Origin of the sequence: Bacteroides sedimenti (assembly GCF_040365225.1) — a bacterium.
Taxonomy (GTDB): Bacteria; Bacteroidota; Bacteroidia; order Bacteroidales; family Bacteroidaceae; genus Bacteroides; species Bacteroides sedimenti.
Window position 1 is genome coordinate 1,960,830 of record NZ_AP028055.1, and the last position, 230,686, is coordinate 2,191,515.

The 230,686-nt window shown below is 38.8% G+C and carries 163 protein-coding genes, 4 tRNA genes, 3 rRNA genes and 2 pseudogenes; 87 read left to right on the top strand and 85 right to left on the bottom strand.

What is annotated here, in order from left to right:
• The 10 genes from xylA to ABWU87_RS07950 form a co-directional block, all read right to left on the bottom strand.
• Positions 1–1,317, bottom strand: a complete 1,317-nt coding sequence (xylA, locus tag ABWU87_RS07905; RefSeq protein WP_353329652.1) for a xylose isomerase — start codon at positions 1,315–1,317, stop codon at positions 1–3.
• A 41-nt stretch (positions 1,318–1,358) separates the two neighbouring features.
• On the bottom strand, positions 1,359–2,852 hold the full coding sequence (locus ABWU87_RS07910) for a xylulokinase (RefSeq protein WP_353329654.1): 1,494 nt from the start codon (positions 2,850–2,852) through the stop codon (positions 1,359–1,361).
• Between the two features lie 28 nt (positions 2,853–2,880).
• Positions 2,881–3,639, bottom strand: a complete 759-nt coding sequence (locus ABWU87_RS07915) for an NUDIX hydrolase (RefSeq protein ID WP_353329656.1) — start codon at positions 3,637–3,639, stop codon at positions 2,881–2,883.
• Between the two features lie 569 nt (positions 3,640–4,208).
• Positions 4,209–6,809 carry a glycoside hydrolase family 2 protein gene (locus ABWU87_RS07920; protein ID WP_353329658.1) on the bottom strand — a complete coding sequence of 867 codons (2,601 nt, stop codon included), beginning with the start codon at positions 6,807–6,809 and terminating at the stop codon, positions 4,209–4,211.
• A 33-nt stretch (positions 6,810–6,842) separates the two neighbouring features.
• Positions 6,843–8,957 (bottom strand): glycoside hydrolase family 2 protein, encoded by a 2,115-nt coding sequence (locus ABWU87_RS07925; RefSeq protein ID WP_353329660.1) that lies wholly within the window; start codon positions 8,955–8,957, stop codon positions 6,843–6,845.
• A gap of 150 nt (positions 8,958–9,107) precedes the next feature.
• Positions 9,108–12,290, bottom strand: coding sequence for a discoidin domain-containing protein (locus ABWU87_RS07930; protein ID WP_353329662.1), 3,183 nt, complete (start codon positions 12,288–12,290; stop codon positions 9,108–9,110).
• A gap of 189 nt (positions 12,291–12,479) precedes the next feature.
• The gene (locus tag ABWU87_RS07935) at positions 12,480–14,093 is read right to left on the bottom strand and encodes a RagB/SusD family nutrient uptake outer membrane protein (RefSeq protein WP_353329664.1); all 1,614 of its coding nucleotides are present in this window, start codon (positions 14,091–14,093) and stop codon (positions 12,480–12,482) included.
• Positions 14,094–14,123: 30 nt separating this feature from the next.
• A complete protein-coding gene (locus ABWU87_RS07940; RefSeq protein WP_353329666.1) occupies positions 14,124–17,303 on the bottom strand; it encodes a TonB-dependent receptor in 3,180 nt (1,059 codons plus the stop codon).
• Between the two features lie 476 nt (positions 17,304–17,779).
• Entirely contained in the window at positions 17,780–18,817 is a 1,038-nt protein-coding gene (locus ABWU87_RS07945) for a FecR family protein (protein ID WP_353329668.1), read from the bottom strand.
• A 55-nt stretch (positions 18,818–18,872) separates the two neighbouring features.
• The gene (locus ABWU87_RS07950; protein ID WP_353329670.1) at positions 18,873–19,445 is read right to left on the bottom strand and encodes an RNA polymerase sigma-70 factor; all 573 of its coding nucleotides are present in this window, start codon (positions 19,443–19,445) and stop codon (positions 18,873–18,875) included.
• Positions 19,446–19,821: 376 nt separating this feature from the next.
• Between ABWU87_RS07950 and ABWU87_RS07955 the strand changes: the two genes are divergently transcribed.
• Positions 19,822–21,621 (top strand): DUF4091 domain-containing protein, encoded by a 1,800-nt coding sequence (locus ABWU87_RS07955; protein ID WP_353329672.1) that lies wholly within the window; start codon positions 19,822–19,824, stop codon positions 21,619–21,621.
• Between the two features lie 79 nt (positions 21,622–21,700).
• On the opposite strand, the gene ABWU87_RS07960 is transcribed toward ABWU87_RS07955, so the two are convergent.
• Complete coding sequence (locus ABWU87_RS07960) at positions 21,701–25,585, bottom strand: Pls/PosA family non-ribosomal peptide synthetase (RefSeq protein WP_353329674.1); 3,885 nt, start codon at positions 25,583–25,585, stop codon at positions 21,701–21,703.
• Positions 25,586–25,977: 392 nt separating this feature from the next.
• Between ABWU87_RS07960 and ABWU87_RS07965 the strand changes: the two genes are divergently transcribed.
• Together ABWU87_RS07965 and ABWU87_RS07970 are read left to right on the top strand one after the other, a co-directional pair.
• Positions 25,978–26,112, top strand: coding sequence for a hypothetical protein (locus ABWU87_RS07965; protein WP_353329676.1), 135 nt, complete (start codon positions 25,978–25,980; stop codon positions 26,110–26,112).
• Between the two features lie 396 nt (positions 26,113–26,508).
• Entirely contained in the window at positions 26,509–26,637 is a 129-nt protein-coding gene (locus tag ABWU87_RS07970) for a hypothetical protein (protein WP_353329678.1), read from the top strand.
• A gap of 294 nt (positions 26,638–26,931) precedes the next feature.
• Here ABWU87_RS07970 and ABWU87_RS07975 read toward each other — a convergent pair whose 3' ends face one another.
• The 17 genes from ABWU87_RS07975 to ABWU87_RS08055 all read right to left on the bottom strand — a co-directional run bounded on the left by ABWU87_RS07975 (position 26,932) and on the right by ABWU87_RS08055 (position 52,305).
• A complete protein-coding gene (locus ABWU87_RS07975; protein ID WP_353329680.1) occupies positions 26,932–27,321 on the bottom strand; it encodes a hypothetical protein in 390 nt (129 codons plus the stop codon).
• Between the two features lie 475 nt (positions 27,322–27,796).
• Positions 27,797–28,876: an SGNH/GDSL hydrolase family protein gene (locus ABWU87_RS07980; protein ID WP_353329682.1), complete on the bottom strand. Its 1,080-nt coding sequence runs from the start codon at positions 28,874–28,876 to the stop codon at positions 27,797–27,799.
• Between the two features lie 102 nt (positions 28,877–28,978).
• Positions 28,979–30,388, bottom strand: coding sequence for a DUF5009 domain-containing protein (locus ABWU87_RS07985; protein ID WP_353329684.1), 1,410 nt, complete (start codon positions 30,386–30,388; stop codon positions 28,979–28,981).
• An 18-nt stretch (positions 30,389–30,406) separates the two neighbouring features.
• Complete coding sequence (locus ABWU87_RS07990) at positions 30,407–31,687, bottom strand: alpha amylase family protein (RefSeq protein WP_353334435.1); 1,281 nt, start codon at positions 31,685–31,687, stop codon at positions 30,407–30,409.
• 70 nt (positions 31,688–31,757) lie between these two features.
• A complete protein-coding gene (locus ABWU87_RS07995) occupies positions 31,758–33,173 on the bottom strand; it encodes a sialate O-acetylesterase (RefSeq protein WP_434533874.1) in 1,416 nt (471 codons plus the stop codon).
• 13 nt (positions 33,174–33,186) lie between these two features.
• The gene (locus ABWU87_RS08000; RefSeq protein WP_353329685.1) at positions 33,187–34,635 is read right to left on the bottom strand and encodes a calcineurin-like phosphoesterase family protein; all 1,449 of its coding nucleotides are present in this window, start codon (positions 34,633–34,635) and stop codon (positions 33,187–33,189) included.
• Positions 34,636–34,655: 20 nt separating this feature from the next.
• Complete coding sequence (locus tag ABWU87_RS08005; RefSeq protein ID WP_353329687.1) at positions 34,656–36,242, bottom strand: ADP-ribosylglycohydrolase family protein; 1,587 nt, start codon at positions 36,240–36,242, stop codon at positions 34,656–34,658.
• 163 nt (positions 36,243–36,405) lie between these two features.
• Entirely contained in the window at positions 36,406–37,425 is a 1,020-nt protein-coding gene (locus tag ABWU87_RS08010; RefSeq protein ID WP_434533919.1) for a phosphodiester glycosidase family protein, read from the bottom strand.
• A 64-nt stretch (positions 37,426–37,489) separates the two neighbouring features.
• The gene (locus tag ABWU87_RS08015) at positions 37,490–38,881 is read right to left on the bottom strand and encodes an alpha amylase family protein (RefSeq protein ID WP_353329691.1); all 1,392 of its coding nucleotides are present in this window, start codon (positions 38,879–38,881) and stop codon (positions 37,490–37,492) included.
• Positions 38,882–38,941: 60 nt separating this feature from the next.
• Positions 38,942–40,603: a DUF5018 domain-containing protein gene (locus ABWU87_RS08020; RefSeq protein ID WP_353329693.1), complete on the bottom strand. Its 1,662-nt coding sequence runs from the start codon at positions 40,601–40,603 to the stop codon at positions 38,942–38,944.
• Between the two features lie 20 nt (positions 40,604–40,623).
• The gene (locus tag ABWU87_RS08025) at positions 40,624–42,240 is read right to left on the bottom strand and encodes a RagB/SusD family nutrient uptake outer membrane protein (protein ID WP_353329695.1); all 1,617 of its coding nucleotides are present in this window, start codon (positions 42,238–42,240) and stop codon (positions 40,624–40,626) included.
• A gap of 10 nt (positions 42,241–42,250) precedes the next feature.
• A complete protein-coding gene (locus tag ABWU87_RS08030) occupies positions 42,251–45,385 on the bottom strand; it encodes a SusC/RagA family TonB-linked outer membrane protein (RefSeq protein ID WP_353329697.1) in 3,135 nt (1,044 codons plus the stop codon).
• Between the two features lie 63 nt (positions 45,386–45,448).
• On the bottom strand, positions 45,449–46,525 hold the full coding sequence (locus tag ABWU87_RS08035; protein WP_353334436.1) for a DUF4434 domain-containing protein: 1,077 nt from the start codon (positions 46,523–46,525) through the stop codon (positions 45,449–45,451).
• A gap of 7 nt (positions 46,526–46,532) precedes the next feature.
• Complete coding sequence (locus ABWU87_RS08040) at positions 46,533–47,750, bottom strand: AGE family epimerase/isomerase (protein ID WP_353329698.1); 1,218 nt, start codon at positions 47,748–47,750, stop codon at positions 46,533–46,535.
• A 155-nt stretch (positions 47,751–47,905) separates the two neighbouring features.
• On the bottom strand, positions 47,906–49,306 hold the full coding sequence (locus tag ABWU87_RS08045; RefSeq protein WP_353329700.1) for a sugar porter family MFS transporter: 1,401 nt from the start codon (positions 49,304–49,306) through the stop codon (positions 47,906–47,908).
• Between the two features lie 7 nt (positions 49,307–49,313).
• Positions 49,314–50,417: a DUF4434 domain-containing protein gene (locus ABWU87_RS08050; protein ID WP_353329702.1), complete on the bottom strand. Its 1,104-nt coding sequence runs from the start codon at positions 50,415–50,417 to the stop codon at positions 49,314–49,316.
• Between the two features lie 22 nt (positions 50,418–50,439).
• The gene (locus ABWU87_RS08055; RefSeq protein WP_353329704.1) at positions 50,440–52,305 is read right to left on the bottom strand and encodes an FAD-dependent oxidoreductase; all 1,866 of its coding nucleotides are present in this window, start codon (positions 52,303–52,305) and stop codon (positions 50,440–50,442) included.
• 2,457 nt (positions 52,306–54,762) lie between these two features.
• Here ABWU87_RS08055 and ABWU87_RS08060 point away from each other — a divergent pair.
• Positions 54,763–55,620: a hypothetical protein gene (locus ABWU87_RS08060; RefSeq protein WP_353329706.1), complete on the top strand. Its 858-nt coding sequence runs from the start codon at positions 54,763–54,765 to the stop codon at positions 55,618–55,620.
• A gap of 102 nt (positions 55,621–55,722) precedes the next feature.
• Positions 55,723–56,226 carry a hypothetical protein gene (locus ABWU87_RS08065; RefSeq protein ID WP_353329708.1) on the top strand — a complete coding sequence of 168 codons (504 nt, stop codon included), beginning with the start codon at positions 55,723–55,725 and terminating at the stop codon, positions 56,224–56,226.
• Positions 56,227–56,419: 193 nt separating this feature from the next.
• Here the strand turns inward: ABWU87_RS08065 and ABWU87_RS08070 are convergent, their stop codons facing one another.
• Positions 56,420–57,370: a DMT family transporter gene (locus ABWU87_RS08070; RefSeq protein ID WP_353329710.1), complete on the bottom strand. Its 951-nt coding sequence runs from the start codon at positions 57,368–57,370 to the stop codon at positions 56,420–56,422.
• Between the two features lie 189 nt (positions 57,371–57,559).
• Entirely contained in the window at positions 57,560–59,386 is a 1,827-nt protein-coding gene (locus ABWU87_RS08075) for an LTA synthase family protein (protein ID WP_353329712.1), read from the bottom strand.
• Positions 59,387–59,527: 141 nt separating this feature from the next.
• Here ABWU87_RS08075 and ABWU87_RS08080 point away from each other — a divergent pair, with 141 nt between their 5' ends.
• The 5 genes from ABWU87_RS08080 (at position 59,528) to ABWU87_RS08100 (ending at position 64,843) form a co-directional block, all read left to right on the top strand.
• Complete coding sequence (locus ABWU87_RS08080; RefSeq protein WP_434533875.1) at positions 59,528–61,618, top strand: M3 family metallopeptidase; 2,091 nt, start codon at positions 59,528–59,530, stop codon at positions 61,616–61,618.
• Positions 61,618–62,079, top strand: coding sequence for a DUF4847 family protein (locus ABWU87_RS08085; protein WP_353329714.1), 462 nt, complete (start codon positions 61,618–61,620; stop codon positions 62,077–62,079). The genes ABWU87_RS08080 and ABWU87_RS08085 overlap by 1 nt, the downstream gene beginning before the upstream one ends.
• 16 nt (positions 62,080–62,095) lie before the next feature.
• A complete protein-coding gene (locus tag ABWU87_RS08090; protein WP_353329716.1) occupies positions 62,096–62,542 on the top strand; it encodes a deoxycytidylate deaminase in 447 nt (148 codons plus the stop codon).
• A gap of 26 nt (positions 62,543–62,568) precedes the next feature.
• Positions 62,569–64,221, top strand: coding sequence for a S41 family peptidase (locus ABWU87_RS08095; RefSeq protein WP_353329718.1), 1,653 nt, complete (start codon positions 62,569–62,571; stop codon positions 64,219–64,221).
• A 64-nt stretch (positions 64,222–64,285) separates the two neighbouring features.
• The gene (locus ABWU87_RS08100) at positions 64,286–64,843 is read left to right on the top strand and encodes a 5-formyltetrahydrofolate cyclo-ligase (RefSeq protein WP_353329720.1); all 558 of its coding nucleotides are present in this window, start codon (positions 64,286–64,288) and stop codon (positions 64,841–64,843) included.
• On the opposite strand, the gene ABWU87_RS08105 is transcribed toward ABWU87_RS08100, so the two are convergent.
• Positions 64,830–65,120, bottom strand: a complete 291-nt coding sequence (locus ABWU87_RS08105) for a DUF721 domain-containing protein (protein ID WP_353329722.1) — start codon at positions 65,118–65,120, stop codon at positions 64,830–64,832. The two genes, ABWU87_RS08100 and ABWU87_RS08105, sit on opposite strands and share 14 nt — an antisense overlap.
• Positions 65,117–66,229: a DNA replication/repair protein RecF gene (gene recF / locus ABWU87_RS08110; RefSeq protein WP_353329724.1), complete on the bottom strand. Its 1,113-nt coding sequence runs from the start codon at positions 66,227–66,229 to the stop codon at positions 65,117–65,119. The genes ABWU87_RS08105 and recF overlap by 4 nt, the downstream gene beginning before the upstream one ends.
• A gap of 192 nt (positions 66,230–66,421) precedes the next feature.
• On the opposite strand from recF, the gene ABWU87_RS08115 reads away from it, so the two are divergent.
• The 15 genes from ABWU87_RS08115 (at position 66,422) to secG (ending at position 78,860) form a co-directional block, all read left to right on the top strand.
• Positions 66,422–67,105: a tetratricopeptide repeat protein gene (locus ABWU87_RS08115; protein WP_353329726.1), complete on the top strand. Its 684-nt coding sequence runs from the start codon at positions 66,422–66,424 to the stop codon at positions 67,103–67,105.
• Between the two features lie 86 nt (positions 67,106–67,191).
• Entirely contained in the window at positions 67,192–67,686 is a 495-nt protein-coding gene (ribH, locus tag ABWU87_RS08120; protein ID WP_353329728.1) for a 6,7-dimethyl-8-ribityllumazine synthase, read from the top strand.
• Positions 67,687–67,716: 30 nt separating this feature from the next.
• Positions 67,717–67,799: transfer RNA gene (locus tag ABWU87_RS08125), tRNA-Tyr, on the top strand.
• Between the two features lie 13 nt (positions 67,800–67,812).
• Positions 67,813–67,888 (top strand) — tRNA-Gly (locus ABWU87_RS08130).
• 140 nt (positions 67,889–68,028) lie between these two features.
• The gene (gene rlmN, locus ABWU87_RS08135; protein ID WP_353329730.1) at positions 68,029–69,069 is read left to right on the top strand and encodes a 23S rRNA (adenine(2503)-C(2))-methyltransferase RlmN; all 1,041 of its coding nucleotides are present in this window, start codon (positions 68,029–68,031) and stop codon (positions 69,067–69,069) included.
• Positions 69,070–69,137: 68 nt separating this feature from the next.
• Entirely contained in the window at positions 69,138–70,238 is a 1,101-nt protein-coding gene (gene pdxA, locus ABWU87_RS08140) for a 4-hydroxythreonine-4-phosphate dehydrogenase PdxA (protein ID WP_353329732.1), read from the top strand.
• A gap of 16 nt (positions 70,239–70,254) precedes the next feature.
• Positions 70,255–71,805 (top strand): NDP-sugar synthase, encoded by a 1,551-nt coding sequence (locus ABWU87_RS08145; RefSeq protein WP_353329734.1) that lies wholly within the window; start codon positions 70,255–70,257, stop codon positions 71,803–71,805.
• Entirely contained in the window at positions 71,789–72,697 is a 909-nt protein-coding gene (locus ABWU87_RS08150; protein ID WP_353329736.1) for a CDP-alcohol phosphatidyltransferase family protein, read from the top strand. Before ABWU87_RS08145 ends, ABWU87_RS08150 begins: the two co-directional genes overlap by 17 nt.
• A gap of 12 nt (positions 72,698–72,709) precedes the next feature.
• The gene (locus ABWU87_RS08155; RefSeq protein ID WP_353329738.1) at positions 72,710–73,723 is read left to right on the top strand and encodes a lysylphosphatidylglycerol synthase transmembrane domain-containing protein; all 1,014 of its coding nucleotides are present in this window, start codon (positions 72,710–72,712) and stop codon (positions 73,721–73,723) included.
• Positions 73,720–74,436 carry an HAD family hydrolase gene (locus ABWU87_RS08160; RefSeq protein ID WP_353329740.1) on the top strand — a complete coding sequence of 239 codons (717 nt, stop codon included), beginning with the start codon at positions 73,720–73,722 and terminating at the stop codon, positions 74,434–74,436. The genes ABWU87_RS08155 and ABWU87_RS08160 overlap by 4 nt, the downstream gene beginning before the upstream one ends.
• 52 nt (positions 74,437–74,488) lie before the next feature.
• Entirely contained in the window at positions 74,489–75,787 is a 1,299-nt protein-coding gene (locus ABWU87_RS08165; RefSeq protein ID WP_353329742.1) for an inositol-3-phosphate synthase, read from the top strand.
• Between the two features lie 148 nt (positions 75,788–75,935).
• Positions 75,936–77,153, top strand: coding sequence for a sigma-54 interaction domain-containing protein (locus ABWU87_RS08170; protein ID WP_353329743.1), 1,218 nt, complete (start codon positions 75,936–75,938; stop codon positions 77,151–77,153).
• Positions 77,137–77,658, top strand: coding sequence for an LPS assembly lipoprotein LptE (gene lptE / locus ABWU87_RS08175; RefSeq protein ID WP_353329745.1), 522 nt, complete (start codon positions 77,137–77,139; stop codon positions 77,656–77,658). The genes ABWU87_RS08170 and lptE overlap by 17 nt, the downstream gene beginning before the upstream one ends.
• A gap of 7 nt (positions 77,659–77,665) precedes the next feature.
• On the top strand, positions 77,666–78,442 hold the full coding sequence (locus ABWU87_RS08180; RefSeq protein ID WP_353329747.1) for a tetratricopeptide repeat protein: 777 nt from the start codon (positions 77,666–77,668) through the stop codon (positions 78,440–78,442).
• Positions 78,443–78,446: 4 nt separating this feature from the next.
• Entirely contained in the window at positions 78,447–78,860 is a 414-nt protein-coding gene (secG, locus tag ABWU87_RS08185) for a preprotein translocase subunit SecG (protein WP_353329749.1), read from the top strand.
• A gap of 978 nt (positions 78,861–79,838) precedes the next feature.
• Here the strand turns inward: secG and secA are convergent.
• The 4 genes from secA to ABWU87_RS08205 form a co-directional block, all read right to left on the bottom strand.
• Complete coding sequence (gene secA / locus ABWU87_RS08190) at positions 79,839–83,129, bottom strand: preprotein translocase subunit SecA (protein ID WP_353329751.1); 3,291 nt, start codon at positions 83,127–83,129, stop codon at positions 79,839–79,841.
• A gap of 92 nt (positions 83,130–83,221) precedes the next feature.
• Positions 83,222–84,805: an alkaline phosphatase family protein gene (locus ABWU87_RS08195; protein WP_353329753.1), complete on the bottom strand. Its 1,584-nt coding sequence runs from the start codon at positions 84,803–84,805 to the stop codon at positions 83,222–83,224.
• Entirely contained in the window at positions 84,802–85,980 is a 1,179-nt protein-coding gene (locus tag ABWU87_RS08200; RefSeq protein WP_353329755.1) for an Lnb N-terminal periplasmic domain-containing protein, read from the bottom strand. Before ABWU87_RS08200 ends, ABWU87_RS08195 begins: the two co-directional genes overlap by 4 nt.
• A 16-nt stretch (positions 85,981–85,996) precedes the next feature.
• Complete coding sequence (locus tag ABWU87_RS08205; RefSeq protein ID WP_353329757.1) at positions 85,997–86,770, bottom strand: exosortase/archaeosortase family protein; 774 nt, start codon at positions 86,768–86,770, stop codon at positions 85,997–85,999.
• 129 nt (positions 86,771–86,899) lie between these two features.
• Here ABWU87_RS08205 and ABWU87_RS08210 point away from each other — a divergent pair, with 129 nt between their 5' ends.
• The 15 genes from ABWU87_RS08210 to ABWU87_RS08280 all read left to right on the top strand — a co-directional run bounded on the left by ABWU87_RS08210 (position 86,900) and on the right by ABWU87_RS08280 (position 109,961).
• A complete protein-coding gene (locus tag ABWU87_RS08210; protein WP_353329759.1) occupies positions 86,900–87,631 on the top strand; it encodes a type III pantothenate kinase in 732 nt (243 codons plus the stop codon).
• The gene (locus ABWU87_RS08215; protein WP_353329761.1) at positions 87,618–88,895 is read left to right on the top strand and encodes a hypothetical protein; all 1,278 of its coding nucleotides are present in this window, start codon (positions 87,618–87,620) and stop codon (positions 88,893–88,895) included. The genes ABWU87_RS08210 and ABWU87_RS08215 overlap by 14 nt, the downstream gene beginning before the upstream one ends.
• Positions 88,896–88,907: 12 nt before the next feature.
• Positions 88,908–89,522 (top strand): LPS export ABC transporter periplasmic protein LptC, encoded by a 615-nt coding sequence (gene lptC / locus ABWU87_RS08220; protein WP_353329763.1) that lies wholly within the window; start codon positions 88,908–88,910, stop codon positions 89,520–89,522.
• Between the two features lie 5 nt (positions 89,523–89,527).
• Positions 89,528–90,787, top strand: a complete 1,260-nt coding sequence (locus ABWU87_RS08225) for a hemolysin family protein (RefSeq protein WP_353329765.1) — start codon at positions 89,528–89,530, stop codon at positions 90,785–90,787.
• A gap of 109 nt (positions 90,788–90,896) precedes the next feature.
• Positions 90,897–93,035: a peptidylprolyl isomerase gene (locus ABWU87_RS08230; RefSeq protein WP_353329767.1), complete on the top strand. Its 2,139-nt coding sequence runs from the start codon at positions 90,897–90,899 to the stop codon at positions 93,033–93,035.
• A gap of 165 nt (positions 93,036–93,200) precedes the next feature.
• On the top strand, positions 93,201–94,286 hold the full coding sequence (locus tag ABWU87_RS08235) for a DUF6340 family protein (protein ID WP_353329769.1): 1,086 nt from the start codon (positions 93,201–93,203) through the stop codon (positions 94,284–94,286).
• A 72-nt stretch (positions 94,287–94,358) separates the two neighbouring features.
• On the top strand, positions 94,359–94,805 hold the full coding sequence (locus ABWU87_RS08240) for a hypothetical protein (protein WP_353329771.1): 447 nt from the start codon (positions 94,359–94,361) through the stop codon (positions 94,803–94,805).
• A 787-nt stretch (positions 94,806–95,592) separates the two neighbouring features.
• Complete coding sequence (locus tag ABWU87_RS08245; RefSeq protein ID WP_353329773.1) at positions 95,593–96,084, top strand: hypothetical protein; 492 nt, start codon at positions 95,593–95,595, stop codon at positions 96,082–96,084.
• A gap of 47 nt (positions 96,085–96,131) precedes the next feature.
• A complete protein-coding gene (locus tag ABWU87_RS08250; protein WP_353329775.1) occupies positions 96,132–96,614 on the top strand; it encodes a hypothetical protein in 483 nt (160 codons plus the stop codon).
• A 252-nt stretch (positions 96,615–96,866) separates the two neighbouring features.
• A complete protein-coding gene (locus tag ABWU87_RS08255) occupies positions 96,867–99,761 on the top strand; it encodes a helix-turn-helix and ligand-binding sensor domain-containing protein (protein WP_353329777.1) in 2,895 nt (964 codons plus the stop codon).
• 224 nt (positions 99,762–99,985) lie between these two features.
• Positions 99,986–103,039, top strand: a complete 3,054-nt coding sequence (locus ABWU87_RS08260; RefSeq protein ID WP_353329779.1) for a SusC/RagA family TonB-linked outer membrane protein — start codon at positions 99,986–99,988, stop codon at positions 103,037–103,039.
• Positions 103,040–103,059: 20 nt separating this feature from the next.
• Positions 103,060–104,493, top strand: a complete 1,434-nt coding sequence (locus tag ABWU87_RS08265; protein ID WP_353329781.1) for a RagB/SusD family nutrient uptake outer membrane protein — start codon at positions 103,060–103,062, stop codon at positions 104,491–104,493.
• 62 nt (positions 104,494–104,555) lie between these two features.
• Positions 104,556–105,938 carry a glucoamylase family protein gene (locus ABWU87_RS08270; protein WP_434533920.1) on the top strand — a complete coding sequence of 461 codons (1,383 nt, stop codon included), beginning with the start codon at positions 104,556–104,558 and terminating at the stop codon, positions 105,936–105,938.
• A 12-nt stretch (positions 105,939–105,950) separates the two neighbouring features.
• The gene (locus ABWU87_RS08275; protein WP_353329783.1) at positions 105,951–108,224 is read left to right on the top strand and encodes a glycoside hydrolase family 3 N-terminal domain-containing protein; all 2,274 of its coding nucleotides are present in this window, start codon (positions 105,951–105,953) and stop codon (positions 108,222–108,224) included.
• A 6-nt stretch (positions 108,225–108,230) separates the two neighbouring features.
• Complete coding sequence (locus tag ABWU87_RS08280) at positions 108,231–109,961, top strand: family 43 glycosylhydrolase (RefSeq protein WP_434533876.1); 1,731 nt, start codon at positions 108,231–108,233, stop codon at positions 109,959–109,961.
• A gap of 136 nt (positions 109,962–110,097) precedes the next feature.
• Here ABWU87_RS08280 and ABWU87_RS08285 read toward each other — a convergent pair whose 3' ends face one another.
• From ABWU87_RS08285 to ABWU87_RS08315, 7 genes are all read right to left on the bottom strand, one after another.
• Positions 110,098–112,332 (bottom strand): T9SS type A sorting domain-containing protein, encoded by a 2,235-nt coding sequence (locus ABWU87_RS08285; RefSeq protein ID WP_353329785.1) that lies wholly within the window; start codon positions 112,330–112,332, stop codon positions 110,098–110,100.
• A 46-nt stretch (positions 112,333–112,378) separates the two neighbouring features.
• On the bottom strand, positions 112,379–114,211 hold the full coding sequence (locus tag ABWU87_RS08290; protein WP_353329787.1) for a hypothetical protein: 1,833 nt from the start codon (positions 114,209–114,211) through the stop codon (positions 112,379–112,381).
• A gap of 15 nt (positions 114,212–114,226) precedes the next feature.
• Positions 114,227–116,422 carry an alpha-N-acetylglucosaminidase gene (locus ABWU87_RS08295; RefSeq protein WP_353329789.1) on the bottom strand — a complete coding sequence of 732 codons (2,196 nt, stop codon included), beginning with the start codon at positions 116,420–116,422 and terminating at the stop codon, positions 114,227–114,229.
• 24 nt (positions 116,423–116,446) lie between these two features.
• Positions 116,447–117,904 carry a DUF3823 domain-containing protein gene (locus ABWU87_RS08300; RefSeq protein ID WP_353329791.1) on the bottom strand — a complete coding sequence of 486 codons (1,458 nt, stop codon included), beginning with the start codon at positions 117,902–117,904 and terminating at the stop codon, positions 116,447–116,449.
• A gap of 12 nt (positions 117,905–117,916) precedes the next feature.
• Positions 117,917–119,761: a RagB/SusD family nutrient uptake outer membrane protein gene (locus ABWU87_RS08305; protein WP_353329793.1), complete on the bottom strand. Its 1,845-nt coding sequence runs from the start codon at positions 119,759–119,761 to the stop codon at positions 117,917–117,919.
• A 6-nt stretch (positions 119,762–119,767) separates the two neighbouring features.
• On the bottom strand, positions 119,768–123,151 hold the full coding sequence (locus tag ABWU87_RS08310) for a TonB-dependent receptor (protein WP_353329795.1): 3,384 nt from the start codon (positions 123,149–123,151) through the stop codon (positions 119,768–119,770).
• 170 nt (positions 123,152–123,321) lie between these two features.
• Positions 123,322–124,338 (bottom strand): FecR family protein, encoded by a 1,017-nt coding sequence (locus ABWU87_RS08315; RefSeq protein ID WP_353329797.1) that lies wholly within the window; start codon positions 124,336–124,338, stop codon positions 123,322–123,324.
• A gap of 216 nt (positions 124,339–124,554) precedes the next feature.
• On the opposite strand from ABWU87_RS08315, the gene ABWU87_RS08320 reads away from it, so the two are divergent.
• Entirely contained in the window at positions 124,555–125,073 is a 519-nt protein-coding gene (locus ABWU87_RS08320; RefSeq protein WP_353329798.1) for an RNA polymerase sigma factor, read from the top strand.
• 137 nt (positions 125,074–125,210) lie between these two features.
• Here ABWU87_RS08320 and ABWU87_RS08325 read toward each other — a convergent pair whose 3' ends face one another.
• Positions 125,211–127,841 carry a valine--tRNA ligase gene (locus ABWU87_RS08325; RefSeq protein WP_353329800.1) on the bottom strand — a complete coding sequence of 877 codons (2,631 nt, stop codon included), beginning with the start codon at positions 127,839–127,841 and terminating at the stop codon, positions 125,211–125,213.
• A gap of 115 nt (positions 127,842–127,956) precedes the next feature.
• On the opposite strand from ABWU87_RS08325, the gene mazG reads away from it, so the two are divergent.
• Positions 127,957–128,742, top strand: coding sequence for a nucleoside triphosphate pyrophosphohydrolase (mazG, locus tag ABWU87_RS08330; RefSeq protein ID WP_353329802.1), 786 nt, complete (start codon positions 127,957–127,959; stop codon positions 128,740–128,742).
• Positions 128,743–128,836: 94 nt separating this feature from the next.
• Here the strand turns inward: mazG and ABWU87_RS08335 are convergent, their stop codons facing one another.
• From ABWU87_RS08335 to trxA, 9 genes and pseudogenes are all read right to left on the bottom strand, one after another.
• Positions 128,837–129,277 (bottom strand): hypothetical protein, encoded by a 441-nt coding sequence (locus ABWU87_RS08335; RefSeq protein ID WP_353329803.1) that lies wholly within the window; start codon positions 129,275–129,277, stop codon positions 128,837–128,839.
• 26 nt (positions 129,278–129,303) lie between these two features.
• Positions 129,304–129,672, bottom strand: a complete 369-nt coding sequence (locus tag ABWU87_RS08340) for a hypothetical protein (RefSeq protein WP_353329805.1) — start codon at positions 129,670–129,672, stop codon at positions 129,304–129,306.
• Positions 129,673–129,720: 48 nt separating this feature from the next.
• Entirely contained in the window at positions 129,721–130,275 is a 555-nt protein-coding gene (locus ABWU87_RS08345; RefSeq protein WP_353329807.1) for an RNA polymerase sigma factor, read from the bottom strand.
• An 11-nt stretch (positions 130,276–130,286) separates the two neighbouring features.
• The gene (locus ABWU87_RS08350; protein WP_353329809.1) at positions 130,287–132,095 is read right to left on the bottom strand and encodes a L,D-transpeptidase family protein; all 1,809 of its coding nucleotides are present in this window, start codon (positions 132,093–132,095) and stop codon (positions 130,287–130,289) included.
• 193 nt (positions 132,096–132,288) lie between these two features.
• Positions 132,289–133,122, bottom strand: a complete 834-nt coding sequence (locus ABWU87_RS08355) for a hypothetical protein (RefSeq protein ID WP_353329811.1) — start codon at positions 133,120–133,122, stop codon at positions 132,289–132,291.
• Positions 133,123–133,155: 33 nt separating this feature from the next.
• Complete coding sequence (locus tag ABWU87_RS08360) at positions 133,156–133,470, bottom strand: T9SS type A sorting domain-containing protein (protein WP_353329812.1); 315 nt, start codon at positions 133,468–133,470, stop codon at positions 133,156–133,158.
• Between the two features lie 77 nt (positions 133,471–133,547).
• Positions 133,548–134,462, bottom strand: a complete 915-nt coding sequence (locus ABWU87_RS08365) for a ribonuclease Z (protein ID WP_353329814.1) — start codon at positions 134,460–134,462, stop codon at positions 133,548–133,550.
• A gap of 66 nt (positions 134,463–134,528) precedes the next feature.
• Entirely contained in the window at positions 134,529–136,316 is a 1,788-nt protein-coding gene (gene rpsA / locus ABWU87_RS08370; protein WP_353329816.1) for a 30S ribosomal protein S1, read from the bottom strand.
• Between the two features lie 1,513 nt (positions 136,317–137,829).
• Positions 137,830–138,207, bottom strand: a pseudogene (gene trxA / locus ABWU87_RS08375) (thioredoxin); the annotation flags it as partial.
• 281 nt (positions 138,208–138,488) lie between these two features.
• Here trxA and ABWU87_RS08380 point away from each other — a divergent pair.
• Positions 138,489–138,983, top strand: a complete 495-nt coding sequence (locus ABWU87_RS08380) for a hypothetical protein (protein ID WP_353329818.1) — start codon at positions 138,489–138,491, stop codon at positions 138,981–138,983.
• Between the two features lie 187 nt (positions 138,984–139,170).
• Here the strand turns inward: ABWU87_RS08380 and msrA are convergent.
• A pseudogene (gene msrA / locus ABWU87_RS08385) lies at positions 139,171–139,647 on the bottom strand (peptide-methionine (S)-S-oxide reductase MsrA); the annotation flags it as partial.
• 230 nt (positions 139,648–139,877) lie between these two features.
• Here msrA and ABWU87_RS08390 point away from each other — a divergent pair.
• The 14 genes from ABWU87_RS08390 (at position 139,878) to glmM (ending at position 154,519) form a co-directional block, all read left to right on the top strand.
• Positions 139,878–140,600: an MBL fold metallo-hydrolase gene (locus ABWU87_RS08390; protein ID WP_353329820.1), complete on the top strand. Its 723-nt coding sequence runs from the start codon at positions 139,878–139,880 to the stop codon at positions 140,598–140,600.
• Positions 140,601–140,650: 50 nt separating this feature from the next.
• Positions 140,651–141,028: a VOC family protein gene (locus ABWU87_RS08395; protein ID WP_353329822.1), complete on the top strand. Its 378-nt coding sequence runs from the start codon at positions 140,651–140,653 to the stop codon at positions 141,026–141,028.
• Between the two features lie 283 nt (positions 141,029–141,311).
• Positions 141,312–142,517 (top strand): ROK family transcriptional regulator, encoded by a 1,206-nt coding sequence (locus tag ABWU87_RS08400; RefSeq protein WP_353329824.1) that lies wholly within the window; start codon positions 141,312–141,314, stop codon positions 142,515–142,517.
• Between the two features lie 58 nt (positions 142,518–142,575).
• The gene (locus ABWU87_RS08405) at positions 142,576–143,145 is read left to right on the top strand and encodes an L-threonylcarbamoyladenylate synthase (RefSeq protein ID WP_353329826.1); all 570 of its coding nucleotides are present in this window, start codon (positions 142,576–142,578) and stop codon (positions 143,143–143,145) included.
• Positions 143,146–143,161: 16 nt separating this feature from the next.
• Positions 143,162–144,577 (top strand): sugar transferase, encoded by a 1,416-nt coding sequence (locus ABWU87_RS08410; protein ID WP_353329828.1) that lies wholly within the window; start codon positions 143,162–143,164, stop codon positions 144,575–144,577.
• 8 nt (positions 144,578–144,585) lie between these two features.
• Positions 144,586–146,376 (top strand): chloride channel protein, encoded by a 1,791-nt coding sequence (locus tag ABWU87_RS08415; RefSeq protein WP_353329830.1) that lies wholly within the window; start codon positions 144,586–144,588, stop codon positions 146,374–146,376.
• 41 nt (positions 146,377–146,417) lie between these two features.
• A complete protein-coding gene (gene fmt, locus ABWU87_RS08420) occupies positions 146,418–147,386 on the top strand; it encodes a methionyl-tRNA formyltransferase (RefSeq protein ID WP_353329832.1) in 969 nt (322 codons plus the stop codon).
• A gap of 186 nt (positions 147,387–147,572) precedes the next feature.
• On the top strand, positions 147,573–148,166 hold the full coding sequence (locus ABWU87_RS08425; RefSeq protein WP_353329834.1) for an RNA polymerase sigma factor: 594 nt from the start codon (positions 147,573–147,575) through the stop codon (positions 148,164–148,166).
• Between the two features lie 73 nt (positions 148,167–148,239).
• A complete protein-coding gene (locus tag ABWU87_RS08430) occupies positions 148,240–148,416 on the top strand; it encodes a hypothetical protein (protein WP_353329836.1) in 177 nt (58 codons plus the stop codon).
• A gap of 192 nt (positions 148,417–148,608) precedes the next feature.
• Positions 148,609–149,259 (top strand): ribulose-phosphate 3-epimerase, encoded by a 651-nt coding sequence (rpe, locus tag ABWU87_RS08435; RefSeq protein WP_353329838.1) that lies wholly within the window; start codon positions 148,609–148,611, stop codon positions 149,257–149,259.
• Positions 149,260–149,382: 123 nt separating this feature from the next.
• Positions 149,383–151,362, top strand: a complete 1,980-nt coding sequence (locus ABWU87_RS08440; protein ID WP_353329840.1) for a ComEC/Rec2 family competence protein — start codon at positions 149,383–149,385, stop codon at positions 151,360–151,362.
• A 48-nt stretch (positions 151,363–151,410) separates the two neighbouring features.
• Entirely contained in the window at positions 151,411–152,442 is a 1,032-nt protein-coding gene (locus ABWU87_RS08445) for a DHH family phosphoesterase (protein WP_353329842.1), read from the top strand.
• A gap of 83 nt (positions 152,443–152,525) precedes the next feature.
• The gene (locus tag ABWU87_RS08450) at positions 152,526–153,125 is read left to right on the top strand and encodes a DUF4827 domain-containing protein (RefSeq protein ID WP_353329844.1); all 600 of its coding nucleotides are present in this window, start codon (positions 152,526–152,528) and stop codon (positions 153,123–153,125) included.
• A gap of 5 nt (positions 153,126–153,130) precedes the next feature.
• The gene (gene glmM, locus ABWU87_RS08455) at positions 153,131–154,519 is read left to right on the top strand and encodes a phosphoglucosamine mutase (protein ID WP_353329845.1); all 1,389 of its coding nucleotides are present in this window, start codon (positions 153,131–153,133) and stop codon (positions 154,517–154,519) included.
• Between the two features lie 640 nt (positions 154,520–155,159).
• Here glmM and ABWU87_RS08460 read toward each other — a convergent pair.
• Genes ABWU87_RS08460 through ABWU87_RS08470 form a run of 3 tightly spaced genes read right to left on the bottom strand, consistent with a single transcriptional unit; the run spans position 155,160 to position 157,170 of the window.
• Positions 155,160–155,399, bottom strand: coding sequence for a GlsB/YeaQ/YmgE family stress response membrane protein (locus ABWU87_RS08460; RefSeq protein ID WP_353329847.1), 240 nt, complete (start codon positions 155,397–155,399; stop codon positions 155,160–155,162).
• Between the two features lie 17 nt (positions 155,400–155,416).
• A complete protein-coding gene (locus tag ABWU87_RS08465) occupies positions 155,417–155,935 on the bottom strand; it encodes an NUDIX hydrolase (protein WP_353329849.1) in 519 nt (172 codons plus the stop codon).
• A gap of 14 nt (positions 155,936–155,949) precedes the next feature.
• Positions 155,950–157,170: an S-adenosylmethionine:tRNA ribosyltransferase-isomerase gene (locus ABWU87_RS08470; RefSeq protein WP_353329851.1), complete on the bottom strand. Its 1,221-nt coding sequence runs from the start codon at positions 157,168–157,170 to the stop codon at positions 155,950–155,952.
• A gap of 89 nt (positions 157,171–157,259) precedes the next feature.
• Here ABWU87_RS08470 and ABWU87_RS08475 point away from each other — a divergent pair, with 89 nt between their 5' ends.
• Positions 157,260–158,318: a DUF2027 domain-containing protein gene (locus ABWU87_RS08475; protein WP_353334440.1), complete on the top strand. Its 1,059-nt coding sequence runs from the start codon at positions 157,260–157,262 to the stop codon at positions 158,316–158,318.
• A gap of 179 nt (positions 158,319–158,497) precedes the next feature.
• Positions 158,498–159,148 carry a hypothetical protein gene (locus ABWU87_RS08480; protein ID WP_353329853.1) on the top strand — a complete coding sequence of 217 codons (651 nt, stop codon included), beginning with the start codon at positions 158,498–158,500 and terminating at the stop codon, positions 159,146–159,148.
• Between the two features lie 13 nt (positions 159,149–159,161).
• On the opposite strand, the gene ABWU87_RS08485 is transcribed toward ABWU87_RS08480, so the two are convergent.
• Complete coding sequence (locus ABWU87_RS08485; protein WP_353329855.1) at positions 159,162–159,842, bottom strand: DUF554 domain-containing protein; 681 nt, start codon at positions 159,840–159,842, stop codon at positions 159,162–159,164.
• Positions 159,843–160,077: 235 nt separating this feature from the next.
• Here ABWU87_RS08485 and ABWU87_RS08490 point away from each other — a divergent pair, with 235 nt between their 5' ends.
• The 4 genes from ABWU87_RS08490 to ABWU87_RS08505 all read left to right on the top strand — a co-directional run bounded on the left by ABWU87_RS08490 (position 160,078) and on the right by ABWU87_RS08505 (position 165,564).
• A complete protein-coding gene (locus ABWU87_RS08490) occupies positions 160,078–160,575 on the top strand; it encodes a flavodoxin family protein (protein ID WP_353329857.1) in 498 nt (165 codons plus the stop codon).
• 565 nt (positions 160,576–161,140) lie between these two features.
• A complete protein-coding gene (locus ABWU87_RS08495) occupies positions 161,141–163,201 on the top strand; it encodes a carboxypeptidase-like regulatory domain-containing protein (RefSeq protein WP_353329859.1) in 2,061 nt (686 codons plus the stop codon).
• Positions 163,198–164,958 carry a hypothetical protein gene (locus tag ABWU87_RS08500; protein ID WP_353329861.1) on the top strand — a complete coding sequence of 587 codons (1,761 nt, stop codon included), beginning with the start codon at positions 163,198–163,200 and terminating at the stop codon, positions 164,956–164,958. The genes ABWU87_RS08495 and ABWU87_RS08500 overlap by 4 nt, the downstream gene beginning before the upstream one ends.
• Positions 164,959–165,006: 48 nt before the next feature.
• Positions 165,007–165,564, top strand: a complete 558-nt coding sequence (locus ABWU87_RS08505) for a DUF3575 domain-containing protein (RefSeq protein WP_353329863.1) — start codon at positions 165,007–165,009, stop codon at positions 165,562–165,564.
• Positions 165,565–165,979: 415 nt separating this feature from the next.
• On the opposite strand, the gene ABWU87_RS08510 is transcribed toward ABWU87_RS08505, so the two are convergent.
• The 8 genes from ABWU87_RS08510 to ABWU87_RS08545 all read right to left on the bottom strand — a co-directional run bounded on the left by ABWU87_RS08510 (position 165,980) and on the right by ABWU87_RS08545 (position 176,362).
• Entirely contained in the window at positions 165,980–168,775 is a 2,796-nt protein-coding gene (locus ABWU87_RS08510) for a hypothetical protein (protein WP_353329865.1), read from the bottom strand.
• An 18-nt stretch (positions 168,776–168,793) separates the two neighbouring features.
• Positions 168,794–169,624, bottom strand: a complete 831-nt coding sequence (locus tag ABWU87_RS08515; RefSeq protein ID WP_353329867.1) for a hypothetical protein — start codon at positions 169,622–169,624, stop codon at positions 168,794–168,796.
• Positions 169,625–169,790: 166 nt separating this feature from the next.
• Positions 169,791–170,381: a DUF4402 domain-containing protein gene (locus ABWU87_RS08520; protein WP_353329869.1), complete on the bottom strand. Its 591-nt coding sequence runs from the start codon at positions 170,379–170,381 to the stop codon at positions 169,791–169,793.
• A gap of 154 nt (positions 170,382–170,535) precedes the next feature.
• Positions 170,536–171,183 carry a hypothetical protein gene (locus ABWU87_RS08525; protein WP_353329871.1) on the bottom strand — a complete coding sequence of 216 codons (648 nt, stop codon included), beginning with the start codon at positions 171,181–171,183 and terminating at the stop codon, positions 170,536–170,538.
• Between the two features lie 32 nt (positions 171,184–171,215).
• Positions 171,216–171,809 (bottom strand): hypothetical protein, encoded by a 594-nt coding sequence (locus ABWU87_RS08530; protein ID WP_353329873.1) that lies wholly within the window; start codon positions 171,807–171,809, stop codon positions 171,216–171,218.
• A 1-nt stretch (position 171,810) separates the two neighbouring features.
• Positions 171,811–172,320, bottom strand: a complete 510-nt coding sequence (locus ABWU87_RS08535; RefSeq protein WP_353329874.1) for a DUF4402 domain-containing protein — start codon at positions 172,318–172,320, stop codon at positions 171,811–171,813.
• Between the two features lie 86 nt (positions 172,321–172,406).
• Positions 172,407–175,919, bottom strand: coding sequence for a T9SS type A sorting domain-containing protein (locus ABWU87_RS08540; protein WP_353329876.1), 3,513 nt, complete (start codon positions 175,917–175,919; stop codon positions 172,407–172,409).
• A 74-nt stretch (positions 175,920–175,993) separates the two neighbouring features.
• Complete coding sequence (locus tag ABWU87_RS08545; RefSeq protein WP_353329878.1) at positions 175,994–176,362, bottom strand: hypothetical protein; 369 nt, start codon at positions 176,360–176,362, stop codon at positions 175,994–175,996.
• A 1,414-nt stretch (positions 176,363–177,776) separates the two neighbouring features.
• Here ABWU87_RS08545 and ABWU87_RS08550 point away from each other — a divergent pair.
• Together ABWU87_RS08550 and ABWU87_RS08555 are read left to right on the top strand one after the other, a co-directional pair.
• On the top strand, positions 177,777–178,241 hold the full coding sequence (locus ABWU87_RS08550; RefSeq protein ID WP_353329880.1) for a cold shock domain-containing protein: 465 nt from the start codon (positions 177,777–177,779) through the stop codon (positions 178,239–178,241).
• Between the two features lie 18 nt (positions 178,242–178,259).
• Positions 178,260–178,571: an RNA recognition motif domain-containing protein gene (locus ABWU87_RS08555; protein WP_353329882.1), complete on the top strand. Its 312-nt coding sequence runs from the start codon at positions 178,260–178,262 to the stop codon at positions 178,569–178,571.
• 105 nt (positions 178,572–178,676) lie between these two features.
• On the opposite strand, the gene ABWU87_RS08560 is transcribed toward ABWU87_RS08555, so the two are convergent.
• The 8 genes from ABWU87_RS08560 to ABWU87_RS08595 all read right to left on the bottom strand — a co-directional run bounded on the left by ABWU87_RS08560 (position 178,677) and on the right by ABWU87_RS08595 (position 186,025).
• Positions 178,677–179,876 (bottom strand): ABC transporter permease, encoded by a 1,200-nt coding sequence (locus tag ABWU87_RS08560; RefSeq protein ID WP_353329883.1) that lies wholly within the window; start codon positions 179,874–179,876, stop codon positions 178,677–178,679.
• The gene (locus tag ABWU87_RS08565) at positions 179,873–180,517 is read right to left on the bottom strand and encodes an ATP-binding cassette domain-containing protein (protein WP_353329885.1); all 645 of its coding nucleotides are present in this window, start codon (positions 180,515–180,517) and stop codon (positions 179,873–179,875) included. Before ABWU87_RS08565 ends, ABWU87_RS08560 begins: the two co-directional genes overlap by 4 nt.
• A gap of 19 nt (positions 180,518–180,536) precedes the next feature.
• Positions 180,537–182,078, bottom strand: coding sequence for a DUF4836 family protein (locus tag ABWU87_RS08570; RefSeq protein ID WP_353329887.1), 1,542 nt, complete (start codon positions 182,076–182,078; stop codon positions 180,537–180,539).
• A gap of 16 nt (positions 182,079–182,094) precedes the next feature.
• On the bottom strand, positions 182,095–182,793 hold the full coding sequence (locus ABWU87_RS08575) for a 16S rRNA (uracil(1498)-N(3))-methyltransferase (RefSeq protein ID WP_353329889.1): 699 nt from the start codon (positions 182,791–182,793) through the stop codon (positions 182,095–182,097).
• 19 nt (positions 182,794–182,812) lie between these two features.
• On the bottom strand, positions 182,813–183,382 hold the full coding sequence (locus ABWU87_RS08580; RefSeq protein WP_353329891.1) for a bifunctional nuclease domain-containing protein: 570 nt from the start codon (positions 183,380–183,382) through the stop codon (positions 182,813–182,815).
• A gap of 246 nt (positions 183,383–183,628) precedes the next feature.
• Positions 183,629–184,813, bottom strand: coding sequence for a class I SAM-dependent rRNA methyltransferase (locus ABWU87_RS08585; RefSeq protein WP_353329893.1), 1,185 nt, complete (start codon positions 184,811–184,813; stop codon positions 183,629–183,631).
• A gap of 4 nt (positions 184,814–184,817) precedes the next feature.
• Positions 184,818–185,453: a 3'-5' exonuclease gene (locus ABWU87_RS08590; RefSeq protein WP_353329895.1), complete on the bottom strand. Its 636-nt coding sequence runs from the start codon at positions 185,451–185,453 to the stop codon at positions 184,818–184,820.
• On the bottom strand, positions 185,450–186,025 hold the full coding sequence (locus ABWU87_RS08595) for a DUF5063 domain-containing protein (RefSeq protein ID WP_353329897.1): 576 nt from the start codon (positions 186,023–186,025) through the stop codon (positions 185,450–185,452). The genes ABWU87_RS08590 and ABWU87_RS08595 overlap by 4 nt, the downstream gene beginning before the upstream one ends.
• A 320-nt stretch (positions 186,026–186,345) precedes the next feature.
• Between ABWU87_RS08595 and ABWU87_RS08600 the strand changes: the two genes are divergently transcribed.
• From ABWU87_RS08600 to ABWU87_RS08650, 11 genes are all read left to right on the top strand, one after another.
• On the top strand, positions 186,346–188,820 hold the full coding sequence (locus tag ABWU87_RS08600; RefSeq protein WP_353329899.1) for an FtsK/SpoIIIE family DNA translocase: 2,475 nt from the start codon (positions 186,346–186,348) through the stop codon (positions 188,818–188,820).
• Between the two features lie 42 nt (positions 188,821–188,862).
• A complete protein-coding gene (locus ABWU87_RS08605; RefSeq protein WP_353329901.1) occupies positions 188,863–189,474 on the top strand; it encodes a LolA-like putative outer membrane lipoprotein chaperone in 612 nt (203 codons plus the stop codon).
• 14 nt (positions 189,475–189,488) lie between these two features.
• Positions 189,489–190,436: a thioredoxin-disulfide reductase gene (trxB, locus tag ABWU87_RS08610; RefSeq protein ID WP_353329903.1), complete on the top strand. Its 948-nt coding sequence runs from the start codon at positions 189,489–189,491 to the stop codon at positions 190,434–190,436.
• Positions 190,437–190,604: 168 nt separating this feature from the next.
• Positions 190,605–193,436 carry a M16 family metallopeptidase gene (locus tag ABWU87_RS08615; protein WP_353329905.1) on the top strand — a complete coding sequence of 944 codons (2,832 nt, stop codon included), beginning with the start codon at positions 190,605–190,607 and terminating at the stop codon, positions 193,434–193,436.
• Positions 193,437–193,514: 78 nt separating this feature from the next.
• Entirely contained in the window at positions 193,515–194,996 is a 1,482-nt protein-coding gene (locus tag ABWU87_RS08620; protein WP_353329907.1) for a DUF5687 family protein, read from the top strand.
• Positions 194,997–195,047: 51 nt separating this feature from the next.
• A complete protein-coding gene (locus ABWU87_RS08625; protein ID WP_353329909.1) occupies positions 195,048–195,755 on the top strand; it encodes an ABC transporter ATP-binding protein in 708 nt (235 codons plus the stop codon).
• A 129-nt stretch (positions 195,756–195,884) separates the two neighbouring features.
• Positions 195,885–196,769 (top strand): TraB/GumN family protein, encoded by an 885-nt coding sequence (locus tag ABWU87_RS08630; RefSeq protein WP_353329911.1) that lies wholly within the window; start codon positions 195,885–195,887, stop codon positions 196,767–196,769.
• A gap of 931 nt (positions 196,770–197,700) precedes the next feature.
• Entirely contained in the window at positions 197,701–198,018 is a 318-nt protein-coding gene (rplU, locus tag ABWU87_RS08635) for a 50S ribosomal protein L21 (protein ID WP_353329913.1), read from the top strand.
• Between the two features lie 21 nt (positions 198,019–198,039).
• Positions 198,040–198,306, top strand: a complete 267-nt coding sequence (gene rpmA / locus ABWU87_RS08640; protein ID WP_353329915.1) for a 50S ribosomal protein L27 — start codon at positions 198,040–198,042, stop codon at positions 198,304–198,306.
• Positions 198,307–198,467: 161 nt separating this feature from the next.
• On the top strand, positions 198,468–199,742 hold the full coding sequence (gene serS, locus ABWU87_RS08645) for a serine--tRNA ligase (protein WP_353329916.1): 1,275 nt from the start codon (positions 198,468–198,470) through the stop codon (positions 199,740–199,742).
• 177 nt (positions 199,743–199,919) lie between these two features.
• Complete coding sequence (locus ABWU87_RS08650) at positions 199,920–202,223, top strand: bifunctional dihydroorotate dehydrogenase B NAD binding subunit/NADPH-dependent glutamate synthase (RefSeq protein WP_353329918.1); 2,304 nt, start codon at positions 199,920–199,922, stop codon at positions 202,221–202,223.
• Positions 202,224–202,294: 71 nt separating this feature from the next.
• Here ABWU87_RS08650 and ABWU87_RS08655 read toward each other — a convergent pair whose 3' ends face one another.
• Complete coding sequence (locus ABWU87_RS08655; RefSeq protein WP_353329920.1) at positions 202,295–202,663, bottom strand: DMT family protein; 369 nt, start codon at positions 202,661–202,663, stop codon at positions 202,295–202,297.
• 24 nt (positions 202,664–202,687) lie between these two features.
• Positions 202,688–203,434, bottom strand: coding sequence for an ATP-binding protein (locus tag ABWU87_RS08660; RefSeq protein WP_353329922.1), 747 nt, complete (start codon positions 203,432–203,434; stop codon positions 202,688–202,690).
• Positions 203,435–203,587: 153 nt separating this feature from the next.
• Between ABWU87_RS08660 and ABWU87_RS08665 the strand changes: the two genes are divergently transcribed.
• The 9 genes from ABWU87_RS08665 (at position 203,588) to ABWU87_RS08705 (ending at position 215,619) form a co-directional block, all read left to right on the top strand.
• Positions 203,588–205,024: a hypothetical protein gene (locus ABWU87_RS08665; protein ID WP_353329924.1), complete on the top strand. Its 1,437-nt coding sequence runs from the start codon at positions 203,588–203,590 to the stop codon at positions 205,022–205,024.
• A gap of 46 nt (positions 205,025–205,070) precedes the next feature.
• A complete protein-coding gene (locus tag ABWU87_RS08670; RefSeq protein WP_353329926.1) occupies positions 205,071–205,547 on the top strand; it encodes an NfeD family protein in 477 nt (158 codons plus the stop codon).
• A 21-nt stretch (positions 205,548–205,568) separates the two neighbouring features.
• On the top strand, positions 205,569–206,564 hold the full coding sequence (gene floA, locus ABWU87_RS08675) for a flotillin-like protein FloA (protein WP_353329928.1): 996 nt from the start codon (positions 205,569–205,571) through the stop codon (positions 206,562–206,564).
• Positions 206,565–206,656: 92 nt separating this feature from the next.
• Complete coding sequence (locus ABWU87_RS08680; RefSeq protein WP_353329929.1) at positions 206,657–207,526, top strand: nucleoside phosphorylase; 870 nt, start codon at positions 206,657–206,659, stop codon at positions 207,524–207,526.
• A 7-nt stretch (positions 207,527–207,533) separates the two neighbouring features.
• Positions 207,534–208,922 (top strand): tRNA uridine-5-carboxymethylaminomethyl(34) synthesis GTPase MnmE, encoded by a 1,389-nt coding sequence (mnmE, locus tag ABWU87_RS08685; RefSeq protein ID WP_353334441.1) that lies wholly within the window; start codon positions 207,534–207,536, stop codon positions 208,920–208,922.
• Positions 208,923–209,560: 638 nt separating this feature from the next.
• Positions 209,561–210,097 carry a GNAT family N-acetyltransferase gene (locus ABWU87_RS08690; RefSeq protein ID WP_353329931.1) on the top strand — a complete coding sequence of 179 codons (537 nt, stop codon included), beginning with the start codon at positions 209,561–209,563 and terminating at the stop codon, positions 210,095–210,097.
• Positions 210,098–210,239: 142 nt separating this feature from the next.
• Positions 210,240–211,067: a MerR family transcriptional regulator gene (locus tag ABWU87_RS08695; protein ID WP_353329932.1), complete on the top strand. Its 828-nt coding sequence runs from the start codon at positions 210,240–210,242 to the stop codon at positions 211,065–211,067.
• Between the two features lie 171 nt (positions 211,068–211,238).
• The gene (locus ABWU87_RS08700; RefSeq protein ID WP_353329934.1) at positions 211,239–213,974 is read left to right on the top strand and encodes a SusC/RagA family TonB-linked outer membrane protein; all 2,736 of its coding nucleotides are present in this window, start codon (positions 211,239–211,241) and stop codon (positions 213,972–213,974) included.
• Between the two features lie 58 nt (positions 213,975–214,032).
• Positions 214,033–215,619 (top strand): RagB/SusD family nutrient uptake outer membrane protein, encoded by a 1,587-nt coding sequence (locus ABWU87_RS08705; protein WP_434533921.1) that lies wholly within the window; start codon positions 214,033–214,035, stop codon positions 215,617–215,619.
• A gap of 155 nt (positions 215,620–215,774) precedes the next feature.
• Here the strand turns inward: ABWU87_RS08705 and ABWU87_RS08710 are convergent, their stop codons facing one another.
• A complete protein-coding gene (locus ABWU87_RS08710; RefSeq protein WP_353329937.1) occupies positions 215,775–219,641 on the bottom strand; it encodes a TIM-barrel domain-containing protein in 3,867 nt (1,288 codons plus the stop codon).
• 426 nt (positions 219,642–220,067) lie between these two features.
• Here ABWU87_RS08710 and ABWU87_RS08715 point away from each other — a divergent pair, with 426 nt between their 5' ends.
• A complete protein-coding gene (locus ABWU87_RS08715; RefSeq protein WP_353329939.1) occupies positions 220,068–220,889 on the top strand; it encodes a hypothetical protein in 822 nt (273 codons plus the stop codon).
• Between the two features lie 117 nt (positions 220,890–221,006).
• Here the strand turns inward: ABWU87_RS08715 and ABWU87_RS08720 are convergent, their stop codons facing one another.
• The 8 genes from ABWU87_RS08720 to ABWU87_RS08755 all read right to left on the bottom strand — a co-directional run bounded on the left by ABWU87_RS08720 (position 221,007) and on the right by ABWU87_RS08755 (position 229,132).
• Complete coding sequence (locus ABWU87_RS08720) at positions 221,007–221,249, bottom strand: ferredoxin (RefSeq protein WP_353329941.1); 243 nt, start codon at positions 221,247–221,249, stop codon at positions 221,007–221,009.
• A 285-nt stretch (positions 221,250–221,534) separates the two neighbouring features.
• A 5S ribosomal RNA gene (rrf, locus tag ABWU87_RS08725) occupies positions 221,535–221,645 on the bottom strand.
• Positions 221,646–221,752: 107 nt separating this feature from the next.
• Positions 221,753–224,634: ribosomal RNA gene (locus tag ABWU87_RS08730) — 23S ribosomal RNA — on the bottom strand.
• Positions 224,635–224,777: 143 nt separating this feature from the next.
• A tRNA-Ala gene (locus ABWU87_RS08735) sits at positions 224,778–224,851 on the bottom strand.
• A 45-nt stretch (positions 224,852–224,896) separates the two neighbouring features.
• Positions 224,897–224,970: transfer RNA gene (locus tag ABWU87_RS08740), tRNA-Ile, on the bottom strand.
• A 120-nt stretch (positions 224,971–225,090) separates the two neighbouring features.
• A 16S ribosomal RNA gene (locus ABWU87_RS08745) occupies positions 225,091–226,613 on the bottom strand.
• Together the 16S, 23S and 5S rRNA genes with 2 tRNA genes alongside form the textbook arrangement of a ribosomal RNA operon.
• An 825-nt stretch (positions 226,614–227,438) precedes the next feature.
• Positions 227,439–228,695 (bottom strand): Y-family DNA polymerase, encoded by a 1,257-nt coding sequence (locus ABWU87_RS08750; RefSeq protein WP_353329943.1) that lies wholly within the window; start codon positions 228,693–228,695, stop codon positions 227,439–227,441.
• A complete protein-coding gene (locus ABWU87_RS08755; RefSeq protein WP_353329944.1) occupies positions 228,695–229,132 on the bottom strand; it encodes a LexA family protein in 438 nt (145 codons plus the stop codon). The genes ABWU87_RS08750 and ABWU87_RS08755 overlap by 1 nt, the downstream gene beginning before the upstream one ends.
• 298 nt (positions 229,133–229,430) lie before the next feature.
• On the opposite strand from ABWU87_RS08755, the gene ABWU87_RS08760 reads away from it, so the two are divergent.
• On the top strand, positions 229,431–229,928 hold the full coding sequence (locus tag ABWU87_RS08760; protein ID WP_353329946.1) for a phosphohydrolase: 498 nt from the start codon (positions 229,431–229,433) through the stop codon (positions 229,926–229,928).
• Positions 229,929–230,686 lie beyond the last annotated feature (758 nt).

Sequence of the window (230,686 nt, forward strand, 5' to 3'; positions counted from 1 at the left end):
TTAACAATACATGTTCACAATTGCCTCATACAACTCTTGTTTGCCGCTAATCTGAGCAGGTTCACCATTAGCAACTGCATATGCATAAAGGTCTTCCAAAGAAAGATTTCCCGCTTCAAATTCTTGTCCTTTACCAGCATCAAAAGAAGCATAACGTTCTTTCACCATTTTGCATATAGGAGATTCGTTCAATACAGCCGAAGCATTTTCCAATGCACGTGCAAAAGCATCCATACCACTAATGTGAGCAATAAAAATATCTTCAAGATCAGTAGAGTTACGACGAGTTTTAGCATCGAAGTTTGTGCCACCATTACCAAGGCCTCCGTTACGGATAATCTGCATCATTGCCTGAGTTAGTTCGAAGTTATCGATAGGAAACTGATCCGTATCCCAACCATTCTGATAATCACCGCGGTTTGCATCAATTGAGCCCAGCATACCTGCATCTACAGCACAAGCCAATTCGTGTTCAAAAGTGTGACCAGCCAGAGTGGCGTGGTTTACTTCAATATTTACTTTGAAATCATTTTCCAATCCGTGAGCCTTTAGGAATCCAATCACAGTTTCTGTATCCACGTCATATTGATGTTTCATTGGTTCCATTGGTTTTGGCTCGATAAGGAATGTTCCTTTAAAACCTTTAGCGCGGGCATAATCGCGGGCTTTGGTCAACATCATGGCCAAATGATCTTTTTCGCGCTTCTGGTCCGTATTCAATAAAGACATATAACCTTCTCGACCACCCCAAAATACATAGTTTGAACCACCAAGTTCAATAGTTGCGTCAATGGCATTTTTAATTTGAACAGCAGCACGGGCAACAACATCAAAGTTCGGATTTGTAGCAGCACCATTCATATAACGTGCATGAGAAAAGACATTTGCAGTTCCCCATAATAGTTTAATACCTGTTTCGGCCTGTTTTTGTTTAGCATAAGCAACAATGGCTTTCATGTTTGCTTCATATTCCTGAATATCATCACTAGGATCTATTAAGTCTGTATCATGGAAACAGTAATATTCAATGCCACACTTTTGCATGAATTCAAATCCCGCATCCAACTTGTTTTTTGCAGCTTCCAATGCAGAAGCAGCTCCATTCCAGGGGAATTGCTTTGTTCCACCACCAAACTGATCACCACCTTCGGCACAAAGTGTATGCCACCAAGCCATTGCAAACTTCAACCAGTCTTTCATTTTCTTTCCGTTAACCACTTTTTCAGCATCATAATAACGGAACGCCATTGGATTTTTACTCTCTTTACCTTCGAACTTAATTTTTTCTATTCCGGGAAAATACTCTTTAGTTGCCATAATACTTTTGATTTTAAATTCTTTTTATTGTAGTTTGATAATTATTTTTCTGACATAGACTTTTCGAGTCTATATTTCCATTGGTTGTATGCATCAGCATACTCCTGATATGTAGCTGCATTTGGTTCAATAACCTCCAGCTTATCAAGAGTTTCAAAAGCTTCATTGGAATCTTTATATATGCCGGCCCCAATACCTGCACCCTTGGCCGCTCCAACCGATCCATCTGTATCATACAATTCAATAACCGCTTCTGTTACACCGGCAAGCGTTTCACGAAAAATAGGGCTTAAGAACATATTTGCATGTCCGGCATGAATTTTCTTCACAGGAATTCCCATTTGTTCCATGATCTCAATTCCGTATTTGAAAGAAAAGACAATTCCTTCCTGAGCTGCTCGGGCTATGTGATGCTTACCGTGTGTATTAAAATTCAGTCCGTGGATTGAACAGCCTATTTCCTTGTTACCTAACATACGTTCGGCACCGTTGCCAAAAGGTAAAATACTAATTCCTCCACTACCGATAGGAGCTTTTGCAGCAAGCATATTCATTTCATGGTAAGAGATGCCTTCAGGGGCTATATTTCTTTTCACCCAGGAATTCAAGATTCCGGTTCCGTTAATACAAAGCAATACACCTAAACGAGTTTGTTCGTAAGAATGATTTACGTGGGCAAAAGTATTTACTCGCGATTGCGGATCATAATTTACCTCACCGTTTACACCATACACCACACCTGAAGTTCCTGCAGTAGAAGCTATTTCACCAGGATTAAAAACATTCAGGGAAAGTGCATTGTTTGGCTGGTCTCCGGCACGATACGTAATAGGTGTGCCCTCTTTTAAACCAAGTTCTTTAGCTGCAGCCCGGCTAACCTCACCCTGATTGGAGAATGTGGGTTTTACATCCGCAATCAACGAAAAATCAAATCCAAAATAGTCCATCAGGAATCCGGCTGTACGATTCTCCTTAAAATCCCAGAACATACCTTCCGAAAGACCGGAAACCGTAGTATAAATTTCATTGCTTAACTTCATAGCAATATAATCACCAGGAAGCATCACTTTATAGATTCTGTCATATATATAAGGCTCGTTAGCCTTAATCCACGCCAGTTTAGAGGCTGTAAAATTACCAGGAGAATTCAATAGATGAGAAAGACATCTCTCCTCACCCAATATCTCGAAAGCCTTTTGCCCATATGGAACGGCACGCGAATCGCACCAAATAATAGCAGGACGCAACACATTCTGCTCTTTGTCTACACAAACCAATCCGTGCATTTGATAAGAAATACCGATGGCTTTAATTTCAGCAACATTTATTCCCGATTCATCCAGCACACACTTTGTTGCCAGTTTCAGATTATCCCACCAAGCCTGAGGATCCTGCTCAGCCCAGCCTGACTTCACAGCTTTTATATCCATTTCTGTCTTTGGAGAGAAAGCAGAAGAAACACATTTTCCAGTTTCTGCATTGACCAGACTCGCTTTTACCGACGAACTCCCAATGTCATATCCTAATAGAAACATAATTATAAGGTATTAAATATTAAGGCGATTATTTATTAAAAGACTTTGTTGTAGCATGAATCTTATTGTAAATTTTTCGATCAAATTTATAGTAACGAGCTGCCCGGTGGGGCACCCCGCTTTGATATTCATCAAGTGGAACCACATACTCCATCATAGTAATCTTTTTGTGGAAATTTCGTACATCAAAGGTTTTATCATATACTAATTCATATAAGACTCTCAGTTCGGACGCAGTAAACTTACGAGGCAATAGATCAAACAAAATGGAAGGGTTCATTTCTACATATTGACGTATATAGGTTATCGCTTCAGCAATAATCTGATTATGATCGAATGCCAGCACTTTGAGTTGCTTAACTTCCATCCAGCAAGCTTGGTATTTATCAGACAACTGTTCCATCTTCCCATCAATCTTCACCATAGAAAGATAAGCTATCGTCACAATGCGTTCAATCTTGCTTTTTAACTGATGAAAGCGTTCCAACCATCTAACATCTTTAGGATTATGCGTCCTGTTTTTTGAGCCAAAAGCTCTGAACTGCAATAAATCCACATTTTTTATTCCCGTCAATTCATAAAGAACCCGTTGTGCTGCCTCATCCAAGTCTTCATCGTTATAAATTAAACTACCGGGAAGTTTCAAGTCCGTATAAACATCTGCAGTTTCCTGCCCAATCTGTTTTACCAGCAAAACTTTTAGCTGTTTGCCATCAAAACCTAGCACTACACAGTCAACAGATACATGTGGATTCACCAATTTATTTTCATCAATATCGTATTCCATAATATTTATTTAAACTTCGCAAATATAAATCTATTTTCTATAGCTACAAACAAAATATGATAAAACAAACACATATATAACTAATTATTTATCAATATTATAAATATCATAATAACAACAATATGCCATCTACACATATTGTATAAAACACTATATGTATTTTATAAATATTATTACACATAATACAAACTTCCACTTACCCCTTTAAATGAAGCATATAGACTATTCATATAGGTATTTAAAAGAGGTAGTTATTGTATTTTAGCACTAACCATATTTGGAATTATCCAGTTTAAAACATAAAGAAAAAAGGTTGAAGATTTGAGGGTTAGGGGGGATGACAGTCGGTCTTATGCCTATTTTTATACAAAAAGAGAATATGATTTTCCAGCAGATTTTATTGTCTTTATGATATTCTCTTTTTAGGAGCTTAAATATCATAAGAATAGAGAATAACCTAGAAACGATTCTCCAAATATTTCAGTATAACGAAGTCTGTTAAATAATAAATAGCTTACTAGGATCAAACACAGATCTGATCGTAGCAAGCTATTTATCGGTTCAGATTGTTATTTTGAAATGAGTATTAATGTCCCCTCCTTCAGACCTCTAACTTTCGCAAAGATTGTTATCTTCCCTGATTTTAAAGAGGTTGACTGAAGCAGAATAGATGCTATTCCACCACGAGTTTGAACAATTGATGACCCAACTATGTTTGCGTCTCCATTCACTGAAAACTCCACCTTGGTCGTGTTATCCAGACATGAAACGGTTCCATATTGATCGATGATGGAGGCATGAACAAATACGGCATCGGCACCATCAGCACTTAGAGGCTTACCACTTAAATCGGCTTCCAGCTTTATACGTACCGGCTTCTCAGGCGTACGAACTATTTGCTCGGAAACCTTAGAACCATTTATATATCCTTCTGCTTTCAATTCTCCTTTTTCGAAAGCAATATTATTAAACGTAAATGCAGGATGTTTTAAGTGACTGCAGTTTCCTCCATCAAACGGTTTGCCGCCTTTATCAGGTACACCGTAAAAAGTATCCGGGCCGTTATCTGGTAGTTGTTCTGCAACAATACGATTATTGACTTTCAGGACAACCTTATCACAGTTGCTCAACACAACGACCTGTTCATTCTTTCCACCGCCAGTCCACCAATTGGCAATAAAAACAACCGGTTGATTAGTCTCAATGCCGGCAATTTTCTTGTAGGGTTCCAACTGACTCCGAAAAAAATAACCTGTAAATTTGGGCAATCTGAAATAATCTGCTGTACCCCACTCAAATAGTTTCTTGTCGTTACTAATATAGTTATCATACATCGCCCAGGTAAAATCGCCTACAGTAGCGGGCGCATAATTAGCGATATTTGCATTGTGCGACCAAATGGTATTCCATAATCCCTGTAACATGGCCTTTTCACCAGTCTCACGTGAACTGCGTGTCGTACTGCTCCAGCCTCCAAACTCCCAGTCGGAATACTCTTTTATTATGCCTGGACTATTGGGCTGAACAGTCTGAGCCCGTTCCGTTGTATTGCGGAATATTGAATCCTGAGAATCGCTCCAGTTGTTCATGGCTACATCCCAGATTGTCTTTTTTGCCCCATAAGTCTCACCGGTAGTAAAATACTCCCCAACAGGCAGTTCCTCGTGAGCTAAAAGGTGACATTGGTTTCTGAATTCATCGGGAGGATAACTTTCATTCAGGTTAGGTTCCCAAAGAACAACACTTGGGTGATTGCGGTCACGATGGATCATATCACGGATATCCCGAAAAACCCGTTGCTTAAATATATCATTATTGTTAAAGAATTGCCATCCGGGAATACCGTCCAGCAACATTAATCCAAGTTCGTCGGCAGCTTCATAAACGGCAGGATCATGGGTATAGTGGGCAAGTCTGACCGAATTGTATCCGGCTTCCTTTATTTTCTTCATGTCTCTGTATTGGGCATTTTTTGATAAAGCGACCCCGATGTATGGATAGTCTTGATGACGATTGGTACCAACAAGGTACAAGGGCTCATCGTTGATTCTAAAACCATCAGCCTTACTAAATGACAATTTACGGAAACCAACCTTCTGTACCATTTCGTCGACCTGTTTATTGTCGGCAAAAACAGTTGTTTTTAAAGTGTATAAGAACGGATGATCCGGATGCCATAATGAGGGATTTTCAATTTTGAATTGTTGTTCAATGTGCACATCACCACCTTTGCTTAATTCCAATGTTTCTGACAGGCTCTCCTTTACCTGTTTGCCCGAGGAATTCAGCAAAATCTGTCTTACCCTCACACGTATATTTATATTGCCTTCATTGACAACATTCGTTTTAACCAATGCCGTTGCGCTATTTTTGTCAACTTCTGGTGTACGAAAGAAAACGCCTCCTCCGGCTACTTTATTCACCTTTACAGCATCGGTAATATGAACCGGATTGGTAACATGTAAAAACACACTTCGGTAAATGCCACTCCAATAGGTAAAACCATTTCGTTTCAGATCTTTTCCGACAGGGAAATTCCGATCTGCCCGATTGTCCAGACGAACAATTATTTCATTCGGTTTATCATAGTTTACCAGTTTTGTTAAATCTATCGAAAAAGGAGTATAACCACCCTTATGTTGCAAAACCAATTGTCCGTTTAACCAAACATCACTTTGTTGCATGGCTCCTTCAAATTCGAGAAAAAGCTTTTTGCCCTTCAGACTTTTTTCAATGGAAAAGGATTTACGGTAATAAGACACTCCCTCCCAACAAGGATTTTGACTCGTAATTGGTTCTATTTTAGCTGTATGCGGTAACACAACCTTATTCCAAATTTTATCCTTAAGCCCTGGATATTCACGATGAAAATCTGCAATTCCCTTTTCAACCTCATTTTTCATTACATCCGATGCCGCCGATCCTCCTGACTGGATGTATTCATTTAAAAACTGGGATGCAAAATCGGTCCGATTTTTATCATAAAGCCCTGTTGATGTTCCATTTATATCCGTAGCATTGGCATCATCCATACGATAAAAATACCAATCATTATTAAAACAGATCTTCCGCCGTGCGTCTTTTTGCGCATAAGCCTGAAAACTGCTCGTTGAAATGCATATTATCTGAACAATACACATTATAAGAACTCTACTATTCTTTGTTTTCATTTTTCATACTATTTTTATAAAACGATCTTTCAATTAAAAGCCAGCATGCTCTTCTACATTTTCTGTGGCATCATCTCCACGTTTTTTCTCACCAGTATAATTCCATTCAATTATATCTTCGTAACTCTTGCCATTTTTTACCGAAACAGCTTTAAGTGTATTCTTTCCATTGGCTAACGTTACCTTATAGAATATATAATGTACAGGGGTATATCCTTGCTTTATTCCTGTCAGTTCCTTTCCATTTAAGTAGACCTTAGGCGTACCAACATTTGAGTAAACTGTAATTGATGTAACTTGCTTCTCGCGATTGGTATTTCTTCTTTGGGTAAGATATAAAACAGGCTCTTTGCTCCAGTTAGCCTTATACCAGAAATAGGAATCCTTTTTTATTTTTCGGTCGAATGTAACCAAGCCTTTTAGATTTCTGGCAGGAATACCAGCCCGCGTCCATGAGGGAACGGCAAAGTCGAACATATTCCATAAATAAGAGGCTATAATGTAAGGATGACTTGCAATCACACTCCATTGATACTCGTGCATCTTTGTTTGAAAAGTCTCCGGACAGAATGAGTCTCCCCCGGTCGAATACTCATCCAGATACTCGGTTTGTTGGGCAGTACTGGCATCCGCTCCATACTCCGATAGCATCAATTTCTGATAAGGATATTCCTTCTCGAGCCCTTCCACCCAAGGTTTAATATCACCTATTTTCTTCTCATACCAACCAAAATAACGATTCATGCCTTGTATATCAGCATTCATGTTTACGGGATGTTCAGCATGTCCATATCCATTCACAGAAACCGTAAAACGATCAGGATCTTCAGTCTTGGCTAAATCGTGCAAGGATTGTGTTAGAGAACTTGTGTATTCGTGAGGTTGATAAACCTCATTATGCAATCCCCAAACATAAATGGAAGGATGGTTAAAGCTCTGACGAATCATTTCCCGAAGCTGTGTCTGTGCATTCTCAGCTTCTTTGCCCGTTACCCTGTTCACAAAAGGTATTTCAGCCCAAATAATCAGCCCTAAACTATCGCAACGAGAATAAAGGTACTCAGACTGTTGATAGTGAGCAAATCGAACAGTTGTGGCTCCTACATCCATGATCATGGCAAGGTCAGAATCATGGTTTTCGTTCTTCAAAGCACTACCCAGTCCCCACCAGTCCTGATGACGAGTGACCCCATACATAGGATATCTTTCACCATTTAGATAAAACCCTTTACCAGCAACAATCTCGTATTTTCTTACACCCAGAGGTTGTGTTACTTCATCGATTACTTTTCCGTCTTTTATTAAACGCGAAACAACTTTATAAAGATAAGGGTCCTTTCTACCCTGCCACAAATGAGGTTGTTTCATGGTGAAAGTAGAGAAATAAGTCTGTGATCCTTGCGGTGTAAGATCGAACGACTTTGTATCGCTGGAGACCTTTTTTCCTACTTGGTTGTAAATCGTATTTTCCAGCTTTAAGGAGACCGGCTGTAGAGTTGCATTGTCAAGCTTTACCTTCACTGTTATATCAGCCTGTTGCTTTGATACATTTTTCTGAGTAATGTATACTCCCGAAGAGGCGCAGTCGGTTACCGTGATATTGTTTTTTTCTGTTATTATGAGCCACACCGGGCGATAAATACCTCCATATACTCCAAACAGCCCATGATTAACAGGAATCACATCGGGACGTGCAGTATTGTCTACCTTTACAATGATCTCATTGTTAGCCCCCGGCTTTATTGCAGTTCCTATCTCACAAGCAAAAGCAGAATATCCTCCCTTATGAGTCCCCACTAAATTTCCGTTTACATACACCTCGGAACAAGCTCCTACTCCTTCAAAGCGAAGAAAAGCTCGCTTCCCCTGAAGTGTATCGGGAAAGAAATATGTTTTCCTATAATAGCCCACTCCTTCGTAAAAGTCGTTGATTCTTACCTGCATATCCTTTGCATTCCAAGTATGAGGTATTTCCACTTTTTCCCATCCGGAATTCCATTTTTGAGCTGCTTGCATAGCCTCTGACGAAAATGGCCCCTTCTTAAACTGCCAATCAGTGTTGAAAGAAAGAACCTCTCGACCTTGTACAGGAGGTGTCAGTAAAAAGGCACAAAGAAAAGCTGATAATATAAAAAAAAATCTATTCATTTGTATTTTAATTTAGCCTGTTTGATCTGTAAAATTATCAATACTTGACTTGTTCAACAGATACAAAACTTTTTCCGCATTCATATCACAGTAGTTTATATTTATCTATGAATATGAATATCACATCGTATCATTTATGAGAATACCCCCTTAATTTGAAGGAATTAACGTTAACTCAGTCACACAAGCACGAGTGCTTCTATCAAACCCGCTCAATCCAACAAGACGAATGTATTGGGATCTTTGTACTTTGTCAAATACAATGCTTTGAGGTTCGCCTCCTCTCTTGAAAAATCCTTTCGCTATAGGTGTTCCCCAATTTTTACCATCTGCACTTATATAAAAAGCATATTCCAGGATCCTGCCTTTATCATCTGCTCGGTCCGGATAGTACACAAATCCTTTAAAATCACTGATCCCGTTCAGTTCTATCTGTATTTCATGAGGGTAATCCGCAACTTCTTGCCTGTTAGTCTGCATCATATTTTTAGGATCGCCGTAAGACGAATTCCAGGATGATCGGAGATCACCGTCAATGGTTTTATCCCCTTCACTACCTCTCTCGTTACTACTGGTAGAAAGAACTTTGGCCCCAATCATTATGGATGGCTTCTTAAACATTTTCTCCAGAAACGAAACTGAAATCGTTGATTTCGGATTAAAATCCTCACTTGCCATATATTTCTTGATACTATAAAGCAATTGTTGGCTTGCAGGCAACTTATCCTTATCCTTTTCAAAATCGATCGAAGTCATTATAAGTTTACCTTTCCCAACTTTCGCTTCAAAAAGGATACCCTGTTTTTTGCACCTGGCATAATTATCAATCACTTGCACCAATGGCCTGAAATCATTGGATGTTCCTTCTAGATTTAAAACTTTTGAACCAGAAACAATTTCCCACCATTGCCAATTAGTATAGTATTCAGTCGCAAACTCCTTGAATATAGGATGCTTGTCTTTTACCAAGGTGCCCATCGACATTGGTTCCCATTGAAACATGATTGGACTCCAGAACATATTTTGGAATTCACTTCCATAACCATTCAGCTGTTTAACATCGGGAAGCAGAAGTACATTCCCCCCGTTTTCCAGCACTGCGATTGTTTCTTTATCAAGTGTTTTGGAAACAATGAATTTATTGGATGCAGCCTCTTCTTTCAATCGAGGGTACACCCAGATTTCCCATGAATTTTTAACTCCTGTCCCGGCATAGATTGTAACAATGAGTTTTTGCTGAACCTTTATCGTATTTAACGGAACAGAAATAGTTCCCAAAGATGCAACCGTCGCTACTGGAACATTTGTTATATTAAACTTTCCAGATGCTATTGTCTCATCTGATAGTGTCTTTATATCCCACGATGTCTTAAGATTGCGAAGCGCATTGGCTCCAAAATGGTGGATCTCTGCATTGGCATTAAAAGTTTCGTCTCCAAAGTATGTACGTTTTTTCATCAATAGCAGTGGAACTGTTTGAGAACAAGATTCGCTGAATCTTTCGGATGTTGTAATCCCTTTAGAATCCCAGAAAGGATCCAAGATGCCAACAAATGCGGTTCCTTGTCCTGGATAATCGTTTAAACCAAGAAGAGAAAAACCACCACAATTTGGAGTACGAAGTAGAGCTTCTATACTCTCTTTATACAGGAAGTTGGTCATTTGTCCCGATGCGTTGAAAAAATCTTTCGCCTGATCAAGCATGCCATGTGCAGTAAGGGTGTCCTTGAAAATCTGAAAATTTCGGGGTGAAAGCACACCCGTGTATTTCTTCATTTCATCAAAATTGGGATACACGCATCGTTGACCTACTTCGTGAGCTATGCCTGGCACTTTGAGCCCGTCATAAGCTACACGCAAATCGTAATCAGTCTGAGGTCCTTTTGCACCGTAAGTAGTAATCGTTCCCACAGGAGAAACATGCGATTCATAAAACTGTTCACTATCCACATGGGCTCTGGCAGTAGAACCTGTATATAGGCGACGTTTGTCGGTTTCTACACCATGTTTAACAAGTGCTTCAATGTAGCTGAAATCACCTTTCAATTCATTTCCCACAGCAAAAAGGGCAAACGACGGATGATTTCCATAAGCTTTAAGAATGCGATTCTGTTCCTCCTTAACAATTTGCTCTATTGCAGGATCTTTTCCAACAACGACTGCTGCTGGTAGTTCTGGTTGTAGATAGATGCCAATTTCATCTGCAGCTTCAAAGGCTGCTTCGGGAGGGCACCAAGAGTGAAAACGGATATGGTTAAATCCATAAGATTTAATTATTTTACAGATACGCAACCAACCGTCATAAGTCATATCTGGATGAGCTGTAATTGGGAAAACAGCATTTTCAACAAGACCTCTTAAAAATACAGGATGTCCATTGACTGTAACATGGTGTACATTGTATCCCATCTCACGCATCCCAAAAGTAACTTCCTTGGTATCCGAATATAATTTTCCATCCGCAGTTTTTGCAGAAAGACCGGCAGTCAGTTTATATAAAGCAGGCGTGAATTCGTCCCAAAGTTGCACTTTGTCGCCCATAGGGATAATGGTTGTAGCCGTAACGATGGAGTCATTTCCCGAAACAGGAAGTGTGAATTGTTTTATTGCATGATTCTTGCCTGAGTTTCTCACTTTGGCATTAAAAACAATATTTCCATTAAAGTTCTTACAAGTAACATTGTATACCTCACAAACAACCTTAGCAGTTTTATTGGTTACATTGGGATAAACTTCGAGGTTTTTGATTCGTATTTGATCGTAAGCTTTCAATTCCATATGACCGATAACTCCATTCCAGTCGGTTTGAGTAAAATCAGTGTATGCGTGGCACCATCTATTGAATCCAACAGGAATTCTATTATCAACACCCAGCGTAATAGTATGCTTTCCAGGTGTTAAAACGTTACTCAAATTATAGGTGTGTGGTGTAGAGAAACTTTCATAAGCAGATAGATACACTCCATCGATATATATGCATGACTTCCATAGAACACGTTCAAGTGACAGTTCAATTGTTTTTTGGTGCCATTCTTCAGGAACTATCACCTCTTTTTTATACCATGCCAAGCCACAATACTCGTAGTTACGAGACAAGCGGCTATAATGAGTACACGGGTTCTTAATCCCTTTTTGGTTGCTGTCCGTTGTACCTGGTAAGAGTACAAAATCATTCATCGGATCAGTAAATCTGGCAATTTTCACCATATCCATCGGGTCTAATTTAAATTCCCATTTTCCGGCAAGCGACATGGAATTTTGAGCATTCGCTCCGAGTATCAGGCAAAAAAGAGTTGTTAAAGATAAAACCCGGTATTTCAGTTGTATTTTCATATGTAAGACGTTTATTAGCAAAACTCTAACTTCTCATTTTATTCAAAATAGTTGCTTCATTTTAATTATCTGGTAATCGCTCCTATAATATCCATCGTCAGGTAGTTTGCGAGGTAAATAAAAAGGAGAGAAGTATTACCGCCCTCCTTTTTATATTTAATAGAAAATTAGTATTTTTCAAAGAGTAAATTAATAACCTGGATTTTGAGTAATCTTTGGATTCACGTCTCTCTCTTTTTGAGGAACAGGCCATAAATAATTCTTGGCCGGATCAAATGATCTTTGTTCAAGAATCAAATGGTCGGGAGAAGTGAATATCAGATTTCCATTTTCATCGACAGTTCCCAATCGGGCACCATATACTGTACCTGGCATTACTTGAGGTCCAATTTCCCAACGTTGAATGTCATACCACCTCAATCCTTCAAGTGCTAGTTCAACCCTACGTTCATTACGAACAATTGTTCTTAGCTCCTCTTGATTGAATGTAGTTATTGCAGGATATTTAGTCGTTTCACCCAAAGTTACACCATACGCTCTCGCTCTGATTGAGTTAATGGCATCAAGAACAGTCTGATCAATACTTCCAAGTTCAATTCTAGCTTCGGCATAAGTTAGTAAAACTTCAGCGAAACGGATGCACATAACATTGGCTCCGGAGCCGTCATTGGTAGATTCACTAGGATTCATGTATTTCCGTATCTGGTAACAGGTTGGTGAAGCATTATTTAGCTTATAGTTGTCTGAACTGTTTTTAGAGTATGGATCATAAACCCCTTGCCAGGTATCTCCCGGACATATTATACTGGCCTTAAGACGAGGGTCTCTGTTCTGATATGGTTGCTCAGGGTTATAAAGAGGAGACTCACTTATTCTTTTACCATCAGTACATTCGTAAGCATCAACCAGGCTTTGAACAGGAGCAACCGATGACCAACCACCGGCACTACGCGACCCGATAGATTGTTCCATCCAGTTCTTATAGTCGTCTTTTACCATTGAGAATTGTTGCTCCAGAATTGCTTCTTTATTCTTACTTTCGCTTTCCTCCCAAAACAGTTTTTCATAATCAGGGAATAGTTCATATAGGTTAAGATCCATTACAGCTTTTGCTGAAGTTGCAGCCTCTGCATATTTTTTATTGTACAGTTCAACTCTGGCTTTTAATGCCAATGCAGCACCTCGTGTTATGCGTCCTTTGTCATCACCTGAATAACTCAGAGGTAAATACCCTGGAGCTGATATTTCATTCAGTTCACTGAGGATGAAATCAACAACTTCAGATTTTAGATTTCTTGGAACAAAACTCTCTTTAACTCCCAACGTTTTTGTAACCAATGGAAAATCACCATATATCTGAGACCTCCAGAAATATTCGTAGGCTCTGATAAACCTAGCCTGTCCTTTGTACTCTTTTGCTTTGGCATCACTCAAAGTTACACGGTCAATATTTTCAAGAAAATTGTTACAGATACGAATTTTCTTAAAGTCCCATTCATTACGGGCATCAGATTGAGCTGTCATTACAGGGTCTGCAGTTCCATTGCCTATGTTTTGAATTCCATCCCAGGCAAATTGTGAAAAGGCATTGTCCGACAAACCATCAAACCAGAATGTATTCCAGTAATTATCTACCGGGTAACAAGCATTCAGACCAAGTACAACATCATTTTCACTCGTCCAGAATGAATCATTAGACAGTTTATCCAGTGGTTTTTTATCCAGAAAACCATCATCACAGGATGTGGAAAACAATGCGATCAATAGTAAACTATATATTGATTTTGATTTAAACTTTTTCATATTTATCATAATTAAAATAGACTAAAAGAATTAGAACCTTACATTGAGGCCAAGTGAAAGAGTCTTTACTTGAGGATAATATCCTGCACCTGCATTTTCCGGGTCATATCCATCGAGTAATGACGTAAATGTCAGAAGATTCTGGCCGCTAAAATAAAGTTGTAAGAAATCTACTTTCAACTTCTTTACTATAGATTGAGGGAATGTGTAGCTAACCTGAAGATTTTTCAGTCGCAAATAAGAGGCATCTCTAATCCAAAATGAAGATGGCTTTTTATTTTGAGACCAGCTATACAAGTTTCTTGGGAATGAACCATCCGGATTTTCGGCAGACCATCTATCCAAATGCTGTTCTTTGAAACTCTCGTCTGTTGCCCTGTTTAAACTGCTCATATAAGCACTTACATCATTAACTCCCTGGAAAAAGGCACTAACACCCCATCCTTTATAATCAGCAGTAAGGTTAAAACCATAGGTAACACTAGGTACATCATTTCCAATAATAACACGGTCTTTTTCGTTAATAACACCATCTCCAACGTCTGGAATTCCGTCATTGTTTGTATCCTCAGTCAATTGATCCTTATAGATTAAATCACCTAAGCCGGTATTAGCATCTTGTTTAGCATGACTGGTCAACTCTTCATTCGTCCTAAAAATCCCGGTACACTCATATCCGAAAAAGGCTCTCACAGGAGATCCGACTTGCTGGATTGTATTACCGCTGATATAAGGTCCGGTACCTTTTAAATCAAGAATTTTTTCTTTAGTGAAGGAGGCATTGCCGCTGATAGAATATTTAAAATCTCCCAATTTATTCTGATAGCTTACCAGATATTCCCAACCGGTAACTCCGATAGAACCAGCATTTTGTTTAGGAGGTTCCAAGCCAAAAGTACCAGGAAGCGGCAAACTCATAAGGATATCATCGGTTCGGCGATCAAAATAATCAACCGACGCAGATAAATGATTATCAAGAACAGAAACATCTAATCCCAAATCCTTAGTTTTTGTTGTTTCCCATTTAATATCCGTATTTGCAGCATATTTTTGATAGATAGCATCCACAATCCCTTCGTTCATTACAATACTTGTCGACTCTAAAGAGGAACGCGTGGGGTAATTACCAACTTCATTATTACCAGTAGTACCATAGGACGCTCTAATCTTTAAGTTAGAAATCCAATCAAGCTCCTTCATAAAGCTCTCTTCAGACACACGCCATCCTGCCGAGAAAGAAGGGAAATAGCCAAATCGATGCCCTTTTGCAAAACGAGAGGAACCATCGGCACGAAGGTTTGCTTCAAGCAGATATTTACTCTTATAATCATAATTTAGACGACCAAAATATGAACGCATAGCATATTCAGTAGCATAACCGCTATTAGTCATCGTTTTTTCTGACCCACCATTAATTTCGCCGATAGAATTATTCACGAAATTAGTTCGTTCTGCCCCAAGATAATCAAGACGATATGCTTCCTGAGAATATCCTGCCAAAGCATGGATATTATGCTCTCCGAATGACTTTTCATAATTTAAGAGTGCCTGTAAATTGACATCGGACATGTTTTGTGAATTGTCTGTCTCTTTATTTGGTCCTGAAATCTTAATTAACGCTTTTGTATCGTAGTTGTAGTATTTAATTTCCTTAATAAAACGGTTGTAAACACTTGTATAATGACGGATAGCAGCTACACCTTTTAATGTTAGCCCTTTTGCCAATGTAAGATCTGCGGTAAAAATCCCGTTTAAATCTTTAACATTGTCTTTGGAAAATGCACCTGCATCAATCCAGGCTGCCAATCCGCCATTTCGGTAATACCCAGATGTTCCATCGTCGTATCTGCCAACAATTGTTGGTGGGTCTTTTTCAGCTTCAGAGTAAAAATACCCAAATGAATCATAATAAGGTTGTGCTGGTTCTATTTTGTCTGAATAGCGATATGAAAGGTTGGCCCCAAGTTTAAGACGTTTGTATACCTGACTTTCAATGTTTGCTCTGAATGTGTATCTGTCAAAATTGGTATTCTTAATATTTCCCGACTGATCAAGATAATCGAATGACATGTAATAGGTTGTTTTATCTGTTCCACCATCCATCTTTAGAAAATGGTTCTGTTGGAATCCATTTCTTGATAACAGAAGATCGAACCAATCGGTATTGGGATAATGGTTTGGATCGCTGCCGTCTTTAAATTTCTGTATTTGTTCAGCAGTGTATTTCGGGCTTTTATGTTCATTAACCAACGCTTCATTCAACAATACCGCATAATCCGGTGAACCCAGAATTTTAGGGAGGCTAGTTGGGGTTTGCGTTCCAATATAGGTATTGTAGGTAACCTTCATGGCACGGTTTTCGCCTTTCTTGGTAACTATTAAGATTACACCATTAGCCGCTTTAGAACCATAAATTGCTGCCGAAGCCGCATCTTTCAGTACTGTGATACTTTCAATGTCGGAAGGAGGAATTGCATCCATACTTCCAGGAACTCCATCAACTATAACAAGGGGGCTTGTGCTATTAAGGGTTCCGCGTCCACGAACATAGATTGAACCACCATCTGAGCCAGGCTGTCCCGTCTTTTGAACGATTGTAACTCCGGCCATTTTCCCTTGAAGGGCCGAAGAGATCGTTGTTGAAGGCCTATTTTCCAAATCTTTAGCAGTTACAGTCTCAATTGAACCAGTGAGGTTTACTTTTTTCTGAGTGCCATATCCAACAACAACAACCTCATTCAATACTTGAGACGATTCTGCTAATGTAACTGCTAGTTTTTTATTATCACCGACTTTTATTTCAACAGGGGAATAACCAACACACGAAATCTTTAAAACCGACTTATCAGAAAGATCAAGTTCAAATTTTCCATCTATATCTGTAGCTGTCGCATTATTTGTTCCTTTTTCAACTATTGAGGCACCAATAATTGTTTCACCATTCTTATCAGTTACAACACCATATATTCTATTACGTGTTCCTAATGGAGTCCTTTTTTCTTTTTTACTCAGTACAATTTGTTTTCCATTAATGTTATAATTCAAATCTGTACCTTTAAATAATTCATTCAAGATTTGTAATAGATCTTGTTTATTACTAGTTATAGTTACTTTTTGTTTTACGTTTACCAATTGTTGATTATACAAAAAATGGTAATCTGTTTTTGTTTCAATAACATTCAACACTTGTTCCAAGGGAACATTTCTCATATCAAGTGACAGATTTACGGACTGAGCAAATACTGTCGAGTTAAACGATTGTACAATGAAACAAATAATTAATATCATAAAAAATCGTCGAGAACTTTTTATTTCAGCAACTTTTCTATAGAAATTCATTTGTTTCCTCAAAAATAAATTCATATGCATTATAAAGGTTAATTAAACATATTTGGTTAATAAAAAATTAGGTATTACAGAATTTCTTTTCATACCTCTTTGTTGAAACGTGTGTGTTAAGTACTAGTTCTCATCATTTGTATAATTTATAAGTTAAGGACTGTATTATTAATAAAAGATAAAATCCGCAATCATTTCTCTGTGTTTAAATCTGATTTATATCCATCCTTAACAAAGACGTTTTTAAAAAAAAAGCCCACATAAGAATGTGAGCTTTTTTTCTATTGTAAACGACAAAAGATTTAATAACCATTCAAATCGCCAACATGTGTTTATTAAACCGGGAATTACAATTCATTAATTTTCTGTTTATAAACTTCTATTTTCTCTTTACTAAACTCTCCATTTTTTGTTTTAAACCTTTCTGTCCTTCTATAGCGAATAGGAGCTGTCATTTTCATTAGACGTAGAATTTCTTCTAAAGATTCACCTTCAAAAGTGGCACGATAAGGTTGAGATGCAATTTGTGTATCTTTCACTAATATATCAACATTATACATTTGACCTATTTTCTTAAATACATAATCCAGTGGGTCATTCCTAAAAACCAAGATGCCATTTCGCCATGTACACCATTTATAAGTATCAACTTTAGCTAAGTTATAGCTATTAGATTTATTATTGTAACTGAGACGTTGATTGGGTACTAATGCTATGTTTCTATCATTATTTAATTCAACATTTACTTTTCCATGCACAAGTGTCACTGCAATCACAGAATCTGTGGAATATGCTTCAACATTAAAAGCCGTACCAGTTGCTTTCACAGCCAGATTAGCAGTCTTAACCATAAAAGGATTGTTTTTATCAGAATGAACCTCAAAATAGGCCTCTCCCGATAAATACACATCACGGATTCCTGATTTGAAGACAACTGGATACTTTAAACGACTCCCGGAATTGAGCCAAACTTTTGAACCATCAGGCAAATTAACTTGAGAACGTACTCCAAAAGGGGAAAAGATTTCTTGATAAACAACTTCTGCAGTTAAATTCTTTTCTTTGTTAATCAAATATGCCATCAATAGAAACAATGGTAATATAATAATTGCAGCTATTCTCTGCCACCATACTACAGCAGGCATCTGGGTCCATCTCTTGACCTTAATTGTCTTCATTATTTTTTTCTCAGCTTTGGCAACATCTATTGTTTCTGGGTTGAATGAAGGATAAGAAACCTGCCAAATATTTCTCAACTGATTAAAATATGCGATATTATTGACATCTTCATTCAACCAAGATGTCAACATGTTTTCTTCATCAATAGTCAACTCCTCCGAAAAATGCTTGGCTATCAATATATCTATATTATTATTTACTTGCATGCTTATATCTTTTAGTTATATTATGACGTTCCATAATCTATTTACCACATAAATATTATAGTTCTTTAAAAAGTAGCATTGATACAAGTAGAAAAAACTCTTTTAAATACACTCGTAACAACCCAATAGCTTTCCCTATACGTACTTCTATAGTCCGTTCAGAAACATCAAGACGGCTAGCAATCTCTTTGTATCTCAATCCTTCAAAGCGATTCATTTCAAAGGCAAGCCGACATGCCTCTGGCAATTTACTTAATGCTTCATCTAAATGATTTTGTAAATCTGAATAAAGAATGTAGTTCTCAGTATCGACATTATCATCCAGCCCAAATGCTGCGGTATATGATTCATGTTCATATTTCACCTGATTATGCCTTATTTCATCTAGGCAACTATTTTGGACAGCTCTCAATAAATATGATTTTAATGAAGTATTTACCACAAGCACCTCTCTGTCTGACCATAATTTTAAAAAAATCGTCTGAACTATGTCCTCACATCGCACCTTATCATACAAGAAATTCCCTCCAAACAAGACTAAATCCTTATAATATTTTTGGAAAAGCAAGGTAAAAGCCTCTTTGTTTCCTTGTTTAAGTTCAAATAATAAATAATGTTCCTCATTCATTGTACAGTACTATTTCTTCACTTAAGGGTGGGCTCCCTATAGTTATATCAATTAAAGAAGAAAATAAGCAAAATTAAAATCGGCCCAAACTTACACAAAAAAATGCAATTTATGGATATGAGGCTAAAAATTAGGAATACGAATCGGAATTTTTATATGATAAATGTGAGTCATTAATTAAATCAACAACTTAACTTTTTCCGGAAAAAGTTTGCAAGTTCAGTATTCATTAAATATTATTAATGATTATATCAGTTATTACATAAAAAACAAGATGGTTTATTTTCAGTTCGACCATTAAAACAAAATAATGATTATTTTTGTGAACTAATGACAATCTCTTAAAACAAACCAACCACTTAAAAACACATTTACAATGAAACGAAAACTTTTTCTGCTGTTGGCATATACTTTGGGTACTGTATCCCTATGTGCGCAACAAGGTATTACACAATGTGGAACTTTAACCGGCCAAAAGCCTTTTCCTCTGAATGAATACAAGGAATTGCCCGACCCTAAATCACCTGACAAGAAAGCATGGAATATTGTTTCTCGCCCTTGTGTTTCCTGGGGAAGTACCGATAAGCGTTACGCAAAAGGTGAAGTCCCCACCCTTAAAAAGCAAACTCAACTGAAATTATCGGCCTGGAAAGGAGAAAGGGTTAGTGCACAGGCTGTAGTGTGGAGCAATAAAAAAATCAATGATCTGCAATACACATTCACCGAATTCAAAAGCAACAAAGGAATAGCGCTCCCTGCCAGTGCCTTCACCGGAGGGTTCGTTCGTTATGTGATGACCGACGAGCTGAATAAAGATAAAAAAGGAGGTTGCGGCCACAGGCCCGATCACTCTAAATACGACTCCCTGTTAGTCGCCGATCCCATCGACCATCTTCTTTCGAAAATGAACTTGGAAGAGATGAATGCTCAGGCAATCTGGGTGAAGTGTCAGGTTCCGTCAACTACTCCTTCAGGTATTTATAAAGGAGCATTAATTGTGAAAGGTGACAATAAACAGTTAGCACGTTTGGAACTGGAAATCGAGGTGGGCAACCGTACGCTTCCGGCACCTGCTGAATGGGCATACCATCTTGATTTATGGCAAAGTCCTTTTGCTGTTGCACGCTACAACCAGGTTCCACTCTGGAGTAAAGAGCACTTCGATGCAATGCGCCCTCTCATGAAGATGTTGGCTGATGCCGGACAGAAAGTAATCACAGCCTCCATTATGGAGCATCCGTGGAACTGCCAGACTGAAGATTGTTTCGAATCAATGGTTACCTGGTTAAAGAAAGCAGATGGCACCTGGTATTTTGATTATACCGTACTTGACAAATGGGTGGAATTCATGATGAATCTAGGCATCAACAAACAGATTAATTGTTATTCTATGGTGCCCTGGGAACTTTCATTCCAATATTTCGACCAAGCAACCAACTCGGTGAAATACATCAATGCAGCTCCCGGAGAGAAAGAGTATGATGAACTATGGACCGCTTTCCTCTCCTCCTTCTCAAAACACCTCAAAGAAAAAGGATGGTTTGATATATGCACCATCGCCATGGACGAACGTCCAATGGAAGTGATGCAAAAAACACTGAAGGTTATCAGAAAATCCGATCCGAATTGGAAAGTTTCCCTAGCTGGCAACTACCACGCTGAAATTGAACCGGATATTTTTGATTACTGCATCACCATTTCGCAATCGTTCCCCGATAAGGTGTTGGAACGCCGTCGCCAGGAACATAAATACAGCACCAATTACACCTGTTGCACCGAACCAGACCCGAACACATTTACGTTCTCGGCTCCGGCAGAATCGGCCTGGATAAGCTACTTCTCGGCAAAAGAGGGTCTCGATGGCTATTTGAGATGGGCATACAACAGCTGGCCGCTTGAGCCACTGCTCGATTCAAGATTCCGTTCATGGGCAGGTGGAGACACTTATCTGATTTATCCGGGAGCACGCAGTTCCATCCGTTTTGAAAGAATGGTTGAAGGAATTCAGGCGCATGAAAAAATAACCATCCTGCGCAATGAATTCAAACAAAAGGGCGATAAAGCCGGCTTGAAGAAAATTGAAAAGATTCTCTCTTCATTCAATCTAAATGATTTTCCTAATACTCCGGCTGCTGTAACAGTTGAAAAAGCATGTAAAGCGATAAATTCGTTGTAAAGTGTATTAAGCTTTCAGATAAAGCATTCATATAAGGAGGTTGTTTCCCGAAAAACAGAAACAACCTCCTTTATTTTCATCAGCCCTCAGTCTTAATAGCCGGAGCTCCGACAAATCGATTCTTTGCAGGAAGGATTTCGTTCTTCATCAAAACAGATAATGGATCTAATATGGAATCATCTTCCATTTTAGAATCATAAAGAACCACAGACATGCCACCCACACTGCACCTTTTTCCAATGTCGATATACGACATTTTCATGACTCTGTCCTCGAAAAGATGAGTCTGTAGTGTACAGTTGTCGTTACACACCGAATTATCCCGTATTCTGATCAAATCGAACTCTGTAATCTGAGTGGTAAACAAACAGGTTCTGCTTCCTATCTTACAACCAAGCAAACGTAAGGGATATTTAATGAACGGAGTCCCTGTAAGGACATTTAATAAAAAGAATACTAAAAAGTTTTCATAAACCCCGGTTATCAATTCACTTCTCCATACATAATTACTCCATAAAGGCTTTTTTGCCGTTGAATATTCACCTATAATCGTCCATTTTAACAGAACAGTAATTAGTGTACCTATAATTGCAGCACCAATATATAGAAATGGGAAGACCCAAAGCAGTTCATAAAGGTCTTTTTCCACTTGCAGGAATGAAACTGCATTAGTAACTAAAGCAGCACAGAAGATAAAAAGCGTTGCAGGCAAGACTACACGAAAGAACTCTATCGTATAACGTTGGATAAAAAGTTTCCTAGTAGGTTTATAGGTTTGTTCTGCAGGAAAATCACGATTAATATCTCTTTTGGGTAAAAATACTGCCGGAGACCCAAACCAGGATGTACCATCTTTTGCTGGAAGGTTTTCATTATCCATCTTTGAGAGTACACCAACCAACACATCGTTTCCTAAGTGTGTACTTGGACTGATTACTGCACTATTCCCTACGAATGTCCGGTTACCGATGTATGTCTTGGCTATGTTCATATAGCCGTTACGAACATGACAAGCTCCAACTGAAACCGAATCGGCTAAAAAACACTCATCACCGGTTACCAGAAGATCGGGTGAAATAAATTCAACCGTCGAGATCTCTACCCGTTTGCCCATTTTTACCCCTAACCTCTTGAACCAGATTTGTAGGTAAAGTGTGGTGTAAAGTGTACCAATTACCTGTAGACTCAACTTCATCAACTGGTCGAAAAACCATTTCTTATAGTAAAACAGGCTATTTAACGGGTATTTACCTTCTTTAATATTTCCAAGCAGCAGCCATTTAAGAATTGTAATGATAGAAGTAAGCAACACTACAAATGAAAAACCAACACCGATTGTCATCCAAAGGAAATGATATTTTTCAGAAGTAAAGTCCAAGTGGGTGATTAACATCATGCCAGGGAAATAAGCAATCATGGTAATTAACGGTATAACAAAAACTCCGAATAAGGAAAGCAGCGTAAACCTTTTCGACCAGAGTTTTATATGTTCCTGAGGTTCATTCATCCCTATTTTTGAAGCAGGCGAACCACCCCAAATTTCATTATGGGGAATAGTAGAACCTTCGGGAACCAGAGTTAAATCTTCAATTGAGCTATTTCTTTCCATTTTTGTATTATGAGCCAAACAACATCTGGTTCCTATAAAAACATCGTCCTCTATTTCTATGGTTCCTATCTTTAAGTAACCATCTTCAATAATATATCCTCTTAAGTGTGAATCTGTACAAATGCTTACATTGTCTCCGACGCTCAACAAATCGAACGCTGAAACCGCAGAAGTATTAATATAGGTATCTTTCCCAATTTTTGCACCTACCAATCGATAAAACAGATTAATCATTGAGGTTCCGGTAAAATAAACTGTTGGACAAATGCTGATCACTTTATCCACAATCCAGAACCTGAAATAGTAACTACCCCAAAGCTTGTATTTTCCCGCCTTAATTTTTCCCAGAACAATCCATTTGAAAATAATGGCAAATATTGAAAGCACAGGCAATATTGAAAAATACATCAGAAGACTCATAAAAAGGGAATAGAACACTCCGTTTTCTGCCTGATAATAATATGAATAAACCAGGAACGGCCCCAGCCACTCCATTCCAAAAAGCAAAATCAGAAACAGCAAAGAGATTCCCTGAAAAAAAGTACAGGTGTAATAGCTTAATTTCGAAGGGGTGTAAATATCACGTTCTTCTGAGTCTCTTGCACCCTCTTTGGGTTTCTTTTTTTCAAGTTCCCTTGCCAGATCCGAGAGAACTGGAAATTTGTATACGTCGGCTACCGACATATTCTCAAACATTTTCAATTCTCGCATCTCCGAAACAACGATAGCCGCTAATAAGGAATGCCCTCCCAAATCGTCAAAGAAATTATCGTCCATTGAGACGTCATTTCTATTGATATTTCGAGATATAATTTTAACCATCTCATGTTCAATCATTGTGGAAGGAGGAAGAATCTTCCTTTGCGCAGAATATACCAACGGTAATTGAGGTGGCGGCAAACGGTTACGATCAATCTTCTGACTTGACGTCATTGGTAATGCCGCAATAACATCCAGCGTTGATGGAACCATGTAATATGGGAGCATTTGCCGTAATAACTTTGCTACCTCTTCACGATCTATCTCTTGTTCTTCGTTTTTCACAACATAGGCAGCCAATTGTTGTGTACTACTATCCAACTTTACTGCTGCTGCTTGTATCCCTTTACATTTTATCAGCAGACTTTCTATTTCTGCCAATTCAACCCTGAATCCGCGAACTTTCACTTGTGCATCAGCTCTTCCCAAAAAAATCAGCTCGCCATTAGGGGCATATCTGGCTAGATCGCCCGTGCGATAATATCGTTTACGAACTCCATTAAACTTATCTGTTTCAATAAATTTTTGAGCAGTCAGCTCCTTCCTATTTAAATATCCACGTGCAACGCTTTCGCCGCCAATAAGGATTTCGCCCTCTTCTCCGTAGGATACAGTTTCAAGTTGCTCATTAACCAGTAACACATCATACCCCTTCAAAGGTTTACCTATCGTTACATCTTCATTAGAACTCAATAACGAATAGGTTGCAATTACTGCGGTTTCTGTAGGTCCATAAGTGTTAAATACCAAACGCCCTGGTTTGCACCATCTGACAGCAATATCTCTTGGGCAAACCTCTCCACCAAAAATTAATATCTTTAAGTCTGGCATGTCCTCTTTTACCATTGAAAGTAATGTAGGAGCACACGAAAGGAATGTAATTTTTAACTGATTTAGTATGGCAGCCAATTGATCGCCAGATCGCATTATTTCAAAAGTTCCAATTACCAGGGTGGCTCCGACTGAAAAGGTTACCCAGATTTCTTCGACAGATGCATCAAATGAAACCGAAAATCCCTGTAAAGCTCTGTCCGAATGTGCCAAAGGATAAATTTGCTGTGCACCGCAAATGTAATTAACAACATTTCGATGCTCGAGTAATACCCCTTTGGGATTACCTGTTGTTCCCGATGTATAAATAATATAGCACAAGTCACTAGGTGTGCGATTTATCACAGTTGGCTTATTATCAGGATAGTCATTCAATTCGGGCAAATGAGAATCAATATTAAATATGGGATGATGGTCCAACTGCACTCCTAACCTTTCAAGAATCTCATTAGATGTAATAAGCATTTTTGCTTCAGCATCATGCATGATGAAGTTAAGCCTTTCTGCAGGAATTTCAGGATCAAGAGGAATATAAGCAGCTCCGGATTTCAGGACTGCAAGCATGGCAATGGGTACATGAGACGACCGAGGCAACAGAATCGCCACTTTATCTTCAACGCCAATGCCCCTTGCTTGCAGAAAATGAGCAAGTCTATTGGCTGTCCTATCAGCTTCTGCATAAGTTAACCGAGTATTACCTTGCTCAATAGCAATAGCGTCAGGATATGAAAGGACTGACTCTTCAAAAAACGTCTCTAAAAACATAACCTTATTATATTATATCAATTAACAGGCTATGAAAGAAATTATGCCTTTCCTCTATTTTTATGGATTTATAGAATGTCAAAAGAAACAAAGCATCATACTTCCATAGTTATTTGACTTAAGACGATTCATTTTGTATTATAAACATAGTAAATTTTAAATCTGGGACATAACATTTTTAGTTAATTTTTGAATGAAGTCGTAAGACTCGTGTAAAAGACCATATAATAAACCCCATTGTGCGTCATATACTACAAAATATTGTTAAATCCAGCACTTTTTTATATGTTATATAGCATAAATACAAAAATAGTCGCTATCTTTGCAGCGTAATAAAAAAGTAAAAGTTAAACCGCTTACCAAAAGGTGGTAGGCAAAAAAAGAGGTAAATTATGAAAGAAAAGATGAATGAGATCACAGTGCTTCAGTATCAAATCAAAAGATACCAAGCTTTAGGTAAAGGTACAATGTGCCAGACTTTAAATGCAAAGCTGCAAAAACTGATTAAAGAAAAGGCTGCAGCATAGCATCTTAAAAAGATAATAGTTTCCAAACAATAGATAGGGCTTTCTTCGCAATAAGGCGTCGATTGCCTTTTTTTTATTTCAGACCAGCTTAAAAATCATTATTTTTCAGGTTTATATTCACCTTACAAGGCAAATGCATTTTTAATTTACAGGAGTCAGACAAAATGAAAAATAAACAGACAATAGAAGGCCTTTATTTTCTAGATTTTTGAAAAGTATCCTTTTTTGTCCCAAATCTTAATATTCATTATTAAACATTGTTAAATCAGTCTTCATTTAGTATATTTTTATGTTATAAAACATATTATTCCAAATAAATCAGTACCTTTGCATTGAATTAAGAAAGTAACAAGAACCGCTTATCAAAACGTGGTAAGCAAAAAAAGATGTAAAATTATGAAAGAAAAGATGAATGAAATTTCATTGCTTCGGTATCAGATTAAAAGATACCAGGCTGCAGGTAAAGGTGCAATGTGCCAAAGTTTAAACGCCAAGCTTCAAAAGCTGATCAAAAACAAACAGTAGCGTTTGAACAAACAAAATTAAGAGAGTAGTTTTTCATGATAGAGGAGGCTTTCTTCGCAATTGGGCGTTGATGGCCTTTTTTTTGTACCTAGATCAACTGTCTGCGGAATCTAGATTCAAACCTAAATGCATTGGAAAGGCAAATTGAGAGTATTTATATAATTAATAAATACATCTGAATGCTTCACTGTACAATTAGTCAGCAGATCAATGAAGAATAAATAAAATAAGCTAAAAAGTCCTCTTAATTTCTTTAATAACTATGATACAGAACTTCACTCCAGGCAATAATACCTAATTAATGCTTTTGGAGGTCTTTATTCCGTCATTAATAGATTCACCTTCTTTTAGAGTCTTTTTCATCAACCAATGGCATACATTCTGATCATTTGTAGTTACAACATAAGCCTGTTGAAACTCCCACCCTAACTTTGCCATAAAATTTAAGGCATCGATCATCGAATTAAATTTGATTGGTTTTCCTTTTTCATCCACTAATCTTTTCTCTTTGTAATCTGTCCAGAAACTTGATTTCTGACCAAAGTCAATATCAACAGTAATCTTATTACTAAACAATATTTCTGTTCCAACAATATCGCAATAAACAGTTTCACTTGAATTTTGAGCATTTAAACCTAATACAGAAACTAACATTAAGATTAATAATAAAATATTCTTTTTCATAATTTAAGTGCATTAATTAATCATTATATTCATTTAATCTGAAGCTTACAACATTTCTTAGATACTCGATTGTTTGTCACAAAATTATTCTGCATTTACAGGTCTGGACTTATATCAACACAACAACAAAAAAAATGAATGCAGTCTTAAAAAGAAGCTGATTCATAGTACAACAGAATGCATTTCTTATCAGGTATAAAAATAGTATATTTTGTAATCTTATACACAAAAGTTGCTATTTTTTTATAAACACTTTCTTAAAAGTTTAAAAGACAAGAAAACGATACAGAAAAACTCCAGAAAAAACAACATCTTGCTATAAAAAAAGGATTCCGGGAAAGAATGAATTCCCGGAATCCTTAGTTGAAGAAAAGAGAGTTATCCCTATTCTTACACTTCACCAAACTAAACCAACTAAAAACACAACAAAACAACAGCGTAACCAATACGCCCAACTAACTATTCATTAATTAAACTAGTCTTTCATTTTTGATTTAATTACCGGATAGAGGCAATCAGCAAAACGCTGAAAACCTAAATCAGTAAAATGGATACCATCAACTGTAGCTTCTCCGTCGGTCCCGATAAGTTTATCAGATGACAGAAAATAGATATTTTTTTCTCCCTTTTTTATTAAGCTTTTAAAAAACACCCGTAAAGCATCGTTTTTATCCTTAAGGACGTTCTGCATGCTCAAATCATAGTCACTGAAAGGGAAAATAGGGTTCTCTATGAATAATATCGGAACATTTGGAGACTTGCTTCGCAAAATCTGATAGAATTTATCTGCTTTCTCGTGTATTTGCTTCAAATTCACATTCGGCATAAAATCCAAAACAATTAAAGAAGCATCGCGGCCGGTTATTATTTCTGCAATTTCATAATCCAACTGTCCGTTACCGCTAAAACCAAGATTGATAAATTCTCTGTTCAAACGGCGGGATAAAATATTGGTATGTGCCATTCCTGGACGACTGGCGCATCCTCCTTGAGAAATACTTGTACCGTAATAAATGACCGGATTCTTGCGGACAGGAGACTCGACACGCGGCTGTTCTATTGAAGCCAGAGAGTCGATTCCAATCTCAAGGTGAGTAACACCATCATATAAAGGCAGATAAAGCATATATTCACGTTCCTCGCCATTCATATTTGAAATAATGGTGGCTGCATTTTCCTTTCCAACAGGTCTTCCTACATTAACAAAACGCCAGCCTCCTTTCTCCAGGCAATAAAGATCCAAACCACGGATTCCAACGCCAGCCATATGATTCATATGATAATCTTGCAATAGTGTCCATCTGGCGGAAATATTCTTTGAATTTGAACGAAAACGAATAGCTAACCCGGCAGTGTTTTTACCTAGTCCCCAAACCGGAGGTCGGCAAATATCTTTTATGGAAGCAGGCAGACGTTCGTAACGGGTTTCTGTCTGATCGGATATTTTGCCATACAAAGGAAAGACTGCCGCATCGTAATATTTAACTTGCGCCTTAGTTGTCATAAAAACACAGCATAGTGCAAACAAGCTTACTAACTTTTTTATTTTTATCATTGTTATTTAAAAATTATTTCAACAGTGGTTCTACGTCATTATGTTTTACAATCATTATTCCCAGATTCTTATTAGGTTTTATCCTCTAAAAAGAGATCTGTGCTATGTTCTCCAGAACCATTTAATCCGGGTAAAAAACATAGTCACCAAAACAGCTAAAGAAGTAATAATCACTCCTCTCAAAAAGCCCAACCAAGGGTCGGTTGATAAATACGAAAGAAGTGGTGTTATACCTAAAAGCCCCAAAAGAGGCATAATCAAAAGATTACTGGAAACATAGGCAATCATTGGATTCTGACCCGACATTACCAAAAATCTGGTGCTCCTGATATGTCCATAATAATCACAAATAATATTGAATATTAAAAGAGCCATAAACGCCAATCCCGAAGTTACAAAATAATAGCTGAAAGTTGAGGGATCTTTTTTTATTCCACCTTCATAAGATTCAAAACAGAGTCCAATTATCAGCAGATAAGTTCCGGCATAAAACAGATTTTTCCATAACTTCTGATACCCCTCCTCTGTTTTTCTTAACAGAACACAACCTGTAACTAACAGAATAAAAGTTGCAACAGCGTTAATCTCCACCAACCGGGACTGAAGTAGACAAAGATTTAGAACTATTAGAACTGTTGCAAGTAATAGCAATAAAACAGATAACCGTCGTTCATTCTTTGACTCCTTATTAGTATTAACACTCCTTCCGGTGATCCATTCCATGAGGTACTCTCCGGCAATAGTGCCAGGAACTACAATGAAAAGATATTTCAAGAAAAGAAATTTATACATCCATGGAAAGGGTGTGAAGTTGTACATGGCTTTAGCCCAAGATCCTTCAATTCCTGCAGATAACATGATAGCCATCAGACAAACAAGAACAACTATCCGGGGCCACCTGTTCTTTCGGGTAAAAAGATAAAGACTGGTTCCCCAAAAAGCCATATTTGCCAATACGAGGATAATTATATTGCTATAATCTAGACTCCACACTCTCCCATCAGCATATTTCACATTTGTCAAAAGGATAAAAGCCATTACATAAGCAAAAAGCTTAATGCCAAAATGAGCCCACGCAGGCATTTTTAATGGTATCCTCATAAACATGGGAAATAGCAATGCAAAAGCCACAAGAGCCAAAACCCAGGAGCGAACATCCTGAGGGGAGCTTAATACATACGGATAAAAATGCTGAATAAAAATAGCAAATACCGTAAGTTGTAACCCTCTTGAAAGTGCATCCCATAAAAGGCGCAAATGACTCTCACCTTTTTCAATCCTCTTACCAACTGAAAAAGGGAAGGCTGCTCCCATTGCAAAAAGGAAAAACGGAAAGACTAAATCCACCCATGTAAGTCCAGGTAAATTGGGGTTATATATATGATCCGGAGGAGGAATCTGAGCATGATACATCCAAGCTGGAAGAATTCCCCAGGCAATACTTGATGATAATACCATTGTAATGATAGCATATCCGCGTAAGGCATCTAAGGCATAAGCTCTCTGATTCATTTTTCTTGTTTTTATCTTTTATTTTAATGCTCCACCGGCTTTCATTCCTGCCTCAACCTCTTTCCAAAGATTCTTGGTAATAATATGCACAATATCAAATACCATCAGACCATCAGAAGCTTTCAGATTCATTTCAATTGTTTGAGTAAGTTTTGCAGGGTTATTATAAAACTGGTCAACCAGAATACCACCCATAAACTTATTATTCTTCATGATTCCCCTCAGTTTCTCACAAGAACCTTCAACACAGTACCATGTTCCCGACTGAGCCTGACTGTCTGTCTCATTCCAGATACTACGTTTGTTTTTAAGATATTCTTCCTTAGTTATGTCTGTGTAATAATTTCCGGTTGTATATAAATCAATCAACTCTGCATAAGCATAATTTTTGTAGGAAGGAGTAGCCCAGTCAAAATCTTTGCTAGGATCATACTTGTTGCTGGCAAAGTTTACCCCCACCTCATAGTAAGAAGGATACCACGCTCCTGTATAAGTGCCAAATGAGATTTTTTTATTCACGGCTTTAACCTCTTTGCGAGCCAAGGCCATAAAGTCATGGATATTCTTCGTTCTCCATTCAATCCATTTCAGAAAATGTTTTCCTCTTTCAGGATAATATTTACCTTCTGCATTTTTTTTCCATTCATAAATATCAGCAGGGAAATTGGCTATTTTCTGGCCAATATATGCTTCAAACTTTTCACGAGATAAATCCGAGAAATCAGCTTCAATGCCATCATATCTAACTCTGTCAAGCATCAGACCATCAAGAGCAGGATACTTTTTAACCACTTCTTTCAGAACATTAAGAATATGCTTCTGAAAACCAGGGTTAATTGGGTTTACCATGGCCGAGTATTTCTTTTTCTGTTGAGTAATAGAGACGATTCCTTTATCAGCGGTATAAACCATGGATGCCCATTCCGGATGATTGGTATAAACCAATCCACGATCAAAATAGTTGTGACCTGCAACAAAAACATTCAATGAAGCGTGTACCTGAAGTCCAAGTTTGTGTGCTGACTTGATAAAATATCCCAGAAAATCAAAATTTTTCCTTTTATATCCTCCCCACTCTTCCATTCGAGGAGCATAAGCACTTTCATAAAGTACTTCGCCGGTGATAGGACGGATATCAACAATTGCATGAGTAAAGCCTAGTGATTTAATTTTTTTCAGATAGAAATCTATCGAATCAGGGTTACTAAAACGAGCAAAGTTTGCTGTAGCATCAAACCACATCAATGCCGGTTTACTCTTTACCGGTGCTTTTTTACCGGTTGCTCCGTAGCCAACCATGGCTACCGTAAAGAAAGTCATTACAATTAAAAGAAGTTTTTTCATGGTGTTTTATTTTTAGAATTAAAATTTATTTAACCTCAGCCCTGAATGGAGAAGCTGGAATGCCTACATTATTGCAAAGATTGCCTTCCATATAATTACGGAAACAATAACGAACTTCTGTTGGAACAGACACTGACTCACTCCAAACCTTTATCCTGGATGACCCATTAATTATCTCAGCATGTGCCGGCACAAATTTTCCATCTGATCCGGCTATTTCAAATCCTTTGAGTTCCTCATTTTCGGGTGTCATACCATCTTCTCCATAATCAAATTGAAGTTCTACAACATTATCTTTCAACTTACAACTTTTATAGATCGGACCGCAATAACTAATTCCTTCGATACCGTAGGTGCGAGCCAAAGCCCAATATGCAAGTCGTTCTCCGACCTTGATTTTGTAAGGAGGATGAATAAACTTTTCACTACCGGCATCTGTTGTAGTTACCATTCCCACATTAGGAATCTCTTTCATTAACTCCAGCTGACATTGACGAAACCATGCTCTGTTCAATAGATCTTTCCCCTCAGCTTGCCAAGGCGTAATCTGAACATAATAGAAAGGCATATCCGGTGAACGGAAAAATGTTCTCCATTGAGAAACCAGAGCTGGGAAAAGTTTCTTATACAATGCAGGATTTGCACTATTTGATTCTCCCTGGTACCAGGCAACTCCTTTCACAGGAAAGCCTTCCAATGGTTTCACCATCGCATTATAAAGCAATGTTGGAGTTCCGTTTGGATAAGCAAATTCTTTATTGTTTAAAACAGAAAGATCTACTTCCGGATAATGTGATAAAGTTTCTTTGTCCATCCACGTCTCAATCTTGGAAGCACTCCAAGAACAGTGAATCAATCCAACAGGAATACCCAATGTTTTCTGTAAAAGATCACCAAAGAAATATGCTACTGCGCTAAAATTGGCAACCTCTTTTGAAGAACACTCTGACCAATAACCCTCTACATCTTCTTTTGGGGTGGTACTCCAATCTCTTTTTACAGTGAACAGACGAAGTTGCCGCTGTGGATTGGCTGTAACAATATAAGGTTGACATCCAAATACCGGTTGTCCGCGAAAACCTTTTACCGGCATCTCCATATTCGACTGACCGGAACAAAACCAAACTTCACCAACCAAGATATTTTTTAGAACCAAGAGTTCTCCGTCTGATATCTTTATTTCATAAGGACCTCCCGCTGATGGAGTTTTGACAACAGTCTCCCACTCCCCTTTTTCATTACTTTTAGTTTTAATCCTTATTTTATTCCAAGATGCAGTCAGAGAGACTTCTTTTCCAGGAGTCGCTTTCCCTCTAAAATGTACCTCAGAACGTTGTTGCAAAACCATATTGTCTTTCCAAATTGATGGAAGCGATATCTTTGCTTGCATTGACATTGCCAAAAACAGGCAAGGCAAAATCAACCATTTGTTATTTCTCATCGTCATTATGTATTTATAAAGATTTTACTTTAATTATTTCAGAATAGATATGTCCAAAACGGTCTGTTACCCTTATCTCTATATCCGAATCTTCCTTTGAAGGGGTTGCACGGAAAAGATGATTGGTAGGAATAGCAGAGATCCAGTCATATTTTAATTTCATTTTAGATTTACAAAGGGCCACAACTTCAGGATCTTTATCCGTAGACTGCAACATCTGCCCCATATTTTGCCCATTCTCTACCCATTCTACCTTCCAGTTTTTGTCCCAGTTCCAGACATTCACTAAAATATCTTTGGGATACTCTTTTGAAGATCCGGGAGCATAAACACGCATCTGATGTTCTTTGGGAAAACCGGAGCTTTTGAAATACCATTGTACACTATCGCCATTCACCTCATAAACACCATACCCCTGCGGAGTTCCATCCAGACACAAATTACCGCTCCACCATGCACCACATACTGCACCTGTGATGTGTTCCATCAAACCAGAAGAATAAACCAGATTCTGGTTGTAATGCATGTGTCCGGAAATAATATGTGCCTTATAAGGTTTCAGCAATTCATGCAAAGCGGAAGCATTTGTCATTTGACCGGCAATACCATTATATGTATACTGGAATGAAACTTTGTTTTCCTGCAATTGAGACGGAATATGCATTATCACAAAAACAGGTGTTCCTTCGCTTACATAAGATAGATCTTGTTCTAACCATGAAAGTGCCCTTTCATCCAGATAACCCATATAGAAATATTCACGTCCAATGAAGAAATTGTCGTTAAGAATTACATAGTGCGCCTTTCCTTTATTGAATGAATACCAGGCTGGTCCAAAATGTTTTTCAAATGTCTTGTAAGATGTCTCATGACTCCGTCCGTTATAATTCATATCATGATTGCCTATTGCTCTGTAAACAGGAAAATCGAGTATACTGACAGCTTTTATATATGAAGGATACAATGCAGGAGCATCTCCTAAAATATCGCCACAGTCAACACTAAATACATCATAACTCGAGTTGTACTCTTTAGCCAGATCATTGCAATCATTCAATATTTTTTTATAAGATTCTATACTCTCTTGGTCTATTAGCTGAACATCCGCTTGCGCAAAGAAGACGTGTCTGACATCATCTTTGGAATTTTTCTTTAACTCAAAATCATATGAAGTTCTATCAGACTCTATCCGTTGATAAAACAGTGGTACAGTATTCTCTACATCAGTAAGATATCCTGACGGAGTAGAGATATAAACGTAAGAAGCATCCATAGAAGAGAGTTTGTATTCTCCTTTTGCATTTGTTCGGGTACAATGGGTGCCATCTGTAATCGTTACCTGAGATATACCTTTACCATTACAGGTAACTCTGCCTTTGATTTCTTTCCCCTGGGCGACTAAGGCAATGCCGACAAATATCCAAAAGGAAAAAAAGAATATTTTTTTTGTAATTTTATCCATTTTATATTTAAAAAAAATAATCAGTTAAATAACGATTTATAAACAAGAATACGTTCAACGTACAGTTTATTCCCTGTTGAAGCACGATTTTTATTTTCCGATGCTATCACTCTCAATGTATGTTTTCCTGGTTTAAGTCCTATTTTATGAAATAAGTAAGCTCTGTTAACATCATACTTACCTGCTTCTTCCCTGAAATAGGTATCAATCTCTTTTATAAATTTACCGTCAATATAAACCTTCGCCTTTCCACCATCCACATTCCAACTTCCTAAGAGTGAAACTCCTTCACCTGTAAAATCAATTTCCACAGCATCTCCCGGTTTGGATGCCACACGATACGGGTCGTTGTCTCCATCTCCATAAACAAAATTTTTCCAATTGCCTTCAAATCTCCACTTATCTTTTTCGTTCATTTGCACCTGATAAGCCATCTTCATATTGCTATATCCTTGTTCCAATCTCGGAGCCACTGGCTTTTGAGCCTTTATTATATAATTCTCATTATCAACCTTTCCGCCATTATTGAGAACATTCTCTTTTACAAATGAAATAGTTTGACTAACCACTTTATTGTACGAATAATCAGTATGCAGGAAATTTTTATCAGCTATCTCCGGAATATACGATTTCAGTTCTTGAGAAATAGAATTATAGCCAGACATTACCCCAATAACCGCTGCAGCGTTAGCCGAATTACAATCAGTATCCTGTCCGCATCGAATGGTAATCTCCATTGTTTTCTTTAAATCTCCACTACCGTATAATAAACCTATTACAACGTATGCCCCATTAAGTTTAGCATCGATATTGAATTTATGATAAGGAGCACAAACATCATCTTCCCCCCATTTGTCCTGAATCTTTTTCCATGCATATTGCCAGTTCTGCGAGTCTTCTTTATAGGCAGTGAGTACATCCATTATGCACTTTGCATATGTACTCTTCTGAGGAATCGATAACAAGGCATTATTTATAATCCAATAAATATCTTTACTCTGATAGGCTAAGGCATGCAATGACGAAACGAACATTCCTCCGTACATTCCATCTCCATATGACATGATTGATCCCACTTTCTTGCACAACCGGTTTGCTGAGATTGGCATTGCAGGATTAATAAAACCGATGAAATCGGATTCAATTTGAAAATCAATATCGTCAGAGTGGAAAGAGTTTTCCGGAAGAGCAAGATCTGCTGCCTTAATTCCATCGAAATAGTTTTTCCTGCCTTGCAAATTTGCATGACATAAAGGAAACTTTGCATTTGCAAAACTGGCAGCCAATGAATCAACCGGAGCATCTAGTCCTAACCGTTCCATGGTCATCATAAAATTAAGCTGTCCATAAATATCATCCTCTAATAATGATTTCTCAACAAGCTGAGGAGTCCAAGGAATTGAATCTGTGTACATAGTTCCGATTGCTTTAAATTCCATCTCTCTTCCATACATTACACCTATCATCTTACCTGCCCAAGCTCCTTTTACTTTATCTTCCATTTCAGAAACTGGCATTTTAACAAAATGAGAACTTTTGCACGAAACGAATAGTGCAGAAAGAATTAAAACGAAATAAAGAAAATCAAAACGACTAATTTTTCTCATTGATACCCATTTTATTCATTCACAATTGTTGAGGTTATCATTATCCACAACAATAATATTTTAATGACTTCACACTAAACCAAGGTAGGGGGGCTTTAATGCTTTTAGTTTTGAATCCCCACCTTTTTCCTTTAAGCTTATGTATTTGTTTTATATTAAATTATCACTTTAGAGAAACGGCTGTAACGATAGATCGTTCCTTACCATCACTGGGTTTAATAGTTCCCTTGCCATTTACCAACATACACGAAGAGCCTCCTCCATCAAGGTTAAGAGCTTCTGTACATCCAAGACTCTGAAGTATTTTTGCTACTTCATTAAGTGTGAAACCAACTACACCCTGAGTCATGTTGCGTCCTTCGCAAACAAAAAATATAAGTTGGTTTTGTTTAGTTATGCCAATAGCTGTTCGAGGATTGTTAGATTCCGGACCAATGCCGCTATCACTATCAAACAACTCTTCAGCATAAGAATTGATGTATTTGCCATCTTTAATTAAAACAGGACCGGCACCAATCGCTGTTTTAGCCTTCCATACAGTTGCTCCTGCAGGAAAGCTGGAAGAAGGCATCTGCAAAGGAGAAGCACCCGACTTGTTATTTGCCGGTGAAGGATAAGAATACGTCACACCATTGTTAGTATAAATCCAGTTTACTTTATAGGTGCCGTCGTTCATTAAACCAAAAGCACCGCGAGTTGGATAGTAAAGCACTTTAGCACTTTGACGATATTCAATTTGATTGTTAGGACTGACTACATTTCCATCACGACACAACATACTCAACGAACTACCCGCCCAAAAATATCCTCCATTCATAACAATTGAAGCTTTTTCTTCGTTATAAAAATCAGAAGGTGTTTTATAGCCTTTAGAATTACCTAACACGTTAAAATCAGCATTTTTGTTCATATCAGCTAGAGCAATATAAGCAATCGCACTTTTACCTTGCAGTGTAGCAGGAGATTTATACACTCTTATATAAGAAGGCAAATCTCCATAACTTGTTTGCAGTGTCCATCCTTGAACAATTATTGCAGAATCGGGGCTTGTTGCATCGACTTTTGGGTCTTCCCATTCCCAAACAGGTGTATTGGTATTGTCTTTACTACAAGATGATGTAGAAAACACCAATCCAATAAAAGCATATGCAATAAAAAATTTAGCTCCTTTTTTCATAATTATATTCTATAGATATAGGAATTTTCTGTATCTCTTCTCAAACAAAGAGATACAGAATTTAAAACAATTATTTTGTTGCAAGATTGATTCCTTCTTTAGCATATTTCCATTGATTGGCAAGCTTCAGGTGAATCATATCAAAAAGGAAATAGCCATCACATACATCCATACATGCCTTTACAGAATTAACAATAGCCTGGTTTTCCTCTTCCTGAGTAGCCGCATTATTAGCATCCCAGTTTCCTACATCAGGACCTCCAGCCACCATCGGACAAGATCCTTTTGTTTTATCTTTTGCTAATTTACAGAATCCCTCCATCGTCCATTCAGCAGAACCGTTTACTCTGAGAGGAGAAGCATATGCTCCGATCAGCATCTGGTCCATTAAAGCTGCATATCCAAAATTTTTATAATTAGCTGTTGCCCATTTATAATAAGAAGAAGTGTTATAATTAGGACTCGCCCAGTTAACTCCAACTTCATAATAGGTAGAATACCATCCACCAACATAAACGCCAAACTTTATTTTTGAATTCACAGACTTGACGGCATTACGCGCTTTCGACATGAAGTCGTACATTACCTTCGCTCTGAACTCAAGCCATTTGGTAAAATAAGTAGGATAAGTAGTCATAGACATAACATTTGTCATTGTTGCTCCTGCAGGCAATATATCACCCGGATAATTGGAAATAACCGCACCTCCCAGATATGCCTGAAACTTTTGACGGGTAATATCTGAAAAGTCAGATTGAATTCCATCAAAACGTCCTCTATCCAGGAATATGCCATCCAGATCATATTTTGCCAGATCTTTGAGCAAGTCACAGAGATATGTCTGTACCTCATCATTAGCCGGGTTGAAAAATTTAGTTCCTGAGCCATTATCCATTGTATTGGTAATACCTCTTGATAGGTTCTCTGATGTTGCCCACGATTTCTTACTTGCATCACGGTATAAAATTCCTTGATTTCCCAAACCACTTCCATTACCACCAGCCATGGTATTAAAGCCGGCATGAACTTTCAGTCCTAACTCGTGTCCTTTATCTATAAATGCCTGCAGATAGTCCCAGGTTGCAGTACGATAAACCTTGGAATAATTTCCATTTACCCAGGCACTCAGCCAGTCAACTTGTTGTACTCCGCTAACAGTCGATTTATAAAGGATATCTCCTGTAGTTGGACGGATATCAACAACAATATCCGTGAAACCGGCATCTTTTGCCAGAGCCAGATCTCTTGCTATGTTCTCCTTACTATTGGCAAAATCATTGAAATTTGCTGCCGCATCGATCCAGATAAACCGAGGTTTATTACTATTAGTATTTGAAGATGGTGGATCGGGAAACACATAATCCGGTGTCTTATCTCCCCCACAAGATGTGTTTAGAAATAATATGAATCCTGCTAATAATATTAAAGCAGAAAATTTGATAATAGAGCTGAATGTTTTCATAAAAGTAAAAATACCTGCACCTTTCTCAGGTGCAGGTTTTTTATTAAGGTTTATATTTAGCTACATGTTAATACAGTCATACTGTACACAAACAACGCAACCGTTAGTAAACATAAAGTACAAATACATATAATATCCATTGTCTGAAACTTTCAAGGCAACATCACCGGTACCATTTGCATTTTGGCCTCCGTTATCTTTACCACCATAAGTTCCGATAGGAGCATTCCATACTGGACTTGTGATACTAGAAGTTGTACTTACATCAAACAGATATATACTATCATCACTTCCCCAAGTAAATGAGTTAATAGTATTATACACAGCATACGGACATTTGTTGAATACAGCATAGTCTGTAGCATTCGGAATCCAGTTGCCGGCATTATTACTCGGAAGATATGTCTTAAGAGTATTTGTAGCTCCGCTAATCCATGCAAATTTATATGGAGATGCATAGAATGCAGCAAAATAATCACTGTTCACATTAGTAGGATCGGTATAAACAATATCACAATTGGTACCCCAACTACCACCAAGACCGCTTACGGTAATGATATTGGGTGTTTGTGACTGAAGAACGCCACCTTTCACCTGCCAACGTGCAAACTGGTTGCCGGCAGCATAGATTGGAGCTGTAATAATGGCGTCGCCATCAATACTACCCTTTACAGATATTTTACGTCCCATTGCCAATCCACCATTCCATTCGATAAACGGCTGAGGAGTTCCGGTTACACCTTTGATCTTCCAAATCTTGAACGCACCTGCATTGGGAGACAGATTACACAACAAGATATTATCATTGTCATCACAAGTATTATAGAAGTTAACAAGATTACCAACGTTATCTCCTAAATTAAGCGTACCTGCAATAGCACCGGTTTTTCTATCCAGATAAATACTGTTCTGATTTCTTGTATTAATTACTACATAATCTTTAGTGGCCGCTATACCACCAGTAAGATTCAATACACTGATTCCAAGCTCAGAATTTAACTTCTTAGACCACAAAACTTTACCACTTCCTGCACGAAGTCCAAATTCAGTTTTAGAAGGAACCGCTTTTTTAACAGTATAAACAGTTGATGTTGTACCATTCTGAGCAGTAACATTAATCTTCACTTCATTATCATAGTTCTGAGCCTGCTTGGTTGGATCCGGACTCATAGTAGCACCGTGAGAAACAGACACTTTCGCCAAAACAGAACCGATATTTTCAAGCGAGATAAGTGATATAGTCTTGGCTCCCTCATCTATCACACCACTTAAACCTGCTGTTGGAATTTCAAAGCTTGAAATTACACATTCTGCACTCTTGCGAATCTCTGCAATTACTTTGTATGTTTTCTTTTTCTTGCTTTGATCAGTTACTGTAATGTAATTATCCTTTGTCAGATCCATATAAAGGATAGCGGGAGAAATAGTTACATTATCATCCAGATTTGCAACCACTCTTACATGTTTAAGTTTATCCATAGTCAAGACATTCTCGGATGTCCTTGGATAATTATATGGGAACACAATGGTAATGATACCATTTTCATAATCTATCTCGCTTGTGAATGAATTCTCAGAGCTATCATCATTATCAAATGATGCTTTAATACTGTTAATACCTTCACGCGAAACAGAAGGAGTCAGGTTCTCCACATCGACACAGCTATTCATCCCAAGCAACAATGAGAAGATAGCAATCATTGACATTATTATATTTTTCATCGCGTTAATCGTTTTATTATTTATAACCAATCGGGATATTGAACAATCAGTGAGTTGTTCTGTAGTTCACTATCAGGAATTGGAAGAATATATGTTTTCTGCAAGAACTTACGATCCTGATAGTCTACATCAATGTATTCGTATTTATCGCCTGTGATCTTGAATCCATGGCAACGATAGTTATTATACTCAATATGTGCAAGTTTCCATCTGCGCATATCCCAGAACAATTGTCCTTCGTAAGCCAATTCAACCTTACGTTCATTTCTGTAATCTTTGAACCATTGATCGCCTGTAGAATTTTTCTCAGGTAGATTAACACGTGCACGAACCTGATTCATCGCACTCTGTGCTTCGCCAATTTTATTGAGACGATAAGCTGCTTCTGCTTTGTTCAGGAGTACTTCTGCATAACGGATTTCAATCCACGGTTGGGTACTGTTTACTCCCTTAAGATCGGTATGAGACTCATCCATCAGTTTTCTTAAGTAATAACCAGTTGTGGTATATCCATAAGTGTAAGGTTGTGCTCTGTATGCCATGAACATACCATAGGTTCCATTCACAGAGTTCTGCATTACATGACCTTTCCATGTACATCCAGGATAAATAATAGATGCTTTGAAACGAGGTTCAAGTGATTCATAGGGAGGACGAGAAGCATCAGCTTTATGATACGGAGTCCAGTCCATCTTGGTTCCATCTGCTTTTTCGTAGCATTCAACCATCTCCTGAGTAGGAGTACCTAATCCACCAAATTCATATCCATCACTCAGTGGACAATAGTCACGGTCAAAAAGATGATATGGACCAATCTTATTATAATCAAACTCCAGAATAGCCTCTGAGTTATTGCCTGCACAAGCCTGTGCATAATCACTAACTAATGCAAATTTCCCTGATTTGATCACTTCATCGGCAGCATCGTATGCTTTCTGCCAGCGTTCAGCATACAACATCGCTCTTGACTTAAATGCCAAAGCGGCATATTTAGTGAGACGTCCTTTGTCTGCTGATGAAGGCCAAGCTTCAGGAAGGTTTGCTATCGCATAATCCAGATCCGATTCAATAAGGTTCCAGGTTTCTTCTGCAGTACTACAAGCTACATCTTTTTTCATCTCTGCCAAATCAGTATGAAGGATTACCCCTCCGTGACGTTTTGCCAGTTGGAAATAGACAAATGCTCTAAAGAAACGAGTTTGAGCTTCCAATTTAATATTCTGAGCCTCATCAAATTTTGAAAATTTCTTCATTGAGTTCAGAAACTGGTTCATTCTACGGATTTCGTCATAAGCATCACTCCAGCAATCATAGAAACAACCAGCTGAAGTTACTGTAGTTGGATTAAATACATAATTGTTTGGATGACCAGCCTTATGGCCTAACGCATAAGAACCATATTTGAACGCATCTGTCAAACTCTCGGTAAGGCTTCCCTGAAACTGAAGTGAACCAAACTGGCTATATTTACTCAAATAAGTATAGAATCCGTTCACATATAGATCTGCACTCGCTTCATCTTCCCAAACCACCTTACTAGTAAGAGTGTCTGTCGGGGTAAGATTCAACCAGTCATCACAGCTGCTGAATCCAGCTACTAAAGCAGCCAAGATTGTTATTTTGAATATTTTTTTCATTGTTCTCAAATTATAATGTTAAACTAACACCTACAGAAAAAGTTCTTTGTTGTGGATAGTATCCATTGTTAACTCCAGGTTGTTCAGGGTCAATATTATATTTAGTAAGTTCACTGAAGGTCAGAACGTTTGAACCTTCAACATAGATTCTAAAGTTATTAACACCGCAAGGTTTTACAATGCTTTGTGGCAATGAATAACCCAACTGGAATGTTTTCAAACGTAGGTAATCACCTGATCTGTACCAGAAAGTAGATGAATAAGCATTATTGCTGCTCACTGGAACAAGTGACAAACGTGGAAACTCCGCATTTGTATGATCTGGAGTCCAGGAATTTTCAGCCAAGAATACCGGAGAGTTACCACCGTGATAGAACAATTTTGTAAACGCAGTATTATCCATAATTCCTTGTGAGCCGGTAGCCGAATAAACACCAGTCAAAGCTACAGTTCTTCCCAGACCGGATTGTAACAGAATGTCAAAGTCAAATCCTTTCCATGAACCGCTCAAATCAAGCGAAGACTGGAATTTTGGATAAGCACTCTTACCTACATAACCCATATCCTGAGCATAGGTAATTTTACCATCACCGTTTCTGTCCTTGTATTTAATATAACCAGGAAGCACATTAGATCCCGGAATAGTAGCATGATTATCAATTTCTTCCTGAGACTGGAAAAGACCTTCAGAAATGAAACCAAGCTGAGCGCCCACTTCCTTACCGGTTAGTTTCATGTAGTCAGGTGTATTCTCTGAATCACTACCTACATAAAGCCATTTGCGCTTAGCAAGTGTTCCAATCCATTTTACACCATAATTGAAATCACCGATACGGTTATTATGAGTGATTGTAAAATCGAAACCACGATAGTCTCTTTTATTTATGTTAGCTACATTGAAATAATATCCACCCATTGAAGGAGGGTATTTACCGCTGATAGCAGAGAGTAGATCATATTCGTATTTGTAGAATACATCAAATTCAACGCCTAACAATCCTTTCCATGCAGTGAAATCAACTCCGAGATTATAGGTGAGACACTCTGCCCAATGCAAGTTAATATTACCCAATGTAGAAGCATAGATTATACTTTGACTTGCTCCACCTAAGATTACCTGGTTGGTTGATACACCCATTAAATCCAAAAACATAAAATCACTAACTGCTGATGTAGCTGTTTTACCAACACCTCCTCTAATCTTCAGGTTGTCAACCCAATCGGTGTTAAACCAATCTTCTTTGTTTAATCTCCATCCCAGTGATACTGCCGGCAGATTTGTCCAGCGTGCACCATCCATTCCACTAAACAAATAACTTCCGTCACGACGAATGGATACCTCTGCCAAATATTTCTCATCGTAGTCATAATTAACACGACCAACGAATCCTAATACACGTTTATTTCCACTGTAACCAGACAAAACAGGATATTTATCCTGACCTGCACCAGTTTTGTTTGTTATCTTACTCAATTCGTCCAATGCAATAAAATCGAGTCCATAACCGGTTGCTCCCAGTGAATTGCTGAATCCGTTACGGGTTTCAACTAATCCAATGGCATTGACTTTATGCTTACCAAATGCTCTGTTGAAGTTAATGCTTGATTGTGTAACAACATTAGTTGAACGAGCAGCAGATTCTGTTAAAGAAATATTCCCGCTATTATCTGTAAACATGCTATAGGACAACGCCTGTGTTGATGAATTAGGTTTAGACATCAACATTGTTTTAAATGGAGTAGCTAAACTCTTTCCAAACTGAAAAGACATATCATAAGCTCCCATAAATTTGAAACTTAAACCTTTTAGCCAGGGTGCATCATATTTCAAAGAGAAATTTGATTGAATAAATGTATTATTATAGTTATTATAACCCGACTCATTTATAGCAGCAAGCGGACTTACCGGAGAAGAATCAGTTGGAGTTGCTGTATAATATTCCTTCCCCTGATAAGTTATTTTTTCAGGAACATAAGGTAACGCACGTACTGCTTGTTGAGGAATGTTGTGCCAATCATCCGGATTAGCTGAATATCTTGGATTTTCACGTTTTTCAATGCGTCCGGAGATACCTAATTCCATGGACAGGTTATCGGTAATTTTAGCATCGATATTAGAACGAAGGTTAAAACGATCGTAATTAAAATTATCCACATTACCATCTTGAGTAAATGTACCTACTGATGTAAAGAAACGAACTTTCTCAGTACCTCCGGTTGCACTTACGTTGTGATGCATGTTTGTTCCAACACCAAATACTTTTTTGTACCAGTTAGTATTTCCCCAACCGTCTTCACCGTTTATCATTTTCTGTACATGGTCTGTAGTGAAAACAGGTTGATCACCATCCAAAACTCTCGCATTATTGTACCAGTATGCATATCCAGGACCATCGAGCCACTTAATCTGTTTGGCATTCTGACTTATACCGTAGGAACCAGTATAGCTGATACGAGGTTTTTCCACTTTACCTTTTTTGGTAGTTACAATAACAACTGCCGATGCATCAAGTCCATATACAGCAGCCGAAGTTGCATCCTTCAACACAGAAACCGATTCAATTTCGTTTGGATCAATTTCATTAAAACTTCTCTGAACTCCATCCACAATGTAAGTTGCACTCTGGCCACGTACAAGTAATGATGCAGCATCACTACCCGGCTGACCCGAAGTCTGCAGCATAGTAACACCTGCCACACGAGTACCAACCACGTTTGTTATACCCATTGTTGGAGCCTTAAGCATTTCTTTATCAGACATGGTTGATACAGATCCGGTAACGCTGACACGTTTCTGCGTTCCATAACCTACTACAACCACTTCATCCAACGACAAAGCATTTTCTTTCAGAACTACATTAAGTTTAGTTCTGCCTTTCAGAGCAATTTCCTGTTTGTCAAAACCAACGAAAGTAAACACCAATGTAACATTGGCATTAGGCACCTTTAGTTGATACTGTCCGTTCAAATCGGTAATTGCTCCATTTGTTGTCCCCTTAACAGCCACAGAAGCCCCTATCAAAGGATCGTTCTGAGAGTCGGTGACAACACCGGTAACACTCACCTGAGCGTGCATACTCATCAAGAACAACGAGCATACGAAAGAAGCCAGTAGCCTCCCTCCCCATTTTAATTGTCTTTTCATATTACATAATTTTAAGGTAAATAAAATTGTTTTTCATTATTATTTATTCTTTAAGATGGATTTTCAAATACGAAAATGTTCCCGATAACGTTCATACAAATGTCCGGCCTGTAAATAGGTGGAATTTGGGCTCATAAAATGAGAGAACTCAAATGTAATGGCATTTTCCATGCCTGCTTTCCGGGCAGCTTCCAGCTTCAGCAATAGTTTTTCCCATTTAATTGGAAGGAAACGGATAGGCATATCTCTGTCGAACGATTCAATATTTGTCCAGCATTTTATGCCGTATTTATCTGCCAGTTTTTTATTGACGACCAGATAATCATATAATTCATGGTAATCAACCTGTCCATCCTGAAAAGCCATGATGTCGACAGCTCCCTGTACATTATTCAGGATTTCATCCCATTCTTCCTCGTGTTCCTTTACAGAAAGAGCTTTGTCACCACTCATTACCTGGTCTGTTTTAACTCCGTGGATGTAAGGAGAAACGAGGGTTGTCAAATTACCGGATACCTCTTTGGCGTGTTTACCAACTTCTGCGTAGATTTTAGACATATTTTTGGTTCTACGGCTAATTTCCTGAGATAAGTACCATCCTTGGAATGATTTATGGTGTCCGTACTTCTTCCATACTTCATCAATCAGATGCATATTCAAATCTATCTCTTTTTGGAACTTTCCTTCAATCCAGTATTTCCCTGAATCGTACATTCCGAAGTAGAATGCCATGCCATGCTTGTCAGCCAAGGTAAGGAACATTTCTACCAAGTCAACAGGTGGATAATAAACATCTTCTCCTTTAAGAATAGATTCGAATGGTGCTGCAATCCAGCGCGCCAATCCCGAACGGATCATTACCACTGTATTGATCCCCATTTTTTTCATAGCCAGGAAATCTTTGTCCCAATCTTTCACTCCCCAGTTCTGATGCGGGATGTCCCAGCTGACTTCATCAAGAAAAGTGGCGCGAATCGGCATTCCCTTCATCACGTTTGGTGTAACAAACGAGTCTTTATTAAAAGTATTAAAAGCTGACTGAGTTGATTCAATTGCCTTACCCGAAGCAAAAAGCTTCTGACCAGCTAGCAATGAAGATGCAGCTAATACTCCTTTTAAGAAATTTCTACGTTGATTCATCATTTTTTTAAGTTAGAATATTTTTTTTGCAATTTATAAAATCTGTAACCAGAGTTTTGTTTTCCAATTGTTCAAGCACTTGCCAACATTGGTATAGACCACGGGGAACGTGGAAGCATCCTTTCCATTTTCCGCCTTTGAGTGAAAGAAGCACTTCTCCACGACGATTCAGATAACCATACCATTCAGGGTGCTTAGGGTCTTTGAAGTGAGTCCAAACATAATTGTGTATCTTCTCAAACCACTCAAGACATTCCTGAGAACCGGTTAATTGGTATCCTTTCAATAAGGAGATCAATGATTCAATATGTACCCACCAAAGTTTTTGATCCCATTCCAATTGTTGTGTAGGACGTCCCAAGCGATCCATGAAATAGAAAATGCCACCATACTCCTTATCCCAACCGTACTCAAGCATGGTAAGCGTGATGTCTTTCGCCTTTTCAATTAAATCCTGACGATTGAGTCGTTTGCCCAGATCCATAATAAACCACATGGCCTCGATAGCATGTCCCGGATTAACCAATCGTCCATCGAATGTATCCGATAATTCACCCTCTGTTGTTACATTCTCAATAATGATTCCTCCCAGTTCAGGACGATAAAATACATCCATAACCTCGTGGATACATGTATCAATTGTTTGATTCAGAAAATCCTTGTCAAGCAGGTGTTCTATCTCCAAAGAGAGGTTACAAAGTATCATTGGGAGAGCAAAGTTCTTCAGATTGCGGGTTCCGGGATACATTTTGTTCCATTTTCCTTTTGGATTAGCAGTCTTTGAAAGGATTATCTCAAAGGTCTTGCGTGCAATTTCCGCATACTCCTGATTACCGGTAGCCAGACTAAGCTGCCCGAATGCCATTGTTGCAAAAGTGTATGAGAAAATATTATAGGGTTCAATCAATGGATTACCTTCGCGGTCGAGTGAAAAATACCAGTTATAGTTACCATCATGGCCATATTTCTTCATGAATTCGCCACCTTGTACTGCGCAATCCAGCCATTCCTGACGTTTTTCCACTTTATTATAAAGCATTGAAAACATCCAGACTTCTCTTCCTTGCAACCAGATAAATTTATCTGTGTCAAAAACAGAGCCGTCTCTCTCAAGACAAGTGAAATATCCTCCGAATTCTTTATCCTGTGATTTGTCAAGCCAGAAAGGGAGAACATGTTCAAGGAGTTCATCCTTGTATTGTTTTGCTAAACTATTAAAATCCATAATTGTTATAATTTAATTTTTATATAGCGTTCAATTTATATTTAGACCTACACCTTTCTATAAAAAAGAGTAGATATTATTAACGTTAAATGTAGGGAATTACTTGCCTAAGTAATTACTCAAGCACAACTATTGTTTATATTTATTATCTTATTTTATTTATCCCACATCTTCTCAATCTCTTCCAGAGATTTACCAGTTGTTTCGGGAACTAATTTCCAAATGATCAACATATATGGCACACACATCACGGCAAAAAGAATAAATGTTCCTGCCGGAGTCAGATTTTCGAGCATCCAGGGAGTAAGCTGTCCAATCAGATAAGTTCCAACCCAGAGGGAGAATCCGGCAATAGACATGGCCAGTCCCCGAACTTTGATAGGATACATTTCTGAAAGGAGTACCCAGATGACTGCACAGATTGAAACGGCACAACAAAATATATAAAAAAGGAAACATATTAAAAGGAACAGGTTCGGAATTCCCAATGCTTCTCCTTGTGTAAAGTAGAACGCAATGAGAATAAGGCTTAGAATCATACCAGATACTCCGTAATATACCAATTTTTTTCTGCCCACTTTATCAATAATCAACATTGCCAAAACGGTAGTCAACATATTTACAGCCCCTACCAAAACCTGATAGAATAATGAGTCACCATTTGACAGACCGCTGCTTTCAAAAATAGTGGGGCCATAGTAAAGCACTGCATTTACCCCCATGAATTGTCCTAGGATTGCAATGCCCACACCAATCAATACAGCTTTCATTATTCCCGGTTTCAGAATGAACTTCCATTCCGATTTTGTTTCGGTATGTGAAGCCGCGCGGGTTGCAGCCAATTCGGTCTGAGCATCATTCTCATTACCATAAATGCGTTGTAAAATATGTTTTGCACTCGACTCTTTTTTCTTGAGAATCAACCAGCGAGGACTTTCGGGTATAAAGAAAATAATGAAGAAGAATATTAATGCAGGAACAGATTCCATACCCAACATACCTCTCCATGCCTCTGTATGGAAAACCTTCAGCATTAGAGGATGAGTCAGTTTTTCAGCTCCATCGATAGAATATTGCAGCAACCAGTAGTTTACCAGATACGCACCAAGGAAACCAACTGTTACAGCCAACTGATAGAGTGAAACAAGCTGTCCTCTGTATTTGGGAACAGAAACTTCTGAGATATAAAGCGGAGAGATGATTGAAACAACACCGATACCAACGCCACCGATAATCCGATAGAAAACCAGTTCGTTAAAAGTGCCAGAGATGGCGCATCCGATACCCGATACTGAGAAGAGAATCGCCGACAGAATCATGGTTTTTTTTCTGCCAAATGAATCACTCAGAACTCCGGCACACATAACTCCGATAATCGATCCTACCAATGCACAACCTACAAACCACCCTTGCTGAATGGAGTCAAGAGAAAATAACGAGGCTACCTGTGCGATAGTGCCAGAAATTACAGCCGTATCATAGCCGAATAGGAAACCTCCTACTGCGGCTACGAACGACAAGAAAACCACATAACTAATATTAACCGTCTGTTTCATCGAGATTTTATTTAAGTCTGAAATATTCTTTGTAACGATCGTAAAGATGTCCGGCCTGAGAATAAGCTGACTGAGGACTCATAAAATGAGAGAACTCAAAAGTGATAGCTTTATCATATCCGGCACGTTTGGCTGCTTCAAGTTTCAGGCGAAGTTTGTCGAACTTGATTGGGAGAAACTTGATTGGCATATCCCGGTCAAACGATTCAGCATTCGTCCAGCATTCCATTTTGTATTTATCAGCCAGTTTTTTATTTACCGAGAAGAATGCATCCAGTTCATCATAATCAATATGTCCGTCCTGGAAAGCACAGGCATCAACCACATCATGGATACCATCAAAGATCTCATTCCACTCCTTTTCATGTTGTTCAACAGAAACTGCATCGTTCTTACTCAAAGAAGAGCCACTTGCCATCACCGCTTTCTTTCCGTCAATCCAAGGTGAAATAAAGGTTGGCAATCCTCCTGAAACATCTTTGCATTGCTTACCCATAGAATGAAATGCGCCGATGGCGCCTTTGGTTGCACGACTAATTTCACCACTTATGTACCATCCACCAAAGCTTTTATACTTCGAACCGTATTTTTTCCATACCTCGTCAATAACATACTTGTTATCTTCCACTTCCCAGGTCATATCGCCGGTATCCCAATAACGGCCGGAATCGTATAATCCAAAATAAAACTTCATGCCATACTTCTCGGCAAGGCGTAGATACATATCCAATAGATCGACCGACGGCATATAACATCCTTTTTTCTTTAGCAGATATTCAGATGGATAAGTTATGAATTTACGGTATCCGGAACGGATCATTATTACGGTATCAATCCCCATGCTTTTCATGTACCTGAAATCCAGGTCCCACTCCTTCTCTCCCCAGTTCTGATGAGGGATATCATGTGATATCTCATCTAGGAAGGTTCCAGTAATCTTCAGTCCATTATTTTTAGGCACAATCAATTTACTCTCAACAGAGCTGTCGAGTCTTAATTTCCCCGCCTGGTCCATATCCTCTTCCTTAAATCCCATCAACGAAGGGATAACCATTGCCGAAGCGCCAGCCAGTGCTGCTTTTTTAAGGAAATTTCTGCGTTCGTTTTCCATAATATTTTTTAATATGTTAGTTTTACTTGCAATTTCCCCGCAGATCAACCTCTTTTTTATTGAAAGGATCAAGCAACTGATCAATAAGCAGTGCCATCTCTCCGCGTTTTATCTCCTTTTCAGGATTCATTTCTGGCAATCCGTAATCAGCAAATATCTTACGGGCTAGTGCAACAATCTCTCCATTCAACGTAATATTCTCATTTTTGGCAATCTGAGAAATCAATTCAAGGGCTTCTTGCTGGGTTATAGTATTTTTTGTTGTATCAAATACAGCTGAAGGGTAAAACTCCTTCAATCCATCCAGTTCGGAAGTAAGCAGTAAGGTGTCGGTCCGTAGCCATGTTTGGTTAGACCATCCAACATTTTTACCCGTTCCTTTCAATATTCCGGTAGATCCTATCCTTTGGTAAGGTTTAAACAGAGGGCTAGTTACTTCAACATCCAAATAAGGCAGCAGATAACCTCCGGCTTCCAAAATCGCATTCTGAACTTTACGAACAGAAACTTTTCTTGCAGAAATCTGATCCTTTACAGACAAAGCCGCTAAAGCCCCTGCAGCTTGACCAATCTGCATGACAACCGGCTGCAAACGAGTTGTGCCATTTGCAAGATTTGATACAGATATAGATTTTTCGGCAACGACCAATCCATCTACTTCTTTGGGTATCAAGGTTCCTAAAGGCAATCCATAGGAAGGTACCGGATAGAAATAGAGATCTGGAAGTTCTTCCACTCCGTGATAACGAGTATGGTGATGGTCTACCGGATAATCGCCCACTGCAATGCAGGTGCGGTATAATTTTTCCGGCTGGTTGTATGGATGCGTTATGTCATTCAATGTAAAGCGCACCTCACCGTGTATTCTTCTTGATTCTCTGTGATATGGAATGAAAGGAAGCTTATCAGCAGTTGGATATTCATCATCTGCAAGCCCTAACGTATTCAAGCCCAACTCCTTTTGCATAAAATAAAGGAAACACATTGTATGATGCTTTGCATATTTTAAAGCTTCATTCCGTTCTTGCGTAGTCATATCAACCAGATTGATATAATAATCGTTTCCTTCAATAGGCCAATTGATCATGTATTTGTTATTCGGAAGCTTTCCATAGGTAATCATCATATCCTTCGACCACAAACGATGAGGTTCTTTGGGCTTTATACAAACAGGATTGGCACATGCGCAGGCAAATACAGTGGGGTCATATCCTTCCGGCCGTGAAATAGTCATATCTTTCCCATAATCTTTAAGCACAGCCACATAAGTAATGTCTTGTACGATATGATTCTTTTTTTCGGGAGCAATTGATTCTTTTGTATCAGAACGACTCTCCATACCTACGTCATATTTTACTCCGCATAATTTGGCAATATCGCCCAATTCGGTCGCATCAATCAGTACCCTTGACGAAATTCTTTTTTTCTTTCCTCCACAATTAACCGTAACATTCCAGCCATTTCCATTTCGCTGTACTAACTCTACTTTTGTTTCTTTCCATACATTAAGAGCCTTTTCGCGCGCTGTTAGTTGGTTTAGTATTTTATTACCTACTGAAGGTTCGAATAAAACGTTGCTTACCCAGCCGGTTTTAACTGAATCGGGGCCACCGTAATAATCGGTAATCGCGTGTTTGAATTCACCCCAAAGACCTCCGGGGAGTTGATAATTGCCATCTATGGCACTTACACCGGCAGAAGTGAGCATACCTCCCAACCAGGGAGTCTCCTCAATTACCAAAGTGTTAACACCAAGACGAGCTGACTGGATACCGGCAGTAACGCCACTACCACCTCCACCAATTACCAACACATCTGTTTTGATTTCTGGTAAACTCTTACAGGATGTAAGAAACAGAAAAATAGCAAAATACTTAATTCCTTTCATCGGTTTTATCATAGATATAAGATTCACAAAAAAATAATAAATATATAAGCACTAACAGGATATATATTAAATTATTAAGCTATTCGTTTGATTTAAAAGAGAATAATCAGATAGCCGTTTTCTTTCCAATAATTAATTAATCTAAGGCAACAATACTAATAAATAATTGTTTTTCAGTCGCAAATATACAAATATTAATTATAAAACAAATAATAGTGCAAAATTTTATTTTAAACTCTATATATTCCTAAATTTAATATTATTTTAATATTCGAGTACGTTTATTAATATCTTTAATAAAGTACTGATTTACACTTCTAAATATAGCAATAAATAAACAATAAAGAACATTTATTTCCATTTTTTTGCAAACTATTGTATCCATATGTTAATTTGGTTTTCATTTTGTATACATTAGTTAATGTCATATTATTCTTGCAAAAGCAACAAATCTTTATCTCTTTATAAAATTTCTGCTGTATTCCACCAAGCATTGGTTAGCATAAAAGATAAAAAACACTATGACCCCCTCTCGAAAATAAATAAAGTACAATGAACCGCAAAATGCTATCAATAGTAGTAGCTATAATTAGTATTTACCATTATAACGATTATAAAATAAAATGCTTTCTTGCCAGTACTCATCCATTGTTTTCATTTTCATATATATATATAAGGTATAGGGCTACATAAATAGAACAAACCTACACATCAGCTACTATCAATAATCACCCGGCAATTATAGATCATGTCATGTGATGAGCGCAATCCACGTAAGCAATCATGCATTACACAGCCCAACAAGGAACTTTAGATAAAGTAAATTAAACCGGAAATTTAACTCGCAACAAGGTGTCAAGTCTAAAAAAACATTATATATTCGATCATCATTATCCGCCAAAACATAATAGAATTAAGATCAAAAGTAGCAGCCTCAAAACCGATAATTAAAGATACGACTCATTCAATTAGATAAAACAACAGCAATGATTACCAGAATCATGTACATATCTCATCTCAATCATGTACATGTTTGGATTCAATCTTGTACATGATTGAGATGAGATATGTACATAATTGGGTTAATTGTCGGTGTTGTTTGGGTCAATTCATTGCCTTGTTTCTCTAATCGCTGGTTTTAGGTTGACTACTGTTGTTCCAAACACTGTAATGGGTTGACTAATGAATTCTTAAGCCTGATTTGGGTTGCCTCTCATATTTATAGTGCAAATAATCAGTCATATATTGCTATTGGGCTGTTCTCTGGGGTGGAGAGGGTGGAGAGAAAACAAAGGTTTTTCGGTTTCAGAAAATGAAATTTGAAAATTCTTCAAAAAGATTTTTTTTCAAATATGAAATCCTGAAACCGAAAAAAGGACTATTTTACTCCACCCTCCCCACCCCCGGTTTTGTGAATGATCTTATATTGGGTAGTTCCTTTGTATTTTTTGAACTGAAAATTCAGAGATTTCAAATTCCGCCCCAGCTTTACAATCATCTTTAGTTCATGGCAATACGTTTCTTGCTCTTGAAGCATTTTGCCTGCTGCAAAAAACAACGAACTTTACCAGCTCATCGGTCTCGGAAATGCTCATCCTGCCTTTAATACAACCTACCCTCTGCGGCAAAAGCAAGCATTGCCTGCTCATCAGTCTTTAAAATGCCCATCTTGCGCTTGATATATTCCGCCAAACGGGCTGCCTAGAACCGGCCACCATCCTTCTAAATACTTGATATTCTTTATTATACATCTATTATTGTAAAGAATTTTAGTGGCAGTAGTGTCAGTAGAAATAAGGTTTAACCGGTTTCAGAAAATGAAATTTGAAAATTCTTCAAAAAGAATTATTTTGGAATTACGATTTACAGAACGAGAAAAAGAATGTTTTCTCTGCCACACTGCCACTAAAATTCTTTACACGTCGATTTATCGTACTCCGTTATATTCCGTTTATCAAGGCGCCAATCAGAATAAACTATTAATTATCAACAATATAATACTTGACGTGCGAAAATAACGGCAAAAATAAGAGAAAAGCATAAGAATTGATTCTCCACCAACAAAAAGGGATTCTTAGCAATACAAGTACAAATTATCTGTTATGCAAAATAATGGTTCCAAATCTAAAATATATCAAAACAAGCTATAACTACCATAAATAAAGAATTCTATAAATATTAACTTCCTAACTTCTCAAAAAGAAATAAATTAATTTTATATAAAAGTTGCATAATTAAAACATTAATAGCATCTTCGTGAAATTTCAATAATTAAAAATAGTATTACTAATATTATATTGTATAAAGAATGAGGTAATGCATGATATTATGTCATTCAAATAAAAAACAATATTGGAATACATCCATTTTTATTAAATGCATAGATGGCTCTTTGGTCTGAAGGAGTTAGGCCATGAACTTCATTATATTACGTAACTCAAAAACATTAATCAGAATATGAAATCATTTTTTTTGATATTATTTGCAATGATGATTAGCATTACAGTTCTGGGGAATGATATAATTTACAAGTCAAAAGATGCGATTTTTCTCTATAATGTAGAGAAAAGGGAAACTGTAAAATTAACTAATTGTGCAAAAAACTTTTCTATTGGTAGGGTACTTTATAAGGATGATACTATATCTTTCATTCTATATAATGGTATTGAATTTGCAGCATCTTCATCCAGCAGAGTAATTTATGAAAAAGAATATTTAATTAAAGGCAAAGAATGCATCTTGCAGGCAAATAGTAAAGTTACTTTAGTGAATAAAAATCAGATAATTACTCTGTCCGACGATAGGTTTTATTTGGAGTCAGTCAAAGTTAATGGAGAAAAATCGTTATCTGTTATAAATAGTTATAATGACTTGTGTGAAAGATACTACAAACATTATAAATATTCGGATTCAAATATAAATTATAATTTGGGCGAAGGCAGTATTTCTATTTTAGAAAAGGGTAAGTGGAATTGCATATTTAAGGGCACAAAAAATAAAGGAGTTTTATGCGCATACTATGACGCTAATTTGTCTCTTGATGGCATTTATCTAATTTATTCTTACGGATGTTTTAAGCATAATCGTAAAAAACTTATAAGTTGTCAACTGTTTGAGATGAATACAAAGAATAGAACTATCAATGATTTAAGCTTTTTATCTGGTTCGTTTGCTAAATATTCAGAAGATGGCCAATTAATTTTGTATCGAAAAAATAATGGACATGGTTTTGCAATATACGGAAGAGATAACAACACTACTATATCATTATCTGAAGCAGAAGAGGCTTATTGGATATTCCATGTTAATTCATAATTATTTATTGAGAGGTAATTTTACTATTATACAGGACAGAAAACTTAGTACTTTTAGAAGTAATTAAATTAGAACAATAAAAATCACTCGTTAAACAAATTCATGAAAAAACTGAATACAGTACGATTATTAAATAAAGTGGCAGCATTATTGGTTCTTTCTTTTGTGGCTACGGCAAGTATGTGCACAAAAGAGGATGAATACCATCATAATACAATTCGATTTATTAACAAATCAGATGTGCCGGTATATATTGTTGCTGACCATTCGTACCCTGATACTTTAAACAATCGGCTTGGAGGGATGGAGTATCAGCCTCAGATATATAAAGCATATCCAAATGCTGAAAACAAAGATGCGCTTCAACAACGAGATTATTGGGAAGCAGTATTTAAGGATGGAATAAGTATTAAATCCGACACGCTGATGGTTTATGTTTTTGATGCGAAACTGTTGGAATCACACTCCACTCACATTAATAATACTATTATTCAGCGGTATGATTTGAGTCTACAAGATTTGCAGGATGCGAATTGGACACTGACTTATCCGCCATCACCCAATATGAAGGTTATAAAAATGTGGCCACCGTATAGGAATAAATAAGTATGTTGCCATCCTTAACTTATAATGGATTCGAATGATAAATAACTTATGCATCATCAAAGAGGCTGCCCTGTGAGTAGGGCAGCCTCTTTGATTTTTGATATTTGAGTAAGAGTTCGTAACTGAGATAAGCAAAAACAAAGAATCACTGATTTCAAAACGAATCAGCTATTCACTTGCAGATACAAACTTTTCAGGAATGCTGGCTCTTAACTCTGTGGGTAATGCGATAATGCACAATAGCCCGGAATATCTTTCTAGAAATTTTATCGGCAAGATACTGGTTGAACAGAATGCCACCGACAATCATCATTAATCCGATATAGGTTGACAAGTAAATCTTCTCACCCAGAATAATGGATATAAAGAATAATGAAAGAAAGGGAGCCAGGTAGCAGAGCTGATTTACCAAAGTGGGATTGTTGGTGGTACGTATCGCTATTCCAAAAAAGATAAAAGGAAGGCCTATCTCAAAGAAGCCGACATATATTCCAGCGAATAAACTGGTTGCAGAAACAATATGCACTCCTACAAAAAGAGAGACTATCAGTAAATAGATAGTTCCGAAAAGGAAACCCATAAAAAGAGAGGCTATACTATCAACTTCCTGGTGCTTATTATTAATCATCCAATAAAAAGCCCATAAAAGAGCACTGAGAATATCCAGAAACACTCCAAAAACAGAAACTCCTGAAACATCTGAACTGCTAGCTCCTAATGAGATATAAAGCACACCCAACAGCGACAGGACAAGACCCAAATATTTAGACACCGGGATTGGCCGACGTGTAAAAATGGCTAGTAATACCAGCAAGAGTATAGGCCACGAATAGTTAATGGGTTGAGCAACTTGTGCAGGAAGCAACGAATACGACTTGAACAGTATCAGATAATAGGCAACCGGATTTAAAAGACCTGTTCCGGCAAAATAGAGCCACTTTTTCTTGTTAAATGAACGAATTATCGCCCACTTATTCTGAATGGAAAGCACCACAGAAAAAATAATCAACGCAGTGCAGCTTGCTATTAAAATGAGTTCGAAATAAGTTAATGTTTTTAATCCGACTTTAAACGCGGTGGCCACAGTAGACCAGCACAACACAGCCATACTTGCATAAAGAATGGCTTTAGAACTTTTCTTCATAAATATTTCTCAGCTCTCAGTTTCAGCAATCAAACAATATGTAAAATCAATCGTACCCTCGAAGGGAAAAGCGTCAGTGTTAACTGAAGCAGAAGCGTATATCCTTTTAAACATAGCTCCGCTCTTAAAATAGGTTCTGTTTGGATTCATGTGTTAGTTTTTAATTTGTTGTTAGTTGTTTTATATAATTCATCTTTTGGATAAATCGTCGTAAAGAGTTTGCAATAATGCCTTTGCCGGTTTCAGATTTGCATTCTTCTTTAAGCCACGGTTAAGCACAACCTTATTTGCCTCGCAATCAAAAATCATATAGTTATCAGGCGTTGTCATGCCAAATCCGTCAGGGAAAGTAAAATAACCAAAATGAGGAGATACCGGATTCAGGATGTTTTTACTAAATGTAAAGTCCTTATGAGAAATTCCTAACTGATAAAGCAACGTTGCCGCAATATCTATTTGAGATGCATACGTATCTATTTTCAATGGACGCTTCACCGCCCCGCCTATTATCAGTAACGGAATCTGGAAACGTTCTGCCTGATGATTTGTTATATTGGCAGGATAACGCATAGCATGATCGGGAACCAACACAACAACTGTATTTTTCCAGTAACGTGTCTGCTTAAACTGATCGATAAACCTTCCCAGGCAACTATCTACATAAAACACTGAATTTAGATAAGGTTGCTTGAAACGACGACTGGGTACATCAAACGGCTCATGACTGCTGGAGGTCTGAATGGTTTTGAAAAAAGGTTCTTTCTGAACCTCTTTAAAATCGGCAGATGCACGGTTAAATAAAAAATGATCGGGCGCTCCCCATTTCGACAACCGTTGTGCCAAAGGGAAATCTTTATCACTCACTATATTGTCGTATTTGTGTGAGATAAGATACGAACGCATATTGGTAAAGTTGGCATCACCGCCGTAATAGTATCCGGTACTATAACCTGCACTCTTCAGAGATTTTGGTATGGATGGCAATGACTGACTGCGCTGCGGATATTTCATTATTGAAGTAGTAGGCTGTGCCGGATAGCCACTTAGTATTGATACCAATCCACGGTCGGTACGAAAACTGTTTGCATAGAAATTGGTAAAAAGAACTCCTTCTCCACACATACGGCTGAGATTAGGTGCCACTCCGGCTATGCCCCCAAGAGGTTCTACAACTTTCGACATAAAACTCTCCAGAACTATCAGCACAACATTGGGCCTTCTTGTTGTAAAGAGCATCGGTATAGAATCTTTCGGAGCGTGATCCTTTATCTTGTCAAACTCTGCAGTAGCCTCATCGGCAGTCATAAAACGATATTGATTATCAAAAGAGTTTTCACGAGCAAAAGATTCCATGAGACTAAAGCAAGGATTCACTGCAGCATGATTCAGTTCTAGTTTGTCACTGAAATAGGCCCACCCTACATTCATGGTTGAAACAGAGAAACCTCCACGGATAGGAATGAATAATAATCCGGTGGTCACTAATAAAATCAGGCTATATCGGGTTCGATTATCTGACTTCTGCATTTTTTTACCCGATGCAACCAAGAAATGATTAAAGAGTAGATAAATCAATGTGATAGCAACTGCTATAGCTAAAAAGCCCACGATAATAGTCAGCAAATCGGCACTTGCAAATGCCTCTTTCGGAGTTTTAAGATAAAAGAAAGGAGTTGAATCAAGCCTGAACCCCCAATATCTGTAAAGCACAATATCAACAACAAAAACAATTCCGGTAAAAATTGCAACTCCGGCATAGTATGTTTTAAATATCCAATGAGAAACTGAAGGTCTTATCCAAAGCGAAGCAATCAGGAAAAGCCCGGGAAGAACGGTCAGATAACCGGCAATAGAACCATCAAGTGGCAAGCCATTCCAGATTACCGCCAAATAGTCCGAAAATGAACATTCTTTGTACAAATCATGATAATACAACATGAATAATGGCTTCTGGATCACAAAAAAAAGGATAAAAAGCATATATGTTTTTACCAACAAAAAAAATCGTTCCCTCATCTTCTTCAATAATCTTACTATATTTATTCAGTAAATTAGCTGCAAAAGTAATATTCTTTGTTAAATTCTCCACAATTCTTCTCGAAGTAATATTTTTTTTTAGCACTTTTGTATTTGATACATATTTAGATGTCTAATTGAATGAAAAAGTTAACAATAACACTCGCATTTTTTTGTATTATGAACATGACTCAGGCTCAGAATCCATTTCTGGGGAAGTATACCACACCTCATGGCACCGCCCCTTTCGATAAAATAAAAACAGAACATTTTGAACCAGCTTTGCAAGAAGGAATGAAACGGCAAATGGCTGAGATCTATGCTATAGTTAATAACCCCGAGGCTCCCAACTTCAAAAACACGATAGTCGCTCTTGAAAAATCAGGAGAATTGCTTGATCGGGTACAGAATGTATTTGGTAACCTGCTCAGTGCGGAAACAAACGATGATCTACAGGCTGTAGCAGAAAAAATGATGCCGCTCTTATCGGAACATGAAAACAATATTTCACTGAATAAAAAACTTTTCGACAGAGTAAAAGTCGTATATAGCCAAATTGGGCGGTTAAAGCTGAATAAGGAGGAGAGCAAACTGCTGCAAAACACTTATGACGGTTTCGTTCGTAAAGGAGCTAATCTGGAAGGAGATGCAAAAGTGAAGTATCGCGAATTAACAGCCGAGCTTAGTAAACTTACGCTGCAATACGGACAGAATATTCTAAAAGAAACAAACGGATACGAACTGCAGATTACTGATAAATCGAAACTTGCAGGAATGCCGGAAAGTATTCTGGAAGGAGCCGCTTTAACTGCGAAGGAAAAAGGGAAAGATGGCTGGGTGTTTACCTTGAATGCTCCAAGCTACATTCCTTTCATGACATATTGTGAAAACAGGGACCTACGCAAAGAGCTTTATACAGCTTACAATACATTGTGTACACACAATAATGAATACAATAATTTTGCCATCGTAAGCCGATTGGCCAATATCCGTATGGAAATAGCCCAACTCCTGGGTTATAAAAATTATGCCGCATATACTCTGGAGAAGAGAATGGCAGAAAACAGTGATGCGGTCTACAAGTTGCTTAATCAGCTGGTAGATGCTTACAAACCTACCGCAGAAAAAGAACTGAGAGATATACAAAATCTGGCCAGAGAGACACAGGGATCAGATTTTCAGGTTATGCCCTGGGACTGGAATTTCTATTCTAACAAACTGAAAGATCAGAAATTCAGCATCAATGACGAGATGCTCCGTCCATACTTCGAGCTGAGCAAGGTAAAAGAGGGTGTTTTTGGATTAGCGACAAGATTATACGGAATAACATTTAAGAAAAACAGCAGTATCCCAGTATATCATCCGGATGTGGATGCTTATGAAGTTTTTGATAAAGACGGAAAATTCCTGGCCGTTCTCTATACAGATTTCCACCCACGGGCAGGAAAACGAGCAGGCGCATGGATGACCCAATATAAGGGACAGTGGAAAGAAAATGGCAAAGACAGCCGTCCGCATATCTCGCTGGTAATGAACTTTACAAAGCCGACTGAAAGCAAACCTGCTTTACTGACATTCGACGAGGTGGAAACATTCTTGCACGAATTCGGTCATTCGCTTCATGGCATGTTCGCAAACTCTACTTATGAAAGCCTGAGTGGAACCAGTGTATTCTGGGATTTTGTGGAACTTCCCTCTCAGTTTATGGAAAATTATGCCATTGAGAAGGAATTTCTAAATACCTTCGCCAAACATTATCAAACCGGCGAAGAACTACCTCAGGAACTGATTAAACGTATTGTGGATGCATCTAATTTCAATATTGGATATGCATGCCTTCGACAGGTAAGTTTCGGACTACTTGACATGGCTTGGTACACAAGAACCAATCCATTTGAAGGAAATGTGATTAATTACGAACAAGAGGCTATGGCTAAAACCAGACTATTACCTATTATAGATAATACATGTATGAGTGTTCAGTTCTCACATATCTTCTCAGGAGGTTACTCTGCCGGTTATTATAGTTATAAATGGGCCGAAGTTCTGGATGCAGATGCTTTCTCTCTATTCAAGCAAAAAGGAATTTTCAATAAGGATGTTGCTGCATCTTTCCGTGAAAACATACTTTCAAAAGGAGGAACAGAGCACCCAATGAAATTGTATGTACGCTTCCGTGGGCAAGAACCAACCATTGATGCACTGCTAATCAGAAACGGTATAAAAGAATAATGAGAACAAGAATCTTACTTTTTCTTTTGGTACTCCTACCTGTATTGGGCGGATGCAACGATTCAGAAGATGTAAAGCAACTGATAGTTGATAAGAACTGGCGTTTAGGAAACTTTTATTACAAGAACCAAAACCCAATATTGGATAGGTACCCCAACGCCAACGAAATATTTGAAGCAAATCCAAACGGATTTATAATCATATTTAATGAGAATAATACGTTCAGTGGAAAAGCCATCAATAGCTCATTCTCGGGGAACTGGACCGGAAATGGAAAAACGAACGATTTCTCGATGGTTATTACCAGTACAACCGGCAGCGACAATACGCAAACTGCACTCGATTTTATCAAGGCTATTAAAGGAGCTTATTCCTATAAAGCTGATGAAAACATGCTTACCATCTATTATAGATATGGAATCCGGGATGAATCAATGAGTTTCTATGTAAAAAAGAAATAACAAGAGCAATACAACAATGAATGCGATAGATTTAAAACAAGAAAAACTGGATAAACGTTACATACGCATGGCTACTATCTGGGCAGAAAATTCATATTGTAACCGGCGACAGGTTGGAGCATTAATTGTAAAAGAGAAAATGATTATTTCTGATGGGTATAACGGGACACCATCTGGATTCGAGAATGTCTGTGAAGACGAGCACAACATAACCAAACCATATGTCTTACATGCTGAAGCTAATGCAATCACAAAAATTGCACGCTCAAACAATAGCAGCGATGGAGCAACATTGTATGTAACCGCCGCTCCTTGCATTGAATGTGCCAAACTAATTATCCAAGCTGGAATCAAACGAGTAGTTTATTCTGAGAGGTATCGTCTGGAGGATGGAATCAATTTATTAAAACGAGCCAATATTGAGGTTGTTTATATAGACATGAACGAAGAGAAGCAAATATAAAAGAACTTTTTAATTTAAAGCAACTTATGAGTACAAATAAGTCTTCACGCTTTACTCCTATTATTATTGCGGTAAGTGTTGTAGTTGGAATAGGAATCGGAACATTTTATACCAAGCACTACTCTGGAAGCAGATTGGGTATAATAAACAGTTCGTCGAACAAACTAAATGCACTGCTGCGGATTATTGATGACCAGTATGTAGACACAGTTAACATGACGGAACTGGTTGAGAACGCTATGCCGCAAATATTAGCGGAGTTAGATCCGCATTCAAAATATATTCCCGCAAAAGATTTAGAAGCGGCCAATTCCGAACTGGAAGGAAGTTTCAGTGGTATAGGAATAGAATTCCATATTCAGGATGACACCATTTACATTAATAGAGTAGTAAAAGGAGGTCCGTCTGAAAAAGTAGGATTAATGCCGGGTGATTTGATCATAAAGGTTAATGACTCTCTTTTTGTTGGTAAGAAACTGACCCAGGAACTTGCTTTACGTAAACTTAAAGGGAAAAAAGGAACTCAGGTTAAACTGAGTGTCAAGCGTCTTGGAGAGAAAAAATTACTCACTTTCAATATTGTAAGGGGTGATATTCCGGTTACAAGTGTTACAGCTGCATATATGCTCAATGATAAGGTGGGTTATGTAAACGTAAACAAGTTTGGACGTACTACCCATATTGAACTATTGAATGCTCTGGCAATGCTAAATCAAAAGAATTGTAAAGGACTTATCATTGATTTAAGAGGTAATACAGGCGGATTCATGGAAGCTGCAACTCGGATGGTAAACGAATTTCTGCCTGAAGGAAAACTGATAGTTTACACGGAAGGAAGAAAATATCCACGTACTGAAGAGTTTGCTAATGGAACAGGAAGCTGTCAAAAATTACCGATTGTAGTTTTAGTGGACGAAGGTTCGGCCTCAGCCAGCGAAATCTTTGCGGGGGCTATTCAGGACAACGACCGAGGAATAATAATAGGAAGACGTTCTTTTGGAAAAGGACTGGTACAGCAGCCAATTGAATTTAGTGACGGCTCAGCAATTCGTCTGACCATTGCACGTTATTATACTCCTTCAGGAAGATGTATTCAGCGTCCTTACGTAAACGGTAACGATGAGAATTATGAAATGGACTGGCTATATCGTTATGACCGGGGCGAATTTTTCTCAAAAGATAGCATTAAGCTGGATAAGAAGCTACGCTATTTTACCAGTCTGGGCAGAACTGTTTACGGAGGTGGTGGCATTATGCCCGATATATTTGTTCCGCAAGATACAATTGGGTCTACCTCATATTATACATCTACTATGAGTAAAGGATTGGATATTCTCTTCGGATTTAAATACACCGACCAGAACAGGAATAAACTGAATCAATTCACTGACGCAAATTCCTTAATAAACTATTTGAAAAGACAAAATCTTGTAGATCAGTTTGCCAATTTTGCTGAGAAGAATGGAATAAAAAGAAGGAATCTGCTGATTCGCACCTCATATAAATTAATTGAAAAGAGGCTTTTCAGCCGAATTGTTGACAGCATGCTGGGTGAGGAAGAGTTTTACAGGTATATCAATCAAACAGATAAAACTGTATTAAAAGCTGTTGAAGTCCTTATGAAAGGACAGGCGTTCCCTGCAACTCCGCCCAGAACCAATACACAAAAGAAAAAATAATATTCAGATATAAAAACACCCCGGAAATCTTACGATTTGCCGGGGTTATTTAGTTGTCCTATACATGATCCGTATACTCAAAAAGAAACTTAGAAAACATATTTCAGATCAGAAATCTCAAATGACAGAAGAGCAATTTACAGCTTTCTCAGAAGATTTATTCATGCATCTGGAGTCACTTTCTTTTTTTCAAGAAGCAAGGACCATTTTACTTTATCACTCCTTAAAAGATGAGGTAAGGACACATGCTTTTATTGAAAAGTGGAGATCTAAAAAAACAATTCTACTCCCCATAGTAGAAGGAGAAGATCTACAATTAAAGGTATACAACGGTTCCTCTTATTTAAAGACGGGAGCATACGGGATAAAAGAACCTGTTGGAGAAACGTTCACCGATTATGAAAAAATAGATCTGACTATTATTCCGGGAGTAGCATTCGACTCTCACGGAAACCGTTTGGGAAGAGGGAAAGGATATTATGACCGCTTGCTTCCAAAGATTAAGGCATATAAAATAGGTATTTGTTTTTCATTTCAAATAACCGAAAAAATCCCAACTGAAGATCACGACACACAAATGAATTTAATAATTACAGAAAAGGGGATAGTCACCGAAAAATAATATTAGTAATAACTTGCGCTCCTACCTGACGATTCAGGTTTTTTACCAACAGTTCCCGCCCCATCATTAACTCCTGTCGCAATGCTGCGGAACTCAAATGCACATATAAAATCTGGTTCTTTATAAAAAGTCCTTTGGTATAGGAAGCTATTCCAGGACCTAGCACTACAGCCCATGCGTCGATCAAACGTTGTTCATTCAACGGTGATTCAAGCCGCTCATCCCGCAAGAATTTCCGGATAGCATCACCTATTTGTACTGCATTGTTCTTTTTCATAAAGCTTCGCTCCTACCCTCGTTAATATATCCATTTACCACCTCAAACATTTTATAGTCGCTTTCCATTTTTTGCAAAATCTTATCCAGATGATCCCGGTTTGTATCAGTAATAAAAATCTGACCAAAGTTATCACCTGCTACCAATTTTACAATCTGTTCCACCCGGGTAGCATCCAGCTTATCGAATATATCATCCAATAACAACAAAGGGGTTTTATTTCCGGTACGTTTGAGAAAATCAAACTGAGCCAGTTTCAACGCTACCAGATAAGTTTTATTCTGACCTTGTGACCCTTCACGTTTAATCGCAAAATCTCCTAACTCCATCGATAATTCATCCTTATGAATTCCTTTCAGCGTATAGCCCATAATTTGATCCTTTGGTCGCATTTCTTTGAGAAGGTCCATCAGCGAATGTTCGCGTAAATGAGAAGAATATGATAAACTGACTTGTTCCTGATCCTGAGAAATATATGAATAAAACGACTGAAAAATAGGAATAAACTCTTTAATAAAGGCATCCCGTTTACGAAAAACAACTTCTCCTGCTACCGCCATCATCTCTTCCCAAACGAGGAAAAGCTCTTCATCAACCGTAAATTCACTCTTCAACAAAGAATTTCGTTGTTGCAAAGCTTTATTATAACGAATCAATGCCTCCAGGTATTCTTTGTCATATTGGGAAATAACTACATCCATAAAACGACGACGTTCTTCACTTCCTCCTGAGATCAAATCAGAGTCGGAAGGCGACACCATTACAAGAGGTAAAAATCCTATATGATCCGATAAACGCGTATACTCCTTCTTATTTCTCTTAAACTGTTTTTTCTGGCGACGTTTCTGTCCGCAATAAATCTCTTCCGGTGAGCCATCAGCCGCTTCATAGAAGCCCTGAATCATAAAAAAATCCTGATCATGGCGAATGTTTTGAGAATCAATGGGATTATCAGCACTTTTGCAAAAAGAGAGATAATAGACAGCATCGAGCAGATTGGTTTTTCCCATCCCGTTTAAACCAAAAAAACAATTCAGTTTAAATGAGAAGTCCAATTCTACCTGTTCCAGATTTTTATAATTAAGAATGGAAATATGTTTCAATATCATGCCGGCAACCTTTCTGTTTCAAGAGGACAAAATTAAAAAATAAATTCGGAATTAACTCTAAAAACAAAGTTAAGCAGAGATTTTTAGAATGAAGAAACAAAAAAGATGCGTTTAAATTTCATTTATAAATATAAAAAAACTACTTTTGCCCACCATATAAATCGTTGTTAATAATAAAAGAATCATAATAAAATGGCAGAACAAGACAAAAAAGAACAGAAACTGAATGTTGAAGATGCGCTCAGTTTATCTGAGGCGTTCATTATTAAGAACAAAAAAGGTATTATCGGAGGCGTTGCTGCAATTATCATTATTATTGCCGCTTTCTTTGCTTATAAATATCTTTATTTAGCTCCTCGTGAAGAAAAAGCAGAAGCCGCTATTTTTAAAGGCGAAGAATACTTCGGCCGTGATGCTTATGAAGTAGCGCTTAAAGGTGATAGCATCGGATATAAAGGTTTCATTAAAATTGCAGACGAATTTAGTGGTACACCAACTGCTAATCTTGCAAAAGCTTATGCCGGTATCTGCTATGCTCAATTAGGAAAATACAGCGAAGCAGAAAAATATCTGAGTAGTTTTGATGGCAATGATCAAATGGTATCTCCAGCTATTTTGGGCGCTTTAGGAAACTGTTATGCACAGTTAAACCAACTCGATAAAGCAATCTCGACTTTGATGGACGCTGCAAAAAAAGCAGATAACAACACTTTAAGCCCTATCTACCTATTACAAGCTGGCTTAATTATGGAACAACAAGGCAAATATGCAGATGCTGTAGAGGCTTACACAACCATCAAAGACAAATATTTCAACTCTTATCAGGCTATGGATATTGATAAGTACATTGAAAGAGCTACAGCTTTAAAAAAATAATAAAACTATCTTCTTATATCTTGTAGAGACGTTGCGTGGCGACGTCTCTACTTTTTTAAATAATCAACCTTTTCAAAAAAGTTAATATGGCAACAGCATATCACAATTTATCCGATTACGATTTTAATTCGGTTCCCGATGCTCAAACAATGCGATTCGGGATTGTTGTTTCCGAATGGAACAGTAACATAACCGGCGCTCTTCTTGATGGAGCTGTAAATACATTGATAAAGCACGGCGCAAAAAAAGAAAATATCATTGTAAAATGCGTCCCCGGAAGTTTTGAATTAACTTTTGGAGCCAATCAGATGATAGAAAATTGCGATGTGGATGCAGTAATTATTTTAGGATGCGTAATTAAAGGTGAAACACCACATTTTGATTATGTTTGCATGGGAGTTACTCAAGGAATAACTCAATTGAACACAACTGGCGATATACCAGTTATTTACGGTCTGATTACCACCAATACTATGGAACAAGCAGAGGATCGTTGTGGAGGAAAGTTGGGTAATAAAGGCGATGAATGTGCAATTACTGCAATAAAAATGATCGATTTTGTTTGGAGTTTAAATAAATAGTTGTACCTTTGCATCGCAATAGAAAATAAAGGGCAAATACCAGAGTGGCCAAATGGGGCAGACTGTAAATCTGCTGTCTTTCGACTTCGGTGGTTCGAATCCATCTTTGCCCACAAATTTTCAAATGCGGAAGTAGCTCAGTTGATAGAGCATTAGCCTTCCAAGCTGAGGGTCGCGGGTTTGAGCCCCGTCTTCCGCTCCAACAAAAAAGAGAATCTGAAGAACCAGGTTCTCTTTTTTTGTTATCACCCCCCTGACTAATTATAATCAAAGGAAGATTAGAAAGAATACAATAACACAGAATTGTATTATCTTTGCAGTCAGATAATAAGATTACAGCATATGAGCAAGCAACCACTCTTAGGAATGACCCTTACTGAATTGCAGGATATCACACGCAATTTGGGCATGCCTAAATTCACAGCCAAACAAATAGCTACATGGATTTACGAAAAGAAAGTGAGTTCCATTAATGAGATGACAAATCTTTCGTTGAAACAGCGTGAAAAACTGGATGCCGAATTTGAGATAGGTGCCAGCGCGCCCGTAGAATCAATGCATTCAGTAGACGGAACCATTAAATATCTATTCCAAGTATCCGAAAAAGACTTTGTGGAAGCTGTATATATCCCCGATGATGACAGAGCCACCCTCTGTGTCTCATCACAAGTGGGCTGCAAAATGAATTGCAAGTTCTGCATGACAGGTAAACAGGGTTTTTCGGCCAATCTTTCAGCTAATCAAATCATCAATCAGATATATTCTATACCTGAAAGTGAAAAGCTCACTAACATTGTAATGATGGGTATGGGCGAGCCGCTTGATAATTTAGATGAGGTTTTGAAAGCACTCGAAATTATGACTTCAGATTACGGGTTTAAATGGAGCCCAAAAAGAATAACAGTTTCATCTGTAGGACTCAAAAAAGGATTGAGACAATTTCTGGAAAAGAGTCATTGCCATCTGGCCATCAGCATACACTCTCCCGTCCCGGCACAACGCGCAGACCTGATGCCAGCCGAAAAAGCTTTTCCTATTACAGAAATTGTTGAACTCTTAAGAAAATATGATTTTAGCAAGCAGCGTCGGTTATCTTTTGAATATATTGTTTTCAATGGAGTAAACGACTCGCTTCTGTATGCCAAAGAACTTATTAAATTGTTAAGAGGTCTCGACTGCAGAGTAAATCTGATTCGTTTTCATGCCATTCCCAATGTAGATCTGGACGGTGCTGATATGGAAACAATGACTAAGTTTAGGGATTATCTGACCTCTCATGGAGTTTTCACGACAATCCGTTCCTCAAGAGGAGAGGATATCTTTGCTGCGTGCGGAATGTTATCGACGGCAAAGAAACAAGAGAAAAACGATGAAAAACTTTAATATTTCAATTTAAAACTATACTTTAGTTCCTAAATAATAAATTCATACTAATATCATAGATTCGAAGAATGGAAGACAATAATAGAATTCGGATTGGTATAACCCAAGGGGATATCAACGGAGTGGGATACGAAGTGATCCTAAAGACATTTTCAGATCCTGCCATGCTGGAGCTTTGCACACCAATAATTTATGGTTCTCCCAAAGTAGCCGCTTATCACCGAAAAGCATTAGATCTCCCGGCAAACTTTACCATTGTTAATTCTGCCGCAGAGGCACCTCATAACAAACTCAGTGTTGTTAATTGCACCGACGACGAAATAAAAGTTGAATTTGCCAAGGCAACCCCGGAATCGGGAAAAGCAGCTTTTGAAGCTCTTGAAAAAGCTGCGGAAGAATATAAAGCTGGACTGATTGATGCTATCGTTACTGCTCCTATCAACAAAAATACGATTCAATCTGAGAACTTCTCATTTCCTGGACACACCGAATACTTGGAAGATAAGTTAGGTGATGGTAATAAATCGTTGATGATTCTGATGAAAGACGATTTACGGGTGGCACTGGTTACAGGACATATCCCTGTAGCAGACATTGCCAGATCAATCACCAAAGAAAAAATCATGGAAAAACTTGAAATCTTCAACCATTCATTAAAACAAGATTTCAGAATAGACAGCCCAAGAATTGCAGTGCTAGCGTTAAACCCGCATGCTGGAGACAATGGGCTTATAGGAAAAGAAGAAGAAGAAATTATAATTCCTGCAATCAAGGAAATGTCTGAAAAAGGAGTTCAATGTTTCGGCCCATATCCGGCTGACGGATTTATGGGTGCTGGAACCTTTATCCATTTTGACGGAGTACTGGCCATGTATCACGATCAGGGACTCGCACCTTTTAAAAGTATAGCTATGGACGAAGGAGTGAATTTCACTGCCGGACTTCCAATTATCCGTACTTCACCAGCTCATGGCACAGCTTATGACATTGCCGGACAAGGTATAGCATCTGAGGATTCATTCCGCCAGGCTGTATACATAGCCATTGATGTATATCGCAACCGCCGCTTTGAGAAGGAAATACGAGTAAATCCGCTTCGTAAGCAATATTATGAAAAACGTGATGATAGTGACAAACTGAAACTCGACACAATTGATGATGAAATTTAAAGATTAAAAACAATTTATGAAATTTGCTATAATATCTGCCGGAGAAGGCTCCCGACTTGCCCAGGAAGGAATACAACAGCCAAAACCTCTGGTACCTCTGAATGGTGTAGCAATGATTGACCGTCTCATTGACATTTTCATGAAGAATGACGCGACTACCATTGCCATCATTATCAATAACGAAAATACCCAAACCAGGATGCACCTGGAGGAGCTGAAGAAAAAATACCCGATTGAAGTAATCATCAAAAGTACTCCTGGCTCCATGCACAGCTTTTATGAGTTGATGCCATTGCTGAAAGACGACAAATTTTGTTTGACTACAGTTGACACCATCTTTAATGAAGCTGAATTCACGGCATATATTGAAAATTTTAAAGCATCGGATGATGACGGATTCATGGCAGTGACCGATTACATAGACGATGAAAAACCGTTGTATATTACTGCGAATGATTCTCTTGAAATAACAGGATACTACGACACCAAGAATCCGGAGTGCAATTACATATCCGGAGGGATTTACTGTCTCACACCTTCATGTCTGGATACCTTACAAAATTGCATGGACAAAGGACTAACAAGAATGCGTCAGTTTCAACGTGCATTGGTACAGGAAGGTAAAAAGCTCAAAGCATACCCCTTTAGCAAAATCTTGGATGTAGATCATGCAACCGACATAGCAAAAGCAGAAGCGTTCCTGAACGAACCATTTCCCATAATTGGCATTAGCAGGGGAAATTGTTTTTCTCCCAATAAAGCCGGGAGCGATAAACAAATCTTCAACAGAGTAAAAGAAAACCTGGAAAAGAAAGGGTATCCTGTGCGCACTTATACAGAAAAGCACTTTATAGATCAACCTATGTTTGCCCCTGTAATCTTCACTATGGCCAGAGGAGAAATGACACTCGAAATCCTGAACCTGCTCGAAGAAGAAGATGCATTAATCGTCAACTCTCCTAAAAGCATCCAAAACTGCGGACGCTTGGAAATGACATCTCGTCTGCTTTCTACTGAAATTCCCTCTCCCGCCTGCAGCATACTTCATACAGATATTCCATTGGAAGAACAAGATACTCCTGCATTTCCATACTGGATAAAACGAGGAGACGGTCATGCTCAGATAAAAGAGGATGTATGCTTTGTACAATCAGAAACAGAGGCCACTGAAGTACTGAACAACTTCTCTAGCCGGGGAATCAGAGAGGCGGTGGTAAACGAACATTTGGAGGGAGACCTGATAAAATTCTACGGAGTTGGCGAGAATGGTTTCTTCTATTGGTTTTATCCCTCCCCCACAGTTAATAGTAAATTCGGGTTGGAAGCCATTAATGGAGAGTCAAAAGGATATCCTTTCTCTGAGGATGAATTGAAATTCTATTGCAATAAAGTTTCTCAAAAAATGGGGTTATCGGTTTATGGAGGAGACTGCATCGTCTCTCCTACCGGTGAAATACGAATTATCGACTTCAATGACTGGCCCAGCTTTGCACCTTGTTGCAATCAGGCTGCAGAAGCAATAGCCAGTCTGATTATAAAAAAGATGAATAATGGAAAAAGAGCATAGAAAAAGAGAGCTGGAAGCATCGCTGAAATCAATGGATACTGAAGAGTTCATTGATATTCATTTTTATCGTCCTATCGGATATCGCTGGGCACTTTTTTTCAGAAAAATAGGGGTGACTCCAAATGCAGTAACTATTGCCAGCATTTTTCTAGGAATTGCTGCAGGAATTCTCTACTATTTTGAAGATCTCTCTATGACGCTCTGTGGAATCTTTTTGCTCATCTGGGCAAACTCCTATGACAGTGCCGACGGACAGCTAGCCCGCCTTACCGGACAAAAATCTGAACTGGGCCGCATTCTCGATGGTGTCTGCGGAGATCTCTGGTTTATCACTATCTATGCCAGCATTTGTCTGCGCCTGACACCGGAATGGGGATGGAAAATATGGGCATTGGCTGCGTTTACCGGATTCTTCCACAGCAAACAGGCTGCCATGGCCGATTATTACCGTAATATTCATCTCTTCTTTCTGAAAGGAAAAGCAGGAAGCGAACTCGACAATTCCACACAACAAAAAGAGGTGTACCATTCACTCTCCTGGAAAAAAGATTTTATCAGGAAGTTATTTCAATTCTTCTATAAAAACTACACCGTTTCACAGGAAAAGCAAACACCTAAATTTCAGTTTTTTTTTAAAACGGTACGAGAAAAATACGGAGATGAAATTCCTCAGACATTAAGAGATGAGTTTCGTTCAATGAGCAAACCTCTGATGAAATACACTAATATTCTCTCTTTCAATACAAGGATAATAGTTCTCTTTATCAGTTTGCTTATTAACCAACCATGGATTTATTTTGTATTCGAAATAACGGTACTTAACATCTTGTTGATATACATGATCTTAAGCCACGAATCATTCTGTGCAAAGTTATATAAAAAACTATTATAACCATTTACCGACGTGAAAGACAGCTATCGCAACATATTTCTTTTGATTGGTGTAATTGCATTTATCATAATGTTGTTTACATTTAAAATCAAGTTTGATGAACTCTTGGCAAATATCGAAAGAGCCGGTTTTTTGTTTCCGATAGTTATTCTTATATGGGTCTTCATCTACATGATAAATGCTATTTCATGGCATATGATTATACACGATCACAAAGACAATCACGTTCCTTATTTGAAAGTATATAAATATACCATCACCGGATTTGCACTCAACTATGCAACTCCATTTGGTTTTATGGGAGGGGAACCTTACCGCATAATGGAACTTACACCTTATGTTGGAATAAGCAAAGCCACTTCATCAGTTATCTTGTATATAATGATGCACATTTTTGCGCATTTTTGCTTTTGGTCTGCTTCAATTCTCCTTTTCATCGTAGTACACCCGGTAAATATGGCTCAAGGGATAATGTTAACCTTTGCAGGAGTTTTTTGTCTATTTTTTATGTATCTATTCATGCAAGGTTACAAATACGGAATGGCAGTCAGGACGATTCGTTTATGCCAGAAAATCCCTTTCTTAAAGAAATGGGCAATCCGTTTTTCTGAAGAAAAGAACGAGACCCTGGAATTAATTGATAGCCAGATTGCTGAATTACATAAACAACGAAAAAAGACCTTCTACACTTCGCTTTTTCTGGAATTCACAACCAGAATAATAGGATGTGTGGAAGTTTTTCTTATTCTGAGAATTCTCACTCCCGATGTTCAATTCTTTGATTGCATTCTCATTATGGCCTTTACCAGTCTTTTATCGAACCTGTTTTTCTTCCTGCCGATGCAGCTAGGCATAAGAGAAGGAGGATTTGCCATAGCTACCGGAGGATTGGCTTTAACAGGAGCGTACGGAATGTATTTAGGTATTATTACCCGTGTGCGTGAATTAATATGGATTGGAATTGGCATGCTGCTCATGAAAATAGGGAATAAAAATAAAACAGATATTAACAAATATTATAAATGAAACAATTTACAGATATAAAAGGTATTATCTTCGATTACGGCGGTACAATTGACACTAATGGTAAGCACTGGGCAGAAGTGTTATGGAGCAGATATAAAGAATTAAATATTCCTGTAAGTAAAGAAGATTTCAAAAAAGCATACGTTCACGGAGAAAGAACTCTGGCTCTGCAACCGCTGATAAAGCCGTTTCACGATTTCTATGATGTATTGCTTATTAAATCAAAAATTCAGATAGAATATCTTGTTCAGCATGGTCTGTTGTCTGATTCTCCTCAGACAAACAAATATCCTGAAGAAATAGCAAAAGGATGTTATGACTTCACTAAAGGGGTGGTCAAAAACTCTCTTTTTGTAGTCAATAAGTTATCCGTTAAATATAAATTAACACTGGTTTCAAACTTTTACGGAAACATAAACAAAGTACTGGAAAACTTTGGTTTACTTTGTAGTTTTAAAAGTGTGATTGAATCAGCAGTTGTTGGGGTTAGAAAGCCCGATCCGGCTATCTTTTCCTTAGGTGTTCGTGAGCTTGGAATTGAAGCACACGAAACGGTGGTTATTGGCGATTCCTTTTCGAAGGACATTGTCCCGGCAAAAGCTGCGGGTTGTCGTACCATTTGGTTAAAGGGTGAAGGATGGGAAGAAAATACGGACGATTCCATTCCTGATGCCATTATCACAGATTTATCACAAGTTATTAGCTTATTATAAACTTAATGCTTAAATATAAAACAAATAGCCAGGAGCTATAAAAAATGTAATTATGGAAAATGTAAATGTAAAACCGGCAACCGGGAAACTGGGTGTACTATGTGTTGGTTTAGGTGCAGTTACTTCCACCTTCATGGTAGGAACACTGATGGCTCGCAAAGGGTTGGCACAACCTGTGGGTTCTCTTTCTCAATTAGCTACTATGCGTGTAGGCAAAGGCAAAGATATGGAATACAAGAAAATCACAGATGTGGTTTCTTTGAGCCATCTGAATGACATTGTTTTTGGTGCATGGGATATTTTCTCTGAAAATGCATATGAAGCTGCTATTCACGCGGAAGTTCTAAAAGAAAGAGATATTAATCCCGTAAAAGACGAACTGGAAGCCATCAAGCCAATGCCAGCGGTTTTTGATCAGGATTTTGTTAAACGTTTACATGGAACACACGTAAAACAAGGCGCTACTCGCTGGGATCTGACAGAACAACTTCGTGAAGACATCCGCAACTTCAAAGCAGCCAACAACTGCGAACGTGTTGTTGTAATCTGGGCTGCAAGTACTGAAGTATATCTTCCATTAGGCGAAGAACACATGACACTTGCTGCTTTAGAAAAGGCAATGAAGGAAAATAATACTGAAAAAATTGCCCCAAGTATGTGTTATGCTTATGCTGCTGTAGCAGAAGGATGTCCTTTCATTATGGGTGCTCCAAACTTGTGTGTTGATACTCCAGCAATGTGGGAACTGTCTAAGAAGACAAATACACCTATCGCAGGTAAAGACTTCAAGACTGGTCAGACATTGATGAAAACAGTACTTGCCCCGATGTTGAAGACTCGTATGCTGGGTCTGCGTGGATGGTTCTCAACAAACATCTTAGGAAACAGAGACGGAGAGGTATTGGACGATCCAGATTCATTCAAGACAAAAGAGGTAAGCAAGCTTTCTGTAATTGAAACAATCCTTGACGGCAAAGAACATCCGGAACTTTACGGTGATATCTTCCACAAGGTACGCATCAACTACTACCCTCCTCGCAACGATGATAAAGAAGGATGGGACAACCTGGATATCTTTGGATGGATGGGTTATCCAATGCAAATTAAGGTAGATTTTCTTTGCAAAGACTCAATCCTTGCAGCTCCGCTGTTGCTCGACCTGGTTCTTTTCTCAGATCTTGCTAAACGTGCAGGCCGTAGCGGCATTCAAGACTGGTTGTCTTTCTACCTGAAGAGTCCAATGCACGACTTCGAAAGCAAACCTGTACACGACTTGTTCCAACAATTCACGATTCTTAAAAACAACCTTCGTGAAATGGGTGGATACGAAGCTGACGAGAATATCGACTAATTTTGATATACTTATACCTGTAGAGTCGGATGGCACTTGTATGGTGCCATTCGACTCTCTTTTTACCCACTCTTTTTAACCTTATTTCTGCCAATTCTTCTTGTCCGGTCGAAACAATTTTGTAATTTTGTCATATAATCCAAGGAATATGACTAAATCTGAGATTCAACAAGTAAAGCAACGATTCGGCATTATTGGTAATACAGAGTCCCTAAACAGAGCTATTGACATAGCCATTCAGGTGGCTCCAACCGACCTGTCCGTACTTATCACCGGAGAAAGCGGTGTAGGTAAGGAGAGCTTTCCTCAAATTATACATCAGTACAGCCGTCGCAAACATGGACAATATATTGCAGTAAACTGCGGAGCCATTCCGGAAGGAACCATAGATTCTGAACTTTTCGGACACGAGAAAGGTGCCTTTACAGGAGCTATCGGTGAACGCAAAGGATATTTCGGAGAAGCCGATGGCGGCACCATCTTTTTGGATGAAGTAGGAGAACTGCCTCTTCCTACACAAGCTCGTCTGTTACGAGTTTTGGAAAGTGGCGAGTTTATCAAAGTTGGTTCATCAAAAGTCCAGAAAACAGATGTACGTATTGTAGCGGCAACAAACGTAAATTTGCATGAAGCAATTGCTTCCGGCAGATTCCGGGAAGATTTATATTACCGTCTTAACACAGTTCCGGTACAGATTCCACCTCTTCGTGAACGCCCTGAGGACATTGTGCTTCTGTTCCGAAAATTCGCTTCGGACTTTGCAGAAAAATACCGGATGCCTTCCATTCAGCTGACGGAAGAAGCAAAAAAAATGTTGGTGGCATACCCCTGGCCGGGCAACGTACGCCAACTAAAAAACATAACTGAGCAGATCTCCATTATTGAAACAAACCGAGAAATCACACCTGCTATCTTACATACGTACCTGCCCCAACAGCAAGGAGAGAGACTTCCAATGCTTTTCGGTGGTAATAAACAGCATAAAACCTTTGAAAGCGAACGCGAAATTCTTTATCAGGTGTTGTTCGATATGCGTCAGGATGTTACAGAATTGAAGAAACTGGTACACGAAATTATGTCTGAGAAGGCACAACCTGTCGCTTCGGCCAGTGTAGTGAACAATATTCCCACTATCAATCTCTCTACCGGCAATATTTCGTCTGCTCACCCTATCCAAAACGAGGATGACATACAGGATACGGAAGAATATGTGGAAGAATCACTTTCACTAGACGATCTTGAAAAAGAGATGATCAGAAAAGCGCTAGATAAACATAACGGAAAACGGAAAAACGCTGCCAAAGATTTAAACATCTCCGAGCGTACACTATATAGAAAAATAAAAGAATATGGATTGGATAACTAAATCGAAACAACTGTTAACCATACTCTCTCTACTTATTGTGGTGAGTGCATGCAGTATCTCATATAAATTTAACGGTGCTTCGATTAATTACGATAAAACAAGAACAATCAGCATTGCCGATTTTCCCATCAAGTCGGCTTATGTGTACGCTCCGCTGGCTTCAAAGTTCAATGATGACCTGAAGGATATCTATATCCGCCAAACACGCCTTAAGCTTGTTCCGCGTTCAGGAGATATGACTATCGAAGGCGAAATTGTGGGTTATGACCAGTTAAACAAATCCGTAAAGGCAGATGGTTATGCTGCGGAAACGGAGCTTCGCCTCACAATTAATGTGCGCTTTGTGAATAACGCCAATCATGCTGATGACTTTGAAAGGCAGTTCACAGCATTCCGGAATTACGATTCGAGCCAGATGCTGACTGCTGTACAAGATCAGCTTATTGCAGAGATGACCAAAGAGATAACAGAGCAGATCTTTAATGCAACCGTAGCAAACTGGTAATCAACGTATGAACGCTCAGAATCTGCAACAATGGATATCACATCCTGAAAGTCTGAACAGAGATACGCTCTATGAGCTGAGAACACTGTTGGCACGATATCCTTATTTTCAGTCGGCTCGATTGCTCTACCTGAAGAATCTATACTTGCTTCACGACATAGCTTTCGGGAAAGAGCTCCGTAAGGCAGCCTTGCATATAACTGATCGGCGGGTTCTTTTCTATATGTTAGAGCAGAATCGTTTCATCGTCGAACCTCAAAAAATAAAAGAATCGTCGGCTTCGCTTAATGAAGATCCTGGTCTGGACCGCACATTGTCATTAATCGACTCGTTCCTCTCTTCCATACCCGAGGAACCTCTCTCCAATAATATGGAGCTGGATCTTTCTTCCGACTATACTACTTATCTGCTTCAGGAAGATACCTTAAACAGCTTTAGCGAAACAGATGTTCCTCAACAGGAATCTTCACCCAAATTAAAGGGACACGAACTGATTGACGGATTTATTGAAAAAGCAGAAAATGAGAATGCCATTAAGCTTCAGATACCGGAAGAAAAAAACGATGAAGTTCCTCAAACCGAAACTCCAATAACTGATGAAAATGAAGATGAAGAGAGCTATTTTACAGAAACTTTAGCCAAAATATACGTAAAACAACAAAGATATTCGAAAGCACTTGAAATTATTAAAAAATTAAGTTTGAAATATCCGAAAAAAAATGCTTACTTTGCAGACCAAATTAGATTTTTGGAGAAATTGATTATTAACGCTAAATCGAAATAACAAGATGTATTTATTATTAGTTATCGTAATTGTTATCGCAGCAATATTACTAAGCTTTATTGTTTTGATACAAAATTCTAAAGGCGGAGGTCTTTCTTCAGGCTTCTCCTCTTCTAACCAGATTATGGGTGTACGTAAGACAACCGATCTCCTTGAAAAAGCAACATGGACTTTGGCTGCCGCTATCGTAGTACTAAGCATTATCACTTCTTACACTGTTCCATCCAATGCAGCTCAAGACTCTGCTATTCTGGAACAAGCTCAGAAAGAAGAAAAAACAAACCCGATGAATGCTCCGGCAGGTTTCGAAACTCCAAAGACAGGAACAACTCCTGCAGCTGCACCAACTGCTGCACCAACAGGGAATCCTGATGAAGTTCCGGCTAAAGCACCAGCTGAAAAGCCCGCAAAAAAATAAAAAGATTTATTCCAATATTAAAATAGGAGGAAAACGAGATGGTTTTTCTCCTATTTTTTTGCCCTATAAAACAGAATACATCCTGTCTGAGAGATGATTATTGGGTGCTTTGACTCCACAAACAGACCTTCAAAAAAAACAACTCACAGCCATATTTTGGAAGAATAGAAGTTGCGGGATTGATCATTACATCGGTATCATTTCAAATTCGTCGCACATTGAGGGCAAACTAATCATGCTTGCGAGCGAAACTAATAGCACACCCTGAAAATCTGCGCCAAGAAATTTAAACCTGTCATTATGTTTTGCTCATGCTCCCGCCATGTTTATCCAATCTAAACTTATAAAATTATCCTCTCTTTCAACAAATCAGGCCAATGTTTCTCTTTCCATTCATACAATATTAAAGGAACAATATATTAATGAATCCGGCTTCAATTGTATATTATAAATATTCATTTGAATACATTATATTTTACAGTTAATTACAGCACCAATAAACAGCAAATTATAAACAGGTTGCTTCATTCATGAGTGCATATTTAATTCATACACCTGATTGTTCAACTGTAATCCTACTACTTTATGTAAAGTATAATTGTTTCTCATAAAAAACAGCTAAAAATTCACATATCATAAAGCATTTATGATCAGACATGAAACACATTTTAACTCTTATTTAAGAGCATAGCAAGAAAAACTACGCCATGTTTTCTGTCTTACATTTTATTTTCAAAGTTAACCATCTGACAATAAGTCACGAGAGATTTTATATCGCCCCCTATATATACAAAAATATGGTATAGTTCCCCGCACATTTATTTTCTTCAAGGTATTTCCTTTCTCTCCACATGTTTACCGGGTTCATAAAAAAAGAGTAGAGGCAAATAGAAAACTACCGGCTTTAATGCTGTACAATAAAAAAGGAAGGCATCCTTTTGAGACACCTTCCTTTTTTATTTCTATAGTAACTAATTACTAAGCTTCACGTCCGTGGCAGTTTTTGTACTTCTTACCGCTTCCGCAAGGACAAGGATCATTACGACCCACTGTCTTTTCTACACGGATAGGCTCTCTCTTCGCTTCACGAGTATCACGCTGAGCTGCTTCATGCTGACCAGGATCATTCAGATCGTCCTTTTCAGTACGGTATTTGCTGTAGTCTTCATGCACTTCAGGAGCAGCCTGTTTTACTTCTTCTGGTTCCTGGAACGGAATCTTTCCACGCATCAACGCTGCAACTGTCTGGGTATTGATTTTATCTACCATTGTGTCGAACAGATTCACAGATTCCAGTTTGTAAATCAACAACGGATCTTTCTGTTCGTAGCTTGCATTCTGCACAGAATGTTTCAGTTCATCCAGTTCTCTGAGGTTTTCTTTCCAGCCCTCATCAATATTATGAAGCAGGATGGCTTTTTCGTATGATTTTACCACCTCTTTACTTCCATTCTCGTATGCGGCTTTCAGGTTGCAGGTAATGTTATACATACGTTTTCCGTCTGTAATCGGAATCAGGATGTTTTCAAAGCGGCTACCTTGTTCCTCATATACCTTTCTGATAACTGGGTCGGCCACTTGTGCCATGTGCTCTGTTCTGCGTTTAAAGTTACCCATTGCAGCATCAAACACACGATCAACAAGCTTTTCAGCTTTTATGGTACGAGCTTCTTCCTGAGTATAAGGAATATCCATTGCAAAAGTCTGAAGCAGGTCCATTTTAGTATCTTCGTACTCTTTACCTTCAACGGCATTTGCACAGCGATCCCAAATCATATTTACGATATCCATACCGATACGTTCACCGTTTAGTGCATGACGACGTTTGGTATAAATAACAGTACGTTGCTTATTCATAACGTCATCATATTCCAATAGACGTTTACGGATACCGAAGTTGTTTTCTTCCACCTTCTTCTGTGCACGTTCAATAGAATTTGAAATCATCTTATGCTCAATCATCTCTCCTTCCTTGAATCCAAGTTTATCCATTACACCGGCAATACGGTCAGAAGAGAAGAGACGCATCAGGTCATCTTCCAGAGAAACAAAGAATACAGAAGAACCCGGGTCACCCTGACGTCCTGAACGACCTCTCAACTGACGGTCCACACGACGTGATTCATGGCGCTCTGTACCAATGATTGCCAAACCACCTGCCGCTTTAACTTCCGGACTCAGCTTGATATCTGTACCACGACCTGCCATGTTGGTGGCAATGGTTACAGTTCCTCTCAAACCAGCCTGAGCCACAATGTCAGCCTCTTTTTGGTGCAGTTTTGCATTCAGCACATTGTGTTCAATCTTACGCAAAGTAAGCATCTTGCTCAACATTTCAGAGATTTCAACCGAAGTTGTACCCACTAGTACCGGACGTCCGGCATTTACCAGGGCTTCAATCTCTTCAATAACTGCTTTATATTTTTCACGTTTAGTTTTGTAAACGCGGTCGTTCATGTCTTTACGGATAACCGGGCGGTTGGTTGGAATAACCACTACATCCAGTTTATAGATATCCCATAACTCACCAGCTTCAGTTTCGGCCGTACCAGTCATACCCGATAGCTTATGATACATACGGAAGTAGTTCTGCAATGTAATAGTTGCAAATGTTTGTGTAGCTGCTTCCACCTTAACATACTCTTTCGCCTCGATTGCCTGATGCAAACCGTCAGAATATCTACGACCTTCCATGATACGTCCGGTCTGTTCATCCACAATCTTCACCTGGCCGTCAATAACAACATATTCATCATCTCTTTCAAACATGGTATATGCCTTCAACAGCTGATTAATTGTATGAACACGTTCAGACTTCACGGCGAAGTTAGTCATCAGCTCATCTTTCTTGATTTGCTTTTCTTCATCATTCAATGGTTCATTCTCCAGTTCAGAAAGCTGAGAAGCAATATCAGGCAATACGAACAATGTAGGGTCGGGAGAGTTCCCGGTAAGTATATCCACACCTTTGTCGGTAAGGTCTACACTATTCATCTTTTCATCAATTACAAAATACAATGGTTCAACAGCTTCAGGCATGCGCTTGTTGTTCTGTTCCATGTATACCTCTTCAGTCTTAAGCATTCCGGCTTTGATGCCCGGTTCACTTAAGTATTTAATCAATGGCTTATTCTTTGGCAATGCTTTATGACTACGGAATAAGGCGAGGAATCCTTCTTCTTGCTCTTTTTTGTCGTTTGAAGCAATCAGGCGTTTTGCATCAGTCAGGAATTTTGTTGCCAGTACTCTCTGTAAATTCACCAGTTTCTCAACCTGCGGACGGAACTCTTCAAAAAGCTGTTCTTCCCCTTTAGGAACCGGACCCGAAATAATCAAAGGAGTACGCGCATCATCAATCAATACGGAGTCAACCTCATCGACTATAGAATAGTTATGTTGTCTCTGTACCAAATCTTTCGGACTAACAGCCATATTATCGCGAAGGTAGTCGAAACCAAATTCATTGTTGGTACCAAAGGTAATATCTGCAAGATATGCTTTGCGGCGTGCATCCGAGTTAGGTTGGTGTTTATCAATACAATCTACGCTCAGACCGTGGAACATGTAAAGAGGTCCCATCCATTCCGAGTCACGTTTAGAAAGATAGTCGTTGACAGTTACCACATGCACTCCGTTGCCGGTCAGCGCATTGAGGAATACCGGCAATGTAGCCACCAAAGTTTTACCTTCACCGGTAGCCATTTCGGCAATTTTTCCTTTATGAAGAACTACACCACCAAAGAGCTGCACATCATAATGAATCATGTTCCAGGTTATTTCTGTACCACCAGCAATCCAATGATTCTGATAGATAGCCTTGTCGCCTTCGATACGAACAAAGTCTTTTGTTGCAGCTAGTGTACGGTCAAAATCTGTAGCCGTAACCTCGATGATTTCATTTTCAGTGAATCGTTTTGCTGTTTCTTTCACAATTGAAAAAGCAACAGGAAGCACTTCATCAAGAGCTGTTTCATATTTATCGAGAACTGCTTTTTCAAGTTTATCTATTTCCAGGAACAGGTCTTCTCTTTCTTCAAGTTCAGTCTCTTCCACTTTTGCTTTCAGTTCTTCTATTTTCGCTCTTTCTTCAGTAGCCGATTCATATATATATTTTTTCAGCTCATTTGTTTTGGCACGAAGTCCATCGTTATCCAATCTTGCAACGTCTGGATACGCTGCTTTAATTTTCTCCACCCATGGTTGGATCTCTTTCATATCCCGACTGGATTTATTCCCAAAGATAGAGCTTAAAAATTCATTAAATCCCATTTTTACTTATGTTGTTAATTGATTATTATTCTTGTTTTTACGTTGCAAATTTACATCAAAATGCCGACTTAAACGGAATAAGTCGATACTTTTTATCGTAAAATATTTGCTATAGGGGCAGAAGAGCAGCCATTGGGAGCCCTAATTCGCATGAAACGGGCTAAAGTAGGGGCAAAACAGTCGGTACTAACCGGAGTATTGATGATTTCAGGTTTTACATTCCCTCCCATAAAAATAAGCGGAGCAGAAATATAAGCCTTACGAATTACCTTACTGTCTGATGAATTATCATTGTTCACTACCGCCCATCCGGGAAGAATCTCCAGAGTAAGGTCGCCCGAGCGGTAACGATGATATGAGTTACGTAACTTCTGAATTTCGGGGTTCCAAGCTCCCAGCAGTAAGTGATGAGAAGTATATACTTCTTTCACGCCACTGAACTGAATCAGAAATTCAGAGGTTTTATCAAGCACCTCATTCAGATCCAGCTTCTTTTTTTCAAGTAATTTATGGTTCAGATATAGCTGAAGCCCATTATACGACTCTATGTACTGTCCTTCGCCATACACCGCCATAAGGTACATGTTCAGTAAAGCGGCACAGCGATCCATATAGAATTCGCCTCCGGGCACACGATACTTTCCGGGATCAGCTCCTTCTGCATCGGCATATCCGGTTGATGCTACGCAGAACACCACATTATGCAGTCCTACTTTTCTATCGATGAGGTCAAGAAGCTCACCAATGCATCTGTCCAGCCTTACATATGCGTCCTGAATCTCCAGAGCACATTCATTCGTGTTTTTATGTTCATAATTACCTGCATAATAAGTCAGGGCAAGCAAATCTGGTATTTCATCCTGACCAATAGCGCTATTGGTAAATATATCATCCAGAAAATAGTTAATTTCCTCGTTAATAAAAGGACTGGTTTTCAGCTTCCTGAACTTATTTTTCTTAGCTTCATCAAAATTATAGGAAAAAGCCAATTGCCCTAATTGAGGTGTAAGGAATTTATATTCGACAACAGGACGTAAAGGAGCCCATGTCATACCGGGTATACGGAAATCAATAGATTTTCTATCGTTATATTGACTTACAAACCAGGGGAAGTCTCCGTAATAAGTAGTACCACACCATTTACCTGTATCATCGTTCAGCCAGAAAGCTCCGTTGCCAGCATGTCCGGCTCCAAAAATTGCTGCTTCCCGGTAAGGTGCGATTGAATATACTAATCCTTTACCTTGCGTTGCAACCTTCAGTTCATCGGCAACAGTAGAGACTAGCAGTTGTGACGGCGAAGTGGTTTCTCCGGTATAGTTCCCCATAAAGTCACGGTCGTCCACACAATTTCTCACACGCAAGGTGGAGATATCAAGCCAGCTTTCACCGGTTATCCCATTCACTGTCGGAACCGTTCCGGTATAAAGAGCGGCTATAGAAGACGCCCGGTCGGGATTCGAAAAATTATACTCTGCATTACGGTACACCCTCCCCTCTTTCCACAGACGCTTGAAACCTTTTTCTCCGTAAAGGGCAGAAAAAGCTTCAATATAATCAGTACGCAACTGGTCCACCGTGAGTCCGACAACTATTTTAGGTGTCGAAATCTGAGGCTGAGCCTGCAGTCCGGTAAACGTCAGTGCAGTTATAAGAGAAGTGAGTAAACCTTTCATCTATTTCGTTTATACGTCAAAAAAACATAGTACAGGGATCGTATCCACAAACAAAGTGCCAAAGGTACAACAGCAAAATTAATTTTTTGGGGAAGCAGGTAGAAAAACCCTATAAAAAGTGTTAAAACAATCAAATTTGCCAAATGATAGAGATCTTTCTTCCGTTTTTTTGCCTTTAACACCAAAAAAGGAAGATATAGTAAATGAAACGGATGAAATACAAACAACAGATAATTAGGGCTTACAGCAGGATGTTCCGAAATAGAGGCAAGAAAAGCAATTACACATCCGGCAGCACCAGCCATTGCAAACAACACCACATCAATTCCCCAGTAAGTTTTCTGCTTTTTATATCCATAATATGTTGCAGCCAACACAAGTATAAAAAGCAGCCATCCTGTCAGCATGGGCGATGGATAGTGAGGAGACGAAACCTCTCTATCGGCCGAGCGTGAAACAATTTCACGGGCTTCTGACACAAGAGCTCTTTGCTTCCCATAAGTCGCTTTTATACTGGCCCCCTTCAAAGCATCCCTTAGATAGTATGGAGCAAACATCTTCTGACGATAATCTGCTACTTTATCAGCATCACTGCCTAAACAAAAATCAATTCCGAATTCAGCCCATTTATTTCCGGCAGTAAACTGATGCACAATATCCCTGAAAGAGATTGGTGCATTATTTTCCGTATACATAACCCGCCCTTGAATACAATCTTCAATACGGTCTCTGGGCCGGGTTGAACAATTATCATAGAAGAAGTTATATCGATACACCCTGTTCTGCGGCAAGTAATTCTCTTTTAATATCTCAAATAATTTCTCTTGTTCCTCCGGAAGCAGGTTCAACGTTTGCTGATAAACACTCGAATTACGCATAGCATATTCCTTCTCGAAGAAAAAGTAATCGGAAACTCCCAGCTGATAATCTGTTTCACCTTTGATGTACCTCCATATAAAATGAGGGGCATTGAAATCGAACATACCATAATTAAAAACAAGATCCATTCCAGTCTGCTTGTTTTCATACCTCAAAGCAGTATGGCCAAACAGTGCATAAATCTCAGTTCCAGGTGAACAGGTAAGTAAACTAACACGAACCGAATCTTCGGGAGACGCACCAACATGAAAGGGTAACATCAGAAACAACATTACCGCCAACAAACTATTCTTCATTTTAAGAAAAAAACACTTAAACTCCATATTTTACTCTATTACTACCCCAATTATAATCTGATAATTTTTCCTCCCATGCCAACCATAACATGAATATCAGTCCATAAAACAAATATTTAAATAAACTGTCGTGCAGAAAACCAAAACTCTGCGGATAAACTCCTAAGCACCACACAATCGTACCTATACGAACGATATTGAATAACAGAAGCAACAAAGCTCCTGGAACGAAGAAAGAGAGGCGCTTCCACCATATTCCTTTGCTGAAAAGAATTACCAGAAAGAAAATATATATTTGTTTTACACCAGTACACCCCCAAATTACGTTAACACCAGCCGAAGAGGTATTATAAGTAAGAACTGTGGAGACTTTTCTTTGCCCATCCCCCACTTGGATATTTTTATGTTTCAGAAAAATAGAATCACCAGAAACGACATTCACCAATCGATGACATAATACTGTTGTTTTTTCTGCCCAATTCACAAAAAAGGGAGTGAGATCCTTGTTTAGAAAACAGATAAACTGACTCTCTTTATTCTGCCGGTTAATCTCTCCAGCTCCTAAAGCCAACCATATTTTCTCTTTAATCACAGAATGGGCAAAAGGTTCTTTAGTTTCCTGCAGTGTTTTTCCATTGCTCTGATTATCGATCCCGGTGTGAAAAAACAATTTCCAACTCAGGTGTGCCGCAATAACAACTGCCACAAAAATCATCAATCTGCGAAAAGGGAACAATTTTCTTTTCCAGTTCAATAACCGTTCAACCGATTTTGCATTCATGTTTCTCATTATTCGCGTGCAAAAATAAGCTTATTTCTTGTTAATCGGGACTAAATCATTTTTTTTTGGTTATTTGATAGAAAATTAATGCAATTGTTCTGTTTTTTTTGGCTTACTTTGCAAATTCAAAAGAAGCAAGTGAACTTAGTAATAGATATCGGAAATACAACAGCTAAAGTTGCGATATTCAAAGACAATACTATAGTAGAAGTCTTTCGTAGCTCTAATCAGTCGCTCGACTGCCTGCCGGAAATCCTCGAACGTTTTCCCGTAAGGCAAGGGATCGTGGCCTCTGTTATCAGTTTAACAAAAAAAGTAACAGAACAGCTCGAAGCTTTTCCATTCTCAGTTATCCTACTTAATGCCACTACTCCGATACCAATAGAAAACCTTTATCACACACCTGAAACACTAGGGTGCGATCGGTTGGCTGCAATAATCGGGGCAAGCGAAATTTATCCCGGAAGAAATCTTCTGGTTATCGATGCCGGAACAGCTATTACTTTCGATTTTATAAATGCACACGGTCAATATCTGGGTGGAAACATCTCACCCGGAAAAAGTATGAGGTTCAAAGCATTGCATACATTTACGAACAAACTTCCGCTGCTTAGTGAAGAAGGCAACCGCGTTCCGTTGGGAATAGATACTGACACAGCCATCCGCGAAGGAGTTATGAAAGGAATTGAATATGAAATAAAAGGCTATATTGACTTTTTTCAGAAAAACTATCCCGATCTTTTGGTTTTTTTAACGGGGGGAGATGGATTTCTTTTTGAAACAAGCTTAAAAAATCTCATATTTGCAGATAAATTTTTAGTATTAAAAGGTTTAAACAGAATATTAAACTATAATAATGGTAGGATATAAGAAGATTATGGGAGCACTCTTGCTCTCAACGCTCACTGGAATTTCAGTGGCACAGAACAATACAAACTCGCCTTACACTCGTTACGGTTTCGGACTATTGTCTGATCAATCCTTCGGAAAGAACAAAGCAATGGGAGGAGTAGGTTACGGTCTTCGTGACGGTTTCCAGATAAACGCCTCCAACCCGGCATCGTACACAGCAATCGATTCACTGACATTCCTGTTCGATGGTGGAATTACCCTCCAGAACATGAACATTAGTGACAAGACTACTAAAGTTAATGCGAAAAACTCCAGCCTCGACTATCTTGCCATGCAGTTCCGTATCAGCAGAAAATTAGCTATGACGGCAGGTTTCTTGCCGTTCTCCAACGTTGGATATAACTTCGGGACAACCAATAAAGTTAATGATCCTGATAATCCAGATAATAATGTAAGTGCCAAGTATAGCTCATCGGGAGAAGGTGGTTTACATCAATTCTTTGTAGGTGCCGGATACATACCTTTCAAAGGTTTATCTTTCGGAGCTAATGTTTCCTATCTTTTTGGTTCAGTGGACCGTACCTTGAGCATTACTTTCCCCGACAATACAAATGTTACTCCTTACAGCGAAATAAGCGAAATCAGAGTAAGAGATTATAAACTGGATCTTGGATTACAATATACAAAATACCTTAGTAAAAAAAGTGCTCTGACCTTGGGAGTTGTTTATACTCCGGGACACTCACTTAATGCCGATGCCACAATGATACGTACTACTTCCGTGAGTGATACTACCCAATTGGCAAATGGTTTTGATCTTCCTGATTGTTTTGGGGCTGGTTTAGCCTATACGTATAATAACCGATTAACTGTTGGTTTTGACTATTCTCTTCAGAAATGGGGAAATGCCAGCTTCCTGGGTGAAAAGAGTTTGTGCAACCGTTCCAAATACTCAATTGGTGCGGAGTATGTTCCCAATCCTTTCAACAGAAATTACTTTAACCGGGTTAAATATCGTGTGGGAGCCTATTACTCGGACCCATATATTAAGGTGGCCGAAGGGACAAACAGCAGCACTACATGGGCAAAAGGAGCTAGAGAATACGGAGTCAGTGCAGGGTTTGGATTACCGGTATTCAGCAGCAGGTCAATATTAAGCATCTCTGGCCAATACGTTAAGGTAAAGGCAAGAACTCCCAATATGGTTGACGAGAATTATCTAAAACTTAGCATTGGTATCACCTTTAATGAACGTTGGTTTGCTAAATGGAAAGTTGAGTAACAAAACTTTTTTATGTCACATATTTTTAGAAAATTTTTCTTTATACAAACAAGCATAGCCATTTCCTGCTGGGCAATAGCTATGCTTGTGCTATTTCCTTCTTGTACAGAAAAGAAACGACCCTTGGCAGCAGCAATCCAGAAACGAGATTCATTGCCTTTCATGAAGTCGCTTGATGTCACAACTCTGATTTCCGATTCAGGAATAACCCGTTATCGGATCAAGACAAAAGAGTGGATGATATTCGACAAAAAGGAACCCTCCTACTGGTCTTTCGAAAAAGGTCTTTATCTAGAAAAGTTCGATACTACCTATCATGTTGAAGCTAGTATAAAAGCTGATACAGCATACTATTATGATAAGAAGAAGTTATGGGAACTAAGGGGGCATGTATTGATTAAAAATCTCCAGGGAGACCGGTTTAGCACAGAGCAGCTTTTCTGGGATCAAATGCAGAACAAGGTCTATTCAAGCAAATATATAAGCATAAAGAAATCAGGAAGAACGATAAACGGATATGGCTTTGAGTCCAATCAGGAAATGACTGTTTATAAGATTCATAAAACTTCCGGTGCCTTGCCTATCGACGATAGAAAAATAGCTCCTCCGGATACTACTAAACACTAATAGCCATGCACCTTATAATCTACATACTAATCGCAATACTATTTTCCGCTTTTTTTTCGGGAATGGAGATTGCTTTTATTGCTGCAGATAAGCTACGTCTGAAAATGAATAAAAGTGAAAAGAGCATTACATATCGCATCCACTCATATTTTTTCAATCATTCAAATGATCTTGTCTCCACAATCCTTGTAGGCTATATTGCATCACTTGTAACCAGCGCCCTGCTTATTGCCCAGTTTGCAGAAGAGTATCTGCTTAGCGGACTTTCAGCATATCCACTTATTACGATTCTTTTAGAGATAATCATTGCAGGCTTGTTTTTACTAGTCAGTGCCGAATTAATTCCCAAAACTATTTTCAAACAGAACGCTAATACGGCTCTTACTCTGTTTGCTATTCCATTATTCCTTTTTTACATCCTCCTCTACCCGGTATCAAAGACATACTCTGTGCTTTCTTACCTCATCTTGAAACTTTTTGGGATAAGAATCAACAAGGAAGAGCAAGGCACAGCGTTCGGAAAAGTTGAACTTGATTATTTTATCCAGTCAAGTATTAAGAAATCAGACAATTCTGAAGAGGTAGAACCTGAAGTAAAGATATTCCAAAATGCGCTCGATTTCTCTTCTGTTAAGATAAGAGACTGTATCGTTCCCCGCCCGGAGGTCGTAGCTGTTGAAATAAACGCAGGGCTCGAAGAACTGAAAGCCAGATTCATTGAATCGGGCATTTCGAAGATAATTGTTTATCAAGATAATATAGATAATATTGTTGGTTATATACACTCCTCGGAGCTGTTTCGCAATGCCGACAACTGGAAGGGTAACATTCAGGAAATTCCTATTGTACCCGAGACTATGGGAGCCAACAAGCTGATGAAACTTTTCATGCAGCAGAAAAAGACATTGGCTGTGGTGGTAGATGAATTTGGCGGCACAACCGGAATTGTATCTTTGGAAGACTTGGTGGAAGAAATTTTTGGAGAAATAGAAGACGAACACGACACAACTTCTTACATTGCCCGACAGACTCAAGATAACGAATACCTCCTTTCGGCACGATTAGAAATTGAAAAGGTTAACGAAATGTTCGATCTGGAATTACCCGAATCGGATGAGTATATGACAGTGGGCGGATTGATTCTGAATCATTATCAAAGTTTCCCCAAATTGCATGAAATAGTCAAAATAGGACACTTTGAATTTAAAATCATAAAACGCACAACAACTAAAATAGAGCTAGTTAAGTTGAAAGTAATAGATTGATTCGTTTTTTTTTGCGAATAAATAGATGCATATTAGCATTTTTTGTATCTTCGTGCGCTAAACATATCTAAAAAAATAAATAATAAACAAATAAAAAGTATTAATTAAAATGGCAACATTACAAAAAATCAGATCTAAAGGACCTCTATTGGTTATAGTAATTGGTCTTGCTCTGTTTGCCTTCATCGCCGGTGATGCCTGGAAGATTCTCCAGCCGCATCAGAAAACCGAAGTGGGTGAAGTTGACGGAGAATCTCTTTCTGCACAAGATTATCAAAAACTGGTAGAAGAGTATACCGAAGTGATCAAATTTACATCTGGCATGAGTGCTTTGACTGATGAACAAACAACACAAATTAAAGACGAAGTCTGGAGAAACTACGTAAACAACAAACTGATTGAAAACGAAGCTAAGAAATTAGGTCTTACTGTTTCAAAAGCCGAAATTCAGGCAATCATTGACGAAGGAACCAATCCTATACTTCAGCAAACTCCATTTAGAAACCAGCAGACTGGTCAATTTGATAAAGATATGTTGAAAAAGTTCTTGGTTGACTATTCTAAGATGGACAAAACCAAGATGCCTCCACAATATTCTGAGTACTATGACAAAATGTTCAAATTCTGGACATTCGTAGAAAAGAGTCTTACACAAAGCCGCCTGGCTGAAAAATATCAGAACCTGATTTCACGTTCACTGATTTCGAATCCGATTGAAGCTAAAGCAGCTTTCGAAGCAAGAGTAAACACTGCCGACTATTTGGTTGCAGCTATACCTTACACTTCAATCTCCGACTCAACCATCAAGGTTTCCGATTCAGAATTGAAGGATCTGTACAATAAGAAAAAAGAGCAGTTCAAACAATTTGTTGAGTCACGTAACATCAAATACATCGATGTTCCTGTTGTTGCCAGCAAGACCGACAGAGCTGAAGTTGAAAAAGAAGTTACCGAATATACCAAGCAACTTGCAGGTACTACAGCCGACTTTACTACTTTCGTACGTAACTCGGAATCAGAAGTTCCTTTTGTTGACCTGTTCTACACAAAGAAAGCATTCCCTGCTGACATTGCTGCCCGTATCGACTCTGCATCAATCGGTCAGATTTACGGACCTTACTACAACCAGCAAGACAACACTTTCAATTCATTCAAGGTGTTAGCAAAACAATCAGCTGCCGACTCTATTCAGTTCCGTCAGATTCAGATTGCTGCTGCAACTCCCGAAAAGACAAAATCTTTGGCAGACAGCGTATACAATGCACTTAAAGGTGGTGCCGACTTTGCCGAACTAGCTAAAAAGTATTCAGGTAATGCTGAGCCACAATGGATTACATCTCAGGCATACGAAGGTGCAACTTTAGATGAAAACAATGTAAAACTATTCTCTACATTGTTCAATCTTGGAGTAAACGAAACAGCCAACTTATCACTTCCTCAGGCAAACGTTATTATGCAGGTGGTTGACAAGAAAGCGGTGAAGGACAAATATAAAGCTGCGGTTATCAAGAAAACTGTAAACTTCAGTAAAGAGACATACAACAAGATCTACAACGACTTCAGCTCATTCATTGCAGCTAATCCTACATTGGAAAAAATCAATGCAAATGCCGAAGCTAAAGGATACAAACTGCTTGAAAGAAACGACCTGTTCAGTGCTGAGCACGTAATTGGTGGCATCAAGGGAACACGCGAAGCCATGAGATGGGTATTCGGTGCAAAAGAAGGTGATGTTTCTCAGATGTTTGAATGCGGTGACAACAACCACTTATTGGTAATTGCTGTTACAGGCATCGTAAAAGAGGGATACCGTCCGCTTGAGCTGGTTAAAGATCAATTGAAAGCAGAACTTATCAGAGACAAGAAAGCTGAAAAGATTATGGCTGATATCAAAGCTAAGAACCTGACGAGCTTTGCACAATGCAAAACAATTCCTAATGTGGTGACAGATTCTGTTAAACACGTTTCATTTGCAGCTCCAGCTTATGTTGCTTCAGTAAGAAGCAGCGAACCTGTTTTAAGTGCTTATGCGTCTATTGCTCCTCTTAATAAATTAAGTGCACCTGTAAAAGGTAATGCAGCAGTATTCGTATTCCAGCCTTATAGCAAAGAAAAGCTGAAAGAAGTATACAACCAGAAAGAGGAAGAACTAAAAGTTCAAGGTATGGCAATGAGAGCTGCCAGCAGATTCGTAAACGATCTTTATATTAAAGCCAAAGTTAAGGATAATAGATACCTATTCTTCTAATAAAAAGATATTATCAATTTTAAAAGGCGGAAACTTCGGTTCCCGCCTTTTTTATTGCTACTACCCCCTATTCGCCTTATATAAAAAATTTTCAGCCCTTTCACTTTTATTTGTAGAATAAAATAGTACTTTTGTTACATCATTCAAGTTAAGTATAGAAGGACTATGGCAAAATATCGCTTTATATTTCCCCTGCTTTTCACGCTGATGATTAGTTCCTGCGCAACTATTGACCAGGTGGATATTGATTATCTGCAATCGGCTAAAATAATTTTTCCAACAGAAGTCAGGCGGGTAGCGATTGTCAACAATGTTGTGACCGATAACCGGAAATCCGTAATCAATAAAGAAGACAGCATAAATGTTATCAACCGGTCCGAATCCACTTTTCAGGGCGATGCTTCTACAATGGCAGAATCGTTAGCACAGAATGTTGCCGCAGCCAACTATTTTGACCAGGTTCTTATCTGCGACTCCGCTCTACGGAAAGACGATAAACTGAAAATAAAAAGGGAATTGTCGCAGGATGAGGTTAAAGAACTAACAGGCGATTTGGGTGTCGATATGCTTCTCTCGGTAGAAGATATTAATATCAAAACAGATCAAAGAGCCATATACGAGAATGGTCTCTTCCATATAATTGTTGACGCTAAAGTATCACCGGTTATAAAGATATATTCTCCTACAAGGTCCACTCCTATCGTAACCGTTTCGCCCGAAGATGAAATTTTCTGGGATGAATATGGGCAGTCATTCGAAGAGGCAAAAAGAAGATTAATCAAAGAGAAGCAACAAATTCAGGAAGCTTCAGACTTTGCCGGCGAGATTCCTGCTAAATATATATTGCCAAGTTGGAATAGTACATACCGCCAATACTATTCAAGCGGTTCTGTGGAACTGCGTGACGCAAGTGTCTTTGTTCGTGAAGATTCCTGGGACGATGCTCTGCAGTTATGGATGAAAGCCTACGAAAGCAAACACGAAAAGACCAAAATGAGGGCGGCTTTCAACATTGCATTGTATTACGAAATGCACGACGATATTGACAAAGCGCTTGAATGGGTAGAGAAAGCACAAAAAATTGTAATAAAGAAAGAGGGACTTGATAAGAAACCAAATCAGGAATCATACACCCATAAATTTTCCGAAGATTACATGCTTATCTCTCATTATATACTTATTTTGAATGAAAGAAAAACAGACCTACCCACATTAAACCTGCAAATGAAGCGTTTTAATGACAATTTTTAAGGCATTCTATACAGAGAATAATTTTTTTTTGTACTTTTGACTAAAATACGTTTAAGATAAAATTTTTTCTATATGAAATTAAGTGCACAATCAAATTCTCTGATCGAATCGGCCATTAAAGAGGCACTCAGCCAATTTATCGGTAATGACGAACAAACCGTGGTTACGGATATTCATTTACTACCTCGTCAAGACTCAGGTGAATTATGCATCTACAATGATGACGAAGAAGAGTTGGCCAAGGTTATCATTGAAGAGTGGGTTGACTATGAAAAAGAGGAATTTTATCCAAACGTGGAACGTATACTTCATGCCATTCTTTGCAAACTTAAAGAAGAAGGAGCTTTCGACAAACTTATCTTATTGAAACCCTATTCTTTCGTTTTGCTTGATGAAGAGAAAGAGACAATTACCGACCTAATGCTGATGGACGACGAAACCATGCTGGTAAACGATGAGCTTCTCAAAGGACTAGACGAAGAATTGGACGAGTTCTTGAAAAAACTGCTTGAAAGCTGATTTTAAATATAACATGATATTTAGAGAATAGGGTGTATCGAAAAAATGATATACCCTTTTTTAATACCTCAAAAGGCAGAAGTAACCAATTCACAACCGGCAATTATAGTCAACTGGAATCAGTTTATTACAAACATCGAGACATATTAGTCCAATCATGTACAAGATTAGGGGGTAATCATGTACAAGATTGAGTTCAATCATGTACATGATTGGGGCGAAAGATGTACAAGATTGGGATAACCATTGACTTTGTTTGGTTTAGTATTCCTTGTTGTCTTGGTTAGTTCATCATGAACAAAGAATAATACAACTACAACTTATTACCAAAAAATGTATCATACTGACAATGTGGCAAATACAGAACAATGGGTGGCACAGGTGGCAGACAAAACATCTCTTTTACCTTTCCGTAAATCGCAAATCCAAAAAAAGTATTTCTGAAGATTTTTCATTTTTCATTTTCTGAAACCGTAAAACACTCATTTTTAGTGCCACCTGTGCCACCTCTTTATAGAAATAATACTCAGATTCGGCCTTTGAATCGTTGAATTACTTCTTAATTCAATAAATTAAATAAGCACAGAATGTATTAGTTAGATAGCAATAATATAGTAAAAATTATTATATTTGTCAGATAGGATACGGTTCTAAATAATTATCAGCCAACTAACATTCATGATACATTTGATTAAATGCGATTGTTGATAAGAATAAAAATATTTCGGATATAAAGTCATTGTCATTACTCCAAATAAATAAACAGAAAAACCTAAAATCAAGAACTATGCAAATGAAAAAGAGGTATTTTATAATAACGATTGTCAATATTACGATTATGACAATTGTATGCAATCACTTTTATGAACGGTATAATTGGTTTGAGGTTTCATCCATAAATGACACACGCCCCATAGGGCAGCTAAAGAAAATTGTTGTAGAGAATAATGATAAATCAGTCTATAACGAACTGCGTTATGCTTATTTGAATGAGTTGGAGTCAAATGAAATATTGGTCTATTCTTTTTTAATGGCTAACAAGGTTCATGACAGGCAGGCCTATTTTGATATTTATTCACTTTTAAGCTCTGCAGAGCATAGACAAGAAATAAGATTAGACAAAGAAGCAAAAACCTTAATGATTGAATATTTAAAGAAAGGGGCGGCACTAAATCATCATCAATCCAAATTTGATCTCGGTCAGTTATATATGGAAGGGAAATATGTTCCGAAAGACACAGTTTTAGGGCAAAAGCTGATAAATACCAGTGGATATTAAAACAACTTTTAGATAACCAAACATAAAGATTGAAAAGCTAATTATTTATGAAAACAATATTTTATATCATCAATGCTGGAATTATAATCTTTACTTTCATATTCTGCTACCGCTACTATGAAAAGGACAGAATAATTACGTCGTACATAGAAAAAACGCCTGCAATTGAAACATTTAAAAAAGCTGCAAGAAAAGGTGATACACTTGCATACAACAAGCTTAAAAAAGCCTACAAATCGGAGCCATATGAAGGAGAACTGATTTATTATTCATTTCTTACAGCAAATAAATGCCAATATCCGCCGGCTTATTATGATGTGTATTATGAACTAAGGCATATCGAAATTCTGGAAAAGAAAGATTTTTTTGATAAAGAACTGAGAACGTTCATGATCGAATATCTAAAGAAAGGAGCAGCTTTAGGTGATAAAAATTCAAAGCGAGAACTTGCGAAATTATACATGGAAGGAAAGTTCCTCCCCAAAGATACAATATTGGGGAAAAAGCTTATAAAAGAGTGTTCGAAATGAAAAGTTTATCAAAAAATCTCGATACTCTTGATGTCTGACGCCAAAAAACGTGTTACAATGAACTGAAATTGACGATGTATTTGATTTACATTGAACAAATACTGTAAATGCCAGCTTTAATCATATCGTGACTACGTATTATCGTATGAACCTTTTTTAATGGGTACCCGCCACAATTTGTGCTTTTATATATATATTTGTATTGGTTAACAAATAGTTTACTCTCAACTCAATATTAAAAGAAAAACACAAATGATTCATCTATATATAAAGTATCCTATTGATATTTTACTAAAACACAAAAGAGGTTTAATTATTACATTATTATTATGTGTTTCAGTTATTTCTTTTTCTCAGATTAACTTGCCATATATTCAGAATTTTTCGAGAGGTAACTATACAGGTGGATCTCAAAACTGGAGTATAACCCAGGGGAATGATGGGATTATGTATTTTGCAAACAACCAAGGTATGCTATCTTTTGATGGAAAAAAGTGGAAATTACACACTCTTCCTTCCAAATCAAGGATAAGGTCGCTTTATGCGGATTCCGACGGACGGATTTATTGTGGAGCATTTGAAGAGTTTGGTTATTGGGAAAAAGATCTTTATGGGGAATTGAAATATATATCATTATCAAAGAGTCTAAAAAAATTTAGGTTCCATAATGATGACATCTGGAGCATTACAAAGCTGAAAAACAAATTAATATTTCAAAGCTTTTCGTCTTTCTTTTCTTACGATAAGGTGGGAGTTAAAGGATATAATTTGCCATTTAACCCTCTATTATTCAATTCTGTAGGAAACGAAATTTATTCAGGCGTATCAAAAAAAGGATTATATTCATACAACGGCTTTAAGTTTAAAATGCTTATTCAAAATGCCAATGTTAATAATTCAGATATTATCTCTTCTGTTTACTTAGGGAATAATAAAACACTGATTGCGACAGTTTCATCAGGAGTATATCTTTACCAACATGGTAAATTGTCAAAGTGGCTTAAAAATTACGATACAGAATTGTGTTCAGCAGTGATCAACAGAACAATTATTACCCGTGATTCCTTAATAATAATAGGTACTATCCATAATGGCATTTATGCGTTTAATTCGAATCAGCAACTGATATGGAAAATAAATCATGAATCAGGATTGCAGAACAACACGGTTTTAGGACTTTCCTGTGACTCTTCGGGTAATTTATGGGCTGCATTGGATAATGGCATTTCATTGATTTATATGAATAGCGGGTTACGTTTTTCTTCTAATCAGTTTCAAAAAATAGGCTCGGTCTATTCGGCTGTATACCGTTCTCCTTACTTGTTTTTAGGAACAAATCAGGGACTCTATTATTATAACTTCCAGCAAGGAGGAAATGTAAATCTAATTACAGGAACAAGTGGGCAGATATGGGATCTTTCTCTCATAGACAATCAGTTGATTTGCGGACACAATGATCAAACATTCAGGATTGACAATCTAAAAGCGACCAAACTTATAAATGTATCAGGAGGGGCATGTATAAAACGATTTGAATATGAAGGGAATCAATATCTGATTCAGGGAACATACACCTCACTTGTCTTATATAAAAAGGACTCATCTGGCAAGTGGAACTTCTTAAGGGAAATCAAAGGCTTTATAAACCCCATCAGATATATTGAGGTTGATCAGAATATGAATCTTTGGGCTAGTCATATAGAAAGAGGACTTTACCGTATAAAACTAGACAATAGCCTTCAACAGATAAAATCTGTGAAAACATATTATAGCCTGGATAAATCATCTGATATTTCAAAGATAAACGTTTTTAAATTTAACGGGCGAATTGTTTTTGCCAATGGACGAAAGGTTTATACGTATGATGATTTGACTGACTCTATCATTCCGTTTCAGAAACTAAATAACCAGTTAGGAGAATACAGGAGTCTGCATAAGATAATATCGGTAGGTAAAGACAAATATTGGCTGATTAAAGATGACGAATGTGCATTAGTAAGTTATTCTGGTGACAAATTAACTTTTTTGAAAAGAATACCTTTCTCTCTTTTGAATAGTAAGGTACTTGAGCAAAATGAGAATATTGCAGTAATCAATGACAATACTTATCTGTTCTGCATGGAGAATGCATTAGCATTATATTCGCCCAACAAAAGAATATTGACAAAAAATCATTTCCGATTATTTCTAAATTCGATTAATGTTGAGCACGATGGTGAGAAAGGTATTTGGCATATGCCATTAAACACTTCTAAACCTTTTCATGTTCCTTTTATAAAGAACAACAGGATATCATTTGATGTTGCTTTCCCAGACTTTACTGATAAAAAGAACTATTTTAAATATAGACTTACAGGACTTGATAATAAATGGTCAGAACCAACAAAACAGTCCTATATCGATTTTTATAGATTACCGTATGGCTCTTACAAATTTGAAATTAAAGCTTTTTCTTCTGATGGAAAGGAACTCGCTCAACATTCATATTCATTTGTAATTGATCCGCCATTTTATGCTAGTACCACTGCATTTATAATTTATACATTATTGATCGTAGGAATGATCTATTATATAAAAAGATATATAGACAATACGATAGAACGCAATAAGTATAAAATGCAGAAAGAACAGGAACACTTATTGATAGAAGAAAAAGAAAGGCAAGAAAAAAATATTATTCAACTTAGAAATGAAAAACTAGAAGCTGAACTATTACACAAAAGTAAGGAGATGGCTAGTTCAACAATGTCAATCATTAATAAAAACAAAGTATTGCAGGTATTGAAAGATGAATTAACTGAACAGAAAAAAGCCTTCGGTAATCAATATCCAAATAAATATTACAATAAACTGATAACTCTGATAGAAGAAAATATAAGTTCTGAAGGTGATTGGGAAATATTTCAATCAAACTTTGACCGCATACATGAAAACTTTTTCCGTAATTTAAAATTAAGATACCCGGATATTACTCCTAATGATTTAAAACTGTGCGCATATTTAAGATTAAATCTTTCTACCAAGGACATAGCGCATCTATTAAATATATCGGTTCGTGGGGTAGAAGTAGCTCGCTACAGATTAAGAAAAAAGTTGGATATACCTTCTGAGAAGAATCTCATAGACTTCATGATTGAATTCAAGTAAAATTTTTATTTAGAAAGAACAAAAGACTTAATTCTTTGTTAAATAAGTATTTAACAGAATTAAATTATTCTTTGTAGTAGTAAAAAGATACCTCATTTTTCCTATCACTTTTAATGAAGTAGTAGAGTTGGGGAGTCTTCTTTGTGTTTATTAACTCCTGTGTATACTTTTGTTTCGTATCAAGATTTAAACGCAACGATCGTTAATCAATTAAATTCAGAACTATGAAATTAAAATTTATTATTTTATTGAGTCTGCTTATGTCTGCAGCGTCTATATTTGCCCAGCAAAAGCTACGCATAAGTGGAGTAGTATTTGAAAAAGCTACAAACTTACCTGTTATTGGAGCAAGTGTAAAAGTTCAGGGCACATCAAATGGAACTGTTAGTGATACTAATGGTGAATATTCCTTGAATAATGTTCCAGCCAACGCAACGTTGATTATTACTTACATTGGAATGAATTCCGTAGAAGAAAAAGTAAACGGAAGAACTAAAATTGATGTTTATTTAACTGAAGGCGCACAGCAATTAAATGAAGTTGTTGTAATAGGTTATGGTACTGCAAAAGCAAAAGACCTTACAGCTCCCATTGCCGTTGTAAAAGCTGAGGATATAATTAAACATGCCTCAACATCTCCGATGAGTGCATTACAAGGTGCAGTGGCCGGGGTTCAAATAATCAATTCAGGGTCACCCGGTGCAGGTCCTGAAGTACATATCCGAGGCATTGGTTCATTTGGTATTGTGAAGAGTGACGGAACTACTGAACCGGTAAAACCATTATACGTTGTAGATGGAATGTTCTATGACAACATTAATTTCTTAAATAATTCAGATATCCAGGATATCTCTATTTTAAAAGATGCTTCGGCTGCAGCAATTTATGGCGTACGTGCTGCAAATGGCGTTGTCATTGTAACAACTAGAAAAGGTAGCTTAAATACTAAACCGGTTATTACATATGATGGCTATTATGGTTATCAAAAAGCTACGAATAAGGTTAAAATGGCTAATTCGGAAGAATATGCAACCATGCAGTTAGAAAAAGGTGGAATAACAGATAAGGCTGTGTTGGATAATTCAGTTAGACTTTATGGAGGAAATGCTGCCACATCAATGCCAAGTACAAGCACGGATTGGTACAAAGAAATTTTAAGAACAGCAATGATTCAGAATCATAGTCTGGACATTTCTGGAGGGAATGACAAAACAGCTTATTCTATCGGATTGAATTACCTGAAACAAGAAGGTATTATGGATGTAAAAAATCAGTACGAGCGTTTCAATATTCGTACGAAAGCTGATTATAATCCATACAGCTGGATGAAATTAGGAGCTAATATCGTATTAAGTGATGCAACAAAATTTGATCCAAATAACTCAGCTTGGGCTAGTGCTTATGTAGCCCCTCCTATTTTCCCCGTTTATGATGACAATAATACTGCTGCTTTTCCTGTAAAGTTTGCATCTCCTAGCCAGATTGGACTTTCAACCTATTTTGGCAATCCTGTAGCGATGGCTTACTATAATGATCAGAAAAGCCAGACCATACAGATACTTCCTAGCTTCTATGCTGAGTTCTATTTACTCCCTAAAAACAAACTGAAATTAAGAACAGCATATAGTCAGGATATCTCTTTTGCACTAGGACGTAATTATACTCCATCATATTATGTCAGCGGTAGTCAACATAATACAACTTCGTTGCTAAAAAAGTACACAAATTACTATAGAAACTGGATTCTGGATAATACGTTAACTTATCAGGATTCTTTTGGAAAACATAACTTGACAGCATTAGTTGGTCAGTCTATGCGTAGTGATAATTACCGAAATCTTTGGGGGCAAGCTTCTGATGTACCTGGTGGACATGAAGAATATTATTATTTAAGTCAGGGTGATGCAGATGGAGCTACAACAGGAGATGCTGGAACAACTTACAAGGGACTTTCGTATTTTGGACGTGTTGCATATAACTATGCTGATAAGTATTTCCTTACTGCAACGATGCGTGCTGACGGTAGCTCTAAATATCAGCAAAAATGGGGATATTTCCCATCTGTTGGCGTAGCATGGACAATGTCTGAAGAGAATTTTATGAAAAATCAGCATGTGTTCGATTATCTAAAACTGAGAGCAAGCTGGGGTATGTTAGGAAATGATAAAGTTCAACCAAGTGATGGATTTGCATCCGTAACTCAAAATCTGGGAACATCCGGAGTATTTGGAACAGGTGTAATTCCAGGATATACAAATCTGGTGTATTTCAGCTGGTTGAAATGGGAAGTTGTGCATGAATTGAATTTAGGTATGAATGGTACTTTATTAAAAAATCGTTTAACTATTGATGCCGATTACTATCACAGACTCACCAAGAAAGCAGTAATTAATGCTCCGCTACCTATGGGCGCAGGAAATTTACTAGGTAATAATGGTGAAATACTGAATTCAGGATTTGAGTTATCTCTTAATTGGCAGGATAAAATTGGTAAAGATTTCACTTATTATATAGGTGCAAATATAACGACTCTGCACAACGAAGTAAAGAGTTTGAATGGACTTCCTTATCTGTATGGTGGAACAGCAGAGTTCCGTACTATATCTAAAGTCGGAGAGCAGATGAATGCTTACTATGGTCATAAAGTAATTGGTGTTTATCAGAATGCTCAGGAAATAGCTAATGATCCTATTGCTGTTGCTAATGGATTGAAACCTGGCGACTTTAAATATCAAGACATCAATGGTGATAAGAAGATTGATGATAATGATCGTGTTATTTTAGGATCATACATCCCTTCATTCACATATGGTGTGAATCTTGGCCTTAGTTACAAAAAGTTTGATTTTTCAGTTGCGATATCTGGTGTAAGCGGTAATGAAATCGTAAATAGGAAAAGAGGCAACAGAAGATGGCAGAGTGATATCAATTATGACCAAGATATGGTAAAGAATCGTTGGACTGGCGAAGGGTCAACAAATAAATATCCTTCGGCCGCAGGTACTATTAATCCATGGAATATTTCAAAATTCAATTCATTCTATGTAGAAGATGGTTCGTATTTCCGTATTCAGAATGTCCAGGCTGCTTATACATTCAGCAAATTAATGATCAACAGTTTTGAGATGCCTACCATTCGTTTGAGCTTAACAGCCGAAAGACCTTTTACATCATTTAAATCAAACGGATTTACTCCGGAAGTAGGAGGCATTGGTTTTGATGATCAGGTTTATCCGTTGGCTGCAACTTATACAGTTGGATTAAGAATCACTTATTAACCTTTAAAAAATACACAGAAATGAAATATAATTTCAGAAAACAGATTTGGCTGCTTTTGTTAGCATCTGCAACATTGGTAAGCTGCAATGATTTTATTGATAGACTTCCTGAAAATAGTGTTGAAGCAAGCACTGTTGATTATACAAATCTTACCGATATGTACAAACCTGTCTCGGGAGTTTACGCTGTTGCAAACTTGAAATTGTCTTTTTGGGGAGAATTAGGATTAATGGTGGTGCGTGGTGATGATGCAAACAAAGGATCAAACCCTAACGACCAGATTGAGTTCCAGTATTGCAAAGAATTCAAGTATGATAAAATACAGAGCTATTGGGCTTTAAATTCAAGCTGGGAAGGACTATATAACATAGTTTCAACAGCAAATGCCGCTTTAAACTCACTCGATAAATATGGAGAGAATGCAAAAACTGATGCAGATAAAAATAAATTAGCTAAATATAGCGCTGAGATTCGTTTCTTACGTGGCTATGCATTTTATCGCATTACCCAACTATGGGGTGCAGCTCCACTTTTAATTGATAATCAGCAATTGAATTTAACTAAATCATCGAAGGAAGATGTACATAAGTTTATTCAGTCAGAGATGGACTTTTGTGTTTCTAATCTGCCGGATGAACGTCCAAATCAGAATGTGAATCCAGGAGCTGTTACAAAATATTCGGCTCTGATGTTGAAAGCAAAGCTAGCACTACTGGATGGAGATTATAATCTTGTGCTTTCTACCACAGACCAGATCATAAATTCAAATAAGTTTAATCTTTACAGTGATTTTTATCAGTTGTTTAAAATACCTGGAAAACTATCGAATGAATCATTATTTGAACTGCAATTTACTGATTTCGGAACTGCAAGTGGTCAATCGGTGACATCGGATGCATGGTTTGCTTTTCAGGGACCTCGTAGTGGTACAGGCTTTATTCAGGGATGGGGTTTTATGACACCTTCTCAAAGCATTCGTGATTTTCTTACTGCCAGAAATGATAGCGTTCGCGCAAAAACAACATTTATGTATACCAATGCATATACACCTTCGGGCGATTGGATTAATCCCGGACAACCAGGTGAGCCAGACTGTTATAATGGTAAGGCATATACGCCTTCTAGCCAGATGACACCGGGTAGAACCGACTATGGCATGAATAATAACATCCGTGTATTCAGATATGCAGATGTTTTATTGATGAATGCTGAAGCAAAGGTAAGATTGGGGCAAAATGGAGATTCTCCTTTGAACTTAGTTCGGCAAAGGGCAAAATTGTCTTCTTTGACAAATGCAACAGTTGATCAAATCCTTGATGAACGTAGAGCAGAATTTGCAATGGAATGGGGTGATCGTTTCTATGATTTGCTAAGAACAGGGAAATTACCTGCAGGAGCAGAATATTATCCAATCCCTCAAAATCAGATTGATTTGAATCCTAATCTGAAATAGAGAATTATAATTATACGACGAGGATTGATAATTTGCCTCGTCGTATGTTTTTCTACTAATTTATTAATATAAGACTCGTGAATATAAAAAAACTTCAGGTTGTCATCCTACTGTTATTCTTAAGTGAGCAACTCTTTTGCAGCTGTGCCAGCTCAGTGAGTGATCCGAATACTACTTTAAAGGGCAATCGTCAGTCATCATTCCAATCGGATAGTGTTTTTTTAGATTACATTCAAAAAGCTCATATCAATTACTTATGGAAAGGTGCTGAACCTATCTCGGGGATGGCTCCAGAGCGAATTCATCTTGATGGTGTATATCCTTTAAATGATCAAAATGTAGTAACAACAGGAGGGAGTGGTTTTGGCATAGCTGGTTTGCTAGTAGGAATTGATCGTGGATTTATTCCTCGTCATGCAGGTGTATTGCATCTTACCAAAATAGTCGATTTCCTTGCAAAAGCAGATCGCTTTCATGGCATGTGGCCTCACTGGATATATGGCAATACAGGAAAAGTTAAACCATTTGGTCAGAAAGATGATGGAGGAGATCTAGTTGAGAGTTCTTTTTTAATGGAAGGACTGCTTTGCGTAAGACAATATTTTAGAAATGGAAATACTGAAGAGAAACAGCTTGCCGAGAAAATTGATGTTATTTGGAGGCAAATGGAGTATAATTGGTACTTACATGATCAAAATGTTCTTTATTGGCATTGGTCTCCCAATTATGGCTGGGAAATGAATTTCCCTTTACAAGGATACAATGAATGTCTGATAGCTTACATTCTTGGAGCCTCATCTCCAACATATCCCATTCCAGCTTCAGCTTATCATGAAGGATGGGCCAGGAACGGAGGTATCGTAAGTAATGCTGCACCGTATGGAATACCGCTCGAAGTGAAACACAATGGAGCCGAACAGTATGGCGGCCCTCTTTTTTGGGCACATTATTCCTATATTGGTTTAAACCCGAAGGGTTTGAAAGATCAATATACTGATTACTGGAATGTTACTCGTAACCATGCTCTGACTAATTATATGTATTGTGTGGCTAACCCCAAATCATTTAAGGGATACTCAGATTCCTGCTGGGGACTAACTGCTAGTTATTCAGTTACAGGTTATGAAGCACATATGCCTATGAATAATGATAAAGGAGTAATTACACCTACAGCTGCACTTTCGAGTTTTCCATATACGCCGGAAGAGTCAATGCGTGCGCTGAAATATTTTTATTTCCAGTTAGGTGATAAATTATGGGGGCAATATGGCTTTTTTGATGCATTTAGTATTGGTGAAAACTGGTATCCAAAGCGCTATCTGGCCATTGATCAATGCACTATAGCACCAATGATTGAAAATTATAGAAGTGGTTTACTATGGAAACTCTTTATGAGTTGTCCGGAAGTGCAGGATGGACTAAAAAAATTAGGTTTTAATTATTGATATACTTAAGGTATGAAGAGAATATTTTTTGTAATAGCATGCTTATCTGTATTGTCTCTTTCAGCGGCAATTAAGCCGACTGAAGCAAGATGGAAAAGTTTTAGTGGTGATAAGCACATTGAATACAGAGTTGATTCGTTACTAAAGTTGATGACTCTGGATGAAAAGATTGGTCAGATGACTCAGTTCTCATGTAATTGGGGAATAACAGGTCCGGTTATGGCAGATGATTTTATGCCATATCTAAAACAGGGACTAGTTGGAAGTGTCTTTAATGCTTCTAAGGTTAATGGAGTGCGCCAGTTACAAAAAATGGCAATTGAATCATCAAGATTACATATCCCTATTTTATTTGGACTTGATGTAATTCATGGTTATAATACTATTTTCCCGATACCGCTGGCAGAAGCGTGTTCCTGGAACCTGAACCTAATGAAACAAACGGCTGCGATTGCTGCACAGGAAGCTGCTTCTGATGGTATCAACTGGACATTTGCCCCGATGGTTGATATTGCGCGTGATGCCCGTTGGGGACGTGTGATGGAAGGTGCAGGTGAAGATCCGTATTTAGGAAGTTTAATAGCTAAAGCTCGTGTAGAAGGATTTCAGGGAGGTAAAGACTGGCGCTCATTGCGCAATCTGAATACAGTACTAGCTTGCTGTAAGCATTTCGCAGCTTATGGGGCAGCAGAATCAGGTAAAGATTATAACTCAGCCGAGCTTTCAGAAAATACATTAAGAAACTTTTATTTACCCCCTTACGAAGCAGCACAAAAAGCAGGAGTAGCTACTTATATGGCCTCGTTTAATGAAATTGGAGGAGTACCAAGTACTGCCAGTCATTTTCTTATGACGGATATTTTGCGTAAAGAATGGGGATTTAAAGGCTTTGTTGTAACAGACTATACCGGAATTAATGAGCTGGTTGCTCATGGCGTTGCCAAAGACGAGAAACAAGCTGGTGAACTGGCAGTAAATGCTGGTATCGACATGGATATGACAGGCGCCGTATTTATTAAATATATGAAAAAATCGGTTGCTGAAGGTAAGGTATCAATAGCAACAATTGACAATGCGGTTCGCCACATTCTTGAAATGAAATTTATTCTTGGATTATTTGACGATCCTTTCCGTTACTTAGATGAACAACGTTCAAAAGATACACAGATGCGTCCTGCATTTATGGAAACAGCGCGCCAGACTTCAGCACAATCTATTGTATTATTGAAAAATGACAAAGATGTTTTTCCGATAGACAAAGAAAAAGCTCTTACCGTTGCATTAATAGGTCCCTTCGTAAAAGATAGAATTAACCTGAATGGTGAATGGGCTGGCCTTGGAGACCGCAACAAAAGTGTATCTCTTTTTGATGCCTTACTAGAGAAATATAAGGGCACAGCTATAAAATTTATCGATGCAGAAGGCTGTAACATAACAGATACTGATCAGAATAAAATTACTGCAGCTGTGGAGACCGCTTCTAAGGCAGATGTAGTACTTGCTGTTATGGGTGAAGACTATAATTGGTCGGGGGAAGCTGCTTCACGATCTAATATACAGTTACCGGAAGCTCAGATAGAAGTGTTGAAAGCTCTTAAAAAGACCGGTAAACCTATAGGATTGATCGTCATGAGCGGACGTCCTCTTGATCTTTCTTGGGAAGATCAAAATATGGATGCTATCATGGAAGCCTGGTTCCTTGGTACACAATCTGGCAATGGATTGGCTGATGTTATTTCTGGCGATTATAACCCTTCTGGCCGATTGGTAATGTCTTTTCCAAGAAGTGTTGGTCAGTTACCAATATACTATAATCATAAAAATACAGGACGTCCTCTTTCATCACAACACCCTGATGAAGATTACAAATCAAAATATATCGATTCACCAAATTCACCACTCTATCCTTTCGGTTTCGGATTGAGCTATACTACTTTTCATATTGACAATGTAAAATTGAATAAACCAGTAATAACCATGAATGATAAACTTGTTGTTACAGCTGATGTACAAAATACAGGTAAAAGGGATGGTGAGAGTGTTGTTCAGCTTTATGTTCGCGATTTAGTAGGAAGCGTAACTCGCCCGGTTAAAGAACTTAAAGGATTTGTCAAAGTAGCATTAAAAGCCGGAGAAAAAAAGCAAGTTAGCTTCACAATTACTACAGATGATTTGGCCTTCTATGGATTAGATATGAAAAAGAAAGCTGAACCAGGTGATTTCAAACTGTGGATTGGACAAAGCTCGGCAGACGAATCAAACGAGGCATCATTTACTTTGAAATAAAAAAGAATGAAGAATATTTTAGTCAATTTATATCTCATTTTTGGTGCATGTGCAGGCATTATGTCTGTGCATGCTCAGGAAATGCAGATGAAAACATTCTGCAATCCTTTGAATATAGATTATACATACATGATTTATAATTCTGATCGGGACATCTCATATCGGTCGGGAGCAGATCCTGCTGTGGTTGAGTTCAGAGGAGAATATTATATGTTTGTTACCCGTTCCAACGGATATTGGCACTCATTTGATTTATTGAAATGGGATTTTATTACTCCGAAACGTTGGTATTTTCAAGGATGTAATGCCCCGGCTGCTCACAATTACAAAGACTCTGTGCTTTATGTAACTGGGGATCCTTCGGGTTCAATGAGTATACTCTATACTGATAATCCGAAAAAGGGGGATTGGAAAGCAACTCCTGCCATCTTGAATGACTTGCAGGACCCTGATTTATTTATAGATGATGACGGTAGTGCTTACATGTTTTGGGGGTCTTCTAATCTTTATCCTATCCGGGGTATGAAGTTGAATAAGAATAAACGATTTTTGCCTGTGGGTAAAGTAGATACTTTATTCAATAAAAACATGGAACTACATGGATGGGAACGTTTTGGTGAGAATAATTCTGATACAAAGATTGCGGGATATATCGAGGGACCATGGTTAACGAAACACAACAATAAATACTACATGCAATATGCTGCTCCGGGAACAGAATTTAATGTATATGCGGATGGTGTTTATGTAGCTGATTCCCCAATGGGTCCTTACAAATATGCACCTAATAATCCAATTTGTTTCAAACCGGGAGGATTTATGAATGGAGCCGGACACGGAAGCACGGTAAAAGGACCGGGTGGAAATTACTGGCATTTTGCTTCAATGTCTCTCTCATCGAATGTGAACTGGGAACGAAGACTCTGTATGTTTCCTCTGTTTTTTGATAAGGACGGACTTATGTATACAGATGCCGATTTTGGTGACTATCCTCATTATTCGCCTACAGAACCGGGTAAAGCCGGAAAGTTTACCGGATGGATGTTGCTATCTTACAATAAACGGGCATCAGCTTCTTCGCAAATAGAAACTCACGAAGCTGCAAAAGTAACTGACGAGAATGTAAAGTCTTTCTGGCTGGCAGAAAACAATGATGATAAACAGTGGCTGCAGATTGATCTGTTAAACCCAGGAAAAGTGTACGCACTTCAGATAAACTACTTTGATTATAAATCAAATCTTTATGGCCGAGTGCCGGGTATGCGTCACAGGTATATAATTGAAGGTTCTTTGGATGGTAAAACGTGGAATGTATTGGTAGATAAAAGCAAAAGTTTCAGAGATACTCCAAATGATTATGTAGAATTGACCACACCTTCGACGGTTCGTTATATCCGTTATCGCAACATAGAGGTACCGATGACTAATCTTGCCATATCCGATATTCGTGTTTTTGGCATAGGAGAAGGAAAAATACCCGATCCTGTTAAGAACTTGAAGGTAGAAAGATTGGCCGATCAGCGGGATGCAATTATACGATGGGATAAACAGAAAAATGTTCAGGGATATAATGTACGGTGGGGTATCGCACCCGATAAATTATACAACTCATGGTTGGTATATGATAAGAACGAATTGCAGTTAAAATGCTTAAACGTAGGTCAGAAATACTACTTTACAGTGCAAGCTTTTAATGAAAATGGTGTGTCCGAGTCAACAAAAGTGACTAAGGAATAAGAGCTTTATTGGGGCTCATTGGTAGCTTTCGATATATTAAAACGATATCTCTAATTATGAAAGAGATGCATATAACAAAGGGAGTAGCTTGTGGCTACTCCCTTTCTCACCGAAAACTAAAAGCTAATTTAATTTTCTATCTTTTAATAATTCGTACTACTGTATCACCTACGTTTGTAGTTACTTTTACGAAGTAATTACCCGATGGTAAACCTTTTACAGGCACACTAGATTGATTATCTCTTATAACCAGTCTACCTGTGATATCATAAATCAAGACTTGTTTTATGGAGTTTTCTGTATTAATATTTAAAACCTCTGTTACAGGGTTAGGGTAAATACTTAATTTAATGGAATTAGACAAGTCAATACCTGTTCCGGAGTTACTTACCATATACCAAAGAACTGGATATTGTCCAGCCAAAATACTCCATGGATTGTTTTCAGTTGTTCCAAATGAATATCCTATAGCTGAATAAGTAGATTTTGTTTGCAACTGCTCAACTGTCTGGGTAAGACCATCTTTTGTATCCAGGCCTGAATTGAGAACATGATTTGTACCTTCAAAAGTGACTTCTTCACTTGTTAGGTTATTTTGTAAAGTTCCTGGATTAAATGTCCCTACTATTGCGTTATAGTGCTCCTCCCCTGACCAGGCATTTGCACGGGTGATAGTAGATTTTAATAGCACAAGGCTAGAAAATAAATTTGTAGGAGTAGTTGATGTTCCATCATCACCAGAATAGCCAATAACACCACCTGCACGCATGTGAGAACTAACCGAGCCTCCTACAATACAACGCTGAATAACAGTTTTATCATAAGCCTGACCGATAAGACCTCCTAAAGCAGCAAAAGCCTCGCCGACATTTACATTAATATAACAATCCGAAATAGTACCACCATTAGCTGTAGTTAATCCAACCATACCTCCTATGAAGGTTAAACCTGTTGCCTTTGCTGTAATAGATGAATTAGTGATTGCACAGTTACTGATAGTACCTCCATCTAACTTACCAACCAAAATACCACTTTCGTGACCTGCAGTCAAAGTAGCATTGTCAATCCATAAATTCTTAATAGTTCCACCTGCGACAACACTGAAGAGTGCAATATTTTTATCCAATGAACCTGCAGGAATATTTATATTAGATATCTTTTTCCCATTACCATTAAATGTTCCGGTAAAGTTACCAGCTACAGGTGTCCAATCTGTACCAGCAAAATCAATATCATTCATTAATTTGAAATTACTGCCCATAAAACTTCTAACATTTTCTAATTCAGCCTTATTCGTTATCTGATAAGGATCAGCAGTACTCCCATCACCTGCTGCAAAATTTGATTTTACTATTGTGTACCAAAGATCTGGATAACCCGAGATACTATTCATACTCCAAGGTGTCTCTTCTGCAGAACCAAATTTGTAGTCGATTGCTTCATATGTTGATTGAAGTTTTAAATCCTCTACTGTTTTAGTTAGTCCATCTTTCGTATCCAAACCTGAGTTTACAATATGGTTTGTTCCAACAAAAGAGACTTCTTCACTAGCAAGATTATTACTCAACACACCTGGATTAAATGTTCCGACAATACAATTAAAGTGATCTTCTCCTGACCAAGTTACAGTTCTATTTATTGTCGTTTTTAACAACACTGAATTAGAAAAAGTATTGGCTGGCGTTAAAACACTGTCATCATCTCCGCTATATCCAATTAATCCACCACCACGTCCAGCTGCAGACACACTACCAGTATATATGCAACGTTGAATAACAGTTTTGTCTTTAGCCTGTCCAATTATACCACCACCACCAAAGAAAGCAGTCACACTTCCATCAGCAAAACAGTCTGTAACTGTACTTAATTCAGTATTGAATGTGCTGCCTATAATTGCACCAATAAAGTTACTACCTCCAATGGTTCCTGACACCCTACAATTCATTACGACTCCGTCATTTAGTTGTCCGATTAATCCTCCAGTATTGTCACTCCCGGTTATGTTTACAGAATGTAACCATACATTTTTTATAGTTCCATTTTCGACAACACTAAAAAAACCAGAATAAGCAGCTCCGTTAGATATTGTCATATTAGAAATCCTTTTTCCATTCCCGTTAAATGTACCACTAAAAGGAGTAGATTGAGTACCAATAGGTGTCCAATCAGCACCAGCTAAATCAATATCTGCTGTTACAATAAAATTACTGGACAAATAGTTTTGTACAGCCTCCAAACCTGCTCTGTTGTTAATTTGATAAGGATTTGAAACTGTTCCATCACCACCTAAAAATTGAGCAAAAGTAATTTGACAAGAAAACAGCGCTACTAAAAGCACAAATGTTTTCAAAAAGAGTTTGTTGTTTTTCATAATATTTACTCTTAACTTGTTATTATTAAGTTCATAAACCCTAAGATTAATATTTTTTTAGTTCTATTCCACCAATTTGTTTACTTACATTTTCAATGTCTTTAATTGATAGAGGAGTAAATGCCTTTACAATTGAGACATATTTGCTAACTCCAACATTTGAGACAATATCATCAGCAAATTTCTCACATGGTGAATTCATTCCATTAGTTGGATTCCACACATCATTATCAGATTGATCTCTTATAGTTATGTTAGAACCTGGCACACCTTTATTTATCAATGCATCTTTTATTTTATCTCTTCCATAATTCGAGTTTAAAAAGAATTTTAAGGATGTAAACTTCTGACCTACGGCGAGATAACTTAATGATATAGCACCTTTGGTATTTGTAAAGCAGTTATTTATTAAATCAGCCGTAGAAGTGAATTGCCAGTATAAAAATGGGACATAACCTGTATAGATTTCATATTGAGGATGAGAAACTAAATATTCATTGAAGGCAACTCCATTAATATATGGTGATTTAAGTAGTGCCTCATTGTTTTTAATATTTTTCACAACAAGATAACTTGACATGTTATAAAGCTTTCCCATATCATCAGAAACCAGAGAATATGCACTTGCTGAAGTTTGTGATTTTAAAGTATTTGAAATATTGGTTAGTTGATTATTTATAATACCACTTTCCCAATCAGAAATGTACAAAGGAGAAGAAAGCCTCAACTGCTTGAAGTCATAAATATTATTGGTTAAGGTTGCTATATCTGAGTCGGAACCATATCCAGGATAAAGAATATACACAGACCCAGCACCGTACTTTTCAGTCATTTTTGAAGAGAGAACTTTTTTGGCATAACTTTCCCCTATTCCATTCTCTCCCACTCCACAAACAATGACTTGTTCTACTTGATGATCTTTTATAAATTTAATGTATTCTTCCGGAAGGTCTAATAACTTTATCCACGCCACTCCTATGTTTGGCATTGAACCATCATATCCCATTGTTGCATAACAAGGTATCCCTTTTGATGTGGAGTACTCAACTAAGGATTGAACCTCAAACTCCGTATTGGCCGAGACTAAAAAATGGATAGGCAAAAATGCAGCCGACATAGACGTAGAAAGATAAGAAACCAGAGGAACTCCTGTGCCAATAACAACTGTTTTTATTTTCGTATCAACACCTATTGTATTATTATATAAATCCACTGTTTTTTTTATCGATCTCTGTAAAAAATCGGGCGTTGATAAAACCGGAAAAGGACCTTGTTCAGGAGAAGTGTACCATGAATGCGAAATACCTCCCGTAAATGATGCTAATGTTTTACCTACTGCATATTCAGCACTCATACCTCCTGTCAAAGCAAAAATATCAAGTCCTTTGTATTTCGAATTAGCAATATCGTAACTTAGTAGAGTACTATTATCAGTAATTACTCTAAAATATGAAGCATTTGTTGTTTTTTCAATATTTTTTTCAAAAACAGTTTTTACTGATACTCCATATACTTTCTTTGGGGCTGTGGCAGGTATTGTAAAAAAGTCTGCAATATTTAATGATTGTGCCTCCTTAGACTTTAGGTTAATGTTCTCTCCTATATGTTTTTCAAATACAATTGGGGCGTCTGCACTTGATAGGTCCTTTAAGACTAATGTCAAGTCCTGTATCCTTATAGGTAGATCTGAGTTATTTAATAGATTAAATGATATTGACACAGATTCACCTGGCTGATAAGCACCTTTACTTATTATTGTATTGTTTACTTCTACCATAGTAGAGAAATAACCTTGTTCTTCTATAGAAGCTTTTGCTGAGCAACTTGTCAGTAGTATGCCTACTAAGTTTAATAGGATAACTAATTTTATATTCTTCATAGCTTTCAATATTTTTTATTCAAGAATGAGATTTTTATATTTTATATATAATTCTGACATTTTTATCATGTCATCACTTTTCGAAGTATGAATAGACAAAACATCGTGAGATTTTGTCCAATCTATCTCAAAAGTAGTTACTGAATCAATAAATGACTGGTTATCATACTCAACGTTTTGTTCACAGGATTTTATTACATTATCCAAGAACATTTTCCACCGTGGCGCATAATAGGTACTTATCAATCCCGACCAGGTTCGATTACCATAATCGTTCAAACTTTGGTTTTTTCCTCCCCAAGTTGTGATAAGTGTTCTTGCATTTTTCTCATAGTATGCTTTTTCAATATCAGTAAGTCCAAAACTTCGCGAATCATCGATCCATTTATTTAAGGAAAAAGAATTATTTAACAGGGTCAAATCATTCAGATCATTGAGTAAAACCAACATCTGATCGCTGATCCTTTTCATTTCAGCTAAATCCTTTTTTTGATAGGCACTGGAAAAATTATTTCTTAATTCAAGAAAATAATTGCCTAGTACCTGCCGACCAATATTCACAATTTCATACCAATACATTGAATTGGTTTGACCCTTACATTGAACCATTGCGCCCCATATTTTGCATAAATCTTTATTATCATACGAAATAGATGGATTGGTAGTCCAATTACCATTATCAAATAAAGATGGTCGGGCATTCGTAAGAGTCCCCTGCCCTAAATGTGCAGGCTCAATGTATATTTTATCATACATACCCATCCAGGCATTTCTGTAGTTCTCATCAATTCTTCCAATGTATCTGTCTGCTAGTTTTTGAATCCATTCTTCATCTGTAAAATTAGAATTCCAGGCTTTTTCTAATACGTATTCATACATAAACGGATTAACATCGAATCCTTCTAAAGTAGAGCCTAATCCCCAGAAATTATCTCCACCAGACTTATATGCATTTTCTATTCGTTTGCCTACTTCTTTAATGTTTCCCGCAAGCATCGTATTTCCACCAAAGTTTCCTAAATAGCACCATAAATATGGCTGTCCAAAGTATTTATCTGTAATTTTCCAGACTTCAGTGTTTTCACAATAATAATCTAACAAAAGCATTTTATCTTGTGGAACAGCCTTAAGATATGCTTGTATCCTTGGGGTAGTCCATTTCGTTCTTTCAAAATAGAAAATCCAGGCCATTTGAAGCCATATTGCCTTTTTATCTACCGAACTAATGGAATTATAAATTGTTTTAGAAACATCTTCTAAAAACTGAGGCTCAAAACTAGGCGGATCTACTTCATTGAAAGGATCTGCTCCATATATATTATCAGTGCCAAACAATTTTATTTCGTTGTTTAGGAATTCTTTCTGAATTGTTTGAAATAATGGATCAGTCGGATCAAGGAAACTGCTTCTGTATTTATCAGGAAATCCGCCCCAAGAACTCAATAATGAAATCTTAGCTTGGGGATAAATACGCTTTAATTCCTTAGGAACATGACCAGAAAAGGCTGGTAACACAGGTTTCATGCTTAATTCACGCTCACGTTCCAATATTTTTTTTTGTAATTTCACTTGATTTTCCAACCAAGAATGTGGTAAACCACCTTGCCAATAATCGAGGTTCGACATTCTATGCCAAGGTAAATGGGCTGGACCAGTAAAATAATTGCGTATTTCACTATCCGAAAGCCCCATCTTACGCCACACTTTGTACCAAATCGCTTCTTGTCCTGTTATAGCCAAAGGCATATTTACTCCATTCAATGCCATCCAATCAATGAAACGCTCCCAATCTTTCCATTTCCACCATACCATTGTATAACCAAAAGTGCAATAATTTAAGAAAAATCTATTTTTAGTTCTTGCCTGTACGGAGACTTTCTTTGTCAATATCGGCAATGATTTTGGTAATTTTATAACATCATCCGCATACCAGGTTACAGTAGTCAAACAATAGTACTTCAAAAAGTAATTCAATCCTACCGCCATCGAATTCGCATTATTGCCTTTAATAATCAATTTATCTTGAATGGTTTCCAGTTCAAAATAATCAGATTTAGCATTAGTCGTTTGTATAAAAGATATTTTGCCTTCATACTGAGGAGCGATTCTAGCCAATAATTGTTTAGCCACGAAAATGCCATTATCTGCAAAAGCCGGCAAAGAGAATAGAGAAAGAATTAATATAAACTTAAATATTTTATACATTCTCATAATGTGTTTTCATTTATGGACTTATTAATTTTTTATAATCTGAATGTTTGTCAACCCTGCTCTTGTGAAATTATCTTTTGATAAAGGAACTTCTTTTCCTAAAATCACTTTTTTAAGATTTGGTAATTTCTTAAGCACATTCAAATCCACATTTGGATCTATCACTTCACCTGTTGAGAATAAATCACCTTTTTCTATAGTAAGGGTTTCTAAGTTGATACAGGGCAAAAGATCTACAAACGTCTTAACAGCACCATATACATTCATTGATGTAAAATTTTCCATTTCCTGATTTGTAGGAAGATGTTCATATGCAGTTCCAGCTAACCAAGAAGCCCACCAATCAATAAACTGATAGCGGTAAGGGCTTGTAGTCCATGATAAGTCATAAACAGGAGCATAATATTCAGCATAATATTTTGATATGGAATATTTCATATTTTCATCATTAAAAAAAGGAACATTTTCAGCTCGTTTATTATTGTCTTCCACATATTTATCAGAAAGAGCTTCCGTCTTTACAGTAATTATTTTATCAGGTCCAACTTCATTTCCTGCTAAAAGATTAACCTTTACTTCTGTCGATGTGTTATGGGCTAGGTTTGCTACATAAGAGCATAACTTAGGATTGAGAATATCTACAATCTCTTTCCCAGTCATATCTATATATGTAAGTTTTATACCGTCCACCACAGGTGGAAATGACCATTGTATAATAGCAGAAGTTGCACTGACAACACCAAATTTAGCAGATACCGGTAATTCACTAATATTAATATTACCAGTTTTTGTTAAAATCTGGGTAGAATAATTCCAATAGTCACCTGCATTTTCAGAATGTCCTAATGCTCTTATATAATAAGTTTGATTTGGCTCCAGATATATTTTTTCAGTGATAGTATCTTTTTTTTCTGTTACTATCTTGATTGATTTAAATACGCTTCCTCCCGAAGTTCCTACAGATACTGCATTTCTTTGCCCAGGATATTTATCTTTACTATAAACAATACCGACTTCCTGAGAAGAAGAATTTAGATCATTCACATTATAACAATAAGTTACATTCAATTCGACCCCATATTTCAGTTCTACATTCAATATTTTTAATGACATATTTGGTAGAACTTTGAGGCTTAGTTTGGTCCCATTTTTTATGTTCCCATATACTGTGTCTAATTGAAGGAATGGACCTTCTCCCCAAACTTTGTATTTTGAAGGATATACTTTTGTATTTCGAAAAGTTCCATCTGGTAATACGTTATATACAAGTGGTTGTGCAACTTTCCCATATTCCGCATCCAACAATTTTACTTTTGCACCAAAATATTCAGTACACACGGTATCTCCTGTGACTTTATCGATAAACACTCCTTCATAGCCACCGGTAAGATCATCTATTCTTTCATCTATCTGACAAGATGATGCTACCAATATCATCATTATAAAATAAACCCACTTATTTTTCAAACTATATCTTTTCATGACCATACTTATTTAATTCCAACCATCATTTTGAACAATACCCGGACTTAGTGACACTGGTATTGGACAATAATAATCTCTTTCCTGAAACCATTTCACACGTGTTGCTAATAAAGGCGCATCATTTTTTTCTATCGTATAATAAATGGAGACAGGATTTGTTCTCTCATCAATGTTTAATACAGGGAACAATGCATGTAAAGTGGTATTATGCATTTGGGTTCCTATTCGCCATCTTTTCTGATCCCAATACCTAAATCCTTCATACAGCAAATCAATTCTACGTTCATGCCTTACAATATCTATTGTCATTGTTTTTGCCGGAAGCCCTCCATGAATACTTCTCAAATTATCAAATTCAACCTGTGCCTGAGCTACATACTGGGTATTACCTAATCCTGCTAACTCAATTGCAGCTTCAGCGAAATTGAGTACAACTTCTCCATACCTTATGATTACAGCATCTTGGGAATTTTCATGTTTAAGATAGTCCTCTAACCTCTTTACTCCATATAGAGTCTTTTTCAGATAGAAACCATAATTGGTAAACCCATTCCCCTCATTATAAAACACTCCATCTTCTCCACTTTTCATATATTTGTCATACCCTGGCACTTTAGCACCTTTAACCCAATCGTCATAATTTTCATATCTATATGTTTGAACAGAACCATCTTTTTTAGTTAATCTTGTTTCCTTATAAATAGAGTAACGTTGTCCCAAAAACTCTCCACCCGGATAAATGACGGTTGCAGCTAATCTTTTATCTCTGTCATCAAAAAAATCTCTTAAATCTGTTTTTTTTGCAGTGTAATCCAATGGAGTTATTACGCCATTTAAAGTTTCAAATTGTTCTACAATATCCAAGGAGGGAACCATAAAAGCAGTATACCCTTGTTTTTTAACTTTATAAGGCATACACCAGAAATCAAGAAAAACTTGTGTTCCAGTTTTCTCATTATTCTTGAATCTGAATATTATTTCATCATCATTCTCAGCCGTTCCATTAAAAAGATCACCAAAGTTTGATGACAATTTATATTTACTAGCAGATATTACTTTTTGAGCGGCATCTGCAGCTTCAGTCAAGTACTTTTTAGCCATATCTGAACGCACTCCCTGCAAACCGTTATTAGTTACTTTTCCATACTTTGCAATCGTTCCGGCGTAAAGCATAGCTCTTGATTTTAATGAGAGTGCAGTAAATTTATTAGCCCGATCTTTATCTTCTGCTATGTACTTCTGATTATCTGGCAATAACACAATTGCAGAATCGAGATTATTTAAAACAAAATCCCAACTTGCTTCTTCTGAAGCGCGATTATTAATAGATTTCACACTATCTAATGGTGTAGAATACAAAGGCACTCCTCCATACCGCTTTACCAACTCAAAATAATAATAAGCTCTGATGAAATATGCTTCACCTACAGTACTTAATACATCAGTATTAGCAGATTTCTTATAAGTGGCAATATACTTGTTAATTTTATTAATTTCTTTGTATGGCCAAACTGCTCGTTCATATTCAGAGGGTGTTTGATTGAATATTGACCCATAAACCATACCTGGTGTATTGTTTTGCATAATTCCTGCTCCCCAGGCTATATTACTTGCTCCATCATCTGTAAAGGCATCTAAATGATGTTGTAAATAAGATAATTGTCCATTACCAATCGATTGAACATTATTGCGTAAATCTAAATAATTTGATAAAAATTGAGCCTCTGCCAATTCAGGGTAATTGTTTATATCGTTCTCGTCTATCACTGTTTTAGATTCAATATCCAGCCATTTATCACATGAACTGAGACATAAAGCGAAAATAAATAATATTAATATATGTATCTTTTTCATACTTGATTAAAATTTAAGATTCAAACCAAAGTTAAATGACATAATCTGAGGATAAGATGCAAATGAAAAATACGTTTCTGCTTGCTCTGGATCAAAATACTTTTGAGCAGCAAATGTCAATATATTATAACCATTAGCATATACCCTTAAACTACTTATATTCATCTTCTTAGTAATAGAAGCAGGTAGAGTGTATCCGACCTCTAGATTCTTTAAGCGCACATAATTACCATTAAACATCCAATATGTAGATGAATATCTGTTAATAGTAGATGCAAACATATCTCTTATTGCAGGAAAATGCCCAGGTATCCACTTCGAATCAGGATTTGTGTAATCTTCTTTCCTCCATCTATCCTTAAAGTAATCCCAAGTGTTCACATTTGTATTTCCTTCTTGAAATGCATCCATATCAAAAGAACTAACTACAAAGTTTGATAGGGCTCCCCCCTGAAAAAATGCAGTAAAGTCAAATCCCTTCCAATTAAATCCGGTGGTTAAACCAAACATAAGTTCTGGATAAGCAGTTCTTCCAATTGGTTTCATATCATCTTCATCAATATAACCGTCACCATTCCAGTCTTCATATTTCAAATCTCCAGGCAGTATCACATTGTTATAATTGGAATTATTGTGCATGGGAGCATTGGCTATATCTTCATATGATTGATAGTGTCCTATGCAATTAAGCCCCCATCTTGTGTTTGTCCATTGACCCTCGCCATTCCATTTCCATTCTGAAAAGCCATTATTAAATTGCCCGTGTTCCAATCTTCCATTTTTACTCCGAGACCAGGATATATTACCATTTACATAGTAAGTGAAATTCCGAATTGTATTTTCATGATTTAATGCAATTTCAAAGCCTCGGGTATTATCACTATTTAGATTATACCAAGTAGCTAGAGCTCCCGAGTTATCGTTTGCTTTTTGAGCCGGTAAACCATTTCTATTACGATAGAAGACTTCAATACTTCCGCTTAGTATTTTATCATTAAACAGCTTAAAGTCAAATCCCACATTTGCTAATTTGGATTTAGACCAGGTAAAATCAGGATTGGCATTTTTTGTTTCTATGAGAGAATAGAGTGTGCGATCTCCAAAAGTAAGTTCATTACCCGGATATATATATCCACTCTGAAAATAATATTGTTCTCCATTGGTATAATAACTCTTAGCAGCTGAAAGGTCACCCAACTCCCCATAGGAAGCCCTAAATTTTAATTCTTTAAGTACTGGCTTAACATCTTTCATGAAATTTTCTTTTGTTAAAAACCAACCCAACGAAACAGAGGGGAAGAATCCCCATTTTTTAGCAAAATATTGTGCACCATCATATCGGCAGTTAATATCAACAAAATATTTAGATTTATAATCATAAGAGAAACGTTCAATGATTGATGCAGATCTATATTCTCTTGCATATTCACCATTACTAACTAATTTATTTGCTAAGCCACCAGCCATCATATCTAATATAGTGGAAGGAAATTCTCCTCTGGATGTATTCAAACTTTTAGCTGATATCTGATTAGTTTCAAATATTAAACCAGAATTAAAATTATGGTTTGATATTGATTTGATATAGTTTATGTAAAATTGTCCGGTCAAACTTTCAGTATTACTGCTCTCCAACGTTAGACTTGCTTTATTTGCATTAGCAGCCGAAACACTTTTATAATATTCGTTAGAATCATAATGATAACCCCAATATACAATATTCTTATTCCAATACTTATTCCAGCCATAATCTATAGAATAACCCAGAACACCTTTTAATGAAAGGCCTGTTTGCTTAATTTTATATTCTAACGACGCATCTACTGTAAAAGATTTAGTTTCATAATTTGTATATCCTGAGACATTTTTATCAGCTAGTGCAACAGGATTGTTTTGCCCTTCACCTCCAAAAGCATACATATCCGGTCTTCCATCCCAATGAACAGGGACATTAGGAGCTGTTTTAAGATTTCGTGCAATGGTTGCAGCTGAAGCACCAGGATATTCTGTCTTGCTTACGATTGCCCCAGCACTTACAGATGCTTTTAAATTATCAAATATATTAGCATCTATATTACTCCTGAAGTTAAATCTGTTCTTTTGCGTTGAATTTGTATCCCATATTCCTTGTTGTGATAACATACCTCCGGAAAAAAAATAATTAATTTTTTCGCTTCCTCCTGATATATTAACATTTGATTGATTTATTGGAGCTGGCCTCATTAGTTCTTGGTACCAATCAGTATTATGTTGATATGGTGTTTTTTGCATACTTTCTGGAGTAGCAAGTACGGTGTGATCAACAATCAATTTTTGATTGATATTATATTCATTGACCAACTCTTGCCATAAATCAGTAGATGCAACATTGGGATAGCGAGTAGGTACTTGCACGCCTGTTCGTATACTTATATCAAAAACCGTTTTCTTATTTCTATTACCACGTTTTGTTGTTACCAAAATAACTCCGTTGGCACCTTGCATTCCATAAACTGCAGCAGCTGAGGCATCTTTTAGTATAGAAATACTTTCTATTTCTGATGGATCTATATCAGCAAAACCTCTTCCCGCGATTCCATCTACCACAATCAATGCACTACCAAATCCACGTATAGTGATATTACCCCAATCAGATCCAGGTTCACCTGATGATTGCCGAGAGAAAACACCTGAGACCTTTCCTGACAGAGCATTTTCTATGTTAGGGACAGTTGATTTTAATAGGTCTTCATTCTTTATAGTTGATACGGAACTTATTAATTTTTCTCTAGAACGAGTTGAATAACCAACAACAATAATGTCGTCAATGACTTTTGAAAAGTCTTTTAACACAATATTATTCAAAGGAAGTTTGTTGACTGCAGATTCCAATGTAGTATATCCAATAAAAGAGATTCTTAGAATGGATGATTCCGATGGAATATCTATTTCAAAAGATCCGTCTTCTTTTGTAATAGTTCCTGCTGAAGTTCCTTTAAGTAAAACGGAAGCACCGATTATTGGCTGTCCTTGTTCATCGAGGACAAATCTTTTGATTCGCCTTTTGTTTTTAGTAGGTTTAGAGGACTCATTATTCGGTGTAGTTTTTAAATCCTTGTTTGTCAATAAAATATGATTATCTCTTATTTCATAGTACAAACCTCTTTGTGGCAAAACTTCATCTAAAACTTTTTCAATCGAAGTTTGTTTTACATTTATTGTTATATCTCTTTTCGAATACACATCTATATTCATATACATAAATGTATATGCTGTCTGTTTTTCAATCACTTGAATAAATTCTTTAAGATTTGAATTTTTCAATGATAGATTTACAAGAGTGCCTCGGTTTTGCCCTAAAATAGGTATGATTTGAAAAAAAATACAAATAATTAAAAGGCATTTTTTCATAACATAGATTATTATATATAGATTTTATTACTTTTGTAAACTAAATATTCCCCCATTCACAATTCAATAATGAACTGTGACAAACACAAATAGGCGGTTTATTTAGAAATATTTAAAGGGAGTATAAAGAGTCGCATTCTTTATACTCTTCTTTTTTTTAGATCTTTTCTTTATTTTATGCTTATCTTTTTTACAATTACCTCCTTCCCATCTATTTTATATTCAATTGGTGTTAACAAATTAACCAATTTGAATGCTTCAGTTAGTGACTCTGTTTTTATTTTAAAAGTATACTTGTCATTATTATTATAATTATTTCTGGTTTTAATTTGTACACCATACCAATTATTCAGCATATTTATCATTTCAGTAAAACTTTTATTTTCTATCACCAATTGATCTTGAGCCCATAATATTGATTCTTCAGCATTACAATCTTCAATAGAATATTTAAAGTTTTGTTTATCAACATCAATTCGTTTACCAGGTAATAATTCTGAAATCAATTTATGATTCGATGTTTGCTCTAAAGCAATCTTTCCACGAATAAGTGTCACTTTCACTTCATCACCCATAAATGAATTAATATTAAAAGCTGTTCCCAGCACTTTTATATCTACTCCCGAAACTGTAACTATGAAAGGATGTTTTTTATCTTTCTTCACATCGAAAAAAGCTTCTCCTTCAAGATTTATATTTCTTGTTTTACCAATAAATGAACTAGAGTAAGATATTTTTGAGCCAGAATTTAACCACACATTAGTTCCATCAGGCAAAATAACTTGTGATTTTTGTCCTGGAGGAGCAATTACACTTGTTATGTGTTCGGCATTTATTCTAAAATTCCTACTATTAATAATATAATTTAAAGAAAGAGTGAAAACAACTGCAATAATGGCAACAGCACTACTTAGTTTAATTAAAAATGGCAATCGATAGATCTTTCCTGTCTCTTCTCTTAATGGTTTTATACTATTCATTATCGCATTCCATGTATTTTCTTTATCCGGAACAACAATATTATCTGATTCTTTCAAATCTAATATTGCCCGAATATCTTCGTAAGCCTGACGGTTAGATGGACTCATATTAAGCCACTCTTCAAAAATAAATTTCTCATCATTTGTTAATTGATCAAATTTATCCTTTGCAATCAAATTATAAATTTCAGGTTTAATTCCTATCATCAGCTTAATTATAATTGTTTTATAAAAAAGACACTATATATATCTTCTTCCCCCAAAAGAAAATGAAAAAAAATCATCCTTAACAAAAAATAATCTGGAAATATTATAAATTATTCACAAGAATTCTGATATCCACATATTTTTTATAATTTTCAAAGAAAAAGAGTAATTTTGCAAGAACCTTTTTTGAATGAATTAAGAGAAAGTGGTTTTTATATGAACAATAAATTCGAAATCAAAACATTAATTTCTGAAAAAGTCTTCGAAGAGATATTCAATGAGTATTATGATTCTCTTTGTTCCTATTTAAATACTTTCACTCAAGATCAGGATACTATACAAGAAATTGTACAGGAAGTTTTTATTAAACTTTGGAAAAACAGAGAAAATTATCAAATCTCCGATATAAAACATTATTTGTTCAGAGCAACAAGAAATCAAGCCTTAAATCATTTTAGAAATATAAAAGCAGAAAGCCATAAACTTGAAGAATGGGTAGAATATAAGAAAAAATCAAAAGAAGGACGAGAACGAATTGATATTGAAAAAAATCTAGATTTAATGCAAAAAGCAATCGAAACACTTCCACCAAAATGCCGAGAAATATTGATTTTATGTAAATTAAGCGGTTGGTCTTATAACGAAGTGGCAAAACACTTGAATATAAGCACAAAAACCGTAGAAAATCAAATGGGTATTGCTATTAAAAAATTAAAAGAACTTCTCCTTCAATAAAAAAGAGGGGTTCTCTTCAATTAATTGGTTATTATAGAAAAAGAGACCGATAAAGTGAATACATTAAACATAAAAAAGGGAGCAGTCATAAGATCACTCCCTTTTTTGTTAAAGATCAACTTCTTTATGTTTTACGATTATTTCTTTTCGAATCCTTCGATGCTTTCCTTGAGAGATTTAATGATACTCTCGGCATCGGCCTGTTTCTTACGTTCCATCTCGATAACCGCGGCAGGAGCGTTGTTCACAAACTTCTCGTTGCTCAGTTTCTTAAGTACTGACTGAAGGAAACCTTCCTGATACTTCAGATCGGCTTTCAGCTTTTCAATCTCGACAGCCACATCAATCATGTCGCCAAGAGGAACCGCGTACTCGGTTGTTCCAACGAGGAACGAAGCGGCACCAGCCGATTTCTCGTTGACAGACTTCAGAGAAGAGAGGTTGCACATCTTTGAGATGGAAGGAGTCCAGCTTGCAACCGGGTTTTCTCCGATAATTTCCAGCTCTAGAGGGTTCTTCTGTGCAATGTTCTTCTGCAGACGAATGGTACGAACTCCTGCGATCACCTCTTTTGCTACTTCGAATGAAGCAAGTGTACCTTCATTGGCAGCAGGATATGAAGGAAGGGGCTGAACCATGAGGCTTTCGCCATCCTTACGTTCGGTGAGGCATTGCCACAACTCTTCGGTAATAAATGGCATGAATGGGTGAAGCAGTCTGAGCAAATCGTCGAAAAACTTCAGGGTTACCGCATAGGTCTTGCCATCAATCGGAGCTCCGTAAGCAGGCTTAATCAACTCAAGATACCAAGAAGAGAACTCGTCCCAGAAGAGTTTATACACCACCATCAGGGCTTCGGACAAACGATATTTAGAGAAGAGGTCTGCCACCTCGGCAATTGCCTTGCTCATCATCTGCTGGAACCATTCGGCAGCCAATGTTGCAGCTTCGGAAGGTGCTATTGTTTCGTCAACCTCCCACCCTTTTACCAGGCGGAATGCATTCCAGATTTTATTATTGAAGTTACGGCCTTGTTCGCACAACTGATCGTCGAACAAGATATCGTTTCCGGCTGGAGCTGCCAACATCATTCCCATACGAACACCATCAGCACCGAACTTTTCAATCAGATCGAGCGGATCGGGTGAGTTACCCAACGACTTGGACATCTTACGTCCAATCTTGTCGCGAACAATACCGGTAAAATATACATTCTTAAACGGCATCTCCTTGTTATATTCGTAACCGGCAATAATCATACGGGCTACCCAGAAGAAGATGATATCCGGACCAGTTACAAGGTCGCTGGTGGGGTAATAGTAATTTATTTCTTTGTTGTCCGGGTTATTGATACCATCGAACAGTGAAATTGGCCACAACCAGGAAGAGAACCAAGTATCGAGGCAATCTTCGTCCTGACGAAGATCGGACAGTTGCAGGTTGGCGTCGCCGGTTTTTGTGCGTGCCAGTTCCAATGCTTCCGCTTCGGTGGCAGCAACCACGAATCCACCTTTCGGAAGGAAGTAAGCCGGAATACGGTGTCCCCACCACAACTGACGGGAAATACACCAGTCCTTCACATTCTCCATCCAGTGACGGTATGTATTCTTGAATTTTGCCGGGTGAAACTTGATATCATCGTTCATCACCGCATCTAAAGCCGGTTTAGACAGATCGGTCATCTTCAGGAACCATTGCATGGAAAGTTTTGGTTCGATAACCACATTGGTACGTTCTGAGTATCCCACCTTGTTATCATAAGCTTCCACTTTCTCCAACAATCCGGCAGCAGCGAGGTCTTTTTCAATCTGCTCACGTACATCAAAGCGATCCATGCCTACGTACATGCCTCCGGCTTCGCTGATGGTTCCGTTAGCATTGAAAATATCGATGGTTTGGAGATTGAATTTCTCACCCAGCATATAGTCGTTCACATCGTGAGCCGGAGTTACCTTGAGGCAACCTGTACCAAACTCGATGTCTACATATTCATCCATAATGATCGGCACAGCGCGGTTCACCAACGGAACAATTACCTTCTTGTCCTTCAGGTAGCTGTAACGAGGGTCGTTGGGGTTTACACAAACGGCACTATCGCCCAAGATGGTTTCAGGACGAGTTGTGGCCACAATGATGTATTTACCCTCTTCGCCTTCGACCATATAGCGCAGATAAAACAGCTTGCTATGCTCTTCTTTGTAGATAACTTCCTCGTCAGACAAAGCGGTCAATGCCTTCGGGTCCCAGTTTACCATACGTACTCCGCGGTAAATCAGCCCTTTTTTATATAAATCGACAAAAACCTTGATTACACTTTCCGAGCGCAGATCGTCCATGGTAAATGCAGTACGATCCCAATCGCAGGAAGCCCCCAGTTTTTTAAGCTGTTCAAGGATGATACCACCATGCTTATCTGTCCATGCCCAGGCATGTTTCAGGAATTCATCGCGAGACAAATCAGTCTTTTTTATTCCTTCTGAAGCCAGCTTATTCACCACTTTTGCTTCGGTGGCAATAGAAGCATGGTCTGTTCCAGGTACCCAGCAAGCATTCTTTCCTTCCATACGGGCACGACGTACCAGAATATCCTGAATGGTATTGTTAAGCATGTGTCCCATATGCAGCACACCCGTCACATTTGGAGGAGGAATCACGACGGTATACGGTTCACGTCCATCAGGTTCTGACTTAAATAATTTATGTTCCAGCCAGTACTGGTACCATTTATCCTCCACGTCTGCGGGGTTATACTTACTTGCTAATTCCATGTTTTATTTGATAATTTATTAATTCATTGAATATTGGGGGACAAAATTAATAAAAAATGGCGATTATCTGCGAAAGAAATAGCTACTTTTGCTGTTGATTAAATGATTTACTGACATGCATACAAGAAAAGAACAGATGGAAGCCTTTGGACACTTTCTCGATATTCTGGATGAATTAAGAGAAAAATGTCCATGGGACAGGAAACAGACTAACGAAAGCCTGAGAGCCAACACAATTGAAGAGGTGTACGAATTAAGTGATGCACTAATGAAGGGAGACAGCAAGGAAACCTGCAAAGAGCTGGGTGACGTATTGCTTCATGTGGCTTTTTACTCTAAAATAGCTTCGGAAAAAAATGAATTCGACATAAAGGATGTATGCGACCACCTCTGCGAAAAGCTGATTTTCCGCCATCCCCATGTATTTGGAGATACAGTGGCCGAAACAGCCGGACAGGTGACACAGAACTGGGAACAGCTGAAAATGAAGGAAAAGGGAGGAAACAAATCCGTGTTGAGTGGTGTGCCCGCTTCCCTACCCTCGCTGATTAAGGCGTATCGCATGCAGGACAAAGCACGGAATGTGGGATTCGATTGGGAAAATAAAGAGGATGTATGGAATAAAGTGAAAGAAGAATTCGATGAGCTGCAAACAGAAATCTCGTTAATGGACAAAGACAAGGCGGAAGCAGAATTTGGTGATTTATTTTTCAGCATTATCAACGCAGCCCGACTATACGGGATCAACCCAGACAATGCACTGGAGCGTACGAACCATAAGTTCATCCGGCGATTTAATTATCTGGAAGAAAACACTATAAAAAAAGGGATTAATCTTAAGTATCTTTCCCTGGAAGAGATGGATAAATATTGGGAAGAAGCAAAAAGAAAAGGATTATGATATCCAATAAATAAGGGTGGAGATACTTTCACAATTATACTCCACCCTCTTTTCCTACTCAAATTTTCGACTAAAACAATGCTATATTTTTTCCTTAAGGTTTACGGCCTAGTTCTTTAAGTAATTCTCTATGAAAGCGCATTTCTGCTCCTTGAACTTTAAATATCTTCTCGCAGGAAAGAATTGTTTTAAATTTTAAAAAATATGCTTTTTCTAGCTTATCTGAAGCTATACGGTTATTCAATATACTCGTAATAATCGATTCGTATTGCGCTTCAGTTAAATCCTCATGCTTACCCTTCCTCATCTTAGCCCATGCTTGATCGTTCAAGGCTTTCTTTTTATCCTGCAGTTCATAATATACCGGAAAAAATTTTGCAGCTTCCTCTTTGGTCAGTCCTGCTCTTTCTGTCAGAAATGCGGTCTGTTTCTGACGAAACTCTTCTTGCGACATCTTGGGACGATTCCATTCCTGAGCAAATGCACCAACCACTGCAAAGCAAGAAATCATCATTAATAAAAACAATCTTTTCATAATTCTGTAATTTATTGATAACGAAGCTATTCAGCCTCTGTTAAACATTCATATAAAGAATAATCGTCCATCATCGAGTGATCCATTAAATTGTCAACATCCTGATCGGTAATCATCTCTTTTTCGGTGCTATTTACTGCTACCGATGACTTATGTGATGAAGTTAGGTTGACCATTACACGAACCCCCAGTAAGATTCCTGCAAAAACAGCAGTCATATAGAGCCACGGCCTGATTCGATTCCATATTGTGACGTGAGGCTTCTTGAAAGTTTTATCTTCTTTCTCGGGCAACTGCTCCATGATACGTTCCTTGAAGTTCTCAAAATAACCTTCAGGTACGGTAAAAGGGTTGCCATTGCCACATCTTCTCTTTATTTCATCTTCCACTTTCATATCTTCTCTGCTTAAACTAATTATTTGACTATATATAACCTAAAAGGTTTAAAAGTAATCTTTTAAAAAGCTCTCTATTTTTTTCACCGCATGGTGATAAGACGCTTTTAAAGCCCCTACGGAGGTGCCGAACAGACTGGACATCTCTTCATATTTCATCTCCTGATAATATTTCAGGTTGAAAACCATTCGTTGCTTCTCAGGCAGGGTGAGTAATGCTTTTTGCAATAAAAGCTGAGCTTCCTCCCCTGAAAAAAAAGGATCGCCCTCTAGTTTATTGACTGCATCCGCTTCGGGTTCATCAATTGAGAGCATGGATGAAGCCCGCTGTTTATTGAGAAAAGTGAGACACTCATTAATTGCGATGCGATAAAGCCAAGTGGATAGTTTAGATTCGGCACGGAAATAATCAATATTTGTCCACGCTTTAATAAACGTATTCTGCAATAAATCATTCGCATCTTCATGAGAGAGTACCATCCGACGGATTTGCCAGTAAAGCTGCTCGCTGTATTGGTCAACAATACGGGAAAAGGCCTCTTTCTGGGTATCTTCGTCCTGTAGCAATGCCAGCACTTCTTTCTCGTTATAAGATGGAGTCATATTTTATGTTGTTATAATTTTCTTAATTTTTTCAGTATAGGCTGATCAAATTTATAAACATCTTTGCAATAATTCAGCGCTCCGTCGTGAGAGGGATAGATTGTGTAATAATCCAGAAAAAGAGGAACCATCTCCGGAAAACTATAGGTTTTAATTGGTTTATATCCCGGCATTTCCAACAACTCTTTTCCTTTCTCCGTTTTAGGAGGAAGATCAATCGCTATCCGAATTTTATCCATCATCTTCTCATCTTTCTTTTTTAAAAGGAAGAAAACAAAGTCCAGTGGCTTCTCCAACCGGACACAACCATGGCTCACCGCTCTTTCTGCTCTTAAAAAAGCCTGACGGGAAGGGGTGTCGTGCAAATAAACCGCAAAAGCATTGGGGAATCGAAAGATCAATCTGCCCAATGAGTTGCCCTCACCCTTCTCCTGCTTAACACTGTAAGGTATCTCACCCTCAAAGTCCTTCCAGTTCACCGCTAGTGGATCAACCTCGTTACCTTCTTTATCATATACCTTCATCTGATTCCGTTCAAAATACGCCGTATCTTTCATAAAAGCCGGGATTATCTCCTTTCGTACAATCGATTTAGGTACATTCCAATATGGATTCATCTGCACATATGCAATACGACTAGCCAACAATGGAGTTTTATTTTCGTATGACCCACAGCAGATTTTCATCTCCAATACCGAATCTGCTTTTTCATCAAAAGCCTGTAACATAAAGGCGGCAATATTAACTATTACATATTTTGATCCTTTATCTATCTTAGTTTGCCATCTCATTCGCTCCATATTAACTATCAATCTTTCCTTGTAATATCTCATCGGACGATTTAAGGCTTCGATAGTATTGTTGCCGATGAACTTATCGGTAGGTATGCTGTTTCGTAATCGAAAAGAATTCACCGCCGAAAGTAAATCGAAAGAAAACGAAGAGTAAATGCTACTAGCATGTTCAATACGTGGAAGATATCCCAGCTTTATTAATTTTTCTGCAATAAGCGGAACAGCGGGATGCACATCTCCTTCTTTTAACTTAAGTCCACCTATGTATGGAATACGCTCTGAAGGAAGATCTTTTTGTGCATTTATCCTGATATACTCTTTTTGCATTGAGAGATAAAACGGATTTCTAGGTTGAACTTCCTGTAGAAAACTCGACAGATTGTTTTTTGTGTTTTCCATTGCTTTCTCTGCAAACATCCTGTTACTTCGTTTCAACGGAATAGAATAGTAAACTTTCATCTTAGGAGGAGCTAGTGAATCTCTCACTTCACCCGGCTTTAGCTCTTCTTCGTCTATGTTATTAAGAATATGATGCGGGCTTACAAAGCCATAGCTCATTCCGCATACATAACGAAGATAAGCAGAAGACAAATCGTATTCAAGTTCAGCAATCAGTTTATTTATATTATCTCTCTCATCAATATTCAAAGAACGCAGTTTTGCAAAATTTCGTTTTATCTTAGACACGGAAAACATTTCAGGGTTTAATCCATGAACCCACGAATTTTCGAGCCAATGCAATAATTCATTGATTTTTTCCCAATCTCCAAAAGAAGTCAACCATAAAGAGGCGTCCTCACTGGTATAAAAGTTGAATAATACAGAATCTCTTACTGAATGAATACTTCGCTGAGCACAAAGTCTTAGAAGATATTTATGCACTTTCATTCCATCAATTTCATAAGAAGGATTTCTCATCTTCTGGGAAGAAGTAAATTCAGAATAATCCATCGCTCTCTTTTTATCAAGAGTACAAGAGAAAATCAATAACAGGAAGAGAGAAAGAAAAAATAATCTTTTTATCATATACTTATATTAGTTCACAATAACAAACCGACTATAACTGACAAAGATAAAGTATTTTAGTAAATAACCACACAACCGGAGAATCTCTTAAAAAAGAAATCACCCGCCTGAGATTTACAGACGAGTGATTTAATTGAGAATATCTTTAAAAGAGAATGCACCGAAAAATAAGATAGTGCAATCTTCTAATTCTTTACAGAATTACCTTTGCAATCTTGCTACCTGCTTTAACAATCAAAAGCTGCTTCTGAGGAAGATCTGCCAATTCGTTCATTCCGCTATGCGCAACGATAACGCGGACTACCTGTCCCAATGAGTTTGTAACAACAATTTTGTCGCCAACGTTAGCATTTACAAACACCTTACCGGCATTAGAATAAATGCTTGCGGATAATTGTTCTGTTACAAGACCGCTACTAGTGTTTTTAACTAAGCTAAGAGCGTCAATATATCCAACAAATGTTTTGTAATAACGAATTTCCAGCTGCAAAGTACCAGCAAAAGGAATATCCAATTCTGTTTCACTCGTTTGCCATGTCCCAGTAACGGAAGTATCCAGATAACCGGAAGTAGTACCTCCGTTAGTTTGCAACATAGTACTTATTGCGTTATATTGAGCTATATTGGGATCGGTCGCAGCTGGTATGGCTCCGTTCACATCATTCATATATCCCCAATGTCTGAGTACACTAGCAGTCCCTGAAGTAGGATCTACATAATATTTAAACGAGAAGGTATATTTTCCTGCTTCTACCGGAACTTTTATATTATATACCATTTTCCCAGTGCCACTTGACCCTGCATGATTGATTTTAAGTGAGCTGTTTCCTTCAGCTTTAATGGTTGATTCCTGACTAATTGTAGCTCCAGTAGGAGTAGTTGGCGTGTAACCTGTTGGAGCTCCACCAGCCCAGTCTTCAAAACCGGAATTTACAGTAATCAGATTTTGAGCATTCAGAGATAACACACCACAAAAGCCAAGCACAAGTGCCAGCACACATTTTTTCATAAGAGTAATTTTTTTCATAAGCCATTATTTTAAGAGTTAACAAAAAAATTTTCATTTGATGGCAATCTTCCGGGCTATGTTCTCTATCTTTAGAATATAGCATCCTTTGGGAAGATTTAAGGTAAATGTTTTATCAGCGGCATCAATTTTAATGGATGTAACTTTCATTCCAAGGACGTTGTACACCTCTAAAGAGGAACCTGGCGTAACATTTTGAATGCGTACAGTATTTCCGCTAACAGTCAAAGCAACAGATGTCTGTTCGTTTTCCACGGCTGCATTCTTCTTACTTTCCTGAGCAAAGATTGCAGGACAGTTTAAAAAAGCGAAGATCATTAATAATACTACCAGTGTAAATCTTTTCATCTATAGACTTTCTTTTTCAATGAGCAACAAATGTAACGATTCCGTTTTTCTTAAACAAGTATAATAGCTTAAATTATTTAAACATCAACACACAATCCTTCCTTTGCAAGTAGGCAGTTTGGGAAAATTGGGGAAGCTTCATTGAGAAAAACAGAGTCATCTTCATAGCGAGCCGAAAAATGGCCAATGAGTAATCTTTTCACATTAGAAGCAAGAGCAATCTGAGCAGCTTGGCGAGCCGTGGTATGATAAGTCTCTCTTGCCCGTGGAAGCTCGTTATGGGTAAAAGTAGCTTCATGGAACAACAAATCAACATGTTTGATCTGTTCAACTATCTTTTCATTAAAAATTGTATCCGAGCAATATGCATACCGGCGTGACGGGGTTGCAGGTTTAGTTAAACGACTGTTAGGAATAACATCTCCTTCGGGTGTTATAAAATCCTCACCATTCTTAATGCGGTTCATTTGATAGATAGGAACTTTATAGAAATCGACCATATCTCTGATAATGTGATTTGGACCCGACTTCTCTTCGAATAGAAATCCACAGCAAGGAATGCGATGATCCATAGGGATGGTAGTAACGACAAGAGAGCGATCCTCATAAACTACCTCCGGTTTTTTACACTCAAAAGGAACAATAGTCACCTTATAAGGAAGATATTCACAGAAATAATCGAGTATTGGGTTCAGATATCTTTCGATATCTTTATGAGCATGTATGTAGAGTTCGGCGGTACGTCCCAGCATACCAAAAGTTGAAATCAGTCCAGGCAGTCCAAAACAATGATCTCCGTGAAGATGAGAAATAAAAATATGGTTTAGGCGGGAAAACTTGAGTTTAGACCTGCGGAACTGCACCTGAGTGCCTTCGCCACAATCAATCATAAAGAGCTTGTCACGCAGATTCACTACCTGAGAAGTGGGATAATGACGAGTGGTAGGCAAAGCCGACCCACAACCGAGGATATGTACTTCAAATTTTTCCATGCCTTTTTTAGAACGAAAGGGGCTACCGCGCACGGCAACCCCTTTGATTTATCAATAAATTATTGATTACTTTTTATCAGCGTCCATTTGCTCTTTCAATGCAGCTAATGCATCGATGTCACCTAATGTAGTTGAAGCTGCCTGGTTTGTTACAACTGGTGCTTCTTCTTTCTTGCTGGTTTTCTTTGCAGCTTTCTTTTCTGCTTTTTCTTCTGCCTTAGCAACATCTTCGAAAATACGGCTGTGAGAAAGAATAATTCTCTTAGCATCTTTATTGAATTCGATTACTTTGAACTCAAGTTTTTCGTCTAACTGAGCCTGTGAACCATCTTCTTTTACAAGGTGCTTAGGAGTAGCGAAACCTTCAACACCATAAGGAAGAGCAACTACAGAACCTTTATCAAGCATTTCGATAATTGTTCCTTCGTGTACAGAACCTACAGTGAATACTGTTTCAAATACATCCCATGGATTTTCTTCCAATTGTTTGTGACCTAAGCTCAAGCGACGGTTTTCTTTGTCGATTTCAAGAACCTGTACTTCGATATCTGCACCGATAGTAGTAAATTCAGAAGGATGTTTAACCTTCTTAGTCCAAGAAAGGTCAGAGATGTGGATCAAACCGTCAACACCTTCTTCAATTTCTACAAATACACCGAAGTTAGTGAAGTTACGAACTTTTGCAGTGTGCTTGCTACCTACAGGATACTTCTCTGCGATAGTTTCCCATGGATCTTGTTTCAGTTGTTTGATACCCAAAGACATCTTACGTTCGTCACGATCAAGGGTCAGAACTACTGCTTCAACAGTGTCACCAACCTTCATAAAATCTTGAGCGCTGCGTAAGTGTTGTGACCAAGACATTTCAGAAACGTGAATCAAACCTTCAACGCCTGGAGCAATTTCAATAAATGCACCGTAGTCAGCCATAACAACTACTTTACCTGACACTTTATCACCAACTTTGAGGTCAGCAGAAAGTGCATCCCATGGATGAGGAGTAAGTTGTTTCAAACCAAGAGCGATACGTTTCTTTTCGTTATCGAAGTCAAGGATAACCACGTTAAGCTTCTGATCCAATTCAACAACTTCTTTAGGATCGCTAACACGTCCCCAAGAAAGGTCTGTAATGTGAATCAAACCGTCTACGCCACCCAAGTCGATGAATACACCGTAAGATGTGATATTTTTAACAGTTCCTTCAAGAACTTGCCCTTTTTCAAGTTTACCAATAATTTCTTTCTTCTGTTGTTCAAGTTCAGCTTCGATAAGAGCTTTGTGAGAAACAACAACGTTTTTGAATTCCTGGTTGATTTTAACAACCTTGAATTCCATAGTTTTTCCAACGAATACATCGTAGTCGCGGATAGGCTTAACATCGATTTGTGAACCTGGCAAGAACGCTTCAATACCAAATACATCAACAATCATACCACCCTTAGTGCGGCACTTGATAAAGCCCTTAACAATTTCTTCAGTTTCGAGAGCTGCGTTAACGCGATCCCAAGAACGAGCAGCGCGAGCCTTCTTGTGTGAAAGGATTAACTGACCTTTCTTGTCTTCCTGATTTTCGATGTAAACTTCTACTTTATCACCTACTGTCAATTCAGGATTGTAACGGAATTCATTCAAAGGAATGATACCATCTGATTTGTAACCGATGTTCACTACAACTTCACGTTTGTTCATCGAGATTACAGTTCCGTCAACAACCTCACGGTCGTTCACTTTGTTAAGCGTACTGTCGTATGCTTTTTCCAGTTCTTCCTGGCTAACTCCTGCGAAGGATTCGCCCTTTTCATAAGCATCCCAGTTGAAATCTTCAACAGGAGCAATGTTCTTTAAATTTTCCATTAATAATTTGTTTAAATACCTTTAATTAAGTAAGACATTATAATTGACTATATAAATCGGGCACAAAGATAATGTATTTCTTCAAAACAAGAAACATTTAGAAATTATTTCTTCTACTAAATTTCTATAATTCACTCATTAACACAGAAGAAGATACGTCATTAGAGACTATAATAACAACACCAACCATTAGAATGTTGATTCTCTGACATTATTAATTTGTTTGAGAAACAGTCTCGTTGTTTTATTTCACCCTGTTTTATAGTAGCCTATTAAAAACGTGCGGAAAACAGACTCTTATTTCTATATATATAGGGGGCGAAATAAAAAGTTCCGCGCCTCATTATCAAACAACTAACTTTGAAAATAAAATAGTAAGACAGAAAACATGGCGAAGAATTCTCATTCTGCCAGTCAAACTCGAGTTAAAATTTATTTAACCATTAATTATCAACACATTATTGGAATCAAAACCATATAAAAACATTGTTTTGATAAAAATTAGCATTTAATTTTTGTTCTGAATACAGGTTTATTAACACATGAATCCTTCCGCTTATATGCTTTAATTGAATAACGGCGATCTCATAACTAGAAAAAAGAATATTTACTATTCATTATCATAGAGGGAACGTTCACGAAGATTCTGATATAAAGTGTTCAGTTATACTGTTATTCTAAGATTTTTATACTTGAAGAAAAATAAAACATAACGAGAAGATTGGCAAAACAAGGCGGCAGATTAAAATTTCACGGCGACAGTTTTTTGGGGAGCTAATTAGTTTCGCTCGCAGACTCGCAGGTGTAACTTAGTTTGTTTACAAAGTGCTTGTTTGCCTACGAAAGACATTCAAATTAAAGAACTATTTAATAGACAGATATTAATCAGACATGCAACAACAAGGTGTATTTTATCAGACCATATCCTTGACAATACTTATTGCTTGGCATACCATCTTATGCTTTCAAGATACATCTTAAATGCACAATCTGTATTTTCCGTCATTAGTCAACTCCATTTGCCCTCAACATTTTATCAAGAATCTCCAACCATTATTTGATGTAAAAAATAAAAATGTAAATATAAGCGGCAGATTATAAAAATTAGCAGAAAATCAGATGCCCCAAACTTTCACAAGCATGGGGCATCATTCAATTAAAAAATCATGAATTCACTTCTAAAAGTCATTCATTGTCTCTTTCAACAGCAAAAGAGACTCTCCTAACCAACACTAACTAATATTACACCTACAAGAAATATTCAATAATCATGTAATATCATACAAGCTAATCTGAAACCAGTAAGCTATTACGATTAATGTAAAGATAATAATTTAAATTATTAAAACATCCGGTTTTATTCAGATAAAAGAAAGAAAAGCAATGCAAAGGTTTGCAGTAGCTTTCATTTCTTCAGAAAGCCTCTTAATTAGCAATACAGTTTGTTTATTTTAAAAAAGAAAGAACGATCGCACTTAAGGTTTAATTAATCAATAAGAATAATAGCAAACACTTAATTTTCCAATTTAAGCAACACACGTTCAATTGCATCCTTAAAAGCCGATTTAGGCATCGCTCCTTGAGCCATTTGAGGATTACCATACATGGGTACGAACAACAAAGAGGGAATACTGCGTATATTAAACACGGAGGCTAACTCTTCTTCCTCTTCTGTATTGACCTTATAAATATAAATTTTCCCGGAATATTCAACAGCCAATTCTTCTAAAATTGGTGCTATAACCTTGCACGGGCCGCACCATGAAGCATAAAAATCTATAATAGCAGGTTTATCGCCCAAATACTTCCATTCATTGGGACTTTCCACATAATTGGCCACTTTGGAAAGGAAACCATCTTTATTGAGCGGTATTGTTTTCATCTTAATCTCTTTTTAATTGATTATTTCCTTATCAACTTTTGTTTGCACAAATCAAGGATAAAGTTATTTCCTTTATACATCTTCGTCTCAATCAAGCCTTACGGCTATACCCGTTCACTATATAAAAATCTATAGAGTAATAACAATCAATTTATATCTTTAGTTTTCAGAAGGAGAAATTATTCATTAAAAACAAATAGAAAAATTTTGAAACACAATAAATGTTCATATATTTGCAAACATAAATTTTAAATAATTTTTTATATAAAAAACACTAATTTATTCTTAAAATGAAAAATGCGTTTAAAGTGCTGCCAATCATCGCAGCAACTCTTCTTTTCACTAGTTGTGCTTCCATAGTTAGCAAAAGCATTTGGCCTTTGACAGTTAACACAAATCCAAACGGAGCAAAAGTGGAAGTGACCGATAAATCTGGAGCAACTGTTTTTGAGGGAATTTCACCAACTACAATGTATCTAAAATCCGGGAGTGGGTTCTTTAGCAAACAATCATATACACTAAAACTGACCATGAATGGATATGAATCCAAAACCATACCGGTGAATTGCAGCGTTAATGGCTGGTATTTCGGGAACATACTTTTTGGAGGACTTATAGGAATACTTATTGTTGACCCGGCAACCGGTGCAATGTACAGACTAGATAAGGAAGCATTAAACGAGACACTTGAAAAGAAAGAGAATCAAACTCAAGCCTCTTTAGAAATAAAAGACATCAAGGACATCTCACCTTCTTTAATTTCAAACTTGGTAAAAATAAACTAAAGAAAGAATTTAAAAATTAAATATTTTGTACTTTAAAAAAAATATAATCTGATCTATAAAAAATGGATTCTGTGATCCATTATCGAACATATACAATCGAGCAGGAGAAAAATGAATAAATTTTCTTCTGCTCGATTACATTTTACACAAACAATAATATTACAAGGATACCTCGCTCCAACAATTGTCAGAACCTCTTTGTATAAATGTGACAGTAAGGTTCAGTTCCTCTAAGTTCGTAATGATTTTGATGATATTCTTCTGCTCGCCAGAAAGTCGTGGCAGGTGTTATTCTGGTTGCTACACGATACCCCTTTGCTGTTAAATCAGCAACCAGCTTTTCGGCAACTTCTTTCTGCTCACTTGTAGTATAAAAAATTTCAGAACGATATTGATCACCAAGATCTGGCCCTTGACCATCTTCTTGTTCAGGATCATGAATCTCAAAGAAAAGTTTGGCCAGTACTTCATAACTAGTCTTTGACGGATCAAAAGTTATTCGTACCGCCTCTGCATGGCCTGTATTATGACGACACACTTCCTCGTAAGTAGGGTTCTCTTTATGTCCGCCAATATACCCCGCCTCTACTGAAATAACCCCCAAAGCCTTTTTCATGAGATGTTCAACCCCCCAAAAACACCCTCCGGCAAAAATAGCTATTTCATGATCTGTTCCCATATTTGATTCTTTCTTTAACTCTTCCATATTCGTATTACATCAATTGATATATTAACGCACAAACATACATATTAATCTTCAAACTATAAACAGTTAGTTTAAAGAATCATATAGTTATCCTTAAAAACAATCAAAATAGAATAGCCTGTCGTTTTATTTAATATCTTTGTCAGATAAGAAGATAAATATCATTTCCACACAGCAAACATATAATTATGGAACTAACCTATATTTATCACAGCGGATTCGCTTTAAAATACAAATCTTTCAGCATTATTATTGATTATTTTAAAGAGCCCTTCTCATCATTTGAAACAGAATGGGTACATTCACAGCTGCTTAATTACTCGGGAAGGCTTTATGTCCTATCATCTCACTCACATCCAGACCATTTCTGCCCAGAGATTTTTAACTGGAAAAAAGAAAAGGAAGATATTCGCTATCTTCTCTCCAAAGATATACTTGATGTAGAGAAATCAAAAAGAACAAAGGTCATTTACCTTGACAAGCTCGATGTTTATGAAGATGATTTAATCAGAGTCAAAGCATATGGTTCAACCGATATTGGCGTTTCTTTTCTAATTGAAGCTGAAGGTAAACGCTATTTCCATGCAGGTGACCTAAATAACTGGCATTGGAACGAGGAGTGTTCTGAAGAAGAATCGGCCGGATACGAAAGCAGCTTCCTGAAAGAAGTTGAATTAATAGCTAAAGAGGTAAATCATATCGATTTAGCCATATTTCCAATTGATCCTCGTCTTGGCAAAGATTACATGAGAGGGGCGGAACAATTTATCAGTCGAATTCCTACAAATATATTTTCTCCGATGCATTTTGATAATGAGTATCAAAAAGCTGCTGCATTTGCCTCTTTTGCAAGAATAAAAAAATGTAAGGTTATAAAATGGAATCACAAGGGAGACTGTTATACATTATAGAAACAACTACAAAAAATATAAATTGTATCGATTAACAAATAAAAAAAATTATGGAAATAAAAAGCAGATTTGATCATTTCAATTTTAATGTCCTTAATTTGGAAAAAAGCATTGAATTTTATGCAAAAGCTCTCGGGCTAAAAGAGGTCAGACGAATGACAGCTAAAGATGGCTCGTTTACACTCGTCTACCTTGGCGATGGAAGCACCGATTTCACCCTTGAGCTAACTTGGCTGAGAGATCGAAAAGAGCCTTATAACCTGGGAGAATGTGAATTTCACTTATGCCTTCGAGTTCCGGGTAATTATGAAGAAACATATAAATTCCATAAGGAAATGGGGGTTGTATGTTACGAAAATAAAGACATGGGGCTCTACTTTATAAATGATCCGGATGGATATTGGATCGAAATATTACCCTTAAAATAAAAAAAGAACGAAACACATCCGGATAATAAAAAAAGTAGTATTAGAATAACTGTCTGAGGGGTTAAAACAAAATCAATCAGATAGTTATTGTATTTACAAATAAAACTAAACGGTTATTCCTCTAAAAAATCCGTCGATAAATCAATAAAAAAATCCTTCATCCAATTCTTATTAATAAATATTTCGAGAAAAAACTAGGCGATTAATAAAATCGTACGTATATTTGTCTAAAATCTATAAAATAGATCTTTTTAAGATAAAAATATCAGAAACACATCTCATTATGAATAAAAATTTTTTAGCAGAGCTCGAAAAAGGCACTAAAAATGCATTGATTAAAAAGAGAATTATCAACCACTATATTTATAATGGTAATTCTACTATTACAGACCTTTCTAAAGAAGTTGATCTTAGCGTACCAACCGTTACAAAGTTCATCAGTGAAATGTGTGAAGAAGGTTTCATTAATGATTACGGAAAATTAGAGACTAGCGGAGGACGCCATCCTAATTTGTACGGATTGAATCCTAAATCTGGATATTTTATCGGAGTTGATATCAAACAGTACGATCTTAACATAGGTCTGATTAATTTTAAAGGAGATCTAGTAGAGCTTAAAATGAATGTTCCTTACGTATTTGAAAACACTACTGAATCTCTAAACAACCTTTGCCAGATTATTCTGAATTTCATAAAAAGACAAACCATAGACAAAGATAAAATTCTCAATATAAATGTTAACATTTCCGGACGGGTTAATCCGGAATCGGGTTACAGTTACAGTATCTTCTATTTTGACGAACGTCCATTGGCCGAAATTTTGTCTGAGAAATTATCCTGCCGTGTATCTATTGACAATGACACCCGCGCAATGACATATGGCGAATATATGGTAGGCGGAGTAAACAGCGAAAAAGATATTATTTTTGTAAATATCAGCTGGGGGCTTGGTATTGGTATTATTATTGATGGAAAAATATACAAAGGCAAATCAGGGTTTTCGGGGGAATTTGGACATGTAAGCACTTATGATAATGAGATTATCTGTCACTGTGGAAAGAAAGGATGCCTAGAAACAGAAGCCTCGGGTGCGGCAATGCACCGCATGTTGATTGAGCGAATCAAAGGAGGGGCTAGTTCATCTCTCTCAAGTAAGGTACTGAAAGGAGAAACGGTCACATTGAGTGACATTATCGACGCAGTAACAAAAGAAGATATGCTGTGTATAGACATTGTTGAAGAGGTAGGGCAGAAATTAGGGAAACAGATTGCCGGTCTGATTAATATTTTTAATCCAGAAATGGTAATCATTGGAGGAACAGTTTCACTTACAGGAGACTATATTACTCAGCCAATTAAAACAGCTATTCGTAAATACTCTCTCAATCTTGTTAATAAGGATTCGAACGTTATTACTTCAAAATTAAAAGATAAAGCTGGCATCATTGGGGCGTGTATGCTTGCACGTAGCCGAATGTTCGAGAATTAAAATTTTGATTCCAGAAATGTATTATGTATTTTTGCAACAGTATTAAATATGAATACATATGGAATTTACAGAAGATATCAAAGAAGCTTGCCGAATTATGAACGAGGGAGGGGTAATTCTTTATCCCACAGATACAATTTGGGGAATTGGTTGCGATGCAACAAATCCTGAGGCTGTTCGCAAGGTATACGAAATCAAGAAACGTATTGATAGCAAAGCATTGATTGTGCTCGTAGATAGCACAGTTAAAGTTGATTTTTATGTAAGCGATGTTCCTGAAGTTGCATGGGACTTAATTGAACTGTCAGAGAAACCATTAACCATTATTTATGACGGAGCCCGCAATATGGCGAACAACCTTCTTGCAGAAGATGGAAGTGTTGGAATCCGGGTCACAAATGAACTATTCTCCAAACAATTATGTCAACGATTCCGGAAAGCGATAGTCTCTACTTCTGCCAATGTAAGTGGTCAACCTTCTCCTGCAAATTTTAGTGAAATAAGCGAAGAAATAAAATCAGCTGTTGATTATATTGTAAAATATAAGCAAGACGATCTTTCACCAGCCAAGCCATCAAGTATTATTAAGCTTGGAAAAGGAGGAGTTATTAAGGTGATACGTGAATAAAGAAGGAAACTGATTAATGAAAATAAGCCAAAGGAGACAACTTGTCAAGTATCTGGCAGGAGATTATATTGCGGCCAATGTAATATGGTTTTTTGCCAATATCTTCCGATACGATTATATCGCATCCTCACTTGGGTTTCCCGATTTATCTTCATATCTACTTTCCGAAAAGGTTATTACAGGACAAATCATTATACCCTTCTTTTGGCTTTTCATATACTATTTTTCGGGGTATTACAATGATCCAATAAGAAAATCAAGACTATCCGAGCTTAACAAGACACTAGTCTCTGTAGAAATTGGCGTGTTAATCCTCTTTTTTGCAATTGTTATCAATGACTTGCCTCGCGATTATCATATCTATTATAAACTTATAGGTATACTTTTCATTGGGCAATTTGGACTAACTTATGTTATTCGGATGCTTTTTACTCAAAGTTTAACCCGAAAAATCCATCAACGTAAGATTGGGTTTAACACACTTATTGTCGGTGCTGGTAAGCGAGCCAAAGAACTAGCTGAAGAACTGAACTCTCAACCACAATCCCTAGGTTATTTGATAATAGGATTTATTGATACAGGAAATGACCCCTGCGTAATAGAAGATCATTTGGTAGGCAAATGGAAAGATATCGACACAATTATACAAGAAAAAAAGATTGAAGAAATTATAGTAGCTCAAAACTCTACAGACGACAAAGATCTTTTTAAACTTTTGAATGGACTCTATTGTTATAATCTTCCAATCAAGGCTTTAGCCAATGAGAATAGCATACTTAACCGTAGCATCAAGATGTCTACCATCTATGCCTCACCAATGATTGAGGTTACTCGCGATAACATGTCCGAAGGTGAAAAAAACATCAAAGACGTTTTAGATCGAGTTATAGCCGCCTTGGCCCTATTAATGCTTTCTCCACTCTTTGGCTGGATAGCTTGGAAAATAAAAAAGAGTTCGCCTGGAAGTGTGTTTTATTTTCAGGAGAGATTAGGATACAGAGGCAAACCATTCACTATGATTAAGTTTCGGACTATGAGTATGAATGCAGAAACTAATTGTCCGCTTCTATCTAGCAAAAATGACAAAAGAATCACCGAATTTGGGAAACTGATGCGAAAATATCGACTCGACGAACTCCCACAATTCTGGAACGTACTGAAAGGAGATATGTCGTTGGTTGGTCCAAGACCTGAAAGAAAATACTTTGTGGACCAAATTGCAACAACAGCTCCATACTACTATCAGGTATTCTCTGTAAAGCCAGGTATCACATCCTGGGGGATGGTGAAGTACGGATATGCCAACTCGGTAGAAAAAATGATAGAGCGTTTACAATATGATTTGATATATCTTGAAAACCGCTCTCTTGGTATTGATATAAAAATATTAATCTACACAATCAGAACCATACTGACCGGCAGAGGTATGTAAATTAAGATATGAAAACTGAAAAAAATAATCTCCTACAACAATTTATTTCCTGGCGCGAGACGCATATCAATGAAAAGCATTTCATTCTGGTGCTTAGCTTTATCGTTGGAATTTGCACTGCTTGCGCAGCATTAATTCTAAAATTTCTGATTCATCAGATTCAGCTATTTCTTACAAACAATTTCAACGCTACAGAGGCCAACTACCTTTATCTGGTTTATCCGGTAGTTGGTATTCTATTTGCAGGATTATTCGTGCGTAACATCGTCAAAGATGATATAAGTCACGGCGTAACCAAAATACTCTATTCCATCTCTCGTAGACAAGGAAGAATTAAACGACATAATATCTGGTCATCCACCATTGCAAGCGCCATCACCATCGGGTTCGGTGGGTCAGTCGGAGCCGAAGCTCCCATTGTGCTTACAGGCTCGGCTATTGGTTCCAACTTGGGAAGCGTATTCAAAATGGAACACAAAACATTAATGTTACTTATTGGATGCGGAGCAGCTGGAGCAATATCAGGTATCTTTAAAGCTCCTATTGCAGGGGTAGTCTTTACCCTTGAAGTACTGATGATTGATCTAACAATGGCTTCACTTTTGCCTTTACTCATCTCCTCGGTAACAGCTGCTACATTCTCCTATATATTCTTGGGTACGGAAGCCATGTTTAAATTCAGTCAGGATCAACCTTTTGAGATGGAGAGAATTCCTTATGTCATTCTGTTAGGTATCTTTTGCGGATTGGTTTCTCTTTATTTCACGAGAGCTTCAAATGCAGTGGAAACAGTTTTTGGGAAACTCAATAATCCTTATAAAAAACTAGCTCTGGGTGGAGTTATGCTAAGCATTTTGATTTTCATTTTTCCTCCTCTCTATGGTGAAGGATATGAAACAATAAACCTTTTGCTTAAAGGCACTGCTTCAGGAGAATGGGAAACCGTACTGAACAACTCTCTTTTTTATGGGAGCAACAGCATGTTGCTGGTTTATTTGTTTTTAATCATACTGTTTAAAGTGTTTGCTTCCAGTGCAACCAATGGCGGTGGAGGATGCGGGGGTATCTTTGCACCAAGCTTATTTCTAGGATGTATTGCCGGATTTGTATTTTCTCATTTCGCAAACGAACTCGGGATCACAATCAATCTACCAGAAAAGAATTTTGCTTTAATGGGCATGGCAGGAGTGATGTCGGGTGTAATGCACGCTCCTTTATTGGGTATCTTCCTTATTGCTGAGCTTACGGGAGGATATGACCTCTTCTTGCCGTTGATGATATGCTCTGTTTGTTCTTACTTGACAATTATCGTATTTGAGCCACACAGTCTTTACTCCATGCGTCTTGCCAAAAAAGGACAACTTCTCACTCATCATAAAGACAAATCGGTACTTACATTGATGAAAACAGAAAATGTTGTTGAAAAGGATTTTGTACAGGTATCACCAGAAATGGACCTTGGACAATTGGTTAAAGAGATTTCGCAAGCTAAAAGAAACCTCTTTCCGGTTGTGGATAAAAACGGCATTCTAAAAGGAGTAGTCATTCTGGACGATATTCGTAATATAATGTTCCGTCAAGAATTGTATCATCGATTTACAGTAAACAAACTGATGAGCTCTGTTCCGGCAAAATTATTCATTACCGACTCAATGGAACAGGTAATGCTGACATTTGATAAGACCAATGCCTGGAACCTGCCAGTTATTGATGAAGAAGGTAAATATATAGGATTTGTTTCTAAATCAAAGATATTCAACTCTTATCGTGAACTTCTGGTTCATTTTTCTGAGGACTAGCCTAAAAGAAAAACAATCAACAGATTAGAAAATTAACAAAAATGGAAAAGAAAGACCTGAGAATAGTATATATGGGAACTCCTGATTTTGCAGTAGAATCTCTTCGTTGTCTGGTTGAGGGCGGATATAATGTCGTTGGTGTAATCACCATGCCTGATAAGCCCGCAGGAAGAGGACACAAAATCCAGTTTTCACCCATAAAACAGTATGCGCTGGACAATAATCTACCATTGCTTCAACCCGAACGTCTGAAAGATGAAGATTTTATTGAAGCACTTCGTGAATGGAAAGCCGATTTACAGATTGTTGTTGCCTTCCGCATGTTGCCCGAAGTGGTATGGGCTATGCCAAGACTAGGTACTTTTAACCTCCACGCCTCTCTTCTGCCACAATACCGGGGCGCAGCACCTATAAACTGGGCAGTCATCAATGGTGAAACAGAGACTGGAATTACAACCTTCTTTCTTCAACATGAAATTGATACAGGCAAGGTCATTCAACAGGTTCGCATTCCTATAGCAGACACGGACAATGTAGAAGTGGTGCATGATAAGTTGATGATGCTTGGTGGAAAACTGGTGGTAGAAACGGTTGATGCCATTCTTGAAGACCGGATACGCCCGATTCCTCAGGAAGAGATGATACAACCAGATGAACTTCGCCCCGCACCTAAAATATTTAAAGAAACATGTCGTATAGATTGGACAGGCAAGGTAAAGCAAATATATGACTTTATCCGGGGGCTTTCTCCCTACCCTGCTGCATGGACAGAGTTGCATAATGACAATGAAGCTCCACTCATGCTCAAAATATTTGAAACAGAAAAGATTATTAAGGATCATTCATTTAATGCCGGGACCTTAATAACCGACGGGAAAAACAATCTGCAAATAGCAGTTACCGACGGATTCATTTCAATTAAATCATTACAACTTGCTGGTAAAAAGAGGCTGGGAATTGAAGAATTCCTCCGCGGATTCAAATATTCAGAAAAGATGAGAGTAATATAAAACTAAACAATTTTCTATTTCACATCCATAAGTGCGTTAAATAAGTATTTCTAAACGTACTTTTTAGGTTATTTATTTTGTTATTTGGCAAATATTAGCTTTATTTGCGAATAATAAAACAAAATATTAACTCTAATACAATAGCCTATCGACGAGACATTACTCTAATTTTAAATAGAAGACGTAATGGATAATTTGAAAAAGATGACCGACGAAGACTTGGTGGTCTTATATTCAAAAGGAGAAAATCAAGCATTTGATACTCTCCTGAATCGATATCAGAATAGGTTATATTCCTATATCTTTTTTATCGTAAAGAATACAGAGCTGGCGGAAGATATCTTTCAGGAGACTTTCGTTAAGGCAATTATGACCATTAAACAGGGGCGATATACAGAAAACGGAAAATTTCCTGCATGGTTAACCCGTATTGCTCATAATCTGATTATAGACAATTATCGGCAGGAAAAGATCGAAAATGTCGTTTCATGCGATGAAGAGGACACCAATCTTCTCAACAATATGAAATTTTCAGAAGGCAACATTGAAATGGAAATGATCAATGATCAGATTCAGGCAGATATACGTCAGTTAGTTAAGCTATTGCCCGACAATCAGCGAGAAGTAGTTTACATGCGTTTCTATCAGGACCTCAGCTTCAAGGAAATAGCCGAAATTACAGGAGTCAGCATCAACACAGCATTGGGAAGAATGCGATATGCTGTACTCAATCTTAGAAGAATGGCAGAAGAAAAAGATGTTGTATTAACACTCGATTAATTTTTTGTTTCATATACATACTATTTTATTGTTTTATCCGTTTTTTATTCAGAAACAGTAAAATAGTATGCCTATGAAAAGTATTATTACTCAATCCATTACCGAACAAGGTAAAACTAAAAAGAGCAATGAAGCGGAGACTAATCTGCAACCCGGTAAAAGAACAATAGACTTCCTAAAGCAGTTTGCAAGAAATTATCACGTTGAACCAACGATGCCTCAAGGTCTGCAAGGAGTATTTCTGGGATAACAAATTTTTTCGATTGCTTTTGCGCAAAAATGTCCTCTTTTGTACTAAAGATAATTAAATTTATACTGAAGAATAATTCTTCCGTAGAAGAGCTTGCATGTTTTCATCAAAACTCTGAAAAGTAGCTCTTCTGTCTACCCCATTCAATTATTTTGCTTACTTTTGCAGATATAATCATTCAGAATAACAATCATGAAACATAAAATATCCCCTTCCCTTCTTTCAGCCAACTTTGCAAACCTGGCAAAAGATCTTGAGATGATTAACCGCAGTGAAGCCGATTGGTTGCATCTTGATATAATGGATGGCGTGTTTGTTCCCAATATTTCCTTTGGATTTCCAGTCATCAAAGCTGTCAGCGAACTATGTCAGAAACCGCTAGATGTGCATTTAATGATTGTCAATCCCGAAAAATTCATTTCGGAAGTAAAGGCTACTGGGGCAAAAATCATGAATGTACACTACGAAACCTGTCCGCACCTTCACCGTGTGATTCAGCAAATCCGCGAAGCCGGCATGGAACCTGCCGTTACTATTAATCCGGCCACTCCGGTATCGGTACTAAAAGATATTCTAAATGACGTTTACATGGTGCTGATTATGAGTGTAAATCCTGGTTTTGGCGGACAAAAATTCATTGAACGCTCACTAGAAAAAGTAAAGGAGCTGAAGATGATGATCAACGAAGCCGGTTCGGATGCCTTGATTCAGGTGGACGGAGGTGTTAATTTAGAGACTGCCTCATTATTGCTGGAAGCAGGAGCCGATGTTCTGGTCGCTGGTAATGCCGTTTTTGGCGCGCCATCGCCCGAGGAGATGATTCATAAACTAAAAACATTATAGCCTGCTGTGCAGTTGCCAATACATCTGCACAAGTATCCCTTTGTCCGACTCCTGATTCCCCTGATAATAGGGATATACATTACCCATTCTTTTCTTTACGAAACGGGTTATGGCAAGGTTTTCGTGATTATATTGAGCATCATTTCTCTTTTCATTCTGGCATTCAGCCTCATGTTCAAAAAATACACCTTTCGTTGGCTCACCGGCGTTGGTGTCTACATGGTTCTGTTTACTCTCGGCACAGCAATCACGGAACTTCATCTTTCATCGGTTCATTACCAGTGGCCGGCACAGAGGGCTGCTTATTTTGTACAACTCAATACACCTCCCCAAGAAAAAGCAAACTCCCTATTATGTCATGTCACAGCTATTTCCCGAAAAGATTCATTGGGTGTCGCCTCAATCGGGAAAAAGATTTTGCTTTACCTCACGAAAGACCCTGATAGTAGAAAACTCAGACAAGGAGATCAGTTATTATTCTTTGGCCAAATAGACCCTCCCCGCAACAAAGGAAATCCAGAAGAGTTCGATTACGCGTCTTATCTGCTTCATCAGGGAATCAGCGGCACAGCATTTGCTTACTCGGGTAACTGGAAACAGACTGCGCACGATTTTTCACGCTCGTTAAAACAGATTGCTCTGGATTATCGTTCACATCTTCTGAAAAATATAAAAGAGATGGGATTCTTCGGCGATGATTATGCTGTGCTTTCGGCACTGGTACTAGGATACCAGAATGACTTAAGCGAAGAGATTCGTGAAAGTTATTCCATCTCAGGAGCAAGCCACGTTCTCTCCCTCTCCGGATTACACATAGGATTTCTCTATGTTCTGCTCGAATTCTTGCTTAGCTTTGCCAATCGGAACAAGAGAATGATAGTGTTCCGTCAGATACTGATCGTTCTTATATTATGGAGTTTTGCCTTTGTCACGGGACTATTACCACCTGTTGTTCGTTCGGTAATCATGTTTTCGCTTATCGCTCTCTCCCGGCTACGGAACAATCGGCCCGTAACACTCAACACATTAGCTGTTGCCGCTCTGTTCATGCTAATATACAATCCATTTTACCTTTACGATATCAGTTTTCAGCTTTCTTTTCTGGCGGTAGCAGGAATTGTTATCATCCAACCCCGTCTCTATCAATTGATAAAGACAGAAAACCGGCTTTTAAAATACGCCTGGGGAGTAATGAGTGTCTCTATTGCGGCCCAACTGAGCACAACTCCTATCTTGCTGTACTATTTTTCTCGTTTTTCTACTCATTTTCTGCTGACAAATATTATTGTAGTGCCTTTGGTATCAGGCATTATGTATCTGGCAATTTTCACTATTTTGCTGGGTTTTTTCCCCGTAATACAGAGTTACTTCGCACTATTGCTAAAATTAAGTATCCGGTTGCTAAATGGAACCGTTGTTTTTGTTGAGCATCTCCCCTTTTCTTCTATCGACAACATCCATGTAAACAAATGTGAGACAGCTACTCTTTACCTGATTCTTCTTTTCGGAGGATGTTATTTGTATACACGAAAACGTAAGATGCTATTGGGAGTATTAACTGGTTTCTTTATACTTATTCTTTTTCAGGTGGAAGAAAAACAACGGTTACAAAATATTCATTCCATCGTCTTTTACAATAATCGCAACTGTCCTGCAATACACCTCATAGAATCGAGAGAAACCTCCTACCTTTTCTCCGCCGAAAAAGATAGTATACAGCAAAAGCTGAGCTATACTGCCGGAAGATTTTGGAAAAAAATAAAACTGAAACCTCCTCAGACACTTCCCTCAAGCTACAGCGCAAGCGGAATATGGAGACGTGATGATTTGCTTTCCTTTGGTGGAAAAACAATCTGCATGGTTAAAGATCACAGTTGGAATAATAAAACAGCTGATACACCTTTACCTCTTGATTATCTTTATATATGCAAAGGATACAGAGGGAAACTGGCATGGCTTACTCCACTCTTTGAAATTCGCAAAGTTGTAATTGACAGCTCTGTGAGCGACTATTACCGGGAAGCTTTTAAAAAGGAGTGCACCTCATTGGGCATTGAGTTTATCTCTTTATCTGAAAAAGGAGCCTACCAAATCATTCTTTAATACAATTAAATTTGTATTTTTGCAGTTCATTATGAAGAATATACCAATATGCTGACAAAAATAATCGATCAAGCTAATATTGACCTTTTCAGTGAATGGCTGAAAGAAACAGAGAAAGTCGTTATCGTAACACACGTCTCACCCGATGGAGATGCTATGGGCTCATCATTAGGACTTTATCATTTCCTGATTTCACAGAAAAAAGTCGTAAATATCATCGTCCCTAATGCTTTTCCTGATTTCCTGAAATGGATGCCGGGAGCCAAAGAAACAACTCTTTACGACCAGAACAAAGAGTTGGCTGACAAACTGATTTCAGGGGCCGACATGATCTGTTGTCTTGACTTCAATGCCCTGAAACGGATTGATGAGATGGGAGAAGCTGTAAAGTCATCAAATGCACGCAAAGTAATGGTGGACCATCATCCTTTCCCGGATGACATTTGTTCCATTGTAATTTCACATCCCGAAATTTCTTCCACTTCAGAGTTGGTATTCAGATTAATATGCCGTTTGGGTTGCTTTGACGAAATGACCAAAGAAGGCGCCGAATGCATTTATACGGGGATGATGACAGATACAGGCAGCTTTACCTACAACTCCAACAGTCAAGAAATTTATTACATCATCAGTCAACTCATTTCCAAAGGGATTGATAAAGACGATATTAACCGCAATGTATACAACACCTATTCCGAAAGCCGTCTCCGGCTGATGGGATACGTATTGCATACAAAAATGAAAGTCTATCCCGAGCATCACGCAGCCATGATCAACCTCACTCAAGATGAATTGATAGAGTTCAACTACGTGAAAGGCGACACCGAAGGATTTGTCAATATTCCTCTTTCCATAAAAGAGGTTAAGTTCTCTGTTTTCTTCCGTGAAGACACTGATATGATAAAAGTTTCCCTGCGCTCTGTAGGCGACTTTCCATGCAACCAGTTTGCATCTGAATTCTTCAGCGGTGGCGGCCACCTGAATGCTTCAGGCGGAGAATTTTACGGCACTATGCAGCAAGCTATCGAAATCTTTGAAAAGGGACTTGACAAATATAAACCTCTATTAACAGCAAAATAACAGTTATTAAAACATTATTGCATTAAAACATAGTGATAAAACCAGCTTATTCACTACTTTTGTACGAATATTAAAATACAGGTATGAAAAAACAAACATTACTGCTATTCTCAGTACTTATTATGGGATGCATATTTCTCCAATCATGTGGCAAAGATACAAAGACTTACGCTGAGATGCTTGCAGATGAAGCAAATGCTGTTAAGGATTTCGTCAAGAAAAACGATATAAAAGTTATAACTCCAAGCGAATTCTTAAAAGACACCACCACTATCGACAATGAATATGTACTTTTCCCGGAAAGTGGCATCTATTTGCACATCGACAAAAAAGGAGGTAAAGTTCCTGTAAGCAATGATGTTATTCTGACTCGCTTCAACGAAATCAGCGTTGCAAGCGGAGATACCACATTAAGTAACTATTATGACAACACAAGTGTTGATCAGTTTAGATATACTAAGAATTCATATTCTACATACGGCATGTTCTTTCAAGAACAGAACCAACAAGCTTATATGCTTAGTGCTTATGGAAGCGCAGTTCCTGCCGGTTGGCTGATGCCACTTCAGTATGTAGGTGATGGAGCCAAAGTCAAGGTAATTGTACCTTCTAAACAAGGTCACAGCACTGCACAAAATTATGTAACACCCTATTTCTACGAAATTCAATATACAATTTACTAATAACTATGACACTTATTAAATCTATTTCCGGTATCCGCGGAACTATTGGCGGACAAGCCGGAGAGGGACTCAACCCGCTCGATATTGTTAAATTCACATCTGCTTACGCAACGTTAATCAGAAAGACATGCAAATCTACCAGCAATAAAATTGTTGTCGGCCGTGATGCCCGTATCTCTGGAAAAATGGTAAACAATGTAGTTGTGGGAACCTTAATGGGTATGGGTTACGATGTTGTTGACATCGGTCTGGCCTCAACCCCAACAACAGAACTTGCAGTTACAATGGAAGGAGCTTGCGGTGGTATTATCCTTACTGCCAGCCATAACCCAAAACAATGGAACGCATTGAAACTGCTGAACGAATACGGAGAATTCCTCAACGCCGCTGAAGGTGAAGAAGTCCTTCGTATTGCTGAAGCCGAAGAGTTTACTTTTGCTGAAGTGGATTCTTTAGGTTCTTACCGTGAAGATTTAAGCTACAATCAAAAACATATAGACAGTGTATTGGCACTGAAGCTGGTTGACGTGGAAGCCATCCGCAAAGCAAACTTCAAGGTGGCTATCGACTGTGTTAACTCTGTAGGAGGTATTGTACTTCCCGATTTGCTTAAGGCACTGGGAGTGACACAAGTTGAAAAGCTTTTCTGTGAACCCGACGGACATTTTCCACACAATCCGGAACCACTGGAAAAGAACCTGCAAGACATCATGAACCTGATGAAAAAAGGAAATAACGATGTGGCATTCGTCGTTGACCCGGACGTAGACCGCCTGGCAATTATCTGTGAAGACGGAGCTATGTACGGAGAAGAATATACATTGGTTTCAGTAGCCGATTATGTATTGAAACATACTCCGGGGAACACTGTATCAAACTTAAGCTCTACACGTGCTCTGCGTGATGTAACACGTAAGTACGGACAAACATATAACGCTTCAGCTGTAGGTGAAGTGAACGTGGTAACCAAGATGAAAGCGACCAATGCTGTTATCGGAGGTGAAGGTAATGGCGGGGTTATCTACCCTGAAAGCCACTACGGACGCGATGCTCTTGTTGGTATCGCTCTATTCCTGAGTCATCTGGCTCACGAAGGAAAGAAGGTGAGCGAGCTGAGAGCTACTTATCCTCCTTATTTCATTGCTAAAAACAAGGTGGAACTTACTCCGGCTATCGATGTAGATGCTATCCTTACTAAGGTAAAGGAAATTTATGCAAAAGAAGAAATCAACGACATCGACGGTGTTAAGATAGATTTCCCTGACAAATGGGTTCATCTGAGAAAGAGCAACACCGAACCAATTATTCGTGTTTACTCGGAAGCTTCGACTATGGAAGCCGCAGACGAGATTGGTCTACAGATTATGAAGGTAATTGAGGAGCTGGCTAAATAACATCCTCCTTATTAAAAGATAAGGAAAAGAGGGAAGAAACTGGCTGCAGCCAATGTTTCTTCCCTCTTTCTTTTTGGTTTTATACAATTACATTGTGAAAACCTTTGTTATTTCCAATCATTTTCTCCCAGTTAGAACAAATCATCGACCTGTTTCCCGAAAAGTAAAGCATTCCTTACTATTTTATTATAAAAGAACTGACTGCAATACTATTCAAAAAACAATCTCTCTCAAGAAACCGGTTTGTTCCTTGCGGGAGATTATTTTTTATTGCTGTATAGTTTATATTTCGCTGTACAGAAGATTGTTTTCTTTTGTACAGAACAATTCATTCTTCTGTACAAAAGAATAGATTGTTTTGTACAAGAAATAATTAATCTTACGAATAGTTTTTTAATTGTTAGCTCAATATCACCCGGTTCCAAAAGCCAGTCTCATTATTTAACCGTTTTGCTTTTTAGGAAACAAAAATAGAGACTTATTTAACTCTCATAAAAAGACGAAAAGACAAAACGGATAAAAGAAAGGGCTAAAGAGGCCGGCATTATTATCCAACTATGGTGCCAGACTACTTGCACATAGATGCACAAAGAACGAAGGAAGCTACACAAATGCTCCCTTGGGAAATTGAAACAAACCCTTAATGCTTTTTTGAGAACAGTGAAGAAATCCAAAGCAGAGCAATTGCACCAACTGTTGCGGTAACCAGACTGCCAATCGTTCCCGATGCCCTTATACCCAACAGTCCGAAGAGCCAGCTGCCCAGCACTCCGCCAATAATTCCAAGAATCAGATTCACGAAACATCCGAATCCTCCGCCTCGCATAATTTTACCGGCCGCATATCCGGCGATAATTCCAATAATAATTCCTCCAAGCATCTCTTCAAGTATTAAGATTATATCAATTCGGGAATAAGATTCACCCGTTTTATTTCTCCCTCAAAATTAGGAGTAAAAACCTCCTTGCCAAGATTCTGTCTTATCTCCTCTATGCTCCAAAAGCGTCCGCCATCCAATTCTTCTTGGTTGGGGGAAATCTCACCCGCATAAGTTGTTTTGTATACAAAGACCAGTTCTCTTTCTACTTTCGATTCAAAGACGTACGACGTGATAAACTCGGGTGTATAGTCCGTTATGCCGAGTTCTTCGTGCACTTCGCGCTGCAAAGCCTGCTCAGCACTTTCTCCTAGGTCCACATGCCCTCCCACAGCCGTATCCCACTTATCCGGCTGAATATCCTTCCAGACCGGACGTTTCTGTAAATAGATATCACCATTTTCGTTGAACACATGCAGATGCACTACCGGATGCAACAGCATACTTCCATTGTGGCAATCCCCCCTTGAGGCAGCTCCGGTTATGTTTCCATACTCATCAACCAGCGGAAACATCTCTTCTGTATTATCTTTTTTCATCTTTATCAGCTTAATCAGGGAATCAGTAACGAACTATCGCCATAACTCAGAAAACGAAAATCGTGATTGAGCGCATACTGGTAAATCTTCTTCCAGTCGCCATTCACAAATGCCGAAACAAGCAGCAATAATGTGCTCTGCGGCTGATGAAAATTAGTCACCATCGCCTTCACAATCCGGTATTGATACCCCGGAGCAATTATAATCTGTGTGCTACTGTGCAGTGCCTCCATCCCGTTACGATCCAGATACTGTAGAATCTGTTGAAGAGCTTCTTCAGAACTCATCTCCGGTAAGTCACTGTAAGGTTGCCATTGATTAACGTGCAGATCCTCTTCATTTGCATCGAGATTCTGACTGAGAGTCACTCCAATATGGTACAAGCTTTCAAGTGTGCGCACAGAAGTGGTACCCACAGCTATGGCATTTCCCTTGTGGGCAATCAGCTTCTCAATTGTCGTTCGGCTCACCGAGATGTATTCCGTATGCATTTCATGATCTGCAATTTCTTCACTCTTCACCGGTTTGAAGGTTCCGGCCCCTACATGCAATGTAAGTTCTTCCAGTTCCACCCCGTTATCCTTCAGATCCTGCATTACATTCTCTGTAAAATGGAGTCCTGCGGTTGGAGCTGCCACCGAGCCTTCCACTTTCGAATAAACCGTCTGGTAAGTCTCCTTGTCGCTCTCTTCCGTCTCTCTATTCAGGTATGGCGGAATGGGCAGTTCGCCCACAACTTCCAGAATCTCTGCAAAAGTCACCCCTTTATTATTCCAGGAAAAGTTTACCCAATGGCTAGTTCCACGGGCTTCACCACGGATTGCCTTCAGCACAACCTGCATGCCTTTCACTGTAATTTCGCGACTCAGCACACCCTCTTTCCATTTCTTCAGGTTACCAATCATGCAAAGCCAGCTGCATTTCTCGGTCTGCTGGAAAGAGAGTTGGTAATCATTCGGTGAGATAGGTTCCAGACAGAAGACCTCTATCAAGGCTCCGGTCTCTTTCCGGAAATGAAGCCTCGCTTGAATCACCTTTGTATTGTTGAAAATCATCAGACTATCGGCTGGAATCAAATCGGGCAGTGAGGTGAATTGGGTTTCACTAATCTCTCCGTGGTTATATACCAGCAACTTAGACTGGTCGCGTACGGAAAGCGGGAATTTAGCAATCCTCTCATCCGGCAACGGATAATTGAATTCGCTAATCTTAATATGTTTTGTTTCTTTCATCATTTCTTTGTCTATTTCGGCAAAATTAGTGATATTTGAGGAATTATTGAGCACAATTTACTCAAAGAACTTTAAACGCAGAAAATATGAGTATTAAAATAGGTGATAAAGTACGCTTCCTGAGCGAAGTAGGAGGCGGAATCGTGACAGGATTTGTAAACAAGGAGACAGTAAAGGTTGAGGATGCAGACGGATTTGAGGTTCCTATGCTTATCCGCGAATGTGTGGTTATTGAAACAGACGATTACAACCTGAAGAAGAAACCCGCCGATGCTTCAAAAGCTGGAAGCAAAGAGTCTAAACCCGAAGCCAAGGTGGTGGCTCCGAAAATAACTTCCCGTCCTGTGGAAACTCGTGAAGGTGAAGCGCTGAACGTGCTATTGGCATTTGTTCCGATAGACTCTAAAGCCATATCCACCACTCCGTTCGAAACCTATTTGGTAAACGACAGTAACTATTATATCTATTACAATTATCTTAACGCAGAAGGAAAAGCGTGGAACAGCCGTTCGCATGGACTTATTGAGCCTAACACCAAACTTTTCCTCGAAGAATTCACCAAGGATAAGCTAAATGAGCTGGAACATGTGGCTGTTCAGCTGATTGCCTTCAAGGATTCAAAAACGTTTATGTTGAAACCGGCTGTAAGCGTGGAATTACGCGTTGATACCGTTAAATTCTATAAGTTGCATACCTTCCGCGAATCGGTCTATTTCGAAGATCCTGCCCTGATTTACGAAATCGTGAAAGACAATCAACCGGCCAAGCAGATGTATATCTCTGCACAGGAAATCGAAGAGGCATTATTATCCAAAAAACAGATTGACAGACCAGCTTCAACACCGATTGCAAAGAAGCCTGTCAGAAACGAAATTATCGAGATAGACCTCCACATCGAAGAACTGCTTGACGATACCACCAACATGAGCAGCAAGGAGATTCTGGATTACCAGCTCCAGAAATTCCGTGAAGTACTCGAAGAGAATAAGGACAACAAAGGACAGAAGATTGTCTTTATCCACGGCAAAGGAGACGGAGTGCTGCGCAAAGCCCTGCTCAACGAGTTGAAGCTGAAATACAAAACCTTCCAGAGTCAGGACGCCTCTTTTAAGGAATACGGTTTTGGAGCTACCATGATTACGATTAAGTAAGTTAAGAAATCACATAGTAGAAACGGTTTATTCACATAAGCAAAAGGGGCTATCCAGTTTTGGACAGCCCCTTTTTCATTCATCAAATAGATGAACAAAAAATATCACAATAATTAATGATTAAACATGAACTTATTCGAAAAATAATTATATATTTAACCAAATATAAACAATCGACTATGAAAACATTCTTGACTATCGTATTTACCATCATCACACTCAATGTTTTTGCAACCGCACAACGCTCGGATAAAATTATTTATAAGGGACAAGAATATTCTTTAAACTGCAATCCTCTAGAAGATTTCTTTAATATCCATCCGGACAAGAAACCCACAACAGGTATCATCTCGTCAGCTTTATGGCGTGGTTATATCGCAACATTTGAAGTTGTTGACAATCAACTATTTTTAAAAGATATCAAGATAATGACTAAGGACTCACTGAATAAAATTGGAGATTATAAATGGGAAAGCGTTATTAAAGAGGTGTTCCCTAATCAGGATAAAATTAAGATAGAATGGTACTCCGGATTACTTGTGATTCCCTACGGAAAGATGGTAAATTACATGCATATGGGATATGGTTCAACGTACGAAAATTATTACGTACTTGAAATCAATAAAGGGACATTGACCAAGGAAAAGAATTTCAATAATAAAGAATACGAAGAGTTTAAAGAAAAACAATTCCAAGCCTTTAAGAAGACCGAAGAATATAAAAAGCAGAAAAAAGAGCTTCAAAAAAACGGGAGGTATTCCGATGAGTTTCTCGATTCTTTTTTAAGATCTTTTGCAACCCAATACACCACAAAAATTTTGACTGATTAAGCAATACAATACTTTACTTCACAAATATCCAAAGCAATATTACCACCACGACAAGTGACGGTAGCATATTCATTATGCGCAGTCTTTTTATTTCCAGTATATTTATCCCCAGCCCTATTAGCAAGATTCCACCTACACTGGTAAGTCCGAGGATAATTTGCGGAGTAAAAAGCGAACCGGCATACATGGCCAGCAGGGTCAATGCACCTTGAAAAAGTAATAGCGGAACAGCAGACGCCACAACTCCAAGTCCAAAAGCCGATGCCAGCAAAATAGCCGAGAAAAAATCCATCAGCGATTTGGTAAAGAGTAAATCAGAAGAGCCACCAGTGCCCTCCTGAATGGTTCCGAGGACAGTCATCGATCCAATACAAAACAACAAGAATGCAGTTATCAGTCCTTCGGAAAACTTTTCGTTGCCGATGCGGAATTTCTTTTTCAGGTATTCACTCATTCGTTCTGCCCCAGCCTCCAGATTCATCCATTCACCCAATAACGAACCTATAGCCAGACTTCCAACTACAATCAACATTTGTTCCATTTTTACCGCCATGGAAATACCAATGGCAAGCGTAAATAGCCCAACCGCCTGGAAATAGATGGAGGTTACCCGTTCGGGCATATTCTTTTTCAGCAATAAACCAATAACTCCGCCAACAAAAACGGCAGCAGTGTTCACAAGGGTACCGATCATATTTATATGTGCTTATATTGAAAGATATCATTCAAAATTTCAAGCCGTAAAAATAAGATTATTTTCGCAAAGTTGAACCATTTTTCCAGAGCTAATATATTTATATAGGCATTCTGTTTTCTACTATTTTCCCGTCTTTAAATGCCCTGTTTTATTCCTGCTATGATATATTTTGTAACTTTGCCTGCGTATCCTATAATTCCTGTTCAATCAATACGAACATAAAAAATAAGTTATGAAGTTATCAATTATCTATTTTAGCAAAAGCGGAAAGACCAAAGAAATGGCTCAGGTAATCGCCGGTGGCATGAAGAGTTTATCGGACATTGAAGTCGGCATCTTCGACTTGGAACATATCGATTATGAATTCCTGTCCGAAAGTAAGGCTGTGGTATTTGGCACTCCAACCTATTACGCCAATACCTGCTGGCAGATAAAGAAATGGTTCGACGAATCTAAAAATATTAAACTCGATGGAAAGATAGGAGCAGTATTTGCAACGGCAGACTTTGCACAAGGTGGAGCTGATACTGCAATCCTAACCATCATCAACCATTTAATGGTAAAAGGTATGTTGGTCTATTCGGGAGGATCAGCTATGGGATTGCCCTATATTCACTTAGGAGCCGTAGCACTGAAAGAGAACTTTGAACAAAGTAAACCCATGTTTGAAATATTCGGTCAGCGGATAGCAAAGAAAGCTATAGAATTATTTGGCTCAGAAAACAAGTAAATTCCCCAATATCAAGGAATAATATTATTCTATTTATCTTCTTAATAATAAAAAGCTTCTATCACGAATTGCAGATTTAATACCGAAAGATAATTGAGAACTGCAAAGTGATAAAAGCTTTTTTCATCCACAACAGTTTGATATTGAAACAATTCAGGAGCTAACGTATGGGCAGTCTCACTTCTATTACATTTTTTAGCTTTATATAAATTTTATAATTTAGTAATCGATCCCTCTTTTTTTTACACGTAATATCTGTCATCTCTTATTTATATCTTAAAATCCTCTGATCTTCTTTTCTCAAAGAAAAATACAGTTCTACAATTCACTATATAAATATTTACTAATTTTTCGAAGATATAAAAACAAAAAAGCGTTTTTTTTGTTGATTTTATATAAATTACATTTAACTAAATGTATTTGAATATATTTTTCCCAATTTAACAAAAAACATTCATTAATCAAAAACTGTTTTTGTAACCTCTTTTGTGTTAATACATGTTTTTACAGTCAATTTTTTGTAATAAATCTTGTGATCTGATAAGATATGAATAAAATTGGTTTAATGTATTTGAGAAAACGTCGGCGGGAGTCTTTGTTTTTCATCCTGCTTCTTGTAACATGTCTATCTGCGAATGCACAAATAATAAAAGTTCGAGGCACTGTTCTAAATGAAGTTGGAGAACCTGTATGGCGTGCAAATGTAACAAATGAAGAGACTAATGAATCCGTGAGCACAAACGAAGATGGTAAATATGTTATCACAGTAAAAAATAACGGAAAGCTGAAGTTTACACATATGAACTATGCCACAGAAATAGTTAATGTGAAGGGGCAATTAAAAATTGACTTAGTTTTGAAAAAGAATGCCTTTATGATTAAGGAAGTAGTTGTAAGCGGCAAAATGAAGAAAAAAACGGACCCGGAAATTGAAACAACCAATATAGAGATACATGGAAACTGGGCTATTATAAAAACGTCTATAAGTCCCAATAAAAGATTTGTTTCCTATAACCGTCTGCTGATGCAACCTTATGTTTTTAATGAAACGAAAAAGGAAAAATACTACTTAAAACCCCTTGCATTAGACGGAAGGGAATATAACATAACTCAGACACGTATTTATGGCTTTGACATCAATAAAGATCCTCTAGCCGAATTCATCGTAAAAAAAGAGAGTGAACGAATCCCTTATGTGGATTCTATATATATGAATAATTTAAATGATTTATGGCGTTGTGATGCAGTTCAATCAGTAGAAGATTATACCAAAATAGTTTTCAGAGATACCCTTGTCATTGCTAACGGACTGATAAACCCTTTAAAACTTCTGAAATTTGATTTTGCAGGTGACTTTTTGGACGATCCATCCTACTTCCCAATTGACGAACCTCCTTTAATGGATGACAGAGATGAAATGCATCTTAAATTTCCAATCGGTCAAGCCTATCTTGACCTTTCAGATTCTACGACTGTTGCCGATTTATCAACATTAAAAAAGAAATTAAAAGATATTGAAAGTAACCAGAATGCCCAGTTAAGCACCTTTGAAATCAATGGATTTGCTTCACCAGATGGAATTTATGAGAAAAACGTAAAGTTGGCAGCAAAGCGTATGAGTGTTGTGATGCAAGAAGTTCTGAGTGGTTTGTACGAAGGTACACGGGCAAATATAAAGTCACAAAAACACTCAAATGTAGAGAGCTGGAAAAAGGTTGCAGATTTAATGTACAATGACTCTCTGAAAACAGAGGCTATGGAAATAACAGCTATCATTAATAAATATCCAAACAGTATTGACACACAAGGCAAAAAGATTACAAAATTACCTTATTATCAGCTGATAGCAGCTAAATATCTACCCAGATTACGAAAAGTTGATTACATGTTTTCGTATAAAATCTATAGATCATTAACCATACAAGAGATAAGAGAACTATATCAGAAAAACTACAAAGAATTGGGCAAATATGAATTTTTCAAGCTTTATCGAAACGAAAAAGATTCCGTAAAATGTGAAGCCATAATCAGAAAAGCACTCGAGAGATATCCAAATTTCATTGCCGCAGCCTGCGATTTATCGGCGTTGTGCCTTCGAAGAGGTGTTGGCGATTCAAAAATCCTAGAACGCTATGCCGGAGCAAATGCCCCCGAACAGGTGAATCTAAATCATGTTGCTTCACTATTATACGAAAGACAATTCAGCAGAGCGGATTCTATTATCGACTTTTTGAAGGACAATCCTAAAACCGTTAAAATAAAAGCCTATACCGAAGTTTTAAACCACCGGTTTACCGAAGAAAACTTTAAAATCGTTGCAGCATCTGGGGTATTGAACGAAGTGGTTATGCTACTGGCAATGAAGAAAAATGGGGCTGCTTATAGAAAGGCTCAGGAATTAAGAGAAGAGACAGCCGAAATATATTACATTAAAGCTGTATGCGCTAACAGAGCGTCTAAAGAAGCGCCAGACATCAACTCAAATGCTATGTTGTATCTGGAAGCAATGGACTTTCTGAAAAAAGCAATTGAGAAAGACCCTGCTTATCTACGCATGGCAGAGACTGATGCTGATACAATCGATTTATTAAAAGATGTGACATCTCAAAAAGATAATCAAGGATGACAAAAATAAAGCAGTACATATGCGCCATGGTCTTGGTTGCAATATTCGGAGTTGCTAATTTAAGTGCTCAAAACCACAGGACTTATCATAATTATATGACAAACACCTTGCAGAAAGGACTGAAATTAAGTGGATTTAAAGGGCAGGACACTATTAAGCACTATTTTCTGGAATTTAGTGGAGGACCTACATTCTCATTCACTCAAGGAGGAGACAAAAGATTGCAAGCTCCCGGATACGAATTCGGGATTGCATTCGGACACTGGTTTACTCCCATCAATGGTGCAAGAATCGGGGTATTTGGCAAACGATACAACTCAACTCCCCTAGGAGAAGCAATCAAGGCAAATAACCTGGGTGTCAGCATGGATTATCTAGCCAACTTCTCTGCTTTAGGAAATGACTATAATGCTTTAAGGAAATTTGAAATGTTTGGTATTTTAGGTGGTGAGTATTTGTTTTCAAAATATGAAGGTACAAATTACACTACATGGGGAATAAGAACCGGATTACAGGCACGTTATGCCTGGGATTATGGTACTGTATTTTATTTGGAACCCCGGATAGGACTCTATACCGATAATATGGATTATACCAGTAGCTGGCGTAAATTCAATGTTGCCGGTTCAATTCTAGTCGGAGTGGAATTCAGGAACTATCCTAAAGGCCTCCGGCGCACTCATAAATTCAGTTCCACAAAATTTAAGGATCACTCCTTCCTGTATACGGGTATAGGTTTTGGAAGTCTTATTACAAAAGAGACTACTAACCTGAGTCGCTATTCAGGAGGAGGTGTACTTCTGGGTATCGGAAGATGGTTTAATCGTTACTCCGGCGCTCGCCTAACTGGAAAGATTACAACCTTTGATCATCCGAAGTCTGAAGACAAAATCAGAAGCATCGGTTTTCAGGCAGATTATATGCTTAATCTGAGTAGTGCTTTTTATGGATACAATCCCGATAAAAGGTTTGAGTTACTTGCAATAGCCGGATTCAGTTACGACTCAGTAAGCAATACACAAAAAACCAACTTATTTGGATTGGGAGCCGGCTTGCAGGCTTCAGTCAAATTAACAAGAGATATGAGTCTCTTTGTGGAACCACGCATAAATTTCTATCCAGGAAAAGAATATGCTTCTGGAGCAAATGGTGAAGATAAATGTCGGGCAAATTTCTTGATTAATGCAGGAATCACAATCACTTCTAATCCTTCAGAAACAACCTCATCTAACGAACCGGGTACAAAGAACCATTTCAAACCCCGCTTTTTCATAGAAGGAGCTTATGGACTTACAACTCCTATTGAAGAAGCCTCGTTGTATCAAAAAAATGTCAATCCTAGAATTACAGGTACTTTCGGCAGGAACTTCTCAAAAACTTTCGGTGTGCGACTTTCGGCGGATTTTGGGAAGCTATGGAAGAGTAACGAATTGCCTGATGTAAACACAAGTACATTCGGAGTAGACGCTCTTTGGAACATCAGTTCGTACATGAGCGGATATGACCCGGAACGAATTTTTGAGCTTATCGGAACGGCAGGCCCCAACCTCGCATTCCGTTCCTCTCAACCAGGTAACAAAGCTTATCTGGGAGGTAAATGCTCTTTTCAGGGATTATGGAAGATCACCCCGTCATTGGGAGTTTATATTGAGCCACAACTGCGTCTTTACCCAGATACGTTTTCAGAAGGAAGCATTTCATTGGGTAATTTAGATGGAGTTGTCAATGTTATGGCTGGTTTAAGAATCAATTTATAGTATCAGGAAAGCTGCGAACCAATATTTATTACGATTAAAATAAAGACTATGCATACTACAATATTAAATAAAAGCATTGGTAAATCTGTTCTCTTCTTTTTTCTGCTAGGGTGCGGTTCAACAGGGATGGCACAAAGAATAGCTTTGAAAACAAATGCTCTTTATTGGGCAACCTTATCTCCGAATATCGGAGGGGAATTTCGGCTTGCCAGGCATTTCACCCTAGATATGAACGTTGCAGGCAACTTTATCTCCAGTGATAAACGCCAACTCAAGTTTCAGCAATTTGCTCCTGAATTGCGTTACTGGCCAGGGCGTCCGATGGCACGTAACTTCTTTGGCATTACAACATCGTATACAAACTTTAATCTAAGATTTAACAAGAACTGTTATGACGGCGATGCATTTGCTGCAGGACTGGCTTATGGATTCAACTGGGTGATTGGTGGACGATGGAACATTGAAGCGTCTCTTGGAGCTGGATTGCTAAGTTACCGCGTTTTTGATTATAAAACCGATACACAAAAACCTCTTTCCCCCAATAAAAACAAAGTGATTCTTGCACCTATAAAGGCCGAAATCGCTTTTACTTACCTGCTTTACTAAGTTTCTATATTTGTAAAGTGAATTAGCTTATTTATTGCATAAGCCAAAAACCTGTTTTAGATTCCTCGCAAGAGAATTTATGCAGAGACCTACACGTATTCCATTTATTCTGATTTGCCTGTTTAGCCTGTTTACGGTTCAAGCAGTACACAATTGCTATCCTCAAAAGAAAGTTTGCTGTCCCCAAGATGACAGGTTCTTCAATATCTTGGACAGATTGCTAGCCGGAAAAACAAGACTACCTTACTAACAAAAAAGTGAATCCCCTTATTTAACTCTTTTACTGGATTGAACAGAGTTTAAATAAGGGGATTCTATAGAAAGATTAGAGAGGATTCAAGCTATAATACTATTTTTGTTTTATAATCCTGCTTAGAGAAAGTCGTAACCTGTCAGATTACATAGCGCTAAACGCTTAGTTCCTTTTTCTCAGTCTGTACTTCAGATTAGAGTTTTGTTCTTCCGTCTGTTCGGTAGCCTCTTTTTGCTTTGTAGGCTTAACAACATCCAGATTGCCATCATTCTTGGCGTCATTCTTCTCTACAGGTTTGCTTTCTATAAACGATCTTCTACCAGTCGTGATCACGCTGTCGGCAGGAATCAGAATAATATTCAATCCTTCCAGGTAATCACCTTCTGCTTTTGCCTTTACCTCGAAACTCAATTTTTGTACTTGTTTCACATTCAGGAATCCAAGCTGAACAGTGTCTACATCTATCGTGTATTTTCCGGGAGCAAGGTCCATGGTATAGAAACCTCCATCGCTCATAGTGCGAAGAACTGTTTCAAACTCTTTACCCACAGCTTTCAGGTTCAGACGTAAACCACCCTGTCCGGTTGTTGTTCCATTGCGTGCAATCAGAACTGCTCCTTCAATGGTACCACCTCTGTAGAATGGTATCTCTATACGTTTATACTGGTTGGGATCGGCAATGAAAGAGAATTTATCTTTAAGCGGCACCAGCGTAGGATCGGGAATAGCATTGCGGTTTACACTCAGGTTATATTTGTAATAACTCTGCAGTTGTGACAGTCTCAGAATACTATCTCTTCCCACTTCCATGATTGAACTACGATCCAGTTTCACACCCTGGTAAGGTAAAAGCTGGTCTCCTTCATCATATTGCCCCGAATTGTTATTATCAACAAACAGCAGTACAGATGCGGCACTTCGTCCTACCTGCTGGCGATTGCTAAATACAGTCTTGTTGTTTAGCATATCCCAGCCAATACTTCCGTTCAAGCTCTGCCTTACCCAGGTTCCACCTTCCGAACTATTCAATGTGGTGGTGCTTCTTACTTTATTCAGGTCGAGTGTAAATCCTAGCTGTGCATTTACCTTTTTAGTCAAATGGCTATAACCTAAAATAAGATTAAACCGACCGGTTTTAAAAGCGCTATGTGATAGTTCCATTTCCGATTGCTGGAACTGATTGTGTCGGATATCGTACATATTCTGTGCCCGTAGATACATCCCTCGTATGTAAACCGGCACACCCGGTGTACGTGCAATAGTATAAGTAAGTGCAGTTGTAAGAAGAGCATTGCCAAAGGTGGTTGTTCCCTGAGATGTTTCAAAATTATCACGGTAATTGAACCGCATATTTACCTTACCAAGCCGTGCGCTGAAATCCGAAAGAATAGTTGTCTGGCTGCTGTTAGGAAGTATTAGGTGATCACCACTGAACCGAATTCCGGTTTCCATTCCCAAAAGCCGGAATGGAATATAAACATTGGCATTTATATCATCGGTTGCACCGCGAAAATTGAATTCGCTTGTACCGTCAAAGCGGGTATAAATCATATTCAAGCTGAGGTTGCTGGCATACATCACGCTTCCGGTCAACCTGTAATAGTTTTGAGGAGCCGCATCCACATTCAGCAGGTATTGTTTGGCTATCCTTGCCGAAAGGCTTCCGTAATATATCTTTTTCATATTCGACAAAGACGGATTATCTCTGAATTGCGTTCCGGCCGATGCAGTAAGCCAGTTGGTTACTCCCATTGCTACATTAGCATGAGCAACCCATTTTTCTTGAATTGAATCCGCCATAAAGCCTTCCACTTTTCCTGCCTGAACATTGTATGTCACAACTCCTTTTGGTAAGAAGGTGAATGGCACCTGCAACTGTCGATCAGTCACTATCAGCTGCCCGGAAGGAGTATAGATATGCAGGCTTGTACGGGTGGTACCATAAGTAATTGGTATATTGAAACGATAGTATCCCAACTCATCGGCGCGTTTAAAACCGGCCAGGCGATCGTTTACATAAATTTCCACTTCCGAATTCGGTTCGGTGGTACCGTCAATCAAATAAGTTTCGAACATCTGACGTGGTTCAATGGGGTCGTTAGTCAACGAAAGTCCTGTGATGGAGAGTGGCTGCAGCCCGGTGGTAATTGTCTGCCCCATAGTGATACCTGAAATAAATTTATTGTCCCGAAAACCATAATGCCACCGCAATCCACTTGTATTCAGTGTATGAATACCGTTATTTGAATTATAACCATTGAATGTTCCCTGTATATCACCCCCCAACAGCTCCATACCTCCCGTAAAGGTATAACTCAGACTTTTATCCTCTTTTGAATAGTCGCCCAAGATGGAGTAATCCAGCATGGAACCATTAACAACAGAACGTTTTCGGCTGTACCCTAATGGATAATCCAGTGGCTTTATCCCGAACTCTTCAATCCTGCTCCGGGCCATTTCACGAGCCTTTCGCTCCTGAACCGGCAAGCGGTGAGTAGTCTCCAGACTTAGAAAAAGTTGATCTATATTGACCGAGAATTTCAATCCGAAAACTTCCTCAAAGATGCGTGGCGAGAGGTAATATTCCGTCTCCCCTATCTTGAAATCATCCGGTTTCAGCTGACGGGTGGTTTTGCCAAGTTGCACCTGCATGGTCAGGAAATTAATTACATAAGGATTGTCCGGAGAAATAAAATTACCACTTACCGTAAAGTTCTTCCCATCAGGCAGATAGTTAATCTCGAGTAAGCTAAAAAGTTCGTTTACAGGGAGATAAACCGCATTTGACTTGTAATCGTAGAGACACCCAACATATACACTACCCACTGCAGGATTGCTGAAAGTGAGCATCACCTCTTCCTGCTGGGCTTTGGCTGTTTTCGGTAAAAACAGTCCGAAGAAAGCAACCAATATCACTATTGGCATGCTACTGAATCGAGTATGTGTTGATTGCCTCATAATAATTTCTTTTATATTCTATTTCAATTCCACTTTTGTTTCATGCACGATGCGTGGAGTCTGTAGCAAATCTTCAGCCGCCATATCGTTGCGTTTTGATTCGAAACTAAGTTCCAGTGTATAGATTCCCGGAGCCACCTTATCCAACTTCAGGTCCATCCTACGGATTTCCTCAAAATAAACTGTTGTGGTGCTTTGTGTTTCGGCCACCACCTTACCGTTTGAATCTTTCAGCTTGGCAAACATACTACCCAGAAATGGCGCATTGCCCATTCGTTGCAGGCGAGGACGCAGTTCCAGCCTGTCCTCCTTTTGCCTTACATCCAGATTCTTTACCGTAATACCTGTATATACTTTACCCTTGTGATAAAACACAGCCGTCACCTGTTCGAAGTTTACGCTGATTTTCGTACCGATTCCTTCGGTTACAGCCTTTTCCACATCTGCAGTCTGGGGTTTCGCCATGATTTTCATACGGGTAAAGAAAAAACCCTCCTTGCGACGCTCAGCCGGTATAACCTGTACACGCACAGTGCGCTGTTCTCCACCTTTGAGGATAAAGCTGCGTGGGAAAGCCCTGATCATATTGTCGAGGGCAAAGCGGTTAAAAGCCGTCGAGTCGTTGTAGTTCATCACCAGGTTGCCATCGGCATCACTACCCGGATACCCAAAGGCAAAATTGATGGTGACTTCATAAGGCTTCTGACTATTGTTGCTCACAAATAGGTTGCCAACGCCGCTGTTTTTGTCAATAAAAACAAAGGAGGGAGCCAGAGAAATCTGTGCTTTTAATTGACCTACAAGGCTAAGCACAAACAGAATTACGGTAATAGTTTTTATTCTCTTCATAGTAATAAAAGTTTTTTTTCAGGGAATACATTATACAATTAGAATTGTTTTTAAAGTTTGATAACCAAATGTATAAAATAAAACAAAGAAAAAAAACACAATTAAAGGAAAAATTACAAAGACCGACTGTTTTTGCCAGCCTTTGTAATTGAACTACATTATTAAATTAGTTGTATGTAGCAGTGAGGGTTATTGTTCCAGTGTATTCACCTTGTTCTTGAGTTGTAATTGGTACAACAGTTCCTCCAATATTTACTGTGAAAGATTCAATTGTGTAATAGTTACCAGTACCAGTACCTATAGACAAGGCACCCGCTCCTGTTCCAGGTGTAAACGGATAATCAGCTGTTCCTCCAGTCAGTTTAGCTAATTTATTTCCAGAAAAATCAGCAAAATTAATCGGCAGAGTAGCATTCGTAGTTGTTTTAAGTTCTGTTGGTAAAGTAAAATCCAACGTCACTGCAGTATTTGCACCTTTACTAATTGTGAAAGTACCAACAGATTCTGCACCTACATTCACAGATCCGGTACCTGCTGTACCAGCTAATATTGATCCGTTATTACCAATAGTTTTACTTACATTTTGGGTAACCATCCCAAAAGATAGATCTGAGCCTGCCGTAACAGAAAGTTGCTTAATAACTTGAGCCTTCGCAGTAATATTTTTATTATCACTTTGAGCACCTTGTCCCATCACACTCATTGAAAAGCCCATCATTACAGCGAGGGCTGCTAAAATTTTAATTGTTGTTTTCATAATCTATTAAATTAATTGTAAAAGAATCCCATTATTTATTTTAAAATATACTTTACCCTTCAAGGGCTTGTTTTTTGTTTTTTTCATAGTTTTAATTTTTCCTTTCTATTCTCTCCTTTCTTCTTTCATTTAAGTGTTAAACAATATGATTAATTTAATTATATTCAACCTTGAGATAAATATCTCCCACATAAGTGGTCCTTTCATCCTCTGGCGGTGTATTTCCTTTATAATTGCGAGTAGCACTATTTTGCTTCTTTTCTTTAATGTTATGTATATAGGCACTATTTTCATTTTGCAACAAGTCTGTGCTTCCACGGATAAAGATGTAAGCATTCGGCTTTCGGGAAATGCTATTATCTGCAATCCGGTCGCCTTCGCTTAGTGCGAAAGAGGCTTCACGACCGGAATCGATTTCAGGAGGCTGACTTTTCCCATCGTTACGATATGCAAGTTTTACACCAAACGGAATTTCACTACCTTGCATATTGCGAAGCGAATCGGAAGAAGAAAGCGTAACAAGAACCTGCATTTTTTCAACGCCGGTAATATTAAGCACACATGCACCAACCAGTTTTTGTGTACCCGAAAGGGGTATCAGACTAAATTCAAAAGGCACCATATAATCCAGGGTTATTTTATCGTGCACATCGAATCTGATTTTCACATACTGGGCAAAACCGGATAAGGGCAACAAAATTAAAAGCAATCCACAGACCATTCCCCACACCTTGCGTTGCATAGTCGCTAAACCAGACCTGAACCTCCGATTGTCTCTTCTATTTTGACTCTGCTTTTTCATTTCTATATAATCTCGTTTAAATCATCCGATAATTAATATTTAGTATATTCCACGCGAATGTTTATTTGTCCGGTGTACATTCCGGCTGCCGCTCCGGTTGGTACCGGACCTAATGTTCCGTAGATAAACAGATAGGCTGTAGCTCTGGGTGCTGTATACCCCACATGATTAGGTGTGGGCGGTGGCGCCGGTACGCCTGAAGCACGCCTTAGAACAGGAAATGTAATGCTGGTAAAACCATTTGGCACCAGTACAGAGGCTACTTTTGCATCAGCTTCACCACTTTTTCCTACATTAGAATAGGCCAAACCCAACTTCAACGGAATATTATTGGAACTCAAACTGAGGTTTGCAGGTGCATCGATGGTTACTGTTACATCCAGGTTAGCCTGCGCTTCAATGGCCATAACAGTTGTTGCATTATCTGCCAGATTGATGGTTACTGTTTGGCCTCCAACAATTACTGGTTCTTTATCATTAAAGTTCAGCCCTGTCCCATTAATTTGAGTCAAAATGATATCACCTGAGGCGTAAGTCCCGAAGCTGATACGCTGGGCTGCTACATTTCCTGCCAAGATTAGGCTAAATATTAGAAAAAGGGCAATATGTTTAACAAACTGTTTCATATCAAATGTATTCAATTTGAATAGTAAACTCTCCATCATAGCTTCCCGGGCTTGCCTGGTTAATATCAATCCTTCCGCCTATCCAGAAAAAGTATTTTCTGTCACTGCTCATCTGCAATGTATTCTCCACAGCATCAATAGGCTGACTGGCGCTTTGGTTATCTCCTGGATAGCCATATATCTCATAATGCAGTAACAACCTTCCGGAACCTGTAGTGTTCATTATTTCTACCACCGGTGGAAATTTGACCCTAATTTTAGCATTGGATTTTCCCTTTACCATCATCACAGCTGCTTTCGAATCATACTTTGGCGACACATAGATTATACCATTAACGGCTGCACTCTCATCTATATCTATATTCTTAATCGTAACAAGCTCTATCTGTGATTTATCAACCACCGTAGCCTGGGCCTTGATAGAAATCACCGAATTATTCTGTTCTTGAGCATTAAGTGTCATGGCAGAAAGAGCTAGTAATATTGGCAATATGTAACGCATAGTTTTCATGACCTCTATTAATTTAATCCATTTAATACCTATTGAAATATCACAATAATCTACATCTAGAATGCAATTATCATTGAAAACTATTATTAATTCATTAGAATCATTTTCCGGGATTCAGCAGTGTCACCACTAATGAACCGGATCAGATATACTCCAGGCGATTTACCTCCCGCTTGCCACTGAATCTCTGTGAATCCAGACGGATAATCAGCATCCGTAAGCACATCAATCAATGTTCCACGTAAATCGTACAGACAGATACGTACATGCGCTCCCTCTGGTAAACTAAACCTCACGGCAGTACTTTCCCTGAAAGGATTCGGATAGTTCGGCAAAAGGCGTGGTATGGGTGCCAGATATTCGCTGTTGACTTTTGAGATAACGATGCTGAAAGGAGGCAATTCTGTATTACTTCTTGTCAGGCTACGTTGGGACACAGGTCTTATCAACCGTCCAGGAATATACGATTGCTGAACAGACACCGATTTTGTGGTTGGTGTTGCATAATTAAAAGTATATTCCGCATTATCATTCATAGATACAACCTTCGAGTTACGGTTATCCTGAAGGTTAATATACCATCCAGAAGGCCAATTGTCTGGAAGCTGCCATTGAAGAGTATAATTCCCGTTGATACCTGTGCCATCGACCACTCCACCTACGTAAAGAGGAATGCTAATCACACTGTTATCAGAAAGAGGCGGAAGATTATTAATCACCAACGGACTTACATGTTTGGACGAACTCAGAGTAAACAGTTCGAGCCATGAACTGTTCATCGGTTCAAGACGATAACCATCCTGGTTGTCAGGTCCGACAACTCCATTGTTTTCAAACGAAATAAATGATGTTGTCTTCATCTGGTCTGCAGTCAAGGTTATAGGCACGCTAATGTTTTCATCAAGCGATTCGCTTCTTGTAAAAATGCTTGTAGCATTTGATTTAGCTGCATTATTAAAGCTCAGCAATGGTGATGCCGCATTGGCATGAACCCAGAATGCCTGGAAAGGTGCAATCTTTCCGTTTCCCACTCCGGTAGTTCCATTCCATGCCAGATAATCACCATTTCCACCATTGGCAGACGGATCCCATACATAGATGGTATTATCAAGATAGGTTTTCGTCCAGGCCGAGCCGGTGATATCCCAGTCAAGAGTACTGGCTGTAGGGTTCCCTATCAAATTCCATCCTTGGTCGAGGGAGTTGATATCGTAATAGGTTGTATCAGTAGACGAAGTAGGACCTTGCTGTGCATTTCGGGGAGTATAAGTCAGATTATAACTAAAATTTCCGCTGCCATTGTAATTTTCGATACCTGTAAGGGATATAGTCTGTGGAAGTAGATCCAAATAATTTCCACCACCAATTATACCTGCTCCATTAAACAGATAGTGGAAATATCCTTTACCATTGACCATATTTTCTGTCATACTAGATGGTTTCCTCCATCCCTGCAAGGTTGTTCCACCGTCTGTTTCATCCCACCACAAAAGGTTGGGTTGCAAAGCCGGATAGGTTGAGCCTGTAAAGCCCTGGGTTACCAGTGGTGCTTGAAACATGCTACCGAAAGTTGCAGGTACAGGCGAAGCCACCATGCGCCATCCTTTAGTACCGGTAAACTCGCGTTTTACTTCAAGACGTGGCGTGCTGCTACTGAGATTCAGGTAGGTGGAACCAGAATTGAGGATAATTTTCGCATTTCCAGCCGTTTGAACTAATATTGCTTCCGGTTGAATAGTCATCACCGGTCCAGGATCAAGAGTAACGGTTGCACCATCAGCAATCATCAACGAATCACCAATAGTTACATCATTAGTAGTTTTAACGCCACTGATTAACGGATATTTCGGAACCGATTGAGGAATATAAATACAATCCGTACTAACAGGGACCGAAGAGGATGACCAATTTTCAGGGGTAGACCACTTGTTATCGGCCCCGGTACCTATCCAATATATTCCCCATCCGCCTAAACCGAAATTTCCAAATTCAGTAAACGGATTTACATTGGTATATTTTAGATCTGTAGTATGAGTAACAGGATATCCTTTATTCGTATTACCATCACCTTTTAACATATTAGGAGATTTTACCCACCATCCGGTACCATCGAGTGTCAGCTTAAAAGAAAAGGCACTTCCACCAGACTGAGAAATTGTCCAGTATCGTAGAGCAAACGGGCGTGTCCATTGGGGAAAAGTGCCAGGTATTAAACCTTCAATTTGTTCAACTGCAACCGTACTGGTTCCTGTTAAAGCAGTATATTCCAAGTTAAGGGGTCGGTAGTTGCCTCCTTTACCAATTGGGAATATCTTCGAACCTATTGCGGTATAAACACGAGCCAATTTTCCATTGACATAGCTGGAGACACTTGCGCCGGTAATCGATCCGGAACTTGGATTAGTCACAGTAATGGTATTGCTGCCTGTAGTAATCAAGCCTTTAATCAGATTTAGTGTTTCTGTAACTGTTTCATTGTTTCCAAGTGTTACTCCAGGACCAATATTATTGATAGTGATATTATTGAATGAAGTTATAACCGTTCCACCTATAGTTTGTGGTGTTGGCCCAGACCCGATAAAACTGACTGATTTTGAGTTGAGATTGAAATTGATGTTATTATTAATCCAGTTACCTATTATCGTAAAATCTCCCCCAGCAGTTTTTACTCCTGAATCGCTAAAGGTAACGTTATTAAAGCTGCTGGCTCCAATGGTAGCGACAGTAGCTCCATAAAAGTTAATAGTTGAACTTGCAGGTGTGAATGTACCGCCGTTTATTGTCCAATTACCACCAACATTTAGAGTACTTGAACCGCCATTCAGTGTACCGGCAGTAACAGATACATCAGTAGGAATTGTATGATTATGCCCTATGCCCAAATTCAAAGTTCCTCCATTACCACTAACTATCAACGATTTCCCTGATACATTTCCCGCAAAAACAACCGAACCTGCAGTACGTTGCATGAAAATGCTACCATTAGTTGTAAAGCCATCAACTGAGCTTGTTGCAGAATTTGAATCTATAAAATAAACATTGGCAGTTTCGAATATTAAAGTACCTGTATTGACCATCCCCCCTGTAAGCTTCAATGTACTAGAGCCATTTTGGTTGGGACCCCTTAAATCCAATGTACCGCTATTTACTAAATCTCCTGTAATAAACATAGGGAAGAATGAAGGATTTGATACCCACAAGATGGATCCGGCATTCGTGGTGCTTCCCGACACCCAAAATCCGGATTTTTTATCGAGTAGCAATATACTACCTGAATTGATTACCAATGAAGCGCAATCAATAGTACTTTGGTTGCCAGTTGATTTATAGTTTACATTATTTGTATTTGTAGTAGCTATTACAACATTATCCTCGGCTGTTGGCACTTTGTTATTCACCCATGTGGACGGTTTTGTCCAATCTCCCCCAGCCGCTTTACTGGTTATGGTTGCTCCCTTCGCCACCATCGGCACCAGCAATAAAATAATTGCAATTATTCCCATTTTACATAGCCGATTCATCTCAATCGTCCAGAAAAAAGGTTTGCCAGGTTTACTGTCCCGAAAATCGGGAAGCTTTATCAGCGGTACCATATCCATTAATATTTTATATTTATTACAAAGCATATAGGTCTCTATTATTTATCAGATTTAACACTAAAGCTATATCTAACCTATTTTAATTTTAACATTATTGAGATATCACGCGTACTGTCGTTATTCGTTTTCATGCAAAGACGTATAGCAAATGAGTTTTCGAGTACCGGACGAAAATCATAACCTTGAAAAACCATAGCCAGGATTAGAGTCTCCTTATCCGGTGAAAAAGTGCCGAAAAGAGGGAGAATTTTCATTAATTCAACTTCTGCAATCTCAGCATACATAAGCCCTTGGTCTTCTGATAAATACAAGCAGATAGCATTCTTAAAATAATTCTCCACATACCTCTGAAACAGAGAAAAATTTTCCGCATCCATTCTCCAGGAATCATTATATTTGTTAAGCCGGAGTAATAGTTTTCTTTCTGTAACAGCATCTATCATTTCATTTATTTAATTTAAGTAAAGTTTCCCATAGCAGGTTAACTTTAGATAAATAACATTAACAGTAAAGAAAGGTTTTTTAATTAACAAAACATTAACTTTTAATAACTATACACCATGATTATTCATTTTTAAATATCAACATTATAATTTTTGTTTTATAAAACAGGATGACTTCAGAATGCATTATAACGGTATACATATTCACATTATAATGTCTATTTTCGCAATAAATAACCCGATTTTAGCTTATTTGGATAAATCTGAATGAATCCTTAGAAGTTTCTTAAATGAATAGTGTTGATCTATTGGCTTGCTGTAACAGATTAGAAAAAACGTACATTCATATAGTTAATATTTCCCATTTTTGAATATAAAAACTTTCATTCAGTTAATTTCGTGACTTCATGAAAGATAATGATTATCATTATTACAACATTTTTTGCTAAACATCTGTGTAATAAGGTAAAAAACAACAATTACCAAATATAATATTATCATATTTACCATTGTTTCGTTATGTAAAAAATACTTCTATAAGCCCGAATTGAGCTAAGGAAGCGTGTTGCTTTCGGCAACTTTGCTGGCTGATCAAATCAATGACAAGATAGGCATTGCGGTAAGTAAGAAGATGATTGTGAAGCTGGGGCGGAATAAAAGACAACCCAAGTAAGGGTTAAGAATTCATTAGTCAACCCATTACAGTATTTAGAACAACAGTAGTCAACTCAAAACCAACGATTAGAGAAACAAGGCAATCAATTAACCCAAACAACACCGACAATTACCTCAATCATGTACAAGATTCAATTAGTTCATCACCAATAAAACACTAATTCTTGAAGGCAGACCGTATAAACCAAAAGGAATAAACGATAAATTCATCTTAAAGCATTAATAACAATCAGCATATCACCTTCATATTGTGAATAGCTTTCAAAATTGTATCTTTGCTGGATAAGCAACAAGGGGTGCATTTTTCATTAAATCTAATCACCTAGCCAAAACAACCTAAGTAACTGTACTAAATTCCGAAGGGTAAAGAAAACTAAAAAACATTTATTTTTCAAACTATCTTTATAAAGTCAAATTAATTACGTATATTTGTAACTGAACAATCAAGTTTATCTTGTATCCTTCTAAGCAATGCTTTGCTTCGCTGCTATACGGCGAATCTTCTCATCGTCAAAATCGACATCAAAATCAACTTACTTGTTTAAAGCATTAACAAGTTGCAAAAGAGTTCAGCACTATTATCTGGAAAATTCGAGGGAATTTATTTAAATCGCAATTTAATATCCTGAGAAACAAAATCACCGACTATTCAAGATTGAAATGAGTATTTCCATCTCGTTCCCGGGAAAGTTAAAAGCCAGATGCTCAATTAGAATTAGCATAAAAAAAGATATAATTAATGGCAAAACCAAATTCATTCAGTAAAAGAGATTTAGAAAAGAAAAAGGAGTTAAAAAAACAAGAAAAGCTAAAGCGTAAAGAAGAACGCAAAGCTAATGCCGGTAGCAAATCATTCGACGATATGATAGCTTACGTAGATGAGAATGGGGTTATTACAGATACACCACCCGATCCTCAGAATAAACAGGAAATTAATATCGAAGACATCGCAGTTTCGACTCCTAAAAAAGAGGATATAATAGAAGAAACTGTATTAACAGGGCAGGTTGAACATTTTAACCAGGAAAAAGGATTTGGTTTTATTAAGCGAATAGGAAGCATGGAGAAGTATTTTTTTCATATAAGTAATGCCCCTGCCTCTATAGCAAAAGGAAATATGGTTACATTCGAGGTGGAACACGATCTGAGAGGTGCTAGTGCCGTGAAGATTACTCTTGCCATTAAGGATGACCAAAAACAATAATAAGTAATAAAAAAAGAGATGAACATTTACGTATCAAGTCTAAGCTACAACACAACAAGTGAGAGCTTACAGGAATTATTTGCAGAATATGGAGAAGTAACTTCAGCCAATGTTATCATAGACAGAGAAACTGGAAGATCTCGCGGCTTTGCCTTTGTTGAAATGCCTAATGACGAAGAAGCTCAGAATGCTATTGCAAAATTAAATGAGACTGAATTTGAAGGAAAGACTATCAACGTAACAGTTGCACGTCCAAGAACTGAAAGAAGCAACAGCGGTTATAACAATCGCGGCGGAAACAGTGGCGGATTTAATAGAAGACGTTATTAATCGAACCTATTCTTATATAAAACGGGAAGACAATAATGTCTTCCCGTTTTTTATGCTGATAATTTATATTATTCCAAATAAGGATTGGTACAGGTATCCTCCCTGTTATTTATGCATCCAGATGGATTGCACCTTCTTGCGGATGGCAACTATATTCAGTGAAGAAACCAGGATAAAGAGGGTGAGCCCAATCACAATGGCTGGTAAAAGGGTGCCGGTTTCCATTTGCGGGAAGAGGGAAGTTACTATATCCATGTAGTAACTGCGTGCCCATCCCACCAACAAAACGGCAAGTATCAGCACCACAAAGTTAAGTCCTAGTGTAAGCAACTGGTAAGGTAATGCTACGCGTCCCGGGCTATAGCCTATCAGCAGGAGATTCTCCAGCTTGGTAGTATTTTTCTGCAGCAAGAGATAGATACTGAGCATCAGAATGTAGAATGAGAGAACGCTGATAAAGAGTCCCACAGCAAGCACAATACCGGTAATCAGTTTCAGGAAATAGGTAGTTTTACCTGCATCTAGTTTATTATCTTCGGTTTCATATCCTTTCTTCTGAAAGAACTGAGCTATCTTTTCATCAGCAGGGTTCTTCACTTCTACTATGAGCCGGGAAGTCTGAGCCTGCTTATCGGGAGCATAGATCTTATTTGCCCAATTCATAAACTCTTCGGGCACCAGAATGGTGTTCAGACGGCTTGAGAACCCTACAATGTTTCCTTTGTACTTATCAATCCGGTTGTTGCCCCGGATAACCACATCGAGCTTGATCATTCCCATCAGTCCTTCGGACAATTTAGGAAGGCTGCGTGCCTGTGCAAAACCAAAATTGTATAAGTTAAGGTAGTTGCGGGGAAGAATAATAGGAATGGTATGTGAGTTCTCGTCGAAATGCCATTTATCAAGGCTGACATCGACATACTCATTTGGCACCGATTCAAAAAACATCTCGGTTGCCAGATGAAAATCGGACTGCTCCATGCCAAATCCGGCTGTTACGGAGAATTGAGAAGGCATAAACATTCCCACATTCCGAGCGAACGGTTGTGCCTTCACCTCGTTTATCTCATCTTCAGTAAAGGAGTTGCTGGCTCCGGTAAAGGTACCCAGCGTGCTTACTTTCTTGGTGGCAATCACAAAATCGCGCTTGATAAAGCTGTCGCCCTCGGTAAAGACGGGAGCAATGTCCTTGTAGAACTGTACGCTGAGTGCCACAATCATCATCCCAAAAAGGTTCGCGAAGAAAAAACCGCCCAGTTGGGGCAGACTGATATGCTGACGAAGTAGTTTCCAGACAAGTTTCATAACTTAAATATTTTATTGTAGTCCAACTCAATGTGCTTGCCAATAGAAGTCACAATAATGCCTGCTCCCTGTTTGTTGACTTCCTGCATCAGCAGTTCGCCCATGATCTGACCGTTGGTTTCATCAAGGTGGCTGATGGGCTCGTCCAGAAAGATAAAATCAAACGGCTGGCACAACGAACGGATAAAAGCCACACGCTGCTGCTGTCCGAATGAGAGTTTTCTCACCTTGGCATCAAGCTTATCTGGTATTCCCATGGTTTCGAAGTATCCTTCTATCTCCTGCTTGGTTTTATAGTGTGTCAGGTTGTTCTTCAACAGAATATTCTCCATAGCGGTCAGTTCACCAAAGAGACGCATATCCTGAAAAAGCATACTCAAAGAGTTTTTGCGGATATCCACCCAATTGGATACAGAAAGGGAACGGATATTTTCATTGCCGAAAAGGATTTTCCCCTGATAATCATTCCGGTATCCGTAAATAAAGCTGCAAAGGGATGATTTACCCGTGCCCGAATCGGCTTCCACCAGATAGATCCCTCCTTTTTTAAATTCCAGATTCTGCTGCCACACATCGGAGACAACCGAATCACGTTCAGCAAACACATTTGGTAATGTATGCTGCAAGCTAATGTTATTCATTGATCTGTTTCAATTATAATCAGTTTTGACCAAGTACGCCCTGCAATCCAACAATGAGCTGCTTCAGAACATTCTCGTCTTTGTTTTTCATAAAAATGTTTATCACGCCTTTATTTTCGGTAACATTGTATGCTTCCATATAAGAAAATTTGGAGAGAATAGAGTGAACCATTTTTCCTTGTGAACCAAAGCGATCGAACGCACCGTTCACCAAGGGTAAATTCATTATATTTTCCATATCAAGGATGAAATAACCTTTGGTTTTGTTACGTACAGCCTCATATCTGGCTCCAGCCATCGAACCTGCCACCTCTTTCCCGATGTTCTTATACAAATTCTCATCGTTAGTGAGATAGAAATAGTTTCCACGCACTCCGAAATGAATGGGAGAAGGGAACATTGCACTCTTAACCAAATATTCGTTTTTACCAGATGAGGATATTGTCATTCCAACCTGATCGAAATCACTCTTGAAAGCATATAATATTCCGGCCGCGGCAGGATCTGTTACCTCTGCATAAGCCAGGAAAGAAGGAATTCCCTTTTCGCTGAAAGAAGAGATTGCCATAGACACATCGCCGTTCAATGCTGTAATGCTCTTTTTCAGATCGAGTCCCGGCGTGAAACGGGAACTTTGCACCATGTTTTTGAACTCCTGACTACTGCTCAACACCTTATACAATCGATCTCCTTTTACACTTGCAGTTAAGAACATCAGCGAAGAAGAAGGGAAGCGATTCAGGAAAGCCTGCTTAATATATCCGCTCATTTCAGACTGTTTCTTTATATAAGCCATCAATGAATCGTTTTCGGTATAATATTCGCAATCGGCGGCTATCTTTCCATTTTCGAAATTTACAGCAACAATGGTCATCAAATCTCGCATATCGGTACCTTCGGGAAGCCCCATCTTCATGGAAAGAGAAGTTATATCAGGCATTGAGGCAAAAGAGTAAAACATTCCGATGTCGCTCTTCTTAGCAACCATTTTCTGAAAACCTTTATTGGAAGAGATGCCCACATTTTCACTCTGCGTCATCAGTTTTTCGACATGCTCTTTCACAGGAAGCGAACGGGCATTGGTTGTTTTAAGCAAAAGCAGCGAGCTATTATCAAATGCGCAGATTCCATACCCGTGAAGCACTGTCCAGCTATAGCTAGTTCCTTTTTCAAGCGGATCGCACATACCGTCGGCCTGCATCAGTTTAATGGCATCTTCCAGATCACTCTTGTCAGTTACCCTCAAAACCAATCCTGGCTCCTTCTCACTGGTCATAAAAAAATAAGCATTATCTTTTATGGAAAGACCAGCTTTCGAAGGATTCTGAATCAGTCTGGCCAGCTTCTGATTGTTCATGGATGCCGTCATCTGCTTTATTATGGATTCTTTGCCATCCAGTAATCCACCTTTGGTAATGATAGATTGAACATTCAGAGAGACCACTACCGGAGAATTTGATGGGATGACCCGGGAGTATTCTTTATCCTTGGAACATGAGCCCAGCAACAGCACTGCCAACATCAGCACTGATAAACGGAAAAAAAACTTTTGTGTATTCATCTGTATTTAAAATAAGTTATTGATTCATGAGATTCAGAGTGTGACAAGCCACCAGCGCGGCGGTTTCGGTACGAAGACGCGACTTTCCGAGGCTGATGGGCTGAAATCCCCTGGCGATTGCCTTTTCTACTTCTTCGGGACTGAAGTCACCTTCAGGGCCAATCATCACCAGGGCATCTTCTCCTTTTCTAAGAACATCTTTGAGCAAGGGTTTTTCGCCCTCGTAGCAATGTGCAATAAATTTCTGGCCTGGAAAATCATGCGCTATGAAACGTTCAAAATCAGTCATTTCGTTAAGTACGGGAAGCGTTGCCTTTAATGACTGCTTTATAGCGGAAACCAGAATTTTTTCTATTCTTTCATTTTTAATGACCTTTCGCTCAGAGAAACGGCAGTTAAGGAAGGTAAGCTCGTCGAAACCGATCTCTGTGGCTTTTTCTGCAAACCATTCGTTGCGATCCATGTTCTTGGTGGGTGCCATGGCTATGTGCAAATGACACGCCCAGGGCTTTTCCTGTGGAATTGTTTCCAGAATGGAGACAAAGCATTTTTTTCCGGTTGTCATGCTGATTTCTGCTTTGTAGAAAGAACCATGACCATCGGTCAGCATAATTTCATCACCTTGAGAGAGACGAAGAACACGTAAACAATGTTGGGCCTCCTCATCGGGAAGTTCATTCTTTGTTAAAATTTCGGGAGTATAAAAAACATGCATTTTATTTTGTTCTGTAATCTTAAATGTTATTCGAATTCTTTTCCTGCTCTCTGCGCTTTATTTCATCGCGAAGTGCAGATGCCAGCTCGTAGTTCTCATCCTTGACAGCCTGTGCCAGAGACTCTTTTAACATATCGAGCGTATCTACATTTTCATGTACACTCTCCAGCGGTTCAGGTTCTGGAATATATCCTTCCGAGTCCATTATCTCGACGGTTGTATAAATAGGACATCCGAAACGAAGGGCCAGTGCAATGGCATCGGATGTTCTGGAATCAATCTTAAACTCCTCACCTTCGTGCTCAAAGTAAAGATAAGAATAAAATATCCCTTCTCTTACTTTATAAATAAATACCTGCTGAAGCTTTGTGTGAAGATGATCTGAAAAGGTAACGAACAGGTCGTGTGTAAAAGGACGGGGGGCGGCAAGTCCTTTCAGTTTGAATGCTATAACCTGCGCTTCAATAGAACCAATAATGATTGGCAGCTGACGAGGGCCTCCCACCTCTTCCAGCACCAGCGCGAAAGCATTTGCCTGCAACTGACTGTTGGAAACATTAAGCACGCGAAGTTCTACTTTATTATCCACGTTGATTGTAATTTTAGATTGTGGAACAAATATAGACAAAATTTTTGGATGAAATACCGATGACAGTTAATTATAAAAAAAAAGGCTGTCTCCCGACAACCCAATCTTTGTTAACCTTAAATCTAATACCATGAAAAACTGATGCAAATATATGATATTTATGTTATACAACATATATCATTGTAAGATAAGCCTCATTATTTAACACAGTTTTGCATATTGTTTCAGATTTTATATCGTAAGAGATTATTCCACATAGAGAACAAGGCCTTTCAGGTACTCACCTTCCGGATGGTAAATATTTACTGGATGATCGGCTGGCTGAGTAAGCTGATGCAGAATTCTCACATTTCTACCCGACATAGCCGCAGCTGTAAAGACAGCAGTACGGAAATTGTCTTTGGTTACTACCTGAGAACATGAGAAGGTAAAGAGAATTCCACCTGGTTTAATCTTTTCGAATGCTTTGGCATTTAGCTTCCGGTAACCTTGCAATGCATTTCGAAGCGCATCTTTATGCTTGGCAAAAGCCGGTGGATCGAGAATGATCAAATCGTACTGATCACCCATCCGATCGAGATACTTGAATGCATCTTCTGCATATGCTGTATGACGAGGATCGCCCGGGAAATTAAGTTCTACATTTTTATTGGTCAAATCAATCGCTTTGGCCGAACTATCGACAGAATGAACCTGAGTGGCTCCTCCACGCATGGCATAGAAAGAAAAACCTCCTGTGTAACAAAACATATTCAATACGGAACGTCCCTTGGCATATCGCTCAAGCAAAGAGCGGTTTTCACGCTGATCCACAAAGAATCCGGTCTTTTGTCCTTTGAGCCAGTCCACATGAAACTTCAAACCATATTCCAAAGCAACATTATCAGAGCTACCCCCTTTGATAAATCCGTTTTCCTGTCCCAGGTCGGCCTTAAAAGGCAGGGTGGTTTCCGATTTATAGTAGATATTCTCAATGGCACCATCCATAACACGAGAAAGTGCCTCGGCTATTTCTGAACGGTAAACGTGCATGCCAACAGAATGAGCCTGCATTACCGCTGTGTGGGCATAAATATCGATTATCAACCCGGGAAGACTATCTCCTTCACCGTGTACAAGACGGTAGGTGTTGTTGGTGGGATTACCGGCTAGCCCTATGCTTTTACGTAAATCATATGCTATCTGTAGTTTACGAACCCAGAAATCCAAATTCACTTTTTCCTCTTTAAACGAGAGAACGCGTACAGCAATACTGCCCACCTGGAAATGCCCCAGGGCTATAAACTCTTTTTTGGAAGTATATACATCCACTATTTCACCTTCTTCGGGTTCTCCTTCGAAATGATGAATTGCTCCTGAGAAAATCCAGGGATGGAAACGCTTCAAAGATTCCTCTTTCCCTGCTTTCAGATAAACTCTTTTGTATGTCATTTATTTATTCTTTTTCTTCAATCTCTGGTTCAACAACCTCTTCTTTTTCATAATTACCTGTCTTGTGCAGTTCCTGAAGCAAATTGTAGATCTGCAAACAAGTCCACGCATCGGTGGCTGCATACTGTTGCTGAGACGGACTAAGAGTTTCAGCTTCCCAGTTGGACAGACGCTGTGATTTGGAAATTTTATACCCGAAGAGGATTGCATAAATTTTTTGCAGACTTTTATCCTGAATACCGAACGGCTTGACAAACTCTTGCAGCTCGATACAACTCTGTTCTTTAAAAGGTGCCCGTCGGCGCAATGCCATGAAATCGTCTTTAAGAGATAGTCCAACTTTTACAATATCTGGATTTTCAAGAAGTCTGATCAATGCCTTTGGAAATCCCATCAGGTTAAGTCGAAAGAGGAAGCAATGCCCCCCTGTTGCAATTTGGAGCAATGAAACCTTATGGATCTGCCCTTTAACGAAAGAGGGTCGGGTTTCACTATCTATACCCACCACAGGATACTGACTCAGGAATTCAACTGCCCGCTCGGCATCCTTATCTGTACAAATTGTAATAATCTTGCCTTCGAAGGTAGCCTTCGGCATGTTTGATATATCGTCTTTCGTTATTGTTCTTCTTACAATCATAATTCTTCATCCCTCAAATCGTCATCTCTCTCCTCTTCTTCTTCATCATCAGCATTATCTGCATTATATTTAGCGTCGTGCAGGGCTCTTAATGTATTGACAAGCTTTTGCCCCCAATACATTCGAAAATTTTCCTGGCATATAGCCAACGAGTCATGCATGGTTTCGTTCAAACCAAGCTGGAAGACAAAAATAAAGTCTTTCAGGTCCTGATAAATATCTGTCAGGTCTTCCGATATACATTTCTTTATGGGCGTATCACTATATGCCATTTCCGGAAGAAACACTTCCAGATAATCGTCCTTCTCTCTCAGGACTGAAGCAATATTCATTCGCATCAGTTCATAGATTTCTTCAGTGACATAAGTCTCAGGCGCTTCATCTCCCATCATCTCACAAGGAGGCAGCAGAGAAGCTTTGAGATAAAGGAGAGGTAATATTTTCAACGTGGTATCAACAAAGGAACTTCGCCGGGCATTTTCTGAACGCTCCAGAAAAGCACAGAATTCGGCTGCCACGGTTACAAATTCCACAACATCCCTGCTAAATATCACTTCATGATTTTTTTCCATACTATATTTCAATTGAGGCGCAAAGTTAACAAAAAAAGAGGGAATGTAACTGCAAATCAATGTATTTTAACTCGAAGTATACAGAGTTGCATTGTTTACAACAAAAGATACGCCAATGACTAAAAACAAGATTATAAAAGAACATTCTGTTATAAATAGCTGATTTCGCATAATATATACATTAATTTTGCACAAAAACAAGATCTTCTCACACACAAAGAAGAGCAATATTTCCGGGGATATTTTTTATCAAATTCATAGTCAAAGCAAATGTTATTTTATTATTTTTGCAGAATCAAACATAAAAAGCAATATTCTTCATGGCAAAGAAAAAAACAGATAAGAGCCCGGTTTCAGAACCGGTTTCATCCAATAAAATTACTCAAACCCTTAGAAACGAAACCTTTCATTTTGTAACAGGGTTGATGATGGTGATTTTTTCAGTCTACCTCTTGTTGGCCTTCACCTCTTTCTTCTTTACCGGAGCTGCAGACCAAAGTATATTGGACAGTCCGGATCCGGGACAGCTTGCATCGGTAAACAATCACATCCGTAATTATGCAGGTTCCAGAGGTGCCCAGATAGCTAGTTATCTTATTAACGACTGCTTCGGAGTATCCTCCTATCTGATATTGCTATTTCTTTCTGTCTTCGGAATGAAACTAATGCGAGTACGTAACTTCAGACTCTGGAGATGGTTTATTGGCTGTTCGCTGTTATTAATCTGGCTATCGGTATTTTTCGGATTTGCATTTATGGATTCTTATAAAGATAGTTTCATCTATCTGGGAGGTTTACATGGATACAATGTAAGCAACTGGCTGATCTCACAAATTGGATTTCCGGGTGTTTCACTTTTATTGCTGACAACAGCCATCTGCTTTCTGATATACCTTAGTGCACGAACCATTATTTATATCCGACGGTTATTGCAACTTAACTTCAGAGAGAAGAAAGAAAGAGTGGCCCCGGTCCCGGTAAATGAGGAAACGCCTCAGGATTTTACAAACCCCAAGCCCAAGACTGTCAACTTCAGCCTGGATCAAAGCTTTGAGCAAACGCCAGCTGCTCAGCAACCAGTAATTTCACAACCAATGGAGATATTTCCTCCTGTTGTTGAGAGTCCTGCAGAAGATTGGGTTAAATCCAATCTGGGTAAAGAACCGGATGAAATGGATAATATTCACGAAGAAGCCGATGAGGAATCTGAAGATAATGAGCCGGAATTTAAGATTGAAACCGCCAGCTCGGATGATGATGAAACCTATGACGCTTCTACTCTGGGACAATACAACCCAAAGCTGGATCTGGAAAACTATCGTCACCCGTCTCTTGACTTAATGAAACGGTACGACAACAATGAACCGGCCATTAACATGGAGGAACAGACAGCCAATAAAGATAAAATCATCGGCACTCTGAGAAGTTTCGGTATTGAAATCAGCTCAATCAAAGCAACGGTGGGTTCAACTGTTACCTTGTACGAAATTACCCCGGAAGCCGGGGTTAGAATCTCAAAAATCCGCGGATTAGAGGACGATATCGCCCTGAGCCTTTCGGCATTGGGCATCCGTATCATTGCACCGATTCCGGGAAAAGGAACTATTGGTATTGAAGTGCCAAATTCCAATCCCAAAATCGTTTCCATGCATTCCATCATCTCCTCGAAGAAATTTCAGGAATCATCTTTCGAACTGCCGATTGCCTTTGGTAAGACTATTACCAACGACATCTTTATGGTGGACCTCTGCAAAATGCCCCACGTACTGGTTGCGGGTGCCACCGGTCAGGGTAAGTCAGTAGGACTGAATGCCATCATTACCTCTTTGCTTTATAAAAAACACCCGGCAGAACTGAAGTTTGTGCTGATTGACCCGAAAAAAGTGGAATTCAGTATCTACTCAACCATTGAGAGACATTTCCTTGCAAAACTTCCCGATGGAGAAGAGGCTATCATTACAGACTTTACCAAGGTGGTCCACACACTGAACTCCCTCTGCATTGAAATGGATACCCGGTACGACTTATTGAAGAAAGCTCACACCCGTAATATCAAGGAATACAACGAGAAATTCATTAACAGAAAACTGAATCCGGAAAAGGGACATAAGTTCATGCCGTATATCGTGGTGATTATCGACGAGTTTGGTGACCTGATCATGACCGCCGGTAAAGAGGTGGAACTTCCCATTGCCCGTATTGCCCAGCTGGCACGTGCCGTGGGTATTCACATGATTATTGCAACTCAGCGTCCTACTACCAATATCATCACAGGAACCATCAAGGCCAACTTCCCGGCCCGTGTTGCTTTCCGCGTTTCTTCGATGATGGACTCACGTACCATCCTCGACCGTCCGGGAGCCAACCAGCTGATAGGACGCGGAGATATGCTCTTCCTGCAGGGCAGTGATCCGGTTCGTGTACAATGTGCATTTGTTGACACACCTGAAGTTGAACAGATTACCAACTATATCTCTCGTCAGCAAGGATACACCACAGCATTCTATCTACCCGAATATGTGGGAGATGAACCGGATAACAGCATTGCCGATGTGGATATGAACCGCCTTGACCCAATGTTTGAGGATGCCGCCCGTCTGATTGTGATTCACCAGCAGGGTTCAACATCACTCATACAGCGCAAGTTCTCCATTGGATACAACCGTGCAGGGCGCATCATGGACCAGCTGGAAAAAGCCGGCATCGTAGGCCCATCAGAAGGCAGCAAGGCACGCCAAGTGATGTGTATCGATGAAAATGATCTTGAAATGAAGCTAAACAACCTGAGATCATAATTGATTTTTAAACAGATTATTCACTTTAAAAAGAGTAATAAAATGAAAAAGTACATTCTTACCTTATTAATAAGTGTATTTATTCTGCCCGGTTTTGCCCAGAAAGATGCACAAGCTAAAAAGATTCTGGACCAGACCTCGGCTGCGTTTGCTAAAGCGGGAGGCATAAAAGCAACATTCAGTATCCGGACAGGAGGTGAACGCACCAATGGTGTGCTGCAACTGAAAAACAATAAATTCGTGCTGAATACAAACGATGCCATTACCTGGTTTGATGGAAAAACCCAATGGAGCTATCTAAAACATAGCGATGAGGTAAATATCAGCAATCCATCACAGGAAGAGTTGCAAAGCATGAATCCGTACACAATGCTGAACATTTATAAAACAGGATTTAATTACAAATACAACGGCATGGTGGGCAATAATCACAAAATTACCCTGACTCCGTTAAATAAGAAGGAGGCAATTTCACGAATCACTCTGCTTATCTCGAAAAACAATTATCAGCCTCAACAGATAATAGTGGAACAACAAAATAACAAGAGTGAGATTATCATCACCGGTTATCAAACAAACCAATCATACTCTGAATCGTTGTTTAAGTTCAACAAGAAAAATTATCCGAATGCGGAAGTCATCGATTTAAGATAATAACAACAAAAAATATGGAAACAACAGAAAAAACAAGATGCCTGATCATCGGTTCCGGACCGGCAGGCTATACTGCTGCCATCTACGCAGGACGCGCCAACCTCTCTCCTATTCTTTATGAAGGGTTGCAACCGGGTGGCCAGCTCACTATAACTACCGACGTGGAAAACTTCCCGGGATATCCTGACGGAGTGGATGGCAACCAGTTGATGGACGATCTGAAAAGACAGGCCGCTCGCTTTGGTGCAGACATTAGAAGCGGCATGGCTACAGCAGCCGACTTAAGTAAGGCTCCTTATAAGATTACGATTGACGGAGAGAAAATTATCGAAGCACAGACCGTAATCATTGCAACCGGTGCCACCGCGAAATATTTGGGACTGGAAGATGAGAAGAAATATGCCGGAATGGGCGTGAGTGCCTGTGCCACCTGCGACGGATTCTTTTACCGGAAAAAAGTGGTAGCTGTAGTGGGTGGAGGTGATACCGCCTGCGAAGAGTCAATCTATCTTGCCGGACTGGCAAGTAAGGTTTACCTCATTGTTAGGAAACCCTTCCTTCGTGCCTCAAAAATCATGCAGGAACGAGTACTGAACCACGAAAAAATTGAAGTCTTATTCGAGCATAATGCTGTTGGCCTTTTTGGAGAAAACGGCGTAGAAGGTGTACACCTGGTAAAACGCATGGGCGAACCTGACGAAGAACGTTATGATATTGCTATTGACGGTTTCTTCCTGGCAATTGGCCACAAACCCAACTCGGATATCTTTGCTCAATATCTGGATACTGATTCGGTAGGCTATATCATTACCGAAGGAAACAGTCCAAAAACCAAAGTCCCGGGAGTATTTGCAGCCGGTGATGTGGCTGACTCCACTTATCGTCAGGCAACGACTGCTGCTGGAAGCGGATGCAAGGCTGCTATCGAAGCCGAACGTTATCTGGCCGAGCACCAGCTCTAAAGGAACTTTTATTTAGATTAATCTCACACATTTGGTATCCCGATAAAGCGATTAAATCTTTATCGGGATATTTATTTTTAATACAAAATTACTTACTTTGTGATTTTAATGCTTTTTATACCGACTTATTTATGAAATAACTAACAGTTTATCTAATTCGTATAGATTATGAAACATTTATTTAAGAGCTTATTTGCTGCTGCATTATTATTCTGCGCAGGCATGACTTTCGCTCAGCAACAAATGCCTTCTATCCCTGTTGACAAAAATGTCAGAGTCGGGAAGTTAGAAAATGGACTAACCTACTACATCCGTAAAAATACTACTACGGAAAAAAGAGCCGACTTTTTCATTGCTCAGAAAGTAGGATCTATTCTTGAAGAACCACAGCAAAGAGGGCTGGCACACTTCCTGGAACACATGGCCTTTAACGGGACAAAGAATTTCCCGGGAACAGAAAAAGGTCTGGGTGTAAAAGAGTGGTGCGAAACAGTGGGAATAAAATTCGGTACCAATCTTAATGCATATACAAGCATGGAAGAGACGGTGTATAACATATCAAATGCACCTGTTACACGTGATGGAATAATAGACTCATGTCTGCTGATTTTGCACGACTGGTCGAACGACCTGTTGCTTACCGACAAGGAGATTGACAAGGAACGTGGTGTGATTCACGAAGAGTGGCGCTCAAGAAGTTCTTCATGGCTTCGTTTGATGGAAAAGGCATTGCCCGTAATGTTTGCAGGTAGCAAATATTCTGATTGTCTGCCAATCGGTACCATGGAGGTAATTGATAACTTCAAGTATAAATCACTTCGTGATTATTATGAAAAATGGTATCGTCCCGATCTTCAGGCTATCATTGTAGTTGGTGATGTTGACGTAGATGCCATCGAAGCTAAAATAAAGAGACTCTTTGCCGATGTGCCTAAACCGGTGAATCCGGCAAAACGCATCTATTATCCTGTAGAAAATAACAAGGAACCTATCGTGGTAATTGGGAAGGATAAAGAACAGACCAACATTGAGGTTACGGTATTCAATAAACACGAAGCATTCCCTGATTCTTTAAAGAACAGCATCGCCTACATGGCATTATTATATGCCAAAAATATGATTGGTTCCATGCTGAACACCCGTCTGGAGGAACTTAAACAAAGTGCAACCCCTCCTTTTATTGAAGCATATACTTATGATGGCAACTTCAGTATTGCTAAAACCAAAGATGCATTTACCGGAGTAACAGACTGTAAGGAAGATGGAGTTGAAACAGCATTAAGCACCTTGCTTCGTGAAATAGAGAGAGCCGGCCGGTTTGGATTCACAGAATCGGAATATGCACGTGCAAAAGCCGAATTCCTAACTGAGATGGAATCAGAGTACAACGAACGGAACAAAAAGAAGAATAACGAATACATCAGACAGTACGTATCAAACTTTACGGAAAATGAACCAATACCAAGCATCGAGGATGAGTATAGCCTGATGAATCAGATCGCTCCCAACATGCCACTCAGCGCAATCAACGATTTGATGAAATCATATCTATCCGACTCCAATCAGGTAGTTACACTCTTCGGACCGGATAAGGAAGGGCTGGTATATCCTTCAAAAGAACAAATTATCAACATTCTGAAAAATGTCAAGAAGGAGGAACTTACAGCATACGTAGACAAGGTGTCTAACGAGCCTCTCATTCCGGTAATGCCAAAACCTGGAAAGATTGTATCAACCAAAGAGAATACCATCTATGGCACTACTACGCTTAAACTATCAAACGGAGTGAAAGTTGTGGTGAAGAAGACCGATTTCAAAGCTGACGAAATCAATATGAAAGGGTTCAGCCTCGGTGGTAACTCATTGATGCCTGACTCTGAAATAATAAACATCTCGACAATGAACGATGTTATTCACCTGGGTGGTTTAGGAAACTTCAGCGAGTTAAACCTGCAGAAAGCATTAGCAGGTAAAAAGGCTTCGGCATCTTCCTATGTATCAACAAACGTTGAAGGAATAAAAGGTAGCTGTACTCCAAAAGATCTGGAAACAATGCTACAGCTTACCTACCTGTCATTTACCGCTCCGAGAATGGATGCAGATGCTTTCGCTTCGTACAAGACACGCACAAAAGCAACTCTTCTGAACCAGGAAGCAAATCCGATGACTGCATTCAGCGACTCTGTAACTTATGCACTTTACGGTAAGCACCCCAGAGCCATACGCCTCAAGACTGACATGATTGATCAGATTGATTATCAGAAAATTATTGCTCTTTACAAGGAACGTTTCAAAGATGCAAGCGATTTCACCTTTATGTTTGTTGGTAACATCGATTTGAATAAAGCTAAGCCATTATTTGAACAATACTTGGGCTCACTGCCATCCATCAACCGAAAGGAGACTTTCAAAGATACGAAAATGGATATTCGTAAAGGTCAATACACAAATGTATTCCCAAAGAAACAGGAGACTCCGAAAGCTACGGTATTTGCTCTCTATAACGGAAAATGCAAGTATACTGCCGAAAATGACATTAAGATGAGTATACTTAGCCAGATAATGAGCATTGTATATACCGAAAAAGTACGTGAAGAAGAAGGAGGAACTTATGGAGTAAGCGTATATGGAAACCTCAAGAAGTACCCTAAAGAAGAATTCACTCTGGAGATTTTCTTCAACACAGACCCTGCCAAGAAAGATAAGCTGACAAAGATTATCTTCAATGAGATTGACAACATCTCACAGAATGGCCCGTCAGAGGTGAACCTGGCTAAGGTGAAAGAGTATATGTTGAAAAAATACAAAGAAAACCTGAAAGAAAATACTTATTGGTTAAATAACCTGGACGAGTATTTCTATACCGGAGTAGACATTTACACAAATTATGAAGCAATGGTGAACAAAATCACAGCTAAAGATCTTCAGATGTTTGCTAAAGAACTGTTCGGTCAGAAAAATCAGATAGAAGTAACCATGACCTCTCCTGATACAAAATAACAACTAATTTCAGAAAGAGGGACAGGAGTTTTGACAGAAACTACTCCCCTCTTTCTTTTTACCATAAAACCATTACTTATGCTTTTACTGGAATTACGGAAACATGCCCGACTGGCAGCAAAACGTCACCCGATGTTCGAGAAGAACAAGTTCGGTAAGTTTTTTATGTATTTCATGAAACTCTTCTGGGCCGGGTATTTTATTTTCTTCGGTATACTATTCGGGATGGGACTTTCGGAAGATAATATCGTTATGGAGCCATATCATATTTTCAACAAAGGAATTCTGATTATCCTGATAATTGATTTTCTGCTTCGTTTTATTTTTCAGAAGCCCCCTACTCAAGAGATAAAACAATACCTCTTGCTTCCTATAAAAAGAAACAAGCTACTTAACATCCTCCTTCTTAAATCGGGAGCCGACGGCTACAATGCATTCTGGCTTTTTATGGTTGTACCGTTTGCTTTTATCACAATCTTAAAATATTACGGAATAACAGGAGTTATCACCTACTGCTTTGGGATTTATCTGTTGATGATTCTTAATAATTACTGGTATCTGCTGTGTCGTACGTTGATTAACGAAAAAACGATATTTGTGCTGATTCCAATCATCTTTTATTCTTTACTGGGAGTAGCAGAGTTTGTGTTGGAACATCGCATCAGCACCTTTACAATGAATCTGGGCGAGATGTTTATCATGAGCAAACCACTTGCATTTCTGGGTGTTCTGGTTGCTATAGCCCTAATGGCATGGATTAACCGCGTTATAATGGTTCGTAACCTTTATGCCGAACTCTCCAAGTTAGAAGACACCAAGGTGAAACGGGTGTCGGAATACAAATTCCTGGAACGTTACGGAGAGGTGGGCGAGTACTTCCGCCTTGAACTAAAATTGCTATTCCGCAACAAGAGAACAAAATCAATGTTTCGCATGGGATGTTTCCTTATTATAATGCTTACTGCCATGCTTTTCACCCCATCATACGAAGGAGCCTTTGGCAAAAGTTTTGTGGGAATATACAATTTCGCCATTCTGGGAATATTGATGCTGACTCAGATTATGAGCTTTGAAGGAAATTATCTGGACGGACTCATGAGCCGCAAGGAGTCTATCTACAACCTGCTGAGAGCTAAATACTATTTTTATAGCTTTGCTGTGATTGTACCATTTATCCTGATGATTCCTGTTATTGTAATGGGAAAAATATCCTTGCTCACAGCATTTTCATATGCTTTGTTTACCACAGGGTTTATCTACTTCATCATTCTTCAGTTGGCAGTTTACAATAATAAAACCACCCCTTTGAACGAATCGCTGATAGGTCGCCAGTCAACCGGCACCGGTTTCCAAAGTATCATCAGCCTGCTATCGTTCGGTATTCCCATGCTAGTAATCAATCTCTTAAGAATCACACTGGGCGAACCTGCCAGTCTTTGGGTATTATTAATTATCGGAATAGCATTTACATGCACGTCCAACATCTGGATTAAAAACATATATGTACGCTTCATGAAAAGAAGATATAAGAATATGGAAGGTTTCCGCGACACGAAATAAACCAGAACATTTTCTTTTTCATGAATAAATTTATTTTAAAACAATTGTAATATGGCAACAATATCAATCAATAATTTACAGAAAAGCTTCGGAGAAAAAAGAGCTGTCGATATAGAGAACTATACAATTAACGAAGGAGAGATACTAGGACTTGTAGGTAACAACGGAGCCGGAAAAACCACTTTCTTCCGTTTGATTCTCGATCTGCTGAAGGCAGACAACGGAACGGCTCATATAAACGAAATAAATACCTGTGAAAGCGAAGAGTGGAAAAACATAACGGGTGCATTCATTGACGACAGTTTCCTGATTGATTACCTCACTCCGGAAGAGTATTTTTACTTTATCGGGAAAATGTACGGACTAAAAAAGGAAGAGGTCGATGAACGATTACAGCCATTCGAACGTTTTATGAACGGAGAGGTTGTAGGACAAAAGAAGTATATCCGTAACTACTCAGCCGGAAACAAGCAGAAAATAGGTATTATCTCTGCTTTGATTCATCAGCCTCAGCTGCTGATTTTGGATGAGCCGTTCAACTTCCTTGACCCCAGTTCTCAATCCATCATCAAACACGTTCTGAGAGATTACAACCAGCAGACCGGTGCCACCATCCTGATTTCAAGTCATAACCTGAATCACACCACCGACATCTGTCCCCGGATTGCATTGCTCGAAAACGGAAAGATTATCCGCGACATCAACAATACGGACAATTCGGCAGTGAAGGAACTGGAAGATTATTTCAATGTGGATTAAGCTATTCGCACATATCGGATGAATAAGTGAGTTAATTATCCATTTTAGAAAATAAAGGCTATTAGTCAGCTGATTATGCGGAGAAAATAAAGAATTACCGAAAACTGAATTATAAGTAACTAAAACATCATGAAAAAACTAATCACACTTGCCTGCATCCTGCTCTTTGCATCTTCTGCAAACGCACAGTTGCTATGGAAAGTATCCGGCAATGGACTTAAAAATCCTTCCTATCTTTTCGGCACTCACCACCTGGCTCCTCTTTCCGTTCTGGATAAAGTACCAGGCTATAAAGAGGCTTTCGGTGCAACCACACAGGTTGTTGGCGAGGTAATTATGAAAGATCTCCAATCTCCCGATAACATGCAGAAAATGCAGAAAGCTATTCTTATATCAAACGATACCACTGCACAGATGCTTTTCACAGAAAAAGAGCAGGAAATGATAAACTGTTTTATAAAACCGACTTTAGGATTCGACCTTAACCAGGTTCCCAAGCTGAAACCATCCTTCATCTGCGCCATGACATCAGTTACTATTATTCGCAAGTCACTTCCGGGATACAATCCAAATGAACAACTGGACGGTTATTTTCAGACTAAGGGAGAAGAAACTGGAAAAAAAGTTTCGGCATTGGAAGATATTGATTTTCAACTAAAACTAATGTACGATTCACAATCTCTTAAAAGACAGGCAAAACTACTGGTATGTTCGTTGAGTGATACTATTAAACTTGTAAAACAGGCAAAAGATCTGAACAATGCTTACCTCTCTTTCGATCTGAAAAAAATGATTCAATTGTCGGAAGAGAGAGACGGCACCAGCTGCGACCCTCTTCCGGGAGAATTTGAAGCACTGCTTGAATATAGAAACAAGGACTGGGCAACCAAGCTTCCTGCCATCATGAAAGAAGCATCTACCTTTATCGCTGTAGGTGCATTGCACCTGCCGGGAAAAGCAGGCCTGATTGCCTTACTCAAGAAACAGGGTTACAAGGTTGAACCGATGAAATAAAAACAACCCCGAAAATTGAAACCCCACATAGCTGCCCTCGTCACGACTTCTTACAGAACCGTGGCGAGGGCAGCTTCTTTTTTGCAGTCGACGCCGTTCATCCGGAATCCTTCGCCATGAATTAAAACGATCTTGTACAAAAGAATGCATTGTTCTGTACAAAAGAAAACAATCTTCTGTACAAAAGAATCTATTCTTCTGTACAAGAACTTACTACTCAAAAGAGATGAGTTATAAAACTACTCCGAGGGACGCATAAGAAGACTTTTTTGGAAACACATGATGCATTAATGCCGGTGTACTCTCTTGCCCATGAAACGGTTTCGATATTTCATTTGCAACCGTCTTTTTTACTTCAACATGGCGTTTTACATCGCTGAAAACTGTCTCAATGTTTCATTCGAAGAAACATGGAGCCTGAACCTACCCCACCCCATTTCCCCATATAATTGATTTAAAAAAGTCGCGCAGTCACGCAAGTCACGCAAAAACAACGTATCAATCTGATTATGTGACACTTGCAAGGTGCGTGACTTCTGCGTGACTTCTTTTATCTCACGCAGAAGTCACGCACCCCACACAACACTGATTACCAATCAATTACAATCATTTCGCGCGACTTGCGTGACTTGTGTTACTTTTTGAAATTACTTTTATAGGGAGAATGATGGGCTGGTAAAGCAAAAGGCTTGGGATGGGTTTTAAAGATGCTTTTTGATTCAGGTGGCATAATTACAAAACCCGAAAAGCAGAAAAGATGAAAGAAGAACTCATTTAATCATCTGAATGCCATAAAATTCACAAAATAAATTTGCTGGATTAAAATAGAATCAGTAATTTTGTGCCCTGATTATTCCGCGTTAAGGTAAATAAGTGAGATTAAGTGATTAAGATCCACCTTCCGGAGAGAACCTGTATAACATTATAACAGATGTACGTAATTGTAGAAATTAACGGCCAGCAGTTCAAAGCAGAAGCTGGAAAAAAAATGTATGTTCACCACATACAAGAAGCTGAAAACGGTGCTACTGTCGAATTCGACAAAGTATTGCTAGTAGACAAAGATGGCGTAGTTACAGTTGGAGCTCCAACAGTAGAAGGCGCAAAAGTTGTTTGTGAAGTTGTATCTCACCTGGTAAAAGGTGATAAAGTAATCGTATTCCACAAGAAAAGAAGAAAAGGTTACAGAAAACGCAACGGTCACCGTCAACAGTTTACAGAGTTAAATATCAAAGAAGTTGTAGCTTAATCAATTAAAATTTAAGAAGAAATGGCACATAAGAAAGGTGTCGGTAGTTCTAAGAACGGCCGCGAATCACATAGCAAACGATTAGGCGTTAAAATATATGGTGGACAAGCTTGCAAAGCAGGTAACATCATTATTCGCCAAAGAGGAACAGAACATCACCCAGGTTTGAACATCGGTATGGGTAAAGACCACACTTTGTTTGCATTGGTTGATGGTGTTGTAAGTTTCAAGAAAGGTAGAGAAAACCGTTCATACGTATCGGTAATCCCAGCTGAAGCAGAAGCGTAAACAAAGAGATTATCTCAAATCAATACAGAAGTTCCCGTGACAGATAGTCGCGGGAACTTTTTTTATTAATATCGGGTATTAGCCAAAATAGAAATAACATCTTATCCGATTTTTATTTATCTTTGTGGCTCTTAACGAAAAAACAAAAAACTGTATAAGATATGCTTACACTTAAAGTTATTACAGAAAAGACCGATGAAGTTCTTCGTGGTCTGGAAAAGAAACACTTTAAAGGCGCACAAGAAGCCATTGACAAAGTGCTGGAGTTAGACAAGAAAAGACGTGCCGCACAAAACGAACTGGACAAGAATCTTGCCGAAGTTAACGCCCTATCAAAATCCATCGGTAAACTGATGAAGGAAGGGAATAAAGAAGAAGCTGAATCGGCACGCGCAAAAGTAAGCGAAATCAAAGAAGGAAATAAAGCACTGGAAGCGGCCATGAACGAAGCGGCCGAAGAGCTTCAGACACTTCTTTGCACTATCCCTAACCTACCCCACGAATCTGTGCCCGAAGGCTATGGCGCCGAGGACAACAAGGTGGAGAAAATGGGAGGTGTAACACCCCAACTGGCAACAGATGCGGTTCCCCACTGGGATCTTTGCAAAAAATATGACCTGATCGACTTTGAACTGGGTGTTAAAATCACCGGAGCAGGATTCCCTGTTTACAAAGGAAAAGGTGCCCGCATGCAAAGAGCACTGATCAACTTCTTCCTCGACGAAGCCCGCGAAGCCGGTTACCTCGAAATTCAGCCACCGTATGTGGTTAACGCCGCTTCCGGTTACGGTACCGGACAGTTGCCCGACAAAGAGGGACAGATGTATCATGCCAACGAGGACGATCTTTACCTGATTCCTACTGCCGAAGTTCCTGTAACAAACATCTACCGCGATGTGATTCTTTCAGAAAGCGAACTGCCGGTTATGAACTGTGCATATTCTGCTTGTTTCCGCCGCGAAGCAGGTTCATACGGAAAAGATGTACGCGGGCTGAACCGCCTGCATCAGTTCGATAAAGTGGAAATTGTACGCATCGATAAGCCCGAGCACTCTTACGAATCACTGAAAGAGATGATTGCTCATGTTGAAAATCTGGTAAATAAATTAGAACTTCCTTATCGTATTCTTCGTCTTTGCGGAGGCGATATGAGCTTCACATCGGCCATTACATTCGACTTTGAGGTATATTCGGCCGCACAAGAACGCTGGTTGGAGGTTAGCTCGGTATCTAATTTTGAATCATACCAAGCCAACCGTTTGAAATGCCGCTATCGTTCAGGAGAAAAGAAGACTGAACTTTGCCACACACTCAATGGTAGCGCGCTTGCCTTGCCACGTATTATGGCAGCTCTGCTCGAAAATAATCAAACCTCTGAAGGCATCCGCATACCAAAAGCGTTGGTTCCATACACAGGGTTCGACATCATCGACTGATAATTTACTGCATAACATGCATTTATAATAATATAAGAACGTTTCACTATGTTAACTCTGGTGAAACGTTTTTCGTTTTTATACCCCATCATTTTGATATCAGAAACAATAAGATTACCTTTGTTGATAACAACATTCCGCTGTTAATAACCTAATTAATACATATATTTCTATTTTATGAATAAAATAATAAACAAAGAGAATTTCTCAGAGAATGTCTTTAAGCTGGAAATTGAGGCACCGATGATTGCCCGTTCCCGCAAAGCCGGACACTTCGTGATTGTCCGTGTGGGAGAAAAGGGAGAGCGCATGCCGTTGACCATTGCTGGTTCTGACACCAAAAAGGGCACTATCACCCTTGTGGTTCAGAAAGTAGGACTTTCTTCAACCAAACTGTGCAACCTGGAAATTGGAGATTATGTAACCGACGTAGTTGGTCCGTTGGGCCAGGCCACTCACATTGAAAACTTCGGAACAGTAGTATGTGCCGGAGGTGGTGTGGGTATTGCTCCGCTACTTCCAATTGTTCAGGCTCTCAAAGCTGCAGGAAATAGAGTAATCACTGTACTGGCAGGACGCACCAAGGAACTTATCATCCTGGAAAACGAGATGCGCGAAAGCTCCGACGAAGTGATTATCATGACCGATGACGGTTCTTATGGCAAAAAAGGTTTGGTTACAGCCGGTGTAGAGGAAGTTATTCTCCGTGAAAAGGTAGACAAATGCTTTACTATCGGTCCTGCTATAATGATGAAGTTTGTCTCTTTGTTGACTAAGAAATACGAAGTCCCAACAGAAGCTTCCCTGAACACCATTATGGTGGATGGAACCGGAATGTGCGGTGCTTGTCGTGTTACCGTAGGTGGAAAAACCAAATTCGTTTGTGTAGACGGTCCTGAGTTCGATGCTCACCAGGTTGACTTCGATGAAATGATCAGACGTATGGGTGCCTTCAAAGAGGTTGAAAAGGAAGAGGTTAAAAAACTAGGTTCACACTCATGCGAAATCACTAAAAGTCAGCATACAGAAAACCGCAACACTCCTTGGCGCGAAGAGCTTCGCAAAAGCATGAAAGCCAAAGAACGTACCGATATTCCACGCGTTCACATGAACGAGCTGGATCCGGAATACCGCTCTCACAATCGCGAAGAAGTAAACCTGGGGTTAACTCCTGAACAAGCAATGAAGGAAGCAAAACGTTGTCTCGACTGCGTAAACCCTACTTGTATGACCGGCTGTCCGGTAGAAATCAATATCCCTAAGTTTGTTAAGAACATTGAACGCGGAGAGTTCCTCGAAGCTGCTAAAGCCCTGAAGGAAACCAGTGCTCTGCCTGCAGTATGCGGACGCGTATGTCCTCAGGAAAAACAGTGCGAATCTAAATGTATCTATACACTGAAGATGAACAAGGAAGCCGTAGCAATCGGACATCTTGAACGTTTTGCCGCCGATTATGAAAGAGAAAGCGGACAGATTTCCGTTCCGGATATTGACGAAAGCAATGGCATCAAAGTAGCCGTAATCGGTTCGGGCCCTGCCGGACTCTCCTTTGCAGGCGATATGGCCAAGATGGGATATGATGTTACCGTATTCGAAGCGCTGCACGAAATTGGCGGTGTGCTTAAATATGGTATCCCCGAATTCCGTCTGCCTAACACAATTGTCGACGTGGAAGTGGACAACCTTGTGAAGATGGGTGTAAAATTCATCAAAGACTGCATCGTTGGTAAAACCATTACTGTTGAACAGCTGCAGGAAGAAGGCTTTAAAGGTTTCTTCGTAGCATCCGGTGCTGGTTTGCCTAACTTTATGAATATTCCGGGCGAAAACTCTATCAATATCCTTTCATCCAACGAATACCTCACACGTGTCAACCTGATGGATGCTGCCAATCCGGAATCGGATACTCCCGTTTCTTTTGGAAAGAACGTAGCCGTAATTGGTGGTGGAAACACCGCTATGGACTCAGTTCGTACAGCCAAACGTCTGGGTGCTGAAAGAGCTATGATTATCTACCGTCGTTCTGAAGAAGAGATGCCGGCCCGTTTGGAAGAGGTGAAACACGCCAAGGAAGAAGGTGTTGAATTCCTTACTCTGCACAATCCGATTGAATATCTTGCCGATGAACAAGGAAGAGTAAAACAGGTAGTGCTTCAGAAAATGGAGCTCGGAGAACCAGATGCTTCAGGACGTAGAAGCCCGGTTGCTATTCCGGGAGCTACAGAAACAATTGATATCGACCTGGCCATTGTCAGCGTTGGGGTATCTCCCAATCCAATCGTTCCTAGCTCAATCAAAGGTTTGGAAGTAGGAAGAAGAGGAACCATCAATGTGAATGATGATATGCAATCGTCAATCCCCATGATTTTTGCAGGTGGTGATATTGTACGAGGCGGAGCAACTGTAATTCTTGCCATGGGCGACGGCCGCAAAGCAGCTGCAGCAATGGACGAACAGTTCAAGAAAAATGCCAATGCATAAACAAGCATTGCTTCTATAAATAAAAAATGAGGTTGTTCCGTGCTGGGACAACCTCATTTTTGTTATAAGAATCAGTTCATGAAAACAAAATAAACTGCTAAAATCAGACACAATCCAGCCGCCATATGATTCCAGTGCAGGCTTTCACCTTTAAACAGCATGGTAGAAAAAACTGTAAAAACAACAAGAGTAATTACTTCCTGAATAATCTTTAACTGCATTAGACTGAAAGGACCGCCGTTTCCATTAAATCCCAATCTGTTTGCGGGAACCTGACACATATATTCCGCCAGAGCAATACCCCATGAGAAGAGTATAACACCAATCAAAGGCCAGCTGCCAATAACTTTATTTTCTTGCAATTTCAAATGTCCATACCATGCAAAAGTCATGAAGATATTTGATACAACTAAAAGTAATATAGAAAACATTCCTTGCATAACGTAATAACTTATTAGTCTTTATTAAACGCCTTCTTCAGGCAGTAAATCCTTTTGAATATTGTTCATACTGCTCCACAGGCTGTAGCGAGCCTCCGGATTCATTTCCTCGAAAAGCCGAAGCACCTTTTTCATTTCCGAACGATGGGACTGCGTTTCATAGGGACAATTTTTCTTCTGTTCTTTAAACTCGCGTACCTTGGCCAATGCTATTAAATCCACTTCCGGAATAAGACACATGGGACGGATAATCGTCATATCAAACTTCCGCATAACCAGTTTTGGAGGCATGCTGCTAAAAGCACCCTGAAACACCTGATTCATTAGCAATGTCTCCAGGATATCATCCATATGGTGTCCAAGCGCAATCTTATTGCACCCCTGCTCTTTGGCCACAGTGAAGAGTGCTTTCCGCCGGTTCCAGGAGCAGAGGAAGCAGCGCGACTTACGAGTATCGGTCGATTCATCAAAAGAAGTTTCATAGTAAACGAAAGGAACCCCGAAAGATTCCGCATAGCTTTTCAAGTAATCTAAATCTGCCTGATACGGGATATTCTTCATGGCCACATATACGGCCACCACTGAAAAACGCGGTTTAAGAATCTTCGAACGACGAGCCAGCAGCTCCAGCAAAGCCAGCGAATCTTTTCCACCAGAGAGTCCTACCAGAATCTTATCACCATCCTCAATCAGTCTGTACTTCACAGAACCTTTATTGAAGCGCGTTTCTATTCGTTTATAAATCTTTTCTTCTTCTGTAAATTGAGCCATACACTTAAAATTGGGTGCAAAATTACATGAAATAGCAATGAATTATGATGGCAAAAGAATGTTTTAAAGAAGAATTAACATAATAGCCTAAGCGTAATTCGGATAATAAACAAAAACTTAGTAATTTTGAACTTGTAATTAAATAAAACAAGTATGAGAAAGAGACATGTTCTATCCATATTCCTTTGCCTGCTGACTTTAACACTGTCTGCCCAGACTCTTGAAGAGGCAAAAGAACTCTTTAAAAAAGGTCAGTTCGAACAAGCAAAACCCGTATTCCAGAAATATGCCAAAAGCAACCCGACAAACCCGAACTATAATTTCTGGTACGGCGCCTGTTGCTATGAAACCGGAGAAAAGTCCATTGCAGAAAAATACCTGCTGATAGGTGCAAGTAAAAAGATACAGGAAGCTTATCGCTATTTGGGACAACTTTACAGTGAGCAGTACCGTTTTAGCGAAGCGGAAGAAAATTACAACAATTATATTTCCATGCTTGAAAAAAGCAAAAAAACGGCCCCGGAACTAGACAATGTTATGAGGCAAGTGCGATTGGGTGCGCAAATGATTAAGGGAGTTGAGAAGGTTGCCATTATTGACAGTGTAGTGGTTGACAAGAAGAATTTTCTGGATGCCTATAAAATCAGTGAGGAATCAGGAAACCTATATACCTACAACCAATATTTCAAAACCGATGGCGACAATGAAGGTACGGTTTACCAGACAGAACTGGGTAACAAGCTTTATTACGGATACAAGGGAAAGAGTAATCACATGAATATCTATACACGCACCAAGTTGCTGGAACAATGGAGTGATGCAGTTCCTCTTCCTAAAAATATCAATTCGGGTGCAGACGCCAACTATCCTTTTGTGATGTCTGATGGCATCACCACCTATTTTGCGTCTAAAGGCGAAGGCTCGTTAGGTGGGTACGACATTTTTGTGACCCGATATAACAGCGATAACAACAGCTACCTTACTCCCGAAAATGTGGGAATGCCTTTCAACTCCCCTTTCAACGATTACATGTACGTGATTGACGAATACAACAACCTGGGATGGTTTGCTTCCGATCGTTATCAACCTGAAGGTAAGGTTTGCATTTATATCTTTATTCCAAATGAATCCAAGAAAATCTATGATTACGATTCAACAGATAAAGACAAGCTTATTTCACTTGCCAGAATCAGCTCCCTGAAAGATAGCTGGAACGGGAAAAGTGCTGAGGAAAAAGCTGCCAGAGAGCGTCTGACAGCTGTCAGAGAACAGAAACCTGAAGCTAAAGAAAAAAAGGATTTTGAATTTGTTATCAACGATCAGCTCACTTATACCAAAATAGAAGATTTCAACTCTCCTAAAGCTGCCGAGTTGGTTAAGGACTGGCTACAAGCTCTTTCTGATTATGACATGCAGCTAAAAAGATTAGAAAAACAACGCGAATACTTCAACGAATCAAACCAGGAGAAGAGAAAATCACTTGCACCGGGAATTCTTGACCTGGAGAAAAGAGTAGAACAAATCGGAGAGGATATCAAATCACTGGTAATCAATATCCGAAATGAAGAGAATAATTTCCTGAGGAAATAAGGAGATGTATCATATTTTTTATTAAATTTGGCAAAAAACAAAACAAATGGATATACTGATCATCATAGCACTTATTGTTGCAGGGATTATTTTATTCCTGGTCGAGATATTTATCATTCCCGGTATCAGTTTCGCAGGTATAGGTGCATTCGTATGCCTAATCTACGCCAATTATTTTGCCTTTTCCAATCTGGGAAATACAGCTGGATTCATCACCCTGGCAGCATCCACCCTTGCTTGTGTGGCCTCACTGTTCATCTTTATGCGATCGAAAACGCTTGATAAGATTGCTTTGAAAAAAAATATCACCTCGACTGTGGATAATAAGGCCGAGCAGAGCATTAAAGTGGGTGACACCGGCATCGCTTTCACTCGCCTGGCGCTGATTGGTATAGCCGATATCAACGGACACCACGTGGAAGTTCGTTCCATCGACGGATTTATCGACGAGAAGACACCGATCATTGTTTCCCGCATCGATAACGGAAACATCCTTGTGGAGAAACAAACTCAGACTATTTAAAACTTAAAACAATACAAAATTATGAACCCAACATTTCTTACTATGATCCTCATTGGAGGTGGGCTCCTTTTTCTTGTTATTTTTTTCCATTACGTGCCGTTCTTTCTCTGGTTGTCAGCGAAGGTATCGGGAGTGAACATTTCATTGGTGCAACTCTTCCTGATGCGCATCCGTAATGTTCCGCCTTACGTAATAGTACCAGCCATGATCGAGGCGCACAAAGCAGGCCTGAGCAACATCACCCGCGACGAGCTAGAGGCTCACTACCTGGCTGGCGGACATGTAGAGAAAGTTGTGCACGCACTGGTTTCAGCCTCCAAAGCAAACATCGAGCTATCCTTCCAGATGGCTACCGCTATAGACCTTGCCGGACGCGATGTGTTTCAGGCTGTTCAGATGTCTGTAAACCCAAAAGTAATTGACACCCCTCCGGTATATGCTGTGGCAAAAAATGGTATTCAGTTGATAACCAAAGCACGTGTCACAGTCCGTGCAAACATTAAACGCTTGGTGGGTGGAGCCGGAGAAGACACTATTCTGGCACGTGTAGGTGAAGGTATTGTTGCCTCCATCGGTGCGGCCGACAGCCACAAAGATGTGTTGGAACATCCGGACAGCATCTCTAAAGTAGTGTTGCATAAAGGACTCGATGCCGGAACCGCATTCGAAATTCTTTCCATCGACATTGCCGATATTGATATTGGTAAGAACATTGGTGCTGAACTTCAGATTGACCAGGCAAATGCTGATAAGAATATTGCTCAGGCGAAAGCCGAAGAGCGTCGCGCCATGGCAGTAGCTTCCGAACAGGAGATGAAAGCCAAAGCTCAGGAAGCCCGTGCAAAAGTTATCGAAGCCGAAGCCGAAGTACCTAGAGCTATGGCAGAAGCCTTCAGAAGCGGCAATCTGGGCATTATGGATTATTACAAAATGAAAAACATTGAAGCTGACACTTCAATGCGCGAAAATATTGCTAAACCGGCAGTCTCAACTCCAAAGAAACCTTTGACTGAATAAAAAGACGGCCAACAGAATAAGTGTTGCCATGGTTGTACATCAATGTAGCTATGGCAACATTTCTTTTATAGAACCACTAAACGTAAAATGATATGAAGTATTTTGCAGAATCGGAACTTATTATAAACCCTGATGGATCGGTGTTTCATCTGCACCTGAAACCTGAAGAACTGGCAGACAAAGTGATATTGGTAGGCGACCCGGGGCGTGTGGAAACCGTAGCTTCTCATTTTGAAAGCAGAGAGTGCGAAGTGGAAAGCCGCGAGTTCAAAACCATTACCGGCACCTACAAGGGAAAACGAATCACGGTTCTATCCACCGGTATCGGTTGCGATAACATAGATATTGTGGTGAATGAGCTCGACGCACTGGCAAACATTGATTTCACCACCCGCCAGGAGAAAGAGAAATTCCACCAGCTGGAACTGGTACGCATCGGCACCTGTGGAGGGCTGCAACCATATACACCAGTAGGCACTTTTATCTGCTCAGAGAAATCAATCGGTTTCGACGGATTACTCAACTTCTATGCCGGACGTAACGATGTGTGCGACCTCGCCTTCGAAGAGGCGTTCTGCAAACACATGGAGTGGTCTCCCCTGCTTTGCGCACCTTATGTAATTGATGCCAACGCCGAACTGATTTCCCGAATCAATCAGGGAGACATGGTGAACGGGGTGACCATTGCCGCAGGCGGTTTCTTCGGACCACAAGGACGTGAGTTGCGTGTTCCGCTGGCCGATCCCCACCAGAACGAAAAAGTAGAATCATTTGAATACAACGGTTATAGAATCACCAATTTCGAAATGGAAAGCTCGGCACTGGCAGGACTCTCCAGACTGATGGGACATAAGGCAATGACCGTATGCATGGTAATCGCCAATCGACTTATCAAGGAGGCCAACACCGGCTATAAAAACACCATTGATACATTGATAACAACCGTACTCGACAGAATTTAAAAAGATGATAAATCAGGATACAATATGCGCCGTAGCCACCGCACAGGGAGGAGCAATCGGCATTGTCAGGGTCTCCGGCCCCGACGCCATCGATATAACCAGTTCAATCTTTGCACCTATAGATGGAAGAACCAAGCTACAGGGTAAGGAGGCTTATACCCTAACCTTCGGACGAATTTGTAAGGGAGAGGAAGTGATAGACGAAGTGCTTGTCAGCATCTTCCGTGCACCACACTCCTACACCGGCGAAAATGCGACCGAAATCTCCTGCCATGGTTCCTCTTACATCTTGCAACAGGTGATGCAGCTGCTTATTGAAAAGGGCTGTCGTTCGGCACTTCCGGGCGAATTTACCCAACGTGCCTTCCTGAACGGCAAAATGGACCTCAGTCAGGCCGAAGCTGTAGCCGACCTCATTGCCTCCTCTTCCGCTTCCACACATCGCCTGGCCATGAGTCAGATGCGCGGAGGATTCAGCAAGGAGCTTACCGACCTGCGCACTCAGTTGCTCAACTTTGTTTCTTTGGTTGAACTAGAACTCGACTTCAGCGAAGAAGAAGTGGAATTCGCCAACCGAAATGCCCTTTTGAAACTGACTGAAAATATCGAGCGGATAATCACCCGCCTGGCCGACTCGTTCAATGTGGGAAATGCCATTAAGAACGGAATTCCGGTAGCTATAATCGGAGAGACCAATGCCGGGAAGTCTACCCTGCTCAACGTCCTGCTCAACGAAGAAAAAGCCATTGTCAGCGACATTCACGGCACAACTCGTGATGTGATTGAAGATACCATCAACCTAAAAGGCACTCTGTTCCGTTTCATCGACACTGCCGGTATCCGCGAAACACACGATCAGATTGAGAGCATAGGTATTGAACGTACCTTCCGCAAACTCGATCAGGCAGAGATTGTGCTCTGCATGATTGCCGCCACGGATAGTCAGGAGCAAATTCAGAAGTTGTACGAAAAAATACGTCCCAAATGCAAGGGCAAGCAGCTCATCCTGGTGTTCAACAAGAGCGACCTGATTAATGAGGAAGTAAAGAAAGAGCTGGAGCAGCTAGCTGCCCACCACAAAACCCCTCACATCTTCATCTCCGCAAGGAATCGCGAGAACACCGACGAGTTGGAAGAGTTGCTGGTAAAAACTGCCAATCTTCCCACTGTCACCCAGAACGATGTCATCGTGACCAACGTTCGTCACTACGAAGCTCTCACCCGAGCCCAGGAATCCATCCACCGCGTGAAGGAAGGATTGAACAACAACATCTCCGGCGACTTCCTTTCACAGGACATCCGCGAGTGCATGCACTACCTGGGTGAGATTACCGGAACCATCTCCAATGATGAAATACTTGGGAATATATTTGCGCATTTTTGTATTGGGAAATGATTTTTTGTCACTGCAAACAACAGCTATATCAATAAATTGAACATATTATGGCATTGGCTTAAGTAATATAATAATATCCTGTTTTGCTTTATTGCTAAAATAAAGGACTTACGAACAATTTAAAGTGACAATGTGAAGCTTTTAATCTTTAATACACGCCTTTTGCAATTTGTAAATGAATCCATTAACAATTTAGGGCTCGTTCCTATTGAATTATAAATATTTAATTATCAACCATTAACATCACACTTATGGAATCGAGTTGCAACAACTGCTCTATGAGGGCAAAATACGAAAAAAGTCCAAAATCATTAATTGGACGTTTCTGGCGTTGGCATATTAACTTCTGTCCGGGCTGGAAAGGATATTTTTCATCTCTTTCACTTGAACAGCAAGAGGAGTTAAGAAAGAAATATAATTTCAAAAAATATTAGCTATACGCTGCATCCTACCTTATAGTCTTTAAAGATATACTAATGAATTTGAGACGGCCGACCATAATATAATATCCACAAGCAGTATACTCTGATTGAATTTGCTGGTGAAGTGTTTTGGATCTTGCGCAAGAAATGATGAAGATATTGAAAGTAGTTCCAGCTCTAAAAAAATGGAATTTGGAATGAATAAGTTATATAAATATGAAACTATTTGATGACGTATCACTCCGACCATTACAATGGGATGATGCAACAGACATATATAATACGATAGTTGCTCAAAAAGAGTATCTGGGACGTTGGTTGCCTTTTGTAGCCTTTACGGACTCTGTGCAGTTTACACAAGAGTTTGTAGACTCTTCCATGAAAATGGAGGATGAAACTTTCACAATCCGCAAAGACAATAAATTTATCGGCCTTATTGGATTTAAAGCTACTGATAAAGGAAATTGCAAAACAGAAATCGGATATTGGCTATCAAGTGAGTATCAAGGGCAAGGCATAGTAACTCGTGCAGTTGAACAGTTGTGCAAATATGCCTTCGAAAATCTAGGAATAAACCGTATCCAGATAAAGAGTGCTGTTGGTAATACTCAGAGCAGTAATATCCCTAAGCGACTAGGGTTTAGCTTTGAGGGCATAGAACGTGCCGGTGAATTATTTCCTGATGGGAGCTTTGCCGACATTGAAGTTTACAGCATTTTAAAAAAGGAATATACCATTGGCAATAATGGTTGATTATATCGGGTTTGTTATGGAATCAACTAGTGAAATTTCAGAGATTTATACCCCAATCGAATAAAAAATATCGAAAAACGCTTGACTCGTCCCTTAGGGTAACATTTATATTTGCACCATAAACCAAATGCGCACGAAGTTTATGAATACAAAAATGAAGTTTAAAATCGGAGAATTCTCCAAACTTTGCCAAGTTACGGTCAAAACCCTGCGTCACTATGAAGAGGTGGGACTACTGATTCCTATCGAGGTAGATGAGTGGACGGGATACCGCTACTACGATATCTCGCAACTGCGACGTATGAATCGAATTGTATATCTGAAAAGGCTGGGATTTTCGCTCGAAGATATTTTTGATATTTTCGAAGAAAGTCTCCAGATGCCAACCGAAGAGATGATACGCATGAAAATTGCACAATCAGAAAATGAGATTCAGTCTTTGATATGGCGACAAACGGAACTTGTAAAGCTGGAAACAATGCTCCATAAACAAGAGAACATTATGGAAAAAGTATTTGAGAAATCGTTACCATCAAGGGTTTTTGCAACTCACCGTCGTAAAATCGACTCTTATCAAGAGATGTTCAATCTGTGTCCAAATATCATTGGACCAGAGATGAGACGTCTGGGCTGTGAGTGTCCCGAGCCTCAATATTGCTTTACTATTGAACATCAAACGGAGTATGGTAAGGATATTGATATTGAGTATTTTGAAGCAGTTGATAAAAGAGGTGAGGATTCCGAATTGATTAAGTTCAAAGTGTTGCCAGAAGTGCCAGTTGCACTCTGCATTAAACACTATGGTGCCTACGAAAAAATGCCTGAAACCTTTGCTGAGCTTTATTCTTATGCCGAGGCAAACGGATATGAGCCCACGGAACTTGCCCGTTTTAATTATATAGATGGCATCTGGAACAAAGAGTCTGTAGATGAATGGTTGACCGAGATTCAGTTACCTGTCAGAAAATAGCACTCAGAGTTAATAATAACGCCATACTCCACCAAGGGTATGGTGTTAATTCATTTATTTTAAAACTCCTATCGTTTGTTCATGCAAAAATATAACTGAAACTGGATATACAATTGAGCATATATCCAGTTTCGTTTGTTATAGTTATATTATTCCTTAAAATCCAAACTTATGGCACAACACGATAAATGGCGGGTCTTATGCTTCTGTTTCCTGGCCATCTGTCCGGGTATATCGATTGCGCAAAAACCGGATGTACCTTTGCCCGACTCATTGATTACAATAGGTTATGCTACAGGAAAACTGAAAAACGTTTCTGGCTCCGTAGAAAAAATAACAGAGTTACAAATGAATAGGGAACAAGTAACAACTCCCTTGGAAGCGATACGCGGAAAGGTACCAGGGCTGACTGTTCAACGAGAGACAAATGGACCAGCTGCTCTGGATGCTATTCGGTTGCGTGGTACTACTTCATTAACCAGTGGTAATAATCCACTGATTATTGCAGATGGGGTGTTCGGAGATCTGAGCATGATGGCCTCTATTTATCCTACGGATATAGAGAGTTTCACCATTCTGAAAGATGCCTCTGAAACAGCACAATATGGTTCACGTGGGGCATCTGGTGTGATTGTAATAACAACAAAAAAAGGGATCAGCGACAAGACAAGAGTAAACTATAATGGTAGTTTCGGTATTACTTCTGTCTATAAAAACTTAAAAATGCTTTCAGCAGATGAATTCCGGAAAGTATCTATTAACCGAAACATACCCATTCTTGACAAAGGTTTTAATACAGATTTCCAGAAAGAGATCGAGCAAGTTGGACTGCAACAAAATCATCACATTGCTTTCTATGGAGGTACCCAAGCCTCCAGTTACCGTGTTTCTCTAGGCTTCATGAACCGTCAGGGGGTAGTTCTGAATGAAAGAATGAAGAACATTACTTCAAATATGAATATAACGCAGGAGATTTTTGACGGTTTTGTTAAATGCGAACTGGGTATGTTCGGTTCTATTCAGAAGAACCGGAATCTTTTCGATTACCAAAAGACATTCTACTCTGCAGCCACATTCAACCCCACTTTCCCTGACCATAAGAATCCAGAGACGAGTTCGTGGGATGGTATTACAAATGCCAGCCAAATTGTTAATCCGCTTGCCTGGATGGAAGTGAAAGACAATGATGACAATTCTCATATCAGCACTCATGCCCGGCTAACATTTCGTCTGTCCGAAGAATGGAAGCTCGCAGCATTCAGTGCATATACATATAGTATTGTAGAAAACTCACAATATCTTCCCACTTCAGTCTGGGCACATGGACAAGCTTATAAGGGAACACGAAAAATGGAGTCATTGCTTGGAGACATGATGTTAACCTATAAAAAAAACTGGAAAAAACATTTCTTTGATGCTTTGGCTTTGGCTGAACTTCAAAAGGAGACATATACAGGTTTCTACACCACGGTAACAAACTTCAGCACAGATAAATTCGGATACAACAACTTACAGGCAGGAGCAATCCGCTTATGGGAAGGAACAAATTCCTATTACGAAAATCCACGGCTGGTATCGTTTCTGGGACGTTTTAATTACACATTTGCCGACCGCTATATTTTCACAGTCAATACTCGTACAGATGCCTCTTCCAAATTCGGCAGCAATCACAAATGGGGATTTTTTCCTTCTTTTTCGGCAGCCTGGGTCCTGAGCGAAGAGAAATTTATAAAACGCTTGCAAGCTGTTAATAACATGAAGTTTCGTATCGGATATGGCTTGGCAGGAAATCAAAGCGGAATTGATTCGTACACAACATTGAATCTGGTAAAGCCCAACGGGATTATTCCTGTTGGAGTTTCTCCGGTGGTATCACTGGGGGATATTCGAAACACGAATCCGGATTTAAAATGGGAAGTAAAGTACACGTTCAATACGGGTGTTGACATAACTTTATTCAGTAACCGCTTGTTAGTTTCGGCCAACTATTATACGTCGAAGACAAAAGACATGCTTTATCTTTATAATGTAAGTGTACCCCCTTTCACGTATAATACATTATTGGCAAATATCGGTTCCATGCGAAACAGCGGCACAGAAATTGCTATCGGAGCTTCACTATTGAAAGGGAAGGATGTAGAGTTGAACATTAATGCCAATATTGCCTTCCAGCAAAATAAACTGCTGTCTTTGAGTGGATATTACAACGGTGAAGCCATTTCGGCACCTGAATACAAAAGCCTGACAAGTTTGAACGGAGCTGGATTTCATGGAGGATATAACAATATAGTATATCAAATAGTAGGACAACCATTGGGTGTATTCTACTTGCCGCATGCAAAAGGGCTGACAACAAACAACAACGGTGAATCAGTTTACAATATTGTGGACCTAAATGGTGGAGGAGTTAGTCTGGAAGACGGAGAAGACCGATATGTAGCAGGACAAGCAGTACCCAAGGCTTTATTGGGATCAAACATCAGCTTGCGTTACAAACGCTGGGATATCTCGATACAAATTAATGGTGCTTTCGGGCATAAAATATATAATGGTACTTCACTGACTTATATGAATATGAATATTTTCCCGGATTATAACATTATGAAAGAAGCACCACAACGTAACATAAAAGACCAGACAGCAACAGATTACTGGCTGGAACGGGGTGACTATATTAATTTCGATTATCTAACGGTTGGATGGAACATACCTATACAAAAAATAAAGAAGTACATTCAGTCGTTCCGATTGGCATTTACAGTCAATAACCTGGCAACAATCAGTGGATATTCGGGCATTACGCCCATGATTAACAGTTCTACGGTGAATGCCACGCTTGGTATGGACGACAAACGTACCTATCCATTGGCAAGAACTTATACGTTGGGGTTAAGTATTAATTTTTAATGGAGGATTTCATATGAAACGCCAGTCTATTTACATTTTTTCGTGTGCCGTCTTTATAATGCTATCTGCAGCGTGCAACGAAATTTTGGAAGAAAACCCACGTGACAAGCTTCCGGAAGAGGAAGCTTATAAAACACTTGGAGATGTTTATCTAAATGCAGTAGCTTCATTGTACACGTATGTTGGTGGATATAACGACAGTCAGGGATTACAGGGAACAGGGAGGGGTATTTATGATCTGAATACATTCACCACAGACGAGGCTATAATGCCTACTCGTGGAGGAGATTGGTATGACGGCGGTTTCTGGCAAGGGTTGTTTCTGCATAAATGGGGAACTAACAACGATGCTATTCAGGCCACGTGGGAATATCTCTATAAGATGGTGAATCTTTGCAACAAGTCTTTAGAGAAAATAGATCTTTTTGCAGAGACCCATTCAGATGCCGAATTACCGGTTTATAGGGCGGAAGTGCGTGCAATGCGTGCCATGTACTACTATTATCTGATGGACTTGTTTGGAAGAGTTCCGCTGATACTATCTTCTTCAACGCCAATGAAAGATGTAGTCCAGAAAGAACGGAAAGAAATATTTGACTTTGTAGTGAATGAGTTGCAGACAGTTGTCCCATTATTGGCTGCAGAACGGAGCAACCAACCCGGAGATTATTACGGACGTCTCACGCGTCCGGTGGCTTATTTTCTACTGGCTAAATTAGCTTTGAATGCAGAGGTCTATACAGACAACAACTGGACTGATAATTTGCATCCGGACGGAAAATCAATTTACTTTGAAGTAGATGGCAAAAAGCTAAACGCATGGCAAGCAACATCAGCCTATTGCAATATGATTACCGCAATGGGATACAGACTTGAGCCGCAATATCAAAGTAACTTTGCTGTATATAATGAATCATCCGAGGAGAATATTTTCACTATCCCCATGAATAAAACAATGTATACCAACCAGATGCAGTACCTTTTCCGTTCTCGTCATTACAACCATGCCAAAGCTTACGGGCTGGGAGGGGAAAACGGATCGAGTGCAACAATAGAAGTTTTAAATACCTTTGGATATGGTACTGACAATAGCGACCCACGTTTTGACATATGTTATTTTGCAGGAATCGTACATGACCTGAAAGGAAACGTTATTAAACTTGATAACGGTTCAGCATTGGAATATTTCCCATGGAAAGTACTTCTGGATGTATCGAATACACCTTACGAAAAAACAGCTGGAGCACGCATGAAAAAGTATGAGGTAGATTTGACAGCTACGAAAGACGGCAAACTGATGGAAAATGACATTGTTCTATTCCGCTATGCGGATGTGCTGCTGATGAAGAGCGAGGCTGAAGTACGTAACAATGAAAACGGAGATACTGAACTAAATGAAGTACGCAGTCGGGTTGGTAGCCCTGCTCGAAAAGCAACATTAGAGAATCTGCTTGCCGAAAGACAGTTGGAATTAGCTTGGGAAGGTTGGAGACGACAAGACCTGATACGTTTCGGGAAGTTTACAAGAGCATATAGCAGTCGCCCGCAACTTCCAGGTGAAGAAAATGGTTATACTACCGTATTCCCTATCCCTGAAAAAGTTATAAGAATGAACCTGCAACTATTGCAGAACAGCGGGTATTGACTCTATTATTATCCTATTTCTTGTACCGTACTGTACTGCATGAAATGAATGTAAAATTGTTATAAACTCAGCGCTAATAAAGAGTTCTTAAAGAAGAAAAAAATGGGGCTATCCAAAAGTAGGATAGCCCCATTTATGATATCTATCGTAGTCTCTTAAAACTTACGAGAATTCAGGTTCTTGTCAACCAACATGCCATCAATAACTTTCAGGTCGAACTTCACTTTGTGCTTAGCCTTGAATTTCAGAACTACCAAATCGACTGTTCCTTCTATTGCTTCCTTATTGCCGATGTTGACGAATGTAGGATAGAGCGATTTCGATCCATTGGTATGAAGTCTGTCATAGGTCAGGTTCTCCATGTTCTTTATGTTCAACGGCTGTACTCCCACAAATTCGTAATCTTTTTGGCTATATGGTAAAGCAAAACTCAGTGCATTTACAGATTTCAGGTTTGTACCTTGTACACGGACTTCAATAATTTCGTCCTTGTTGTACATCTGTTTGGCAGTGCTTATCGTAATGCTTCCGTCCACCTTCGCAATCTGTTTATCGGCAGAACCATCTTCAAGCTGAGTTGCCACAACAGAAATGTCATAAGCATCAATCAGATTATTCTTATTGATATCGCCATTGCTGATATAACCCTCAAAATCGGAGTCACCTCTTCTCAGACCAGTATAGTTAGTATAAGATGTCAGGTCGTTGCCATCAATCTTACCATCATTATTGATATCCCCCTGCAGATAGCTTGCTGTTCCAGGCACCTTGAATACATACAATTCTCTTCCCGAACCATAGTTACCCACACCTTCGGTAACAGCCAGTTTAATGTAACGAGCGGTAGGTTTACCATTGAAATTGAACACTTTCACATCACCGTTGCGTTTCCAATCGAATGCACCGGCTTCCGTCCAGTTTTCCTTGTCCATGCTATAATAAACAGTTCCTTTCAGCATGGTTCCGTTGCCTCCGTCAGTGCGTGACAAGTAGTGGAACTTATCGAGCTGGTTCACAGTTCTCAGGTCAATAATCATGTCAAACGGCAAAGCATTCACTCTGTACTTCGTATGCCACATATCGCCCTTTTCAGCAAAGTCGAACAAGCGATCTATTTCAAACCCTTCCTGAGTTTGAGCAGTAGTTTCACCCACAATTCCGTGTATAGCAAATTCCAGCGGATTAGATTTGGTCTTTGCACTACATTCAGTCCAGTCAGAGTATCCGTCCTTGTTTACGGCACGTACTTTGAATGAATAAGTTGTTTCGGCTGACAATTCGTCGAACAGCAATTCAGTATCCTTGATAGTGGTATACAGCATGTCGTTAAACTGAATTTCATAGTAATCAGCGTTTGCAACCTTATCCCATGTTGGTTTCAGGGTATATGCTTCGGTATTTTCAGCTGAAATCTTTGCTTGAGGAGCAGTCAATGTACCTGTAGTGATTCGGTATCTGTCAGCTGGTTCAAACACAAATCCTGCAATATTCACTACTGTTTGAGCCGCAGTTATATCAGTTGCAGCTAGTTTCACCAATACCTGAGGATTCTTGGTAATAACAACTTTCTCGAATTCACTTCCTTTTGTTGCAAACTTGTTCAGATTAGGAGCAGCATCATAGAAGAAAACATTCTCTCCCTTCATGAACTCGTCCATCGAGTTCGCTTCTTTCAGCTTAACACTCTTGTTTCCAATTCTGGCCGAAATCTTCTTCGGTTTTGCTGTTACATTAATTTTAAGTTCCGTTGCTTTCTCTTTCACAAAACCAGTGAAGTCACCCATTGCAGGCTGAATAGTCAAGGTCACATTGTTTTTCTTATCAACAGTTGATTCGATTTTCGTTGTAACCCCTTTACCCAGTCTGTACTCCTCGGAAATACCATCGTCATCGTACTCAGTGAACGAACTGTTTCCATACGGATAGATTTCGTAAACACGAAGAGCTTTATTTATTTCGGATACATTGTTGTTAGGATTAGTCATCGGGATTATCGCTCCGTTCTTCACAAACAAAGGCAGTTTCCAAAGAGGTGATGCAAAGTTGTTGATCACACGGTTACCTTCATATTTTTCTCCAGTGAAATAATCAACCCATGATCCTTCGGGCAGATAAATACCATTGCGGATATCATTGCCCTTAGCATCCGACTTCGTTTCCTGATAGATAGGTGCAACCAGAAAATCGGGTCCGTACATGTACTGATATTGTGTAGCTGTTCCCTTTGTATAGGCATTAGGATAATCCAAGAACATGGCTCTGATTATCGGCATTCCGTCTACCGCTTGTTTTGCAATGCTGTAAGTATATGGCAGTAGTTCCGATTTCAATTTCAAATACCAGCGATTGATAGATGTTGCAGGTTCGCCCAAGGCATGAGGGTATTTCTCGTTCGAACCCCATCCATCCATATTAAGTTCCATCGGAGTGAATGTCTTCCATTGAAAGTCTCTAGTGTTAATAACAAGATTCTTGCCACCGAAGATACCGTCCATATCCGAGGTTATATTTGGCTGACCGGACAGTCCCGAGCCAATATATGTTGGGATGTGAAAACGAATATATTCCCATACACCTCCGGTTTGGTCACCTGACCATACTCCGGCATAACGCTGCGTTCCGGCCCAACCATCCAGAGAGATGATGAACGGACGTGCATTATCACCATAGTAAGGCATAATGTGTCCTACATCAGCAACACCGTTTAGTCCAAAAGAATATCCTGCTCCCACCCATGCCACGTCTGTCTTTAACACACGTACACCGGCATCACGCACCTCTTTCACAATGTCTCTTTGCAGCAAAGCGCTTACATCGGCTTTCGGATGAAGGTCAGACTGTGTCCATAAACCAATTTCCACCCCATTTTTACGGGCATAATCACCCAGACTTTTCAGATTCTGGATATTGCCATCCAATGTTTCAGTCTGTCCGTATCCTGCCCCGTACCCGTCATTCGGCAAAATCCAGCCCAATGGCATATCGTGATTCTTGTAACGATCAATCACAGCACGAGCAGAGAACTGATAGTTGTTCTTTTCTCCGTTCAGTGACTCCTTGATTCCGCCATTATCCTTCTGACTCTCTTTGTATCGTTTTCCGTCTTCAAAAAGAATTCCTTTTTCATCTTCTTTCCAGAAGTCACGGTTGTAGGCATTCAAATGTCCTTGATAGAAACCAAATTTAGGCAACAGTATTGGATTCCCAGTTAACTGATAAAAGTCATTCAACAGCGCCACCGCACCATCGTTTATCATGAAAAACATGTCCAGATAGTTAGAGTCATGAGACAACTTCACCTTTCCCTTTTCCGATGCACCAAAGTCGTACTTACCTTGATTAAAGGTATACCCCATTACTCCATATCCGTTGGTTGACCAATAAAAAGGAGTTGGAGAAGCAACTCCACCATCCGTCCAGCTGTTCTGGTTCTCAATAGCAATTGCTTTTCCCTTATGCGAGAATCTTCCGTTCTGCACGCCACCTCCATAAAAATATTCCTGAGGATTTTCCTTTAAAGTCAGAACAGTTTTATCCTTTTCAAAAAGCACAGGTTCAACCTCTTCCAGAACAACAGCATTAGTCACCAGATTAACTACCTTCATCAGTCGAGTTTTCTTGTTTATCTGAAGATTAATTTTCCCGGTAGTGATAGAAATAAGATCGCTTCCATCATTCAGATTGAGTGTTGAGAGAGATTTTCTTGGGTTATTCACTAATATTTGCGCTTCCGGTTTCGCTTCCGGATCACGGATTACACCACCTTGATTATCCTGAAACACTCTGAAAATGTTCTCTCCATAAAAATCAAAGGTCATTCTCTGATTGTCAGATAACAACACCTCAATCGTGGTCGGATTAATCTTTTTCGCACTGATAATCTTCAGGCTTTGTTGCGTTATCTCTCTGACGCTTTCTGCTCTTTGTCCAGCCAGAATAGGCGAAGACGAAAATATCAGAGGCAAAGCGAGTCCAAGCAAAACAGCTCTTCTTCGATGGCAATTGCCAATCAAGTTTTTCATGTTTATTTATTTAATATTTTAATTAAAGATGCTTTATTTTACAAATAAATATATAATGTACAAAAATAGAGAAAAGCATTCATAAAAACGAAAATCGTGCAAAAAATATAATCACAATTGTAATATATTGTAAGAAAGGCCTATGCATCTAATAAAAGAATATTCATTTTACCACAGATGGACCAGAAAAACAAAAGAACTCAAGTCTTACAGACTAAACTAAATATATGTAGAATCATATATAATGAATCTACTACAAAAAATTCCAGCTTAATATAAAAATCAGAAACAAAGAAAACGGTATACTTAAAAAGAAGGCTCCCCAACAAGAACTCAAAAAGATTTGTTATATTTGTTAGCAAAGCAATTTCATTGAACTATCTTAGATGAAATTCCCTATTCAGGAAATACAATTAAAAAGGAACAATGATGGATATGCATGATTTAACTGCCGATAAGAGAGAATTACAGGAACGCTACCTTTCACTTAAGAAAGAGTACGCCGAACTCTTCATCAAAAAGCATGAAATGCAGACCTATGAAGAAAATGCCTTAACTGCTCTTTATCTTAGCACCATTGGAGAAAAGCAACACGAGATATTCTACCTACGGACCCAAATTGCAGCACTGAAACTTAAAATAGAACTGATCCAGTCTTATATAAACCGTAATGAAAAACCAGAGCTAAAAAACGTAGATCAGGAAATACGGTCACGATTTGCGGACTTCCAGAAAAAGTTAGAGGATGATGCCCGTCAATTGGTTGCAGCAAAAGAATTTCTTAAAACCTCACACTTTTCACAGGAAGAGTTCCGGGAAGTAAAAGACACTTACCGGATTATTGTCAAGAGATTGCATCCAGACTTAAACCCAAATCTCTCTGAATACGAAAGTGATCTTTTTATAAAAGCACAAGCTGCATATCATCTTTGTAACCTCACTATATTAAGAGAAATACTATTAACGTTAGATTTAAGACAAGACTCTATAGCCACATTAACAGATTCATCCGAACTGTGCGAAATATCGGAAAAGCTGGAAAAGAATGTAATACAGCTGCGTAAACAAATTGAAGAAATGGAGCAGAGCTTTCCATTTATCTACCGGGACGAACTTAAAAACCAGGAATGGGTATTCAATACTCAGAAGAAACTAGATGAGGATATAATTGAGCTCAACAAGGAAAAGGAAAAACAAACTCTATATCTGAAAGTTATTGAAGAGTGGAAACCAGGACTAACTAATTAGTTTCGATTACTTATTTAAGAGATGCAAACCGACTGAAAATATTATATATAAAGATGTAAGAAGTAATACTAATAATAAAAGGTAACTTCAAAGAATATAACAATGTAAGGCACTGGGTTAATCAAATTTAATAACCTCGGTTGGACAATTTTCTGCAGCAAGCTTTATGGCAAGCTCGAATTGACAGAAATCAACGTCTTCTTTCACCAACATTTTGCCAGGGACCTCAAAAACCTGTGGACATATTGCTGCACATCCACCGCAACAAAGACATTCATTCTCACTCTCATCCAACCACACATCATTTATTGACATACCTATTGATTTAAAATTAATTATATATAGCCTTACCTCATCCATTAGAAAACAAATTGTTCCTAATAAGGTTCAAAGCCGAGGATAGAGAAAAAAGTTAAATTCATCTAGCATATAGTTTGAAGTATATCCCAGAATTTCATTCATCAAAGAGTCAGGATCTTGAGGTTTGAATCATTCCTAATCTGATCCATTTTAGCATTATAATGAATGCTGAACAAACTTTAAATGAGTGGCAGGTATGATGTTCAACATTCTCTGAGTAGAGCATGCGGTTATGGCATATATCAAAAAAGTCCCGACCATGTTTCCATGACCGGGACTCGGATAAAACGGCGGCTACCTACTCTCCCACTGTTACGCAGTACCATCGGCGTGATCAGGCTTAACTTCTCTGTTCGGAATGGGAAGAGGTGGAACCCTGATGCTATAGCCACCTTAATATTTTTAAAGATCTTACTCTCTATTAAGATAACACAATGCAAAAGCAATAAAGAAGCCCTTTTATCAATAAAAGAGCAAAACATATAGCCAACCATACAAAGGCTCGAAGAAAGTGTACGGGCAATTAGTACTGCTCGGCTTTGACATTACTGTCTTTACACCTGCAGCCTATCAACGTTGTCGTCTTCAACGACCCTAAGAAATCTAATCTTGTGGCTGGCTTCGTACTTAGATGCTTTCAGCACTTATCCAATCCCGACTTAGATACCCGGCGATGCACCTGGCGGCACAACCGGTAAACCAGCGGTCAGTCCAACACGGTCCTCTCGTACTAGTGTCAGAGCCACGCAAATTTCATACGCCCACGATAGATAGAGACCGAACTGTCTCACGACGTTCTGAACCCAGCTCGCGTGCCACTTTAATGGGCGAACAGCCCAACCCTTGGGACCTTCTCCAGCCCCAGGATGTGACGAGCCGACATCGAGGTGCCAAACCGCTCCGTCGATATGAGCTCTTGGGAGCGATCAGCCTGTTATCCCCGGAGTACCTTTTATCCTTTGAGCGATGTCCCTTCCATACGGAAACACCGGATCACTATGCTCTAGTTTCCTACCTGATCGACTTGTCGGTCTCCCAGTCAAGCACCCTTATGCCATTACACTCTGCGGACGGTTACCAATCGTCCTGAGGGTACCTTTAGAAGCCTCCGTTACACTTTTGGAGGCGACCACCCCAGTCAAACTACCCACCAAACAGTGTCCTCGTAACCACGAGTTAGAACTCAAATAATCAAAGGGCCGTATTTCAACAGCGGCTCCACAAACACTGGCGTGCCTGCTTCAAAGCCTCCGGCCTATCCTACACATCAATTACCCAAATTCAATGTTAAGCTATAGTAAAGGTTCACGGGGTCTTTTCGTCCCATCGCGGGTAATCGGCATCTTCACCGATACTACAATTTCACTGAGCTCACGGTTGAGACAGTGTCCAGATCATTACACCATTCGTGCAGGTCGGAACTTACCCGACAAGGAATTTCGCTACCTTAGGACCGTTATAGTTACGGCCGCCGTTTACTGGGGCTTCAATTCAACGCTTCTCTTGCGATGACATCTCCTCTTAACCTTCCAGCACCGGGCAGGTGTCAGGCTATATACGTGATCTTTCAATTTTGCATAGCCCTGTGTTTTTGTTAAACAGTTGCCTGGACCTATTCTCTGCGCCCTCATTGCTGAGGGACCCTTTATCCCGAAGTTACAGGGTCAATTTGCCTAGTTCCTTAACCGTGATTCACTCAAGCGCCTTAGTATATTCAACCCGACTACGTGTGTCCGTTTACGGTACGGGTACCTTAAGGATTAAGTTTAGCGGATTTTCTCGGGAGTATGCTTACATGCACTATCCAATCACCACAAGGGCTCTCGGTACTATCAGGTTCGACTAGTCTTCCGGATTTGCCTGGAAATCTAATATCTACACCCTTCAACCAGCTATTCCGTCAGCTGGCGGCACTGTCACGCCTCCGTCTCCACGTCACTCCTTAAGGTAGTAAGGGAATATTAACCCTTTCTGCCATCGGCTTCGCCATTCGGCTACACCTTAGGACCCGACTAACCCTGATCCGATTAGCGTTGATCAGGAAACCTTAGTCTTTCGGCGAGGGGGTTTCTCACCCCCTTTATCGTTACTTATACCTACATTTGCTTTTCCACACGCTCCAGCAGAGCTCACGCTCCACATTCAACGCTGAGTGGAATGCTCCCCTACCAACCATTACTGGTTCCATAGCTTCGGTAAATTGCTTATGCCCGATTATTATCCACGCCAAACTCCTCGACTAGTGAGCTGTTACGCACTCTTTAAATGAATGGCTGCTTCCAAGCCAACATCCTAGCTGTCTTAGCAATCTGACTTCGTTAGTTCAACTGAGCAATTATTTCGGGACCTTAGCTGATGGTCTGGATTCTTCTCCTCTCGGGCACGGACCTTAGCACCCATGCCCTCACTCCTGATATTAAACTAATGCGCATTCGGAGTTTATCAAGACTTGATAGGCGGCGAAGCCCTCGCATCTTATCAGTCGCTCTACCTCACATTAGTAATTATCAAGGCTGCACCTAAATGCATTTCGGGGAGTACGAGCTATCTCCAAGTTTGATTAGCCTTTCACCCCCACCCACAGTTCATCCGGAAGCTTTTCAACGCTTATCGGTTCGGTCCTCCAGTTAGTGTTACCTAACCTTCAACCTGACCATGGGTAGATCACTTGGTTTCGCGTCTACTACCACTGACTAAAAACGCCCTATTAAGACTCGCTTTCGCTTCGGCTGCAAAACTTAGTTTCTTAACCTTGCCAGTGACAGTAACTCGTAGGTTCATTATGCAAAAGGCACGCCGTCACAGCTAAAAGCTGCTCCGACCGCTTGTAGGCGCATGGTTTCAGGGACTATTTCACTCTTCTATTCGAAGTGCTTTTCACCTTTCCTTCACAGTACTGGTTCACTATCGGTCTCTCGGGAGTATTTAGCCTTACCGGATGGTCCCGGCAGATTCACGCAGAATTCCTCGTGCTCCGCGCTACTCAGGATACCACTATGGTATACATTAGATTCATGTACGCAACTATCATGCTCTATGGTGACACTTTCCAGAGTCTTCCATTCTCTAATGTAAGTCCAACAACGTGGTCCTACAACCCCATAAATGCCGTAACATCTATGGTTTGGGCTAATCCGCGTTCGCTCGCCACTACTTACGGAATCATTCATTTATTTTCTTCTCCTACAGGTACTAAGATGTTTCAGTTCCCTGCGTTCGCCTCCATCTATGATGGATAATATCCCTTCAGGATATTGGGTTGTCCCATTCGGAAATCTTCGGATCAATGGTTATTTGCACCTACCCGAAGCTTATCGCAGCTTATCACGTCCTTCATCGCCTCCGAGAGCCAAGGCATCCGCCATGCGCCCTTGCTTACTTTCTTCAAACAAACCGGCATTCACATTGCTGATCATGCCGCGTATGGTTCGATATATACTTTCAGCTCTTTTTTTCTCAAAAAAGTTACTTCTTTATTTGCTTTTGTACATCATGTCAAAGATCTTGTCGAGAAATGAATCTCTTTTGTGGAGAATAACGGATTCGAACCGTTGACCCCCTGCGTGCAAGGCAGGTGCTCTAGCCAGCTGAGCTAATCCCCCGAAATCATTCAGAAGCTTTCCGCTGTGGTGCTTCCTCATTATTCGTAGTCCCAGGCAGAGTTGAACTGCCGACCTCTACATTATCAGTGTAGCGCTCTAACCAACTGAGCTATAGGACTGTCGTTCAAAACCGCCTGCCTTTCGGCCCGGCTTCTTTCTTTATCTCTTAAAATCTATATTTTAAATTAAACAATATACCGTAGTACAAGAAATCCAAACCAAGAACGGAATCGCTCCAGAAAGGAGGTGTTCCAGCCGCACCTTCCGGTACGGCTACCTTGTTACGACTTAGCCCCAGTCACCAGTTTTACCCTAGGACGCTCCTTGCGGTTACGTACTTCAGGTACCCCCGGCTCCCATGGCTTGACGGGCGGTGTGTACAAGGCCCGGGAACGTATTCACCGCGCCGTGGCTGATGCGCGATTACTAGCGAATCCAGCTTCATGGAGTCGGGTTGCAGACTCCAATCCGAACTGAGAAGGGTTTTGGAGATTAGCATCCTGTTGCCAGGTAGCGACCTTCTGTACCCTCCATTGTAACACGTGTGTAGCCCCGGACGTAAGGGCCGTGCTGATTTGACGTCATCCCCACCTTCCTCACATCTTACGACGGCAGTCTCAATAGAGTCCTCAGCATGACCTGTTAGTAACTATCGATAAGGGTTGCGCTCGTTATGGCACTTAAGCCGACACCTCACGGCACGAGCTGACGACAACCATGCAGCACCTTCACAGATGCCATTGCTGGCTATGATGTTTCCACCATATTCATCTGCAATTTAAGCCCGGGTAAGGTTCCTCGCGTATCATCGAATTAAACCACATGTTCCTCCGCTTGTGCGGGCCCCCGTCAATTCCTTTGAGTTTCACCGTTGCCGGCGTACTCCCCAGGTGGAATACTTAATGCTTTCGCTTGGCCGCTTACTGTATATCGCAAACAGCGAGTATTCATCGTTTACTGTGTGGACTACCAGGGTATCTAATCCTGTTTGATACCCACACTTTCGTGCATCAGCGTCAGTTGTACCCCGGTAAGCTGCCTTCGCAATCGGAGTTCTTCGTGATATCTAAGCATTTCACCGCTACACCACGAATTCCGCCTACCTTATGTACACTCAAGAAAAACAGTATCAACTGCAATTTTACGGTTGAGCCGCAAACTTTCACAGGCTGACTTATCTTTCCGCCTACGCACCCTTTAAACCCAATAAATCCGGATAACGCTCGGATCCTCCGTATTACCGCGGCTGCTGGCACGGAGTTAGCCGATCCTTATTCATAGCATACATACAAAAACCCACACGTGGGTCACTTTATTCTGCTATAAAAGAAGTTTACAATCCATAGGACCTTCATCCTTCACGCTACTTGGCTGGTTCAGGCTCGCGCCCATTGACCAATATTCCTCACTGCTGCCTCCCGTAGGAGTTTGGTCCGTGTCTCAGTACCAATGTGGGGGACCTTCCTCTCAGAACCCCTATCCATCGAAGACTTGGTGAGCCGTTACCTCACCAACTATCTAATGGAACGCATCCCCATCCATAACCGATAAATCTTTAACTTAATTAGGATGCCCTAATAAAGTACCATCAGGTATTAATCTTTCTTTCGAAAGGCTATCCCTGAGTTATGGGAAGGTTGGATACGTGTTACTCACCCGTGCGCCGGTCGTCAGCGGTATTGCTACCCTGCTACCCCTCGACTTGCATGTGTTAAGCCTGTAGCTAGCGTTCATCCTGAGCCAGGATCAAACTCTTCATTGTAAAAGTTTCTTTTTAATTCTGTTCAGGATTCCGATTCTTATTTTAATATCTCATCCTATAAGGAGGGATATTGACGGTTTGAATCTTTTTTACTAAAATATCTCGATTAACATCGAAACATTATAGCTCTTGTACTACTTGTATTGTTTATATCTAAATCTTTTCAAAGAACGATCAGTTGCTTTAATTTTTCATGCCTCACTTCTGAGGCGAAAGCGGTTGCAAAGATACTAACTTCAGGTAATATACTCCAAATTTTTTAAGAGTTTTTTTATTTTCATCTGAATCGGCTCATGCAAAACTGCTATCATTATGTCAACTTACTGCCTTGTTTCTCTTGCAAAGCGGGTGCAAAAGTAGACCTTTTATCTATACGAACCAAATCTTTTGTGACTCTTTTTTGAAATAAATATCAATCTATTTTGCAACACACTGATTTTTATCAAATTACAAATAAATAAATTTTAAAGGATTTTCTGAGTTATGTCACCAAACCTGTTCCTTTTACAGAAAAACAAGATCCATGCACCACTATGAGCAACCGAAAGTGGAGCTCAGAATGGATCTTAACTCCTTCAAACACCCTCAATCGGCCATCGGTATAAAGACATTTATCTTATATATTAAAGAAGACTTCTATTGAGAGGCTTTTGTATATTGGTTATTAAGGCTGATATCATTAAAAGGCATATAGCAACTTATTATATATAGAATAGTTTATTTGGTAGCAATATATAATAATCCTCAGTAAGACATTCTTGCTGTAGAATCTATCGGGAAGAAACTGTTCTGTGTAGTTGGGTGAGGTGAAACAACTCTTGGTTTCTAATCCACCTTTACCTCTATTATATCATTAAGATCGGTTGTAAAATGCTTGGAAATTTTTTCTTGCTTCATCTTCCAGACACGAGTATCCTGTGAAGCCAGCCTGATCTTTTGTCTTCCATATTTCGCATTCACCTTGTCTACTGCCGCCATCAGAGGAGCATGTCTGGAATCAGAGTTGAAGAAGAGCGACCGTTGAACATTCTTTTCCTGCACAAAGTCCATCAGTACCACCCCTGCACGCTTGTAGAGATACCCCTTCCTGTATATTTTCTTAAGCCCTTCGACTGCAAACTTCACAATCTCCATGGACGAAGAGGTGGCAAAAGGCAGCTTCACCACAATACTGTTAGTATACTGTTCATCCGGTTCTCGGAATCTATTGGTTTCAATGAATACAAGTAGCGACTGACATAACGAATGTTGCTGTCTCAATTTCTCTGCCCCTACAACGGAGAAGGTGGTTATTCTTTCGTTCACCTCCTCAAACTTTCCGTATTCGTGTTCAAATGTCCGGGTGGTGGCTATACTCTGCTTCAGCTCCACCGGTTCCATCTCCAGCCTCGATATTCCGTTAAGCTCGTCCTGCAGTCGCAACCCCACAATCGTCATATATTTCAACACCCATGCTTTGCTCAGCTGCGTAAACTCATAGGCAGTGGTTACCCCTTGCGCTTTCAGTTTTTTCGATCCTCTTCTGCCTATCCCCCATACGTCCTCCACCGATAGCCATTTCAGAGCCTTGATTCTTTTCTCCTCCGAGTCAATCACGTAAGCCCCTCCCGTCCGTTCCGGAAACTTCTTGGCAATTCTGTTTGCCAACTTTGCCAATGCTTTTGTAGGAGCAATTCCCACGCTGACGGGAATCCCCGTCCATTTCAACACATGCGTTCGCATCTTCAAGCCATACTCGTGCAAATCCAGCTTCACCCCTGCAAGATCGAGAAAACATTCATCAATGCTGTAGATTTCCTGATTGGGGGTGTAACCAGAAAGAATGCTCATCACCCGATGGCTCATATCTCCGTAGAGGGGAAAATTGGCGGAGAACACCTCGATGTGGTGGCGCTCAAAAAGATACTGATACTGATAGGCCGGTGCACCCATGGGGATGCCCAGCTCCTTTGCCTCGTTGCTGCGGGCAATCACACAGCCGTCATTGTTCGACAACACAACGATCGGCTTTTTGCGCAGCGCAGGATTAAAAACCCGTTCGCACGACGCATAGAAGTTGTTGCAGTCAACAAGCGCAAACATTACACCTTCTTAATTACGTAAGAAACAATTCCCCATATCAGGAAGTCATTATCCTTGGTTACCTCCAAGATTGGATACCCTGCATTCGAAGGGATGAGCAAACATTTCTCCTTCTCAATCCGGATGCGTTTCACGGTAAACTCTCCATCTACAAAGCACACGGCTATTCTGCCATTAGCCGGTTCCAGGCTCCGGTCTATAATCAGCAAATCGCCCTCGCTGAGATCTGGTTCCATGGAGGTTCCGTTTACACGGGCAAAATAGGTGGCCGAAGGATGCTTCACCACATACTTATTGAGGTCAATAGCCGATTCCACAAAATCCTCGGCAGCAGAAGGAAAGCCCGCCTTAATCTCGCCTACAAATGGAATTTCAACGGCTTGACTTTTGGAGATCCAATATATTTCTATCTTATTAAAAGCTTTCTCTTCTTTCATTACTGATGATATTTATTATTGCAAAGTTGCACAGAAAATCGGGATATCCAAGAACGATTATTCTTTTTTAAGTAAAGACGGTCTCCTCTTTCGGATTTAGTCATCAACATGAAATCTAATCCGGAAATCCGAAAGTGATATATTCTCATTAGGAGGTATTTACGCTAAATGGAAATAAGGAACTACTTATTTAGAATTACGTCATTAAAACTTTGATAATAAATAAAATAATCATATTTTTACTCAGATAAATAATCTTGCCTGTAGAAAAGAAGGACACAACAAAAGATACCAGATTATGTCAAACATAGAAGAATCAAAAAACATAAGCAATCACATAATACAAGCAGCTGTATTAATTGCCGAAGAACTTCATCGCGGACAAACAGATAAAGCAGGAGTAGATTACTTTGAGAGTCATCTCACAACTGTTGGTGAAGCCGGTGCCAACTGGAAGGAAAAAGTGGTGGGATACCTTCATGATGCTGCGGAAGATACTGAATACAGCGTGGAACAAGTAATGCAAATGCTGAAAGGGAGAGCCGGCAATTTACTGGCGGAAAACGAAGCAAAAGAAATAAAGCTGGCACTTGAACTACTGAACAGTCAAACAGCCTCATCCCGGGAAGAGTACATAACCCGCCTAATGCAGAGCAAACTGGCCTGCCAAGTAAAGTTGAACGACCTGACTCATAACATGGACCTATCTCGCATTGCCCACCCTACTGAAAAAGATTATGCACGGATTAAGAAATACGAGAAAGAATTTGAGCTATTGAAAGATTATTTAAAATAACATATCTATCCTAAAAATAGGCTTAACAGCATCCTCTTTAGACAGCTCATTAAGAGTTTTTTTTCTCTTTTTAATAAAATAGATTATATAACTAATCCTATGCCTGGAGATAGTTTCCAATTCGTTTAAATTATCGCACAATTCCATACTCCATTCATTAATAAGAAAGGTATCAGTAATTAGTTTTATGGGGTCTTATTTTTTATCTAAATAAATACCAGGCATCTCCTGCTGAATCTATTTTCCTCCCTATTTTCAAGTAATATGTCAGTCTGGTTTTGCACAAAGAATTAGTTTGTAAAGACTTTTAGTGGCAGTGTGGCAGAGAAAACATTCTTTTTCTCGTTCCAGAAATCGTAATTCCAAAAAAATTCTTTTTGGAGATTTTTCATTTTCTGAAACCGGATAAACCTTATTTTTACTGACACTACTGACACTAAAATTGTTTACAAGAAAACATACATCCCTAATAGTCAGCTGTTTATAAAAGAAATTATTACGTATATCACCTCAAATGAGTCGACGATTTACACCTTTAGTACCCCATAAGTCAACCAATAACTGAAATCAGGCGATTGAATATGCCTTTCACGCTTTAAGCCTGAAGAGGTCAACACGCTTCATTGTTAGTTATTTATCGTTCAACTATTTATGGGATTAGGAACAATTATAGTTCTCCGGAATCAGTTTATTGCAAACATCGAGACATATTGGCTCAATCATGTACAAGATTAGGGGGTAATCATGTACAAGATTGA

What these genes read in the sequence shown, in the direction of transcription:
- xylA (WP_353329652.1), bottom strand. Translation starts at nt 1,317, where the DNA reads ATGGCAACTAAAGAGTATTTTCCCGGAATAGAAAAAATTAAGTTCGAA.
- ABWU87_RS07910 (WP_353329654.1), bottom strand. Translation starts at nt 2,852, where the DNA reads ATGTTTCTATTAGGATATGACATTGGGAGTTCGTCGGTAAAAGCGAGT.
- ABWU87_RS07915 (WP_353329656.1), bottom strand. Translation starts at nt 3,639, where the DNA reads ATGGAATACGATATTGATGAAAATAAATTGGTGAATCCACATGTATCT.
- ABWU87_RS07920 (WP_353329658.1), bottom strand. Translation starts at nt 6,809, where the DNA reads ATGAAAACAAAGAATAGTAGAGTTCTTATAATGTGTATTGTTCAGATA.
- ABWU87_RS07925 (WP_353329660.1), bottom strand. Translation starts at nt 8,957, where the DNA reads ATGAATAGATTTTTTTTTATATTATCAGCTTTTCTTTGTGCCTTTTTA.
- ABWU87_RS07930 (WP_353329662.1), bottom strand. Translation starts at nt 12,290, where the DNA reads ATGAAAATACAACTGAAATACCGGGTTTTATCTTTAACAACTCTTTTT.
- ABWU87_RS07935 (WP_353329664.1), bottom strand. Translation starts at nt 14,093, where the DNA reads ATGAAAAAGTTTAAATCAAAATCAATATATAGTTTACTATTGATCGCA.
- ABWU87_RS07940 (WP_353329666.1), bottom strand. Translation starts at nt 17,303, where the DNA reads ATGAGAAATGTTCCCTTGGAACAAGTGTTGAATGTTATTGAAACAAAA.
- ABWU87_RS07945 (WP_353329668.1), bottom strand. Translation starts at nt 18,817, where the DNA reads ATGCAAGTAAATAATAATATAGATATATTGATAGCCAAGCATTTTTCG.
- ABWU87_RS07950 (WP_353329670.1), bottom strand. Translation starts at nt 19,445, where the DNA reads ATGAATGAGGAACATTATTTATTATTTGAACTTAAACAAGGAAACAAA.
- ABWU87_RS07955 (WP_353329672.1), top strand. Translation starts at nt 19,822, where the DNA reads ATGAAACGAAAACTTTTTCTGCTGTTGGCATATACTTTGGGTACTGTA.
- ABWU87_RS07960 (WP_353329674.1), bottom strand. Translation starts at nt 25,585, where the DNA reads ATGTTTTTAGAGACGTTTTTTGAAGAGTCAGTCCTTTCATATCCTGAC.
- ABWU87_RS07965 (WP_353329676.1), top strand. Translation starts at nt 25,978, where the DNA reads ATGAAAGAAAAGATGAATGAGATCACAGTGCTTCAGTATCAAATCAAA.
- ABWU87_RS07970 (WP_353329678.1), top strand. Translation starts at nt 26,509, where the DNA reads ATGAAAGAAAAGATGAATGAAATTTCATTGCTTCGGTATCAGATTAAA.
- ABWU87_RS07975 (WP_353329680.1), bottom strand. Translation starts at nt 27,321, where the DNA reads ATGAAAAAGAATATTTTATTATTAATCTTAATGTTAGTTTCTGTATTA.
- ABWU87_RS07980 (WP_353329682.1), bottom strand. Translation starts at nt 28,876, where the DNA reads ATGATAAAAATAAAAAAGTTAGTAAGCTTGTTTGCACTATGCTGTGTT.
- ABWU87_RS07985 (WP_353329684.1), bottom strand. Translation starts at nt 30,388, where the DNA reads ATGAATCAGAGAGCTTATGCCTTAGATGCCTTACGCGGATATGCTATC.
- ABWU87_RS07990 (WP_353334435.1), bottom strand. Translation starts at nt 31,687, where the DNA reads ATGGTTGGCTACGGAGCAACCGGTAAAAAAGCACCGGTAAAGAGTAAA.
- ABWU87_RS07995 (WP_434533874.1), bottom strand. Translation starts at nt 33,173, where the DNA reads ATGAGAAATAACAAATGGTTGATTTTGCCTTGCCTGTTTTTGGCAATG.
- ABWU87_RS08000 (WP_353329685.1), bottom strand. Translation starts at nt 34,635, where the DNA reads ATGGATAAAATTACAAAAAAAATATTCTTTTTTTCCTTTTGGATATTT.
- ABWU87_RS08005 (WP_353329687.1), bottom strand. Translation starts at nt 36,242, where the DNA reads ATGAGAAAAATTAGTCGTTTTGATTTTCTTTATTTCGTTTTAATTCTT.
- ABWU87_RS08015 (WP_353329691.1), bottom strand. Translation starts at nt 38,881, where the DNA reads ATGAAAACATTCAGCTCTATTATCAAATTTTCTGCTTTAATATTATTA.
- ABWU87_RS08020 (WP_353329693.1), bottom strand. Translation starts at nt 40,603, where the DNA reads ATGAAAAATATAATAATGTCAATGATTGCTATCTTCTCATTGTTGCTT.
- ABWU87_RS08025 (WP_353329695.1), bottom strand. Translation starts at nt 42,240, where the DNA reads ATGAAAAAAATATTCAAAATAACAATCTTGGCTGCTTTAGTAGCTGGA.
- ABWU87_RS08030 (WP_353329697.1), bottom strand. Translation starts at nt 45,385, where the DNA reads ATGAAAAGACAATTAAAATGGGGAGGGAGGCTACTGGCTTCTTTCGTA.
- ABWU87_RS08035 (WP_353334436.1), bottom strand. Translation starts at nt 46,525, where the DNA reads ATGAATCAACGTAGAAATTTCTTAAAAGGAGTATTAGCTGCATCTTCA.
- ABWU87_RS08040 (WP_353329698.1), bottom strand. Translation starts at nt 47,750, where the DNA reads ATGGATTTTAATAGTTTAGCAAAACAATACAAGGATGAACTCCTTGAA.
- ABWU87_RS08045 (WP_353329700.1), bottom strand. Translation starts at nt 49,306, where the DNA reads ATGAAACAGACGGTTAATATTAGTTATGTGGTTTTCTTGTCGTTCGTA.
- ABWU87_RS08050 (WP_353329702.1), bottom strand. Translation starts at nt 50,417, where the DNA reads ATGGAAAACGAACGCAGAAATTTCCTTAAAAAAGCAGCACTGGCTGGC.
- ABWU87_RS08055 (WP_353329704.1), bottom strand. Translation starts at nt 52,305, where the DNA reads ATGAAAGGAATTAAGTATTTTGCTATTTTTCTGTTTCTTACATCCTGT.
- ABWU87_RS08060 (WP_353329706.1), top strand. Translation starts at nt 54,763, where the DNA reads ATGAAATCATTTTTTTTGATATTATTTGCAATGATGATTAGCATTACA.
- ABWU87_RS08065 (WP_353329708.1), top strand. Translation starts at nt 55,723, where the DNA reads ATGAAAAAACTGAATACAGTACGATTATTAAATAAAGTGGCAGCATTA.
- ABWU87_RS08070 (WP_353329710.1), bottom strand. Translation starts at nt 57,370, where the DNA reads ATGAAGAAAAGTTCTAAAGCCATTCTTTATGCAAGTATGGCTGTGTTG.
- ABWU87_RS08075 (WP_353329712.1), bottom strand. Translation starts at nt 59,386, where the DNA reads ATGAGGGAACGATTTTTTTTGTTGGTAAAAACATATATGCTTTTTATC.
- ABWU87_RS08080 (WP_434533875.1), top strand. Translation starts at nt 59,528, where the DNA reads ATGAAAAAGTTAACAATAACACTCGCATTTTTTTGTATTATGAACATG.
- ABWU87_RS08085 (WP_353329714.1), top strand. Translation starts at nt 61,618, where the DNA reads ATGAGAACAAGAATCTTACTTTTTCTTTTGGTACTCCTACCTGTATTG.
- ABWU87_RS08090 (WP_353329716.1), top strand. Translation starts at nt 62,096, where the DNA reads ATGAATGCGATAGATTTAAAACAAGAAAAACTGGATAAACGTTACATA.
- ABWU87_RS08095 (WP_353329718.1), top strand. Translation starts at nt 62,569, where the DNA reads ATGAGTACAAATAAGTCTTCACGCTTTACTCCTATTATTATTGCGGTA.
- ABWU87_RS08100 (WP_353329720.1), top strand. Translation starts at nt 64,286, where the DNA reads ATGATCCGTATACTCAAAAAGAAACTTAGAAAACATATTTCAGATCAG.
- ABWU87_RS08105 (WP_353329722.1), bottom strand. Translation starts at nt 65,120, where the DNA reads ATGAAAAAGAACAATGCAGTACAAATAGGTGATGCTATCCGGAAATTC.
- recF (WP_353329724.1), bottom strand. Translation starts at nt 66,229, where the DNA reads ATGATATTGAAACATATTTCCATTCTTAATTATAAAAATCTGGAACAG.
- ABWU87_RS08115 (WP_353329726.1), top strand. Translation starts at nt 66,422, where the DNA reads ATGGCAGAACAAGACAAAAAAGAACAGAAACTGAATGTTGAAGATGCG.
- ribH (WP_353329728.1), top strand. Translation starts at nt 67,192, where the DNA reads ATGGCAACAGCATATCACAATTTATCCGATTACGATTTTAATTCGGTT.
- rlmN (WP_353329730.1), top strand. Translation starts at nt 68,029, where the DNA reads ATGAGCAAGCAACCACTCTTAGGAATGACCCTTACTGAATTGCAGGAT.
- pdxA (WP_353329732.1), top strand. Translation starts at nt 69,138, where the DNA reads ATGGAAGACAATAATAGAATTCGGATTGGTATAACCCAAGGGGATATC.
- ABWU87_RS08145 (WP_353329734.1), top strand. Translation starts at nt 70,255, where the DNA reads ATGAAATTTGCTATAATATCTGCCGGAGAAGGCTCCCGACTTGCCCAG.
- ABWU87_RS08150 (WP_353329736.1), top strand. Translation starts at nt 71,789, where the DNA reads ATGGAAAAAGAGCATAGAAAAAGAGAGCTGGAAGCATCGCTGAAATCA.
- ABWU87_RS08160 (WP_353329740.1), top strand. Translation starts at nt 73,720, where the DNA reads ATGAAACAATTTACAGATATAAAAGGTATTATCTTCGATTACGGCGGT.
- ABWU87_RS08165 (WP_353329742.1), top strand. Translation starts at nt 74,489, where the DNA reads ATGGAAAATGTAAATGTAAAACCGGCAACCGGGAAACTGGGTGTACTA.
- ABWU87_RS08170 (WP_353329743.1), top strand. Translation starts at nt 75,936, where the DNA reads ATGACTAAATCTGAGATTCAACAAGTAAAGCAACGATTCGGCATTATT.
- lptE (WP_353329745.1), top strand. Translation starts at nt 77,137, where the DNA reads ATGGATTGGATAACTAAATCGAAACAACTGTTAACCATACTCTCTCTA.
- ABWU87_RS08180 (WP_353329747.1), top strand. Translation starts at nt 77,666, where the DNA reads ATGAACGCTCAGAATCTGCAACAATGGATATCACATCCTGAAAGTCTG.
- secG (WP_353329749.1), top strand. Translation starts at nt 78,447, where the DNA reads ATGTATTTATTATTAGTTATCGTAATTGTTATCGCAGCAATATTACTA.
- secA (WP_353329751.1), bottom strand. Translation starts at nt 83,129, where the DNA reads ATGGGATTTAATGAATTTTTAAGCTCTATCTTTGGGAATAAATCCAGT.
- ABWU87_RS08195 (WP_353329753.1), bottom strand. Translation starts at nt 84,805, where the DNA reads ATGAAAGGTTTACTCACTTCTCTTATAACTGCACTGACGTTTACCGGA.
- ABWU87_RS08200 (WP_353329755.1), bottom strand. Translation starts at nt 85,980, where the DNA reads ATGAAGAATAGTTTGTTGGCGGTAATGTTGTTTCTGATGTTACCCTTT.
- ABWU87_RS08205 (WP_353329757.1), bottom strand. Translation starts at nt 86,770, where the DNA reads ATGAGAAACATGAATGCAAAATCGGTTGAACGGTTATTGAACTGGAAA.
- ABWU87_RS08215 (WP_353329761.1), top strand. Translation starts at nt 87,618, where the DNA reads ATGGTAGGATATAAGAAGATTATGGGAGCACTCTTGCTCTCAACGCTC.
- lptC (WP_353329763.1), top strand. Translation starts at nt 88,908, where the DNA reads ATGTCACATATTTTTAGAAAATTTTTCTTTATACAAACAAGCATAGCC.
- ABWU87_RS08225 (WP_353329765.1), top strand. Translation starts at nt 89,528, where the DNA reads ATGCACCTTATAATCTACATACTAATCGCAATACTATTTTCCGCTTTT.
- ABWU87_RS08230 (WP_353329767.1), top strand. Translation starts at nt 90,897, where the DNA reads ATGGCAACATTACAAAAAATCAGATCTAAAGGACCTCTATTGGTTATA.
- ABWU87_RS08235 (WP_353329769.1), top strand. Translation starts at nt 93,201, where the DNA reads ATGGCAAAATATCGCTTTATATTTCCCCTGCTTTTCACGCTGATGATT.
- ABWU87_RS08240 (WP_353329771.1), top strand. Translation starts at nt 94,359, where the DNA reads ATGAAATTAAGTGCACAATCAAATTCTCTGATCGAATCGGCCATTAAA.
- ABWU87_RS08245 (WP_353329773.1), top strand. Translation starts at nt 95,593, where the DNA reads ATGCAAATGAAAAAGAGGTATTTTATAATAACGATTGTCAATATTACG.
- ABWU87_RS08250 (WP_353329775.1), top strand. Translation starts at nt 96,132, where the DNA reads ATGAAAACAATATTTTATATCATCAATGCTGGAATTATAATCTTTACT.
- ABWU87_RS08255 (WP_353329777.1), top strand. Translation starts at nt 96,867, where the DNA reads ATGATTCATCTATATATAAAGTATCCTATTGATATTTTACTAAAACAC.
- ABWU87_RS08260 (WP_353329779.1), top strand. Translation starts at nt 99,986, where the DNA reads ATGAAATTAAAATTTATTATTTTATTGAGTCTGCTTATGTCTGCAGCG.
- ABWU87_RS08265 (WP_353329781.1), top strand. Translation starts at nt 103,060, where the DNA reads ATGAAATATAATTTCAGAAAACAGATTTGGCTGCTTTTGTTAGCATCT.
- ABWU87_RS08275 (WP_353329783.1), top strand. Translation starts at nt 105,951, where the DNA reads ATGAAGAGAATATTTTTTGTAATAGCATGCTTATCTGTATTGTCTCTT.
- ABWU87_RS08280 (WP_434533876.1), top strand. Translation starts at nt 108,231, where the DNA reads ATGAAGAATATTTTAGTCAATTTATATCTCATTTTTGGTGCATGTGCA.
- ABWU87_RS08285 (WP_353329785.1), bottom strand. Translation starts at nt 112,332, where the DNA reads ATGAAAAACAACAAACTCTTTTTGAAAACATTTGTGCTTTTAGTAGCG.
- ABWU87_RS08290 (WP_353329787.1), bottom strand. Translation starts at nt 114,211, where the DNA reads ATGAAGAATATAAAATTAGTTATCCTATTAAACTTAGTAGGCATACTA.
- ABWU87_RS08295 (WP_353329789.1), bottom strand. Translation starts at nt 116,422, where the DNA reads ATGAGAATGTATAAAATATTTAAGTTTATATTAATTCTTTCTCTATTC.
- ABWU87_RS08300 (WP_353329791.1), bottom strand. Translation starts at nt 117,904, where the DNA reads ATGAAAAGATATAGTTTGAAAAATAAGTGGGTTTATTTTATAATGATG.
- ABWU87_RS08305 (WP_353329793.1), bottom strand. Translation starts at nt 119,761, where the DNA reads ATGAAAAAGATACATATATTAATATTATTTATTTTCGCTTTATGTCTC.
- ABWU87_RS08310 (WP_353329795.1), bottom strand. Translation starts at nt 123,151, where the DNA reads ATGAAAAAATGCCTTTTAATTATTTGTATTTTTTTTCAAATCATACCT.
- ABWU87_RS08315 (WP_353329797.1), bottom strand. Translation starts at nt 124,338, where the DNA reads ATGATAGGAATTAAACCTGAAATTTATAATTTGATTGCAAAGGATAAA.
- ABWU87_RS08320 (WP_353329798.1), top strand. Translation starts at nt 124,555, where the DNA reads ATGAACAATAAATTCGAAATCAAAACATTAATTTCTGAAAAAGTCTTC.
- ABWU87_RS08325 (WP_353329800.1), bottom strand. Translation starts at nt 127,841, where the DNA reads ATGGAATTAGCAAGTAAGTATAACCCCGCAGACGTGGAGGATAAATGG.
- mazG (WP_353329802.1), top strand. Translation starts at nt 127,957, where the DNA reads ATGCATACAAGAAAAGAACAGATGGAAGCCTTTGGACACTTTCTCGAT.
- ABWU87_RS08335 (WP_353329803.1), bottom strand. Translation starts at nt 129,277, where the DNA reads ATGAAAAGATTGTTTTTATTAATGATGATTTCTTGCTTTGCAGTGGTT.
- ABWU87_RS08340 (WP_353329805.1), bottom strand. Translation starts at nt 129,672, where the DNA reads ATGAAAGTGGAAGATGAAATAAAGAGAAGATGTGGCAATGGCAACCCT.
- ABWU87_RS08345 (WP_353329807.1), bottom strand. Translation starts at nt 130,275, where the DNA reads ATGACTCCATCTTATAACGAGAAAGAAGTGCTGGCATTGCTACAGGAC.
- ABWU87_RS08350 (WP_353329809.1), bottom strand. Translation starts at nt 132,095, where the DNA reads ATGATAAAAAGATTATTTTTTCTTTCTCTCTTCCTGTTATTGATTTTC.
- ABWU87_RS08355 (WP_353329811.1), bottom strand. Translation starts at nt 133,122, where the DNA reads ATGAAAAAAATTACTCTTATGAAAAAATGTGTGCTGGCACTTGTGCTT.
- ABWU87_RS08360 (WP_353329812.1), bottom strand. Translation starts at nt 133,470, where the DNA reads ATGAAAAGATTTACACTGGTAGTATTATTAATGATCTTCGCTTTTTTA.
- ABWU87_RS08365 (WP_353329814.1), bottom strand. Translation starts at nt 134,462, where the DNA reads ATGGAAAAATTTGAAGTACATATCCTCGGTTGTGGGTCGGCTTTGCCT.
- rpsA (WP_353329816.1), bottom strand. Translation starts at nt 136,316, where the DNA reads ATGGAAAATTTAAAGAACATTGCTCCTGTTGAAGATTTCAACTGGGAT.
- ABWU87_RS08380 (WP_353329818.1), top strand. Translation starts at nt 138,489, where the DNA reads ATGAAAAATGCGTTTAAAGTGCTGCCAATCATCGCAGCAACTCTTCTT.
- ABWU87_RS08390 (WP_353329820.1), top strand. Translation starts at nt 139,878, where the DNA reads ATGGAACTAACCTATATTTATCACAGCGGATTCGCTTTAAAATACAAA.
- ABWU87_RS08395 (WP_353329822.1), top strand. Translation starts at nt 140,651, where the DNA reads ATGGAAATAAAAAGCAGATTTGATCATTTCAATTTTAATGTCCTTAAT.
- ABWU87_RS08400 (WP_353329824.1), top strand. Translation starts at nt 141,312, where the DNA reads ATGAATAAAAATTTTTTAGCAGAGCTCGAAAAAGGCACTAAAAATGCA.
- ABWU87_RS08405 (WP_353329826.1), top strand. Translation starts at nt 142,576, where the DNA reads ATGGAATTTACAGAAGATATCAAAGAAGCTTGCCGAATTATGAACGAG.
- ABWU87_RS08410 (WP_353329828.1), top strand. Translation starts at nt 143,162, where the DNA reads ATGAAAATAAGCCAAAGGAGACAACTTGTCAAGTATCTGGCAGGAGAT.
- ABWU87_RS08415 (WP_353329830.1), top strand. Translation starts at nt 144,586, where the DNA reads ATGAAAACTGAAAAAAATAATCTCCTACAACAATTTATTTCCTGGCGC.
- fmt (WP_353329832.1), top strand. Translation starts at nt 146,418, where the DNA reads ATGGAAAAGAAAGACCTGAGAATAGTATATATGGGAACTCCTGATTTT.
- ABWU87_RS08425 (WP_353329834.1), top strand. Translation starts at nt 147,573, where the DNA reads ATGGATAATTTGAAAAAGATGACCGACGAAGACTTGGTGGTCTTATAT.
- ABWU87_RS08430 (WP_353329836.1), top strand. Translation starts at nt 148,240, where the DNA reads ATGAAAAGTATTATTACTCAATCCATTACCGAACAAGGTAAAACTAAA.
- rpe (WP_353329838.1), top strand. Translation starts at nt 148,609, where the DNA reads ATGAAACATAAAATATCCCCTTCCCTTCTTTCAGCCAACTTTGCAAAC.
- ABWU87_RS08445 (WP_353329842.1), top strand. Translation starts at nt 151,411, where the DNA reads ATGCTGACAAAAATAATCGATCAAGCTAATATTGACCTTTTCAGTGAA.
- ABWU87_RS08450 (WP_353329844.1), top strand. Translation starts at nt 152,526, where the DNA reads ATGAAAAAACAAACATTACTGCTATTCTCAGTACTTATTATGGGATGC.
- glmM (WP_353329845.1), top strand. Translation starts at nt 153,131, where the DNA reads ATGACACTTATTAAATCTATTTCCGGTATCCGCGGAACTATTGGCGGA.
- ABWU87_RS08460 (WP_353329847.1), bottom strand. Translation starts at nt 155,399, where the DNA reads ATGCTTGGAGGAATTATTATTGGAATTATCGCCGGATATGCGGCCGGT.
- ABWU87_RS08465 (WP_353329849.1), bottom strand. Translation starts at nt 155,935, where the DNA reads ATGAAAAAAGATAATACAGAAGAGATGTTTCCGCTGGTTGATGAGTAT.
- ABWU87_RS08470 (WP_353329851.1), bottom strand. Translation starts at nt 157,170, where the DNA reads ATGATGAAAGAAACAAAACATATTAAGATTAGCGAATTCAATTATCCG.
- ABWU87_RS08480 (WP_353329853.1), top strand. Translation starts at nt 158,498, where the DNA reads ATGAAAACATTCTTGACTATCGTATTTACCATCATCACACTCAATGTT.
- ABWU87_RS08485 (WP_353329855.1), bottom strand. Translation starts at nt 159,842, where the DNA reads ATGATCGGTACCCTTGTGAACACTGCTGCCGTTTTTGTTGGCGGAGTT.
- ABWU87_RS08490 (WP_353329857.1), top strand. Translation starts at nt 160,078, where the DNA reads ATGAAGTTATCAATTATCTATTTTAGCAAAAGCGGAAAGACCAAAGAA.
- ABWU87_RS08495 (WP_353329859.1), top strand. Translation starts at nt 161,141, where the DNA reads ATGTATTTGAGAAAACGTCGGCGGGAGTCTTTGTTTTTCATCCTGCTT.
- ABWU87_RS08500 (WP_353329861.1), top strand. Translation starts at nt 163,198, where the DNA reads ATGACAAAAATAAAGCAGTACATATGCGCCATGGTCTTGGTTGCAATA.
- ABWU87_RS08505 (WP_353329863.1), top strand. Translation starts at nt 165,007, where the DNA reads ATGCATACTACAATATTAAATAAAAGCATTGGTAAATCTGTTCTCTTC.
- ABWU87_RS08510 (WP_353329865.1), bottom strand. Translation starts at nt 168,775, where the DNA reads ATGAGGCAATCAACACATACTCGATTCAGTAGCATGCCAATAGTGATA.
- ABWU87_RS08515 (WP_353329867.1), bottom strand. Translation starts at nt 169,624, where the DNA reads ATGAAGAGAATAAAAACTATTACCGTAATTCTGTTTGTGCTTAGCCTT.
- ABWU87_RS08520 (WP_353329869.1), bottom strand. Translation starts at nt 170,381, where the DNA reads ATGAAAACAACAATTAAAATTTTAGCAGCCCTCGCTGTAATGATGGGC.
- ABWU87_RS08525 (WP_353329871.1), bottom strand. Translation starts at nt 171,183, where the DNA reads ATGAAAAAGCAGAGTCAAAATAGAAGAGACAATCGGAGGTTCAGGTCT.
- ABWU87_RS08530 (WP_353329873.1), bottom strand. Translation starts at nt 171,809, where the DNA reads ATGAAACAGTTTGTTAAACATATTGCCCTTTTTCTAATATTTAGCCTA.
- ABWU87_RS08535 (WP_353329874.1), bottom strand. Translation starts at nt 172,320, where the DNA reads ATGAAAACTATGCGTTACATATTGCCAATATTACTAGCTCTTTCTGCC.
- ABWU87_RS08540 (WP_353329876.1), bottom strand. Translation starts at nt 175,919, where the DNA reads ATGGATATGGTACCGCTGATAAAGCTTCCCGATTTTCGGGACAGTAAA.
- ABWU87_RS08545 (WP_353329878.1), bottom strand. Translation starts at nt 176,362, where the DNA reads ATGATAGATGCTGTTACAGAAAGAAAACTATTACTCCGGCTTAACAAA.
- ABWU87_RS08550 (WP_353329880.1), top strand. Translation starts at nt 177,777, where the DNA reads ATGGCAAAACCAAATTCATTCAGTAAAAGAGATTTAGAAAAGAAAAAG.
- ABWU87_RS08555 (WP_353329882.1), top strand. Translation starts at nt 178,260, where the DNA reads ATGAACATTTACGTATCAAGTCTAAGCTACAACACAACAAGTGAGAGC.
- ABWU87_RS08560 (WP_353329883.1), bottom strand. Translation starts at nt 179,876, where the DNA reads ATGAAACTTGTCTGGAAACTACTTCGTCAGCATATCAGTCTGCCCCAA.
- ABWU87_RS08565 (WP_353329885.1), bottom strand. Translation starts at nt 180,517, where the DNA reads ATGAATAACATTAGCTTGCAGCATACATTACCAAATGTGTTTGCTGAA.
- ABWU87_RS08570 (WP_353329887.1), bottom strand. Translation starts at nt 182,078, where the DNA reads ATGAATACACAAAAGTTTTTTTTCCGTTTATCAGTGCTGATGTTGGCA.
- ABWU87_RS08575 (WP_353329889.1), bottom strand. Translation starts at nt 182,793, where the DNA reads ATGCATGTTTTTTATACTCCCGAAATTTTAACAAAGAATGAACTTCCC.
- ABWU87_RS08585 (WP_353329893.1), bottom strand. Translation starts at nt 184,813, where the DNA reads ATGACATACAAAAGAGTTTATCTGAAAGCAGGGAAAGAGGAATCTTTG.
- ABWU87_RS08590 (WP_353329895.1), bottom strand. Translation starts at nt 185,453, where the DNA reads ATGATTGTAAGAAGAACAATAACGAAAGACGATATATCAAACATGCCG.
- ABWU87_RS08595 (WP_353329897.1), bottom strand. Translation starts at nt 186,025, where the DNA reads ATGGAAAAAAATCATGAAGTGATATTTAGCAGGGATGTTGTGGAATTT.
- ABWU87_RS08600 (WP_353329899.1), top strand. Translation starts at nt 186,346, where the DNA reads ATGGCAAAGAAAAAAACAGATAAGAGCCCGGTTTCAGAACCGGTTTCA.
- ABWU87_RS08605 (WP_353329901.1), top strand. Translation starts at nt 188,863, where the DNA reads ATGAAAAAGTACATTCTTACCTTATTAATAAGTGTATTTATTCTGCCC.
- trxB (WP_353329903.1), top strand. Translation starts at nt 189,489, where the DNA reads ATGGAAACAACAGAAAAAACAAGATGCCTGATCATCGGTTCCGGACCG.
- ABWU87_RS08615 (WP_353329905.1), top strand. Translation starts at nt 190,605, where the DNA reads ATGAAACATTTATTTAAGAGCTTATTTGCTGCTGCATTATTATTCTGC.
- ABWU87_RS08620 (WP_353329907.1), top strand. Translation starts at nt 193,515, where the DNA reads ATGCTTTTACTGGAATTACGGAAACATGCCCGACTGGCAGCAAAACGT.
- ABWU87_RS08625 (WP_353329909.1), top strand. Translation starts at nt 195,048, where the DNA reads ATGGCAACAATATCAATCAATAATTTACAGAAAAGCTTCGGAGAAAAA.
- ABWU87_RS08630 (WP_353329911.1), top strand. Translation starts at nt 195,885, where the DNA reads ATGAAAAAACTAATCACACTTGCCTGCATCCTGCTCTTTGCATCTTCT.
- rplU (WP_353329913.1), top strand. Translation starts at nt 197,701, where the DNA reads ATGTACGTAATTGTAGAAATTAACGGCCAGCAGTTCAAAGCAGAAGCT.
- rpmA (WP_353329915.1), top strand. Translation starts at nt 198,040, where the DNA reads ATGGCACATAAGAAAGGTGTCGGTAGTTCTAAGAACGGCCGCGAATCA.
- serS (WP_353329916.1), top strand. Translation starts at nt 198,468, where the DNA reads ATGCTTACACTTAAAGTTATTACAGAAAAGACCGATGAAGTTCTTCGT.
- ABWU87_RS08650 (WP_353329918.1), top strand. Translation starts at nt 199,920, where the DNA reads ATGAATAAAATAATAAACAAAGAGAATTTCTCAGAGAATGTCTTTAAG.
- ABWU87_RS08655 (WP_353329920.1), bottom strand. Translation starts at nt 202,663, where the DNA reads ATGCAAGGAATGTTTTCTATATTACTTTTAGTTGTATCAAATATCTTC.
- ABWU87_RS08660 (WP_353329922.1), bottom strand. Translation starts at nt 203,434, where the DNA reads ATGGCTCAATTTACAGAAGAAGAAAAGATTTATAAACGAATAGAAACG.
- ABWU87_RS08665 (WP_353329924.1), top strand. Translation starts at nt 203,588, where the DNA reads ATGAGAAAGAGACATGTTCTATCCATATTCCTTTGCCTGCTGACTTTA.
- ABWU87_RS08670 (WP_353329926.1), top strand. Translation starts at nt 205,071, where the DNA reads ATGGATATACTGATCATCATAGCACTTATTGTTGCAGGGATTATTTTA.
- floA (WP_353329928.1), top strand. Translation starts at nt 205,569, where the DNA reads ATGAACCCAACATTTCTTACTATGATCCTCATTGGAGGTGGGCTCCTT.
- ABWU87_RS08680 (WP_353329929.1), top strand. Translation starts at nt 206,657, where the DNA reads ATGAAGTATTTTGCAGAATCGGAACTTATTATAAACCCTGATGGATCG.
- ABWU87_RS08690 (WP_353329931.1), top strand. Translation starts at nt 209,561, where the DNA reads ATGAAACTATTTGATGACGTATCACTCCGACCATTACAATGGGATGAT.
- ABWU87_RS08695 (WP_353329932.1), top strand. Translation starts at nt 210,240, where the DNA reads ATGAATACAAAAATGAAGTTTAAAATCGGAGAATTCTCCAAACTTTGC.
- ABWU87_RS08700 (WP_353329934.1), top strand. Translation starts at nt 211,239, where the DNA reads ATGGCACAACACGATAAATGGCGGGTCTTATGCTTCTGTTTCCTGGCC.
- ABWU87_RS08705 (WP_434533921.1), top strand. Translation starts at nt 214,033, where the DNA reads ATGCTATCTGCAGCGTGCAACGAAATTTTGGAAGAAAACCCACGTGAC.
- ABWU87_RS08710 (WP_353329937.1), bottom strand. Translation starts at nt 219,641, where the DNA reads ATGAAAAACTTGATTGGCAATTGCCATCGAAGAAGAGCTGTTTTGCTT.
- ABWU87_RS08715 (WP_353329939.1), top strand. Translation starts at nt 220,068, where the DNA reads ATGATGGATATGCATGATTTAACTGCCGATAAGAGAGAATTACAGGAA.
- ABWU87_RS08720 (WP_353329941.1), bottom strand. Translation starts at nt 221,249, where the DNA reads ATGGATGAGGTAAGGCTATATATAATTAATTTTAAATCAATAGGTATG.
- ABWU87_RS08750 (WP_353329943.1), bottom strand. Translation starts at nt 228,695, where the DNA reads ATGTTTGCGCTTGTTGACTGCAACAACTTCTATGCGTCGTGCGAACGG.
- ABWU87_RS08755 (WP_353329944.1), bottom strand. Translation starts at nt 229,132, where the DNA reads ATGAAAGAAGAGAAAGCTTTTAATAAGATAGAAATATATTGGATCTCC.
- ABWU87_RS08760 (WP_353329946.1), top strand. Translation starts at nt 229,431, where the DNA reads ATGTCAAACATAGAAGAATCAAAAAACATAAGCAATCACATAATACAA.